General features: G+C 39.2%; 185 protein-coding genes and 1 CRISPR repeat array (2 of these 186 running past the window's edge). Of the genes, 67 read left to right on the top strand and 118 right to left on the bottom strand.

Annotated features, from left to right (window positions below; all coding sequences use genetic code 11):
• The 8 genes from GYM62_RS04815 to GYM62_RS04780 form a co-directional block, all read left to right on the top strand.
• On the top strand, positions 1 to 944 hold the 3' portion of the coding sequence (locus tag GYM62_RS04815) for an ROK family transcriptional regulator (protein ID WP_219958539.1). The gene continues 304 nt to the left of window position 1, outside the view; only the last 944 of its 1,248 coding nucleotides appear in the window; the start codon falls outside the window, past its left edge; the stop codon is at positions 942 to 944.
• 11 nt (positions 945 to 955) lie between these two features.
• A complete protein-coding gene (locus GYM62_RS04810; protein WP_219958538.1) occupies positions 956 to 4,258 on the top strand; it encodes a VCBS repeat-containing protein in 3,303 nt (1,100 codons plus the stop codon).
• Complete coding sequence (locus GYM62_RS04805; protein ID WP_219958537.1) at positions 4,248 to 5,585, top strand: vanadium-dependent haloperoxidase; 1,338 nt, start codon at positions 4,248 to 4,250, stop codon at positions 5,583 to 5,585. Before GYM62_RS04810 ends, GYM62_RS04805 begins: the two co-directional genes overlap by 11 nt.
• A gap of 5 nt (positions 5,586 to 5,590) precedes the next feature.
• Complete coding sequence (locus GYM62_RS04800; protein WP_255590559.1) at positions 5,591 to 7,018, top strand: sulfatase; 1,428 nt, start codon at positions 5,591 to 5,593, stop codon at positions 7,016 to 7,018.
• A gap of 100 nt (positions 7,019 to 7,118) precedes the next feature.
• On the top strand, positions 7,119 to 7,277 hold the full coding sequence (locus tag GYM62_RS04795) for a hypothetical protein (protein ID WP_219958536.1): 159 nt from the start codon (positions 7,119 to 7,121) through the stop codon (positions 7,275 to 7,277).
• A gap of 144 nt (positions 7,278 to 7,421) precedes the next feature.
• Positions 7,422 to 7,751: a transposase gene (locus GYM62_RS04790; protein WP_219956957.1), complete on the top strand. Its 330-nt coding sequence runs from the start codon at positions 7,422 to 7,424 to the stop codon at positions 7,749 to 7,751.
• Positions 7,727 to 8,095 (top strand): IS3 family transposase, encoded by a 369-nt coding sequence (locus GYM62_RS04785; protein WP_219958535.1) that lies wholly within the window; start codon positions 7,727 to 7,729, stop codon positions 8,093 to 8,095. The genes GYM62_RS04790 and GYM62_RS04785 overlap by 25 nt, the downstream gene beginning before the upstream one ends.
• A 38-nt stretch (positions 8,096 to 8,133) precedes the next feature.
• Complete coding sequence (locus GYM62_RS04780) at positions 8,134 to 8,793, top strand: DDE-type integrase/transposase/recombinase (protein ID WP_219959409.1); 660 nt, start codon at positions 8,134 to 8,136, stop codon at positions 8,791 to 8,793.
• 109 nt (positions 8,794 to 8,902) lie between these two features.
• On the opposite strand, the gene GYM62_RS04775 is transcribed toward GYM62_RS04780, so the two are convergent.
• Positions 8,903 to 9,736, bottom strand: coding sequence for a 1,4-dihydroxy-2-naphthoyl-CoA synthase (locus GYM62_RS04775; RefSeq protein WP_091655297.1), 834 nt, complete (start codon positions 9,734 to 9,736; stop codon positions 8,903 to 8,905).
• 105 nt (positions 9,737 to 9,841) lie between these two features.
• On the opposite strand from GYM62_RS04775, the gene GYM62_RS04770 reads away from it, so the two are divergent.
• Together GYM62_RS04770 and GYM62_RS04765 are read left to right on the top strand one after the other, a co-directional pair.
• Positions 9,842 to 10,912 (top strand): AMP-binding protein, encoded by a 1,071-nt coding sequence (locus tag GYM62_RS04770; protein ID WP_219958534.1) that lies wholly within the window; start codon positions 9,842 to 9,844, stop codon positions 10,910 to 10,912.
• Complete coding sequence (locus GYM62_RS04765) at positions 10,909 to 11,340, top strand: DUF2141 domain-containing protein (protein ID WP_255590558.1); 432 nt, start codon at positions 10,909 to 10,911, stop codon at positions 11,338 to 11,340. Before GYM62_RS04770 ends, GYM62_RS04765 begins: the two co-directional genes overlap by 4 nt.
• On the opposite strand, the gene GYM62_RS04760 is transcribed toward GYM62_RS04765, so the two are convergent.
• Complete coding sequence (locus tag GYM62_RS04760; protein ID WP_255590556.1) at positions 11,337 to 12,008, bottom strand: 2OG-Fe(II) oxygenase; 672 nt, start codon at positions 12,006 to 12,008, stop codon at positions 11,337 to 11,339. The two genes, GYM62_RS04765 and GYM62_RS04760, sit on opposite strands and share 4 nt — an antisense overlap.
• A gap of 12 nt (positions 12,009 to 12,020) precedes the next feature.
• Here GYM62_RS04760 and GYM62_RS04755 point away from each other — a divergent pair, with 12 nt between their 5' ends.
• Positions 12,021 to 12,782 carry a hypothetical protein gene (locus GYM62_RS04755; RefSeq protein WP_219958532.1) on the top strand — a complete coding sequence of 254 codons (762 nt, stop codon included), beginning with the start codon at positions 12,021 to 12,023 and terminating at the stop codon, positions 12,780 to 12,782.
• Here the strand turns inward: GYM62_RS04755 and GYM62_RS04750 are convergent, their stop codons facing one another.
• Positions 12,783 to 13,556, bottom strand: coding sequence for a LexA family transcriptional regulator (locus GYM62_RS04750; RefSeq protein WP_219958531.1), 774 nt, complete (start codon positions 13,554 to 13,556; stop codon positions 12,783 to 12,785).
• The gene (locus GYM62_RS04745) at positions 13,553 to 13,810 is read right to left on the bottom strand and encodes a hypothetical protein (RefSeq protein WP_091655302.1); all 258 of its coding nucleotides are present in this window, start codon (positions 13,808 to 13,810) and stop codon (positions 13,553 to 13,555) included. The genes GYM62_RS04750 and GYM62_RS04745 overlap by 4 nt, the downstream gene beginning before the upstream one ends.
• A 304-nt stretch (positions 13,811 to 14,114) precedes the next feature.
• Between GYM62_RS04745 and GYM62_RS04740 the strand changes: the two genes are divergently transcribed.
• Positions 14,115 to 16,889, top strand: coding sequence for an outer membrane beta-barrel protein (locus GYM62_RS04740; protein ID WP_219958530.1), 2,775 nt, complete (start codon positions 14,115 to 14,117; stop codon positions 16,887 to 16,889).
• Between the two features lie 199 nt (positions 16,890 to 17,088).
• Positions 17,089 to 17,803: direct repeats of the CRISPR family, unit length 35 nt; unit sequence CTTTCAAATTGGTACTTTCCTGTAGGAATCACAGC.
• 126 nt (positions 17,804 to 17,929) lie between these two features.
• Here GYM62_RS04740 and cas2 read toward each other — a convergent pair.
• The 8 genes from cas2 to GYM62_RS04700 form a co-directional block, all read right to left on the bottom strand.
• Positions 17,930 to 18,277 (bottom strand): CRISPR-associated endonuclease Cas2, encoded by a 348-nt coding sequence (gene cas2, locus GYM62_RS04735; RefSeq protein WP_219958529.1) that lies wholly within the window; start codon positions 18,275 to 18,277, stop codon positions 17,930 to 17,932.
• Positions 18,270 to 19,166, bottom strand: coding sequence for a type II CRISPR-associated endonuclease Cas1 (gene cas1, locus GYM62_RS04730; protein ID WP_219958528.1), 897 nt, complete (start codon positions 19,164 to 19,166; stop codon positions 18,270 to 18,272). The genes cas2 and cas1 overlap by 8 nt, the downstream gene beginning before the upstream one ends.
• 52 nt (positions 19,167 to 19,218) lie before the next feature.
• Positions 19,219 to 19,815: a transposase gene (locus GYM62_RS04725; protein ID WP_219958527.1), complete on the bottom strand. Its 597-nt coding sequence runs from the start codon at positions 19,813 to 19,815 to the stop codon at positions 19,219 to 19,221.
• Complete coding sequence (locus GYM62_RS04720; protein WP_219959407.1) at positions 19,816 to 21,222, bottom strand: hypothetical protein; 1,407 nt, start codon at positions 21,220 to 21,222, stop codon at positions 19,816 to 19,818.
• 12 nt (positions 21,223 to 21,234) lie between these two features.
• Positions 21,235 to 21,903, bottom strand: a complete 669-nt coding sequence (locus tag GYM62_RS04715; protein ID WP_219958526.1) for an IS30 family transposase — start codon at positions 21,901 to 21,903, stop codon at positions 21,235 to 21,237.
• Positions 21,860 to 22,246: a helix-turn-helix domain-containing protein gene (locus GYM62_RS04710; protein WP_219958525.1), complete on the bottom strand. Its 387-nt coding sequence runs from the start codon at positions 22,244 to 22,246 to the stop codon at positions 21,860 to 21,862. Before GYM62_RS04710 ends, GYM62_RS04715 begins: the two co-directional genes overlap by 44 nt.
• A gap of 53 nt (positions 22,247 to 22,299) precedes the next feature.
• Positions 22,300 to 25,056, bottom strand: a complete 2,757-nt coding sequence (gene cas9, locus GYM62_RS04705; protein WP_219958524.1) for a type II CRISPR RNA-guided endonuclease Cas9 — start codon at positions 25,054 to 25,056, stop codon at positions 22,300 to 22,302.
• A 497-nt stretch (positions 25,057 to 25,553) separates the two neighbouring features.
• Positions 25,554 to 27,797 (bottom strand): Tex family protein, encoded by a 2,244-nt coding sequence (locus tag GYM62_RS04700; RefSeq protein ID WP_219958523.1) that lies wholly within the window; start codon positions 27,795 to 27,797, stop codon positions 25,554 to 25,556.
• 849 nt (positions 27,798 to 28,646) lie between these two features.
• Between GYM62_RS04700 and GYM62_RS04695 the strand changes: the two genes are divergently transcribed.
• The 6 genes from GYM62_RS04695 to GYM62_RS04670 all read left to right on the top strand — a co-directional run bounded on the left by GYM62_RS04695 (position 28,647) and on the right by GYM62_RS04670 (position 35,762).
• A complete protein-coding gene (locus GYM62_RS04695) occupies positions 28,647 to 29,234 on the top strand; it encodes a TlpA disulfide reductase family protein (RefSeq protein WP_219958522.1) in 588 nt (195 codons plus the stop codon).
• Between the two features lie 40 nt (positions 29,235 to 29,274).
• On the top strand, positions 29,275 to 30,639 hold the full coding sequence (locus GYM62_RS04690) for a flavin monoamine oxidase family protein (protein WP_219958521.1): 1,365 nt from the start codon (positions 29,275 to 29,277) through the stop codon (positions 30,637 to 30,639).
• Positions 30,632 to 31,765 (top strand): nitrilase-related carbon-nitrogen hydrolase, encoded by a 1,134-nt coding sequence (locus GYM62_RS04685; protein WP_219958520.1) that lies wholly within the window; start codon positions 30,632 to 30,634, stop codon positions 31,763 to 31,765. Before GYM62_RS04690 ends, GYM62_RS04685 begins: the two co-directional genes overlap by 8 nt.
• Before the next feature lie 4 nt (positions 31,766 to 31,769).
• Complete coding sequence (locus GYM62_RS04680) at positions 31,770 to 33,011, top strand: peptidase U34 (RefSeq protein ID WP_219958519.1); 1,242 nt, start codon at positions 31,770 to 31,772, stop codon at positions 33,009 to 33,011.
• A 102-nt stretch (positions 33,012 to 33,113) separates the two neighbouring features.
• The gene (locus tag GYM62_RS04675; protein WP_219958518.1) at positions 33,114 to 34,676 is read left to right on the top strand and encodes a metallophosphoesterase family protein; all 1,563 of its coding nucleotides are present in this window, start codon (positions 33,114 to 33,116) and stop codon (positions 34,674 to 34,676) included.
• A 66-nt stretch (positions 34,677 to 34,742) separates the two neighbouring features.
• Entirely contained in the window at positions 34,743 to 35,762 is a 1,020-nt protein-coding gene (locus GYM62_RS04670; protein ID WP_219958517.1) for a LacI family DNA-binding transcriptional regulator, read from the top strand.
• 7 nt (positions 35,763 to 35,769) lie between these two features.
• On the opposite strand, the gene GYM62_RS04665 is transcribed toward GYM62_RS04670, so the two are convergent.
• The 12 genes from GYM62_RS04665 to GYM62_RS04610 form a co-directional block, all read right to left on the bottom strand.
• Positions 35,770 to 37,710, bottom strand: a complete 1,941-nt coding sequence (locus GYM62_RS04665; protein WP_219958516.1) for an alpha-amylase family glycosyl hydrolase — start codon at positions 37,708 to 37,710, stop codon at positions 35,770 to 35,772.
• A gap of 24 nt (positions 37,711 to 37,734) precedes the next feature.
• Complete coding sequence (locus tag GYM62_RS04660) at positions 37,735 to 39,216, bottom strand: MFS transporter (protein ID WP_219958515.1); 1,482 nt, start codon at positions 39,214 to 39,216, stop codon at positions 37,735 to 37,737.
• Between the two features lie 182 nt (positions 39,217 to 39,398).
• On the bottom strand, positions 39,399 to 40,307 hold the full coding sequence (gene moaCB / locus GYM62_RS04655; protein ID WP_219958514.1) for a bifunctional molybdenum cofactor biosynthesis protein MoaC/MoaB: 909 nt from the start codon (positions 40,305 to 40,307) through the stop codon (positions 39,399 to 39,401).
• Positions 40,300 to 41,568: a pyridoxal-dependent decarboxylase gene (locus GYM62_RS04650; RefSeq protein ID WP_255590553.1), complete on the bottom strand. Its 1,269-nt coding sequence runs from the start codon at positions 41,566 to 41,568 to the stop codon at positions 40,300 to 40,302. Before GYM62_RS04650 ends, moaCB begins: the two co-directional genes overlap by 8 nt.
• 19 nt (positions 41,569 to 41,587) lie before the next feature.
• Positions 41,588 to 42,034 (bottom strand): molybdenum cofactor biosynthesis protein MoaE, encoded by a 447-nt coding sequence (locus GYM62_RS04645; RefSeq protein WP_219958513.1) that lies wholly within the window; start codon positions 42,032 to 42,034, stop codon positions 41,588 to 41,590.
• Between the two features lie 4 nt (positions 42,035 to 42,038).
• A complete protein-coding gene (locus tag GYM62_RS04640) occupies positions 42,039 to 43,103 on the bottom strand; it encodes a HesA/MoeB/ThiF family protein (RefSeq protein WP_219958512.1) in 1,065 nt (354 codons plus the stop codon).
• A 2-nt stretch (positions 43,104 to 43,105) separates the two neighbouring features.
• On the bottom strand, positions 43,106 to 43,345 hold the full coding sequence (locus GYM62_RS04635) for a MoaD/ThiS family protein (protein WP_219958511.1): 240 nt from the start codon (positions 43,343 to 43,345) through the stop codon (positions 43,106 to 43,108).
• A gap of 20 nt (positions 43,346 to 43,365) precedes the next feature.
• Positions 43,366 to 44,103 (bottom strand): sulfite exporter TauE/SafE family protein, encoded by a 738-nt coding sequence (locus GYM62_RS04630; protein WP_255590552.1) that lies wholly within the window; start codon positions 44,101 to 44,103, stop codon positions 43,366 to 43,368.
• Positions 44,103 to 45,278, bottom strand: coding sequence for a molybdopterin molybdotransferase MoeA (locus GYM62_RS04625; protein WP_219958510.1), 1,176 nt, complete (start codon positions 45,276 to 45,278; stop codon positions 44,103 to 44,105). The genes GYM62_RS04630 and GYM62_RS04625 overlap by 1 nt, the downstream gene beginning before the upstream one ends.
• Before the next feature lies 1 nt (position 45,279).
• Entirely contained in the window at positions 45,280 to 46,260 is a 981-nt protein-coding gene (gene moaA / locus GYM62_RS04620) for a GTP 3',8-cyclase MoaA (RefSeq protein WP_219958509.1), read from the bottom strand.
• Positions 46,261 to 46,394: 134 nt separating this feature from the next.
• Positions 46,395 to 47,297 carry an AraC family transcriptional regulator gene (locus GYM62_RS04615; RefSeq protein ID WP_219958508.1) on the bottom strand — a complete coding sequence of 301 codons (903 nt, stop codon included), beginning with the start codon at positions 47,295 to 47,297 and terminating at the stop codon, positions 46,395 to 46,397.
• 4 nt (positions 47,298 to 47,301) lie between these two features.
• The gene (locus GYM62_RS04610; protein ID WP_219958507.1) at positions 47,302 to 48,078 is read right to left on the bottom strand and encodes a hypothetical protein; all 777 of its coding nucleotides are present in this window, start codon (positions 48,076 to 48,078) and stop codon (positions 47,302 to 47,304) included.
• 496 nt (positions 48,079 to 48,574) lie between these two features.
• Here GYM62_RS04610 and GYM62_RS04605 point away from each other — a divergent pair, with 496 nt between their 5' ends.
• From GYM62_RS04605 to GYM62_RS04565, 9 genes are all read left to right on the top strand, one after another.
• Positions 48,575 to 49,036, top strand: a complete 462-nt coding sequence (locus GYM62_RS04605; RefSeq protein ID WP_219958506.1) for a nuclear transport factor 2 family protein — start codon at positions 48,575 to 48,577, stop codon at positions 49,034 to 49,036.
• A gap of 286 nt (positions 49,037 to 49,322) precedes the next feature.
• Positions 49,323 to 50,210, top strand: coding sequence for a M23 family metallopeptidase (locus GYM62_RS04600; protein ID WP_219958505.1), 888 nt, complete (start codon positions 49,323 to 49,325; stop codon positions 50,208 to 50,210).
• A gap of 161 nt (positions 50,211 to 50,371) precedes the next feature.
• Positions 50,372 to 50,914, top strand: coding sequence for a fasciclin domain-containing protein (locus GYM62_RS04595; RefSeq protein ID WP_091655325.1), 543 nt, complete (start codon positions 50,372 to 50,374; stop codon positions 50,912 to 50,914).
• 260 nt (positions 50,915 to 51,174) lie between these two features.
• Positions 51,175 to 53,415: a xanthine dehydrogenase family protein molybdopterin-binding subunit gene (locus tag GYM62_RS04590; RefSeq protein WP_219958504.1), complete on the top strand. Its 2,241-nt coding sequence runs from the start codon at positions 51,175 to 51,177 to the stop codon at positions 53,413 to 53,415.
• 396 nt (positions 53,416 to 53,811) lie between these two features.
• Entirely contained in the window at positions 53,812 to 56,355 is a 2,544-nt protein-coding gene (locus tag GYM62_RS04585) for a two-component regulator propeller domain-containing protein (protein ID WP_219958503.1), read from the top strand.
• Positions 56,355 to 56,762 carry a response regulator gene (locus GYM62_RS04580; protein WP_144603524.1) on the top strand — a complete coding sequence of 136 codons (408 nt, stop codon included), beginning with the start codon at positions 56,355 to 56,357 and terminating at the stop codon, positions 56,760 to 56,762. The genes GYM62_RS04585 and GYM62_RS04580 overlap by 1 nt, the downstream gene beginning before the upstream one ends.
• Positions 56,763 to 56,974: 212 nt before the next feature.
• Positions 56,975 to 57,433: a (2Fe-2S)-binding protein gene (locus GYM62_RS04575; RefSeq protein WP_219958502.1), complete on the top strand. Its 459-nt coding sequence runs from the start codon at positions 56,975 to 56,977 to the stop codon at positions 57,431 to 57,433.
• A gap of 12 nt (positions 57,434 to 57,445) precedes the next feature.
• Positions 57,446 to 59,707, top strand: a complete 2,262-nt coding sequence (locus tag GYM62_RS04570) for a xanthine dehydrogenase family protein molybdopterin-binding subunit (RefSeq protein WP_219958501.1) — start codon at positions 57,446 to 57,448, stop codon at positions 59,705 to 59,707.
• Positions 59,708 to 59,828: 121 nt separating this feature from the next.
• A complete protein-coding gene (locus tag GYM62_RS04565; protein ID WP_219958500.1) occupies positions 59,829 to 60,557 on the top strand; it encodes a DUF4397 domain-containing protein in 729 nt (242 codons plus the stop codon).
• Positions 60,558 to 60,966: 409 nt separating this feature from the next.
• Here the strand turns inward: GYM62_RS04565 and GYM62_RS04560 are convergent, their stop codons facing one another.
• The 10 genes from GYM62_RS04560 to GYM62_RS04515 form a co-directional block, all read right to left on the bottom strand.
• Positions 60,967 to 62,322: a hypothetical protein gene (locus GYM62_RS04560; RefSeq protein WP_219958499.1), complete on the bottom strand. Its 1,356-nt coding sequence runs from the start codon at positions 62,320 to 62,322 to the stop codon at positions 60,967 to 60,969.
• Positions 62,309 to 62,857, bottom strand: coding sequence for an RNA polymerase sigma factor (locus GYM62_RS04555; protein WP_255590549.1), 549 nt, complete (start codon positions 62,855 to 62,857; stop codon positions 62,309 to 62,311). The genes GYM62_RS04560 and GYM62_RS04555 overlap by 14 nt, the downstream gene beginning before the upstream one ends.
• Before the next feature lie 29 nt (positions 62,858 to 62,886).
• Positions 62,887 to 63,078 (bottom strand): hypothetical protein, encoded by a 192-nt coding sequence (locus tag GYM62_RS04550; protein WP_219958498.1) that lies wholly within the window; start codon positions 63,076 to 63,078, stop codon positions 62,887 to 62,889.
• 24 nt (positions 63,079 to 63,102) lie between these two features.
• Positions 63,103 to 64,110 (bottom strand): hypothetical protein, encoded by a 1,008-nt coding sequence (locus tag GYM62_RS04545; protein WP_219958497.1) that lies wholly within the window; start codon positions 64,108 to 64,110, stop codon positions 63,103 to 63,105.
• A gap of 12 nt (positions 64,111 to 64,122) precedes the next feature.
• Positions 64,123 to 65,973: an FAD-dependent oxidoreductase gene (locus tag GYM62_RS04540; protein ID WP_219958496.1), complete on the bottom strand. Its 1,851-nt coding sequence runs from the start codon at positions 65,971 to 65,973 to the stop codon at positions 64,123 to 64,125.
• Positions 65,974 to 66,229: 256 nt separating this feature from the next.
• The gene (locus GYM62_RS04535) at positions 66,230 to 67,081 is read right to left on the bottom strand and encodes an ROK family protein (RefSeq protein WP_219958495.1); all 852 of its coding nucleotides are present in this window, start codon (positions 67,079 to 67,081) and stop codon (positions 66,230 to 66,232) included.
• A 10-nt stretch (positions 67,082 to 67,091) separates the two neighbouring features.
• The gene (locus GYM62_RS04530; RefSeq protein WP_219958494.1) at positions 67,092 to 68,222 is read right to left on the bottom strand and encodes a glycoside hydrolase family 18 protein; all 1,131 of its coding nucleotides are present in this window, start codon (positions 68,220 to 68,222) and stop codon (positions 67,092 to 67,094) included.
• 78 nt (positions 68,223 to 68,300) lie between these two features.
• On the bottom strand, positions 68,301 to 69,866 hold the full coding sequence (locus tag GYM62_RS04525) for a SusD/RagB family nutrient-binding outer membrane lipoprotein (protein WP_219958493.1): 1,566 nt from the start codon (positions 69,864 to 69,866) through the stop codon (positions 68,301 to 68,303).
• A 28-nt stretch (positions 69,867 to 69,894) separates the two neighbouring features.
• Positions 69,895 to 73,020, bottom strand: coding sequence for a SusC/RagA family TonB-linked outer membrane protein (locus tag GYM62_RS04520; protein ID WP_219958492.1), 3,126 nt, complete (start codon positions 73,018 to 73,020; stop codon positions 69,895 to 69,897).
• 549 nt (positions 73,021 to 73,569) lie between these two features.
• Positions 73,570 to 75,732, bottom strand: coding sequence for a glutamine synthetase III (locus GYM62_RS04515; protein WP_219958491.1), 2,163 nt, complete (start codon positions 75,730 to 75,732; stop codon positions 73,570 to 73,572).
• A 232-nt stretch (positions 75,733 to 75,964) separates the two neighbouring features.
• Here GYM62_RS04515 and mtaB point away from each other — a divergent pair, with 232 nt between their 5' ends.
• Entirely contained in the window at positions 75,965 to 77,284 is a 1,320-nt protein-coding gene (mtaB, locus tag GYM62_RS04510) for a tRNA (N(6)-L-threonylcarbamoyladenosine(37)-C(2))-methylthiotransferase MtaB (RefSeq protein ID WP_219958490.1), read from the top strand.
• Between the two features lie 93 nt (positions 77,285 to 77,377).
• Here mtaB and GYM62_RS04505 read toward each other — a convergent pair whose 3' ends face one another.
• Positions 77,378 to 78,373 (bottom strand): IS110 family transposase, encoded by a 996-nt coding sequence (locus GYM62_RS04505; RefSeq protein ID WP_219956467.1) that lies wholly within the window; start codon positions 78,371 to 78,373, stop codon positions 77,378 to 77,380.
• Positions 78,374 to 78,794: 421 nt separating this feature from the next.
• Here GYM62_RS04505 and GYM62_RS04500 point away from each other — a divergent pair, with 421 nt between their 5' ends.
• From GYM62_RS04500 to GYM62_RS04485, 4 genes are all read left to right on the top strand, one after another.
• Positions 78,795 to 80,807: an alpha amylase C-terminal domain-containing protein gene (locus GYM62_RS04500; protein WP_144603490.1), complete on the top strand. Its 2,013-nt coding sequence runs from the start codon at positions 78,795 to 78,797 to the stop codon at positions 80,805 to 80,807.
• Positions 80,808 to 80,896: 89 nt separating this feature from the next.
• Entirely contained in the window at positions 80,897 to 81,217 is a 321-nt protein-coding gene (locus GYM62_RS04495; protein ID WP_144603488.1) for a hypothetical protein, read from the top strand.
• A 28-nt stretch (positions 81,218 to 81,245) separates the two neighbouring features.
• The gene (locus GYM62_RS04490) at positions 81,246 to 81,683 is read left to right on the top strand and encodes an SRPBCC domain-containing protein (protein ID WP_144603486.1); all 438 of its coding nucleotides are present in this window, start codon (positions 81,246 to 81,248) and stop codon (positions 81,681 to 81,683) included.
• A gap of 86 nt (positions 81,684 to 81,769) precedes the next feature.
• Positions 81,770 to 82,645, top strand: coding sequence for a RimK family alpha-L-glutamate ligase (locus tag GYM62_RS04485; RefSeq protein WP_219958489.1), 876 nt, complete (start codon positions 81,770 to 81,772; stop codon positions 82,643 to 82,645).
• A 22-nt stretch (positions 82,646 to 82,667) separates the two neighbouring features.
• Here the strand turns inward: GYM62_RS04485 and GYM62_RS04480 are convergent, their stop codons facing one another.
• Positions 82,668 to 83,726 (bottom strand): PA0069 family radical SAM protein, encoded by a 1,059-nt coding sequence (locus tag GYM62_RS04480; protein WP_219958488.1) that lies wholly within the window; start codon positions 83,724 to 83,726, stop codon positions 82,668 to 82,670.
• 169 nt (positions 83,727 to 83,895) lie between these two features.
• On the opposite strand from GYM62_RS04480, the gene GYM62_RS04475 reads away from it, so the two are divergent.
• From GYM62_RS04475 to GYM62_RS04465, 3 genes are all read left to right on the top strand, one after another.
• Positions 83,896 to 84,429: a DUF2975 domain-containing protein gene (locus tag GYM62_RS04475; RefSeq protein ID WP_219958487.1), complete on the top strand. Its 534-nt coding sequence runs from the start codon at positions 83,896 to 83,898 to the stop codon at positions 84,427 to 84,429.
• 3 nt (positions 84,430 to 84,432) lie between these two features.
• The gene (locus GYM62_RS04470) at positions 84,433 to 84,636 is read left to right on the top strand and encodes a helix-turn-helix transcriptional regulator (RefSeq protein ID WP_091655348.1); all 204 of its coding nucleotides are present in this window, start codon (positions 84,433 to 84,435) and stop codon (positions 84,634 to 84,636) included.
• Positions 84,637 to 84,699: 63 nt separating this feature from the next.
• On the top strand, positions 84,700 to 85,053 hold the full coding sequence (locus tag GYM62_RS04465) for a DUF805 domain-containing protein (protein WP_091655349.1): 354 nt from the start codon (positions 84,700 to 84,702) through the stop codon (positions 85,051 to 85,053).
• A gap of 25 nt (positions 85,054 to 85,078) precedes the next feature.
• Here GYM62_RS04465 and GYM62_RS04460 read toward each other — a convergent pair whose 3' ends face one another.
• From GYM62_RS04460 to lpxK, 6 genes are all read right to left on the bottom strand, one after another.
• Positions 85,079 to 86,374, bottom strand: a complete 1,296-nt coding sequence (locus GYM62_RS04460; protein WP_144603476.1) for a prolyl oligopeptidase family serine peptidase — start codon at positions 86,372 to 86,374, stop codon at positions 85,079 to 85,081.
• A gap of 137 nt (positions 86,375 to 86,511) precedes the next feature.
• A complete protein-coding gene (locus GYM62_RS04455) occupies positions 86,512 to 88,203 on the bottom strand; it encodes a GMC oxidoreductase (RefSeq protein ID WP_144603474.1) in 1,692 nt (563 codons plus the stop codon).
• A gap of 134 nt (positions 88,204 to 88,337) precedes the next feature.
• Positions 88,338 to 89,582 carry an ABC transporter permease gene (locus tag GYM62_RS04450; RefSeq protein WP_144603471.1) on the bottom strand — a complete coding sequence of 415 codons (1,245 nt, stop codon included), beginning with the start codon at positions 89,580 to 89,582 and terminating at the stop codon, positions 88,338 to 88,340.
• A gap of 126 nt (positions 89,583 to 89,708) precedes the next feature.
• Positions 89,709 to 90,320 carry a tRNA-(ms[2]io[6]A)-hydroxylase gene (locus GYM62_RS04445; RefSeq protein WP_219958486.1) on the bottom strand — a complete coding sequence of 204 codons (612 nt, stop codon included), beginning with the start codon at positions 90,318 to 90,320 and terminating at the stop codon, positions 89,709 to 89,711.
• A 1-nt stretch (position 90,321) separates the two neighbouring features.
• On the bottom strand, positions 90,322 to 92,274 hold the full coding sequence (locus GYM62_RS04440; RefSeq protein ID WP_255590546.1) for a putative porin: 1,953 nt from the start codon (positions 92,272 to 92,274) through the stop codon (positions 90,322 to 90,324).
• A complete protein-coding gene (gene lpxK / locus GYM62_RS04435) occupies positions 92,271 to 93,326 on the bottom strand; it encodes a tetraacyldisaccharide 4'-kinase (protein ID WP_219958485.1) in 1,056 nt (351 codons plus the stop codon). The genes GYM62_RS04440 and lpxK overlap by 4 nt, the downstream gene beginning before the upstream one ends.
• 41 nt (positions 93,327 to 93,367) lie before the next feature.
• On the opposite strand from lpxK, the gene GYM62_RS04430 reads away from it, so the two are divergent.
• The 3 genes from GYM62_RS04430 (at position 93,368) to GYM62_RS04420 (ending at position 95,908) form a co-directional block, all read left to right on the top strand.
• On the top strand, positions 93,368 to 94,468 hold the full coding sequence (locus GYM62_RS04430; RefSeq protein WP_219958484.1) for a Nif3-like dinuclear metal center hexameric protein: 1,101 nt from the start codon (positions 93,368 to 93,370) through the stop codon (positions 94,466 to 94,468).
• A 3-nt stretch (positions 94,469 to 94,471) separates the two neighbouring features.
• A complete protein-coding gene (locus GYM62_RS04425) occupies positions 94,472 to 95,242 on the top strand; it encodes a zinc ribbon domain-containing protein (RefSeq protein ID WP_219958483.1) in 771 nt (256 codons plus the stop codon).
• A 285-nt stretch (positions 95,243 to 95,527) separates the two neighbouring features.
• Complete coding sequence (locus tag GYM62_RS04420) at positions 95,528 to 95,908, top strand: hypothetical protein (protein WP_219958482.1); 381 nt, start codon at positions 95,528 to 95,530, stop codon at positions 95,906 to 95,908.
• On the opposite strand, the gene GYM62_RS04415 is transcribed toward GYM62_RS04420, so the two are convergent.
• On the bottom strand, positions 95,889 to 96,515 hold the full coding sequence (locus GYM62_RS04415) for a histidine phosphatase family protein (protein ID WP_219958481.1): 627 nt from the start codon (positions 96,513 to 96,515) through the stop codon (positions 95,889 to 95,891). The genes GYM62_RS04420 and GYM62_RS04415 overlap by 20 nt on opposite strands.
• 52 nt (positions 96,516 to 96,567) lie before the next feature.
• On the opposite strand from GYM62_RS04415, the gene GYM62_RS04410 reads away from it, so the two are divergent.
• The 3 genes from GYM62_RS04410 to menD are packed head-to-tail and all read left to right on the top strand — an operon-like array spanning position 96,568 to position 99,883.
• Positions 96,568 to 96,990: a hotdog fold thioesterase gene (locus GYM62_RS04410; RefSeq protein ID WP_091655358.1), complete on the top strand. Its 423-nt coding sequence runs from the start codon at positions 96,568 to 96,570 to the stop codon at positions 96,988 to 96,990.
• Positions 96,987 to 98,198, top strand: coding sequence for a chorismate-binding protein (locus GYM62_RS04405; RefSeq protein WP_219958480.1), 1,212 nt, complete (start codon positions 96,987 to 96,989; stop codon positions 98,196 to 98,198). The genes GYM62_RS04410 and GYM62_RS04405 overlap by 4 nt, the downstream gene beginning before the upstream one ends.
• Positions 98,195 to 99,883 carry a 2-succinyl-5-enolpyruvyl-6-hydroxy-3-cyclohexene-1-carboxylic-acid synthase gene (menD, locus tag GYM62_RS04400; protein ID WP_219958479.1) on the top strand — a complete coding sequence of 563 codons (1,689 nt, stop codon included), beginning with the start codon at positions 98,195 to 98,197 and terminating at the stop codon, positions 99,881 to 99,883. Before GYM62_RS04405 ends, menD begins: the two co-directional genes overlap by 4 nt.
• On the opposite strand, the gene GYM62_RS04395 is transcribed toward menD, so the two are convergent.
• From GYM62_RS04395 to GYM62_RS04385, 3 genes are all read right to left on the bottom strand, one after another.
• Positions 99,864 to 101,165, bottom strand: a complete 1,302-nt coding sequence (locus tag GYM62_RS04395) for an MFS transporter (RefSeq protein WP_219958478.1) — start codon at positions 101,163 to 101,165, stop codon at positions 99,864 to 99,866. The genes menD and GYM62_RS04395 overlap by 20 nt on opposite strands.
• Before the next feature lie 38 nt (positions 101,166 to 101,203).
• The gene (locus tag GYM62_RS04390; protein ID WP_219958477.1) at positions 101,204 to 102,004 is read right to left on the bottom strand and encodes a helix-turn-helix domain-containing protein; all 801 of its coding nucleotides are present in this window, start codon (positions 102,002 to 102,004) and stop codon (positions 101,204 to 101,206) included.
• A gap of 142 nt (positions 102,005 to 102,146) precedes the next feature.
• A complete protein-coding gene (locus tag GYM62_RS04385; protein ID WP_219958476.1) occupies positions 102,147 to 103,013 on the bottom strand; it encodes a LysR family transcriptional regulator in 867 nt (288 codons plus the stop codon).
• Between the two features lie 92 nt (positions 103,014 to 103,105).
• Here GYM62_RS04385 and hutH point away from each other — a divergent pair, with 92 nt between their 5' ends.
• The 3 genes from hutH to GYM62_RS04370 all read left to right on the top strand — a co-directional run bounded on the left by hutH (position 103,106) and on the right by GYM62_RS04370 (position 108,057).
• Positions 103,106 to 104,671, top strand: a complete 1,566-nt coding sequence (gene hutH, locus GYM62_RS04380) for a histidine ammonia-lyase (protein ID WP_219958475.1) — start codon at positions 103,106 to 103,108, stop codon at positions 104,669 to 104,671.
• Positions 104,672 to 104,683: 12 nt separating this feature from the next.
• A complete protein-coding gene (hutI, locus tag GYM62_RS04375; RefSeq protein WP_219958474.1) occupies positions 104,684 to 105,949 on the top strand; it encodes an imidazolonepropionase in 1,266 nt (421 codons plus the stop codon).
• 107 nt (positions 105,950 to 106,056) lie between these two features.
• The gene (locus GYM62_RS04370) at positions 106,057 to 108,057 is read left to right on the top strand and encodes a urocanate hydratase (RefSeq protein WP_219958473.1); all 2,001 of its coding nucleotides are present in this window, start codon (positions 106,057 to 106,059) and stop codon (positions 108,055 to 108,057) included.
• A 33-nt stretch (positions 108,058 to 108,090) separates the two neighbouring features.
• Here the strand turns inward: GYM62_RS04370 and GYM62_RS04365 are convergent, their stop codons facing one another.
• On the bottom strand, positions 108,091 to 108,714 hold the full coding sequence (locus GYM62_RS04365) for a Uma2 family endonuclease (protein ID WP_219958472.1): 624 nt from the start codon (positions 108,712 to 108,714) through the stop codon (positions 108,091 to 108,093).
• Positions 108,715 to 108,776: 62 nt separating this feature from the next.
• Between GYM62_RS04365 and hutG the strand changes: the two genes are divergently transcribed.
• A complete protein-coding gene (gene hutG / locus GYM62_RS04360; protein ID WP_219958471.1) occupies positions 108,777 to 109,733 on the top strand; it encodes a formimidoylglutamase in 957 nt (318 codons plus the stop codon).
• 642 nt (positions 109,734 to 110,375) lie between these two features.
• On the opposite strand, the gene GYM62_RS04355 is transcribed toward hutG, so the two are convergent.
• A complete protein-coding gene (locus GYM62_RS04355; RefSeq protein WP_219958470.1) occupies positions 110,376 to 113,324 on the bottom strand; it encodes an FAD-binding and (Fe-S)-binding domain-containing protein in 2,949 nt (982 codons plus the stop codon).
• A gap of 327 nt (positions 113,325 to 113,651) precedes the next feature.
• Between GYM62_RS04355 and GYM62_RS04350 the strand changes: the two genes are divergently transcribed.
• Both GYM62_RS04350 and GYM62_RS04345 read left to right on the top strand, forming a co-directional pair.
• Positions 113,652 to 114,422, top strand: a complete 771-nt coding sequence (locus GYM62_RS04350; RefSeq protein WP_219958469.1) for a YdcF family protein — start codon at positions 113,652 to 113,654, stop codon at positions 114,420 to 114,422.
• A 91-nt stretch (positions 114,423 to 114,513) separates the two neighbouring features.
• Complete coding sequence (locus GYM62_RS04345; RefSeq protein ID WP_219958468.1) at positions 114,514 to 115,635, top strand: ATP-binding protein; 1,122 nt, start codon at positions 114,514 to 114,516, stop codon at positions 115,633 to 115,635.
• Between the two features lie 38 nt (positions 115,636 to 115,673).
• Here the strand turns inward: GYM62_RS04345 and GYM62_RS04340 are convergent, their stop codons facing one another.
• The 5 genes from GYM62_RS04340 to GYM62_RS04320 form a co-directional block, all read right to left on the bottom strand.
• Positions 115,674 to 116,975, bottom strand: a complete 1,302-nt coding sequence (locus GYM62_RS04340; protein WP_219958467.1) for a type II toxin-antitoxin system HipA family toxin — start codon at positions 116,973 to 116,975, stop codon at positions 115,674 to 115,676.
• The gene (locus GYM62_RS04335) at positions 116,969 to 117,304 is read right to left on the bottom strand and encodes a helix-turn-helix domain-containing protein (RefSeq protein WP_219958466.1); all 336 of its coding nucleotides are present in this window, start codon (positions 117,302 to 117,304) and stop codon (positions 116,969 to 116,971) included. The genes GYM62_RS04340 and GYM62_RS04335 overlap by 7 nt, the downstream gene beginning before the upstream one ends.
• 1,952 nt (positions 117,305 to 119,256) lie before the next feature.
• Positions 119,257 to 123,045 (bottom strand): AAA domain-containing protein, encoded by a 3,789-nt coding sequence (locus tag GYM62_RS04330; RefSeq protein ID WP_219958465.1) that lies wholly within the window; start codon positions 123,043 to 123,045, stop codon positions 119,257 to 119,259.
• A 72-nt stretch (positions 123,046 to 123,117) separates the two neighbouring features.
• Positions 123,118 to 123,930 carry an SDR family oxidoreductase gene (locus tag GYM62_RS04325; protein WP_219958464.1) on the bottom strand — a complete coding sequence of 271 codons (813 nt, stop codon included), beginning with the start codon at positions 123,928 to 123,930 and terminating at the stop codon, positions 123,118 to 123,120.
• 273 nt (positions 123,931 to 124,203) lie between these two features.
• Positions 124,204 to 125,364, bottom strand: coding sequence for a DUF4221 family protein (locus tag GYM62_RS04320; protein WP_219958463.1), 1,161 nt, complete (start codon positions 125,362 to 125,364; stop codon positions 124,204 to 124,206).
• Positions 125,365 to 125,456: 92 nt separating this feature from the next.
• On the opposite strand from GYM62_RS04320, the gene rlmD reads away from it, so the two are divergent.
• Positions 125,457 to 126,863: a 23S rRNA (uracil(1939)-C(5))-methyltransferase RlmD gene (gene rlmD, locus GYM62_RS04315; RefSeq protein WP_219958462.1), complete on the top strand. Its 1,407-nt coding sequence runs from the start codon at positions 125,457 to 125,459 to the stop codon at positions 126,861 to 126,863.
• Positions 126,860 to 127,237, top strand: coding sequence for a hypothetical protein (locus GYM62_RS04310; protein WP_219958461.1), 378 nt, complete (start codon positions 126,860 to 126,862; stop codon positions 127,235 to 127,237). Before rlmD ends, GYM62_RS04310 begins: the two co-directional genes overlap by 4 nt.
• A gap of 102 nt (positions 127,238 to 127,339) precedes the next feature.
• Here the strand turns inward: GYM62_RS04310 and thiL are convergent, their stop codons facing one another.
• The gene (thiL, locus tag GYM62_RS04305) at positions 127,340 to 128,368 is read right to left on the bottom strand and encodes a thiamine-phosphate kinase (RefSeq protein WP_219958460.1); all 1,029 of its coding nucleotides are present in this window, start codon (positions 128,366 to 128,368) and stop codon (positions 127,340 to 127,342) included.
• Between the two features lie 285 nt (positions 128,369 to 128,653).
• Entirely contained in the window at positions 128,654 to 129,055 is a 402-nt protein-coding gene (gene mce, locus GYM62_RS04300) for a methylmalonyl-CoA epimerase (protein ID WP_219958459.1), read from the bottom strand.
• A gap of 90 nt (positions 129,056 to 129,145) precedes the next feature.
• On the opposite strand from mce, the gene GYM62_RS04295 reads away from it, so the two are divergent.
• The 5 genes from GYM62_RS04295 (at position 129,146) to GYM62_RS04275 (ending at position 133,686) form a co-directional block, all read left to right on the top strand.
• Positions 129,146 to 129,472, top strand: a complete 327-nt coding sequence (locus tag GYM62_RS04295) for an iron-sulfur cluster assembly accessory protein (protein ID WP_091654361.1) — start codon at positions 129,146 to 129,148, stop codon at positions 129,470 to 129,472.
• Between the two features lie 137 nt (positions 129,473 to 129,609).
• Positions 129,610 to 130,704 carry a glycine cleavage system aminomethyltransferase GcvT gene (gene gcvT, locus GYM62_RS04290; protein ID WP_219958458.1) on the top strand — a complete coding sequence of 365 codons (1,095 nt, stop codon included), beginning with the start codon at positions 129,610 to 129,612 and terminating at the stop codon, positions 130,702 to 130,704.
• The gene (locus tag GYM62_RS04285) at positions 130,701 to 131,411 is read left to right on the top strand and encodes a 2-phosphosulfolactate phosphatase (protein ID WP_219958457.1); all 711 of its coding nucleotides are present in this window, start codon (positions 130,701 to 130,703) and stop codon (positions 131,409 to 131,411) included. The genes gcvT and GYM62_RS04285 overlap by 4 nt, the downstream gene beginning before the upstream one ends.
• A gap of 79 nt (positions 131,412 to 131,490) precedes the next feature.
• Positions 131,491 to 132,000, top strand: coding sequence for a hypothetical protein (locus GYM62_RS04280; protein WP_219958456.1), 510 nt, complete (start codon positions 131,491 to 131,493; stop codon positions 131,998 to 132,000).
• Between the two features lie 144 nt (positions 132,001 to 132,144).
• Positions 132,145 to 133,686, top strand: coding sequence for a M81 family metallopeptidase (locus GYM62_RS04275; protein ID WP_219959402.1), 1,542 nt, complete (start codon positions 132,145 to 132,147; stop codon positions 133,684 to 133,686).
• A gap of 233 nt (positions 133,687 to 133,919) precedes the next feature.
• Here GYM62_RS04275 and GYM62_RS04270 read toward each other — a convergent pair whose 3' ends face one another.
• Positions 133,920 to 135,014 (bottom strand): BamA/TamA family outer membrane protein, encoded by a 1,095-nt coding sequence (locus GYM62_RS04270; RefSeq protein WP_219958455.1) that lies wholly within the window; start codon positions 135,012 to 135,014, stop codon positions 133,920 to 133,922.
• A gap of 55 nt (positions 135,015 to 135,069) precedes the next feature.
• On the bottom strand, positions 135,070 to 135,417 hold the full coding sequence (locus GYM62_RS04265) for a nucleotide pyrophosphohydrolase (protein WP_219958454.1): 348 nt from the start codon (positions 135,415 to 135,417) through the stop codon (positions 135,070 to 135,072).
• Between the two features lie 81 nt (positions 135,418 to 135,498).
• Between GYM62_RS04265 and GYM62_RS04260 the strand changes: the two genes are divergently transcribed.
• A complete protein-coding gene (locus GYM62_RS04260; protein WP_219958453.1) occupies positions 135,499 to 136,539 on the top strand; it encodes a zinc-dependent alcohol dehydrogenase family protein in 1,041 nt (346 codons plus the stop codon).
• Between the two features lies 1 nt (position 136,540).
• Positions 136,541 to 136,933: an iron chaperone gene (locus GYM62_RS04255; RefSeq protein WP_219958452.1), complete on the top strand. Its 393-nt coding sequence runs from the start codon at positions 136,541 to 136,543 to the stop codon at positions 136,931 to 136,933.
• Here the strand turns inward: GYM62_RS04255 and GYM62_RS04250 are convergent.
• The 6 genes from GYM62_RS04250 to GYM62_RS04225 form a co-directional block, all read right to left on the bottom strand.
• The gene (locus GYM62_RS04250; RefSeq protein WP_219958451.1) at positions 136,905 to 138,377 is read right to left on the bottom strand and encodes an ATP-binding cassette domain-containing protein; all 1,473 of its coding nucleotides are present in this window, start codon (positions 138,375 to 138,377) and stop codon (positions 136,905 to 136,907) included. The genes GYM62_RS04255 and GYM62_RS04250 overlap by 29 nt on opposite strands.
• Before the next feature lie 105 nt (positions 138,378 to 138,482).
• Positions 138,483 to 138,935, bottom strand: a complete 453-nt coding sequence (gene dtd, locus GYM62_RS04245) for a D-aminoacyl-tRNA deacylase (RefSeq protein ID WP_219958450.1) — start codon at positions 138,933 to 138,935, stop codon at positions 138,483 to 138,485.
• Positions 138,932 to 139,651 carry an NAD-dependent epimerase/dehydratase family protein gene (locus tag GYM62_RS04240; protein WP_219958449.1) on the bottom strand — a complete coding sequence of 240 codons (720 nt, stop codon included), beginning with the start codon at positions 139,649 to 139,651 and terminating at the stop codon, positions 138,932 to 138,934. The genes dtd and GYM62_RS04240 overlap by 4 nt, the downstream gene beginning before the upstream one ends.
• A complete protein-coding gene (locus GYM62_RS04235; protein WP_219958448.1) occupies positions 139,648 to 140,271 on the bottom strand; it encodes a thioredoxin family protein in 624 nt (207 codons plus the stop codon). The genes GYM62_RS04240 and GYM62_RS04235 overlap by 4 nt, the downstream gene beginning before the upstream one ends.
• 31 nt (positions 140,272 to 140,302) lie before the next feature.
• Positions 140,303 to 140,716, bottom strand: a complete 414-nt coding sequence (locus GYM62_RS04230) for a YkvA family protein (protein WP_219958447.1) — start codon at positions 140,714 to 140,716, stop codon at positions 140,303 to 140,305.
• Positions 140,717 to 140,720: 4 nt separating this feature from the next.
• Complete coding sequence (locus tag GYM62_RS04225; protein ID WP_219958446.1) at positions 140,721 to 141,242, bottom strand: hypothetical protein; 522 nt, start codon at positions 141,240 to 141,242, stop codon at positions 140,721 to 140,723.
• Between the two features lie 112 nt (positions 141,243 to 141,354).
• On the opposite strand from GYM62_RS04225, the gene GYM62_RS04220 reads away from it, so the two are divergent.
• Together GYM62_RS04220 and GYM62_RS04215 are read left to right on the top strand one after the other, a co-directional pair.
• A complete protein-coding gene (locus GYM62_RS04220) occupies positions 141,355 to 141,681 on the top strand; it encodes an iron-sulfur cluster assembly accessory protein (protein WP_091654386.1) in 327 nt (108 codons plus the stop codon).
• A 145-nt stretch (positions 141,682 to 141,826) separates the two neighbouring features.
• A complete protein-coding gene (locus tag GYM62_RS04215; protein WP_219958445.1) occupies positions 141,827 to 142,324 on the top strand; it encodes a DUF6265 family protein in 498 nt (165 codons plus the stop codon).
• Between the two features lie 565 nt (positions 142,325 to 142,889).
• Here GYM62_RS04215 and GYM62_RS04210 read toward each other — a convergent pair.
• From GYM62_RS04210 to GYM62_RS04195, 4 genes are read right to left on the bottom strand one after another with little or no spacing between them, the layout of a single operon-like run.
• Complete coding sequence (locus GYM62_RS04210) at positions 142,890 to 143,348, bottom strand: DUF4268 domain-containing protein (RefSeq protein WP_219958444.1); 459 nt, start codon at positions 143,346 to 143,348, stop codon at positions 142,890 to 142,892.
• A 2-nt stretch (positions 143,349 to 143,350) separates the two neighbouring features.
• Entirely contained in the window at positions 143,351 to 143,719 is a 369-nt protein-coding gene (gene folB / locus GYM62_RS04205) for a dihydroneopterin aldolase (RefSeq protein ID WP_091654395.1), read from the bottom strand.
• Positions 143,719 to 144,684, bottom strand: a complete 966-nt coding sequence (locus GYM62_RS04200; protein ID WP_219958443.1) for a DivIVA domain-containing protein — start codon at positions 144,682 to 144,684, stop codon at positions 143,719 to 143,721. Before GYM62_RS04200 ends, folB begins: the two co-directional genes overlap by 1 nt.
• Positions 144,681 to 145,601, bottom strand: a complete 921-nt coding sequence (locus tag GYM62_RS04195; protein WP_219958442.1) for a WD40 repeat domain-containing protein — start codon at positions 145,599 to 145,601, stop codon at positions 144,681 to 144,683. The genes GYM62_RS04200 and GYM62_RS04195 overlap by 4 nt, the downstream gene beginning before the upstream one ends.
• Before the next feature lie 35 nt (positions 145,602 to 145,636).
• Here GYM62_RS04195 and GYM62_RS04190 point away from each other — a divergent pair, with 35 nt between their 5' ends.
• On the top strand, positions 145,637 to 146,266 hold the full coding sequence (locus tag GYM62_RS04190; protein WP_219958441.1) for a 4'-phosphopantetheinyl transferase superfamily protein: 630 nt from the start codon (positions 145,637 to 145,639) through the stop codon (positions 146,264 to 146,266).
• 102 nt (positions 146,267 to 146,368) lie between these two features.
• Positions 146,369 to 146,947, top strand: a complete 579-nt coding sequence (locus tag GYM62_RS04185) for a redoxin domain-containing protein (RefSeq protein ID WP_219958440.1) — start codon at positions 146,369 to 146,371, stop codon at positions 146,945 to 146,947.
• On the opposite strand, the gene GYM62_RS04180 is transcribed toward GYM62_RS04185, so the two are convergent.
• From GYM62_RS04180 to GYM62_RS04170, 3 genes are all read right to left on the bottom strand, one after another.
• Positions 146,944 to 147,786: a transglutaminase-like domain-containing protein gene (locus GYM62_RS04180; RefSeq protein WP_091654402.1), complete on the bottom strand. Its 843-nt coding sequence runs from the start codon at positions 147,784 to 147,786 to the stop codon at positions 146,944 to 146,946. The two genes, GYM62_RS04185 and GYM62_RS04180, sit on opposite strands and share 4 nt — an antisense overlap.
• A gap of 23 nt (positions 147,787 to 147,809) precedes the next feature.
• Positions 147,810 to 149,441, bottom strand: a complete 1,632-nt coding sequence (locus GYM62_RS04175; protein ID WP_219958439.1) for an acyl-CoA carboxylase subunit beta — start codon at positions 149,439 to 149,441, stop codon at positions 147,810 to 147,812.
• Between the two features lie 1,538 nt (positions 149,442 to 150,979).
• Positions 150,980 to 151,780, bottom strand: coding sequence for an N-acetylmuramoyl-L-alanine amidase (locus GYM62_RS04170; protein ID WP_219958438.1), 801 nt, complete (start codon positions 151,778 to 151,780; stop codon positions 150,980 to 150,982).
• Between GYM62_RS04170 and GYM62_RS04165 the strand changes: the two genes are divergently transcribed.
• Together GYM62_RS04165 and GYM62_RS04160 are read left to right on the top strand one after the other, a co-directional pair.
• Entirely contained in the window at positions 151,779 to 154,565 is a 2,787-nt protein-coding gene (locus GYM62_RS04165; RefSeq protein ID WP_219958437.1) for a putative LPS assembly protein LptD, read from the top strand. The genes GYM62_RS04170 and GYM62_RS04165 overlap by 2 nt on opposite strands.
• A gap of 160 nt (positions 154,566 to 154,725) precedes the next feature.
• Positions 154,726 to 155,007: a hypothetical protein gene (locus GYM62_RS04160; protein ID WP_219958436.1), complete on the top strand. Its 282-nt coding sequence runs from the start codon at positions 154,726 to 154,728 to the stop codon at positions 155,005 to 155,007.
• A gap of 29 nt (positions 155,008 to 155,036) precedes the next feature.
• On the opposite strand, the gene GYM62_RS04155 is transcribed toward GYM62_RS04160, so the two are convergent.
• The 4 genes from GYM62_RS04155 to GYM62_RS04140 form a co-directional block, all read right to left on the bottom strand.
• Positions 155,037 to 156,689 (bottom strand): T9SS type A sorting domain-containing protein, encoded by a 1,653-nt coding sequence (locus GYM62_RS04155; protein ID WP_219958435.1) that lies wholly within the window; start codon positions 156,687 to 156,689, stop codon positions 155,037 to 155,039.
• A gap of 1,310 nt (positions 156,690 to 157,999) precedes the next feature.
• Positions 158,000 to 158,731 (bottom strand): 3-deoxy-manno-octulosonate cytidylyltransferase, encoded by a 732-nt coding sequence (gene kdsB, locus GYM62_RS04150; protein WP_219958434.1) that lies wholly within the window; start codon positions 158,729 to 158,731, stop codon positions 158,000 to 158,002.
• Between the two features lie 13 nt (positions 158,732 to 158,744).
• A complete protein-coding gene (locus GYM62_RS04145) occupies positions 158,745 to 161,204 on the bottom strand; it encodes a polysaccharide biosynthesis tyrosine autokinase (protein WP_219958433.1) in 2,460 nt (819 codons plus the stop codon).
• Positions 161,205 to 161,209: 5 nt separating this feature from the next.
• On the bottom strand, positions 161,210 to 162,028 hold the full coding sequence (locus GYM62_RS04140) for a polysaccharide biosynthesis/export family protein (protein WP_219958432.1): 819 nt from the start codon (positions 162,026 to 162,028) through the stop codon (positions 161,210 to 161,212).
• A gap of 1,193 nt (positions 162,029 to 163,221) precedes the next feature.
• Between GYM62_RS04140 and GYM62_RS04135 the strand changes: the two genes are divergently transcribed.
• Together GYM62_RS04135 and GYM62_RS04130 are read left to right on the top strand one after the other, a co-directional pair.
• Entirely contained in the window at positions 163,222 to 164,178 is a 957-nt protein-coding gene (locus tag GYM62_RS04135) for a GNAT family N-acetyltransferase (RefSeq protein WP_219958431.1), read from the top strand.
• Between the two features lie 217 nt (positions 164,179 to 164,395).
• Positions 164,396 to 165,385 carry a polysaccharide deacetylase family protein gene (locus tag GYM62_RS04130; protein ID WP_219958430.1) on the top strand — a complete coding sequence of 330 codons (990 nt, stop codon included), beginning with the start codon at positions 164,396 to 164,398 and terminating at the stop codon, positions 165,383 to 165,385.
• Positions 165,386 to 165,403: 18 nt separating this feature from the next.
• Here the strand turns inward: GYM62_RS04130 and GYM62_RS20965 are convergent, their stop codons facing one another.
• The gene (locus GYM62_RS20965; RefSeq protein ID WP_255590545.1) at positions 165,404 to 166,687 is read right to left on the bottom strand and encodes a glycosyltransferase; all 1,284 of its coding nucleotides are present in this window, start codon (positions 166,685 to 166,687) and stop codon (positions 165,404 to 165,406) included.
• Between the two features lie 1,852 nt (positions 166,688 to 168,539).
• On the opposite strand from GYM62_RS20965, the gene GYM62_RS04120 reads away from it, so the two are divergent.
• Positions 168,540 to 168,782, top strand: a complete 243-nt coding sequence (locus tag GYM62_RS04120; protein ID WP_219958429.1) for a DUF6520 family protein — start codon at positions 168,540 to 168,542, stop codon at positions 168,780 to 168,782.
• A 40-nt stretch (positions 168,783 to 168,822) separates the two neighbouring features.
• Here the strand turns inward: GYM62_RS04120 and GYM62_RS04115 are convergent, their stop codons facing one another.
• From GYM62_RS04115 to GYM62_RS04105, 3 genes are all read right to left on the bottom strand, one after another.
• Entirely contained in the window at positions 168,823 to 170,196 is a 1,374-nt protein-coding gene (locus GYM62_RS04115) for a RagB/SusD family nutrient uptake outer membrane protein (RefSeq protein ID WP_219958428.1), read from the bottom strand.
• A 128-nt stretch (positions 170,197 to 170,324) separates the two neighbouring features.
• Positions 170,325 to 173,537, bottom strand: coding sequence for a SusC/RagA family TonB-linked outer membrane protein (locus GYM62_RS04110; RefSeq protein ID WP_219958427.1), 3,213 nt, complete (start codon positions 173,535 to 173,537; stop codon positions 170,325 to 170,327).
• A gap of 4 nt (positions 173,538 to 173,541) precedes the next feature.
• Entirely contained in the window at positions 173,542 to 175,212 is a 1,671-nt protein-coding gene (locus GYM62_RS04105; RefSeq protein WP_219958426.1) for an SCO family protein, read from the bottom strand.
• A 1,016-nt stretch (positions 175,213 to 176,228) separates the two neighbouring features.
• On the opposite strand from GYM62_RS04105, the gene GYM62_RS04100 reads away from it, so the two are divergent.
• On the top strand, positions 176,229 to 176,630 hold the full coding sequence (locus GYM62_RS04100) for a helix-turn-helix domain-containing protein (protein WP_219958425.1): 402 nt from the start codon (positions 176,229 to 176,231) through the stop codon (positions 176,628 to 176,630).
• Between the two features lie 1,856 nt (positions 176,631 to 178,486).
• Here GYM62_RS04100 and GYM62_RS04095 read toward each other — a convergent pair.
• The 28 genes from GYM62_RS04095 to GYM62_RS03960 all read right to left on the bottom strand — a co-directional run bounded on the left by GYM62_RS04095 (position 178,487) and on the right by GYM62_RS03960 (position 206,928).
• Complete coding sequence (locus tag GYM62_RS04095; protein ID WP_219958424.1) at positions 178,487 to 179,713, bottom strand: hypothetical protein; 1,227 nt, start codon at positions 179,711 to 179,713, stop codon at positions 178,487 to 178,489.
• A 188-nt stretch (positions 179,714 to 179,901) separates the two neighbouring features.
• Positions 179,902 to 180,996 carry a glycosyltransferase family 4 protein gene (locus tag GYM62_RS04090; RefSeq protein WP_219958423.1) on the bottom strand — a complete coding sequence of 365 codons (1,095 nt, stop codon included), beginning with the start codon at positions 180,994 to 180,996 and terminating at the stop codon, positions 179,902 to 179,904.
• On the bottom strand, positions 180,993 to 182,054 hold the full coding sequence (locus tag GYM62_RS04085; RefSeq protein WP_219958422.1) for a glycosyltransferase: 1,062 nt from the start codon (positions 182,052 to 182,054) through the stop codon (positions 180,993 to 180,995). The genes GYM62_RS04090 and GYM62_RS04085 overlap by 4 nt, the downstream gene beginning before the upstream one ends.
• Positions 182,051 to 183,664 carry a formyltransferase family protein gene (locus tag GYM62_RS04080; protein WP_219958421.1) on the bottom strand — a complete coding sequence of 538 codons (1,614 nt, stop codon included), beginning with the start codon at positions 183,662 to 183,664 and terminating at the stop codon, positions 182,051 to 182,053. Before GYM62_RS04080 ends, GYM62_RS04085 begins: the two co-directional genes overlap by 4 nt.
• A 53-nt stretch (positions 183,665 to 183,717) precedes the next feature.
• Complete coding sequence (locus GYM62_RS04075; protein ID WP_219958420.1) at positions 183,718 to 184,482, bottom strand: FkbM family methyltransferase; 765 nt, start codon at positions 184,480 to 184,482, stop codon at positions 183,718 to 183,720.
• Positions 184,483 to 184,487: 5 nt separating this feature from the next.
• The gene (locus tag GYM62_RS04070) at positions 184,488 to 185,729 is read right to left on the bottom strand and encodes a glycosyltransferase (protein ID WP_219958419.1); all 1,242 of its coding nucleotides are present in this window, start codon (positions 185,727 to 185,729) and stop codon (positions 184,488 to 184,490) included.
• A complete protein-coding gene (locus tag GYM62_RS04065; protein ID WP_219958418.1) occupies positions 185,726 to 186,595 on the bottom strand; it encodes a glycosyltransferase family 2 protein in 870 nt (289 codons plus the stop codon). The genes GYM62_RS04070 and GYM62_RS04065 overlap by 4 nt, the downstream gene beginning before the upstream one ends.
• 1 nt (position 186,596) lies before the next feature.
• Positions 186,597 to 187,481: a glycosyltransferase gene (locus GYM62_RS04060; RefSeq protein WP_219958417.1), complete on the bottom strand. Its 885-nt coding sequence runs from the start codon at positions 187,479 to 187,481 to the stop codon at positions 186,597 to 186,599.
• Positions 187,482 to 187,500: 19 nt separating this feature from the next.
• Complete coding sequence (locus tag GYM62_RS04055) at positions 187,501 to 188,415, bottom strand: glycosyltransferase (RefSeq protein WP_219958416.1); 915 nt, start codon at positions 188,413 to 188,415, stop codon at positions 187,501 to 187,503.
• The gene (locus GYM62_RS04050) at positions 188,408 to 189,382 is read right to left on the bottom strand and encodes a glycosyltransferase (RefSeq protein WP_219958415.1); all 975 of its coding nucleotides are present in this window, start codon (positions 189,380 to 189,382) and stop codon (positions 188,408 to 188,410) included. Before GYM62_RS04050 ends, GYM62_RS04055 begins: the two co-directional genes overlap by 8 nt.
• Positions 189,382 to 190,194 carry a glycosyltransferase family A protein gene (locus GYM62_RS04045; RefSeq protein WP_255590541.1) on the bottom strand — a complete coding sequence of 271 codons (813 nt, stop codon included), beginning with the start codon at positions 190,192 to 190,194 and terminating at the stop codon, positions 189,382 to 189,384. Before GYM62_RS04045 ends, GYM62_RS04050 begins: the two co-directional genes overlap by 1 nt.
• Positions 190,195 to 191,163: a glycosyl transferase gene (locus tag GYM62_RS04040; protein ID WP_219958413.1), complete on the bottom strand. Its 969-nt coding sequence runs from the start codon at positions 191,161 to 191,163 to the stop codon at positions 190,195 to 190,197.
• Positions 191,160 to 192,143, bottom strand: coding sequence for a glycosyltransferase family 10 domain-containing protein (locus tag GYM62_RS04035; RefSeq protein WP_219958412.1), 984 nt, complete (start codon positions 192,141 to 192,143; stop codon positions 191,160 to 191,162). The genes GYM62_RS04040 and GYM62_RS04035 overlap by 4 nt, the downstream gene beginning before the upstream one ends.
• Before the next feature lie 7 nt (positions 192,144 to 192,150).
• Positions 192,151 to 192,957, bottom strand: a complete 807-nt coding sequence (locus tag GYM62_RS04030; protein WP_219958411.1) for a glycosyltransferase family A protein — start codon at positions 192,955 to 192,957, stop codon at positions 192,151 to 192,153.
• Positions 192,951 to 194,081 carry a glycoside hydrolase family 99-like domain-containing protein gene (locus GYM62_RS04025; protein WP_219958410.1) on the bottom strand — a complete coding sequence of 377 codons (1,131 nt, stop codon included), beginning with the start codon at positions 194,079 to 194,081 and terminating at the stop codon, positions 192,951 to 192,953. Before GYM62_RS04025 ends, GYM62_RS04030 begins: the two co-directional genes overlap by 7 nt.
• Positions 194,074 to 194,886, bottom strand: a complete 813-nt coding sequence (locus GYM62_RS04020; RefSeq protein WP_219958409.1) for an FkbM family methyltransferase — start codon at positions 194,884 to 194,886, stop codon at positions 194,074 to 194,076. The genes GYM62_RS04025 and GYM62_RS04020 overlap by 8 nt, the downstream gene beginning before the upstream one ends.
• The gene (locus GYM62_RS04015) at positions 194,855 to 195,451 is read right to left on the bottom strand and encodes an acyltransferase (RefSeq protein ID WP_255590539.1); all 597 of its coding nucleotides are present in this window, start codon (positions 195,449 to 195,451) and stop codon (positions 194,855 to 194,857) included. The genes GYM62_RS04020 and GYM62_RS04015 overlap by 32 nt, the downstream gene beginning before the upstream one ends.
• An 11-nt stretch (positions 195,452 to 195,462) precedes the next feature.
• Positions 195,463 to 196,704 (bottom strand): ABC transporter ATP-binding protein, encoded by a 1,242-nt coding sequence (locus GYM62_RS04010; protein WP_219958407.1) that lies wholly within the window; start codon positions 196,702 to 196,704, stop codon positions 195,463 to 195,465.
• Positions 196,697 to 197,449 (bottom strand): FkbM family methyltransferase, encoded by a 753-nt coding sequence (locus GYM62_RS04005; protein ID WP_219958406.1) that lies wholly within the window; start codon positions 197,447 to 197,449, stop codon positions 196,697 to 196,699. The genes GYM62_RS04010 and GYM62_RS04005 overlap by 8 nt, the downstream gene beginning before the upstream one ends.
• Positions 197,450 to 197,507: 58 nt before the next feature.
• Positions 197,508 to 198,098, bottom strand: coding sequence for an FkbM family methyltransferase (locus GYM62_RS04000; RefSeq protein ID WP_219958405.1), 591 nt, complete (start codon positions 198,096 to 198,098; stop codon positions 197,508 to 197,510).
• A gap of 564 nt (positions 198,099 to 198,662) precedes the next feature.
• Positions 198,663 to 199,331: a class I SAM-dependent methyltransferase gene (locus tag GYM62_RS03995; protein WP_219958404.1), complete on the bottom strand. Its 669-nt coding sequence runs from the start codon at positions 199,329 to 199,331 to the stop codon at positions 198,663 to 198,665.
• A 295-nt stretch (positions 199,332 to 199,626) separates the two neighbouring features.
• Positions 199,627 to 200,850: a dTDP-4-amino-4,6-dideoxygalactose transaminase gene (rffA, locus tag GYM62_RS03990; RefSeq protein ID WP_219958403.1), complete on the bottom strand. Its 1,224-nt coding sequence runs from the start codon at positions 200,848 to 200,850 to the stop codon at positions 199,627 to 199,629.
• A 348-nt stretch (positions 200,851 to 201,198) separates the two neighbouring features.
• The gene (locus GYM62_RS03985; protein ID WP_219958402.1) at positions 201,199 to 201,810 is read right to left on the bottom strand and encodes a zeta toxin family protein; all 612 of its coding nucleotides are present in this window, start codon (positions 201,808 to 201,810) and stop codon (positions 201,199 to 201,201) included.
• Positions 201,803 to 201,964 (bottom strand): hypothetical protein, encoded by a 162-nt coding sequence (locus GYM62_RS03980; RefSeq protein WP_219958401.1) that lies wholly within the window; start codon positions 201,962 to 201,964, stop codon positions 201,803 to 201,805. The genes GYM62_RS03985 and GYM62_RS03980 overlap by 8 nt, the downstream gene beginning before the upstream one ends.
• A gap of 247 nt (positions 201,965 to 202,211) precedes the next feature.
• The gene (locus tag GYM62_RS03975; protein ID WP_219958400.1) at positions 202,212 to 202,883 is read right to left on the bottom strand and encodes a GNAT family N-acetyltransferase; all 672 of its coding nucleotides are present in this window, start codon (positions 202,881 to 202,883) and stop codon (positions 202,212 to 202,214) included.
• A 237-nt stretch (positions 202,884 to 203,120) separates the two neighbouring features.
• Complete coding sequence (locus tag GYM62_RS03970; RefSeq protein ID WP_219958399.1) at positions 203,121 to 204,038, bottom strand: glycosyltransferase family 2 protein; 918 nt, start codon at positions 204,036 to 204,038, stop codon at positions 203,121 to 203,123.
• A 1,501-nt stretch (positions 204,039 to 205,539) separates the two neighbouring features.
• Positions 205,540 to 206,316 carry an ABC transporter permease gene (locus tag GYM62_RS03965; RefSeq protein WP_219959400.1) on the bottom strand — a complete coding sequence of 259 codons (777 nt, stop codon included), beginning with the start codon at positions 206,314 to 206,316 and terminating at the stop codon, positions 205,540 to 205,542.
• Between the two features lie 105 nt (positions 206,317 to 206,421).
• Positions 206,422 to 206,928, bottom strand: a complete 507-nt coding sequence (locus tag GYM62_RS03960) for a winged helix-turn-helix domain-containing protein (RefSeq protein ID WP_219958398.1) — start codon at positions 206,926 to 206,928, stop codon at positions 206,422 to 206,424.
• Positions 206,929 to 207,199: 271 nt separating this feature from the next.
• Here GYM62_RS03960 and GYM62_RS03955 point away from each other — a divergent pair, with 271 nt between their 5' ends.
• Complete coding sequence (locus tag GYM62_RS03955) at positions 207,200 to 208,570, top strand: hypothetical protein (protein WP_219958397.1); 1,371 nt, start codon at positions 207,200 to 207,202, stop codon at positions 208,568 to 208,570.
• Here the strand turns inward: GYM62_RS03955 and GYM62_RS03950 are convergent.
• From GYM62_RS03950 to GYM62_RS03895, 12 genes are all read right to left on the bottom strand, one after another.
• A complete protein-coding gene (locus tag GYM62_RS03950) occupies positions 208,531 to 209,697 on the bottom strand; it encodes a hypothetical protein (protein WP_219958396.1) in 1,167 nt (388 codons plus the stop codon). The two genes, GYM62_RS03955 and GYM62_RS03950, sit on opposite strands and share 40 nt — an antisense overlap.
• The gene (locus tag GYM62_RS03945; RefSeq protein ID WP_219958395.1) at positions 209,694 to 211,178 is read right to left on the bottom strand and encodes a hypothetical protein; all 1,485 of its coding nucleotides are present in this window, start codon (positions 211,176 to 211,178) and stop codon (positions 209,694 to 209,696) included. Before GYM62_RS03945 ends, GYM62_RS03950 begins: the two co-directional genes overlap by 4 nt.
• A gap of 232 nt (positions 211,179 to 211,410) precedes the next feature.
• Positions 211,411 to 212,952 carry a hypothetical protein gene (locus GYM62_RS03940; RefSeq protein ID WP_219958394.1) on the bottom strand — a complete coding sequence of 514 codons (1,542 nt, stop codon included), beginning with the start codon at positions 212,950 to 212,952 and terminating at the stop codon, positions 211,411 to 211,413.
• Between the two features lie 1,886 nt (positions 212,953 to 214,838).
• The gene (gene ltrA / locus GYM62_RS03935; RefSeq protein WP_219958393.1) at positions 214,839 to 216,245 is read right to left on the bottom strand and encodes a group II intron reverse transcriptase/maturase; all 1,407 of its coding nucleotides are present in this window, start codon (positions 216,243 to 216,245) and stop codon (positions 214,839 to 214,841) included.
• Between the two features lie 2,729 nt (positions 216,246 to 218,974).
• Positions 218,975 to 221,425, bottom strand: a complete 2,451-nt coding sequence (locus tag GYM62_RS03930; RefSeq protein WP_219958392.1) for a leucine-rich repeat domain-containing protein — start codon at positions 221,423 to 221,425, stop codon at positions 218,975 to 218,977.
• Complete coding sequence (locus GYM62_RS03925) at positions 221,412 to 222,251, bottom strand: hypothetical protein (RefSeq protein WP_091654480.1); 840 nt, start codon at positions 222,249 to 222,251, stop codon at positions 221,412 to 221,414. Before GYM62_RS03925 ends, GYM62_RS03930 begins: the two co-directional genes overlap by 14 nt.
• Positions 222,248 to 222,826 carry a hypothetical protein gene (locus GYM62_RS03920; protein ID WP_091654750.1) on the bottom strand — a complete coding sequence of 193 codons (579 nt, stop codon included), beginning with the start codon at positions 222,824 to 222,826 and terminating at the stop codon, positions 222,248 to 222,250. The genes GYM62_RS03925 and GYM62_RS03920 overlap by 4 nt, the downstream gene beginning before the upstream one ends.
• A gap of 109 nt (positions 222,827 to 222,935) precedes the next feature.
• On the bottom strand, positions 222,936 to 223,406 hold the full coding sequence (locus tag GYM62_RS03915; protein WP_144604459.1) for a nucleoid-structuring protein H-NS: 471 nt from the start codon (positions 223,404 to 223,406) through the stop codon (positions 222,936 to 222,938).
• A 737-nt stretch (positions 223,407 to 224,143) separates the two neighbouring features.
• Positions 224,144 to 225,376, bottom strand: coding sequence for an IS110 family transposase (locus tag GYM62_RS03910; protein ID WP_219958391.1), 1,233 nt, complete (start codon positions 225,374 to 225,376; stop codon positions 224,144 to 224,146).
• A 94-nt stretch (positions 225,377 to 225,470) separates the two neighbouring features.
• Positions 225,471 to 226,304, bottom strand: a complete 834-nt coding sequence (locus GYM62_RS03905; protein ID WP_219958390.1) for a hypothetical protein — start codon at positions 226,302 to 226,304, stop codon at positions 225,471 to 225,473.
• 77 nt (positions 226,305 to 226,381) lie between these two features.
• Positions 226,382 to 227,821, bottom strand: coding sequence for an MBOAT family protein (locus GYM62_RS03900; protein WP_219958389.1), 1,440 nt, complete (start codon positions 227,819 to 227,821; stop codon positions 226,382 to 226,384).
• A gap of 60 nt (positions 227,822 to 227,881) precedes the next feature.
• Positions 227,882 to 230,686, bottom strand: the final stretch of a protein-coding gene (locus tag GYM62_RS03895; RefSeq protein WP_219958388.1) for a PKD domain-containing protein. Its footprint extends 6,237 nt past the window's final position; 2,805 of the gene's 9,042 nt are visible here — the last part of the coding sequence; its start codon lies beyond the right edge, outside the window; its stop codon occupies positions 227,882 to 227,884.

The following is a 230,686-nucleotide window of genomic DNA, read 5'->3' as shown; positions in this document are numbered from 1 at the left end:
ATATGAATCTTGGGCTATATTCCTGCAATCATACCTTAGCAGTAGCCAAAGAAAGCCACAAGATTGTTTTAGATAATGAAAAAGAAACTTTCGATAAAATCTGTGATATTATAGATCATTATTTAGCCAACACGGGAATAGAATCGGATAAAATCATTGCTATAGGTATTTCTATGCCAGGCCTTGTGGATTCTATGGGGGGTATCAATTATACTTATTTCCGCTTTGGCAAAAAGTCCTTATTGGAAAACTTTGAATCCAGATTCCAGAAAAAGATTTTTATGGAAAATGATGCAAGAGCCATGACTCTCGCTGAATTCAAGTTTGGATCCAATCATTCCTACAAAAATGTATTAGGCCTTTTCGTTGGTTGGGGAATTGGTTTGGGAATTATCATCGATGGTAAAATCTACAGAGGAGCATCTGGATTTGCTGGTGAATTTTCTCATTCACCGATTTTCGAATCAAGAGATGTAACCTGCATTTGCGGAAAGAAAGGTTGCCTGGAAGCAGTTGCTTCAGGAACAGCCATTGTGAAAATGGCTGAGGAGGCTATCAAGCTGGACAAAGACAGTATTCTGGCAAGAATGGTCAGAGACCATGAAGGAGAGTTGGAGCCTGGAATCGTGGTAGAAGCTGCATTAGCAGGAGATCAAAGAGCAATCACTATTCTTTCTGAGGCTGGCTTGGATTTAGGAAGAGGAATATCTATGCTGATCCAATTGCTCAATCCAGAATTGATCATTATAGGTGGATCTGTGGCTGAAGCCAACCAATATTTGATCACGCCAATTCAACAAGCATTAAATATCTACAGCATGGCCAAGTCCAGAGAAAAATCACAATTGGCTCTCTATCAACTGGGACAAGATGTGGGATTAATGGGAGGAGTAGCAGTGGTCAATGAACAGCTTTTTGAAGATGTAATCAGCAGATTAGGATAAGTATTATTCCCATGAGCACCAATAATTCAAAGATCTTTTCTAAGTCACTTTTTTGGATGCTCATGGGACTTTGCCTTTTATCCATTTCAGTGCATGCTCAAGAAAATTTCGAGGCAAAATATCAACAGCTTAAAGCCAGCAAATCCAAAGTCAATTTTAAAAACCAACTGACTGAAGATCAATACAACAACATCCTTCGTTATGAATATTTCTATAATGGTGGCGGAGTGGCTGTCGGTGACTTGGACAATGATGGACTGGATGATATTTTCTTTACTGGAAATATGGTTTCCAATAGGTTATATAAAAATCTAGGAGGTCTGAAATTTGAAGATTTAACCAAGTCAGCTGGAATTGGAGGAAAAAACTCTTGGGCAACGGGGGTAAGTATGGTAGATATCAATGCTGATGGTTTGCTGGATATTTACGTCTCCTACTCGGGAAAAGGTGATGAGCAAAGCCGAAAAAATGAACTTTGGATCAATCTAGGTGGCTTTAAATTCGAAGAAAAAGCAGAAGAATATGGTATAGCGGACCCTTCCAATTCTACTCAAGCCTTGTTCTTCGATTTTGATAGAGATGGTGATTTGGATCTATATCTACTTAATCACCATATCCAAGTCATTAATGAGTTAGAGTTTGATGAAGTCAAGTTGCTGCGACATCCAACCGCAGGCGACAAGCTGTATAGAAATGACAATGGAAAATTTACAGACATCAGTCAATCAGCAGGCATCAAAGGCTCTGCCTTGGGCTTTGGATTGGCAGTCATTGCCTCAGATATCAATGGAGATGGATGGACAGACCTTCTAGTCACTAATGATTACATAGAGCCAGACTACCTTTACATCAATCAAAAGGATGGCACCTTCAAGGACGAATTAACCACCTACTTTCAGCATATTTCCCACTTTTCCATGGGAGCTGATATAGCAGACATCAACAATGATGGGTTGAAAGATATCTACACTTTGGACATGCTACCGGAAGATAACCGAAGACAAAAGCTCCTCTATGGTCCGGAAAACTACGAGCAATATGCATTGATGATCAAAAAAGGCTTTTATCATCAAAACATGAGAAATATGCTCCAACTCAATTTGGGCAATGGAAATTTTTCAGAGGTAGGTCAATTGGCAGAAATATCAAATACCGACTGGTCTTGGTCAGCCTTGTTTTTTGATGCTACCAACAACGGCTTTAAGGACTTGATGGTCACCAATGGATATTTCAGAGACTACACCAATAGGGACTTTTTAAAGTATAAAGGGGACTATTATTTCAAACAGGCCGTAGCAAATCAAAAAGCCGACACTTTGCATTTGGTAACTTCCATGAGCTCCACCCCAATCTCTAATTACTTTTTCCAGAATTTAGGAGATTTGAATTTCAAAAACCGCTCAAATGATTGGGGATTTGAGGAAAAAGGATTTTCCAGTGGAGCTGCCTATTCGGATTTGGACAATGATGGAGATTTGGATTTGATTGTCAGTAATCTGAATGAAACAGCAGGAATATTTGAAAATACCGGGAAGAAAGGAAACTGGATTCAGTTCCAGCTTCAAGGACCGGAATTAAACCCTTTCGGGCTAGGCTCCGAAATCAAAGTATTTAGTAAAGGAAGCCAGCAAATTCAAGAACATCAGGTAGTCCGAGGCTTTCAGTCAAGCAGTACATATAGAGTTCATTTTGGATTGGGAGAAAACTCAATTGTTGATTCGGTATTGATCTCTTGGCCTGATGGTAAAGTTGAAACCATCCAAAATCCCAAAGTCAACAGCATAAATACCTTAAGCTACAGCAATGCTATTACTCCCCATCCGAAAGCTGCTATTTCAAAAACCTTCTTCAGCAAAGTAGAGAAGCTACCTGATTTCAAGCCAAAACCCACTGGATTCAATGATTTCAAAAGACAGCCCTTGATGACTGTCATGCCTGGGGCTATTAGTCCTGTTTTGGCAAAGGGAGATCTAAACCAAGATGGTATTCCTGAAATCTTTATCGGAGGCACCAAAGGTCAGTCTGGAATGATTTTTAGCTTTGACGGAAGTACTTGGTCCAATTATACAGGGTTTAGATCTTCTGATGAATACACCGATGCAGTTGCGATTTTTGAAGATTTCAATGCTGATGGTTGGCTGGATTTATTTATTGGAAGTGGTGGCTATCATGATTATCTAAGTAGTGATGAGGCACTTCAGGACAGACTTTATCTCAATGATGGAACAGGTAAATTAAGCCTTCAAAAAAATTTCCCAGCTTATACCCTATCAACTGGCACTGCCCAAGCATTGGATATCAACCAAGATGGATTTTTGGATTTGTTTGTCGGAGGAAAAGTAATTCCCGGTAGATACCCTGAAATACCTTTCAGTAAAGTCTTAATCAATAATGGTAGCGGAGGATTTTCAGATCAAACAGATCAATATCTCCCTCAAAACGGAAAATTAGGCTTAATTCAAACTAGTATTAATCTAGACCTGAATGAGGATGGATTTCCGGATTTAGTGATCGCAGGAGAATTTATGCCTATTACCGTTTTGATTAATCAGCAAGGAAAAATCTTTAGAAATCAAACAGATGAATACTTTGAGGATAATAGATCAGGATGGTGGACTGCACTTCATGCTACAGATCTAGATGATGATGGGGATCTGGATATCATCGCCGGAAATTTTGGCAACAACTCTCAGTTCAAGGTAAACGATGAAAAAAAGCTCAGGCTCTATGCTTCTGATTTTGATCAAAATGGCTCAATAGATCCGATTTTGGAATGCTACATAGGGGATGAGGCATATCCTTTTGCAAGCCGGGATGAATTACTGGATCAAATGGTCTCCATGAGGAGCAAATTCACTACTTATGAGAGTTATGCTGATGCTAAGTTGCAAGATTTATTTTCGCAGAAAGACTTGGAAGCTGCTCAAATTTTAGAAGCCAACAGTCTAAGCTCATATGTTTTTGAAAACACAGGAACCGGTTTCATTGCCAAGAAACTCCCAACTTTAGCTCAAGCCTTTCCCATTTTTCAAATTCAAACGGGGGATTTTGATCAGGATGGCTATACAGATTTGCTCTTGGGTGGCAATCAAAGGCAAACAAGGATTCGGATTGGCAATATAGATGCCGGGCTAGGATTAGTGCTAAAAGGCAATGGAAAAGGAGATTTCCAAACTACCTACCCAACTGAATCGGGTTTGGCAATTAAAGGAGATATTAAGTCGATTTTATCAATTGAAGTGGCAGGGAAAAAATTCTTACTATTTGGGATTCATGGACAAGCTTTAGAACTTTATCAATACCATGAGAAATAAAGCACGGCAACTGATTATCATTCTTCTATTGGCAGTTGGCCTAAATCAAGTAAATGCGCAATCCATAAATTGGCCAAAGACCTATAAAGAGAAGCTATTTCATCTAACTGAAGTAATGGTCACGGACGTGGCAAGTCCTCCGGTAGCTGCTAGAATCTATGCCTATTCCAACCTAGCCACCTATTTGGCTATTAGAGAGCAAGGAAAGGAATTCAAATACCCGGATTTGCTTGGACCATCTCGGCTAAATAGTCTCGAACTAAAAAGAGATCCAGTCAGTTCACCCGAGTTTTCAGCAATTTATGCCATGCTTTTGGTGGGAGAAGGTATTATGCCTTCAGGTTATCTTTTAAAAGAAAAGAAAGAGAAATGGGTGGATTTTGCTCTAAAAAACAAACTTTTCAAAAAGAAAGAACTGGAGGCGCACATCACCTTTGCTAAAACAGTGGCGAATTCGGTTCTGGCCCAGGCTAAAGCAGATGGGTACCTTGAACTTCCCTCACTAACTAGATATAGCCCCAAGGAAGGTGCTGGCAATTGGTACCCCACTCCTCCGGCTTATATGGGTGCTGTTGAACCTGAATGGAGAACTATTAAAACTTTTTACATTCAGGATTTGAATCAATTTTCTCCAAATCCTATGGCTACTTATGATTTGAAGGAAGGTAGTTCCTTTCGTACCCAATTGATAGAGGTTTATCAAACAGTTAAAAACCTGAATGAGGAACAAAAACTCATAGCCAATTTCTGGGACTGCAATCCTTTTATGGTAGAATTTTCCGGACACATGGCGATGGGTGTAAAAAAAATATCTCCAGGAGGACACTGGATCGGAATAACTGGAATTGCAGCAGAAAAACAGCAGTTAAGCTTTGCAGAAACTGCATACATTCATGCTTTAGTTGGAATGACTTTGCATGATGCCTTCATTTCCTGCTGGAAAGCCAAATATGAAACAGACAGAATACGTCCTGAAACAGTCATAAACAGAGAATTGGACCAAAGGTGGAAGCCATTGCTTCAAACTCCCCCTTTTCCGGAATACACCTCTGGTCACTCTGTGATCTCTCGAGCCTCTGCGGTAGTGTTAACGGGTTATTTTGGACATGATTTTGAGTTTCTGGATACCTCAGAAATTTACTTTGGCTTACCTGAAAGACAGTTTCAGTCCTTTTTACAAGCATCTGAAGAAGCTGCCATTTCTCGATTATATGGAGGTATTCATTTTAGAGATGCAATTGAGGAAGGAGTGGCTCAAGGAGAAAAAATCGGACAAAGCATCTGGAAAAAAATAAGTAACAATGAAGTTTTTATAAGTAAAAAATAACAGCCTTGAAATCGACCCTAGCACTTCTATTATTCTCTTGTTTATTCTGTTTTTCCTGCCAAAAAGAAGAAGCTAAAGAGCCTATTCAAAAGCCAAATATTGTCTTAATTTTCGCAGATGACCTAGGCTACGGTGATTTGGGAAGCTATGGGGCAAGTGAATGGCAAACTCCTAATCTGGATCAAATGGCTGAAGATGGGGCAAAATTCACGCAATTTTATGTTCCTCATGCAGTTTGTTCTGCCTCAAGAGCTGCTTTACTGACTGGAGCTTATGCCAATCGCTTGGAAATCTTTGGAGCCTTGGACCATACTGCCAAGCATGGATTGAACCCAGATGAAACTACGATCGCTGAATTACTCAAAGAACAAGGCTATGCCACAGGCATGGTGGGTAAATGGCATTTGGGTCATTTAGAACCTTTTTTACCGGGCGAACAAGGCTTTGACAGCTATTTTGGATTGCCTTATTCCAATGATATGTGGCCTCATCATCCTGAGGCTAAAGACTATTACCCTCCTCTGCCATTGGTTCAAGGTGATTCCACTCTTGAAATCATGGATGATCAAAGTTTGCTTACCAGTCGATACACGGAAAAGGCCCTAGAATTCATTGAGAAAAATCAAGATCAGCCATTCTTCCTTTATCTGGCCCATTCCATGCCGCATGTCCCTCTTTTCGTATCTGAAAAATTTCAAGGAAAGTCGCCTCAGGGGATGTATGGAGATGTAATTATGGAAATTGATTGGTCCGTAGGTGAGATCCGAAAAAAGTTGAAAGCATTGGGCATGGAGGAAAATACCCTGATAATTTTTACTTCAGACAATGGTCCTTGGCTTTCTTATGGAGGTCATGCAGGATTGACTGGAGGATTGAGAGAAGGCAAAGGCACTTCCTGGGAAGGAGGAATTCGAGTTCCTGCCATTTTCACCTGGCCTGGAAAAATTAAATCAGGGATTGTTCAAAATCAGGCAGCTATGACCGTGGATATTTTACCCACAATTGCTGCAATAACCGGTTCCAACATGCCTCAACTTCCTATTGACGGAAGAAATATATGGCCCATGATTCAAGGAGAGCAGCAGGAGGAAAAGCCTTATTTTGCCTACTATAACCGAAACGAATTACAAGCAGTGATTAATGGAAAATGGAAACTTGTTTTTCCCCACCGGTATAGAGCTCTGCCAGAAGGAACCGTCTTGAGAAATGATGGAATCCCTGTTCAATACACTCATGTAAATTTAGAAAAAGCAGAACTTTATAATTTGGAAATAGATCCTACTGAAAGTAAGGATGTCTCCGAAGCAAACCCGGAAATTCTGGCTAAGCTACAAGGCTATGCTGAAGAAGCTAGGAAAGACATGGGCGATGCACTTACCGGATCAGAAGGTAGCGGCATGAGAAAACATGGGAAGTACGAAAGCCCTGACTAGTTTTGAATTAAGAATTACACCCCAAAAGCGTTCGGGATACGAGGAACTCCCAACTTCTATTCTTCCCCCACGCCTTAAAAAAATGCATGAACGGTGAACGATGAACAAAAATTCCAAATTCTTCCATGCCTACAGCATGGTGAGGGTGTCTGCATATATCATTACTACCTATCTCAAATCCCTCTGGGATTTGCATGACTCTCGGATACATCTTGTCTACTTGGCGGAAGAATCAGTTGGATTTGAAGTAGAACAATGAACCCTGAACCCTGAGCAAGGCTCCTCTCAATAACCTCTCCCCTGACGCCTACTCAATTAATCAATTACTCAGTTACTCGATTACTCATCATGATTCACCCCCTTAAAGAGCTGGACTGAGATTAGTGAATTAAACACTAATTTTATGATTGTGAAAAAAGAACAAAGACGATGGAGTAAGGAAGAAAAAGAGCGGATGCTCTTGGATATCCAGCGATTGGGTGTCATAGCGGGCTGCCGTAAACATGGCATAGCCCCCTCTCAATATTATGACTGGTCCGAACGGTATAACGCCCAAGGGGTTGACGGATTAGAGAACAGACGGGGCAAATCTCAGGAACAGGAGCTGATTCGTCTCCGAAAGGAGTTGGCATTGGCCAAGGAAATTATTGCTGAGAAAGAACTGGAGAAGAAAATGCTGTCTGAGCTTTTAAAAAAAAAGATTGCAGAATGGAACAGAGGAGAGAAGTCGTAAACCGTTATTTGCAACAGGGTTTGAGGACTGCCGCTGCGCTACCTCTCGCCGAAATTCCGAGAAGCACTTACTACTATAAGCCCAAACAGGGAAAAGCAGGAAGAAAGCCTTCTACACATACATCCACGCAGTCTGGGGAATTAATGTCCAATGGTCAGGTAGTGGAGTTGATCAGATCCATCTGTTTAGAGCCTTTTCTGAATTATGGAGCAGACATGATGTGTCTGGAACTTAAAAACAGAGGATTGCTGATTAATAAGAAAAAGGTTTACAGACTGATGAAAGAACACAGACTCCTCTATCCAAAAGGGCCAGGAACGAAACCAAAAGCCGAAAGCGGGTAGTTTCAAACAGTCCCTGTGCGCAATTTCCTTTCCAGACCATTGAACTGGATATCAAGTACATTTATGTTTCGGGAGCAAACAGGACAGCTTATCTGCTTACTGCGCTGGATACATTTAGCCGTTTAGCGCTAGCTTGGACCTTGGATTACAGAATGAAGGCTGGCCAGGTGGTGGCCCTTATTAAGAGGATGTTTCAAGAGTATCCTGAGACTTCGGAGTCCCAACCTTTGCTGCGGATTAGAACCGATAACGGACCTCAATTTATATCTAAAGAACTTCGATCAGCTATTCAGCAGCTACCCTTCGAACATGAATTTATTCAGCCTGGAGTGCCGCAACAAAATGGGCATATCGAATCTTTTCATCACATCGTATCAAAGTCTGTTACCTCCGGTTACGAGTTTCAGGATTTGATTCATGCAAGGGCAGTTTTTTCAGAATTCTTCAGGGTATATAATCGAAAAAGAATCAAAAAGGAGCTTCTTGGAAAATCCCCTGAGCAGTTTTTGTCCCTGTGGAATCAAGAAAAAATAGGGCTAAGGACTAATGGAAAGAAAGTAAAATTTTTCTTCAAGGAGAAACCAAGCCTAGGCTCCGGTTCCCCCTGTGAAGATGTTCATTCTGCAATACGAACAAAATCAATAAATAATTTAAATTCAATACCTCTAACTAATTCTGTCCAGTTTATAGGGGGGTAGATCAATCAATTCCTCATTGGAATATCGAACATCGAATGATGAATGTCGAATAACTAAGTAACCTATAACTCAATAACCCAATCCCACAGCTACTCAACCTATCAACAGTCTACGGAATCCACTTAATATCCTTGAAATTCGGCTTTCTTTTCTCCAAAAAGGCATTTCTCCCTTCTTTAGCTTCTTCTGTCATGTAAGCCAAGCGTGTTGCCTCTCCTGCAAAAACCTGCTGCCCAACCATTCCATCATCGGTTAGATTCATGGCAAACTTGAGCATCTTGATGGAAGTTGGAGACTTTTCTAATATTTCCTGGGCCCATTGGTAAGCGGTTTCCTCCAATTCATCATGAGGAATAACTGCATTCACCATCCCCATTTCATAAGCTTCTTGGGCAGAATAGTTTCTTCCTAAGAAAAATATTTCTCTTGCCTTTTTTTGACCAACCATTTTGGCCAAATAAGCTGAACCATAGCCTCCGTCGAAGCTGGTTACATCAGCATCAGTTTGCTTAAAAATTGCATTTTCCTTACTAGCCAAAGTCAAATCACAAACCACATGCAAACTATGTCCACCTCCAACAGCCCAACCCGGCACTACTGCAATCACAACTTTTGGCATAAAGCGAATCAAACGCTGCACTTCCAAAATATTTAAGCGATGATATCCATCATCTCCTACATAGCCTTGATGTCCTCTGGCTTTTTGATCACCTCCTGAACAAAAGGCCCATTTTCCATCTTTGGAGGAAGGTCCTTCTCCGCTCAACAAAACCACTCCAATAGAGGTATCCTCCTGAGCATCATAAAAAGCATCATAAAGTTCGGCTGTCGTTTTGGGCCTGAAAGCATTTCTAACATCAGGTCTATTGAATGCTATTCTGGCAACCCCATTACACTTCTTGTAGGTGATATCTTCGTATTCTTTGGCAGTAATCCACTCCATGATTTTCGTTTTGGTTAAAAATCAGATTTTTTTGCAAGATAACAGGCTTCTACGGAATTTGTTGATCTTTCGAACCTGAAGTCTGCTTTCCTGAGTTAAAACCTTATGTTTCAATTAAAATATCGTCAACACACTTTTCAAAAGCCTGAAGATTTTATTCAGGTACAATCAGACAATCCTGATTTTTTAAAAGAGGCCTTGGCTTTTTGCCATGCTTGGAAAAATGGAGAAACCCAATTTCATCAACAAACCTCGGGATCAACAGGAGTACCTAAGAACGTTTTACTTGATAGATCCCAAATGGAAGCTAGTGCTAAAGCTACTCAGGGCTTTTTCAAAATAGGTAAAGACACCAAACTACTTTGCTGCCTAAATCCTGCCTACATCGCCGGAAAAATGATGTTAGTTCGGGCTATGGTTTGGGATGCTCCCATACAGATCGTAGCTGCAAGTTCAGACCCACTGAGTGAACTCAATTTGGATGAATTACCTGACTTTGTAGCAATGGTGCCACTACAGGTGAAAAATAGCTTAGAGAAGCCTGAGAGCCTAGAAAAATTGCAGAAAATCAAGCAAGTAATCATAGGTGGAGCTCCCCTTTCCCAAAAATTAAAATCTAAAATAGTCAAACATGGAATTGCTGCTTGGCAAACCTTCGGTATGACAGAAACTGTTTCACATGTTGCATTAGCTCGAATAACTACCGAGCCAGAATTACTTTACAGCACCTTGCCGGGTGTAGAAATCGGCACGGATTCAAATAATGCACTTTGGATAAAATCACCAATGAGTGGGCCTCAAAAGATCCAAACAAATGACCAAATCGAGTTGCTTCCTCCTAATCAATTTATTTGGAAAGGTAGATTGGACTTTGTGATCAATTCTGGAGGAGTAAAGATTCATCCGGAACAAGTTGAAAATAAAATCGAAGATTCAGTTCAAGCCATTTTCCCAGATACCCGATTTCTTGTTAGTTCAAAAAAGGATGAATCCTTAGGACAAAAAGTAGTTCTATTTTTAGAAAGGAATGGTATTGAAGCGGATCAGGTAGAAATTTTAAAAAAGCAACTTGAATTAGTTTTATCTCGTTTTGAAAGGCCAAAGGAGATTATTTGCCTGCCCAAATTTCCTGAGACTGCAAATGGCAAATTAGCCAGAAAAAGCCTGCTTGAATGATACAAATCCTATTGATAGTTTTTCACTTCTTATTTCAAGGACCGAGTTCAAACCAAGATTTAGCAAGTATCTCCTTGACGGTTTCGAATTGCAGATCAAACCAGGGTATGGTAAGAATATTGATTTTTGATCAGGAAAGCGGATTTCCTGACAATAGAAAAAAAGCGATTAAGTCCATCTCACTACCTATAAAAAATCAGGGATCAAAAATTGCCATTTTAGACCTAAAACCAGGGAAATACTCCATTTCAACTTTCCATGATGAGGATGAAAATGGGGAAATCAACAAAAATCCCTTTGGTTACCCAACAGAGAAATATGGATTTTCTAATAACCCGCGAGTAATTTTCTCTACACCTTCATTTGAAAAATGCAGTTTTGAATTGAAAGCCAATCAAGTCAAAGAGATTAATATTGATCTACGCTAAGAAATCATCTTCAGCCAGCCAGTGATGCTGTTTCTTTCCTTCTTTGTAGGGAGCACTTCATGAGGAATTTCAGCGCTTAAAAATACCACTAACCTTCCTGGCATAGGTAAATAGTCCTCAATTCTCTCCGTGCCATCGGGATTGGGGAGATACATGCGTAAAGCCCCTTCATCCGCCTCAGTCCATTGATCATTTACATAGAGGATCACGGTGACTTCCCGATAAGGTACTTGATGGAATTGATCCAAATGCCTCTTGTAGAATGAACCAATTGGATATCTGGCAAAATGCCCTTCAAACGACTTCAACCCCAGAAAACATCTCCTGTTCAAAATCATCTTGATTTCTTCTACACGGTTCCAATATTCCCGCTGTAGGAGGCTCAAGTTCTCTTCATCCATCCAAAGTACTTCGTCACTTCTGATTTCAGGTATTACCTGCTTTTTATCACCTGATCCCACTGCAGCTTTCCGAAACTTCCCTTTTTCGAGTAAATCAGTTTGTTCATCAAAAAGGGCTTTTCTAAAGATCTCATCAACGAAATTATCTATTACCACATAGGATTTGGTATAAATCTCCTCGGCTATCTTTTCCAATACATCTTCCATCAATCGGCTATTTGATTGCAAAATAACTGCTTTATCAGTGGAAAAAATATACTTTTGCACAAACTTCAAGCTATGAGTTCCCCAAAATCAAATGTTACAGGATTAGTTTTCGAATACGATTCAGGAATCACCCCACCTCCCTATGCCCATGTATTTCACATGACATTGGACTGGTCGGGCAAGGAACTTCAAGCTCAACTTCAATTGCACTACACTGATAGAGAGGAACTTTCGGAAGAAGAAATTTTAGATGAAGGCTTTACCCTCAACGATGATTATCAATATGATGGTCCACTTGATCAGGTTTGGGTCAAATCTCTTCAGGAACTGATCTCCACCTCTAGATGGACAGGCAAATCTTTGGACGAAGGAGGGATTAGAATTGGTCTAACCGAATCAGGTAAAGTAAAGGATTATAAAACTCCTGCCAATCAGGAAGAATGGCAATTAATGGCTCAAGATCTAATTCAAGCCATTTATGAAACCACCAAAAAAGAAGCACCTCTTCAGGTCAATTATAGAATAGTCAGTTCTGAAAGCACTATTGATTGCTCCGTAACGGTTCATTTTTCGAATAGAAAGGTGATTTTTGAGCAAAATGGTAAAAGCAGAACCATCAATTGGGAATACGCCATTCAATTGATGAAATTGGTTTTTACGCCGGATTATCATTACGAAATGGCCAAAGAATCACCGGGTACCAAGCGAGGTCATTACATTGACTGTGGTGATGGATATTGGCATGAATTGGGAAAAGGTGTGGTCAATATTGATCCAGCCTTTGATGCAGTTGGGAAAATCCAGGAAGGATTTGAAGGCTTGGTGGAAGAATAATTACCCTTTCAGTTTTTTCAAATCCAATTGAATATCCTTAATCATCTCGCCCAAATCATCCAAACTTAAAGGCTTTTTCTTATCTCCCGGATTTGGGAAATCAGTGCTGATAAAGGCTTTGGCTTCCCATGCCTCCAGTACATCTTCACCTTTTACCTCGAAGGGCTTATAATGTTCATTATCCGATACCAAAAAGAGCTTACCATTTTCGGATAAATAGTTAAAAACCCTCTTGTAAACTACCCCTTCTGTTTGAGTAACGAGCACATAAGTTCTGCCACTTTTGATAGAACTGAGATGATCCACATAGGCACCAATTACGATTGTGCCAGGTATCAGTGGAAGCATGGAATCTCCCGCCAACTCAAAGGCCCTGTAAGTTGCATTGCTTGCTAAATTAGGAAGACGGAATTGCGGTAACTTCTCCATGTATTCCTGATCTGCAAAACCATTCAGATATCCGGCAGAGGCCTTTTGACCCACTAACGTGATATTCTCTCTGTCTTGATCATTTACCGCAATAGTCAAAATGTTCAGATCTCGCTTTTGAATAGCTTTTCTTCCGAGCTTTTCAATATCATGATTGATCAACTCATCCATCCCAACTTCCAATAATTCACAGATCTTTTGCAGGGCCGCAAGCTTGGGTTCTGAACGCCCATCCTCATAGGCAGATATCATAGTTCGCTGCACGTCCAACTGATCAGCTAGATCACTTTGGGTAATGCCTTTTTGCTTTCGCAAAAACCGGAGATTGGAGGCTAGAAAACTCATGCTGAGAATAAATAAAAGTTAGGATCTTCCTGCGCTGGAGCAACCGGAAATAAGGGATTGATATTCCGCTCAGCCATTCTTCTGTTTTCCAGCTTTCGCTGAATTTCCAAAATGATCTCACCTACCGGCTTCGGCTCTGTCATCAAAAGATATCCGTACCTAGGATCCTGATCATCTTCGACAACAAACTTTACCTGACAATTCCCTGATGCCAAATTTTTAGTGGTGATGTTGATTTTTTCTAGCTTTTCCATGATTGACCTGTTTTACGAGTACTAATATAAAATGTTACTTTTATAAACATCAATAGGTTTATAAAATTTACATAAATTTCTGACAGGCATTGTCATTTTTTACTAAAAAGGAGTCTAAATCATAAAATTATCAGGCACTTAGTGCATAGGAAAGACTAAATTTTTACACGATCGGTAAGCTTTCATTTTCACATATGACCGCTCAGCGAAAAGTTCAAACAATTAGTTCTGACAGGACTTTCCTTTGTATCGAAAACTAAAACCAATCTTCGCTTCAAATCAGCGAATTACAGTAAACCTACCAATGAGAGTAAAATTTAGTATCCTGCTATTCTTTTTTGCAACTACCACATTAATAGCCCAAACCTACTCTATCAAAGGACGAGTTCAGGAATCAGGCTCCAAGGCAGCAATCCCTAATGCGACCATCTTACTTCTTCGTGTAAACGATTCCACCCAGGTGGATGGAATGATTTCAGATTTAGATGGAAATTTTGAAATCGAAGATGTACGCGAAGGGGAATATTTATTGAAAGTCCAGTATTTAGGCTATCAAAACCTGTTCAGAAGCCTCCAAGTTGCACGAAATATTGACCTAGGTGTCATATCAATCCAAGAAGAGGCAACTGCTTTAGAAGAAGTAACCATCTCTGCAAGAAGGTCTACCAGTCAGCAAAAGTCAGATACAACAATGTATAATGCTGATGCCTTCAAGACTATGCGGGATGCCAGCGCTCAGACACTGATTGAAAAATTACCGGGAGTAACTTCCGCTGACGGAGCTCTGCAAGCTCAAGGTGAAAATATTGGGCAGATATTGGTGGATGGAAAGCCATTTTTCGGAACTGATGTACGAACAGCCTTACAAAATTTGCCTGCAGAAGTAATTCAAAGCATTGAGATTTTTGATCAGCTAAGCGAAAAAGCCAGATTGAGTGGTTTCGATGATGGAGAAAGGCTTAAAACTATCAACATCATTACTAAGCCAAATAGAAGAAAAGGGCAATTTGGACGTACTTCAGCAGGCTATGGAAGCGATGATCGCTATGTGGTGGGAGCAAGTATCAATGCTTTCAACGAGGATCAGCGCATTACTTTTACCGGACTTTCCAATAATATTAACCTGACTGATTACTCCTCCGATCCCAATGCTCAGGACAATGCGAGGCCTCAAAATGGGATCATTAATACAAATTTGGCTGGCTTAAACTACTCAGATCTTTGGGGTAAAAAGATAAAGGTCTCGGGAAGCTATGTATTCAGTCGCAGAGAAAATATCGGGCAAGAAATACGCTTCCGTGAGTTTATCACAAATAATGAAACGGATCAATTTTATGATGAAGTAAGCAATGATACCAGATTGAACAACCAGCATCAATTTGATATGCGCTTCGAATATAATATTGATGAGAAAAACAGGATCTTATATATCCCTAGATTTTCGGCAAGGTTCGAAACAGAAAACTCAGATTTCTTTGGGGAAACGACCAATGGAGAAGATTTGATCAATTCAGTAGAGAATACTAGAACAGCAAAAAACAAGGATTACGATCTATTCAATCGCTTTTTCTACAGTCACAAATTTGATAAGTCCGGAAGAACCATGACTGTTAGAGCTAGATTGGGAAATAATGCCAATGAGGATAGGGCCAACCGACTGGCTGAAAACCAGTTTTTCTCCCCAACTTTCCGAACTGAAACTATCAATCAACAAATAAACAGAGATCGAACTGGGCTTTCTTGGGAAACAGGAATTTCCTTCACAGAGGCAGTGAGTGAAAGAAGCCAATTTGAATTGGAATATGAAATCGGAAACCGAATTAATGATTCAGACCAGTTGATTTTTGATGTAATCGATGAAACTCCAGGTGATCCTGAATTAAGATTGGATACTGCTTTAAGTAATACTTTTGAAAGCAAATTCTTAACTCAGGAAGTGGAGTTAGGGTATCAATATTCAAAAGATGGCTTGAAATTTCAGGTGGAAGGACAATATCAAAATGCCAAACTGGACAATAGTCAGGGCTTTCCTTTGACTTTTGAATTGCAGCGAACTTTCCAAAGTTTCCAGCCAACTGTCAGAATTGATTATAAATTTTCTGATAACACCAACATCCAATTCGATTACGATACCAGAACCAATGAGCCAAACTTAAGGCAATTGCAACCTGTAGTCGACAACTCCAACCCATTGCAATTGTATGTAGGAAACCCGGATTTGGATCAATCCTACAGTAACCGATTGAGAGTTAGATTCAGAAGCAACAATCCTGAAACAGATAGAAACTGGTTCCTTTTTGCTCAATCTTCTTTTGTGAAAAACACAATCAGTAACAGTTCTTTTATTGCTCAGGAAGCGACAGAAATTGAAAATGGAATCATCTTGGAACAGGGCAGTCAGTTGTTTAGACCGGTAAACTTAGACGGCTATTGGGATTTTAGATCTTGGTTGAGTTATGGTATTCCTGCAGGATTTATCAAGTCCAATTTCAATATGAATTTTGGAGCTGCTTACACCAAAAGACCCACATTAGTGAATTTCCAAAACGGTTTTAATAATTCCAGAAGACTCAGCACTGGATTTTCCATCAGCAGTAATATCAGTGATCAGATTGACTTTAACATCTGGACAAGATTTTCCTTCAATGATGTAGAAAACACGCTCAATCCGAATTTGAATAACAAGTTTTTCAATCAGAGAGGTAGAATCAATTTCAACTGGATCATTTGGGAAGGTTTTGTGTATAGACTGGATTTGACTCACCAAGTGAATTCTGGCCTTTCCGAAGGCTTCGATACTAATTTCACCTTGGTTAATATGAGTTTGGGCAAGAAGATCTTCAACAATCAGCGAGGAGAAATCAGCTTGAATGTCTATGACCTATTCCGACAGAACAACAACATTCGCAGAAATATCTCTGAGACTTTTATTGAGGATGTGCAAACCAACGTTTTGCAACGCTATGTAATGCTGACCTTCAGTTATAATATCCGAAGATTCAGTAAAGGAATGGACATGGATGATTACAATGAACTGATCAATACCGGAGATGACGGGAGAGTAAGGGGTGGTAGGTAGTAATGATGAAGGCTAAAATCAAAAATCTGAAAATTGTCAGAGACCTTGATTTAGATATCGGATTTAGGAATTACGGGCTGCATAGGGAAAATGATCTTTGTACTTTTAGCGTGTTTGAGATAGGTTTATGGAAGCAGCCCAATTCTATTGATCCGAACTAGAATTTTCGATTTAACAACAATCATATTGTGTGCATTACCTTTCAAATTGGTACTTTCCTGTAGGAATCACAGCCAGATCAAGCAGCTATCCAACAGCAATACCGTTGTGAATTGCTTTCAAATTGGTACTTTCCTGTAGGAATCACAGCACAGATTGTTTGTTGCGACCACGGATTAAGTTGTGAATTGCTTTCAAATTGGTACTTTCCTGTAGGAATCACAGCTAATCGGTGGCTTTACCAGAAATGGCAAAGTTGTGAATTGCTTTCAAATTGGTACTTTCCTGTAGGAATCACAGCGTCAGCCCCGATCGTGTTTTTTTCTATATGTTGTGAATTGCTTTCAAATTGGTACTTTCCTGTAGGAATCACAGCCTTGAGGCCTTTTTAAGCGAAGTGGAAGCGGTTGTGAATTGCTTTCAAATTGGTACTTTCCTGTAGGAATCACAGCCAACCAAGAGCTCGAAAATTACAAACCAGAGTTGTGAATTGCTTTCAAATTGGTACTTTCCTGTAGGAATCACAGCGGTGGAGCGGGACTATATCGATCTGCGACAGTTGTGAATTGCTTTCAAATTGGTACTTTCCTGTAGGAATCACAGCATAGTGGCTTCCGTCTGTTGGGGCATCCTGTTGTGAATTGCTTTCAAATTGGTACTTTCCTGTAGGAATCACAGCAAGGGATTGCTAAGCAGAATAGGCAGGGGAGTTGTGAATTGCTTTCAAATTGGTACTTTCCTGTAGGAATCACAGCATACCCCAAGCTAAGTGACTGGTATGCTGTGATTTATGATTGGAATTAGGATTAAAAAAATCGCATTAAAAATGCCCTTTGAAATCAGACCTACCAGGTTTAAAAAACCTGGTAGGTCTCTTTTTATTAAAATAACTCTAATTGCTGACTGGGTGCTTCCGTCTCTTGCTTATTTGTTCCAAAAAAAACCTCCATCATTCCAAATTGCTTATCTGTTATTGACATGATTCCTACCTTTCCCTTTGCAGGAAGGTTTTTCTTGGTTCTTTTGATATGCACATCTGCATTTTCTCTACTAGCACAAAAGCGCATATAAATAGAAAACTGAAACATCCCGAAACCATCATCCAATAGTTTCTTTCGGAAAGTAGTGGCTATTTTTCTATCCTTCCGAGTTTCAGTGGGCAAGTCAAAAAAAACTAAAACCCACAAACTTCTATATTGATTAAGTCTTGAATAATAACTTTCATCCATACTCCGGGTAAATGATTTTACGACTAATTCCAGCAAAGCATTCAAATAAGGAAGAGGTAGTTCGAGAAGCTGCTACCATCAAGGGACTTTTTTGTCCATCGATTCTCACGTCCAATGCGGGGATACTCAGCAATTCTTTTTTGAGTTCTGTTGTCAATTCAGAATAATCATCATGGGTGTCAACTATATATGTGACTACTAAATCCACGTAAGGTCGATAGGGCTCCATGATATCATCAGCTAAGCAATAAGCATTGTATTTATTTCGGTGCCAAATTCCTAAACCTGGAAACATCCCAGATGAAACTAAGGCTCTAGCAATAACGGCCCGTAAAATCGAATAACCATAATTGAGCAGGTTATTAGGAGGAATACCTGCTTGTTCCCGATTGAAATCTGGGATATCAAACAAGTTTTGCCAGTAAATAGCAGCCGCTTGTGCTTCGTGGTTGCCAGTGTCGCCTGAGCTGACATTTTTGGATAAATAATCAAGCCTTGGAGACTCTTTTCCCTTTTCTCTAAGATGTGCAGCTTGATTTTGGATTTTTGCTGTGACAGTCTGTTGCCAAAGATTCTTTTTAAGTGGCTGGGAGGCTTCTATTTGGTAGCGAATCCGTTCAGTCTGTTCAGAGTGGCCATGCATGGGAAGAAGTAAACCCTCGGGAAGATGCTGACTGTTGCAGGTAACGATTGCCACTTTCTTTTCAGTCAGCTTGGCAATCAGACCATTAGTGATTGTTACTTGCTGATTTTCTATAACAATCATCCCCAAATCCTCGATTGGAACGGTTCTGTCTGGTTTGTCCTCTTCTGGAAAAGATATATTTAGCTGTTCATTTCTAGTGCTGAGGTAGGCGGGATTCCCGAAAAATAATGTTCGTTTGATCATATCATAAGAGTTGCGGTTAAGTCAAAAAGACCTGCCAGGTTTATCCATTTATTTACTCCAAATTTTTATTGAACAACCATTCTTTTTTAGCTTTCATCAAATTTTTAACGTGATCCCACCCGTCAAAATAATTGGTGAAATAGTTCCTATCTAGATTTGAAGGTTTATTTGGGCTCTGATAAGTATGCCAGCTTGACCATTTCCAATCAGAATAATTTTTTACAAAACCATGCTTCACCGGATTGAGGTGGATATAAAGAAATGTTTCTTGCCATTGGCGTTCGTCTAGAATTAGGCCTCTTTTGAAGTGTTCGACAAAAAGGCTTCCTTTCCTTTCAAACCTCTTATTGAAGGCCTTAGCATATGAATTAAAGAAATTACTGAAAGCTTTTATGACTGGATTTTTGGATGCATGACCTAACTGGGTAGAAGAAAGACCTGGCAGGTTTTCAAAACCTGCCAGGTCTGACCTAACGCCAACCATTAAATGGAAATGATTTGGCATCAAGCAATAAGCATAAGTATCTACCACGCCACTCAAATACTTCGCATACTGCTGCAAAAAGAACCTGTAATTCTCTACATCCCGGAAAATATTCTCCATTCCGTTGGCGTGATTGTAGATATGGTAGGATTGGCCAGGTTCCATTTATAATTTAAATTGAATCTCACCGTCTAATCCAAAAATAAAATCCTTCCCTTCTATTGCGAAATTATAATTTGAAGGAGTTAATAGTAATCTTGGAGCAATAAAATCAGGACTTATAGATGAAAAACCGTCCTTACCCTTAGTTCCAAAAACATCTTTTGGAAAGTCAATGGAAAGCTTTTGATCATCTCTTCCTTCTAAGTGATGCTGTAACAAAATCCTTTGGGCATTCGCATCTGCAAGCTTTTTAACAAAATAAAGTCGAGAAGATAACATACTATTTTCTAGCCCTACTAGTTCTTTTATATCTGAATAAAAGATCAAAACTTTTTGTCCCACAAAAAAAACATGATATAGGTCAACCTCTTCTTGATTTTTTCCTGAACCAAGTTTTATTCTTTTTTCAAAAAGATCTTCAGGTTTAAAACTACCATTAAGCTTTCCAACTTTAGATGCTTCAAAAAGATTGATTGAAACTATCTTTCTTTGGTGGATTCCTTTATAATACCCAAAAGCATAATTATCTCCAGAATTGGTGTAATAGATATTCTTGTAATCATATTTAGACTTATAAGTCTGCTCCTTTAGCTCTGTTATATTATCCGCATCAAGAAATCCCCTACCTGCTTTAACCCTGACTCTAATTCTTCTAATAATTTTACCATTAAAATCTCTCAACTCTGAAAGTGAGATTCCAGAAGCAATTTGATTTTGAATGTGGGTTTTTATAAATGGGTCAACTATAACATCTTTATCTATTTTTAAATCTGTTATTGGTTTTCTTCCAACAACCCACATTTCATCCTTACCATTAACCTGGCTATATAGAAAACTCCCATCATCATCTCTTTTCGGCCCACCATTCTCACTTCTTTGAACAACTTTTATTTTCCCGTAAAATGTATCCAAATGAAGTTGTCCCCTTACAGAGTCGCCAGTGGCAACTTTTGGGACTTTTTTCCCTTCCACATCAAAAATCAAATTTCTATTTTTATCCCTTAGCCAAACAACTCTACCTCTTTTCCTGACTAATTTTCTACTATGAGAAAAAGCTTGATCTTTATTGGGTACATTATTGATAAGAATTTTTTGTTTTATATCATCAAACATATGATGACCAAATCCTTCAAATGGGGCAATTGGATAATCTTTAAATTGGCTGTTTTCAATATCTAAGAAGTACTTTTGTAAAATTGCTTCTCTCTCAGATGCTTTCGGTATCAAAGTCAATACGGCAGCATCAATTGCATGATGATAATGCTTACCTCTATCCTTTACTTCTTCTTTTGGTTGAACACCATAAATCTTTCTAAATAAAGAGGTTACGGTTCCTTTTTGAACATCAACCCTATTAAATACTGTTTTCAAATAATGAAAGGCATATTTAGCAATTAATTGACTATCTATTAATTGCCGTGTTCAATTCATAAATGCAACACCTAATTTTTGTTTGAGTTTTTGTAATGGACTAAGGTAATCAAACTTTCTAACGGGTCTGTTATTGATTTTTAATTCTATGGATTGAATTTGTTCCACCGAGTACTGATTCAGGTCTGTTCCTTTGGGTAAAAAAGCCCTGATCAATCCAATTCTGTTTTCCACCGTTCCTTTATCCTGAGACGTATAGGGCCTTGTAAAAAAGGTTGGCAGGTTGAATTTATCCCTGATTCGATGGTGGTTTGCGAAGGCTTTGTCATTATCGAACGTGATTGATTTAAAAAATGAGGCGCCAATCCGTTCGATTCTTCTGGTTATTTTCTGTTCAATGACATCGGCGTTCTTACCCTCTAACTTTTCCAACGTGGTGATTAAAGTAGCCCGGTCTACCAGTACCAGAAGTGCCGATTGATGGTTTTTACCCATCATCAGATCCACTTCAATATCACCGATCCGCTGCCTCTGCTCCACTACGGGAGGCCTTTTTTCAATGGAAACTCTTTCTTTGATCAGTCCTCTGGAATCCCTGTAATTACCTCTTTTACGTTTTCTTTTACCGTGTCTGAGATGTTTGTATAATCCTCTATCCTTCCTGAACTGCCAATGGTTACTTTTTTTTTGCCAGCCAGATCCATTGGTAGAGGGTCTCATGGGACACTCCCGGTTGGCCATTGACTCTCCACCTGGCGGCAATCAGTTCCGGACTCAGTTTTTCATCTTCCAGCCAGATTCTGCTCTGCTCCTTCATTACCTCGGTAAACCGTCTGTGTTTGGGTTTGTATTTATGGCGTTCTTGAGCCCGGTTCATTGCTATGCGTGCTGAGTAATTTCCTGCACTACGTCCCCGTTTCCCAGTGTTTCTTTTCAGTTCCCTACTGATGGTACTTTTGTGTACGCCGACCCGACAGGCTATTGCAGTTTGACTGAATCCCTCTTTGTTTAAAACCTCGATTTGATATCTTTGCTCTAGGCTGAGCTGATTGAATTTTTGCATGTCAACACTAATTTAATTATTCAGCCTAAGGAAGGAAGCCTAGGCTTCCTTCCTTAAACTATTAGTGTTGCAATTATTACTTGAATCTGGGATTGGCTATTTTTAAAACCAGTTGGCACATCTTTTCTTGTGAATCTATCAAGTTTGTTTTTCCAATAATCCAATTCCATTTGAAGCATGTGCTTTCTCCGAACAGCATCATCTTTTGTCGTCTTATCTATTGCTCCTCTTGACTTTGATTTCGCTACTTCAATTTGTTTATATAAAGAATCCACTCTTTTCTCCCAATCAACTAATTGCGGTTTTATTGCTTTACCCTCAGAGGTATCTTTATCATAATTTGGAAGCTCAACTGGTAGTTTATTCTTTTTTACATCCGTATTATACTTGGAGTAACATACTGTTAAATTTGCGAGAGAATTATCAAATGATTTACTCCGAGGAATTGTATGTTCGAAGTGAATAATATTTTTATCAAATAATTTTGTTAGAGGGATCAATTCTCCTGTATACATACATTTACAGCCTTGTTCTTTCCAAAGTCTAAATTTTTTAACATCATCTTTGGTAGCAAGAATTTCTTTCCAAAACTCATTAGGGTCTGGACTTTGTTCTGTCCAAAGCCTTAGTTTCTCTCTATCTGTTTGATTATCTGGGTCTGCATTACCCCTAAAGTCTGGATCTTTAATTAATTGAGAGATCGCAAAAGCAATTTCTCTATTTTCATTCTCCCTATTTCTTTGATAGGTTTCTATTGCCCATCTTTTGTTAGCATCATTTAAGTCACGTGCCACTTCAACCACTATCCTAGTATCTTCATTAATTTTGCCGTCTTTAATTAGATGGTTTATGACTTTCCTCAATTCAAATAGCGTTTTATATGCCATTGGATTTTTGAATGATCCAGTTTTTGGACTAGGAAGGTATAAGTTTCCATCATCAGCTCTTTTTGCTGGTGAGTAAATATCTATCTGAGATGGATGATAAAGTTTTTTTAGTTCATTAGGGTCAATATGAAATTCATCCTTTAGAATTTCTTTTATATAGTCAAGTAAATGCGGACTAGAAAAATGCTTTCTATCATGTGATTTAAAAAACTCTTGATATAAAGCTTTTATGTTATTTATGAAATACTCTTTTTCAGACTCTTTATTCCAAGATTCTTCACCAAAGTGCGCCAAAATTGATTTATGAACATCATTAAAATCATCTTGATCAAGGACATATTGAGGATTTCTATAACCTTGCTTATAATCAGATAAGTGGTAATCAGAAATTAACTTATTAACAATTGAAATAACATTTTTTTGTCTCCTATTTTCTTCAATTGCATCAGTAATTCTCTTTTTAATAAAATCCTCATTTTCTTTAAATAGATCTTTTCCAATCACCTCTGGAATTTTGGCAAGCAAAACTGCCTCAGTATAAATTAATCCTTCTCTTAAAAAAGGTAAAATACCATTAATTGCCTTAAGGCTTAAAGAAGCGTACCCCACTGGAAAAGAATTCCATAAGGATTTCAATTCTCTTAATTGGTCTTCATTGAAATCAAAATTACTTTTAAAAAAATCTTCAAGAATCTCTTCGTCTTCAAATGAGAATAATATATGCCAAATATCATCAATAGAATAGAACACTTCTTTCTGACTTCCATATTTAGTAATCATCTTTATGTGTTGGAAATTTTTCCAACCTACTCCAAACAAAGACCTAAGTCGAGCAGAAACAGGACAGGCAGGAACAGTGGTGTCATCTTTATAATTTAATCTCCATTTCTTGTTAGTGATTTTTTGTATATGCTTGTTAATTTGAAGAAACTTAAAATCATTTTTCCCTTTCAAGAAAAATTTCTCATTGTATAACTCCTCTTTCAGATTTAATGGTAGTGGTTCCAGTTTACCAGTTTCAGAATTATAGTACTTTATATTATTTAAAAAACTCCATGCCCTGTACTCCTCAAATAATGGGTGACTTATTGGACATCTTGGTTTTTGGGGCTCTAATGTACATTTACCAACCAAACCTTTTTGGGATCTTAAAGGCCTCTGAAAAAATATTGCCTTCTTTATTTCCGATTTAAATTGAGTTTCTTCCAGCCTCTGAACTTCCAAAATAACATCAACTTCTTTTTCATAGTCAGATCTAAGGGTGTATCTATTTCTAATTCTAATGCCTTTATCTTCTAGGTAAGCAAATGCCGCTCCTAATGTTTTATGATCATTTAGAAGTTGTTCATATTCATTTCTACCAATAGTACCCGTTTCTGAACTTCCCTTGAAAATAGCTACTTTTTCATTTGAACCATTCTTTCTACTACTTTTAAATCCTCTTCTTTGAGCTATATGAAAGAGTGCCCTACCAATTTTAAATCGATTATTCTCAATAGATAAATCAAGAGGAGAATTACCTAACTCTCTCCTTAATTGATATGGACTTGAGTAATCAGGTTTTCCATCCTGATCAAAATCTAATTTTATCCATTTTTGAAATGGATCATCTTCGACAGGAAAATTCCTTCCTTCACTTTTAGAATATTTCCTCCATTTATCAAGTTTTTCGATGTTCAGTGGGCAGTAACCATAATTGATCAAACATTCAAGAGTAGCCCAAATACGATACCTCCGTGCGTTATGTAGTCTTCTTGATGACCTATTAGTGGTTCTTTCAGCCGCAAATGAATATTCTCCTGCTTTCCCCTCACCAATGCCTTTTTTAAAGGTATATACTCCAAACCAAGGAAATTGCTTTCCTTCTCTAAGTGTCGCTCCAATAGAATTAGTTCCTAAATCAATCCCAAAAATTTGTTCCATTATTTTTTATGTTTACATTTGAAATGAAAGACAATTCACAACAAGGCTATAAGCCGAAGATTTCTTAGCCCTGCATACTTCTGTAGGGCTTTTATTTTTATTCTTTAGTTTTAAAAGCAAAGTAGAAACTTAATCCCAAAAAAAAATACCCTGTTCAGGGTATTTTTAAGTTTTATTATAGAATTTTTATTCTAACTAACATTATCATCCATTGGTTAATCTCAGCTTTTAAACTAATAACTCCTCCCCGCTCTTTAGTTCAGCCTCCCAATGAATTTCATGGGCGGGAGGGTCAGGTAGATAATTAATCAAACAACCCGAGTTTCACCCGTGGCTATTCAGAGTTTTACTGCACCGCGGTTTTGATTTCCATAAAAAAAATTCTTGGTGGCCCTCCGTGCTATCCTCCGTTAACTCTGTAGAAATATACCCGAATAAAAAAACGCGACCCCTTTCGGAATCGCGCTATTTCATATTTCAAACTTTATAATTCAGCCTTATCTAAACTTTCCTTTCAACATGGCCAACTTTTCTGCCATGCTACCTTGGGGTTCTTCTTTTTTGGCAGGCTTTGCACTTTTCTCCATTTTCTTTCCTCGCTCCGCGAAAGGATCGGATTTCATACTCAAGCCAATCCGCTTTCTAGGAATATCCACTTCTACCACAGTTACCTCCACCTTTTGATTAACATGTACAATCTCATTTGGATCCTTCACAAAGCGATCTGCCAAATGGCTTAAGTGAACGAGGCCATCTTGATGAACTCCTACATCTACAAAAGCTCCAAAGGCAGTTATATTCGTGACCACACCCGGTAATTTCATTCCTACCCGAAGATCTTCCATGCTATTTACTCCTTCCTCAAACTGAAAGACCTCAAAACTCTCTCGTGGATCTCTACCGGGCTTGGCTAATTCAGCTAAAATATCCTGCAAAGTCGGTAAACCAACTTGTTCAGAAACGTAATTCTTCAAATTGATCCGATTGCGCAAGTCCTCTGACTTTACCAGATCATCGATGGAAGCTCCCAGATCTTTCGCCATGCTTTCCACCAAAACATAGCGCTCAGGGTGCACTGCCGAAGCATCCAAAGGATTTTTTGCCTTTGAAATCCGTAAGAAACCAGCTGCCTGTTCGAAAGCCTTTTCACCCAGTCGGGGAACCTTTAGCAACTGACTTCTGGACTTGAATGGTCCATGTTGATTTCGGAATTCTACTATATTTTGAGCAAGTACAGGACCTAGACCAGAAACATAAGTCAGCAGTTGTTTGGATGCGGTATTCACCTCCACTCCCACTCCGTTTACTGCAGACATCACCGTATCATCCAGTGCATTTTTCAAAGCATTTTGATCCACATCGTGTTGGTACTGTCCCACTCCTATGGACTTTGGGTCGATTTTAACCAATTCAGCCAAAGGGTCCATCAATCTTCGGCCAATTGAAACTGCACCTCTAACAGTCAAATCTAAGTCCGGAAACTCCTCTCTTGCTACTTCTGATGCAGAATAGATGGATGCTCCTGCTTCATTGACCATTGTAACTATGACTGACTTGGGCAGTCCTAAAGATTTTACAAAGGCTTCTGTTTCCCTACCTGCCGTACCATTACCTATGGCAATTGCCTGAATAGAAAACTTATCCACTAAGCCCTTGACGGTCATACCCGCTTCCGATGTTCTCTTTTGAGGCTCATGAGGAAAAATACTTTCATAATGTAAAAATTGACCTTGTGGGCCCAAGCACACCAATTTACAACCAGTACGGAAACCAGGATCTATTGCCATCACAGATTTTTCACCCAAAGGAGCTCCCAAAAGCAACTGCTTTAAATTCTCCGCAAAAACCCGAATGGCTTCCTCATCTGCTTTCTTTTTGGTCAGAAGGCGAACTTCTGTTTCCATACTCGGCTTGAGCAAGCGCTTATAACAATCCTTGATCGCCAGTTTCACCTGTTCTACGGATTCATTACTTCTTTGGGAATCAATCACTACTCTTTCTATCAAGGCTAAGGCATCTGATTCTTCTGGACAGGAATCCAGCATTAGAAAAAGCTCTTTTTCCCCTCTGCGCATAGCCAAAACCCTATGAGATGGAGCCGTTTTAATAGGTTCTGTCCAGTCGAAATAATCTTTGTATTTAACCGCTTCGGCTTCTTTTCCAGGGATTACTTTGGAAGTGAAATTTCCTTCTTCCAAAAACAGCTTACGCATTTTCTCCCTGAGATCTGCTTTTTCGTTGATCCACTCGGCAATAATATCTCTTGCTCCCTGAAGGGCTTCTTCTACTGATTTGACTTCTTTTTCCTCATTAATATATTGAGAGGCTTCTTCTTCTAGGTCGATTGATTCTTGCTCGAAAATACGCTCTGCCAAAGGCTCCAGACCTTTTTCTCTGGCGATAGTAGCTTTGGTTCTTCTTTTGGGCTTATAAGGAAGATAGATATCCTCCAGTTTAGCCATAGTTTCTGCATTTTCTACAGCCTTTTTGAGTTCCGGGCTAAGCTTTCCTTGTTCCTCGATGGACTTCAGCACCGCCTCTCTACGCTTATCCAAATCCCGTAATTGCTGCAACCTGTCTCTTACCGCTGCTACCTGCACTTCATCCAGGCTTCCTGTTGCTTCTTTTCTATAGCGTGAAATAAAGGGAACTGTACCTCCCTCATCCAGCAAGTCCATGGTGGCTTTCACCTGATGGGATTTGATGTTGAGTTCGGAGGCAATTTTAATCTCGTAATTCATATTTTTGGCTAAGATCTTTCGATTGAACCTGCAAGATAAGGCTGCTTTTCTTTCAAAAAAGTAAAGTCCGTGAGACTTGTCACTAAGCGTCTGAAAGCGTGGGGGTAATTTTGGAAAGGCTGAAATGAGAAGTGTGTAAGCCGAAAGAAATCTGTGTTAATCTGTGGGATAGAAAAGTCAGAGGCAGTCAGCAGAAGTGTCTATTTTCTTTGATGGGGGTAGGTTATTAGTTATTGATTTATTAGTTATTGAGTTATTAGCGTCCCTCGTAATTCGTAAATCAAAAATATTGTCGTCACCGCGAGGAACGAAGCGGTCTTATCGAAGCTACAATCGTAAATGACTTATTTCCTCATTAAAGCAACTAGGCAGCTATCAGAAGAGGCATCTATCTTCTTTGATTGTAGTAGGTTATTAATTATTGAGTTATTGAGTTATTAGCGTCCCTCGTAAATCGTAATTCGTAAATCAGAAATATTGTCGTCACCGCGAGGAACGAAGCGGTCTCATCAAAGCTACAACCGTAAATGCCTTATTTCCTCATTAAAGCAACCAAGAAGCTATCAGAAGAGGCAACTATCTTATTTGATTGTAGTAGGTTATTAGTTATTGAGTTATTGAGTTATTAGAGTCCCTCGTAAATCGTAATTCGTAAATCAAAAATTCTTAAACATGATCAGAATCCCCTGGATAGATTTGGAAAAACAATTTGAAATAAATAATCCTCCTTACTCTCTGAAGTTAGTAAAATGCTCGCTGCGACGCCGCGCCGCCGCGAGATTTTTCCCAACAATAAACTAAGTGGTCATTCCGTAATTCGTAAATCAAAAATCTAAAATATTTTAAACCATGTCGAAATCAACCTTTCTCAAAGAACTTAAATCCTGGGGGCTGATTTTGTCCTTTTTTGCCTTTCTTTATTTCACGGGCTTACTGCCGGTGATTCAAGGTGGAATCCAATCCGCATTACTTTACACAGGCCTAATCACACCCAAAATTGAGCGGGTAGATTTAACAAATCAAAACTTTGATTATCAAGGTAAATTCCTGGATTTTGAAGGAAAGGAAATCAATTTAGCTAAGTACAAAGGCAAAACTCTTTTTATTAATCTTTGGGCCTCTTGGTGTGGCCCTTGCCGTGCTGAAATGCCGCATATCTCCGAACTCTACAAAAAGGTAAAGGATGAACCCAATCTGGAATTTCTTCTGATTGGTTTAGACAATGATTTTGAAAAAAGTAAAGCATTTATTCAAGGTAAAAGTTGGGTTTTCCCTACAGCTCATGCCAGCTATGGTCTCAATAGCAGCTTACAAAGTGAATCCATTCCTACAACCTTGGTAATAAATCCTCAAGGCAAAATCGTATTCTACCAAGAAGGGATGAGTAATTTTAATACCGAGGAATTTCGTGAATTCTTGATTTCCCAGAATAAATAATCAACTATCTGAGTTTCGGAAAATTTATCTATTTTCCGTTATGATTCACCCAACCAATCAGATTGCCATTATTGGCGCTGGTTTTTCAGGCCTAGCAGCCGCACGCATTTTGCATCAAAAGGGAATTTCTTTCCGGTTATTTGAGGCAAGAGAGCGACTGGGTGGAAGAGTTTATACCAAACAAATCCAAGAGGACCTTTACCTGGATTTAGGCGGACAGTGGATAGGCCCTTCCCAAACCCGGATGTACGAGCTCTGCAAGGAATACGGAGTTCCATATTTCGAAACCTACAACCAAGGGCAAAGTATTCTGGATCTTAATGGAAGAATCAAAAGTTACAAAGGAACTATCCCTAAGCTGGATATCATTTCACTTTTGAATCTGGATATGATCGTGCGAAAGCTAGAGCGCATGGCCTCCAAAATAGATTTGGAAAAACCCTGGACCCATCCTAAAGCTCAGGAATTTGACGGACAAACTCTGATGGATTTCTTGAAAAGAAACTCAAAAACTGAGGCTTGTTTGCAAGTGATGAAAGTTGGAATGCAGACCATATTCTCCTGCGAACCCGAGGAGCTTTCTCTGTTGCATGCGCTGTTTTATATCAAATCCGGCACCTCTCTCGATGTCCTGATTTCCATCAAAAACGGAGCTCAGCAGCATAGAATTCATGGAGGAATGCAAACACTTGCCGAAGCGATAGCCAAACCATTTTTTGATCGTATTCAATTTGACTCCCCTGTCCTATCAATCATTCAGGAAAAGGAAAAAATTACCCTAAGCACCTCCAAAGGAGCTCAAGTATTTAGCCATATCATCTTCGCCGTTCCTCCTCCTCTTTTGAAGAAAATTGGAATCAATCCTCCACTTTCTGATCAAAAGCAAAAACTCTTAGAAGGATATGAAATGGGATATATTGGGAAGTGCCAAATGGTATTTGCTAAGCCATTTTGGAGACATAAAAATCTATCCGGCCAAGCCGTTTCGGATTCTGAATTTTACCTACAAACAATATTTGACAGTTCCCCGGCAGATTCCAAATACGGCGTCTTAATGGGTTTTGTCATTGGAAATAAGGCTCGGAAATTCTTCCAAATGGACGAGGATTCGAGAAAACAAGCCGTGAAAAAACAGCTTATCCAATATTTTGGAGAGGAAGCTAATCAGGAAATCAACTATGTGGACCACACCATGAATCAGGAAACATGGTCTGAGGGCTGCTACGCCGGAATTAGAGGAGTCAATTCTTGGACTAAATATCAGAACAGTTATAGCCAAAGCGAGGGAAGATTGCATTTTGCAGGCACAGAAGCAGCTACTCGATGGCATGGATATATAGAAGGTGCCGTGAGAGCAGGAGAAACTGCGGCAGAGAAAATATTACAGGAATTAAACAATGATTAAAAGATTACTCATCAGTCTATTCTTATTGGTGATTTTCGTTTGGTTGATTTGGTCTTCTTCCGGACGTAAAATTCAAGCTCCAATGCCAAAGCCCTACCTGAGCATGGTTCAGGAAATCAATCCCAGCGATTCCTTAGAAAGGAATATCGTAGGAATTCAACCTTTCATGGATGAGCACGATTATTTGCAGCCGGATATTTTTAAAAGAAAAATAGAATTGTATCTACAAATCGCCCGCGATTCAGGTTTTTTAAAAAGTAACACTTTGGTTCTGTATCCTGAGTATATCGGCACTTGGCTGGTTTTGCAAGGAGAAAAGCATGTTTTAGCTGAAAAAAAGACCCTGAATGAGGCTATGAGCACCTTGGTCATGAGCAATATTTTTGATTTCTCTTTGGCTTTTTTCAAGACAAAAGAAAAGGACAAAGCAGCAGCTTCTATTTTCAGGATGAAAGCTAAGGAAATGGCAAAAACCTATTTCGAAACCTTTTCCAGTCTTGCTAAAGATTATCAGGTTTATATTACTGCAGGTTCAATTATTCTACCTCAGCCTGCTGTGATTTCCGGAAAACTCAGCGTGGACCCCAATGGTCCTTTGTATAATGTTTCTTTCCTTTTTGATCCGGAAGGCAATATCATGGGCTCCCCTATTTACAAGAACTTTCCCGTTGAATCCGAACTCCCTTTTTTAAGTTCTGGAGAAAGTAAAGATTTGCCTGTATTTGATCTTCCTATGGGAAAAACATCCGTACTCGTGTGTGCCGATAGTTGGTATGAAGATGCTTATTTAAATACTATTGAAAATAGAGCTGAAATAGTCTTGGTGCCATCCTTCTGTCCTGGAGATAGCACCATGAATAGCCCCTGGAAAGGCTATAGCGGGTCCATCACACCTACAAGCATCAATGAATCTGACATTAATCTTCTGACGGAAGGCGAAGCATGGAAAAAATATGCCTTACCTGGTAAAATCAGCCAGACTTCGGCGTTGGTTGGATTAAATATCTTCCTAAAAGGAGAGCTCTGGGACTTAGGTGCAGATGGGCAACCTCTTGCATATTTGAGAGGAGATACCTTGGAAATACAAGCGGCAGAACAAGCTGGGATCTGGTCCTTGAACTTTTGAGCTTATGTGTGATACACTGGTAGCCCTTGCAAAAGCAACCCAATCTGGAAATCTGATTTTTGGAAAAAACTCGGATAGGGAACCACAAGAGGCTCAGGAAATTCTCTGGGTTCCAGCCAAAAAGCCTACTTCTCAAATCCTTAAATGCACTTATTTAGAGATTCCTCAAGTAAGCGAAACTTATGAATGCATCTTTTCCAAACCCTTCCAAATGTGGGGTGCAGAGATGGGGGTAAATGAGTTCAATGTGTGCATTGGCAATGAAGCTGTATTTACCAATGTCAAATTCGATAAATCTAATCCGGGACTAACAGGGATGGATTTGTTGCGATTGGCATTAGAAAGAAGTAAAAGCGCAGAAGAAGCTAGGGAAATCATTATTTCCCTTCTGCAGCAGTTTGGCCAAAATGCCTGTGGAGGCTATCAAAATAAAGACTTTTACTATCACAACAGCTTCCTAATTGCTGATCTGGATCATGCATTTATAATGGAAACTTCGGGAAAATCCTGGGCATGGAAAAAAGTGGCGTTAACTGCCAGCATTTCCAATATATTGACCATCGAGGAGGATTATGATCAGATTTTCATAGCTGATGAAAGCCAAACCTTTTCCTCTTGGTTTGCTCAAAAATCGGGGTTTAAATCAAGATTTTCTGACATCCTATTTACCTATTTTGGAAAAGGTGATAAAAGAAAAGCTTGTACCGGTAATTTTCTACAAGAAAATCAGGGAGCTATCGATGTACATTCAGTCATTGAAATTTTAAGAACCCATAACTTACCTGATACCAAATTTCTCCCCAAGAAAGCCAATTCTGGGTCGATTTGTATGCACGCAACAGGCTTGACAAATCCGTCAGATACTACTGGAAGTATGGTTGCAGAGCTCAGAAAAGAAGGCTTTTCAAGCATTTGGCTTTCAGGCACACCACACCCCTGTTTAAGTATTTATGTGCCATTTTATCTGGGCACATCCAAAAGCTTTCTGGTAGCTCCAACCTCCAATCCAGACAAGTCCCTATGGTGGAAAGCAAAGGAGCTCCATTCTTTAATCGATCAGGATCGGCAAAGCCTATTTTTCCAAATTAGAGAGGAGTTGAATATTATTCAAAACAGGTGGATTCAACAGGATCAGGAGCTTTCGGCTGCTAAGTCTGATAAGTCAATTCTCAACTCCTTTTCAGAAGACTGCTATATGGAATATCAAGCATGGATAGCCGATAAACTATCCCAGCTTTCTACTTAAACAATAGCTCCTCTAGGATTAAAGAGATGTTTATTCCTTTTTTGATTTTTCTTCTGGGGATAATCCGGTATTTTTCAAGACCTTAACCAAACCCAAAATCCTATGCATATCAGGATCCTATTTCTATTTTTAGGCATTCTAATTTTTGAATCTTCTTGTAAAGCCCAGGAGATTAGGGTTTACAAAGAACCAATTTTTGCTAACGATTGGTCCAAACCCAGTATTCATCCGGACAGAATCATCTTAAATCCCGGTCAAAATCCCAGTTCAGAGATGAACGTAACTTGGAGAACGACTACAGAGATAGAGGTTGCCTACGCAGAAATTGCACCTGCTACGGCAGCTCCGAAGTTTTGGAGAAATGCCCAAACTTACACAGCCAAAACCGAAAACTTGAATGCCAAAGAAGTTCCCATGGCAGAAGTGGAGGCAAATTATCATTCTGTGGAATTTAAGAACCTTCAACCAGGACAACTTTATGGCTATAGAGTTGGAGATGGAGAACATTGGTCCGAATGGTTTCAATTTAAAACAGCCTCTGCTGATCCAAAGGAGCGCTTTTCTTTTTTGTATGTAGGAGATGCACAAAATTATATCCTGGAATTATGGGCTAGGTTGATTCGGGAAGGATATAGAAAGGCACCTGATGCAGATTTTATAATCCATGCAGGAGATCTGATCAATTATGCTCATAGAGAACAGGAATGGCATGAATGGTTTACTGCTGGAGGTTTTATCCATAGTATGCTCCCTTCCCTTTCTGTTCCTGGTAATCATGAATACAATTATCTCAATAACTCCAATCGGGAGGCCGGAAGAGCACTTTCCATTCAGTGGAAGCCTCAGTTTACTTTCCCTATAAACGGTCCTGAAGGTTTGGAGGAAACAGCCTATTTTATTGATTATCCTGATGTCAAATTTATCTTCTTGGACTCTAACAGAGATCATGAAAAGCAGGCTGCATGGCTTCGAAACATATTGAAAGAGAATAAAAAGAAATGGACCATTGTATCTTACCACCATCCACTTTTTTCGGCTTCGTCTGGAAGAGATAATGAGGCATTGAGAGCTATTTGGAAGCCTATTTTCGATGAATTTAAGGTAGACTTGGCATTGCAAGGACATGACCATAGCTATGCTCGAGGGAGAGTAAGTCTTGGTGAGAATGTACTGAATGGAACCAACCTGAGAGACCTAACTGGTACAGTTTACGTGGTGTCAGTCAGTGGAGGCAAAATGTATGGCCTTAACCCAAATGCATGGGAAGGAACTGAGGCAGTGAGAGACCGGGCTGCTGAAAACACCCAGTTGTTTCAGCTAATTAGCATTGAGAATAATAGCCTGAAATTTGAATCCTATACAGCTGTAGGAGAACTCTATGATGCTTTTGAATTGGCGAAAAATGAGGATGGAAGCAATACCTTTTTGGAATTGAAAACTGATTTGGGGCCTGAGTATAGATTTGAAAACACTATTCCCTATGAGGATCAGTTGCCTTCTGAAATTGAGTCTAAAATCTTGAAAAAATATTCTGGCTATGAAATTAGGAGGGTGATTTTCAAAGAAGTAGAAGGTCAAACAAGAATTGAACTTCGAATTCAAAAAGGGGAAATTCAGAAAATCCTATTGCTGGATAGCAAAGGAAAAGTCCTCAGCGAAAACTAATCAGAGGTTGGAACAGGACAAAAATCCATTTTTTCAGTTTATCTTGATGAATGATCCTTTAAAAGAATGGATAAGAGAAGAATTACCTTGAAAGATATTGCCCGTGAGTTGGGTATATCTGTTTCTACTGCCTCTAGAGCGCTAAACTCCTATTCTGGGATTTCTGAAGAGACGATTAAATTGGTAAAGGATTATGCTGAAAAGCATAATTATGTTCCAAATAGCATAGCAGTCAATTTCCGAAGAAATAGAACCATGACTTTGGGAATGATCGTACCGGAAGTCGTACACCCATTCTTTTCATCTATTATCAGCGGAGCAATTGCAGCTGCCAATCAACATGGGTACAGGATACTTTTAGGCCAAACCGACGAAAAACTACCGAACGAGAAATTAGCTTGTAGGAGTATGCTTTCAGGAAGTGTGGATGGTTTGTTAATTTCAGTTAGTAATGAAACCAAAGACTTTGAGCATTTGCAGGAATTCATAGATGAAGGTAAACCTGTCATCCAGTTTGATAAGTTTCTGGAAAACTTCCATACACCCAAGGTAATTACGGATGATTATGAAAGTGCCTATGAAGCCGTCAACCATCTCATCAAGAAAGGATATCGAAGAATTGCACACATCAATGGACTCCTTGAGGTAAAGAACTCGATGGATCGCTTAAAAGGATATAAAAAAGCCTTGGAAGATGCCGGTTTGGAATTTAGAGAAGAATGGGTTCCGCATTGCAAAAATATCAGCGAGGAAGAAGGCTACCAGTTTGCTCAAGAACTACTCAACTTACCTCAGCCACCGGATGCCTTTTTTTGTATCACCGACTTGGTGGCATTAGGCGTAATGAATTATCTCAAGTCCCAAGGAATTCAAGTGCCCAAACAAATTGGTGTGATGGGCTTTTCTAACTGGAAAATAGCAGAAGTAATGTCCCCAGGACTAAGTACAGTAGAACAGCATGGCCATCAAATGGGAATGAAAGCAGTGAATCTTTTGGTTCAGCTCCTGAAAGATCAAAGCCTCGGATCCAATGAGACTTACAAAATTGACTCAGATTTAATTATTCGAGAGTCAACTCTAATTTGAGGCTTTACTAGCTTTCAATTACTTCCAAAATCCGAAATCCGAATGGTTCCAGTATCAGGTATTCATCATCTCTCCCCACTTCCAATTCCTGACCTGTCCAATGATCTTTAAACTTCTTTGGGATTACTCCCTGCTCCTTAAAGGCATACCAAGTCAGATAAGCGGCCTCATTCTTAAAATTGAAAACACAGTAAACTTTTTGATCCTCCAAGCTTCTCAAATAAGCAGCAACATGAATATTATGCGGGTACAACCATGTGATATTCTTGTAGTCGCCTATGGCTGGAAGTGTTTTCCGGATTTGAAGTAATTTCTGAGTTCCTGTAAAAACCCTGTTTTCAATACTTCCCTCCTCATTTCTGTTTTCAGCTTTTACCCAATCAATAATTGGTCTATGCATCCAACGGTTGTCATAGCTTTTTGCAGGATCTTTTTCATAGCTATAATCATTAGTATAGCCCAATTCGTCTCCATAGTATAACATAGGTAATCCACCGAGGAAAACAGAATGAGCCTGCATCATCAGAATCTTTTGGATGGCAGAGGCAACTTGGGCATCATCTTTTTCCCAGATAGCCTTTTCCAATCCGCAAAGCGATGCAAGTGTACCTGAAATCCTGGCATCCCCTGTTTTTGGATTGGATGAAAATAAAGCTCCTCTCGCAGGACTATCTGGAAATTTCCCTGAGAAATAATCTTTCAGAAATGTTCTATGTTGGTAAGGATCTTTTCCAGCCTGGGCAATCATATAATCATCATAGCCCAAACCTATATCATCGTGACATCGAGTATAGCTTATCCAGCTTGTTCCGAAAGGCTTTTGCTGAATAATGGATTGAGCGTTCAACATCACCTGAGTTTCTCCTGTGGCCAGCATATCCCATTGCAAAGCCATTTGAGTAGCATTATATGCAAAATCACACTCCTTGCCGGCATTTTCACCTGTCCCAAAATATTCCATGATTTTAGCCGGAGCCACAATTGCTTCTCCAAGCAAGGCCATTCCGGGACTTGCTATCTGTACTGCTTGTTTGATCAATCTCAAAATAGCATGAGCTTGAGGCAAATTTTGACAAGTTGTACCAGTTTCTTTCCAGATAAAAGCAGGGGCATCTATCCTCAATAGATCTACACCAAGATTGGCATAAAAAAAGATCGTATCAAGCATTTCCCTTAATACATGTGGATTCCGATAATTTAAATCCCATTGGTAATTATGGAAAACGGTCATCACCCATTTTTGGCAGTCCTCGGACCAAGTGAAATTGCCTGGTGAGCTTTCCGGAAAAATCTCAGGCATGGCAAGCTCATACTCATTGGGAATCCATCGATTCTCGTACATATAAAAGTAATCCTGATAAAATTTATCCCCGGCTTTTGCCTTCTCTGCCCATTCATGCCTATGAGAAGTATGATTCAATACGATATCCAACATCAGATGCATACCGTTTTTATGCATTTTTTTTCGAAGTGAAAGAAGTTCTTCCAGGGTTCCAAATCGCTCATCCACCTTCCTGAAATCAGAAACTGCATAGCCCCCGTCGCTTTCTCCAGGAGGGCTTTGAAAAAGAGGCATGAGATGGAGGAAATTAACTCCCAGCTGATCGAAGTAGCTTAACTTTTTTTCCATTTTAGAAATGGAACCACAAAACCTATCCACGTACAAACTCATGGCCGCCAAGTCATTGCTCAAAAACCAATGACCTTGCTTCAATTTATCCAAATCCCTTTTTCTAAGATCTTGATCTCGATTTATATAAGCTGAGACCACAGTTTTTAAAAGATCTGAAAAGAAAGCCTGAATAGACTCATTTCTTCCATAAATCTCAAAAAACAGGCTTTTTAACGAGCCTACTCCTTCTTCAAAACGCCGAACAAAATCCTTGTCCTTTTTGACAGCATCTATAGAAAAGTCCTTCAAAATTGAAAGGTCATTACTGGAATTCATCTGTGACATATTAAGTCAAAATCATTAATGCCCTGCGGAGAAACCGCCGGAATTGGTTATTACTTTTTTATTTTCTTTGATATTTAAAGTGGCTAAAGCCGCAATCAGCAGCAAAGCCCCACCAAATACTATGGCCATTCCTGGATCATTTCCCAAGAAGGTTTTAGAGATAAAGCCGAAAGTCAGCGTCTGTAAAATCATAGGAATCACAATCATCATGTTGATTATCCCCATGTAAACCCCATATCGTTCTTTGGGAATTTCATTGACCACCAACAAATAGGGAACCCCCATCATACTAGCCCAGGCGATCCCAAAACCAGTCATTGGTATAAATAAGGCGTATTTATTATCCAGTTGGGGAAAAATCAAGAGCCCTATACCTGCCATGATTAAACAGATAAAATGCACCTTTTTTGGTCCATATTTTTGGGCCATACTTGCCAAAAAGAAGGCTGAAAGGAAGGTCACTATATTATACCATCCGTTCACCAAGCCTGTCCAACCCACAGCTTCCTCATACAGCAACTTATCCCCTGTCGGAGTTGTGTTCCAAACTGATTGAGCAATGCTTTTCGCGGCGTTTTGCCAATAGCAAAAAAGGGCATACCATTGGAAAAGGTAAATAAGTGCCAATTTCCACATCACAGAAGGCATGACCATGATTGATTCGATGATTTCAATGTTTTGGGCAAATAACACCCTTGTCGTCGAGTTTTCTTTTGTTTTTTCCAAGGTTCTTCGAATCAATCCTTTGGCAAAAATTGTAGGAATCAGCAATAGGAAAAAGACCAGATAAGCTACCAAAGTGGTTAGAATGGAAAGAAAAAACTGAATGGCCGGGTGAGGCATACCTTCCGTTCGCTTTTTCAGAGCTTTCAGTTCCTCTTCATCCGGCGGTATTTCTGGTGTTTTTGAAATACTCCACATGACGGTGGTGATAGAGCAAATGGTTCCTAAAAAGAAAGAAGCATATACCCAATAAGGAAGAGAACCTGCTGTTCCGGTGATATATTTTTGAAATACAAAAAGCGAAATATTGGCTAGCGTAATTCCCAGACCGGTAAAAAAGCTTTGGGTCAAGAATCCTGTAGAATACTGCTCATCTGGAAGTTTATCTGCAATCAAGGCCCGATAAGGTTCCATAGCAGTATTGTTTGCAGCATCCAAGACCCATAGCAATCCAGCAGCCATCCAAAGAGAACTACTGAATGGGTACAGGAATAAGGTAATACTACAGAAAAGGGCACCTATGAAAAAAAAGGGCTTTCTTCGACCAAATCTTGGACTCCAGGTATTATCACTCAGTGCACCAATGATCGGCTGGATCAATAAGCCCGTCATCGGCCCTGCAAGGTTCAATATGGGAATTTCATCTGGCGCTGCACCCAGCATATCGTAGATGGGATTGACAGCACTCTGTTGCAAACCAAAACTATATTGAATGCCGAAAAATCCGACATTCATATTAATGATCTGGGAAAAGGACAGGCGTGGTTTTGCCATGGATTATTTTGGGTATGTATTGCTAAAAACCATCTAAAATCCCGCAGGATTTTAAAATAGGTCATCTAACATACAAACTTTATCCTTCCGAAAATCAGCCTTTCAAAAGAAAATACAGGGAATATCTATGCAAACGGTTGATTATTTTGACAAGCCTAAAAATCTGATGATTTTCAGATTGCTTAATGTCTTTCCCCGGAAAGCACTTTAAAGACATGCAAAACTGCTGGAAAGACTGCATCCATAGATTCTCTGGCTCCAGCAGATGAACCCGGCAGTGCCAACACTAAACTTTGGTCTATCACTCCAGCTAAAGAGCGGGATAAAAAGGCTGTTGGAACTCGCTCCTGACCATAATTCCTTATGGTTTCTTCAATTCCCGGAATTTTTCTAGTCAATAAGGATTCCAAAGCGTCCGGAGTCACATCCCTTGGTGATAAGCCTGTTCCTCCCGAGAAAATGATTAAGTCTATTCCTTCGTCAGCGTATTTTTTTGCTAGACTTTGGATCTTTTCTTTTTCGTCAGGAATGATTTCATAGGCAGGTACTTGGACGCCAAAGCTGCTGAGTTTATCCTGAATAATCTTACCCGATTTATCCTCGCCTTTTCCTTGAGAGATGGTATCCGAACAAACAATCACAGCGCCTTTGAGATGAGAAAAGTCCTTAGAATTAAAGTCTGACTTACCTCCTTTCTTTTCAACCAATCGAATTTTTTCAATACTGATTCCTTTGTCCAATGGCTTAAGCATATCATACATGGTGAGCGCAACTACCGAGGCCGTGTGCATGGCCTCCACCTCCACACCTGTTTTGTAAATAGTATGAATCTCTACCAAAATCCGAATCTCCTCATCTCCTATTTCATAGGATACACCTGTAAACTCTATTGGCAAAGGGTGACAATCAGGGATCATATCCGCTGTTCTTTTTGCTGCAAAAAGCCCTGCGGTTTTAGCCATTTCAAGCACATCACCTTTAGGTACTTTTCTATCCTTTACAGCCTGAATTGTTTCAGGCTTGGACACTTTTACAGTGGCTTCTGCTATAGCTTTTCTCAGAGTAGAACTCTTGTGGGTAATATCAATCATGTTTGGTTTCCGGTAGTTTTTGAGAGGACTTCATATCCTGGATGAAATCTTTTAAGTGCTCGATTTCAACGTGGTCCATTAAGACAATTTTATACCACTCATTATCCTCAGAATGAGATTGAGGAACGAGGTTATATTTATGGGCAATTGAGTCTGGTACAGCCTCTGCCCTGAGTGTAACTATATTCATTTCAGGCTCTCTGAAAAAGGGAATCCCCAACTCATTCAGATGCCTGCATAGCCAGTTTGTTCTCATCTTTAAGACAGAGATTTTTTCAAACCATTTGTGTGGCCCATAGGTGGTTAGAATAGTCCAGACAGCCACCGCATTAGCCCCTGAACGGCTCCCGCAAAGCGTTAAGTCCATACCCTCAACATACTGAGCCTCTTTGGTTAATACATTTTCAATTAAACCTTTTCTACAAACAAAAATCCCCGTTCCATAGGGTGCTTGAAGCATCTTGTGGGCATCGATAGTTAGGGAAGAGATATCTGGATTTTGAAAAGTAATTTGGTTTTCACCTTCTGAGAAGGGATATACAAAGCCACCATAAGCACCGTCAATATGAAGTCTAAATGGCACTTGAAACTCCTTCAAAACATCCGCCATTGGTACTGGATCATCCACGGATCCAAACATGGTGGTCCCCATGTTTGCGATGGCAATAAAGTATTTTTTTCCTTTAGAAATCGCATCTCTTACTTCCCTTTCCAGATCTGCTTTCGACATGTCTCTTGTCTCTGCTTGCACAGGTACTTTAACCCAATCAAGCATTAATAAATTTCCAGCTTTTGGAATGGAATAGTGTGTATCTTCAGAAGCTAAAATAGCAATCTCATCGATCTTAGCTCCATACTTTTGAATGAATTCGTTTCTATAAATCCAAAGGGCCTGAATATTTGCCTCAGTACCTCCGGGAGAAATATATCCATCAAAGCTACCTTCTTCAATTTTGAACAAGTCCACCGCAATCATATTGAGGACTTCCCTCTCCAGTTCTTGAGTACCTTTGAAAGCAAACTCTGAAGTTCCAAAGGTGTGGCAGCCAATATGGTTTGGGTTGGCTATGTAGGTATTCAAAACAGGCATTTCTCTCAAAAAAAGAGATTCATTGGCAAATACCTTTTCATCCAATTTAGATGCAGGATATCCCAGGTTGGCATCCTTGGAGAAATCAACATTTTGTTTCAAAGCTCTCTGAACTCGTTCCAAGCGCTGTTCCGAGTTCAGCTTTTTCCAAAATTTCATGTCAATATGCATAGGGCTGATTTGGGTTTATTTAACTATTCTTTTTCCAAACATGCTCTTCAGAATCCAGAATTTCTTTTCCCCAAACTGGTAATTCGGCTTTGATGCGCTCAACCAACTCACTGCAGGCTTCGATAGCGGCTTTTCTGTGTTTGGAAGATGTAAATACAAACAGACATATCTCCCCTACTTTCACTTCGCCTAAACTATGGTAAATATGCATGCAGGTCAGTGGGTACTTAGCGAAAACTGCTTCTCTGATTTCAAAAGCTTTTTGAAGAGCCATTTCTTCATAGGCAGTGTATTCTATGGCAACCACTTCTCCTTTCTCTTTTTGATCCGCCCTTACTTGACCTAAAAAAATGGAGTGTCCACCTATTTCAGTTTTGGTACTATGATTCGCAATAGAATTGGCAATTTTTTCAGGAGAAATTGCTCCCTGTACAAATATATTTTTGGGGGTTCTTATCTTGTCCATAAGATTAATTTTTCGGATAGGCATTCACGCCTCCACGAATTGATATAAATTCTTTTTGAGGAAACTTCTCTTTCAGCTTTACAGCTGCTTTTTGGCTTCTGATTCCGCTTTGGCAATAAACAAAAACCTGATCAGAATTGAATTGAACCTGATTTAAATCATAAAATTCACTCATTGGGATTTCTATTAGGTTTTCCAAATTCAATTTAGGCATTTCATGACTTTCTCTGACATCCAGCCACTGGACTTTGGATGATTTAAGTCCTTCCTCCCAACTGATAATTGGAATCCCTGAGCATAAAAACTCATAATCCAATTGCTCCAATTCCTTTTTTGATTTTGGAATTAAGTTTCTGGCCACTGCATTTGGCTTTAAATCCAAAAAATATTGTTGGTAAGTTTTGCTGTCGAAAAATAAAACCCGATTCCTGAGAGCTTCCGCGTATCCTGTGATGACTTTGATGCTCTCCGTAGCCATTAAAGTTCCGATCAAACCCGGAAGAACCCCCAAAACACCAGTTTCTGAGCAATTGGGAACTTCCATTGAGGAAGGGGGATTGGGAAATAGATCCCGGTAGTTACAAGAATTTTCGCCAAGGTTGAATACAGAGACCTGACCTTCATGTCTAAAAATTGCTCCAAATACCAGAGGCTTATGGAGCTGGAAGCAAACATCATTGACTAGATATCGAGTAGGGAAATTATCTGTCCCGTCTATTACCAGATCGTATTGCGAGATAACTTCAAAGGCGTTTTTTGGGTTTAGAAAAAAGGGATAGACTTCAAGCTTTATATCTGAATACTTTTTATTAATAATTCTGCTAGCTACCTCAGTCTTCAATTCCCCTACATGATTTTCACCATAGAGGGTTTGCCGGTTTAAATTAGAAATCGATACCAAATCCCCGTCAACCAACCCGATTTTCCCAACTCCTGCAGCAGCCAAATAATTTAAGATTGGGCATCCAAGACCTCCAAGCCCTATTAATAGTACCGAGGCATTTTGGAGTTTGGTCTGACCTTCTGGACCAATTTCCTTAAGAATTACTTGGCGTTCGAAGCGATCCATAATCAACCTCCTGAGAATGGAGGTAAAAGGGCAACTTCCCTAGCTCCATCGATTTTTTGATTTTCAGATACCAACTCTTTGTCAACAGCCAAACTGAATTTCATCCCCTCCAATCCTGGGTATCTTTCTTTAAGAATAGCTAACAGCTCCTGGGTATTAGAGACAGAATCCATCCAAATTTCTGATTGGCCAATTTCTTCTGCCACCATCCCGAATGCTTTAATAATAAGTTTCTCAGCCATAATTCAATTTACGAAATGCATTAAGAAAGAATCAATTTCACAGAGGCAAATAATAATACCGCTGCCAACATATACTTCAACACCTTAACAGAGAACCGCTTGGCACCCAAATAAGCTCCAAGAGCACCTCCAAAAACTGTCAAAGGTATCAAAACCCAAAGTTCTTGGGAAACTGTAATCTCATAGGTAGCTGCTCCTACAAAACCTGCTACTGAGTTTAAAAAGATAAACAGAGCACTTAAAGCGGCAGTTTCCTTTACTCCAGCCCAACCCAACATCAAAATTATTGGAGTAAGAATTATTCCTCCTCCTATCCCTATCATTCCTGAAACAAAGCCTATCAAAATTCCCAAAACCGGAGCCATCCACCATTTTCTTTGTACCTGTTCATCCTTTGAAATTGGGAAAACACCCCCAAATTTTAATACAGGGAAAATCAACAAAAAGCCCAAGACTTTCTTATAAACCGTCGCATCTAATAATATTGTACCTCCCAAATAAGCTGCTGGAATAGAAAATAAAATCAGGGATAAAAACAGTTGCATAGGAAAAACACCTGCTTTCCTATAATTCAGGTAGGCAACCATGGAAACCATCATATTTAAAATCAATGCTGTTGGACGGATTTCCTCCGGAGCAAAACCTAGCAGTGCTAAAATCATCAAATAAGAACTAGCTCCACCATGGCCTACTGAAGCATATAGAAATGCAGCAAATGGCATAAGGAAAAACAGGGCATAGTACATCCAAGTTTCCATTACCAAAGATAAAATTTGATGGTTTGTCCAGCTTTGATAAAAGTGGTTTCCTCGGGGATTTCAGCAAATCCATCAGCAGTACCGAAGGATATCAGATTGAAAGACTCTTGCCCACTCAGAATATGAATTTTTCCATCTTCTACTTTGGCCTTAAGAAACTGAGTTAAAGGAATAGGCTTCTCAAAGTCATCCGAAACTGGTAACTCAACAAATGAATCCCAAGCCTCTGAATTCCCTTTCCAAGACTCAATTACCGGCTTGACATAGTTCAAAAAACAAGATAAAACAGACGCAGGATTACCCGGAAGTGCAAAAACCAATTTCTCCTTTTTCATTCCAGCGTAAAGGGGTTTTCCAGGCCTTTGCTTCACCTTGTAAAACAGTGGTTCAACTTGATGAAATTCCAAAGCCTCTTTTACAAAATCGTAGTCTCCTACAGAAATTCCCCCTGTAATTAAAACCAAATCAGACTGCGCTAAGGCCTTAGATATGATATCTTGAACAGCCTTTTTTTCATCGCGAACTTGCCAATGCTGAATATCTCTTATTCCTAGACCTTTTAACCAAACGTCCAATGCGGGGCCATTTGCATTATAAATTTGACCCTTATTCAAAATTTCTCCGAGGTTTTTTATTTCATTTCCGGTGATCAAAATACTTACTTTCGGAGGCTGAAAAACAGGAATTTCACCTACGCCAACAGAAGCCAACAAACTGATTAGACCTGGGGTTATTTTAGCTCCAGCCTCAGCAACCAAGTCTCCTTTTTTGCATTGACTTCCTTGGTATCGGACATGCTGTCCCTGAATCGCATCTTCTGGATTAAAATTAATTTTAGCGCCATTCTTTTCCACCTTTTCCTGCATAATCACAGAGTCCGCACCTTTTGGCAAAGGTGCACCGGTGAAGATCCGAATACATTGACCATATTTTAATTTTTGAGAATAATATCCACCAGCGGCTGATTCACCTACTATTTCCAATTCTTTGAGTCCCTCTTCCCATTTAAAGGCATATCCATCCATAGCGGAATTGTCAAATGAAGGAACGTCCATCAAGGATCTTACCTGATCTCCTAGGAATAAGCCTTCAGACTCAGAGAGAGGAATTAATTGAGACCTTTTATTCAAAGGGATATTTTGAAGAATTCTTTTTGCCTCAGAAACTGAAATCATCTCACCCTCCGATTTTGATCATACTTCTATTTTCGATTTTATCAGCTTGGGTAAGTTGATAATCCGCAGAAAACTGCCCTCCTAAAATTGCGTGTTTCTTTGCCAAAGACTCATGAATCAAAGATTTCACATCTTCCCCATTTCTTAATCTACCCAGCAAATCCAGCTCATCTTTTCCGAAAAGGCAATTCTTTATCTTCCCATCGGCAGTTAATCTTAACCTGTTGCAACTGCCACAAAAATGCTCACTCATGGTGGTAATAAAAGCGAAGGTTCCAGCATAACCCGACACTTTATATTTTTTGGCTGTGCTGTGTGGTTTATCGGTCAGTTTTTTGAAGTCCAACTTAGATCCTGCAATTTTCAACATCTCTCCGGCCGTCAGGACTTTTTTGCTGTCCCAGCTATTTCCCTGAAAAGGCATAAACTCGATGAATCGTATGTGAAGAGGATATTTTTTGGTCAATTGTATAAAATCTACCAACTCATCTTCAATCTGACCCAGCATGGCCACAGCATTGATTTTAACACGAAAGCCTTCCTCCAAGAGTAGCATAATACTATCCCAAACTTGCTGAAATTGATCTCTCCGCGTCAACCTTTTAAATTTCTCGGGGCTCAAGGTGTCCAAGCTCACATTGATCGACTTAACGCCGGATTCCTTCAAAAGGTCAATATATTTTGGAACCAGTATCCCATTCGTTGTCAAAGACAATTCTACCGGAAGCTTACTGAGCCTTTGAATAATATCACCAGCATCTTTTCTAACCAGGGGCTCTCCACCCGTCAATCGGATTTTGGTAACGCCAAGTTCTACAAAAACCTCAGCCAACTCTACAATTTCATCAGCACTCATCAATCTGGATTGTGGCATCCACTCCATTTCCTCCTGGGGCATACAATAGGTGCAACGGAAATTGCAATTGTCCGTCAGGGAAATTCTCAGGTAATTGTGAATACGTCCAAAATTGTCTTTGAGCATGCCGTGATTTTATTCTAATATTAGAAAGATTGAAATGCTTTCTCCACCCTCTTTCTACAAATGGAGACTTTATTTTTCTAACGTAATTTAATTCAATTAGCTCGGTAAAAGCTGATTTTCTCCAGATTCTTGACTCAGGCCCCTTTTCTGAATTGAGTTGGACTTGAATTGACCTGCTTTTTGAAGAAATTATTGAAGTGAGTTACTTCGTTGAATCCTAAAGCGAAGGCAATCTCAGACACGTTCCAATTACTTTGTTTCAAAAGGATTTTAGATTCCTGCACCAATCTATCGGCAATCAACTGAGAAGTAGTTTTTCCCGTCATCTCTTTCACAGCGCGATTGAGATGATTGACATGGATGTTGAGTTGATTGGCAAATTCTGAGGGAGTTCTCATTTGAATACTGGAGTGGCTTTCATCTACTGGGAACTGCCTTTCCAAAAGCTCCAGAAATATGGAAGCTATTCTCAAAGATGCGTTCCCGTGAAGAGTAGTTTGCAAGTCTGCTGGTTGCAGCTTCATCCCGAAATGAATCAGTTCGGACACCAAATTCCGAATACGGTCATACTTGTATTTGTACTCTGAATTAAACTCACCTTGCATCGTTTCAAAAATAGCCTCTACTTCTTGAGCCTCTTCATCACTTAACTCAAAAACATGAGTTCCATTTGGGTGGAAAACCTCATACTGCTGAATTTGGCCATAATTCATAAAGAAATGAGGATTGAAAATACAATATATCCCAGTAGTATGAGCTCCTATGTGATCCCATTTATAAGGAACCATGGGATTAGAAAAGGACAGTGCCTGTTTTTTGACCTCATACACTCTGTCAGCGTAATGAACTGTGCTAGCACCTTTGACAAGCATGACTTTGTAAAAATCCCTTCTCCTGTAGGGAACACTTTTTAGCTTTCCTTCTAAATAGGGTTCAAGTCTGAAAATATTAAAATGCCCGAAATCCTTTTTTAGGCTTTCCGGAATCCAATTGAATTTACGTTTATAAAATTCCTCTAAGGTCTCTGACTTTTCCATTTTGTTATTTTTTAGCGTAGGTATTTTTAAAAGTGTAAAGCAAGCTCATGTTCCAAACCAAATCATCTCCAGCTACCTGTGACTTAATTTTTTGATTAAAAAAGGTTTGAAATGAAATTGGAAACTCGTCTTTGCTGAATGTAAAACTTGAATTGATATAAGTTCCAGAATTTTCATCCACACTGAGAAAGAAGAGTTGCGGGTTAATTCGCAAGGAGAAGTCTCCTCCTAATCTGATATTGGAAATCACAGTATTCAAAGCTACAAAATCACTGTTTTTTGGTCCTGTTGGATTAAAGCCTGTTCCATGAAGATAATAAATACCCATGCTAAGTTTATTGCTGAATTTATAGCTTTGATTGATCTCCCCTGCAAGGAATCTATTGGCTACAAACATCCTTTGAACTTCTCCATCCACTACTACCTCCCTATCCTGAAAGAGAAATGCAGGATGCGCACCGGCAGTCAAGGAAAATTTCTTGTCTTTGATGATTTTATATCTCCACCAAAGAATAAATGACCAAGGCTTTTCATTCATTCCGAATCGAAACATAGGATCAAAAGAAAGTCTCTCTCCTCCTACACTGAGGTCGAAGAAGGCAGCAGGCTTTCCTAAGTTAAATGCAGGAATTATTGAGACGCCATTATTAGTCGCTGTGATAGTTCCACTGAAATGGCGAATCGGTGATTGAGATTCAACTGGATTTTCCTGAGAAAAGGAAGGACCTTGGAGTAAAACCAAACTCAGAATCAAAATCTGAATTTTCGTAATTGATTTCATTGAACTTTTCAAAGTGAGGGTAATTAGGCAATTGAGAAATTAGTCTTACAAATGTCTAAATTTTATCAATTAATTTATAATGAAAATCAAATAGATGATTACAAAATTCAAACATTGAATAGCTATAAGAGAAAAATAAATTTATTGAAAAAATCAATTTATCAATAAAATTACCGAGAAAAAACCCCTTGAAATATGTTTGAAAAGCGTAAGTATTTATTTGATAATGATTAATTATAACGCTAAAAATCAATTAATTTTGAATTAATTATTTCACTAATTGATATCCAATGATGGATTTGTATAAACTCAGGACACAAGGAAACAATCTTAACCCTTGCGACAAAAAGTTTTCAGTGAATTATAAAAATGAAACCTAATCTTGCATGAAATTAAAAGATTTGAAAAATCAAACCGATTCTTTTTAGGCTGAGTTCCTAATTGTACCTTACTAAGATTCTTACTTTAAAAAATACCTAACAAAAACACTATTAATATGAAAAACTATATCATTCCATTTGTCTTATTTATTGGCCTTCATTTTTCTGTTTTAGCTCAAAATCAGCCAGACCAAGCCTCTGAAAAGGAAGTTTATGAACTCTCCATGAACAAGTGGAAATGGATGGCAGAAAAGGACATTACTCAATTAAAGCCCCTTTTTCACCCTGAAGCCAAGTTTGTGCATATGAGCGGAACCTGGACTACGGAACGGGAATTGGAAATCATTGAATCAGGAAGTATCTGGTATAAAAATGCAAAAGTACATGATACTGCAGTGGAGCTGTTCGGAAATACAGCATTGGTCTGGAATAGAATCACTTTAACAGCCGAAGTTAGAGGGAATGATGTAGTAACAGAATTTACCGTGACTGAGGTATATCAAAAAGATAATTCAGGTTGGAAAATGCTTGCATTGACCTTTAGCAGTGTAAGAGACACCCATCAAATTGAGAAGTAAGGACTATTGTGACTTACAAAAATTAATAAATTAGAAGGCTTATCAAGTATTCTTTAGTTAATTTGCGGTAATTAGCAAATATGAATATCCGCTTTCTTACCAATATATAGAATAACATGGCTTAAAATTAGCCCAAAGGATCAGAATCCGGAAGATTCGCGGCAGCCATGGTTGGGTTATCGATCGCCTGTGCTGAGCGAAGTCGAAGTATCCAAGCGGTCAAGCAAAGAATATATGGTAAGTGGTAAGATTGCGGATAATCAGATTAGTAAAATCCCAATCACTGATGAAATACCTGATTACTTTATTGTTAGCCTTATGTTCCAATTTTGTTTTGGCCCAAGTTCAGATAGTGGCAGAACAAGACCAAAACCGTGACCTTACTTTACTGGGTTTAAACAGCGATAAAATCCCTTACACCATAAGAATAGAATTCATTCTTTTAGAAAATCTTGAATCTTTGGAGGGAGACATTCTTTTCAAAACTGCTAACCCCGGAAAAAGCACTTTAGTGAAGCTTCAATCCATTTATTCTAATGAAAAAACCGGTTTTCGGTATAATACCAAACTATTCAAAGGAGATATATTTCAGAGACCACTTTACAAAACGATATATCTTCCGCCGGTTGAAGAAGGAACAAAATTTAATATGAGACCACTGAGATTTGAGTCTCATCCTTCTCAGAATTCAGGTTTAAATACATATACAGGCTCATTATTTCTTTTTGAAAAAGCAGTAGCAATCTGTGCCCCACGGAAGGGAATAGTTTCAGAGATTAAAATGGACCGAGGGGCTTTGGCTTCCGGACCTTCAAATTTTGAATCAGAAAATTTCATAGAAATTTATCACGAGGATGGGAGTTTCAGCAGATTAAGTGGGCTTCAAAAAAATTCAGCCAAAGTTGAAATAGGTGACACAGTATTTCCAGGACAGGAAATAGCTGAATCAGCGATCGATCCGAATCAGAACTTGCATCATGTCAAAATGATTCAAAGTCATTGGGAGATGAGCGAAAGCGGAATGCTTTGGGTGAATTTTCCGGTTGTCATTTTTTCTGAACAAAAAAATATTTCAAGTGACCAAGATGCAGAGGATATTCTAGCTAAACATCCGGAAAACATTATTCAACTAGAAATGGATAAAAAAGAGCTTAAGAAATATTCAAAAAAATAAATCTGATCTCTTGAGTAAAAAATGATTATCCCTCTCAGAACGAAGGTTTTTTCCTTAGAAAAACATTTGAAATCAATCAATCTGTTTTGCTCATAAATTATTTTTAAACCTTACAGCCTGACAGTAGTTCTGTAGATATTAAATCAAAAAACCACTCAAAAATGAAAACCACAAAAATTTTAGCTCTAGCAGGAAGTTTTCTAGCAATGGGCTTATGGACTGCTTGCAGTGCACCAAAGGAAGAGTCTACAGAAGAAACAATGGAAGTAGTCGAAGAGGCTCCGGTAGAGGAATCCAATACGGTAGTTGATATAGCTATCGGTTCTCCTGACCACACTACCCTAGTAGCTGCAGTTCAAGCTGCAGGCTTGGTAGAAACACTAAGCGGAGATGGACCATTTACTGTGTTTGCTCCTACTAATGCGGCTTTTGAAGCACTTCCTGCAGGAACAGTTGAAGACTTATTAAAGCCTGAAAACAAAGAAAAGCTTACTGGCATTCTAACATTCCACGTAGTATCTGGAAACGTAATGTCAGGTGATTTAAGTGATGGACAAGTTGTTACGACTTTGAATGGTCAAACTGCAACTGTATCTATTAAGGATGGAAAAGTTATGATTGGCGATGCAACTGTAGTTGCTGCTGATTTAGCCGGAACAAACGGCGTAGTCCATGTAATTGATAAAGTATTATTACCGAAATAAGGTTGATGGTTATTAAACTTAAGGCTAGTTCTCGTGGAGCTAGCCTTTTTTTTGTTTTCTATTTTTAATAATCCTGTTTGAATTGCGTAAGTATTTTCCAGCCAAGTGTTTTATTTTCACATTGACGTAAATATGATTCCTTCAAAAGCGGGAAAACATTAACTTCTAGCTTATTAGCTGCAAATCCAATCCTTTGAGTATGCACTAGAAATGGTAAAACTTTGATTTGCGGTTTCACTTTCTTTAGCCCAAAATTTCCAATGAATTATCCAGACAATAAATTGAATAGAAGATCATTTCTGAAAGTTTCCGCCCTTGCTGGAGGAGGTATGATTCTTAGCTTTAATTGGCTGGCAGGCTGCAAACCTAATTCTTCCGAAATTTTGGATATGCCTAAAGAATGGTTCAGGCTTAACGGCTATATCAAAATCGGTGAAAATGGGCTGATCACCATCATGTCACCCAATCCAGAAGGTGGTCAGAATGTGAAAACTTCCATGCCCATGATAGTTGCTGAGGAATTGGACGCAGTCTGGAAAAATGTAAGAGTAGAGCAAGCGCCCCTGGACACTGAGAATTTCACCCGGCAATTTATTGGAGGAAGTCAGGCGATCAGAATTGGCTGGAATGCCTTAAGAACAGCAGGCGCGACAGCCAGACAACTTTTAATCAATGCAGCAGCCGATGAGTGGAAAGTTCCTGCTTCGGAAATCAGCACTGACTCAGGATTTCTGATTCATATTCAATCCGGAAAACGAGCTCACTTTGGAGAGATGGCTTCATTAGCAACTACTCTTCCGATTCCGGGAAATGTAGAATTGAAAAAAGTAGATCAGTTCAAAATTATTGGCTCATCTCAAAAAAATGTAGATATCCAAAAAATCATTACTGGGAAACCACTTTTTGGGATTGATTATAACAAGGAAGGCTCTTTAATAGCGATGATTATTCATCCACCTTCATTTGGAATGAAGCTAAAATCATTTGATGCTACAGAAGCAAGCAAAATGCCCGGTATCAGAGGGGTTTTCGAAATCAAATCCTTGAGAGATGACTATGTTAGAACATTCTTCGACACAGTTACCTTTACTGATTTAATTGCAGTTGTGGGAACTAGCACTTGGGAGGTCTTAAATGCAAAAAAAGCCATCCAGGCTGAGTATGAACCTATCTCCGCTTATGTAGAAAAAAGAGATCGATTTGGTTCCGAAGAAAACAGGATAGTTCCGGCTGGTCAGGAGAACACAGAATCTCAGGCAGAAAAAATGCGAGTTGCTTCACTTAAACCACAAGAATTAAGAAGAGATGGAAACCCTGAAGAGGCTTTCAAAAAAGCCTCTAAAGTCATCGAGAAAACCTACACTGGACCTTTTCTGGCCCATAATTGTATGGAACCAATGAACTTTTTTGCCCATGTACAAGGAGATAAAGTAGAATGTGCAGGTCCTCTCCAAAAACCTGAGTTAACAGAACAGGCTCTTTCGGTAAGATTAGGCATCCCTGTTGAAAACATCCATATAGAAATGACCAGGTTGGGAGGAGGATATGGAAGGAGGTCCTATGCTCATTGGTTGATTGAAGCAGCTGTTATTTCTCAAAAACTCAATACTCCTATCAAATTGATTTATACGAGAGAGGATGATATGACTTCGGGAATATATAGGTCCCGATACCAGGCAACTTATCGGGCTGCCTTGGACGAAAACAATCAGTTGATAGGCTTTCATATCAATGCAGGAGGATTACCCGAAAATCCCATTTACCCAGATAGGTTTCCAGCTGGTGCGGTTGAAAATTATCTTGCCGAGGGTTGGGAAGTTCCTTCCAATATCACCACGGGATCTTTCCGTGCTCCAAGATCAAATTTCATGGCAGCTGTAGAACAATCCTTTTTGGATGAAGTAGCAGAAGTTGCTGGAAAAGACCCTATTGATTTCAGATTAGAGCTATTGGAAAAGGCCAAACAAAATCCAGTGGGAAAAAACAATGATTATGATCCAGCACGATATGCAGAAGTCATCAAACTGGCACGTGAAAAATCAGACTGGGCAACAAATAAAGAAGGTATAGCTAAAGGATTTTCAGCCTATTTCTGCCATAATTCTTATGCTGCTCAAGTGATGGAGTTAAAAATGGAAAATGGACAGGCTCTTATAGAAAAGGTAGTCTCTGCAGTGGACTGCGGAATCGTGGTCAATCCGGACGCTGCCAAAAATCTTTGTGAAGGTGCAGTTGTGGATGGAATAGGCACTGCACTTTTTGGTGAGTTAACTTTTGAAGATGGCAAACCAAGCAAAAGTAATTTTGATCAATATAGGATGATCCGAATGAGAGAAGCTCCTAAAGTCATCGAAACGTATTTTGTTGAAAACCAAATTGATCCAACAGGCTTAGGTGAGCCTGCATATCCTCCGATATTTGGAGCTTTAGCAAACTCCCTTTATCGAGGTACAGGCCATAGATTTTACGATCAACCCTTTATCAAACACATTCAAACCTGATAATCAAAATATTATAATTCAATTTCGAATTGAACTCAGGCGTTTTTAGTATTAATAATATCCAGCAATGATGGATAGTTTAAAATTAAGAAGCCTAAGTCCTCTAAAAAATTCTATCTCATTTTGAGGCCCATCATTTTTTATACTAAAAAAGTATTGATTTGGCCATTTTTTACCTTAAAAACCTTTATTTTTCCAATGGAAATAAGTTCTTTCCTACTTATTCCAAAATACTATAAAGGTATTTATTGAGCCTACCCAATTAATCCAGCTATTTAATTGATAAATACTTTGTTATCTAGATTGCCTATTTACATATTTATTTTAACCAGCTTATTGGTTGGGTCTGAAAAGCTTTTTGCACAAGCCCCTTTGTTTCCCAAAAATTCCAATTATATGGTAGAAAACTGGGATAACACCAATGGTCTTCCTCAGAATGCTGTTTTTGCCATGGAAAAAGATAACCATGGCTATTTTTGGGTAGCAACAGAAGAGGGACTCACAAGACTTGATGGATATTCTGCAAAAGTTTTTGACCAAGCAAACTATCCTCAAATGCAGGAGCAGACATATTTTACCTTTTATAAATCAAAGGCTGGAATTTGGGCCACAGCCGATAGAAGTATCGCACTGCTGGAAAAAAATATTAGAAAAATTATTGACTGTACTAGCATTACCAATGACACTTGGATAAGAGCTGTTACCGAAATTGAGGGTGATAAATTATTGATTGGAACCGATGCAGGTGAAATTCATCAATGGGATGACGGAACTTTTACTAAACTTGAAATTTGGAAACCTGAGATTCCATTGGAAATTTACAGTTTTTTTCAAATTGATTCCTACAAGCTTTTGGTTGGAACAACTAGAGGCCTATACGAGCTGAACTTGAAAGCAAATACCAAAAAATTGATTTCAGCAGACAGTCTTGGAGTTTATAAGATATTTGGGACTTCTAAAGATATCTATATTTTTTCGCCAGAAGAAGGCATTTTTATAATGAACAAAGGCTATGAGATGGAAAATATTATCCCATCTAGCCAAATCAAAGATATAAACCTCAGTAGCCTGATAGTTGATTCAGATAAAAGGATATGGGCAGGATCTCTAGAGCAAGGTTTGATGGTAATCAGTCAGGGTCAAGTCACAAGATTTTCTTACCCTGAATTGAAAAATTATACTGTAAGAAAAATTATTAAAGAAGATAACAACTTGTTTCTAGGAACTTTAGGAAAAGGGCTTCTTATCATTAAACCTGCAAGTGTAAATCAGCCAAATCACGAAGAACTGAGGAATAAGAATATCAAGGCCATCTACCAAAGTGAAGATGGAAGTATTTGGATAGGGACAAAAGCAAATGGACTCCATCAGATTGAAGGGGATAAAGTTAAAATTTGGACTCAAAAAGATGGATTGATTCAGGATGGCAATACCAGCCTTGCATCCAGAAATGGCAAACTTTATTACAGCTCTAACTCTGGTATCTCAATAATTGACATCCAAAGAGGTGAAATTATAGGCCAAATCACTGAAGAGAATGGGCTAAGCAGTAATTATGTTCATGCCCTATTCAATGACTCAAATAATCGCTTGTGGATTCTTACAAGAAAAGGAGGCATTCATTATTTGGATGAAAAAGAAAATATTAATAGAGTTAAACTTCCAAAGCAATTTGATGCAACAAAGTTCGTAAGCGCGTTAGAACTGAAAAATGGGCAATTGATAATTGGTTCCATGAACGAGGGTATTTTTCGATTAAAAGACAGCGTCTTTGTAGAAAATAAAAGACTTCCTTTAGCACCTGGAGAAGACGTGATTTACAGCATGTATGAGGATGCTGAAAATGACCTATGGTTTGGCACACACGGAGGACTTGTATTACTTAAAGGAGATCAAATCAAAATTCTAGGGAAAATCAATGGTCTAAAATCCAAAACAGTTTACAGCATAACGGACGATGGACAGCATGGAATTTGGATCAGCAACAATTTTGGCGTTCAATATTTTTCATACTCTGAAATAAAAAAATTCAAAGAAAGTGAGAATGATGATGTCTTGATCAGTTCAACTTTATTTGACGAAAGATTAGGCTTACCCAACTCTGAAACCAATGGTTTGATTTTCCCTTCTGCCATACAAGATAATACAGGAAAAATCTGGATCCCGACTGTCGAGGGAGTAGGAATAATAAATCCAGAAACAATTTCCGATAATCCTAAAAGTTCAATTAATTTTTATTGGGATGAGCTTAGGATAGGTGAACAAAAATCGGACATTCAGAAAGAAATTAAGATTCCAGAGGGAGTTAGAATGTTTCAAATTTCATTTAATCTCATTGATTTTGAGAATCCTTCACAATATTCCCTATTTTATAGAATAGATAATGAGAATGACAATTGGCTCCCTATTAAGAACCAAAGGCAATTGTTTTTCAATGGACTAAAACCTGGTGACTATACCTTAGAAATTAAAGTCCTAAGATATGGTGAAGAAGATCAAGTCTTTTCCCTTCCTATTAAGGTTTCGGCTTCATTTTTCGAAACTTTAACCTTTAAAATAATAATTGGGATTGTTGCCATTCTTCTGCTTTACTTTATACTTCAATCCTATTTCAATAAAAGATTGAAAAGAAATTTAGAGGAAAAAGTCACCCAAAGGACATTAGATCTCAGCCAAGCAAATGAAAAACTGAAAAATGCCTTAGAAGAAATCGAAAATCAAAACAGAATAATGAAACAGCTTACTTGGAATCATTCACATCTGCTAAGGGCTCCGCTGACTAGGGCGATGGGGATCAATCACCTATTGATCAATTATTCCAAGTATGAGGGGATAGAAAAAAGCAAAGAAGAATTAGAAAAAGAACTTCTGGAATCATTGAAACAAGTAGATGAGATTATTAAGGACACTCATACAAAATCTGAAAATCTCACAAAGTAATGAATACCTTTCTTCCAAATGTGTTGGTAATAGATGATGATCCGGGAATACTTTTCTTACATAAAATTATCATAAAGGGAGAGGGATTACATCCAAACCCAATTACTTTTTTTGATCCTGAAGAAGCATTAAATCACATTCTGGAAAATGACATACCTGATAAAGGCATTTTAATCTTTTTGGATATAAATATGCCTAGAATGAGCGGATGGGAATTACTCAATCATCTAGAAAAGAAACTTCGCCATGTGAAAGTCAAAGTGGTGATGGTCACCTCCTCTTTAGATCGATCCGATAAAGAAAAAGCCCAAAAAAGTCCTTTTGTTATGGATTTTTGGGAAAAACCACTCAATGAAAATCAAATTGCTTTTGTTGCCAAACAAATCCCTATCTGGTTCGAATTGTAAAATACTTTAATCTTACAATGCCTTTCTTGCATCCTAAATTGCATCAAAGACTTTCAATCTTTTAATTAATTATTTTTCAGGAATACACACTTTTTTTCAAGGAATAGACAGCCTCTTTCCAAACAATCACTTGATTACCATAAACTTCTATTTGATTTTTGTAAGGATACTTGAATTGAAAAAGCTAAATTGTATTTTAAAATTTAACAGATATGGCTCAATATAATCTCGATATCAACGGCAAAAGACTTCAGGTAGACGTAGACCCAAACACTCCAATGCTTTGGGTTTTAAGAGATCATCTGGATATGGTGGGTACTAAGTTCGGGTGTGGTATCGCTCAATGTGGAGCCTGCACTATTCATTTAGACGGAAATGCAGTAAGATCTTGTCAACTTCCTGTGTCAGCAGTGGAAGGCTCTAAAATTACGACTATCGAAGGACTTTCCGAAAACGGAGATCACCCGGTTCAGCAAGCCTGGATGGAACATGACGTACCTCAATGCGGCTATTGCCAAGCAGGTCAAATAATGACTGCTGCAGCTCTCTTACAGCAAAACCCTAGTCCGAGTGATGAGGAAATTGAAAATGCCATGAATGGGAATATTTGCCGTTGTGGAACTTACCTGCGAATCAAGGCAGCTGTAAAAACAGCTTCCCAAAAACTTTAAAATACTGAAATTATGACCATTGTAAATACAAAATTGAACAGAAGATCATTTTTGAAAGTATCCGCCCTTGCGGGAGGTGGCATGGTATTAAGTTTCAGTTGGCTAGCAGGCTGTAAGCCTACATCCAAAGAAATGCTGGAGATGCCCAAAGAGTGGTTTGAACTCAATAACTTCATCAAAATTGGTGAAAATGGAGCAGTCACTCTTTATTCTCCAAACCCAGAATTCGGTTCCAATGTAAAAACTTCCATGCCGATGATCTTGGCAGAGGAATTGGACACTGATTGGAAAAATGTTTTTGTAGAGCAGGCTGATTTTTATCCAGAGAGATTTGACAGACAATTCACAGGAGGAAGCCAGGGTATCAGGCAAGGTTGGACTCCATTAAGAACTGCCGGTGCCACAGCTAGAGCCATGCTTGTGGCAGCAGCAGCTCAAGGCTGGAATGTACCTGCTTCCGAAATCACTACAGCTGCAGGTCAAATAGAACACAAATCCAGTGGAAAAAAAGCACATTATGGAGAAATGGCTTCCTTGGCCGCTACAATGGAAGTGCCGGAAGAAGTACAGTTAAAAGAAATAAAGGATTTTAAGATCATAGGAAACTCGAAAAAGAACGTAGACGGGGTCAAAATCCTAACCGGTAAACCACTTTTTTCCTTAGATCATAAAGTGGAGGGAATGAAGTATGCGGCAATTGTCCACCCTCCTGCCTTTGGAATGAAATTGAAATCATTTGATAAAAATTCAGTTTCTGATATGCCCGGCATTCTGGACGTCTTTTCTATTTCTTTATTCAAAGATGACTACCAGAGAAATTTCTTTGATACCACGACTTTCCCTGAGATCATTGCAATTGTGGGTAATTCCACTTGGGAAGTCATGCAGGCGAAAAAGACTTTGAAGGTGGAATGGGAAAAAGCCCCTGAATCCACTTTCCCAATGGCCGGAAGAGGTGGTGTTACTGTGACTGCCACAGTTCCGGCAGGATTGGAGAATACCAGCAGTCATAAAGAAAGAATGGCTGAATTCACGGCAAAACAAGGAAACATCCTGAGAAAAGACGGGGATCCCGAAGGTGAGTTTAATAAAGCTGCTAAAATTATTGAAAGAACCTACACCGCTCCTTTTTTGGCTCATAATACCATGGAGCCGATGAATTGTTTTGCAGATGTCAAAGGGGACAAGGCTGTGATTTATGGACCTACTCAAGCTCCTGAATTTATCATGGGAACTTTGGCTCAAGCCTTAGAAATACCTAGAGAAAATATCCAAATCAATCTTTCAAGAATGGGAGGAGGATTTGGCAGGCGAGCTTACAGTCACCACATGGTAGAAGCTGCTCTCATTTCCCAGAAAGTTCAAGCCCCTGTAAAGATGGTCTATACCAGGGAAGATGATATGACTGCAGGTGTGTATAGACCCACTTATACAGCAACCTATAGAGCTGCGCTGGATGAAAACAACAATTTGACAGCCTTACATGTCAAAGCAGGAGGAATCCCGGAGACCCCTATTCATCCCAATAGATTCCCGGCTGGAGCCCTGGACAATTATCTGGCAGAAGGATGGGACATTCCTTCCAACATTACTATTGGCGCATTTCGCGCACCGAGATCCAACTTTATCGCCGGAGCAGAACAAAGCTTCCTAGATGAATTAGCTGAAGAGATGGGTAAAGACCCAATTGATTTCCGTTTGGAATTATTAAAAAGAGCGGAAACCAACCCTGTAGGAAGCAACAACGACTACGACCCTAAGCGCTATGCAGGTGTTTTGGAACTGGTCAAGGAAAAGTCAAATTGGAACAGCCCTAAAGACAATGTGCATCGTGGCGTATCTGCTTATTTCTGTCATAACTCTTATGTTGCAGAAGTAGTGGATACCGTCATCAAAGACAACAAACCGGTAGTAGAGAATGTCTATGCAGCCGTTGACTGCGGAGTAGTCGTCAATCCTGATGCCGCTGCCAATATGGGAGAAGGAGCAATTGTAGATGGAATAGGAAATGCCTTCTTTGGAGAATTAGCCTTTGAAAATGGAGTTCCCACCAAAAGCAATTTTGATAAGTACAGAATGATTAGGCAAAAAGAGTCTCCTAAAAAAATCGAGATTCATTTTGTTCAGAATAACGAAGACCCAACAGGCTTGGGAGAACCACTCTTCCCTCCTGTTTTTGCGGCCTTAGCTAATTCACTTTACAAGGCAACTGGAAAGCGTTATTACGAACAACCATTTGCACCACAGCTCGAAATGCAAAATTTGAAGATGTAAATAACTTTAAATCAAGATTATGGCCTGAATCAATTATTTTCAGGCCATTTTTTTTGTGCTAATTGAAGCGAATTGATAAATGGAATCGTCTAGAGAAGGAATTTAAAAACATTCAAACACTATGGTTAAAAATTTCATTTCTTCACCCAGATTCAAATCTAAATGGTCGTTGGTTGCCACTTTAATTGGTTTACCAATACTGGTCAGTGGGTGTCTTAATAATTTCGACACTCCACCAACACAGCCAGCCGCATACATTTCCATTTATCAGGGTTCTCCCGATGCACCTGCAATGGATATTTTTGCAAATCAAAATCGGGTGAATAACCAGCCCTTAAATTTCGCAGAGGTTCTTGCTTATAGTCCGTTTTATGTGGGAGAAAGATCCTTCCGATTTTCCTCTTTTAATTCCACTACTACTCTGCTTCAAAAAGATTTCACAATAGAACAAGATGCTATTTACTCCATGTTCGTTTTAGACAAAGTAGCTGATTTGGACGCTATCCTGATTGAAGACGAATGGACCTTGCCTTCAGCGGATTCTGCACAGGTAAGGATGGTGCATTTGTCACCAGATACCGGAGAGGTTTTTCTACAATTTTCTAATCTCAGCACTCCTGTGACCAATAATATGAATTTCGGAGATGACTCAAATTTCACCATGGTGAAGAAGAACACCTATAATGTCCAGGTAAAATCTGTAGCCACAGGAGATGTACTCCTTAGCGCAAATGATGTACAGATTAACGGGAATCGAGTCTACACTTTTGTGTTGAGAGGATTAGCTGAAACTACTAATCAAACCCAGAAAATGGATTTACAACTCATTACCAACTATGTAAATTTTTAAATGCCTCATAATGAAAAAATCCCGGGCCATTCGGTCCGGGATTTTTTTTACCTATTCTATTACTATTTAAAGAATATAAGCTTCAATTCTAAAGCTGATTTTCCATTGTTTGGTCCCATTAAACGTCCAATCTTATAGATGCTATTCACTACCTTTTAAGCCCAATGAAATTAAAAATATTCCTTTATACGATGTATCAAATCATTTCTAACCATGTTGAAATTTGAGACTCACCCTCATAGACCCCTCATTCAATCCTTATTGAAGAGAGATACATTCAAGTCTAAATCTTCAATTATAGCATCATAGCTTTCAAATTATCTTAACTAGATCTAGCCAAGTCTATGGGTCAAAAAAAAACCAACTCAAATAGAGTTGGCCTTTCTGAAGTAATCAAACCCCTAAATTATTATTCTTTTCCTCCTCCAAAATTCACTTTGAAAGAAGCTCCAAAAAAGCCTGGATTATCTCCAAACCCTGTAAACTGTCGCAATGGATAATTGTAAAATGGCATCAATACATAGCTGCTTTTTTCAGCCTGAAGCAGCCTGATATTCAATCCAAAATTCATGGTGGCTAAAGGGTAAAATCTACTATCTACCGATTCCAATGTTCTGGTCTGAACCACATCTTCATTCAAAGTGCGGAATGAATTTGCGGCTGAAGCATCTGCCACAGTTACTTGTCTGGTAAAGGAAGTCTCTAATTCTGCCTGCTGATTGAATGCGTAGAAATTGGAGAAACCTGCTTGAACGGACAGGGAGTTAGACCTAGTAATGGGGTACTTGAGGTAAATCGGAATTTCAACCTGAGTCTGTCTTACAATTATTGTTTCTGTAACTGGGGCTATACTCATGTTAAAGCCCACCATTGGCCTATTGGAAACATCACTTTGCTGATTCAGCAAGTTCAAGCCTAAGCCTGATCCCAAAGTCAATTTCCCTGGAAGATCCAAATTCACCATCACCCCCATAGCTAAGGTATTTCCTGAAATTGATTCTCCATTTTGCCTAGCAGAACCAAAACCTGGTGCTACCCCTAATCCATAGGATATTGAAGATTTTTCTTTAGGAATAGGATCGAATTCAGGCTCTTCTTTGACAGCTATTAGCGGCTTGCCTTGTTCAACTTTACTTTCAGACATCAAAGACTCTTTAGCATTCAAGCCACTTGTAGTAGAAATCTCTGATTTGCTCTCTGACTTTATTTCTTCAATATTTTCAGCCTGAGCTATGACTTTTTGAGTGAATGGAGATTCTTTTGATTTCAAATCACTGATTAGCTCCTTGGATTCTTCTTCCTCTTTAATTGGCTGTTTTGCAGGATCCTTGGATGCAATGAGAGATTGATTGCTTTGCTTTTCTTTTAGGCCATTTGACTGTTTGGTATTCTTAGATTTTCCTTGTGGGATAACTTCTTGAATACTCTCTGATTTTCTCTCCGTCTCCACTGAGGGAGAGGATTTAGAGCCTTCTTGACGAGCTTCTTCAATTCTATTTTCTTCTACGACTTTTTCCGTTCCATGGGAATCTTCTGCTAATAGAGGACTTTCCAATTCTGAGTTTGGAAGCAAGAAATAAAAAGTCCCTATCAATAGTAAGCTTGCTGCCACCCCTCCGATCCACCAGAAGAATGGTTTAATTTTAGAAGCTCCGCGCATTTTCTCAAAGCTCTCCCAGGCTCCTATTTCGTAGGGCTGATTGCCTTCTTCCTGATACTTTTTCAGGGAGTCCGCTATCTCTTTGCTCAGCTTATCTTCCTGCATATTCTTTTAAATGTGTGTGAACTAGCTCCCGCAGTTTGGCTTTGGCACGAGCTAGATAGACCCTGGAAGAACTTTCGGTGATTTTAAGTCTCCCAGCTATTTCTTTATGACTATATCCCTCCACTTCGTAAAGGTTGAATACCAACTTCTGATCATCCGGAAGTTGATTTAATAAGGCAATCAGGTCTTCATAGGCCAAATTACCAATGGCATTTACTTCGTGAAAAACCTCCGTCTGTTCATTGATTTCCAGTTGCTCTCGTATTTTTTTGTTTTTTCTATAGAAATCAATCGAGGTATTCACAGTGATTCGTCTCAGCCAGGATTTCACAGACTGGAACTCATCAAAATTTTTAATCGAACCGAAAAACTTCAGAAAAGAGTCATTGACTATCTCCTTAGCCAAATCCCGATCTTTGGCATAGGAAAGACTGATACCCATGACATAGCCATAGTATTTCTTAAAAAAAAATTCCTCATGTTTTGCTGAGCGCCGTTTGCAACCGGCAATCAACTCTTCGTCAGACCAATTCAATACAAAAGACTTAAAATCCGGGCTTGTCCTTATTCAAACGCTTCTTGTCCTGAAGCAGGTTTCGGTTTATTTTCCTTTTCTGTTATGAGATTGTTTCTAATAGCAGAAGTTTCAATTTCTGGCTCGATAGAAATTTGTTCAATTTCCAATTGATCCGAACCAACTGGAAAAGAAAAGCTACAAAAGAGTAGAAAGACCGCTACTTTCAAAAACAATTTCATATCCTTTTTTTTAGGATACGAATACTAATTATCCAACGCTACACTGATACCATCAAAATGATAAAAAAACTCATTCTCATCAAAAAATATCGCTAATTTCCTACCTGTTTCAGCGTCATAATAAACTGATTTAGAGGACTGAATACCATTTTTATTTTCCTTCATGATCTGAGTGAAAACCCAAACAAAAGAATTAGATCTAGCAAAGTATTGAAAATCTGAGTTTGATTTTTCAAGATCAATTTCTCCATCCAATTCGACTTTTTTCTTTAATTCTGAAAAATCAAGAAGATCTATACCTTTTGAAAAAGATGGCCGCAAGTTAATATTTGGAAAGTTGGGTAGCTTTGAAATATGCCCACTAGAGTTAACATAAAAATCAGAGGAGTATTGAGATATTCCTGCTTTTGGATTAGAGTAAGAAAGACAGATTCTATATCCTACTTCACCAGGCTGATAAACTATCCTTCCCTCGGCTTGATTCATTTCATCCGCAACAAATCTATAAATAGAAGAAAGGTACAGCTGCTTTAATAAACCCGGCCCAAATGCATCAAGTAGTTTTGTCTCTACTTTTTCAAGCAGTTCTTTTGGGAGATCCTCCCACTCGCGAAAGGGTCTTGGGTAATATTTTTTATAGATTGGTTCACCACAATTCTGGTATATGGCTTCTTTACCAAGTCCATTTTGTTTTGGATCAGGCCTGAGTAATACTGTCAGCGTGTCAGATTTCATTAAATCGACCTCTATCCATTCTGGAAGATATTTTGAATGATTGATGCTTAAGAAAAACTGATGATTGGACTTCTCTAAAGGTTGGTCAGACCAGGGTGTATAAGAAAACACCTCTTTTGAACTACGTAAAGAGATGCCAGCAAAGTTGATAAATCCATCTTGTACTAATTCTGCATTGGGATAATTGATGGTCGCACCACTTTCTTTATCCAATATTTTAAAAAATGATTGAGCCTCGACAGAGTTGGAAATTATCATTAGCCAAGCCAATGAAACGAAGATTCTAACATTTTGCATAAGGAAAATTAACTAATCATATTTTCCACTCCAACTAATAGGTTTTGAAAATGGGTCCAGAATTTCATCTAAAATAACTGAAACCTCTCTCCTATTGAGGATTTTATCTGTCCGAAAATCACTTTCCAAGCCCTTCCTTTTCCAAACCTGAGCGATCTCAAGAAAGGGAGTATTCTCTTTTATCATTTCCAAAAAGGCTTGAAACCTTTCTCCCGTCAAGTAATCCCCGGATGCTCCCCAATATTCATTCAAGTGTGGATATACCTCTTTTAATCCTGACATCAATTCGTATTCCGCAACAGGCCTTTCCGGATAAAACCAAGTTTGATTAGCCCATAAATATGGAACCCCTACTCCTTTAAAAATTCCTGTTGCACCTATTTTCTGCATCGCCCTAAAGTGTGGGTCTCTTGGATTCAAATCAATAAAAGGCATGATATAGGCACCTTGATTCAATAGCCCCCACTGTACTTGCCTAATAGATGTTTCGTCTAACTTTTTTGAGTTTTTAGAAGCAATACTTGCCAAGACTCCAGCCGCATGCCCTATCCCCAATACCACCGGCTGAAGCCTGGATGCGCCATTGACAATATTGGAAACAGAAATACTTTTTTCTGCTAAAATTAGAGCGGGATGATTTTTAGGAATCAGAGCGCCTAATGGTACATTATAGCTTGGAACTCTAATTTTGATAAAATCGATCTCTGGAGCATTCAAATTCTTTTTATGATGGTGATCTATCGTATAGTCTCCTACTGCCACGCCTGTTCTGTACAAGGCATTAGGAGCATCATAAGGACTTTTTACATAGGGCAGCGTAAAATCTACCAAGCCATAATATCTTCTAGACTCCCTGTGATAAGGAATCATTGGCAAGTTATCCTCTGTTGGATACTCATCCTCCACAATTCCCAAATGCTTATATCCGAGTTCATTTTGGATATAATAAACAAATCGTAAACTTGTCTGTTTGGCTTTTTCCAGTTCCATTTTTCGTTCCTCGTCACTCAACTCCACTAAATTCACATAGTGATCATTTCCGCAATTCGGCCAATTGATCATGTACTTTCCATTCGGAAGTTTTCCATAAGCCAGCATTTTATCACAGTCTAAAGTTGGGGCGTTATCTGTGATGGGATCAGCATGGGCACAGGCGCAGGCGAACTCATCCGGATCATAATTGTTTGGCTTAGGAATAGTTTGATCACTTCCTTTCCCATAGTCCTGAAGCGTCACTACATAGGTCAGGTCCTGAACAATATCATTCCCATTCTCGGGCGCAAACTCCTCTCCTATTTCAGCCCTGGAATCCATGCCCAATCGGTAAGGTAATCCTAAAGATGCTGCCACATCCCCCAGCTCCGTTGCATCTATCAAAATGGGAGCATTAGCCTTTCGAGTTTGACCATCCCTTTCGTAAACCAAAGTCCATCGATTGTCTTCATATTGGGCTGACTTCCATTCGCTTTGAAATGAAACTCTAAGATTTGGTTCCGAAGCTGCAATTCGTTGAAAAATCTCATTCCCCACTTTAGGCTCAAAAAGTGTATTGGAAACCCAGCCCGTGGAAAGGGCTTGTTGAGAACCATAATAAGCAATTAAACTATCTCTAAATTCACCCCAAATGCCTGAAGGCAGCCTGTGATTCCCGTCAATTGCTGAAACACCCGCAGATGTGAGCATTCCTCCTAACCAAGTGGTAGGCTCCACGATTAGAGTTTTACTTCCCATTCTTGCTGCAGCAATACCAGCAGCTGTCCCACTTGCTCCCCCTCCCACAATCAATACATCATATTTTTCCTGAGCAAAAAGAAGGTTTAAAAAGCCAAAAAACAGAAGGCTCAAACAAGTTATCTTTTTCATAATTCAGTTACTATTCATCTGTTTATATTTTGATTTTTAGAGGTCAGATGGAATCTTCGCATTGATTCCCCGATACATCGGGGCGTCTCTCTGTGTGTCGCTTACGTCGTGCTCGATTTCATCTGTTTATAAATTGTTTTTTAGATATCAGATAGCTTGTCCCGAACTTGATTCGGGAGAATCTCACTCATTTTCCCATATACATCGGGGCGTCTCTCTGTGTGTCGCTTGCGTCGTGCTCGATTTCATGTTAGATTTATAAAAATGGTTGAGCGGCACCAATCAGGGTCGCATTTTCGCCTAATTCCGATTTTTGACATGACACTTCCAACCCCATTCTTTGCAAATAGGATTGGGTAAAAGGCAGGAAAAATTTCGATGCATTGGATATTTTTCCTCCAACTATGACGGATTCAGTATGTAATCGAGAAACATAAGGGAATAAAAACTCTCCCAATGAATTCCCAAATTTTTGAAAAATAGATCGTGAAATTTCAGAATTCACCTCGGGCATCAACAAGTCCTTTACTCCTTCTATTTCCAATCCATATTGTTTTTTTACTTCTCCAATGAACCAAGCCGTTCCCAAATAGTCTTCTGCTATTCCATCCCTAAAAGGAGCTGTCCAAAGCTTTGCATCCTTTACTACCTCTTCCACTTGAATAGCTGAGCCTAGGCCGGTTCCTAATGTTAGCCCCATTAAATTATTATACTTTTTCCCAGCACCTACCATACTTTCCCCTCTCAGAAAAGCCTCTGCATCATTCATAAATAAGATGAATTCCGAGTCAATGGAAATGGATTGAGCCAATAAGTCTTTCACTGACAAGCCATACAGACTTTTTAACTTTCCTTGTTCTTGAATCAAAGAAATTCCTTGTTCATAATCAAAAGGCCCTGGCATGGCGATACCTAGTTGAATTGCCTGTTTGCCATTAGCTACTTTTTTAATTACTTCTGACCATGCGTCAATGATTTCATCAACTGAGCCAGAAGTATCTACATCTGCTTCATAAAAGTTGGAAAGTTGTATGCTTCCAGAATTCCAGTTTATCTGCGCTGCTGAAATATGACTGCCTCCAATATCCACTCCAATTATTGTCCTCATCTTAAATAGTTTATTTGGAGTCAGCAGGATTCAAAGAATTATAAAGTGTATTTAGTAAAGTACCTGTATTGTCCTCAGAAAGCTCCCAAAACATTGCCCCTCCTAATTGATTCTCTTTGACAAATTTCATTTTGGCTTTTAGGGATTCTTCATCTTCGAAAGTAATCCAGGTAGAATCCAATGGTGAAAACAGGTAGGGAGCAGAGGCTTTAGTATCCCAAAATCTACTGTAGGAGGAGTTTTTTGAAAGTGCATAGATTTGATGATAAGGAAGCCCCATTTCAAAATTTCCAGCTTGAAAAAGACCATTATCTTCAGAGTCTACCCCTTTCCACATTCTACCATAGAAAGGAACTCCCAAAACCAGTTTTTCAGCAGGTATTCCAAATTCTATGTGCTCCTTTACTGCAGTTTGAGCAGACATCCCTTTGCTTCCATTGGGATACAGGTTGGCATGATGCCCGGTAATTTCATCTCCTGCAGTATAAAAATCGTAAGCCATGATATTGATGAAATCCAAATACTTTTGAGCTTCGGCCATATTATTGACTTCCAAATATTTTCTAAATCCTCCCGAAGCAATAGTCATCAAATAATGTCTATTGTCCAATGCACCAAGAGAGTCCAATGCTGAACGAAAACTCTTGAGCATAGCTACAAAATTATCTCTATCTTCTGCTCGGTAAGGGTTATTATCCCCGGGTAAGGCAGGATATTCCCAATCAAAATCCAATCCATCCAATTGGTGTTTTTTCAAAAATTCAACTCCGGAAGCTGTCAGCTTTTTTATCCCCTCGACAGTTAAAACAGCATCAGAAAAACCTTTAGACCTGGTCCATCCACCAATTGAAATGAGGATTTTTAAATCAGGATTAATGAGTTTAAGGGATTGTAAAGCTGCTAAATTGGTGCTGTCTTTTGCCTTTCTGTCATCAATATGGGTGACTATCCCATCTTTCACATCAGCAAATGCATAGTTGATATGCGTTAACTTATCTGCAGGGATTTTTTTTGAATTGATATTTTTCCAACCTGCCACATAGCCAACGATGTGGTAATCTTTTTCCGGATAGTCTTGTGCTTCTTCTTTGGGAGCACAACTGAAAATCAAAATAGCTAGGAAGATGAAAGATAGTCTCATAGAGATTCAATTTAGAATTAAAAAAACAGAGGCTTTGAAATTCATCAAAACCTCTGTCAAAATTAAGAAAGATGAGGATTAATTTCCTCCGTCCCACCAAACTCTAGTAGCGAATAAATCACCACCCATTCTTGAAGTGGCCGCTTGATAGTTTTCAGGATTAGAACCGATCTCTGATTCCCAATATCTCAACCTTCTTGGAATAAAATTCCCTTCAAATGCATTAGGATCTTGTGTAGGAGTCAAAGCAGGATAGCCTGTTCTTCTCCAATTGGACCAAGATTCAATATCATTCAAATAAGTAGCTGCCCAATACTCTTCACCAATCAAGCGTAGTTTATCTTGATTTGATGCGGCTGCAAATCCTCTTCCTGCTATGTAAGCAGAAACTTCATTTGCAGGTACTGAAAAATCCGGATCAAAATACACCCATGAATTGATGGCTGCTCTCACTCCAGCTGTGAAATGAGACTCTGCGCTCGAGTTAATCCAGCCTTTCAACGCTGCTTCTGCTTTCATCAACTCAACCTCTGCATAAGAAATCAAGTAATAAGGGTCTTCCCAATCCAAATATTTCAAATTCAACATAGAGAAGTTTTGCTGAACAATCGTAAAACGATCCAAAGTTCCAGGAGCAACAACATCTCTAATATTAGTTGAATTGTAGCCATTTGGCATCCCTATCTGTTCTTCAGGAGCAGTTATCCAAGTGGATGCATTTTCTGGATTCCCTATTCCACCTGTAATGATCATTTTTCTTGGATCATTGTTAGCATTCATCCAGTCCATGAATGTTTTGGAAATCTTACAATCCCTAGAATACTTATAAGTGTTCCAATAACCATCATTTAAACCATTTCTATTTACCCCTTGAGGCCCTGGTGCATAATGGATAAAAGCAATATCATCATTACTGGTAAAGGCACCACTGCTATTTGCTTCTGTGAAAACTTCCTGAGCCTTTGCTGGATCAACATTGCTCATTCTCATTGCCATTCTCATCAATAGAGAATTAGCAAACTTTTTCCACTTTGAGATATCTCCTCCGTAAATAAAATCCTGAACTCCCAAAGGTCTTGCAGAAGAAGAAAATTTATCCCTTGCAGCCTTTAAGTCGTCTATCATTTTATAATAAACCTCTTTTTGCGGTTCATAAGCTGGAAACCAGTTTTGCTCACCTTCCAAACCATAACCTGCCTGCGTGTAAGGAATATCTCCATACATATCGGTCATTCTTAAAAGGTCAAAAGTTCGAAGTATAGTTGCCGCAGCATTTACATTTGCCTCATTTGGCTTATCCTTGGTTTTTCGGATTACTTCGGAAAAGAGACGGATCACATCGGTGAAATGTCTTTCCATATAAGCTCCAGAATACTGGGCTGAATAGAAATACTTATCTCCACTGAAGTAGCCTGCTGTAGAAGCTGTATGCTGTATCATTGTAGCTGCATACAACATATTGGCCCTAGTATTTTCATATTCCCCTCCGATTCGCAATGTCGCTAGGGAAAAGAGGTATTGCATGTCGATATCCTCGACTGCATTTTGATTCACGTTTAGGTCAAGTAAGTCCTGTTCGCTACAGGAAGTAGCAAAAAGCAAAGAAGCCAACACCAGACCGGTCATTTTATTTAAAATTCTCATTGTTTCAATAGTTTAGGGTTGAACCGACTTAGAAGTTAGCAGATAGATTAAATCCAAAGCTTCTGTTTGCTGGTACAGAGAAAAACTCCAAACCCTGGGCATTTCCAGAAGTAGTATAGGCTGCTTCAGGATCAATGTTAGGTGTGTTTTTCCAAAGAATAGCCAAGTTTCTACCTACCAAAGACAGGGACAATGACTGGAACGGAGTCCTTTCTATAAATGCTCTCGGGAAGGTATATCCAAAAGAGAATTCCCTCAGTTTGGCAAATGAAGCATCATAGACAATATTCTCTGTCACTTGCGCATATCGCTGCCAGTAATTGTCAATCAAATACTTGGTTGGATCGGAAGGATCTGCAGGAATTGTCCAGGTTTTGGGAGTACCCTCTGGAGTGACTCCACTTACAGTCAACGAACCATCACGCCCATTCAGAGTATTTTGATGTAGTCCATATTGGTATGCAAAATAATCAGTACCTGACATGATTGACCCACCTTGTCTAAAGTCGATCAAAGCCATCAATCGGAACCCTTTGTATGAGAAAGTATTGGTAATACCTCCGGAAATTGGATGACGACCCTCAGCAATAGTTTCATAGCCATTGGTTGTTACTGGGAATCCATTAGCATCGTAAACTTTTTGTCCATTGATTTCCAAATGCTTGAAACCTGAAATCATACCTAAAGGCTGACCAACAATGTGTCTGATTCTTTCTCTTCTGGTTCTAGCTTCATCTAAGTTGATAAACTCTATAGGATCACCAGCTGCGTTGGTTCCCAAGCTCAATACTTCAGATTGGTTATTGGCAAAGTTGAATGAGATATCCCATCTAAATTCACCCATGATAGGAGTAGCATTGATTAATAATTCAATACCTCTGTTCTCCAACTCACCAATATTTACCGTAGTAGATCCAAAACCGGAAGTTGCTGAGATTCCAGTAGCTAGAATATCGTCAGAGGTTCTTCTTTTATAATAAGCGACATCGATTCCCAATCGATTATCCATAAATCGGACATCAGCTCCAATTTCATATTCAGTAGACGTATAAGGCGCTAGATTTGCATTTGGTATAGAACCATTATTGATCTGCCCTAAATTGGCCCCCAAGTGTCCTGCTCCAACAAGTCCGTATGTCAAGTTTAAAGCATATGGATTCGGTGCTCCACCACCTACTTGTCCCCAGTTACCTCTCAATTTTGCAAATGTGACAAAGTTTGGCATTTCAAGCATGTCTGATATCACAGCCGAAAGACCTACAGAAGGATAAAATAACTTGCTATTCGCTGGAGAAAGAGTTGAAAACTGATCCTGACGTCCTGTCAAGTTCAAGAAAATCATATTCTTATAGCCCACGTTTGCAGCAGCGAAATAAGAATTGATTCCCAATTCAGAAAAACCGTACCCGAAAGTCGGAGCAGCTACGTTCGTCACAGAGTGGAAGAAAGGAACAACAAGATCATTCCCACCACCTCTTTGATTTTCTATGGTTCTTCTCATGATGTTAGAACCTACAAAACCATCTACATCAAAATCTCCAAAAGATTTATCGAAACCAATTAATAGGTCTGCATTATTTTCTCGAATAGTAGTCATGGTAGTGTTATAACTACCTCTTGGTTTAAATGCGGTCCCATATGCTTCAAAAGCATATTCATCTCTAACTTGGAAGTCCGTACCAAATCTACCCTGAGCATACAACCAATCCGTGAAATCATATTTCAAAGACATATTGCCCAATACTCGATCAGTTACGTCTTCTCTTCCCCATTGGTAAACAGCCCAATATGGGTTGGTTTGGAAAACATTGGACTGATATCTCAATTCAGTTCCGTCAGGCAAAGCTCCAGGCTTATTTGGATCCCCTTTGATCACGTCCAAAGGAATATTACCCGGCTTTACAACCATTGAGAAGTTGGCATTTCCTGGCGAATCAGAAAGTCTAGGTCTATTTTCAGCATTTTGCTTAGAGTATTGTCCAGTTACGGCCAATGTGAATTTTCCCTGCTTGCTATTCACATTGATATTGGCAACATTTCTGGTGAAGCCAGCATTTGGAACTACATCTCTGTTGTCCAAATTGGAAAATGAGAAACGATAAGTGGTATTTTCATTTCCACCAAAAAGAGCAATGGAGTTATTCCAAGTTTTACCCATGTTGTAGAAATCAGTAAAATCTTCACCTAAATAAGAATAAGGTCTTTGCTGTCCATCAAATTGAATTGTCTGGGAACCATCGTATCTGCTTCCCCAGCCATTATTTGCAGTATTGATTGCTTCATCCTGAGTCAATGGCTTTCTGCCATCCTGACCAGGGCCATAAATTCTCTGGAAATTGGTTTGGTCCACTACACTTTCTACAGTGAAATTGGAGTTGAAAGAGACCCCCACACCTTTTCTGGCGCGACCAGCCTTGGTTGTAATCAAGATTACACCATTAGCAGCTCTGGCACCATACAATGCAGCGGCTGTATTCCCTTTTAATACAGAAAGACTCTCAATATCATCTGGATTAATCGCTGCTAATCCATCACCTGCATCATTTCCACCCCAAAGGCCTGCTGAGCCTAAGTTGCCTGATTCAATAGGAACGCCATTCACTACATATAAAGGCTGATCATTTCCTGTTAGAGAAGATCCACCCCGAATTACAACACGAGTTGAACCTGCCGCTCCTGTTGCCGGAGGAGTAACATTTACCCCTGCTACTTTTCCTGTAAGAGCATTTCCTAAGTTGATAGCCCTAGATTCTGTGAACTTGTCTCCAGATAATTGAGTGACTGAGTATCCTAATGCTTTTTTGTCACGCTCCATACCAAATGAAGTCACAACAAATTCACTTAGGTCAGAAACGTCCTCAGAAAGTGTAACATTTAAAACAGACTGATTGCCAACAGTAAATTCCTTAGTCGCATAACCTATAAAAGAAAAGACTAAAACTGAATTCGAATTGACACTGATAGAGTACTTGCCGTCCACATCTGTGGTCGTCCCGGTCTGGTTAGTCTTATCTAAGACTGTCACCCCAGGGATGGGCAAACCATCCGTCTCACCCACGACAGTGCCTGTCAGGATGCGATTCTGGGCATATGCCTGCAAACTCAAAAAGAGCAAAAAGGCTAGCCCATACGAGATCGATAAAATTTTTCTCATAGCTGGTAATAAAGGGTTAGAAATAAATTGAATTGGAATTCCGGTTCCCCGGGTTTTTGTGAAATAAAATTGGCAGCCTACCGATTTTCATAAAATTTGGCTTTTATAAATTTTTACAATCAAAACATTTGATAAAAAACTGATACACCATGCCTTATCTTGTATATCAGACCTTAAACGCAACTCTATTGGGTAAAGCTAAAAATTAATAAAAATATTAAAAACAATTCTATGATTTTTTTTATCAAAATTGTATTTCTTCTTTAATTTTTTTTTAAAAGTGTCCGTTTTTGAAATTTTATTTTTCTTTAAGAGTAGATTCTTATTAAACAAATAAATCCCTAGTAGGGATCAGTATTAAAATTATCTGCTCAGTATTCAAACTTCATTAATTTAAATTTAAAAATTCAAAAAATAGTTTAATGAAAAATTAGAAAAGTGAAAATTATAACTAAGAATTTTTTTTAACGCCTTTCAGAATGGGATTTAAAAGTTCCATAAACAAAAAAAGCCACCCAGAAGGTGGCTTTCTTAAATTATATTTCTCTCTTATCTGATAAAGAGCATTTCTCTATACTTCACTAATGGCCAAGACTCATCGTCTACCAAAAGCTCCAGTTTATCGACAGCGTATCGGATTTTCTCGAAGTATGCTTCTTTTACGTCTGTTTGATATCCTTTGGCTCTCTTTACGATATCATCTTCCTTATTCAGCTGCTTTCTAGCCTCAGTCATTGCAGTCACATTAGACTTCAATGATTCGATGTGCTTGGAAACCTCTTTGATTGTTTCTACAGCTGCTGAATGATCTAAGCCTAGACCTTTCAAACCGTTTGCATTTTCTATCAATTTGTTTTGATAAAGAATAGCAGTTGGGATCACATGATTCAAAGCAAGATCACCCATTACACGGCTTTCAATTTGAACCTTCTTGATGAAGTTTTCCAACATGATTTCATGACGGGCATGAACTTCCAGGTCATTCATCACATTGTGTTTTGCAAATAGCTCCTTGGTGGATTTTTTGCTATAAACATCCAAAGCTTCAGGAGTAGACTTCAAGTTAGAAAGACCTCTCCTAGCAGCTTCTTTCTCCCATTCTTCAGAGTATCCATCTCCTTCAAATCTTACTTTCTTGGATTCCTTGATGTATTTTCTCAATACATTAACAATCGCCAATTTCTTCTCTTTGCCAGACTCGATTTCTTTTTCGATGTCCTTGGCCATTGTCTTCAATGCTTCAGCCACGATGACATTCAAAGTAGCCATTGGTCCTGCACAGTTTGCACTTGACCCTACAGCACGGAATTCAAATTTATTTCCGGTGAATGCAAATGGAGAAGTTCTGTTTCTATCAGTGTTATCCAAGATGATTTCAGGAATCTTAGAGATACCCAATTTCATATACATGTTATCACCTTTTTCAATCTTGATATTTCCGTTTTTCTCCAACTCATCCAAGATAGCTGTCAAGGTTTCCCCTAGGAATACAGAGATAATTGCCGGAGGAGCTTCGTTTGCACCCAATCGGAAATCATTTCCTGCAGAAGCAATACTAGCTCTCAAAAGATCTGAATTGTCATAAACAGCTTTCACTGTAGCTACCAAGAAAGTCAAGAACTGCAAATTTTCACGGGCAGAGTTGCTTGGCTGGAACAAGTTGATTCCAGTATCAGTGATTAAAGACCAGTTGTTATGCTTTCCGGATCCATTTACACCTGCAAATGGTTTTTCATGGAATAAAACTTTCAAACCGTGCTTCTCAGCCACTTTCTCCATCATATCCATCAATAATTGGTTGTGATCAACCGCCTTATTGATTTCTTCGAATACCGGAGCAACTTCAAATTGACCTGGAGCTACTTCATTGTGACGGGTAGAAACTGGAATACCCAACTTATGAGCTTCGATCTCAAAATCCATCATGAAATCCTTCACTCTGGTAGGGATAGAACCAAAGTAATGATCTTCTAATTGCTGACCTCTAGCAGGGTTGTGTCCAAATACAGAACGTCCAGCCATGACCAAGTCAGGTCTAGCAGAGTAAAGTGCTTTATCAATCACAAAATACTCCTGCTCTACACCTAGAGATGGAGACACTTTGCGAACATTTCTATCAAACAACTGACAAATCTGTACAGCTGCATCATTGATTGCTTCTAATGACTTCAACAAAGGTGTTTTGTAATCCAATGCCTCTCCTGTGTAAGAAACAAAAATAGTTGGAATACAAAGCGTCTTGTCGAAAATGAAAATTGGAGAAGAAGGATCCCAAGCGGTGTATCCTCTAGCCTCGAAAGTAGATCTAATACCTCCGTTTGGGAAAGAAGATGCATCCGGCTCTTGCTGAACTAGAGCAGAACCTTTGAACTTTTCCAAACCTGCATGCGCATCGAAAAATGAATCATGCTTTTCAGCAGTGGAGCCAGTTAATGGCTGAAACCAGTGTGTGTAGTGTGTAACACCCTTGGCCAAAGCCCAAGTTTTTACAGCAGATGCCACTTCTTCTGCGGTTGCTACATCAATTTTGCTTCCTTTATCTACAGCTTCCATTACTTTTTTGAAAACTGAAGGAGCTAAAGACTGCTTCATTTGGCTGATGCCAAAGACATTTGTGCCGAAGAAGTCTGAAATTTTTGGGGCCGGTGGGGTTACTTGTACCCGCGGTCTGCCTTGAACCATTGTCAAGGCCTGCTGTCTTAGTGTTGCCATATCTACATTTGTGGTTTAAAATTGTACCAGCAAAAATAGAAAAATATGTGTTCCAAAATGCTTTTGCCTCATTTTTGAATCATTTTTTTGAAAAATTTACACTTTTTTCAATAAAACACGGTGTTTTAGAAGGCATCTACCCGATTTCAACCACTTTTTAGTCCCATAATTGGAAAATTGAAAACAAGACAAGAATGTTTACCTTTGCAAACTCATAATCAGGAGGAAATTTGTGAAAAAGGTAGCCTTTTATACGTTGGGATGTAAACTGAATTTCTCAGAAACGTCCACCATCAGTAGACAATTCGAAGACAAGGGATTCAAAAAAGTGGAATTTCAGGATTCCCCTGATATTTTCATCATTAATACTTGTTCTGTTACAGAAAATGCTGACAAGAAGTGTAAAAAGATAGTAAAGGAGGCTAAAAAGATATCTCCTAATTCTTATGTAGCCATTATCGGTTGTTATGCCCAGCTAAAACCCAGAGAAATTTCCGAAATCAAGGGAGTGGATGCCGTATTGGGTGCCGCTGAAAAATTCCGATTAATCGAACTTTTGGGAGATTTCGCCAAAGAACAGGAAGCGAAAGTCCTAGCGAGTGAAATCACAGAGGCAAAGTCTTTCAATAATGCTTACTCTATCAATGACCGAACTAGAACCTTTTTGAAAGTTCAGGACGGATGTAATTATGGTTGTGCTTTTTGTACCATTCCTTTAGCAAGAGGAAAAAGCCGAAGTAATACCATCGCCTCAGTGTTAGAAGCAGCTGGAGAAATAGCAACAACTGATGTGAAAGAGGTGGTACTAACAGGTGTGAATATCGGCGATTTTGGAATCGTTGATGGTAAAAGAAACGAGCGTTTTGGCGACTTAGTAGAGGCTTTGGATGAAGTAGAAGGGATAGACAGATTTAGAATTTCATCCATTGAACCCAATTTGTTGACAAATGAGATCATTTCATTTGTCTCCAAGTCCAAACGCTTCGTTCCTCACTTTCATATTCCCCTTCAATCTGGTTCCAACACTATATTACGAAGTATGGGCAGGAGATATTTGAGGGAATTGTACGAAGACCGCGTTTCAAAAATCAAGAGCTTGATGCCTCAAGCCTGTATTGGGGTAGATGTAATTGTTGGTTTCCCTGGAGAAACAGATGAGCTATTTTTGGAAACTTACAATTTCCTAAACGAGCTAGATATTTCTTACCTGCATGTCTTCACTTATTCTGAAAGAGCCAATACCCGGGCAGCTGAAATGGATGGAGTGGTTCCTATGAAAAAGCGGAATGAGCGCTCTAAGATGCTGAGAATTTTATCTGAGAAAAAAAGAAGGAAATTTTACGAGGAGAATTTGGGGAAATCATATACCGTTCTGTTTGAAGAAGATATCGTAGACGGAAAAATGCATGGATTTACGGAGAACTATATCCGTATAGCAGCCAAATACGATCCTATGCTGATCAATGAAACCAAACTCGTGACTTTAGATCACATCAATGAATCAGGAAATGTGGAAGTGCTAGAACCTGAATTCGTTTACGAAAAGCATTAATTCTAATGAGGCTGCCTCATAAATCACTCTAATATAAGCCTGAGCGCCTGCCTGTATTCTAAGGTTTAAACAAGAAGATTTTCAGTTTTTTTTTCATGCGGCATATTTTAATATGTCTACATAGCTGGAATTTCGATTGACAACGGCAAAAGCCCTTGCGAGAAGTTTGTTTCGGATGATGTTAAGGGTGCTCATCTTGCTTTTACCTTCATCGATTCTTCTCTTGTAATAGGTCTTCATTTCAGTGCTGTATTGGATGGCAGTTCCTGCACATAAAGTCAACAGTGTTTTAATTCTCTTGTTCGCTAACTTGCTCGTTTTCGTCTTTCCTCTAAAAGTACCGGACTGGTTTGGGAACGGAGCTGTTCCTGCATAACTGGCAAACTTTCTCCAGCTATCGAATAGGGTAAACCCTTCTGTTAGGACGATAAGTGCAACAGCTGTCTGTGGGCCTATGCCCTTGATAGAGTTAATCAGCTTATATTGGTTCATTAACAGTTCATCTTTGCGTAAAAGTTTGTCTATTTCTTTCTCCACGGTTTGGATCTGTTTATCTAAACAAGCGATTACTTCGGTATTGGATTTTTGATAGACTTTTAATTTGTTTTCTGAAACTACAGCTTCATATTCTTTGATACGGGTGATGTAAGCTGCTCTGTCTTTTACAAGTCGCTCTCTGTAATTAAACAGCTTTTTGAGATCCTGGATGACCTTTTTGGGAAGAACAGTGGGGATAATCTTCTCCTGCTTTTCATAAAGATATTCAGCTATGTCTTTAGAGTCTGCCTTGTCTGACTTACCTCTTCTTATTCCCAAGGATCGCTTTAATTCAAGTCCTGAGATGATATAAAATGGTAGGGAGTGCTTTTCAAGAAACAAAGCAAGTTCTGAAGAATAAATCCCAGTGGATTCAAATCCGAAAAGCAGTTCTTCTGCGAGTATTAACCCAGAGTTTTCCATTACCCATTCCACCAGCTCCTGGTAACCTTTCTCATTATTTTCAAAGACTGCGTGGCATTGGTTGATCTTCAGATAGGCATCAAGTGTAGATTTACTTACATCGACTCCAATAATTGATTTGAATTTCATAATTTAGACATTGAAGTTTAACAAATGAGAGTTGCGGAAACTAAAACCTTTAACAGGCCTAAAGCCTAAAATTCTAACTGGTTACTGGCAACTCAATTAAGAATGGGGACTGATACAGGCACTAGGTCACTATCCTAGACGGCAAGAAAGTTCACCCCATTCTTTTTTAATTTATTCAATATTTGAGTCACTTAATAATCGGAAAGATATTAGCTCTTATTTTCCCAAATAATTCTCCTTTGCAAACCTAAAGGACGGTAGGCAGGGAGTGGAAGGCTTTTTCTATCATTAATGGCCACATTTCGACTCCGCTCAATGTGACAAAACCGCCTTTAACAGAGCCTCTTTTTTATTTGAGCTGTGGGAAAGTTTCATTCCTCCTATTTTTTCCTAAATTCAGCTCAGGTTAATCTAATTTTTCGTGAATTCAAACAATACACCACAGCTTATTCAGGATGAACCTTGGTTGGAAACTTTTGAAACGCAAGTTCAAAAGAGAATAGACCGGTTTAACAGTGCAAAATTCCATATTGAAAATGAGTTTGGAAGCATTTTGGAATTTGCCAATTTACATCAGTATTACGGAATACATTTTGAACCCATCCGAAAGGGATGGATTTACAGGGAATGGGCTCCTGCCGCCAAGCAACTTTTCTTAATGGGGGATTTTAACAACTGGGATAGGTATAATCATCCTATGCGTAGAAATCACAGAGGAGATTGGGAAATTTTCCTACCCTATCAAGAATATAAAGACAAATTTGTTCACGAGAGTAAAATCAAAACACATGTCATTGGAGCAAATGACGTGGCCCTAGATAGAATTCCTGCCTTTATAAGAAGAGTGGTGCAGGATGAAAGAAGCCATGACTTTGCCGGTCAATTATGGTTTCCTGAGAAATCCTTCGAATGGACTGATTCAGCATTTCAACTTCAAGCGATTCACCAGATGCCCCTCATCTATGAATGTCATGTGGGAATGGCCCAGGAAAAATTAGGAGTAGGCACTTACAAGGAATTTGAAGAAAATATTTTGCCCCGAATTAAAGCGGGTGGTTACAATGCCATTCAAATGATGGCTGTCATGGAACACCCCTACTACGGCTCTTTTGGTTATCATGTATCCAACTTTTTTGCGCCATCCTCCAGATTCGGCACACCTGAAGAATTAAAATCCCTGATCAATACAGCCCACAATATGGGTATAGCAGTGATTATGGATATTGTACATTCACATGCAGTTAAGAATGTGAATGAAGGATTAAATGAATTTGACGGCACGGATCATCAATACTTTCATCCCGGAATGAGAGGCTATCACGAAGGCTGGGATTCCAAGCTATTTGATTATGGAAAATGGGAGGTTCAGCAGTTTTTGCTTTCCAACATTCGATACTGGATGGAGGAATTTCACTTCGACGGTTTCCGATTCGACGGTGCTACATCCATGCTTTATCATCACCATGGTCATACCTCATTTGACTCTGCAGACAAATATTTTGACTTGGGGGTAGATGAGGATGCCTTGCTGTATTTCCAATTGGCAAATGAAGTAATCCATCAACTCAACCCTCATGCTATAGCGATTGCTGAGGAGGTTAGCGGAATGCCCGGATTATGCAGGCAGGTGGCAGATGGAGGAATAGGTTTTGACTTCAGGTTAGCGATGGGAATTCCTGATTTTTGGATCAAAACGCTGAAGCACAAGCAAGATGAGCAATGGGATATGTTTGAGCTTTGGCATGAACTAACTAACAGACCCAAGAAGGAAAAATCCATCGCTTATGCAGAAAGCCATGATCAGGCTCTGGTAGGTGATAAATCTATTGCCTTTTGGCTTATGGATAAGGAAATGTACTTTTCCATGTCGGTTTTAAATCAAAATCTGGTTATTGACCGAGGTATTGCTCTCCATAAAATGATCCGAATGATCACGCTTTCATTGGGAGGAGAAGGTTATCTCAACTTCATTGGTAATGAATTCGGGCATCCTGAATGGGTAGATTTTCCAAGAGAAGGCAATAATTGGAGCTATCAATATGCCCGAAGACAATGGTCATTAGTAGACACTGAGCATCTTCGATACTCTCAGTTGGATGCTTGGGATAAATCCATGATTCAATTGGCAAAAAACCATGACTTATTGTCCTCTGGCAGTGCAGAGCAACTCTATCTGGATCCTGACAAGAAAATCATTGCCTACCATAGAGGACAATTAATATTTGTTTTCTCTTTTCATCCTACAGAATCCTATTTTGGATACCCTGTCCCAATGCCCGAAAAAGGAAAATATCAAATAGCTCTCCATTCAGATGAAAAGAAATATGGAGGCTTCGAAAGAGTGGATAAGTCAGTGAAGTATGAGACAGACAAGGACCAAATGGTGCATTTATATGTTCCCAACAGGACTGTACTAATTATTAAAAAGCTCTAAACCGAAATTAAAACTGCTACACTACAATTTTTAATTCTCAGGTAATCTGTCTGGATTTTGGTAACTTATACTTGATCAACACTCAAGTTATGAAGGTTCCAAAAACGATTGACCTTAAATCATGGATCCGGTTTCATGCAAAAATTGGAGTAATACTCGGCTTCTTTTGTGGGATTATTTACTCCATTGGAGGGTTAGTGGTTGACTCTTTAGTTACCTTAGGGCTTGCATCAGGTGAGGTTTGGGAAACTCCTGGACTTTCTTTAGGAACATTACTTGCAATGGGAGCTTTGATTGGAATGCCTGTTATTTTCGGCTTCTTACTAATCTGTGCAGCATGCCTAGAAGCATTGATCTGTTATATTTTCCCGAATTGGTTTTCTGATTTCAATTTCAATAAAAATTCGTAAAACCTTATTTTTAAACTCCATTTACAATATGAAATCAAATCATTTTAAGCCAATTATTGTATCTGAAACTTTTCATCAGGACGTAAAGACCCTATGGAAATATTTGGTAGAAATCCAGCATATGCATCAATGGTATTTTGAAAATCTTCCAGATTTCAAAGCTGAAGAAGGGTTTGAAACCTCATTCTCCGTAAGTTCGGAGCAGAGGACTTTTACCCATATTTGGAAAGTTTTTGAGGTAATCCCTTTTGAAAAAATCAAATTGAGTTGGACTTATAAAGAATATTCAGGTGAGGGGTTTGTTACTTTTCAATTGGAGGAAAAAAACGGCGGAACAAAACTTACAGTCATTACAGAGGGCTTAGAAACCTTCCCTCAGAATATCCCTGAATTCCAAAGAGAAAGCTGCGAGGGAGGTTGGCATTATTTTATCAAAGACAGATTAAAAAGTTACGCCACCAAATAATGATTGGATCCAATCAAAGATTTTAAGGGTTTCAAAGGCATAATTTCCAATTCTTACTGATATTTGGATAGAATAAATTCAACAATATGCCCCGTTGCGCTTTTCTTTCCATTTCCAATACCGAAGGCTGGTTTATTGACGATGATTTGGTTCATCCGTTCCTGCATGAATTAGGCTGGGAAGTAAAAAATATTCCTTGGAATGAGAAAACCGATTGGAATAAATGGGATTTGGTCATCATCAGAAGCCCTTGGGATTATCAACAGCATTTGGAAGAGTTCATGGAAGTCCTTCAAAAAATAGAGGATTCCACGGCAATTCTTTTAAATCCTTTAGATATCGTAAAACAGAACATTCACAAAGGATACCTTTTTGAATTGGCAGAAAAAGGAGTTGAACTGGTTCCCACTCAGAAGTTTTCAAACTTGGATGAAAGCCTCATCACCGAATCTTTTGAAAAATTTAAAAGTAATCAGTTAGTAATCAAACCTCTTGTAGGTGCAAATGCAGACGATACTTTTTGGATCAATATTTCCCATCCGCTAGACTGGGAGAAGCCTCTGGAAGTCTTTCAGGAAAAAGAAGGTATGATACAGCCTTTCATGAGTGGCATTGTCAAAGAGGGTGAGTTCTCTTTGATTTACTTGAATGGGGAGCTTAGCCACACCATTCTAAAGACCGTAGGAATCGGAGACTTTAGAGTTCAGGAAGAACATGGAGGCGGGGTAATAGCTATTCCAAACCCAGAACCAGAACTTGTGAAAGCAGCAGGTAAAGCAATGAAGGCTTTATCATCAACTCCTTTCTATGCCAGAGTTGATCTGGTTCGAACCCGTCAGGGAAGCTTTGCCTTGATGGAATTGGAATTGATTGAGCCTTGCCTTTATTTCCGATTTGATCCGAATTCGCCAAAGAAATTTGCAGCCTTGATCCATGATTATTATTCAAATCTTTCCAACTAAGAAAAGGTAAGGCCATTAATAATTATCCAAAATTCAGCGAATAGTTCCCCCCTTTCCTGAAGGCCTGAAGATTGAATTTTGGCATGGTGCGATTGGAGAAATATTTCTTTTTAGAGGTGTAAAAAAGTTGGTGAATCATTTCAGCGAGTATTCCTTCTCCTTTCATTCTTCTTCCAAATTCTACATCTTTAACGGATCCCCCATGAAGCTCGGCGATTTGACCCATGACTTTTTGAAATCTATCCGGATAATTTCTCTTTAACCAATCACTAAAAATCTCCTCCAATTTTCCATTCAAACGAACCACGGTCATCCCTGCAGACCTAGCTCCTTTTTCAGCGCTTGCTTTCAAAATTTCTGGAATTTCTTGGTCATTCAATCCCGGAATAATGGGGGCATTCATTACTGCGACCGGAACACCAACATTGCTCAACTTTTCAATTATTTGAAGCCGCTTAGAAGCACTGGCAGTTCTGGGCTCCATTTTCCTCCTTAATTCTTCATTCAAAGAGGTAATCGATATATAGACTTGCACCAAATCCTCCTTCGCTAAGTCTTGCAAAATATCAATATCCCTTTCTATCAGTGAATTTTTGGTGATAATCCCTACCGGATGCCGATAGCGGGCAAATACTTCTAACAATTGCCTGGTAATTCCCATTTTCTTCTCAATAGGCTGATAACAATCCGTATTTCCTGAAAGTGAAATTGGAGCTACCTTCCAGTTTGAACTCAGGATCTGCTTTTCCAACAATCTTGGAGCATCTGGTTTTGCCATCAATTGGGTTTCAAAATCTAAACCTGCCGAAAAGCCATAATATTCATGGGAATTTCTTGCATAGCAATAGCTACATCCATGTTCACATCCTTGATAAGGATTCAATGAAAAGCTCAAACCTATATCTGGGCTTTTGACTGGATTGATGATAGTTTTTGGATGCTCTAATCGAATTTTGGTTTTTGGAGACAAAATCAACTCCTCATCCAAACCTTCCGAATGCTCAGTCACTAAATGCTGTGAGGAAAATCGGTTACCCGTTTGTAGCTGGGCTCCCCTACCTTTCCAATGATCTTTTTCCATGTCAATATTTTTGTCAAAGGCCTAGTTACAGTTTAAGCAAGCAAAAGGAGATTTAAAATTTATTGGCAATAATTGACAGAACTAGAATTGAATAAATTTTTTATCAATAATTATTTATTGTTTTTCAATAAATTTTTATTGTATATTTCGAAAAAATAAAAAACATACCATGAGGGCATCACAATCACTTTCCATCCTACAGGTGATCTTTTGGATCATCTTTATTGGCTTAGCAATAAAAACTGGAACCCTAATCATTTCTTATGGAGTAAGCATTTTTGTCAATCCAGAAGGAGCAAATGATCTTTATCTGGGATTATCACTTAAAAGTCTGATGGTTCAAAGTCCCATTTCCTATCATTTATTAGTGATCGGATTGATTACGATTTTCATTATCAAAACCAACCTTCTCTATCAGGTAGTTCAGCTATTTCAGAAGCTAAAACTCGTTGAGCCTTTTACAAATGAAGTTTATCATCACCTGACCAAAATGACAGGCATCACATTTCTAATAGGTATTTTAACTTATGTAGTTTTTGCCTATGCTAAATTTTTGAATGGCAAAAATTACGAGGTATCAGAAGCTTGGGAGCATTTGGAAGGAAGGCTGGAATTTATTTTCATGGGCATGTTACTCCTAGTGGTTTCTCAGATTTTTAAAAGAGGAATTGAAATTCAAGAAGACAACGAACTAACCATCTGAGCTATGCCTATACAAGTCAATTTGGATGTCATGATGGCTAAAAGAAAAATTTCTTTGAATGAGCTTTCAGAAAAAGTTGAATTAACCTTATCCAATCTTTCCATTCTTAAAACAGGGAAAGCAAAAGCAATCAGATTCAGTACCTTGGAAGCAATTTGTAAAGCCTTGGATTGTCAACCTGGCGATATACTAGAATACATTGAATAGGCTTCCTAGCGCGAAAGGATCTGTTGAAACAAAACAATTAGCTATTTAATGTGTTAATTAGGTATGAAATCTATTTTAAAACCTACTGGACGAATTACACGAAGAAAGTATTTAACACTCTTCATGTTTTTTTATTTCGTCAATATTTTATGCTTAATGAAAGCTTGGGAAGCCTACCAAATCGAAGCTTGGCCTGCCTTTTTCTCTTTCAGCATTATCTTGATTGCCTCGATAGTTTTATTGCTGATACAGGCGATAAGACGTTTACACGATATTGGGATGGATTGGAAATATGCCCTTTACCTATTAATTCCGCCACCCATTAATTTTATTGGATTTGTATGGCTAGCATATAAAGAAGGTCAAGATGGTCCAAACAAATATGGACCTGATCCCAGAAAAACAGATATTGTATAAAAAAAGGAGCTCGAGGCTCCTTTTCTTATTTTTTGGCCTGGGCAGCCATCCATTCCATGATGGTAACAGGCCTTCCTCCCACTAAAACAGGAGATCCATCCAAACCTGTCCTAGCTTGATTGGCATGAACATAAATCCAAGACCAATGTCCATTGTAATGATAATTATCTCCCCCATAGAATCCGGTAATATCAGTTACATGATCATAAAATGTAAAATGTACATTTTTAGCTCCAGCCTTCTTTAATCTATCATAAAGTGGAACCACGGTAGATTCTGGTTTGGTTACTCCATCATCTTTGGAATGAACAAACCACATGGGAACCTGCTTGATTTTTTGAATATCCTGTTCAGTCACGTACTGAGCGTCATAAGCAAGAGCGCTGATATAACCCGCAGCAAAATAGTCAGGGTGCTCAAGGATCAACTTTAGAGACATGTATCCTCCATTTGAGCAACCTCCAACGTAAATCCTTTTGGGGTCAATTCCAGGATTGGACTTTACGTAATCTTGAATTAAGGCAAACAATGCCTCATTATAAATATCATTCGTTTGACCACGGGTCATACCCTCGGCAGCCTGCATCCAGAATGTTGGACTTTGAGGCACCAAAACATAAGCACCGGCATCACCAAACAAAGTTTGAATTTCAGGGGAGGCATAATTGGCCGCTCGGTTTCCCAAAAGAGCTATGGTAGGATCCATCCCTCCTTCACCTCCGCCATGCAGCCAAATTATCAAAGGAGCTTTTTTCCCTTTTGTTTCAGGGCTAAATGAGGCATAGGACATGGTCAAATTACCGTACTGAAATTTCCCCTTCAAATCGTATTCATCTACTAAAGGCATGATTTTTCCAGCTGCCTGATTCCAAACTTGATTGGTCTTCGAATTAATAATTGTCAGTGAATAATCAATCCAAAAGTTACCACCTCGGTTTCCAACTCTCATATATTGGATTGGAGAGCCTATAGGTTGAGTTGGGCTCACCTCCAATACCAAAGTGATATGTTTCCCAGATGCTACCCGATTCCCATTTTCATCGGAAACAAAGGCAAAAACCACATCTCTTTCTCCTGATTTTTGGGATTCCGGAATATCACCCTGAGAGCTTTCTCTTTTTGCAAAAACTTTAAATTCTGCAGGATTTGCATCAGACACTTCATTCTCTAAAGTGATAATCACCTGATTGACGGCAGGTCCCCAATCGAACCCTTCAACTACTAGCTTGTAGCTGCCCTCAGAGGACTTTATTTCAGAATTAGGATTGCCATAAATCCAATTGCTGAAAAGTAAACAAATAATTAAAAGGCTATTTTTCATGGTTTATATAGGTTTTGGGTGTAATACTCCCAACTATTTAACCAATTCCTGAAAAACTTCCCTTTAAAATTATATCAGTGGAAAATTTGAATGCAATATCAATTCTTGGCTGATAGCTTACAGATAAGGAAAAGGAATTAAGATAAATTTCCTTTCTTCAGTTCTTTTACAGCATAATCTACTGCTCGGGCTGTGAGTGCCATATAGGTTATGGAAGGATTTTGAGTGCCTGTGGAGGTCATACAGGCTCCATCAGTTACGAAGACGTTAGGCGCATGGTGCATTTGATTAAATCCATTGAGCAAAGAAGTTTGGGGGTCTCGTCCCATTCGCACTCCTCCCATCTCATGTATATCCAAACCAGGAGCTTGCTTGCTATCAGATTTTCTAATATTCACACAGCCTGCCTTTTCCAGCATTTCCTCTCCCTGCTGATGAAAATCCTGTAGAATTTTCTCATCATTTTCATCATAATCCACACTAACCTGTAGCAATGGTATACCCCATTCGTCTTTTTGATCCTTACTCAAGCTCACTTGATTACTTTCCTTTGGAATAGTTTCTCCCTGCATCATCATAAAAACATTCCAAGGACCAGGTTGAGTATTGGCTTTTTTAAATTCGGTGCCAAATCCTCCCACATCTGCATGACCAAAACCAGAACGGCCGGCAGAGTAAAAAGTCATATATCCTCTAAGGAAATCCATTTCCTGCTTTTTCACATTTCTAAAATTAGGCATCATGACCGCGGTTGGTCTTCTACCAAAATAGTATTGATCTTCAAAGCCTTCATACTTAGCTGAGATGGTTCCTCTATAGTTATGAAACGCAATGTATTTCCCCAAAACCCCATTTTCATTGCCCAATCCTTCTGGAAACCTTCTGGAAGTGCTATTCAATAAAATCAAATTGGTATTCAAAGCCGATGCATTCAAAAAAATGATTTTGGCAAAATAATCTTTCTCCTCCTTTGTTATCCTGTCAATCACTTTGACTCCAACCGCTTTTCCTTTTTCCTCATCCCAAATCACAGAATGAACCACTGAGTCAGGTCTTAAAGTCAAATTACCGGTTTTTGCTGCCCAAGGTAAAGTAGAAGAATTACTGCTAAAATATCCTCCAAAAGGACAGCCTCTGTAGCACTGATTTCTTGCCATACATTGCCCCCTCCCTTGAGCTAGGTGTTGGTCTTTGGGTTGTGTCAGATGCGCGCACCTACCTTTGATGAATTTTCTATCTTGATAGGATTGATTAACCCGCTGTTGAATCTCTTTTTCCACACAATTCATCTCCCAAGCTGGCAAAAACTCTCCATCCGGTAAGGTATCTAATCCTTCATAACTTCCGGAAATACCGACAAATCGCTCCACATAGCTGTACCAAGGTGCCACATCTTCGTAACGAATGGGCCAATCAACTGCAAAACCATCCCTGCCTGGCCCTTCAAAGTCATATGCACTCCAACGTTGAGTCTGTCTAGCCCAAATCAAAGATTTACCACCCACTTGATAGCCTCGAATCCAATCGAAGGGCTTTTCCTGGACATAAGGATGATCTGAATCTTTGACAAAAAAGTGCTCCGTATCCTCTTTGTAAGCATAGCAACGGTTCACCACAGGATTTTTCATCTTATCCTCCCTGGGAATCTGATTTCTGTGAGGCATGTCCCACACTGATGCTGTCATGGTCGGATAGTCCTTTAGGTGCTGAACATCCCTTCCTCTTTCCAAGACCAAGGTTTTCAATCCCTTTTCGCAAAGTTCTTTAGCTGCCCATCCTCCGGATATCCCAGAACCAACTACTATAGCATCAAATTCATTACTTTTCATAATCGAAAAATAATGATTTCTATTTCATCTTTTATAAATTTTTTAAAAAACTATACTTATGATTGGAGATTCAAAAAATAAAAAAGTCCCATCTCCTAAGGCTTAGGAAATGGGACTTGAAAGAACAAATTCGACTATTCGTATCTCAAGGATTCGATAGGGTCAAGTTTACTTGCTTTGAAAGCTGGGAAGTAACCAGACAATAAGCCAACGATGATACAAATAATAAAAGCGATAAACATCCACAGCCAAGGAACCAAGAAACCTCCAGGTCCAATCGCATTAGCAATGACATTTCCGATTGCTATTCCGAGAATTACCCCGAAAATTCCACCTAGCACGCAAATCATAATTGCTTCTATCAAAAATTGCTGACGGATCCTCAGTGGAGTAGCTCCTAAAGCTTTTCTAATACCTATCTCACGGGTCCTCTCTGTAACAGAAACCAGCATGATATTCATCAGTCCGATGGAGGCTCCCAAAAGAGTAATGAACCCAATACCAAAACCTCCTATTCTCAGATACCCGGCAACTTCCTCCAAACTTTCCGCTACCGATTGACTTTTTGTAAGATCAAAGGAGTTCTCAGCAGTTACTCTATCCTGACGGATTTTTCTCATCATCCCAATTGCCTGACCCATTTCGTAATCGATACGCTCAGGGCCGGAAGCAACAGCTGTAACATTGTAATTGAAAACACCTCTTTGGTCAAGTCTTGCAGCATTCTCTATAGGAATTAAAACCTGTCTGTCTGCTCCTTGATCCTGCCCTACTCCACCTTGCTTTTCCAATACTCCTACAATGGTGTAAGGCTTTCCGAAAAAGCTGATTTTTTGATTGATAGGATCTTCATTGGATTCAAAAAGAGTTTCCTGAATTTCTTTTCCTATGATGCATACGTTATTTCCGTATCGTATTTCAAGATTGGAAAAATTTCTACCTTCTTCGAGTTTGATTGCTTTTATGCTCAGGTAATTTTCATCCACGCCTCTAATTCTCGAATTTGGATTGGTGGTTTCGGAACCTCTTTTTATCTCAGCGGCTCGACTGACTGTAGTTTCCACCGTAGATATTCCGATAGAACTATATTCCTGCTTGAAATCCTGCACTTCTCGGAAAGACAATTTAGGATAGGTCTTCTCCTCTTTTCCATCTTGAATAGCTCGTCCCCCACTGAAACCTTTGTTTCTTACATCAAAAGTATTAGCTCCCAAACCAGAAAAGCTTTCTGCAATTTGAGACTTTATTCCATCGATGGCAGTCAACATCCCTACAAGAGAGGAAATACCAATTGCTATAATTGCACCGGTCAGGATAGTCCTTAGAATATTAACTTGAACAGACTTTAGGGCTTCCCTTATATTTTCGATCAAATTCATGTATTGTTCGAATTAGAACAGATTTTTAGAAAAAACTCATTTATGATTCTTAATAATAAGCAATTCGCTTTTAAAAAAAATTTGAGACTCAAATTATTGAATTTCAACTTTCAGTTACACTTTAATTCAATGCATCCTATCCCCTCTCAACTCCATTTCTTTTAGGATACTTGCTTCATAATCCAGCCATTCTTGCCATCGTTGATTGACATATTCAGGATCATGAAATTTTCTGGCCATTTCTATGAAAGTAACGTAATGCCCAGCCTCAGAAATCATCAACTCGTAATAAAACTTTTTCAGCTCCTCATCCTGAATATGTTTGGATAAAAGTTTAAAACGCTCACAACTCCTTGCCTCGATCAAAGCATTCAATAATAAATGCTCCGTCAACTGTTGTTTCCTACTTCCACCTTTTTTGACAAAACCATTGAGTTTGATGACATATTCATCCTTTCTAGGAAAACCAAACTTCATATTTCTCTTTCGTAGCTGCTCCATCACCCGCTCAAAATGCCCCCATTCTTCTGCAACTATGGGAGTCAGAGTTTCCACCAACTCGTCCAAGTCAGGATATCTCAAAATCAAACTGATACAGGAAGATGCCGCCTTTTGTTCACAATAAGCATGATCCACCAAAATATCCTCGATCTGCATTTCTGCAATCCCAACCCACCTTGGATCAGTGGGTAGTTTGAGATGTAACATTTTCTGTCTTGTACTTTCTTCCCAGCTCATATCAGTCAAATAAATACCAGGTAATTCCCAGGTCAATAAATGATTTGTAGCCGGTGTAGTCAGGTGTGACAAAATATCCTTCCCGATTCATCAAACCGGCATTCAAATGATTGTATTTTAATAGAACTCTTGTCCTGTTGATTCTGAAATTCAGGAAAACATCTGCCACTGGGTATGCAAATACCTCGAAGCTATTTTGAAGGTGAAATTGCTGATGAGCAGTAAAATAAGCATTTGCAAAGTAGCTGGACTTGTATCTCACATCCACACCAAATTGGATGAAAATATTTTCATCAAATGCAGGACTGTCAAAATAAAAACGAGTATTTCCGAATACTTCAGGGATTCTAAAAGCATCAGATGCCTCTCCAGTTACAGACGTAATAATAACCTCTGTATCCCATTTAAATTTCTTCCCTATTTGTATGGAGGATTGAATACCGGGCATCAAAATAAAAGCTTCACCTCCTGCCTGCTCGGGCACTCTTTGCTCGTTGAAAAAGACGTAATTATTGACCCTACTAATGGTTAATGATGGCCTGATTTTGACTTTTTCTAAATCAACTTTCAAGGTTCCCTTCACTTGATCTACACCAGTGTTGGAAAAATCATTATTCCAGGCATAGTGATTCCCCGCATAAACCTGCTGCAGCGAGGTGGGCTTATAGAGTGCTTTGGTATATTCCAAATCCAAGTAGGGGGATTTAAATACCCCATGCAGCCTGAATGCTCCCGGGATAAGGTATTCACCATCAGCACTCACACTCCATTTCTCAGAAATTTTCCCAATCAATTCCCCTCCTATGTATAATTCATTAAAGGTGTTAGGAGAATTAAAAAATGGACTTCTCATCCTACCATTCCTCAATCGGGTAAATGCATTGTAATAAAAGCCTCCAAAGGTCCCTTTGAAGCCGAACTCATTTCTCCACTCGGCAAAATCATTGAAATTTCTTGTGGTATCCTGCCGGTTCAGTCTGGTACTGGGATAATACAGGGAATCACTGTTAGTCAAAGGAGCATCAAAAACCAAATCTTGCTTCCTTCTGTCGAAAATATGATAGATCTGTAGCCCGTCTTTCACCTTATATTCATGATAGAAGTGATAGTCCTGCCTCAAATCTCTGGCTTGGGAGGTTCTTAGCCAAACTTTCGCATCCTCATAGGTGAAATAAACTGATGTAGAATCCACTTCAGGAGGTATAATCCCTCCGATCTCATTGACCACATGACGCATCCTCGAGAAATTCCCCAAGAACCAATATTTCCCGTCTTCAGATCTATAATTCGTATGGATAGAATAAGTGGTTTGATCCACCATGTTATCATCTCTAGCTGTAGGATTGAGGGTTTTTCTTACCCGCATGGTGTGAAAATCAAAACCTATATTCCACCTTGGATTGACATTTCTGGCAAATTTGATATCCAACATATTTCGGTTTCCACCCCCGAAAAAAGCTGACATCTCAGTAAATGGAGATTTGGTATCAAAATAGCGATTGTTGGAAGGATCGGTGTAATAGATGTCATAGGCATGAAAACCCGAAGTAGTACCGATTAACTCTGGAATCTGATAAAAAACCGGGGTAGCCGCACTACCAATATTACCCAAATCCTGATACTTCCAGCCACTTTTAGCCACCGGATCATAATTGTGAAAATTGGTCAAGGAAGTATCCTGAGGGTATAAAGTCAGACTATTTCGCTTAATATCTTTTTCGAAATAAAATAAGGCTGTGGTGGGACCAAAAACCATCTTGGTACTATCATCCAACAAGGTTCTTCGGCCATTTTCTTCATCTTGATTTTCTCCCTCTTGCACAGTTCTCTGGTTGACCCGCTGATTGGGATTTTGAACCTGCCTCCCATTGGTTGGAATAGGACGCTGTGCCTGAGCAGAGCCAGCCACGAGAAGCACCCAAAAAAAGCATATTCCTAATAGAATTTTATTCACCGAGCTTTGTCCGTTCCAAAGACTTTTTGTTGTACCATTTTAATCAATTTTTGCTCATCCTCTTCTTCCAAAAGTACCTGAATGGGCAGCACAAAAATCGGAATTTCTCTTAGAAATCCTTTGGGAAGCAAAGATTTTACTTTTACCCCATCTTTTTCTGTTGTGAGAATAACGGGATTTTCATTTGCATGTTTGGCGACAAGCAAGCCTATCTTTTCTAAATCAGCCTGATCATAATGATGATGATCCGAAAACTTTACAGCCTCCAACACTTCATATTGACTTTTGCAATAATCTATAAACTGCTGATTGTTAGCTATTCCACTAAATAAAATTACTCGTTTTCTGAACTGAGAATTTTCTGCAAGTGCTTGTGGTTCCCCATAGCCTACTTTTGTGAACAAGACAGGCTTTGAGCCAGCATATTGCCTAATATTTTCCTGAAATTCTGAGGCTTCCTTATTGGACTTAGACAAAGGGCTTTTGGTAACAATAATCAAATCGGCCCTTTTTGCTCCATTTCTACTTTCTCTAAGCCTTCCCATTGGAAGTAAAAAGTCCTGAAAAAAAGGCTCTTCCCAAGTAGTCAATAAAATCGAAAAATCTGCTTGAAATGATCGATGCTGAAAGGCATCGTCCAGGATAAGCAGGTCCAACCCTTCTTCTTCCTCTGCTATTCTTGCAGCTGCATTCACCCGATCTTCTCCTACAAAAACACGGATTTCGTCTCCAAATTTTTGATAAATCTGATAGGGCTCATCCCCGATTCCCTCAGGGCTACTGACGGAAGTAGCTTTAATAAAACCCTCAGTTTTTCTTCCATACCCTCTGGACAGGGTAGCTAAGCGGTAATCTTTTTTAAACGTTCTTATAAGGTATTCCACCATGGGGGTTTTCCCTGTTCCGCCAACCCTTAAATTGCCCACCAGAATTGCGGGAATTGGAGATGGTGTGGTTTTGAATACTCCAGTATTATAGAGCCAGTTTCTGACTCGAGTGATCAAATCAAATAGGACTGAAAAAGGATAAAGAAGAAAAGCAAGGCGCCTCATTCCTAAGAATTCGTATTTTTGATCAAATAAACCAAAAATTTATGGGATACAAGATTGGGGAAGTAATTTCATTTTTAGAAAAGCTGGCTCCCCCAGCCTATCAGGAGTCATATGATAATGCTACACTGATAACAGGAAACAGAAACTGGGACTTGACCGGAATCATCTGTTCTTTGGACTGCGCTGAGGAAGTCATTCAAGAAGCCATATCAGCAGGAGCCAATATGGTGGTGGCACATCACCCCATAGTTTTTAAGGGATTGAAAAGCCTGACCGGCAAAAATTATGTCGAAAGAACTATCATCAAAGCTATCAAACATGATATTGCCATTTATGCTATCCACACTAACCTAGACCATGTCGCTCACGGTGTTAATAAAAGAATCAGCGACAAACTTGGCCTTTTGAACACAAAGATCTTACAGCCTAAAAAACAGTTGCTCAACAAGTTGGTATTTTTTGTACCGGAGGAACATAAAAACAAGGTTTTGGATGCTGTCTATGAAGCCGGAGCAGGGCAAATTGGAGAGTATAAAGATTGTTCATTTCAAGTTAAGGGCATGGGCACCTTTACTCCATCGGAAGATGCAAATCCTTTTTTAGGCCAAAGAGGAGCTCCACAATACGAGGCCGAAATCCGTGCTGAGGTCATTCTTCCAGCTTTTTTAAGCAATAAGATAATTTCTGCCATGAAAAAAGCCCATCCCTACGAGGAGGTGGCTTATTACCTGAGTGCCTTGGAAAATGAGAATCAGGAAGTCGGCGCAGGAATGTTTGGAGAGTTGGAAAATCCAATGACTGCGGAAGAATTTTTAGATTATCTCAAAGAGAAAATGAAACTGAAAATAGTAAAGCATACCGCATTAGTTAAGGAAAAAATTAAGAAAGTAGCTGTTTGTGGTGGTGCTGGAATATTTTTATTGGGAGATGCCAAAAGAAAGGGTGCGGACGTTTTTATCACCGCTGACGTCAAGTATCATGAGTTTTTTGATGCTGATGGATCCTTAATTCTTTGTGATATCGGCCATTATGAAAGTGAAATTTTCACAAAAGAATTATTGGGAGAACTATTGTCACAAAATTTTCCTAATATTGCACTCTATTTGACAAAAGTAGTTACCAATCCCACATCCTACCGATAGTACATGGAAAGTACAGTAGCACAAAAACTCGAGGCAATTCACAACCTTCAATTAATAGATTCTAAACTAGACGCAATCATCAAAGTTCGCGGTGCACTTCCAGAAGAGGTGCAAGATTTGGAAGATGAAATCGCCGGCTACGAAACTAGACTTGACAAATTCAATAACGAGATCCAATCTTACGAAGATGAGATCAAGTCTTTGAAAGAAAGCATCAAGGAATCTGAAAAACTGATCAAAAAGTATCAGGAGCAGCAGATGAACGTACGAAACAACCGTGAGTACGATGCCATCACCAAAGAATTAGAACTTCAGGATCTTGAAATCCAAGTTGCTAAGAAAAAAATTGCTGAAGCTGGCGCTAAAATCGATCAGAAAAAGCACGATTTAGATGAGTTGACTGCTGTTATGAAAGACAGACAGAAAGACTTGGATCTAAAGAAAGACGAGCTTTCTACGATTGTTGCTGAAAGTGAAAACGAAGAAGCAAAATTGAAAGCTGACAGAGACAAGGCAGTTAAGAAAATCGAAGACAGACTTCTAAAATCTTACGAGAAGATCAGAACAAATGCCAAGAATGGATTGGCTGTAGTGATGGTTAAAAGAGGAGCTTGCGGCGGTTGCTTTAACACCGTACCACCTCAAAGACAGGCTGATATTCGTGAAAAGAAAAAACTAATAGTCTGCGAACACTGCGGAAGAATTTTAGCAGGTGTAGAAGATGAAGTTGTAGAAGAAACTCCAACCAAGAAAAAGAGAACTTCTAGATCTTAAGAAGTTTTGAAATAAACCAACGGAAAGCCCTGATATTCTTCGGGGCTTTTTTTGTGATTATCCGTATATTTTTTTTACAGTGAGAGTCAATTCAATCTGATTTCCCATTTATCCCGTACCTACTTGAAAGCCTAATCAAAAACTGAATCTTGGAAAGGCTTGAAAAATGAACCAAATCATGGATCGAGAAAATCGACGATTTTGAAACATTCTTGCTCTCAAGTCGATTAAATCCGTATATTAGAAGCTATGCGAAAGTTAGTACCACTCATTTTAATCTTGTTTATGTCTCTTTCAGCTCTTGCCAAAGACGCTGAGACCAAAACATTTTTGGTACTATTCAAATCCAAAGAATTAAAAGCTCATCAAACCTCTTTAAAGGCCATTGAATCACAATTTTCTTCTTTCAACACTAAAACCTATTCTGGAAATTCAGAACTGGCTTTGCTGATAGAAATCCCATCCTGTGATTTTGACGAATGCTTTCTTGGAGACTTTTTGGTAACAACAGGCGATCAAGATATTAAACTTCAAGAAATCGCCTTTAGACTCTTTGATATGACCGAGAGTAAAAGAAATCTTCAGCTTTTACTCAGTGCTTATCAGAATAATCCGGACAAGAAGAAAATAGCCAAAGCAGACAAGCCTAGTAACCCGCGGCCTTAAGATGCTCTCTGTCATTCCCTTTCCTTAATACAAAAGTTCCATCACTCAATTGCTCTAAAAGGTATAGGCATAAATTGCTATGTTCGAACTGATCCATATAGCGGAGATCGTAATTAAAAATCAGGCTTAGAAAAATCCTCATTGCTCTGCCATGCATGCAGACTAGAATAGTTTCTCCGGGGCCTTCCAATATTTTCTGAATTCCTTTTCGCATTCTTTCAGCCACCACGTTTGGGCTTTCCCCTCCGGCTATCGCATAGTCTAAGTTACCCATTTGCCACTGATGGAGCATATGCTTGTAGTATTCCCCTTCTTCCGGCGTCATAGGTGTGCCTTCATAATCTCCCCAAGAAATCTCATTTAGTTCGGGAAGAGCGGTAGTCGGAATCCCCTTCGAGATAAATGACTCAATAGACTGTCTGGTTCGAATGAGGGCAGTATGGTAAACCTGATCAAAGGCTATATTTTGATAGGCCTCAAAAAATGCCTTTGCCTGAGCTCTTCCAGTGTCATTAATGGGAGCGTCAATCCCACTTCCCTGCACTACTCCCCTAAGGTTAAAATCAGTCTGACCGTGGCGAACTAAGTAAATTTTTTTTCGATTCAAGATTCTCTATTTTTGTCCCAAGCCCAAAGAAAAACAAATCCCTTCAAAATACATGGTGTTTATTTCAAAGCCTAGTCTGGACCAACTCAATAACCCGAGAATTCACACGATGGTTGATCACATTGGTATTGAATTTACCGCGATTGGGGATGATTTTTTGGAAGCTTCTATGCCTGTAGATCATCGAACCAAACAACCTATGGGCTTGTTACATGGAGGAGCAAATGTAGTCCTCGCTGAAACGCTGGGTTCTGTAGCTGCTTCCTTGACAATTGATTTGAAAAAACAAAGTTGTGTTGGCTTAGAAATAAATGCTAACCACCTTAAATCGGTCAAAGAAGGAAAAGTAATCGGTAGAGCGACCCCGATTCATCTTGGCAGAACAACCCAGGTTTGGGAGATAAAAATCCATAATGAAGCGGGAGCACTTTGCTGCATAAGCCGCATTACCATGGCTATTTTGGATAAGAAATGATCGAAACTGTTACCGCTACTTCACTTTCTGTTGCCGAAGCTTTGGCAGCCTTCCTTCATACAGGTTTTCAATCTGGAGGATCATTTGCCTTATGGAGAAAACCTAAATCATCAAAACTTGAATTCGTCTTGGATGAGTTGGACGGAGTAAGAAAAGTAGGAATGAACCTGGAAGAATTACCAGCAGGATTTATCATTCACCCTTTTGAAGATCAGGAAAATAAGCAAGCCTATTTTATCAATGCCTCCAATTACTTGAGCATTGACTTAGCCAGTGATCTTAAGGAGGCAGATTTACCTCAGTGGATTCAAGCTCCGAAAAACATTGAGTATAAAAGTTTGCTAAAAACGGTAGGTCCTGAGCAAAACTCTGAGGACCTCTCTCAAAAAATTCATGATGGAGACTCCAAGGAGCATTTCCTAGCCTTAGTAGAACAAAGTATTTCTGAAATCGAGAAAGGCAATTTGGAGAAAGTAGTTCCTGCACGAACCAAGCACTTAGACCTTCCCGAAGAATTTGACCTGGCAAAAGCGATCAAAAGTATGCTGGACTCCTACCCCAATTCCTTCGTCAACTTTTTCCATATTCCACAAGTGGGCACTTGGATGGGAGCTAGTCCTGAAGTATTGATAGAAACTCAGGGAGATCATTTTCATACCATGTCGCTTGCAGGAACCCAGGCAGCCAAAGGAGATAATCCTTTGAAATCTGTAGCATGGACTCAAAAGGAAATCGAAGAGCAAGCATTGGTCAGTAGATATATTGTGGATTGCTTTAAAAAAATCCGTCTGAGAGAATATGAGGAGCATGGACCCAAAACTGTCATGGCTGGCAATCTATTGCATTTACGCTCAGATTTTAAGGTTAATATGAAGGCAACAAACTTCCCTCAGTTAGGGTCTGTGATGCTGGATTTATTACACCCTACCTCAGCAGTTTGTGGAATGCCAAGAAAGGAAGCACATGAATTTCTAAAAGCCAATGAAGGCTTTGACAGATCTTTTTTTGCAGGCTTTTTGGGACCAGTCAATATAGATAATACTACCTCGGTTTATGTCAATTTGCGTACGGCTTCTTTTCAAGATGGCAAAGTGACCCTTTATGCAGGGGCAGGAGTAACGGAAGACTCCGACCCGGAAAAAGAGTGGGAAGAAACAGAGATGAAGTGCGAGATCATAGGTAAGTTCATTCAAAAATCAATCGCTTGATTATTCAGTCAATTTTAGAATTGGTGGCCATTTGTGCCAAAAAAGGAGTTAAAAACGTCATTTTATCTCCGGGCTCGCGATGCGCTCCGCTTACACTGGCTTTTGCAAGACATCCTGAGATTCATACAAGAACAATCTCTGATGAAAGATCTGCAGCTTTTATAGCACTAGGAATGGCCCAACAGCTGAATCAACCTGTGGCTTTGGTATGCACCTCTGGCTCTGCCGCCCTAAATTATTACCCAGCAATTGCTGAGGCTTTTTTTCAACAAATCCCTCTCCTCGTATTAACAGCTGATCGCCCACCTGAATGGATAGACCAGTGGGACGGACAGACCATTTTTCAGCAGGAAGTCTATGGGAAACATATTAAAAAGAGCTTCCAATTTCCTGACACATTCGGGGATAAAGAACAATCCTGGTATGCAGCAAGGATGGTGAATGAGGCAATTAATACTGCCAATCATTTCCCAAAAGGCCCTGTTCATATCAACATCCCCCTTAGAGAGCCTTTCTACCCTTCAGAAAATGAATCCTTTGATTTTCCGGAGCATCCTTATCAAACAGAGATTAGTAAAGGCACTTTGCATTTGGGAGAAGAGAGCCTTAAAAAGATAAACTCCAAGCTCCAGTCCATACGAAAAATTTTGATTGTTCCCGGCCAACAAAAACCGGATGAAAAAATAGTGGAGCTATTGAAATCACTTTCTAAAAATAAGAGGGTGGTTGTTATCACAGACACTATTTCCAACCTACAGTCTGAGGAAAGCATCAATTTTCATGACCACTGGATGGGAAATCAGGAAGTGACTAAAGGTTTGGAACCTGACTTGATTTTAAGCTTTGGAAAATCAATCATTTCTAAATCTTTGAAACTATTCCTGAGAAATTCAAAGGCCGAGCACTGGCATATTCAGGAAAATGCGGAAGCAAAAGACACCTATCAAAGTCTAAGTAAAATATTGGCCTGTTCTCCTATGTTCTTTTTGAATTGGCTCAATTCAAACCTCCCTATTCAAGATGAAACTTATTACAATAGCTGGTGGGAACTGGAAAAAAGCATACTGAATAACCTGAACGATATTTTGGAACAAAGTCAGTTTGGAGAGTACAAAGCCCTACATCAGGTATTAAAGAACATTCCTGACCTATCCAAAATCCATGTAGCTAATTCTATGGCTGTTAGATATTTGAATTTTCTAGGAAGAAGAAAACAGGAAATTATTTGTAACCGGGGCACAAGTGGCATAGATGGATCTTCCAGTACGGCTGTTGGATGCACTTTTACCACCAAGCTTCCTGTCACTTTGATTACAGGAGACTTGGCATTTTTCTATGATAGAAATGCTTTTTGGCATAATTACTCCATGGCTAATTTGAGAATTATCCTGCTTAATAATCATGCGGGGGGAATTTTCAGATTAATTGAGGGCCCCGCCAAACAGCCAGAATTACAGGAGTACTTTGAAACCAAGCAAAAGTTGAATGCAAAATGCCTTGCCAATGAGTTTGGTTTCACTTATTTCTCAGCCAAAAATGAAGTAGAGCTGGATTCTGCTCTCAAAGACTTTTATGATTCTGGGGTCCATCCAAAAATCTTGGAAATTGAAAGTCAAAGTCCTCTAAATGCCGAAATCCTAAAAAGTATCAAAGAGAAAGTGAAGACTATACTTCCTTCAGCTTAAAAGCCATCATTATTGCAAGAAGCAATAAACCTGCAAAAACCAACAACATCCCGTCAGGGCCTAGAAAAGCCGATAATGAGCCCAATCCTGCTGCGATTAAAGTGGCAATTCCAATCAAGGTATTAGACAAAGAAACGTAAAGAGGGCGCTCATCTTTAGGTGCAAAATCAACCAAATAGGTTTTTCGACTAAGTCTAGCTCCACCGTAAATCATCACATGTAGCAAAAACAGAACGGCAAAGGTATAAATTGATTGATATTCATCCGGCCAATATTGGAAACTCACCATTGCCAAAATATTCAGAATAGCCAAAAATGCTACCAGCATCATCATTTTTCTGCTTGATTTGTCTGCAAACCTTCCCCAAAATGGAGAAGAAATAATTGCCCCAATTCCAGCAGCTAATACCATGAACCCTAAGTTTTTTACTTCAGGTCCCAATTCTTTCTGGGCAATGACTACAAAAAATGGCTGAGCTAAAGGCACCGCCATTAATAAGCCGCGTGCAATGATAAAATTCAGTAAGTTTTTATCCTTAGATAAGATGCTCCAGCCTTTTTTCAATTCTTTGATAGGAGTTCTACCTCCTTCAGTGGCACCTTTTTCTTCATAAATCCCGGCAAAGAATCCAGCTGAAATAAACCAGCAACAGGCCCCCGCCAATACCAGCCAAAAAAGATAATCGATAGACTGATTTTCTCCGTTTTGGAAATAAAGAAACAAACCGCATGCTGCTGTAAAAATACCGCCCATACTGGCTCTGTAAGCCAATAATTGTCCTCGTTTTCCTTTATCAATGGTTTTCGCTAGGACATCTTTGAAACTGATACTGGCGATTCCACTGGCGAAACTGAAAAGGGTCAATAAGGATAAAATCCACACTCCCGCTGCTAATCCTTCAGTCGATTGGACTACCCAAGCCATCGCCAAAAGACAGAGTCCTTGACAAAAAGCAGGTATAGCCCAAAACCATTTTCTCCTGGAAAAAGCTCGGATTTTGGCAGAAACAAAAAGTTGGGGCAAAAGAGAACCTGCATCTTTGATGGGAACCAATGCACCTACCAAAGCAGGCGGAACAGATAAGGAGGAAAATATCCAAGGAAGTGTAGTTCCAGGAGAAACCAATTGGTTGGCTAATTTGGAAAAGCCGCCACTCGCAACATTCTTTAAAAAATTTCCAGGAACCTCCTTACAGGCTTTTTCAGAGATCGTTTCGCAGGCCCTTTCTTCTCCTTCATCTGTAATGAAACTATATACCTTTTCTGAGATTTCCTGAGCCATAAAAATTAAGTTACTATTAAATAAAGGAAAAAACTCGGCTATTGTTTGCTCTCAGCAAAGGAAATTGGATCGGGAGACTTGCTTCCCCCGATCTTTTGAATCCAATAAATCATTAATCCTAATTGCCCTATTTCAGCTAAGGTCAAAGGAATCAGCCCTAAGAATGCGCCTATGCCTGAGAAAATCAGGATACCTGCCACCAAAGTCAGTGCTCCTATTACGACAGGAATGTTTGAATATTGGTTTTTATAAGCCAAATAGCCAATTCCCATAAAAGCGTAGCAAAAACCAAAGGAACTTACTTTCACGATATAGTAATCAGCAATTTCAAAAAGTGATGTAAATAGAGCCAGTAAATCCGCAATAAACCAAAGTCCTGAAACAGCCAACATGGTCCATAAAGCAAAATTCAGGAAATCATTTTTATAGAAATTGAGGAGCCTAATCCAGCCATAAATAAATAGTGCATAGCCTATAAAACTGATGGATTTTGCGAGGACAAAGCCAATCATTTTGAAGGAATAATTACCCGTGACATATTCTCCTTCCATGCTTATTTCAAAAATAGATGCGAAGAAGTATAAAATTCCAGCCGCAAAACCTGCGTAAAGAATCCATGGAGTTTTGCTCTCATTAAAGGACTCCGAATCAGCACTTATTTCGAAATCAAGTGCTTCAAATAAAGCTTTGATCGTGTAAGATCTTGGAGTGACTTCACCCGCTTCTATTCTCTGGATGGTTCGCACATTCAGATTACATTTTTCGACCAACTCTTCCTGAGTTAATCCTTTTGCTTTTCTCAACTCGGAGATTTTTTTGCCTAATTCTGGTTGTTTCATTGTGAATTGTGTTTTTGATTGAACCATGGCAATTTCTACAGTTGAGTGTTAATACAGGACGAAATAAACTCGGATTTCAGCCGACATTTACCCGACATTTATTATTTCTGGTCTAAAATAGCTGATTTGGGAATTTTTCAACTCAAAGCAAAGGCAAAATTCTACCCAAAGCAGGATTTCGATTTTTTGGCTTCCAAATCACTGATAGCTCCGTGAATTGTGGAATATTCGGAATTTCCATAAATCTAACTTTCAACTCATACCCTGCTTTCAGGGAAGTGGGAACAATCGCAATCCCTAGTCCATTTTCAACCAGTTTAAATATGGTCAAAGCATGGACGGACTTATGTTTGATTTTGGGGAAAAAGCCAGCATCTCTACAGATCCCCATAATTTGATCATAGTAATAACGACTATAATCGCTTGAAAAAAGGATAAAAGGCTCATCAGAAAACTGAGCTAATGTGGAAAAATCAGAATCATGAACAGTGTGATTCTCAGGCACCACAAGTGAAAAAGAATCCCTGAGAATAACTTTTTTTTCTAGGCCATCAGGCACAGATTCAATTCTGACAAAACCCAGATCCAATCGATCACGCTCTATCATTTCCACTTGAACCCAATTGCTCAACTCTTCCAAACTCGTGGTGATTCCAGGCTCTTTGTTATTTAGCTTTTGCAATAATTCCGGTAAAACCTGATTGGATGCAGAACCTAAGAAACCGATCCTCAACTCCCCTATTTTCCCAGATGAAATAGCTTTCATTTGAGTCTGGGTGGTTTGTAAATGGTTGAGAATAAAATCCACTTCACTTTTAAAATATTCACCGGCGGCTGTCAAAGCCACATGCTGCTGATCTCGCTCAAATAATTGAACTTCCAATAACTCTTCTAATTGCTTGATCTGTCTACTCAAGCCAGGTTGAGATATAAATAGTCTGGAAGCTGCTTTTCTATAATTCAGCTCCTCCGCAACTGCCTGAAAATAGTGCAAATGTCTTAATTCCATTGATGCCTCTAGGTTATCGTTTGTTGATAATAATAGTATCAAAAAGCATCAATAAAACCAAGTACCTTTGGTAAAGAATTAAACCCAGCACTATGAGAAGCTTCAATTACGGAAAAGATCATTTAACAGCCTCCATAGCATTAGGACTTGCTAGGAAAGAGATCAAAGGTCAATTTTTGCCTGAGGTTAAGCATAAAATAGAAGAATCAGCTTCAGCAGTATCAAAAATCGCTCAAGGTGAAAAAGTTGTTTATGGAATCAACACAGGATTCGGCCCACTATGCACCAGTAAAATTTCTGCTCAAGACACCACAACCCTACAGGAAAATCTATTGAAAAGCCATGCTGTTGGTCTTGGAAAGCCTGTAGATTTAGAAATTTCCAAGCTTATGATGGTGTTGAAAATTCATGCATTGGCGCAGGGATTCTCAGGAATTAGATGGGAAACCATTGAAAGGATTCACTGGATGCTCGAACAGGAAATCATCCCTTTGGTTCCTATTCAGGGTTCAGTAGGAGCTTCAGGAGATTTAGCACCACTGTCACATTTATTCCTTCCACTTTTAGGATTAGGAAAAGTATCATATAGAGGAGAAATAATTACTTCAGAGGAGGCACTCAAGCTATTTGGAAAAAGCTCTTTAACACTAGGACCCAAAGAAGGTCTGGCTTTAATTAATGGAACACAGTTTATGGCTGCCCATGGAGTAAAAATTATTGAAAGGCTCCATAATTTATTGACTCATGCTAGCATCACAGGTGCAATGATGGTAGAAGGACTGATGGGGTCAATCAAACCTTTTTCACCAGAACTCCACAGTTTAAGACCTTTTGCAGGAAATCAACATGTGGCAGCCACCATTTTAAACCTGCTTCGAGACTCTGAAATCGTCAGTTCACATAAAGATTGTGCGAGAGTACAAGACCCCTATTCCTTGAGATGCATGCCCCAAGTGCATGGAGCGAGTTGGAATGCATGGCTTCATGTCAAAGAAACTTTGGAAATAGAAATTAATTCAGTTACAGACAATCCCATTGTTTTTGATGAGAACCATACGATTTCAGGCGGAAATTTTCATGGCCAACCCATAGCATTGGCCTTGGATTATGCCTGTTTAGCAGCTTCTGAACTAGGAAACATAGCTGACAGAAGAATTTATCTATCCATTGAAGGAGATACCCCGGGGGTACCTAAGCTATTGTTGAAAGAAACAGGTCTAAATTCCGGATTGATGATACCTCAATACACCACAGCAGCTTTGGCCTCCGAAAATAAGGGCTTGTGTTTTCCTGCATCAGCAGATTCTATTCCCACTTCTTTGGGACAGGAAGACCATGTAAGCATGGGAAGTATAGGAGGAAGAAAAGCCCTTAGAGTCATTGATAACGTTGAAAAAATTATCGGAATTGAGCTTCTTTATGCTGCTCAGGCGATGGATTATCATGCGCCCCTTCAATCTGGCAAAATAATGACTGCCATTTACAATCATGTCAGAAGCAAAATTGAACCAGTTGTACAAGACCGAATTCTTTACGAAGATATGGAAGAGGCAATTCAACTGATTCAAAGCGGGGAATTGCTTAAATTGGCTTATTCGACCGCAAGCCAGGAAGGCTTGGAGTTCGACACCCAATGGAGTTATCTATTCACTTTCTAGAAACCCAGCACTATGAAAGACAAGAAATTAATAGGCCCTATTACCCAGCTCCTGAGTATGGATCAACTCCCAATGAAAGGAGCTCTAAAAGATTCCCAATTACCCATACATAAGCATGCCGGTATTTTATTAGACGGAGATAAAATCGTGGAAATTGGTGATTTTGAGATTCTTCGAAAAAAAATTGACCTCCAGGAGGTTCGAAGAATTGACCTGTCAGAAAATTATGTAGCTCTTCCCGGAATGATAGATTGTCATACTCACATTTGCTTTGCAGGGTCAAGAGCTAAGGATTTTGCTTTGAGAAATTCTGGTAAAAGTTATCTGGAAATAGCAGAATCTGGTGGGGGTATTTGGGACACAGTTACCCAAACTAGAAAAATGACTGGTAGTGAACTTGCAAAAATTACTGCCTCAAGAGCTGATCAATTACTAGAAAATGGAATCACTACGATTGAGGTAAAAAGTGGCTATGGTCTTTCGGTTTTGGAAGAAATCAAAATGCTGACTTCCATACATCAAGCAAACAGAAAAACCAAAGCCGACTTGATTTCCACATGTCTTGCTGCTCATCTTCTACCAAAGGATTTTGAAGGAGATGAAACTGCTTATCTGGATTGGATGGTTCAAAAATTACTACCTATCATTTACAAGGAAGGCTTAAGTAAGCGAGTGGATATTTTTATCGAAAAGTCTGCTTTTTCAAAGGAACAAGCCCTTGTTTATTTAAAAAAGGCCAAGGAAATAGGATTTCAAATTACAGTTCATGCCGATCAATTTACTTCCGGAGGCTCAGAAGTAGCGGTAAAAATGCAAGCTCTTTCGGCTGATCATCTAGAAGCCTCCTCGGAAGAGGATTTGAAAAGACTGGCCAATTCGGATACGATTGGGGTAGCACTTCCGGGAGCATCTATTGGACTGGGCTGTCCTTTCACACCTGCTAGAAAATTACTAGACATGGGAGGTTCATTAGCAATTGCCTCTGATTGGAATCCAGGTTCAGCACCTATGGGTGATTTGCTCACTCAAGCCTCGATTTTAGCCACTTTTGAAAAGTTAAGCACAGCCGAAGTATTCGCTGGAATCACTTTCAGAGCTGCCGCAGCCCTAGGATTGACTAATAAAGGAACCATAGCGGCTGGTCAGTTTGCAGACTTCATTCTTTTCCCGACCTCTGACTACCAAGAAATTCTATATCATCAAGGAAATATAAAACCAGCACAAGTATGGAAATCTGGTTTAAAAGTGTTTGATAGGAAGAAGAAGATGAAAAGCTAGTGGTTATTAGTTAATAGTTATTAGGCAGCGTCCATTGAGGATTGAAAATTAGTAATTGTACCTCCTCTGCCCTTCGTAATTCGTATTTCCAAAATCGTAAATCGAACATGTCTTTCAAAGATCAAATCATACAAGGAATACCAGCATCTCTTCCCCCAAAAAAACTAAGGAGCCCGGAAATTTCGCATGCTCCCAAACGGAAAGAAATTCTTTCTCCTGAAGAAAAGAAACTGGCCCTCATCAATGCGCTACGCTACTTTCCAAAGGCTTGGCACCGAGACTTGGTTGGTGAATTTACTGAGGAATTAACAAAGTATGGTCGGATTTACATGTATCGCTTTATGCCGGATTATAGGATGTATGCTAGGGCTATTTCTGAATACCCGGGCAATTCCGAAAAGGCCAAAGCAATCATGCTGATGATTCAAAACAATTTGGACCCTGCTGTTGCACAGCACCCTGAAGAATTGATTACATACGGAGGAAATGGTGCGGTTTTCCAAAACTGGGCACAGTACCTATTGACCATGAAATACTTGGCTGAAATGACTGAGGAACAGACACTCCATATGTATTCCGGTCACCCTATGGGACTTTTTCCATCCTCACCCCTATCACCAAGAGTAATTGTCACTAATGGTATGATGATACCCAATTATTCTAAACCGGACGATTGGGAAAAATACAATGCCCTGGGTGTCACTCAATATGGACAGATGACAGCAGGATCTTACATGTATATCGGGCCACAGGGCATTGTTCATGGTACCACCATCACGGTCATGAATGCATTTCGGAAGAAACTGGGTAGTGGTATCAGCCCCAAAGGAAAAATATTTTTGACTGCTGGTTTGGGAGGAATGAGTGGAGCACAACCTAAAGCAGGAAATATTGCCGGCTGTATCACTATTTGCGCTGAAGTAAACCCTTCTGCTGCCAAAAAAAGGCATGAACAAGGCTGGGTGGACGAGTTAATAACTGACATGGATCAATTGATCCAACGGGTGCATAAGGCCAAAAATCAGGAAGAGGTGGTTTCTATTGCCTTTTTGGGAAATATCGTGGATGTATGGGAACGGTTTGATGAAGAAAACATTTTTGTGGAATTGGGTTCTGATCAGACTTCCTTACATAACCCTTGGGCAGGAGGCTATTACCCAGTTGGGCTCAGTTTCGAGGAGTCCAACCTACTGATGGCTGAAAACCCTGAAGCATTTAAAGAAAAAGTTCAAGAGTCACTGCGCAGACAGGCCTCGGCGATCAACCGGCATACTGCGAAAGGGACTTACTTTTTTGATTATGGGAATGCTTTTTTATTGGAAGCCTCTAGAGCTGGAGCAGCTGTCATGGCAGAAAATGAAATTGACTTTCGCTACCCAAGTTATGTTCAGGATATTTTAGGCCCTATGTGTTTTGATTATGGGTTTGGACCTTTTCGCTGGGTTTGCACCTCTGGCAAATCGGAGGATTTGAGAAAAACAGATCAAATCGCTGCTCAAGTTCTGAAAGAAATTATGAAAGAGTCTCCTGCTTCTATTCAACAACAAATGCAGGATAACATCACCTGGATTGAAGAGGCTGAAAAGAACAGGCTTGTAGTGGGATCTCAGGCTAGAATTTTATATGCCGATGCGGAAGGAAGAGCCAAAATTGCAGCCGCATTCAATGATGCAATTGCAAATGGTGAAATTTCTGCTCCCATTGTGCTGGGAAGAGACCATCATGATGTGAGCGGTACAGATTCTCCTTACAGGGAAACAAGCAATATCTACGATGGAAGCAAGTTCACTGCAGATATGGCGATTCATAATGTGATAGGAGACAGTTTTAGAGGTGCTACCTGGGTGTCTATCCATAATGGTGGTGGTGTGGGCTGGGGAGAAGTGATGAATGGAGGTTTTGGGATGGTTTTGGACGGAAGCAAGCAGGCTGAAATCAATTTGAAATCCATGCTATTCTACGATGTCAACAATGGAATTGCAAGAAGAGCCTGGGCTAGGAATAGTGGTTCTTTAGAAGCTATCCAACGAGAAATGGATAGAACCCCGGAATTAAAAGTGACTTTACCAAATTTGGTAGATGAGGATATACTGAAAGGCTTGGGCTAAATAGGCATAAGTTATCTTGAGAGCTGATACCAATCAGTCTTCTTCAAATACCTCTTCTAATTCCAATTCGAATCCTGGTAAAACAGTAGAAGTAACCTTCTGTCCTGAGGTATAAAGTCGGGAGGGTTGATAGCTTCCATTGACCAATACATTGATTTGGAGGGTATTTTCCGAAGGATGAATGATCCAATATTCTCTGACCCCAAACTCCTCATAAAGCTCGTACTTATTTTGGAGTTCTACCTTGCTATTGCTTGGAGAAAGAATCTCCACAATTAAGTCAGGAGCTCCAAAACAACCCTTGTCATCCAACTTGGAATGATCACAAATCACAGAGATATCAGGTTGGATTACCGAGTCAATTTTACTGTAATCGGGATCTTTTGACAATCTGACATCGAAAGGTGCCGCGTAAACTTTGCACTGATGTCCTTTTAAAAATTCGTGCAATGCAACCGAAACCTTCATCGAAACAGCTTGATGCCTTCTGTTTGGAGCTGCGGCTTTGGCAAAGATTTTACCCTTGATCAACTCCACTATTTCCTCAAAATCCCATTTAAGATAATCAGCATAGGTATAGCCTGAAAAAGAGGCATCCGGCTCTTTGAATGAAGCCAAGTCAATGTTTTCTTTTTGAGGAATTCTATATTCTTTCATCTTTCAGGACTCGCTTTAGCTTAAAAATTATACCTAATTTAGTAAAAACCTGCTAAAACTCTATGAGCCTACACTTAAACCCAAACCCAGAAAATTGGACTGGAAGAAAATCTGAATTGCCTGAATATTGGCATCAAATTGTCCAATGCATTCCAAACCTTCACTATTCTGAGGAGGATGGAAGAAAAGTTGGAATTCTCGGTTATCCCGGAGAGGAAGGAGTCAAAAGAAACCAGGGCCGACCAGGTACGAAAGAGGCCCCGGATCATATAAGGAAATACTTGGGAGGGATTGCCTATCACTTACCTGATTCATGTAAAATTTATGATTATGGTGATATCCAAACTCAAGGTACTGATTTGGAGAGCACTCAAACCAAAATCTCAGAAACCGTTCAGGCATTATTAAGAAATAAACATCTTCCCGTCCTTTTGGGAGGAGGTCATGATTTAGCATTTGCCCATGGAATGGGTATATTAAATCATTTACATCTCAAAGGAGAAAAATTGGGAATAATCAACTTGGACGCCCATTTTGACCTTAGACCGTTGGCTAACGGAAAAGGCCATTCAGGTTCTCCATTTTATCAATTGGCTCAGGAGTTCCCCATGAACTTCAACTATTTAGCTATAGGTATTCAACGCGCCTCTAACCCTAATTCTTTGTTTGAAAATGCTAAAAAACTAAATGCGAAATACCTGTTGATGGAGCAGTTTAGACTTCGCAACTGGGAATATATCCAAGAGCAGATTTTATGGTTTTTGGACTCAGTCAACAAGGTTTATTTGAGCGTGGATATGGACGGCTTCTCCTCCGCATTTGCACCTGGTGTTTCTGCTCCTTCACCCATGGGTTTTAGTCCCCAGATAGCATTCCGGGTATTCGAATTAATCGCAAAAAGCAAGAAATTAATTGCTATGGATGTGGTTGAACTCAACCCCAGATTTGATCAGGACCAAGCCACTGCGAGATTAGCAGCTCGATGTGTAGAATACGTTTTGAGGAAGAATTTTGAATAAGGTGATTGAAAGATCTTGTTATAAATGAAACGGGCTCAAATATTTAAAGGGGCCCTTTTCAGCTTTCTCACTTAAGGCTTCTTACTTTCTTTTTTTCCCACAGATCCACACAGAAAAATCCACAGAATAGCACAGATTTTTTCAGACTTCAGACTTCCAAAAACTGCCTACTGCTTCTGCAAACTGCCTACTTTTTAGCTTTCTCACTTAAGCCTTCAAACTTTTTAGATTTCTTACTTCAGATTTCAGACTTTCTTTTTTCCCACAGATTAACACAGATCAATGCGCAGATTTACGCGGATTTTTTCAGACTTCAGATTTCATATTTCAGACTTTTCATCTTTCTCACTTCAGACTTTATACTTTATGAGACTGCTTCGTTCCTGGCAGTGACGACACCATTAATAGCCCACGAACATCCCAAACAACAAACTGCCAACTTTACCCTTTCAGCTTTCTCACTTAAGCCTTCAAACTTTTTAGATTTCTTACTTCAGATTTCAGACTTTCTTTTTTCCCGCAGATTAACACAGATCAATGCGCAGATTTACGCGGATTTTTTCAGACTTCAGATTTCATATTTCAGACTTTTTAGCTTTCTCACTTCAGACTCTAGACTTTTTAGATTTCTTACTTCAGCCTTCAACCTTCCCTCAGACTTTCCCAAAGTATCTCCACCGGATGCTTTGCCTTTCGGCCAGTTCCATCTGCAATCTGATGTCGGCAGGAAGTTCCTGGAGCCGCGATCAAGGTATCTGCTTCGGCTTTTCTCACTGCAGGAAACAGCACCAACTCTCCAACCTGCTGAGAAACCTCAAAGTGTTCCGCTTCATAACCAAAAGAACCAGCCATACCACAGCAGCCGCTTGGGATGGTTTCCACAGAATAGTTTGCAGGAAGAGAAAGAATTTTCTGTGTCCAAGTCAGAGAAGAAAGAGCCTTTTGATGACAATGGCCATGCAACTTGATTTTTTGAGGCTTGTCTGTGAATTGTTCGGATCTGATATTTCCGGCTGCTACTTCCTGACCTAAAAACTCATCAATCAACTTGACATGAAACTTGAGTTTCTTCGCCCCTTCTAGCAGCTCTTTTCCTACAATTCGAGGATATTCATCCCTAAAACTCAAAATTGCCGAAGGCTCCAAACCAATCAATGGAGTATTCCCGTCAATCAGTTTTTCAAAAATCCGCACATTGGCCTCGGCATGTTTCTTTGCTTTTTCCAAAAGACCTTTGGATAGCGCCGAACGACCACTCTCCTCATGATCTACGATCTTGACCTCATAGCCCAATTTCTTTAACAATGAAATTGCTTGGATGCCTATCTGCGTATCGTTGTGATTGGTAAACTCATCCAAAAAGAAAAACACCGACTTAATGGGTTTAGCTGGTCCGTCCAGAGTGGGATAATTCTTTTTGTACCACTTCCTCAAACTAATCGGACTGATTTCTGGAAGATGACGGTTTGGAGCCACTCCCAAAATAGACTTCATTAGACCTCCAGTCAGGGAATTGCTCAGAAAGAAATTAGCGATTCCAGGAACTTTGGAACCTAACTCATTCAATTCATTGATATAGGCAAAAGCCTTGGATCGAAGGGGAACGCCATGCGTTTTTTGATACTGATAGAGGAATTCAGCTTTCATACTGGCCATATCCACATTGGAAGGACACTCAGCGGTACAACCTTTACAGCTTAGACAAAGGTCCAAAGCTTCTTTGATCTCAGGATGGTCAAAGGCATTTTCCTTTTTATCCAAAGTCAAAAACTCCCGAAGCGTATTAGCACGGCCTCTGACTGTATCTTTCTCATTTCGGGTTGCCATATAGCTTGGACACATGGTTCCGCCGGAACCTGGAAGTTTACGGCAATCTCCCGAACCGTTGCATTTTTCTGCCAAACGCAAAATCCCCCCCACATTGGAAAAATCGATAATTGTCTTGTGCTCTGGAGTTTCCATCCCTGGCTCGTAGCGCAGGAATTTATTCATCGGCGCGGCATCTACGATTTTTCCGGGGTTGAAGATATTTTTGGGGTCCCATGTATATTTAATCCTTCGGAAAAGCTCATAATTCTTTTCTCCAACCATCAGCGGGATAAAAGCAGCGCGTACTCTACCGTCTCCATGTTCCCCAGAAAGCGAACCCTGATATTTCTTCACCAATTGGGCAGAAGCCAAGGAAATCTTGTAAAACTCCGCTACATCCTCCGCTTTTTTCAAATCCAAAATAGGACGCAGGTGAATTTCCCCTGCTCCGGCATGGGCATAGTGCACAGGCTTTTGGTTGAAACCTTCCATCATGGCATCGACTTCATCGATGTAATCGGCTAAGTCTTCGATATCCACCGCAGTGTCTTCGATGCAGGCTACCGCTTTAGGATCCCCAGGAATATTTCCCAAGAGACCCAAACCAGCTGCACGAAGAGCCCAAGCTGAAGCTACTTTCTCTGGTTCGATAATAGGATAGGCATACCCATAGCCGCCAGCTTTCAGGTCCGCCACAAGCGCCTCTCCTTTTGCCATGGCTTCTTCCAAGGTTTTTCCCCGGAACTCAATCATCAAAATCGCTTCAGGATCTTCCTCTACAAAATAGCGGTTTTTGGAATATTCTATGCTCTCCTTAGTACAGTCCAAGATGATTTTATCCATCAGTTCCACCGCAGTTGCAGGATGCTTCATGGCAACTTGAGCAGACTTCATGCTTTCGTGTATGGTCGCGAAGTGAGCAGCCACCACGATTTCCACCGGATCGGGCAAGGGATCCAAGCTTATTTTGATTTCAGTGGTGAAAGCCAGAGTGCCCTCCGAACCCGCCAATAGCTTACAGAAGTTAAATTTTTCCTTTCCTTCGAATAGCTCTGCTTTCAACAATTCATCCACTGCATAGCCGGTATTTCGGCGGTGAATGGATTTTTTGGGAAATTGAGCGTGGATTTCTTCGCGGACTTCAGGATTGTTGAGTTCGTCGAAGATTTGACGGTAGATTGTTCCTTCCAGATCTTTTTGCCCGCATTTCCGATCGAACTCATCCTGAGAGATCTCCCCGAAAACAACCTTAATCCCATCGCTTAGAACGGTATTCAGAGAAATAACCTTGTCCCGAGTTACCCCATAGACAATGGAAGTCGTTCCAGAGGAATTATTCCCAACCATGCCTCCAATCATCGCTCGGTTAGCAGTGGAAGTGATTGGGCTGAAAAACAAGCCATGTGGCTTCAAAAATCGATTAAGTTCATCTCGAACTACGCCGGGCTGTACCCGAACCCAACGTTCTTCTTTGTTGAATTCCAGTATTTGTGTGAAATACTTGGAAACATCTACAACAATCCCATTCCCCACACATTGCCCTGCCAAAGAGGTGCCTGCTGTTCGGGGAATCAGGGAAGTTCCGTTTTCATTGGCAAACTGAATCAGTTTCTGAATATCCGATTCAGACTTAGGAAAAGCTACCGCTAAAGGTACCTCCCGATAGACAGAGGCATCCGTGGCATAAAGCGCTCGGCTAAGTTTGTCAAACTGCAAATTGCCCTCGAGTTGGGCTGCAAGTTTTTCTAAATGAGATACTAGATTAGGTTGGTCTGAAAGCATGATCAAAAATAGCTTTCTGGCTAGAATAAAGAAATAAAAATATCAAAGTTCAATATTACAGGACCAAAATGATCCTAAAATGAGGTAAAAACAAAATACCCTCCTCCTAAGACTCCCCACACTCCAGCAAAAAACAATCGAATATCACCAGAATTAACTTTTGCTTTCCTGGAATAAACTCCTTCTCGATATTGAATAACGAAAAGTATTAATCCAAATAGAAAAAAAAGCACTCCAATACTGAAACGAAAAACATCCATTTATTTTTGCCAGCAATTTCACCGATTATTGTTAAAACTAATTACTAAGCAGTAAAATTCAAACACTATGTTCTTCTACCTCTCCCAATTTTTGAGTTTTTTGGCCATGCCACTGACCATTATCCTGATTTTTCTTTTGGCTGGAATCATTTTCCTCCGCCAGAAATGGGGCAAAAAATTACTTTGCATAGGAATAGGTCTTTTGCTCTTTTTCACCAATCCTTTTCTTTCCAATCTGGCCTTATTGGCTTGGGAACCTGAATTCAAATCTTTTGAAGAAATAGAAAGTCATGAAATCGGCATTGTCCTCACTGGAGTAACCAATTTGAGCAAAACCGCCTATGACCGAACCTTTTTTAACAAAGGTGCCGACCGGATCACCCATGCCCTTCAACTCTATCGTATGGGAAAGATCAAAAAAATTCTGATCACCGGTGGGCAAGGTCTTAATCCTTCCAATCCGCAGACTGAGGCTGAGTTACTAAAACGATTTCTTATCATGACCGGAATGTCTGAGCATGACATTTTGATCGAAGATCAAGCAAAAAATACAGCTCAGAATGCGCAGTTCACCAAAGACTTTTTAGAGAAAAATCAAATCCCCGCCAATCAGGAGTTTATCCTCATCACTTCCGCTTTTCACATGAAGCGAGCTAAAGGATGCTTTGACAAGGTTGGATTGAAAACAGTGACTTTTCCCGTGGATTACTATTCCCATGATATCAAATACGATATACCATCCCTATTTTTTCCTGATCCTTCCTCATTGGAGTATTGGACCAAACTATTTAAAGAATGGATTGGGATTTTGGTATACAAAATCGTGGGGTATATCTAAATTAAGAGATTGCATTTCTTTGATTTTATTACGTACTTTACGTAACGCGATTTACGTAACGATTTTCATGTAATCCAAAAAGTGAGAAGTCATGAAAGAACCCTTCAATCCATTTATAATCAATACTTACCAAGGAAAGGAATACTTTTGTAATAGAGAGTTTGAGCTAAAAACACTCATTTCTCACATAGAAAATGACAGAAACGTAGTAATTTATGCCTGGAGAAGACTTGGAAAATCAGCCCTTATTCATCGACTTTTTGATGAATTAGAGTCATCAAAAAATTATGAAACTCTCTATATTGATTTACTCGCAACCCAAAATATAGGCGAATCCATTCAAAGCATATCGGCTGCCATATACGATAAGTATGGAAAAACTAGCAATGGGATAAGTGCCAGCATTCAAAAATTAATGGCTTCAATTGGGGCGACTATCAGTTTTAATTCTTTGTCAGGAGCTCCTGAGCTTACACTTGGTGTAAACAATACTAAACAACCTAATCAATCATTGGCTGCTTTGGGGGAATTTCTTGCTACCAGAAAGAAGCGAGTTGTCATCGCAATCGATGAATTTCAGCAAATCAACGACTATCAAGGGGAAAAAGCTGAAGCAGTATTCCGATCCTGGGTACAGCAGATTCCTGAAGTCCGTTTTATTTTTAGCGGAAGCCATCGCACATTAATGGAAGCGATGTTTACAGAAAAGAAAAGGCCTTTTTATCAGAGCTCTATGCTAGAGTCTCTTCAACCTATTTCCCTCGAAGCTTATTCTGAATTCATTACCCAACATTTTCAAGTTGCCAAGAAGAAAATCGAGCTGGATTCCATTGCGAAAATATATCACTGGAGTCGAGGTCAAACTTATACCGTTCAGTTGGTATGCAACCACCTTTATGCTAAGCACAATAAAGTAACCAATGCAGATGTGGATGTTGTATTCGATCAAATTCTTGTGCAGCAACAGGCGATTTATGCTAATTTTCAAAAAATGCTGACTCGGACACAGTGGAATGTATTTAGAGCTATTGCCAAAGAGGAACCCCTTCAAAACCCATTGAGCAAAGGTTTTATTCAAAAGTATAATCTTGGCGCAGCAAGTACGGTAAGCACGGCTTTAAAGGCCTTGGAAAGACTGGAACTTGTCATCAAGGACGAAGAAAATTACCTGGTACATGAAGTGCAGCTGGCCAGATGGATGGCGCGAATTTAATTCCCTTTCACGCTAACTCTCTTTTGGCAGCTCAGCCATCAAACCAACAAAGTCCCCTGAATCGAATCCCTTAATATTGGTTCTACTTTCGCCTCCTCAGCGAATTCCCCCCAGCGCTTGACAGCTTGCTTCACTCGCTCGATTTTCTCTTGCGGTCTTTTGATATTCATCTTTTTGGCTACTTCCAAAAAATCCGAGTCAGTAATTCCTTCCCTTTTTCCATTGACCTGAAGAGATTGCCTGCTCACCCAAATGCTACCAGGCCTGTAGGCATGGCATATATCGTATGCAGGAGACAAGGCCCACTTTCCACTTTGATCCATCAAAAACGCAAAGTTTTTGGTATGATCATCACAGTTTCGGGCCAATACATTGAATACCATTCGGACAAATTGCTGCTCTGCTTCTGGATAAGTTAGCCTTAGCATACGCATGGTTTCAAAAACTTGTTCGTAACTGTAAACACCCACCTGATTGAAATCAAAATGGCGGATACCACAGAGACTCTGCATATGGATTTTCTCTCCGGAATCCGTCCGATCAAATCGTTTGGTCATAAAATGAGCCCGACCGTTTTCCTCCAAAAGTCGGCATTCATTCATTTCGATTCCAGCCTCTTTAGCCATCAGATAATAGGCCATTTCCACTCTGCCGTAACCTACCGTAGCTCCAAACTGTGAGTCATGTACTCCGTCAAATTTGATGATCCAATGAGAAAATCCTTTTGGTGCCTTTACCTGACCACTTTTCACTTCTCCTGTCTTCGGATTAAAAGCAATTACTGCCTTGGCCCTGGCTCCGCCTGCAGAGGTACCAATCTTCAAAATATCCGCTAAAGCTTCCTCTTCCTCAAGGGAAAGATCAGTTTGAAAGTTTTCCTTGCTGTTCAGTACTTTTTGGGCAATTCCTACCAAACTTTCAAGCTCCAAAGAACTTGCCCGACCCGTTTCCGTACGCAGTGCAGGTTTGATTTCCAATGCCCCAACCCCTCTCTTGCCGATAAAACAAAGCAGTTCTACCGGATTTAAACTATCGGAAGGTCGTCCATTTTGAACTAACCAAGCGTTGATTAACTGGTTTCCGTACTTATCTGGGAGCATGTCAGCAAGCAGTCCCGGTAAACCTTTAAAAGTATCAAACGCATCATCCCGGGATCTGCGGGTTTCAGGAAAAGAATAGAGTCTTTTCCCTTGGGATAAAGGCATCAAAATAGGTGAAATATCCCATCCGGAGCGAAGAAAATTTCGATCAAATTCAAAATTGGCGAGTTGCCTGGACTCATCCCAAAGCACTGCTCCTACCAATTTATTCCAAAGCCAAATCTCAGCTGCATTTACCATTCTGAAGGAGGATTTTCAGCTGCCTGATCAGTATTACGGACTCGCTGCCGCTCTTGCTTCTTTTGAAGCTTGATGTATTCGAGCGGGCTGATCTGGGTCTGAGTCTCAAAAACCTCCAGAATCTGCAACTCATCCAAAACACGTAAGACTTGAATAAGGGTGATTAAATTAACCTTTTCGCCACGCTCCAGCAAACTCAAAGTAGAGCGACTGATCCCCGCCTCATAGGATAAAGTATCCTGAGTCTTATTGAGATCCATCCGCTTCTTTTTGATAAATTCTCCTATCATCTGAAGAATTGCTGCATCTGATAATTGTGAGATATTCATGACTTATTAATCATTCATTATAATCAAAAATACTATTTTATGAATGAAATATCAAACATTATAATATTTATTTTTGAATGATTATTCATACGTATTTAGATGTAAATAAGTTTAATGAATGATTTATCACTCATTTAATAACTTTATACTTCTATTTTTTGATTTCATATTTTTTATTTAGCCACAGATTAACACGGATTTTATCAGAATTCTGACTTTTCAGCTTTCTCACTTAAGCCTTTATACTTTATGAGACTGCTTCGTTCCTCGCAGTGACGACACTATTGAACCCACAAGCATCCCAAACTGCAAACTGCCTACTGCCTACTGCCTACTTTCAGCCTTTCTAGCTTTCTCACTTTAGCTTTCAGACTTCGGAGACTGCTTCGTTCCTCGCAGGGACGAGATTATTAATAACTCACAGGCATCCCGAACTGCATACTGCATACTGCATACTGCCTACTGCCTACTTTCAGCCTTTCCAGCTATCTCACTTCAGATTTCAGACTTCCGACAATATCTTCCAGACTTTCTTTGAAAAAGATTAATGAAAACCAAATCGCTTCTCCGAAGCTCTTGTTTACTCCCTATTTCAATCTATTCTACAACCAAAACGCCTCTCTGAGGCTGTTTGCAACCCATCCTGTAAATAGCTCCAGAGATGTGATTTGGTAAATGCTTTAAAAATTCTTTACTTCTTTTCTTCTTTGCGGGAGATAATCTGCAACGCCACTTTTCAGCTTTCTCACTTCAGATTTCAGCCTTTCCAGCTATCTCACTTCAGATTTCAGACTTCCGACGATATCTTCCAGACTTTCTTTGAAAAAGATTAATGAAAACCAAATCGCTTCTCCGAAGCTCTTGTTTACTCCCTATTTCAATCTATTCTACAACCAAAACGCCTCTCTGAGGCTGTTTGCAACCCATCCAGTAAAGAGCACCAGCGGTGTGATTTGGTAAATGCTTTAAAAAATTCTTTGCTTCTTTTCTTCTTTGCGGGAGAATATATCGCTGCGACACTGCGAGCTTTTTTTTTTACAAAACCTGCTAAAAGACATTGAGATTGCTTCGTCGTCGTACCTCCTCCTCGCAAAGACGGCACGATTTCAGCTTTCTCAATTATGCTTTCATACCTTATGAGACTGCTTCGTTCCTCGCAGTGACGACACTATTGAACCCACAAGCATCCCAAACTGCAAACTGACTACTGACTACTGCCTACTTTCAGCCTTTCCAGCTTTCTCACTTTAGCTTTCAGACTTCGGAGACTGCTTCGTTCCTCGCAGGGACGAGATTATTAATAACTCACAGGCATCCCGAACTGCATACTGCATACTGCATACTGCCTACTGCCTACTTTCAGCCTTTCCAGCTATCTCACTTCAGATTTCAGACTTCCGACAATATCTTCCAGACTTTCTTTGAAAAAGATTAATGAAAACCAAATCGCTTCTCCGAAGCTCTTGTTTACTCCCTATTTCAATCTATTCTACAACCAAAACGCCTCTCTGAGGCTGTTTGCAACCCATCCTGTAAATAGCTCCAGAGATGTGATTTGGTAAATGCTTTAAAAATTCTTTACTTCTTTTCTTCTTTGCGGGAGATAATCTGCAACGCCACTTTTCAGCTTTCTCACTTCAGATTTCAGCCTTTCCAGCTATCTCACTTCAGATTTCAGACTTCCGACGATATCTTCCAGACTTTCTTTGAAAAAGATTAATGAAAACCAAATCGCTTCTCCGAAGCTCTTGTTTACTCCCTATTTCAATCTATTCTACAACCAAAACGCCTCTCTGAGGCTGTTTGCAACCCATCCAGTAAAGAGCACCAGCGGTGTGATTTGGTAAATGCTTTAAAAAATTCTTTGCTTCTTTTCTTCTTTGCGGGAGATAATCTGCAACGCCACTTTTCAGCTTTCACACTTCAGATTTCAGCCTTTCCAGCTTTCTAACTTAAGCTTTCATACTTCCTTCCCTGCTCCAAACCATCTTCCATTTCCAGCCTTTTTCTTCCAATAAAATAGGATGATAAGCTAAAGCGGCTTTGGCCGTGGGTGAATTAAAAAAACGTTGATCATCAGTTAAAATGGCTACCTGATCACCAGAAGAGTCAACTCGAAGCAAATCCATAACTGCCGAAGGTATATGACTGGAATAAGTTGGATCGCTTTCCATCAACTTCTTTTTCAAACTCCAATCAATTTCAAATTTCTCAGTTTCAACTTCCGGAGCAGGAACGGCTCTCTGCTTGCTTTGCTTCTGAACCCAAATTAAATAGGATCTTAAAAGAGATAGACCAGGATTTTGCAATTGACCGGGACGAAAGTCTTCTGGATTTATGGAAGATATCAGGTGCAATTGCTTTCTGGCTCTACTGATAGCCACATTGAGACGGTTTTCCGCTCCTGATTTACTCAATAAGCCAAAATTGGTCACTAATTTCCCTTCCCGATTGGGAGCATAACCCAAAGATAAGATCACCTGATCAAACTCATCCCCCTGTACATTTTCTATGTTACGAACTTTAATTCCTGCCTGCCTAAGCCCTTCTTTCCAAAGCTTTTCCCGAATCAAATCCATTTGAAAATAGTTGCCTGTCACTATCCCAATACTATCGCCTAAAGAATCTTTTTGAATTTGCCTAACTCTAGTCAAAACTGCATCAGCCTCCACTTGATTGACCTGATTTTCCCAAATCCCCTCTACCTTTTCCCAGAAAAAAGGAGTTTTACCGGATTGAATGGTTGCATAATCCGGAAGGGTTTCCAATTGACCCTCATAAAAATGGGTATTGGAAAAATGAATCAAGGCAGGATCAGCAGATCGATAGTGTCCCTTTAGCCTAGCACTTTCGAAGAAATTCCCGGCCAACTCCAACAATGACTCTGCCTCAAACTCTAAACCCTCCTCCTCACTTTCCCATTTGACCTGGTAGAAATCTGAAGGCCGCAACTGCTTACCATCACCTGCAATAACCACCTGCTTTCCGCGAAGCATGGCCGGTAAGCCCAATTCAACAGGACACTGGGAAGCTTCATCAAAGATCACCAAATCAAATTGATTCTTTAGAGGAAAAAGAGCAGATACAGTCTCCGGACTGGCCAACCAGCAGGGCAAAAGTTTAAAGACCTCCTCACCCAATTCCTGAACCAATTTTCGAATAGCCCAACGCTGCCTTTTTTTACTAATCTGATGCAAAAGCTCTCTATAAGTCACCCTGTTTCCAAGTCGGTTGTATTCCAAGTGCTGACTCATTTGCTCCCGTAACCTCAAAAGAGCCATATGTTGAGACAAGCTTCTTTTTTCCAAAATAGACTTTCGAAGCTCTTCCAGCTCTGACTCCATTTTCAGGGAACCTGCCTCTGCCAATACTGGAAATCTCCGTTCCAACTCTGCAATCCATGCTAAATACCAGCCATTCCAAAAAATATGAACTTGATCAGCAGTACTTTCTTCGGGAAACTCTTGCCAAAGTTCTAATCCTAAACTTTGATTATCCCAGCCTATCAAAAAGCGATCAAAAGCCACTAATTCGGTATAAACCGCATTCCAGTTCAATTCATTTTCCGGTATACAAGAAGAAAGTCCTTGCTCTAAAAGTGATTGAATCTGCGATTCACTTAGCCAGGTTTTCCAAAAAGTCCAAGAAGCACTTCCCTTCTCTAATACCTCTCTCCAAATTTTCAATTGCCCGAAAAGATCATTCGTTGGGTTCAAAAGAGAATGCCAATCACCCAATTCCTGCCAAGCGTTTATCCAATCCAAGGCAAGATTTAAGCAATGAATATCGAGTTCAGCATCTTCCGAAAAAGGAATAGCCAAGCTTTGAGGTATGGTTTGTTTTTCTTCATGAAGTTGGATTCTAATTTGAAGTTCCTCTTGAATATCCCGAAGAATGCCAGAACCTAATTTCAGCTCATTGCCCTTCAAGAGTTCAAATACCAAAGGGTACTTTGATTGGTTCAAATTGGCCCAAAGCTTTCCGAAAAATGATTGGGATTTAGAAAGCAAAACTTCTAATTCTACTTGATATTCCTGGGGATCAGCTTTCAATTCAAATTTCAATTGAGCCAATTGTTTTTTCTCTTCAATCAAGAAAAGTTGTTGTTTTCCAAGCTTTTTAACTTGCTCTTTCTCTAAAATCAGATGAGAATTCAATTTAATAGAACTCAACTGTTGCAAGGAATTATAGGCTCTGTGAAACTTCTGAAGCTGATTTTGAATTTGAGGCTCGGTGCTCACTTCTTTTTTTGCTAAACCAGAAGAATCCAACTCCAAAAGCTGTTTTCTAAAGCCCTCCACTTCCCAAATCGCCTGAGAAATACGAGGAAAATCAGCAGCTTGAACTTGGGCAAATGACTTTCTATCATTCCAAAAACTAGGCTCAAACCTTTCCTGGTAGCGTGCATAGATTTTAAAATCTTGTTCAAAAGTCTTTGCCTGTTCCTGATTGAGTTTTAAAAGGCTGTTAGATTTTAAGGCAGGTTTACCCAAATCTGCATTTAGATACATCGCCTTAATTGGCATACCTGCAACACTATTATCAAAAAGAGCCTGACGAAAATCCTCCAATTTATCAGAAAGTCTGGCTATGCTTCTGGAGTTTCTAGAGATTTCTCGTTCCAGATGAATGGCATCTATTCCTCTATTCTGCTCTTGATAGGATTCGATGGATTCGATCTGCTTTTTAATTTTTTCAAAAAGTAGATTTCGATCCCTCTGAAAATCATGCACCAAAGCCAAAAATTGGCCAAACCCAACTTTTGCCATACGCTCAAAAACCACATCCAGAGCAGCTCTCTTTTGAGACACTACCAAAACCTTCTTTCCCCGAGCAATAAAATCTGATACCAGATTGGAAATTAACTGGGATTTGCCAGTTCCAGGAGGCCCCTCTACTACCATACTCTTACCCTGCCGAACCTTCAGGAACACATTTTCCTGTGATGCATCCAAGGGAAAGATGGGAAACATCGCATCTTCTCTGGGAAAGGGACGATTTTCTGGTGCTTCAAAATGGGCTGAGAATAACTCTTCAAGATTCACATCCTGGCCTTCAGCATTCAGCTCCTCATAATCAGAAAAAAGGAAACTCCCTTTTTGGGCAAAAGGACCCAACACAGCATAGGGTTTTAAAGTAAGCTTTCCTTCCTGATACTGATTCTGATCCACTTGAATCTGAGAATTAGGAAAATTCTGAATCCGGTCTTCAAACAAATTGGATTGAACTTGAATAGAGAAATTACTTTGTACTATCTGATTGAGAGTAATTCTAAATTCAGTGGGATCAGCAGGTAAATTTTCCAATTGCTCATCAGAAAAATCATCCGGTAATCGCTGTTTGGTGGCATGCCTCCAAGCCAACAAAAAGGCCGGATTCCATCTCCAAGATTCCGAGGAATTCAATTTCCATTGAGAATCAATCCGCTCTAACCCAACTGGCTTGAGTATCAATGGAGCTCTCATTAATTGTCCATTGATCAACTTCCCCTCCACAAATAGCCATGCCAGATAAAGACTTTGCTCTCCGGTTTCTTCCTGTATTAATTGATCTCTAAAGGCCAAGCGGGAAAGACTTTTTGAAAGCCGATTGGAGCTGGCGGATCTCGGATCCAATTCTGGAATTAAAGAAACCTGCCTTTTGCCTTGTAGTAGCTTTCGAATCAATTCAAATGCTGGCGCTCCTGTTAAAAAATCAAAATCCTGCAAATCAATCATCCCAAATCCACTCAATCTTGGCATATACAGGGATCTGTTTTTAGTCGACAAATCCGTGAGCCGATTGAGATAAGTTTGAAAGATGGATTCGGGCATTTATTTAAAAGGCGAGTCTTTTTCTTTGGCCATTTGATTATACACAATTCCGTCCAGAATTCCCGGCATCCATTTATTCAGAAACACGGCCAATTTTCCCTGAAAAGTCAAAACCATATCCCTTTTTCTTTTCAATGTTGCCTTCAAAATATGTTGTGCTACCTCTTCCGAGGTCATCATTTTAGCTTCGTCACGGGGAGATTCTCCTTGAGAGGAACCATCAGCGGTCAAGGCAGTATTTCGGATATTGGAGGCTGTAAAACCTGGTGCGACGACGAGAACATGTACTCCTTTTTTCATCACCTCCGTACGAAGCGATTCAAAAAACCCATTCATCGCATATTTACTGGCAGTATAGGCTGTTCGGGCGGGAGTGCCTCGGTAACCATTGATGGAAGAAATCCCGATGATCGAGCCTTTGGATTTTAATATTGAAGGAAGGCAATATTTGGTAGCATAGACAGTCCCATAAAAGTTAGTGTCCATTACTTTTCTAAAAACCTCCATATCCAAGTCTTCAAACAAAGCTCTCATGGAAATCCCCGCATTATTGATCAAGATATCTATCCGTCCAAAGTGTTTGATTGTTTGTTCGGCCATGTGACGGTTATCCTCCTCCTTAGCAGCATCTGCCAAAATCGAATAAACCTGAATACCAGATTCCTTTAATTTTTGCTCAGTATTTTTCAGTTTCTCAGGATTGCGGCCAGTGATAGCAATTTTCGCCCCTTCCTTTCCAAAAATTTCGGCACATGCTTCACCGATTCCCGAGGTAGCTCCAGTAATGAGAACGACTTGATCTTTGAATTTCATGAATACGGTTTAATGGGATAAAGATAGGGAATGAGAAGCCTTTTGAAAATCAGAATATAAAATCATTCAATCTGATTACCTCAATCTTGCCACTTACCATAGTTTCTTAGCTTGAGCTACTGGAAGACCGATGACCGAAGACCGAAGCTTCCGTGACCTTGCCTGATTTTGGTTGTCACAATTCCGTCTACTTACTGGTAAGAAAGCGGAAATTCATATCATTCAATAATCAAAAGCAGGTGTCTTTGATCTGTCATTAAACAAATCAATCTTTTATTCTATAATTATTCTCTGAAAAACCTTCTCATCTTCAACATCCTCTGGTGTAACAGAAATATATGGACCATCTTTTAAAATAATGAAATCATAGCCTCCAAATTTGGGAATTGAATCCAAACCAAACTCACCTATTCGGTTTAAATTTTTATCATAAACAATCATGTATTTTTTATTGGTTTTTCCAGCTCCTTTACGATTGACTATTCTATTTAGCGACTCATCGTCATATTTTTTATAAACAACCCTCCAATAAAGCATTCGAAAAGGGTCATAATTAAAAGAAAAATAATAATCAGTACCATATTGATACTGAATCATCCTATCTGACTGAATATCCTTGAAGTCTATGAAAACCGGTGGATCAAGCTGATCACTCCTCATCAGAAAATATGGCTCCATTTCCTCAGTCTTCAGGTTTAACTTGTAGATAGAATCTGCCAAAGGAAAGCTGACAAGCATGAAATCGGGGTCTTCTGAGGGGGATATACTAGGAAGTATATGATCGGGATTACCCCAAAAATCACCGGTTTGATATAATTCAGGATACCCTAGCAAAGTCGTGTAATCACCCGATTTCAAATCCAATTTGATTAAAAGGTTATTTCTTTTGTATTGGCTTTTAAATGGATCTTGATCAGGAATGCACGGGATGTATAAATACCTCCCACGTTTAAAAATCCTCGATTTAGATGTTACCCAGGGAAGAACTGAATCTTCCCCTGGCATATTACTATCATTTTCTTTTAGTCTATATCTTTTTAAAACTTCACCTGAAGAGTCAGCCAAGCTTACCTGATAGCGATACCTATCAATCAAAAATATAGAATCGTAATCATGAAAATAAAAGTCAGTCACTCCACCAACTTCATTGGGCCCTCTTCCATCAAATTTTAATACTAAATCCACCTCAGGGTCATCCAATGAATTGACAAATAAGTAATTGGGGTCAGAATCAAAGTAATTCAAATGAATAAACAGAACCTCTCCATCCTCCCGAAAACTTAGCTGAGAGAGAATCGAAAATTCAGTGGATAAATTATTGATCGGAATTACCTTCTGACTATTAGAGTCAAGCTTAATGAGATTTACTTTTTTATATTTTTCGGAACAAGAAAAAATCAAAAGTGAGATGCAAAAAACAAACAATGACTTCATTCTACTATTTTTTAATAATAGGCCTAAATATATAATATTTTCGTTTACAGTTCCGTTTCTCACAGCCATCTTTTTTCCCTAATTTTGCGGCCATGTCGAGAAAAATGAAAAATAAGGTCATCACCAACCTATTGATCGAGCGGATTGCTTCCGAAGGGAAGTGCGTAGGGCATCATGAAGGAAAAGTGGTTTTTGTCAATCAGGTTGCTCCCGGAGATGTAGTGGATGTTCGAATTACCAGAGGAAAAAGCTCCTTCATGGAGGGTGAAGCAATTCATTTTCACGAGTATTCCAAGGACCGAATCGAGCCATTTTGCTCGCACTTTGGCACCTGCGGAGGTTGCAAATGGCAACATATCAATTACGATCTTCAGAAAAACTATAAAAGACAGCAGGTAGTTGACCAATTTCAACGCATCGCCAAAGTCCCTATTCCTGAAGTGCTTCCGATCTTAGGATCAGAAAAAACCAGGTACTATAGAAATAAGTTGGACTTTACTTTTTCCAACAAAAAATGGCTAACCCTAGAGCAGATCAGATCGGGAGAGGATTTTGACCGAAATGCCTTGGGCTTTCATATCCCAAAAATGTTTGATAAAATCATCGATATCGAACATTGCTACCTTCAGGGAAATATTTCCAATGATGTCAGAAATGAGTTAAGAGCTTTTGCTTTGGCCAACAAACTCAGCTTCTATGATATTCGTGAGCAAGTGGGCTTATTGAGAAATCTCATCATCCGTACCACCTCTACTAATCAATCCATGGTCATTGTGCAGTTTGGTGAAAATGATCCTGCCGGCATCGAGTTGGTGATGGAGTTTTTGAAGAATAAATTCCCGGAAATCACGTCTTTGCTTTATGTGATTAACACCAAAGGCAATGAAACCTTTCATGACCTGGATCTGGTTACCTATGCCGGTTTGCCGTATATCGAAGAGGAAATGGAAGGCTTAAAATTCCGAATCGGGCCTAAATCTTTTTATCAAACCAACTCAGAACAAGCTTACGAATTGTATAAAGTCGCACGGGATTTCGCCCAATTGAAAGGTGATGAAGTGGTGTTTGATCTTTATACGGGTACAGGCACTATCGCCAATTTTGTTGCTAAGCAAGCCAAGCAGGTAATCGGCGTTGAGTATGTAGCCGCGGCAATTGAAGATGCCAAGTTGAACTCAAAGATTAATGAAATAGAAAATACGCTTTTCTATGCCGGTGATATGAAGGATGTATTAAACGAAGAGTTTATCCAAAACCACGCTGCACCGGATGTCATTATTACTGATCCACCTAGGGCAGGCATGCATGAAGATGTAGTGAATATGCTTTTGAGATTAGAAGCTCCAAAAGTTGTCTATGTATCCTGCAATCCTGCTACTCAAGCCAGGGATATTGCTATGATGGGAGAAAAATACCAAGTGGAACGAATTCAACCTGTTGATATGTTCCCTCAAACCTATCACGTAGAAAATGTCGTACTCTTAACGCTCAAATCATGATATCTGATTTCAACGATCCAGAATTAAGCGGGAAATATCTAGGAACAATTACCTCAGATTTTGTAAAAATCTCTGATGTACTTAAAGAAGCCTCCTACCAAGTAAGGTCTAGAGGCTTTTCGGATTTCCCGATTTTTCCAATCTCCAAAGAGATGCAACCCATCGGTAAAATATTCTTGGGGAAAGTGGAGAAAAATCTAGACTGGAATTACTTCATCACCTATGTAGATGAATTTGTCCAACGAAAATTGATCGCTGAGGATGCGCTGGAAGAATTTAAAAAGGCCTACAAAGATCCAGATGAGTTTTGTTGCCTTTTTGTCATTGACGGAGCCTTTACCAGCTTCGTTTATGTACCTTATCCGGAAGAGTAGGTAGACAATTCAATCAAACCCTCCAAGCCCATCAAAATGCTTGGAGGGTTTATTTTTTTATAAAATTTCCCGCAGATTATCGCAGATTAAATTTTCCTAATTCTAAAAGTGCTTCCAGCCCTGAGCCTTTAACTGAACTGCAGTTCCACTTTTGGTAACCAAGAACTTCCCTTCTTCAGGCTTGGAAATATGTCCGATGAAATGGATATCCGGATGCTTTTCCAACTTTTTGAAATCCTTCTGATCTATTGTGAAAAGCAACTCATAATCCTCTCCCCCATTTAGTACGCAAGTAATTGGATCCAGATTTAGTTCAACAGCTGTATCGAAGGTTTGCTTATCGATCGGCAGTTTATCCTCATAGATAGTGGCTCCCACATTCGAAGCTTTGCAAATATGAAATATCTCTGAGGCCAAACCATCAGAAATATCCATCATAGATGTAGGTACCACATCCAATTCCCTCAACTCATGAATAATATCCATTCGTGCATCAGGCTTCAACTGTCGGCCTGTTACAATCGTATATTTTTCCAAATCCGGTTTCATATCTGGGTTGGCCAAGTAAACTTGTTTTTCCCTCTCCAGAATCTGAAGCCCAACCAGTGCTGCACCCAGATCTCCAGTTGCGCAAAGGATATCATTTACCTTCGCACCGTTTCTATAGCTAATTTGCTCCTTTTTAGCCTCTCCTATAGCTGTCACAGATATAACCAAGCCACTTCTTGAAGCAGTAGTATCTCCACCTATCAAATCTACCCCATAATGCTCACATGCTGCATGTATTCCGGAATATAGTGCATCTACAGCCTCAACAGAGAATCGATTGGAAAGAGCGATGGACACTGTGACTTGCTTTGGGATTGCATTCATCGCCGCAACATCAGAAATATTCACTGCTATAGCTTTGAACCCTACATGAGGCAGTGGAGCATAAGCTAGGTCAAAGTGAACACCCTCTAAAAGCAAATCAGTAGTGATTACTTTGACATGATCTCCAGCTTCAATTACTGCAGCATCATCTCCGATTCCTTTGAGTGAAGATGAGTTTTTGATGGCTACTTTTTCATTCAAATGATCAATGAGTCCAAACTCACCAATTTCGCTTATTTCTGTTCTCTTTTCTGACATTTCTTGGTATGTGATTCGTTGTTGAGTTATTAGTTATTGGTTATTAGAATTTTATGCCATGTTTAAAGCTCCAGATTGATACAAGAGTCAGGAAAACCTCGGGCTGGCAATACTACCTACTGCTTCTGCCTACTGCCTACTTTTCAGCTTTCTCACTTTAAACTTCAGCCTTTTTTCAGCTTTCTCAATTCAGATTTCTGACTTTCTTTTTCAGCTTTATGACTTCTGACTTCTGACTTTCTTTTTCAGCTTTCTCACTTCAGCTTTCAGACTTCCCACTACTGCCTACTTTCTTTCTTGGCACAATTCCACCAACACCCCATTCGTACTTCTGGGATGCAAAAATACAACTAATTTATTGTCGGCTCCCTCTTTGGGCGTTTCATTCAATATTTCGAACCCCTCTCCTTTTAATCTAGCCACTTCTTCATGGATATCTTCTACATCGAAAGCAATATGATGGACTCCAGGAGATTTTTTTTCCAAATATTTGGCGATGGCACTTTCTGGCCGGGTTGCCTGAAGCAACTCCACTTTGGTCTCTCCCACTTGGAAAAAGGAAGTTTCTACGGCCTCTCCCTCCACTACTTCTGTTTTAAAATGCTTTTTACCCAAGAGTTTTTCAAAAAGTAAATTGGATTCCTGAAGATCTGCCACAGCAATTCCTATATGTTCGATTTTCCTCATTTTTATTATTCGTATATTTGTATTTGAATCTTTTCAGCATGCAGCATGTTCTGCATCTGAGTTAATTTGAAGACGTAAAGTTATAAATATATGATCATCGTTTCTGACAAGGCCAAAGAGCGTATTTTGGAGTTGAAAAAAGAAGAAGGCCGAACTGAAAATGAAAACATCCGAGTTTCCGTCAAAGGCGGAGGCTGTTCAGGCCTTATGTATGATTTAGGCTTTGATGCAAAAACCGTGGATACAGACCATGTATTCGAGGATAAAGGCATCAAAATAATCGTAGATCGCAAAAGTTTATTGTACCTAGCTGGTACTACATTGGAATTTACAGATGGACTGAATGGAAAAGGATTTCAATTCATCAATCCCAATGCAAGCAGAACTTGTGGCTGCGGAGAGAGTTTCTCTGTCTGATTCTACAATTCTAGAATTTATCGACAAAAAAACATGCTAGGCAACCTCATCAGGTTGCCTTTCTTTTTGGGCTTAAACCTAGCCCATTTTAGACTTCATTCCTTACCTTTGCCCTCGTTAAAAAAAGAACCCAAATAATGGAAGATCAAATCAAAAAAATCCAACTGAATGACTTGCACATTGCCTTAGGAGGCAAAATGGTGCCTTTTGCTGGTTACAATATGCCTGTAAGATACAGTTCTGATAACGAAGAACACCTTTGTGTGAGAAATGGAGTTGGGGTATTTGATGTTTCCCATATGGGTGAATTTATGGTCGAAGGACCAGAGGCTTTGAATTTGATTCAAAAGGTCACTTCAAACGATGCTTCAAAATTAGTGGATGGGCAGGCTCAATATTCTTGCTTCCCGAACGAAAACGGAGGAATTGTAGATGATTTGATCGTCTACAAGTTTGCTGAAGAAAAATATATGCTTGTAGTCAATGCATCCAATATTGATAAAGATTGGGCTTGGGTAAATAAGCATAATACCATGGGAGCTCGATTGACTAATATTTCTGATCAAATCTCACTTTTTGCTGTTCAAGGTCCTAAAGCAATCGAGGCAGTTCAGTCTTTAACCCCAGTGAATCTTTCAGAGGTGAAATTTTACCATTTTACAGTTGGTGAATTTGCAGGAGTTCAAGATGTGATTATCTCCGGCACAGGATACACTGGAGCTGGTGGATTTGAAATTTATGTGAAAAACGAAGATGCTGAAAAAGTCTGGAATGCCATTTTTGAGGCGGGAAAAGACTTTGACATCAAACCCATAGGATTGGGAGCAAGGGATACTCTGAGAATGGAAATGGGTTATTGCCTGTATGGAAACGACATCAATGATGATACTTCCCCTCTCGAAGCGGGATTGGGTTGGATCACCAAGTTCACCAAGGATTTCATCAACTCAGAAGCGCTAAAAGCCCAGAAAGAAGCTGGTGTAGACAAAAAACTAGTAGGATTTGTCATGCAGGAAAGAGGAATTCCAAGAGGACATTATCCTATTGTAGATGAAGCCGGAAACACTATCGGTGAAGTAACCTCCGGAACTCAATCTCCATCTATGGGTGTGGGAATTGGTTTAGGCTATGTGAAAACAGAATTCAGCAAACCTGGAACAGAAATCTTCATACAGGTTAGAAATAAAAATCTGAAAGCTCAGGTTGAAAAACTACCCTTGTTGAAAGGATGAGAAACATTGAAGTCTGCTTCAGCCCAGAATTAATTCATTTGCATGATTTGCAGGGGAAAATCGTGGTGGTAGTCGATATTTTTCGGGCTACCTCCACGATGATTGCTGCTTTGGCAAATGGGATTGATGAAATCATGACTTTCGCTGACTTAGAAGCCTGCCGAGAAATGAGAGGCAAAGGTTATTTGATCGCAGCTGAAAGAAATGGGTTGAAAGTGGATGGCTTTGATTTAGGGAACTCCCCGGTAGCATTTTTGAAGGATGATTATTCCGGGCAAAAGTTGGCAATGACTACCACCAACGGTACTTTGGCAATATCGAAATCCAATCAGGCTGATGAGATATTGATTGGAGCTTTTCCGAACCTATATGCTACAGTAGCCTATATCCAGCAGCAGAAAAAGGATGTTTTGGTCCATTGTGCGGGCTGGAAAGGCCGATTTAATCTGGAAGATTCTTTATATGCGGGAGCATTAGTCAAATCCTTGGAAAGCACTCATGCTGCTGAAGAAGATGGTGCATTAGCGATGAAATCACTTTTTGAAAAGGAAGGACATCAACTTTCAGCTTATTTAAGCAAGGCATCTCATGCCAAAAGACTTCAAAATCACGGAATAGAAGCAGATATTGATTTTTGTCTAACCTTGGATCTATATGATTTGGTGGCGAAGGTAGAGAATGAGAAGGTGAAACCAATTTCCTTTTAAAACTTCAAGTTCTTTTATTTCAGATAAGTAAAGGCTATTTTCAAAAATTGACGTAGCATCCTCTTTACAATTCTAGAAAATGAAAACCTTCAACTACAAAAAGAGAAATTTTTTTTCAGGCCCTCACCTATTGGGATTGATTTTGCTATTGGTGGGAATTTTTGTTTTGGTCAGCCCGACTTTTTTAGAAAGTGGAAGTTCCTTGGAAAAAGTCATCACAGTGGGACTAGTAACTCTTACCATTGGACTCATCATTTTTTCATCCTACAGTGGGGTCTTGCTTGATTTTTCAAAAAACAGGTATAAAAACTACTTTTCCATTGTGGGCTTTCGATTTGGAGAATGGAGCCTATTGCCTCAAATATCCAAGATTGAAGTACTTCCCTACAGCTTTAAAAGTCAAAATGTGCCCAATGGAATTAGCCCTACACTTTCAGGAACAGTAAATTCTTTTAAGGTAATTTTATATTCCAAATCCTCTCAGCATGTTTTTTCTTTTGATTATTCCAACTTGAATAAGGCGGTCAAAAAAGCGAATCAAATTGCCAGTGATTCTAACTCTGACTTAATTATTCCGTCAATTCAATGAATTGGTTTTTTTGAGGAATAATGGAGACTATATCTTTGGAATAAGTGTCTTTTCCCCAAACAAAGATTTCCCCAATCATCCCCTTTCCTTCAGAACTTTTCAAAATTGCTGGTATTTTCAGGATTCCATTTAAACCGGCAAATGATGAAGAACCTATTGGCCTTTGCACTGATCATTCTACTTTTTTCCTGTCAGCAAGAGAAAAAACTTCCAAGGATTGCTATAGCAGGTTTAGCTATTGAATCCAGCACCTTTTCACCAGCCAGATCCACCGCAGAATCATTCAAAGCACGAATCGGAGATGATATTTTCAATTACTACCCTTTCTTAGCAGATAGCAGCACCAATCGCAGCCGAGCCGAATGGTTTCCAACATTAAGAGGACATGCAATTCCAGGAGGTATGGTCACCCGGGAAGCTTATGATTCTTTGGTGAATTTAACATTGGACATGCTAAGAGAAAATCTACCCTACGACGGATTGTTTTTTGATATTCATGGCGCCATGAGTGTAGAAGGGATAGATGATCCGGAAGGGGATTTTATTCTGAAAGTTAGAGAGGTAGTTGGGTACGAGACGCTCATCTCCACCTCCATGGACTTGCATGGCAATGTGTCAATGCGATTGGCAGAAAACTCAGATTTGATTACCTGCTATAGAATGGCTCCACATGAGGATGCTTTGGAATCAAAGCAACGTGCTGTAGAAAATTTGCTAGAACGGTTAGAGTCAGGGAAAGGCAAACCAGCATACAAAGCTTGGATTCCTGTTCCGATTTTATTGCCCGGAGAAAAAACCAGCACTCGCATAGACCCCGGCAAATCTTTATACGCGAAGGTGGACCCGATCACACAAGAAAAAGGGGTCATTGACGCAGCCATTTGGATAGGTTATGCTTGGGCAGACGAACCCAGAAATCATGCTGTGGTGATGGTGACAGGAGATGATAAAAACCAAGTGAAAGAAAGTGCCGAATTCCTCGCCAACAGTTTTTGGGCAGTAAGAAATGAATTTGAGTTTGTCGCTCCAGTTGCTTATTTGGATGAGAGCTTGGAAATGGCACTAAAAAGCGAAAAGAAGCCATTTGTCATTTCGGACATGGGAGATAATCCTACAGCTGGAGGAGCCGGAGATGTAACTTGGACCTTGAATGAGTTACTGAAAAGACCTGAGTTCAAAAGTGAATCCGGACCCGAACTTATCTATGCTTCTATTCCAGGACCTGATTTGGTTGCTAAAGCCAAAGAAGTTGGAATTGGAAATCAAGTGGAAGGTTATGCCGGTGCGATGGTTGATGACAGATTTGCTCCACCACTATTATTGAAAGGTAAAGTTTTAGCCATCAAGGAGGGAGACTCTGATGCCAAGACAGAAGTGGTGGTTCAGATAGGGTCAATCAAAGTGATTGTCACTGAAAAACGGAAACCCTATCACCATGTCAAAGACTTTACTGATTTGAATCTGGATCCGGAAAACACGGATATTTTGGTAGTGAAAATTGGGTATTTGGTACCGGAACTCTATGACTTAAGAGGAGACTGGATTATGGCTTTGACTCCGGGAGGGGTAGATCAAGATCTGGGAAGATTAGGCTATCAGCGAATCAATCGACCGATGTTCCCCTTAGACAAGGATATGGCTGATCCGGATTTATCTGTGAGATGGGTAAAGGAATCTGGGAAGTAAAACTGAAATATTTAGGATTAAAAATACTTGGGGCTTAGATCTACCTTGTTCTTTTGTACAGGGTTCAGAGTTCATTTTCCCGCCTCTATGCTCTTTCAAAAGGAAAGAAATTTCTTTTCCCTCTTTAAAAAGGGCTTTGTAATTCATTTCAGACTTCTGATTTTAGCCTTTCATACTTCTATTTTCAGATTTCTGATTTTAGCTTTCAGATTTATAACTTTAGATTTTAGCCTTCAAAAAGCTTCTCCGAAAGTGAAATAAAACTGAAAAGGTTCTCCCGGGGAATGAGCCAAATCAAGCCGGAGGTTTAGTCTTTTTCGTTTGTTAAGCTGAAACCTCCCCCCTGCTCCATAGGTGAATTTACTCTGATTTAGCACAAAGGGATTTTCTTGTGAAAATGCATTTCCCAGACCACTGAAGGCCGTTATCCCCCATCTAGGGGCGAATTTATATCGATACTCAGCCTGCAAAACCACAACTTGTTTTTCTCTGTACTTCCCTTCAAAAAGACCTCGCATCAATCTGTTTCCTCCAAGCATTGGCAAGGCAAAGAATGGGACATCTCCAAAAGTCATTTCTGTGAGGCCTTGGGTGGCAATGATTTGATTCTTTCCTATGGGTATTATTTTTCGATAATCTGCAAAGATTCTCGCATAGGGGAATTCCCCTCCCAAAGCTTTTCCATATCCTTGGATGCTTGCTTCAAAATAAGCTCCATTTACAGGATAGAGTTGATTATCCCGAGAGTCAAAAAGCACCACAGGGCCCAAACCTGAATTTCTTCCTCCCTCGTTACCCAATATCCCATTATCTTCCAATTGGCCTGACTCTTCTTTTTGATAAATATCCATTGCATCAAATCGCAATCCTCCACCTAAATACCAATTGGAGCCCAAGGCCCAAGCATAATTTATTCTTACCCGAGGAAACTTTGCCGAATATACCTCCTCGTTTTCCTGGCTGACATTCATCCCCTGACCAAAGTAGAAATACACATAATCGTACCAGCCTATTTCTCCGTAGATCAAGTTCTTATTTCCTGGAGTGAAGATTCTTCCGCTTAGATAGCTTAAAAATTGTTTCCTCAAAGAATAAGCAATTCCGGCAGCTAATTGACTTTCGTAGGTACTTATTGAGTCTCCCAAATTGAAATTACTCACGGCTCCGACACCAAAAACCCATCGAGTCTCAGGGGTGTAATAGACCAATGGCAAAACAGACAAGGTCCAATCTTTTGACTTCTCCTGAACTAAGGTTTGAGAAAATGCTTTCTGGGTGAAAACAAAAAATATAAGAAATAGGAGAAAGGTCTTTTGAGAACTATTCATAATTGAATCTACGAGGATATTTACACCTTCCGATGAAACAGTTTAGGAAAAGCTATTATTGAAGCTTTTTATTGTCTTTGTGCCTCGTATTATCTCTGATATTTTTCTTTTCAAAATTTCTTTTTAATGCTTTTGTCAAATCTACCCCTGTCTGATTTGCTAGGCAGATCAAAACCCAAAGCACATCCGCCATTTCATCTCCCAAGTCCTTTCCTTTATCAGATTCTTTGAAAGACTGTTCCCCATAAGTTCGTGACATTATCCTAGCCAGCTCGCCAACTTCTTCCATGAGGATAGTCATATTGGTCAACTCGTTGAAGTAACGAACTCCCACCGTTTTTATCCAATGATCGACCAGTTCTTGAGCTTCTGCTATAGTTATTTCTTTTTTATCTGAGTCCATTATTGTTCTTTCATTTTATTCTCATCTAAGTAACTAAGAAAAAACGGAAGGGATTGGCTACTTTTCAGAAAAAATCATCGAATGAAAGCATTGGTCTACGAGCAGTTTCAAAGCTTACCCAAAATCCAAAAAGTATCCGATCCATCACCTGAGCTCAATGGTGTAGTTATCAAGGTCAAAGCTACAGGACTATGCAGATCGGATTGGCATGGCTGGATGGGTCATGATTCAGATATTGTTTTGCCACATGTTCCCGGACATGAATTTGCTGGAGAAATAGTAGGAATAGGAAAAGATGTCAGAAAATGGAAAACCGGTGATCGCGTGACAGTTCCTTTTGTTTGTGCTTGTGGCATATGCCCAACCTGCGCCTCCGGAAATCAACAAATCTGCAATGAGCAATTTCAGCCCGGATTTACTCATTGGGGATCTTTTGCTGAGTATGTGAGAATTGACCGAGCAGAAACCAATTTGATCAGCTTGCCTGAATCCATGAGTTATGAAACTGCTGCAAGTCTAGGCTGTAGATTTGCAACCTCTTTTCGCGCAGTAGTAGATCAGGGAAAAGTCGCAGGAGGACAATGGGTAGCTGTATTTGGATGTGGAGGGGTAGGATTATCTGCTATTATGATCGCCAAAGCATTGGGAGCTCAGGTAATTGCTATCGATATTTCTGAAAAGCAACTAGATCTCGCAAAAACAGTAGGAGCTGATGCTATTTTAAATCCCAAATCCATTAGCTCAACTCCAGAGGCTATTCATGAAATATCAAAAGGTGGTGTACATGTATCATTGGATGCCTTGGGAAATAGCAAAACAGCCTATGATTCAGTAGCCAGTTTGAGGAAAAGAGGCAAACATATTCAGGTAGGACTTTTGTTGGATCAGGAAAAAGACACTGCTTTGCCCATGAACCTGGTGATTTCCAAAGAGCTGGAAATTCTAGGGAGCCATGGAATGCAGGCATGGAGATATACAGAGATGATGGATATGATAGAAAATGGAAAACTGAATCCGCAAGCACTCATAGGGAAAACCATTAGCTTGGAAGATGCTGTAACTGTTTTGCCGGAAATGAATAAATTTGAAAATCAGGGTATTACCATCATTAATCAATTCTAAAATGGGACCGAAAGCGGAAAATATTGAAGAGTATTTCAGCTGGTTTCCTCCTGAAATCCAGAACCAATTAGGCCAGATAAGAAAGGCAATAAAAGAGGTGCTCCCTGAAGCTACTGAAGTTATAAGCTATCATATGCCGGCTTTCAAAACCACCGAAGTGCTGGTTTATTATGCAGCCATGAAAAACCATATTGGTTTCTATCCAACCAACTCTGCAGTATCTGAATTTAAGGAAGCTTTAAAGCCCTTCAAAACCAGCAAGGGAGCCATTCAAATACCTTATAATGAAAAGTTGCCATTAAAATTGATTCAGGACATTGCGATTTTTAGAAAGGAAGAAGCAAAAGCCAGGGCAGAGCAAAAGCTTAAGATAAAGCAAAAACGCGGTCAATGATTTCTGGAACATCTTCATCGTAATGGCTCACGTAGATTAAGGACAAAGAAGAAATTTCACAGACTTTTTGAATTGTGTTTTTAAATAATTCCCGCTGAAGCTTATCCATTCCCTGAGATGCTTCATCTAGGATTAATAGCTTTGGCTTTTTGATCAATGCCCTAGCTAACAAAGTCCAGCGTTGATGTTCTAGGGAAAGTCTTTGAATGGGAATTTGCTGAACTTTCTCCAGTTCAAATAATTTAAGCCAGCTATCTGCCAGACTTTCTTGCTCGGCTGTAGTTTTTTTGAATAAACCCATCGTATCATAAAGTCCCGAAAGAATAACTTTTCTACAAGTTTGATTTGCAGGAAAAAATCTTGATAATTCAGGAGCTACAAAGCCAGTTGGTTTTTTTACATCCCAAATACTCTCTCCTGTTCCTCTTTTTCTTCCAAAAAGATAAATATTTTGAGAATAAGCCTGAGGATTCTCACCAATCAACAATGAGATCAAAGTTGATTTCCCTGATCCATTTGGCCCCTTAAGTTGCCAGTATTCACCAGAGTTTACTTCCCATGAAACTGAATCCAAAATCAAATTTCCCTGATAGGAAATATTCACAGCATCCAATTTGATCAGAGTTTCTGAAGGCATTGATTCGTTAGAAAGAAGTTTTCCCAACAAAGCCCAATCCCATGATTTAGCCTGACTAGCATGACTAGTAAGATGGAAATCGCGGCTACTCCAGCGCTGAATAATGCCTTCATCTGTCAATTTTGCCACGTTGGTAATTCCATCAGGTATATCTTCAGCATTAGCAGTAAGCAATACATGTGTCCCAGCTTGAATAATTTCTTTCAGAATTTCTCCAAAAGAACTCCTTGTTTTCACATCAAGTCCTGTCAAGGGATGATCCATCAAAAATATCTTCGGCTGTCTCATCAAGCCAGCAGCGATGGCTAATCGACGGGTTTCTCCATTCGAAAGCTTCAATAAAGACTCATCCTTGAGGCTTTCCAAATTCAATAATTTCATCACATTTTCCAAAGTCCAAGAACCTGGGATTTTGGATTCTATTTCGTTGAGGAACTGAAATACAGTAGCTGTTTCCTCTGATTCATTAGAGTTGAATCGCTGTTGGAAATAGAAGTTTTGCTGATTGAACTTATTTCTAAATTCATATTTCTGAGAAACGTAAGCCATCAAATCCCTGAAGCTGTGGACTTCCTTTTTTGTTGATTTTTCTTCAGAATACACTTTAGCAAAATCTCTAATGACCAGCCCTTGGGATAAAATAGTGTTTCCTCGGATGGTTTCTAAAAAGGCTGTTTGGAGCCAGCCAGAATCACTGACAATTGCCCATTGCTCTCCTTTTCTCCATTCAAAATTCAAATCATGGAAGGCATGATTCCCTTTAAAAAGCACCTTAGCATTTTGGATTTCCAATAGGTTTTGAGGCATTTTGAAAGATAAAAAAAATGTCGGGAATCCTCATCTAGCTTCCTTCTTTCAATAACCTCTATTCAGTAAGTCAGGCAATAATGGATGGCGCAAAAAAATTAAGCGCTAAACCCGATTTTTCGAGTCAATAACAATTGTAACAGGGCCATCATTAATCAGGGAAACCTTCATATCTGCACCAAACTCTCCTGTTCCAATCTCTTTCCCTAATTCTTGTTCCAAAGCACCTATCATTTGCTCATAAAGAGGTATGGCCACATCAGGTTTGGCAGCCTTGATATAGGAAGGCCTATTTCCTTTTTTAGTACTGGCATGCAAGGTGAATTGTGAAATCAACAAAATCTCACCATTGACGTCATGCAGGCTTTTGTTCATTACCTCGTTCTCATCTGGAAAAATGCGAAGGTTGACTATTTTCTTACTTAGCCACTCGATATCATCCTTTTGGTCTGCATCTTCTATTCCAAGTAATACCATCAGACCCAACCCAATTTGAGATTTGACTTTTCCTTCGATTTTCACAGAGGACTCGGAAACTCTTTGAATTACTGCTATCATTTACTTAAATCCTGCATTTCTCCTGAAGGAATGATTTCCACTCCTTTTCTGGAATTATCTAAAGCTACTTTGACCATACTTTTTGCCACCTGATAGTCATAAATAGGCCTCATATTTTTGAAGAGCCTTAACCAAACCAAGGGTTTCATTAAAATAGTCGCAACTTTTTCCCCAAACCTAAATTCATTTCTGTTCCCCAAAAGCAAGGATGGCCTAAATATCCCTAAATGTTCAAAATCAAGTGCTTTCAAATCTTCCTCAGTTTTCCCTTTGACCTCATTGTAAAAGACTGAAGATTGTGGATCGGCACCCAAGGCGGAAACATAATAAAAACCATTTGCTCCCAAGCTTTTAGCCCACTTTGCAAAAGCCAATACCAAATCATGATCTATCTCAAAAAATTTCTCCTTGGAACCTGCCTGCTTGATGGTTGTGCCTAAGCTTGAGAAGGCTTGAATCGTACATTTCTTTTCTTGAATAGCTTGAGTAAGGGACACATATTCACCCCCCAGCGATTGAGAATTAATTTGATCTTCCCAGTTCCAATTTTGGATTTGGGACATATTTCCAGCCAATTGCACAAGGTTGGCATGTTTAAGCGCCAATTTCCTCCTACCTACGCTGATAATATAATCGTATGAATTTTGTTTTAGAAGTTGGTGCAGTAACTGCATGCCAACCAAACCGGATGTACCGGAAATTAGGGCTATGTTCATAGGATAAATGCTTCTTTGATGCGGTCCATCAATTCTTTTTCTAAAGATTGATTTTTATCCCGAGCATACCAAAGATGAGTTCCTTCTGTAAATTCTTTTGAGCTTAGCCCTTGAGGATCCAACTTATAGGCCCTTTGCCTGTCGAGTAAAAATTGAGGTTTTGGTCCCCAAGTAAAATATTCCTTTTTCAAGCCAGGACTTAAGGCGATCAGCTTAGGAATTGATCTTGCTCCATTAGTTAGGTATTGGTCCATGATCTCAAGATTTTCATCTCTTAATATCATCCGCAATTGTATACCAGGATTAATTTCCGAAAGCTTATTCATGTACGGAATTGTCTGAGCAGCATCTCCGCACCATGCCTCTGTAATTACCAGCCAAATTTGAGGGGGAAGATCTCTGATCAGGTCCTCCATTTCTGAAGATACTTTTGCCGTTTTATCCCATCGATGCATGCGTTGAGCAGCCATTCGAGTATATTCCAAATAAGCCTCTGATTGGTTTGGACCTGTAGTTTTGTTTTCTAAAACTAACTGTTTCACCAACTCCCGATATTCGAAATATGTTTGGGCTTGGGTAATAAGCTCAGGGGTAATAGTTTGTTTCAGTTGGTCTAGCATCTTTTAAATATTTGAGAGAAAACAGCTTTGCCTATATCTGAGTTCGCTCCCAATCCAAAAATTGCTCGATTTCATCTTTTACTTTGGTATAAACAGCTAAAATCACTGAAAGGTCATCTGCAAAACCAAAAATGCCTAAAAAGTCAGGAATAAGATCAAAAGGAGATAAGAAATAAACCAATGCCAAAAGCAAAAGACCCAAAGTTGTTCCTGAAAGCTTATGAGTCCCTGCAAAATGAGCTTTAATCATTCTAATAAATACAGAAACAGGTTCGATTAGCTTCTGAATTCGTGTATTGTTTTTCAGATTCGCAAGTTTATTGCCTACACCGCTGATTAGTTCTCTGATTTTGCTCTCCTGACCTGATAGAGCTTCTACCTTTTCCCCAAAAAGAGCTTTGGCTTTATTCAGAATTTTCCCTGCTTTTGATTTATTTTTTGCCATGGTTCTAGAAGTAAAGTTGAATTTCAGCCTTTACCTTTTTTAAAGCATAAGCGATGGCATCGTTTTTTCGTTCCAGAGATTGGGCAAAGATAGCCTTAGCTAAGTCCATTCCCGAAGCTTCTTGATCCACCGTTTGACGAGCCAAATTAATGATCGTGGTCACTTCCTCCACAGCGCGTTTAACTGCTTCCCATGTCTCTTCGGAAAAATATACTTGCTGAGAAAAATTATGATTGAACTCTTCTCTTACTTCATGTAGCAATTGCCCCTGTAACTCCGCCACTGTCATCCCCCCGGGACTGGACCTTCTCACCAAATTATTGGGAGTGATCCTTTCCAGAAGAAGACAAAGTCTTTCTGCAGCCTGAAGACGAACAGGAATAATGGTTTGGGTATTTTTGGTCTTAAGCTCCACCAGCATCTTTTCACGCTCTTTCGAAATAAAAGAAACGACTACTAAATACATGCCATACAGCACCGCAGCAGCTGGCAACAAAATCTTCAATAAATCAAATAGGTATTCCATAGTGGGATTAAATAAAGTCGAATATCTACAATTTATTCCGGCCTAGAAACGGAAGTCTGTGTAAATTTGGTTTCAAATCGAACCAATTTCCTGCCAAAATCATTCGAATTGCATGCTAGTTCCAATTTCTATCACAGAAAAAGCTGAAGCTGAGATCAAAAACATCATGGCTCACAAAAATATACCTGAAGAATATCACTTACGGGTTGGTGTCAGAGGTGGTGGTTGTGGGGGTATGTCCTATGCTTTGGGTTTTGACAAGGCTAAACCTGAGGATCAAAAATTTGAAATTGCAGGAATCCCGGTTCTAATAGAGAAAAGGCACTACATGTTTTTGATGGGGATGCAGATTGATTTTTTTGAAGGAGATGAGGCAAGAGGCTTTACTTTCATCAATCCAGATATCCCTAAAAGGCATGATGTTGAGGACAATTCTTAAGGATAAAGGCTGAAAGCTTAAAATTGGAGAACATCGGGTTTATAACTTGCTTCAGTGTTCATCATTCAGTTTCTGACACAGGTGAATTTTTAGGGATTAATTACTATTGCAATAATTTCCTATTTTGAATCAAATTCTATTCAAAATGAAGTCAATCATTCTATCTCTCGCCTTATTTCTCCTTTCTACTCAGTCATTTTCCCAAGAAGTAAAAACCCTTGGCCCCGATGAAAATCCGGGAAAAGGAAAAGTATCCGAACTGGATTGGCTGTCTGGTTATTGGTTGGGTACAGGTTTGGGAGGAGAATGTGAGGAAGTTTGGCTTCCCCAAAAAGATGGGCAGATGATGGGGACTTTTAGATTTTGGAATGATGGAAAATTACAGTTTACTGAGTTTTTCCAGTTAGTAGATATTGGTGATTCCTTTACCTTAAAGCTAAAGCATTATGGAGCTGACCTGGGTCCTTGGGAAGAAAATGAAGAATGGACAGAGTTTAGGCTTATAGAAGTAGGAGAAAACAAAGTCTGGTTGGATGGACTCACCATGGAGCGAGTTGGAGATCAAATGAGCGTCTGGGTTTTGATGAGATCTAAAAATGGGGATCATGTTGAGAAGTTTGAGTATCAAAAAGGCGATTTTTGAAGTTAGAAATTTGAAATTTGAAAGCTGAAAACCTGAGGATTCAAGGGAATCGGCAAGTTATCTCGCTCCTTTGGAGCTGTCCCATCTATTTACTTCCATCCTCATTCACTAAAAAATCACGCTCCTTCGGAGCTGTTTTATTTTGATTAATCCAATCGATTTAAGAACAAAACCAGGTCCGAAGGACCGAGATTCCTTAGGAGAAAAATCATCATTTCAAACCTTACGAAATAGCCCTGAAGGGGCGGGATAATGAAAAAAATGAGCGTTTATATTAAATATTAAGCAGAAGCCAAGAAAACCAATATTTCAAAGCCCTACTTTAAAACGACAATATTTATTAATTCTAAATTGGCCTAGCCAGAAAATCTCGCTCCTTTGGAGCTTTCACAAAGAGACTTCAACTTTGAGAATTACTAAGAAATCACGCTCCTTCGGAGCTATTTAATTTATAGCCATTCTATAGGCATAGAAAAATAATTGAGGTCCGAAGGACCGAGATTCTTTAGGTAAAACATAATTTCCCAAACCTCACGAAATAGCCCTGAAGGGGCGGAAAATAAAATCACAAATCCTCAAAACCGGGCTTGACCAAATCCCAAAACTCATCTAAGGCGATAATTCTGGGTTTGAGAAAAGAAATGATAGCTGGCCAATCCTTCTCCTCCATCACATTCACTCCTTTTTTTACCATCTCAATTTTTGATATGACTTGACCCACTTCATTTTCAACATGGAGCTTCCAATCCCACTTTTCTTGGGTACAGGATTCTAGAATTTTCCGGAGTTGGGTAAACTGCTCAAATATTAACTCTTGAAACTCCTCGTCAGCATGGGTTATTTCTATTCCCACAGAGGCAAATCCCCTTTCGGCCTTCATCCGAAAATAAATATCCTTAATCCCCGTCTTATAATTTGGCCAATTGACCCTCCTTCCCTGTGCATTGGGAACAGGCTTCATATATTGCCCAAAGGCTATCCAAAAATCCTTACGGATTCGGGAAGTCTCGGCTTTGGAATACATAGTTAATCTTGGTAATCTTCAGGATATTGAATTTGTACGGCAGAATATTTTACCAATCCGCCTAATGCAGGACCATGTTTTTTAAGAGTTAGTCGAATTTGTGTTGTACTGGGATAAGCTCGCAATATATCTGTCACAATCATATGCCCCAGATGCTCCAAAAGCTTCACTTTCACATCCATTCTAGCCTTAATGATCTGATACAATTTTGAATAATCTACCGTAGCATTCAAATCATCTTCCAACATTGCTTTTTTGAAATTAGTCTCTAATTCCAAATCCAAGGTAAAGCGGTTTCCTAAAATAGATTCTTCAGGATAGGCTCCGTGATAGGCATGAAACTCAATTCCTTCGAGTGCAACTTTTCCCATTAGTCAAATTGATCAAAAAATGAACCCGATTGTTTTTTTGGATCTTCCGGCTCATTTTCTTCCCTTACTTCTTGAGCCTTGATTTCTTCTTTGACAGGTTCTTCTTCTTGAATTTCTTCCTCCTGATCTACCACTTCTTCTACTTCCTCTTCCCTCTCTTCATTTTCTACTTCAACTTCCTCATCAGCCTCCACTACATCCGGAGCACTATCATGCATTTCCAAATCGATAGCTTCCTCTACAGTTTCCATTTCTTCCAATGGATCTTCTTCTACAGATTCAGGCACATATTCATCCTGTGGCTGTTGTGGCTCAGGAGCTTGCGCGGCAAGATTGGCTAAATTTCCAAAAGTAAATGTATGTGACCTGCTGAGTTCATCAATGGCACGTTGGTGTGCTTTTGCATCGATTCTAGAATAATGAGCTTCTGCCAAATCCAATTGATTCAGGGTGTCTTGCGAAATTCGCTTTAAGCTTTTTACCAAAGCCTCCCTTTGCTCTGCCAAGCCTTCGTAGGACCTTACTAATCCCTGCATGCTTTCACGAAGCTCAATGATTGTTTCTTTTGCTTTTGCTTCTGCAGCTCCAATAATGGTAGCAGCATTTTCCTCTGCCTTTTTCTTTGCCTCCTCCATCATTTGATTGACATGGGCTGTGGCGTTTTTCGCAGTATGATTTGCTTCGGCAATAATCTGATCGGCAGCTTCATTGGCCTCTTCAATGATACTTGCCCCGGTATCCTCCGCAGTTTTCAATGTTCTAAAAAGTGAATCCTCCACATCCTTCAGTCTTTTGGCCTCTGCCTCCACCTGTTGCAGTTTAGATTTCAATTCCAGGTTTTCCTGATTGAGCTGTTCTACGACTTGACTGACCTCATCCAAAAACGCGGTAACTTCTTTTTTTTCAAAACCCCTGAAGGAAGTTTCAAATGATTGCGAACGAATAGCTGCGGGAGTGATTTTCATGTATGTTGTGGTTCTATATTCCAAATTGAAATGCTTCTGTCATCAGAAACGGAAATGACTTCTTGAGTATAACTACTCCAAACTACCTTATTGATACTGGTGCCATGACCTGCGTTTCGAGCCTTATCTATGACTTTGAGCAGTTTTCTTTCTTCAGTATCCCAAACTTTGATGGACTTGTCCATGGAGCAGGTAACCAGCATGGATCCATCTTCTTTAAATGAAAGATAATTGATTGCATACATATGCGCTACAATATCTTCAGATAATGCATAAGGATCTACACTCCAAAATTTCAAATGTGCATCCCTTGCACCACTTACCAGAATTTTTTCATCAGGAGAGTATCGCAAAGCAAACACCGAGTTGGCATGCCCTGTTAAATTACCAATTGGTTGATATTCATTAGCCAAATCCAAAATCTTAATACTATGGTCAGACAATCCAATCGCCAAATGTCTTTTTCCTAGGGCAATATCCATTACCCGAATACTTTTCGAGGATAGCTTAATATGCTTTTTAATGCTTTTTGAAGGGATATCAACAACGATTAAGACTCCATCTCCTGTTCCTACAAAAACCTCATCTCCTAAAACCTGAATATCAAAGATTGCTTGATCTGTCAATCGGATCGACCAAAGCTCTTTATTCTCTTGGAGATCAATCAAATGAATTCCTTCAAAATTATGCCCAATTACCAAATAGTTTCGCTGCTTGTCTACTGCCAAAGAATAGACAGAGTTGGGGAGCTTAGCAATTAATTTTCCGTCCTTTGGATTATCTAAATCCCACTCCACTACCATTCCATCTCCGGCACCTGTATAAAAAAAGCGAGGATCCGAGCCTTCAGCCAATGCGTATATACAATCATTATGGCCAGTTAGCGTGTGCGATTTAATTACTTGAATTTTTGACATATATTGCCTTATGCTTAGATTAGCCCTACAGGCCTATGCAAACAAAAATAGAAAAAATTGATAGTTCCTCTGCCTTAGCCATCAAGATAATTGATGACTACTCTGAGGAAGAACTGCACTTTCTCAGTTTTAGAGAGAAACTTGCCCTAGCAAATATCTCACATCCAGAGAAAAAAAGGGAGTGGTCTACAGCGAGAGTAGCGATCAAAGATGCTTTGGATTCCCTTTCTGTCCCCTATCCCGGATTTTTTAAAGACGAGCACGGAAAATCCCAATCTATGAATGGCACCGGATATGTTTCTCTTAGTCATACTCAAGGCTATGCCGGGGCTATTTTCCATAGAGAATACCCCGTGGGAATGGATATGGATTTTGTGAGAGAGAAAATCTTACGAATCGGAAAAAGATTTTTAGATCCAGATGAACTGGATTTTCTGGAGAATGATCCGGTTCATTTCACGCTTGCTTGGTCTGCTAAAGAATCAATCTTCAAGTGCCAAGGGAAAAAGGGAGTTTCTTTCAGAGACAATATTTTACTTGAGCCTTTTGAAAAAGGAAGTACTGTGATTAAAGGAAAAATAAGAGGAACAGATTACGCGGATCATCATTATCAGGTTCAAGCACAGGTACTTGGAGACGTGATTCTCACCTACACCATTTGGTAATATGAAATGCCCATGAGGAAAAATCTCACACAGTGGGATAATTCTTTTGGGCATTCCTCCCGATAGTTATCAGGATGACCTCTAAAAACAAATTATAAACAGATGAAAAAAATAATAGCTGTATCTATTCTTTGCTGCTTATTCCATTTCAATAGCTTTTCCCAAACTTTTCAATCCATAGAAAGGATAGATGCAGTAACCGGAAAAAGTACAGATTTAAAAAGCTTGATCAGTGGCAAAGCGATGGTGTTAATTTTTCACAGCCTGGGATGCCCTTATTCTAAAATGTATGAAAAACGATTGATTGCATTGAGGAATAGCTACTCTAATAAAGGGATTCGATTTGTACTGATCAATCCTGAATCAGAAGTGGATCCTGAAAGTCAAAAAGTTTTGAAATCATATATTGATGACTCCGGGCTCAATATGAACTATCTGATTGATGAGGAACAGGTTTTGGTTAAACAATTGAATATTACTAAAATTCCTGAAGCATTAATAATTCTGAATACTGAGTCAGGGTTAAACGTGGTTTACAGAGGAGCTATCGACAACAATCCCCAAGCTGAATCAGCCGTTTCGGAAAGGGTTTTGGAAAGAGCAATCAATCAAGTGCTGAGAAATGAAGAACCAAGTCCTGCTACTGTAAGGGCAACTGGCTGTAATATGAAGAGCTTCTAGGGTTCTAGAATTGCCAACATTTCCTTGATTTCATCCACTTTTTCAGCTTCCCCAAGTTTATCGAAAGAATTTCCCAAATTCCTCAAGCTTCTCATAATGATCTGAAGATTATCGGTGGGCTCAAAGTATTCTTCTTTAGGCTCAATTTTCAGATGATTTAGGTAATTGTGGATGTCTTTCCTGCTAAAGACCAAGCCTTTATTAAAGGCATTGACATAAAAAGTCAACTCATCTGTTTTGTAAGTCAGTACAAATAAATTTGGCAGATTGACTCCATAGATCGGGAGTCCCAGTTTTTTAGCCACCAACATGTAAATAGCACATAAGGAAATCGGATTTCCCTTTTTGGTGTCCAAAACAGTGGATAGCATACTATTACCGGGAGAGTGGAAATTTTTTGTATTTGCCCCGAATCTCAGAGTATTGAAAAGCACATTATTGATGATCCGGATTTGATCATAGGGTTCCAAATCATTTCTAAAGGCAGTCCATACATCAAAATAGATCTGATGCATTTCTGCATTTAGCTTTTCAAATTCCAGGTCGGGATATTGGTAGGTATTAATAATCCAAAGCCCTGTTAACAAGTCCTGATCCTCGGAATTTTTCCATTCCTCCAGTCTTCTTTTCACCAAAGAAAACTGGAGGTCATGGACTAGAATTTCAATCTCTTTTTGGATCTCCGGATTAAAACTGTTTTCCCACTTTTTTTCCAGGTAGGGAATGATTTCCGTTCCCAAGGATATAATACGTTCCCTTACATGATTTTTGACTTCAAGGTCTGTGTCGTCAAGCAAGGAAACTAAGGCGTTTAATTCAGAGTCTGACAATTCACTCATAAATGAAAATAATCAATTAATCTTTAGGTTTGAATAACACCCACATTAAATCTTTCCGAAATAGGATTGTGATTAGCTGCCTTAATTCCCATGGATATCACCTTTCTGGTTTCTCGGGGATCTATCACCCCATCAACCCACAATCGGGCGGCAGCATAATACGGACTCAACTCCTCATTATACTTATTGGTGATTTCGTCCAGTAGTTCCTTCTCCTCTTCAGGAGTGATCTCTTCTTTACCTGCTTTTTTCAAAGATGAAACTTTAATCTGAAGCAAGGTTTTGGCTGCAGAAGCACCTGACATTACAGCCATTTGCGCTGTTGGCCAAGAATATATCAATCTAGGATCGTAGGCTTTTCCACACATGGCATAATTGCCCGCTCCGTAAGAATTCCCAAGAACAATGGTGAATTTTGGAACAACCGAATTAGCCATTGCATTCACCATTTTTGCGCCGTCTTTAATGATTCCTCCATGCTCAGCTTTACTACCCACCATAAAGCCGCTGACATCCTGCAGAAAGACCAAAGGAATTTTGCGTTGGTTGCAGTTCATGATGAAGCGGGCAGCTTTATCTGCAGAATCTGAATAGATCACGCCACCCATCTGCATTTCACCTTTTGCAGTTTTTACAATCTTTCTTTGATTGGCTACTATTCCAACAGCCCAGCCATCGATTCGTGCTGTTCCACAAATCAGTGTTTTCCCAAAATCTTTTTTGTACTCGTCAAACTCCCCGCCATCAACAAGGCCTGAAATCACTTCAAGCATATCGTAGGGCTTTACCCTGTCTAATGGAAATTTCTTCAACAGCTCTTCTCCTGAAAAACCGGGGTCTTTGGGTTCTGATCTATCAAAACCTGCATTTTCAGATGCCCCAAGCTTGTCAAAAATATTCTTGATAGCATCCAGACAATCCTGGTCAGAGTCATATTTGTTATCAGTCACCCCTGAAATTTCACAATGGGTGGTCGCTCCTCCAAGAGTCTCATTGTCCACAGACTCACCGATTGCTGCTTTCACCAAGTAAGAGCCGGCCAAGAATATGGAACCTGTCTTATCTACAATCATAGCTTCATCGGACATGATAGGTAAATATGCTCCGCCTGCTACGCAACTACCCATGATAGCTGCCACTTGAACGATACCTAGTGAAGACATTTTTGCATTGTTCCTAAACTGCCGACCAAAGTGCTCTTTATCTGGAAAAATTTCATTTTGCATAGGCAAAAACACACCTGCACTGTCTACCAGATATATGATAGGTAGGCGATTTTCCATGGCAACTTCCTGAGCTCTCAAATTTTTCTTCGCAGTCATAGGAAACCAGGCTCCGGCTTTAACTGTGGCATCATTTGCAACGATCACGCACATTCTACCACGGACATATCCGATTCCTGTGACAACACCTGCCGAGGGACAGCCACCTTCTTCCTCATACATCCCATCAGCTGCAAAAGCCCCTATTTCTAAAAAATCCGATTGCTCATCGATCAGGTAATCGATTCTTTCTCTTGCGGTTAATTTACCTTTTTCATGCTCTTTGGCAATTCTTTTGGGTCCTCCACCCTGTTTTACAAGTTTGTATTTTTCCTGCAATTCAGTGAGGAGTTGGCCGAAATCTTTTGGTTCAGTTTTACTTGGGGAATTCATTCGTTATTTGGGTTTACTAAATTCAAACTCCAATCTACAAAAGGAAGTTTGGAAAAATCAGAATTCCGGAGGGAGAAATCCAAAAAGATAGTTTCTTTTTACTCTAGTCCGCGATATTATTGGGAGCAATCTCGAGCTCTTTTCGTAGGATTTGCAATCCGATTAAATCAAATGTTTTCAAAAGCTAGAAATGGTCTAGCGATTATTGAACTTTTGGACACCTTGTTCCATACCTACGGCATGGAAAGGAGTCTCAGAGCTGTTATTCTACCTAGCTAAAATCCCTACGGGATTGAATATTTCCACAATGTTTCTCGGATATCTTGCTGGCAAGTTAGTTTCGTTTCTTGTTGGAAATAGTGCGCCAGCGCTGGGTTGATTATAGTTCGCATTTATACCCCAGGTTTCACCTGGGCCCGTGCGCCTCAGGCGTGGCTACTGAAAAGTTAAAGCCTTTCAGGCTTTGAAGAGGTTAATTTTTTGATCTTAAAGCCTTAAATCTGAGAAGGATCAATTCCCCCTTTTTTAAAGGGGGTAAGGTGGATTTCTCGGCTTTGATCACCTATTGTAGGATTTTTAATCCAGTTAAAAAAGACTGTCTTCGTCTTGCTGGCATTGAGCTATTGTTTCCAAACGAAAATCGCGGGCCAGCGCTGGGGTGAGATCGGTGAATCTTGATCCGTGGGTTAAAACCCCTGCCTGTCCGCCTCAGGCGGGGCTATTTATTTGTCCGCTCCTACGGAGCTTTTGCTGCGGATATGAATGAAGGTATATCTGCCTAAGGCATATTTTGATGATATCTTTTTATCTATTTCACCGCAGGCGTATTTCTGAGCTCCTCGAATCCACGACAGGAGTCGGGAGTAATTCCGAGGTCTTATCGTAGGATTTGTAATCCGAAAAAACCTTTAGGAGTTTGCCATAAAATAGGACATAAACATAATTTATGTCGACTTGCGAACTCAAAAAACCCCTTGGAGGGTTGATAAAGGGTTTTGGTTCCATCTTGCTGGCATTGAGCTATTGTTTCCAAACTAAAATCTCGGGCCAGCGCTGGGGTCAGATCGGTGAATCGTGATCCGTGGGTTAAAACCCACGGCTATTTAATTGTCCGCTCCTTTGGAGCTTTTGCTCCGGATATGAATGAAGGTATATCTGCCTAAGGCATGTCTTGATAATATCTTGAAAAATATCTTATCGATAACCTAAGGTTTAAGAATATTTCGCCGCAGGCGTATTTCAATGTATTTCATTCAAAATACCCTAGCCCCCTTTCCAAAAGCTCTGGTCCTAAATTGAATTTACATTTCCAAAGGGGGAATTGACCCGTATCTCACCGAAGGCGTATTTCTTTATATTTCTATCGTATTTCTACTTTCTTCCATACCTGCGGCATGGAGAGGAGTCCTTATATCCTTTTTTTACCAAGCTTAAATCCCTACGGGATAATTATTTCGCCGGAGGCGTATTTCAATTTATTTCCACCGTATTTCCAAATCTATCTTGCCAAAGTCGTATTTCTACCATTTTTCAATTATTCAATTCCCTTCTATCTGGGTCTTATAATCTCTGATAGACCTGAAAATAGCTGAAGCCATATATTCCTGACCTTCTTTACTCATTAAAAAAGCCTCTTCTGCAGAGTTGGACAAAAAACCTAATTCAACCAACACAGAAGGCATGGAGGGTGTCCAAAGCACATAGAATGGGCCTTGCTTTACTCCTCGGCTTTTTCTTCCTACACGGTCTTTAAATTGTGTCTCAATTTGATCTGCCAAAGACACAGAGTTTTCAAAAAATGCGCGAGACATCAGGTTAAACATAATGTATGATTCAGGAGAAGAAGGATCGAATCCCTCGTATCTTTCCTTATAATCTTCCTCCAATAACATCACAGAGTTTTCCCGCTTAACAATGTCAAAGTTATTATCAAAGTGCTTCATTCCCATTATCCATGTCTCTGTTCCAAATGCCGACTTATTTGCGGCGGAATTGGAATGGATGGAAACAAAAAGATCAGCCTTATTAATATTAGCGATTTGAGGACGCTTTTCTAAAGTTGGGAAACTATCATCATCCCGAGTGTAAATAACTTCTACATCAGGTAGGTTTTCCTTGATATATTTTCCAACTAATAAAGTAACTGCAAGATTAATATCCTTTTCTCTGGCTCTAGAACCTATATTTCCTGGATCTTTTCCGCCATGACCTGCATCTAATACGATTTTTTTCATCCTAAATGCCGGCATCATCGTTTCATTGGGAATAAACCCGCCAAACACAAAAGGAATCAATAAAATAAGACTTAGAATAATTTTTTTGTTTTTGGACCGTACCATGAGGGCAATAAAATTAACTTTACGCGAAATTTCACTTAAATTCATCAAAGCGCAAGCAGCAGTGCAGGGAAACAGACTCCTTTTTTTCAGTATTCTTCTTTTTATCCTTCTACCCCAACTGGCCGAAGCTCAGAGATCTGGCCGTGCCCAGGAGAGAAAGCTGACCGCACCTGATACTTTGCAGGTTCCTCCGGTCATCCAAAATGATACTCTCGCTATTCCCAGCGATACACTTGCACTTCAAGATTCGGCAAAAATTGTGCCTTCTAGCCCAATACTTTCAGAAATTACCTATTTCGCTGAAGACAGTATCGTTACTGACTTTGAAACAAACAAGGTATACCTCTATAATAAGGCCTGGTTTGAATATGGAAAGATGAGGTTGGATGCGGATCGCATCGTGATCGATTGGAAAAATTCAGAACTCTATGCCACTGGTGTTACAGACAGCACTGGAGCAATCTTAGGAAACCCTTTCTTTAAGGATGGAGATGCAGTCTATGAAATCCGGAAGGAAATGCGGTACAACTTCAAAACTCAAAAAGCCATCATCAAAGATGTGGTCACGGAGCAACAGGATGGGATTTTACGGGGAGAAACCATTAAAAAGACCGCAGACGGGAGTATTTATCTAGACCACGGGTATTATACCACCTGTAAATTAACAGAGCCGCATTGGCACATATCTTCCAATAAACTGAAGTCCATAGAAGGAAAGCAGGTTGTATCAGGACCTTTCAATTTATACTTCAATGGAATTCCAACTCCATTAGGCCTTCCTTTCGGACTTATCCCTAATACTCCAGAAGAAAAAGCTTCGGGTATCATCTTCCCTAGTTATGGACGCGAGCAGGTTCGAGGTCTTTTCTTAAGAGATTTTGGCTACTATTTCGCGATTAACGATTACATCCACGCACGCCTGACAGGAGACATCTATTCCAAGGGGGGCTGGGGAGCAAAAGCACAGTCTGTATATAAAAAGCGATATAGATATAGCGGGGGGTTCAATGTGGATTTTCAAAAATTCACATCACCTGAGACAGAATTGAATCCAGTTGACTATAATACCTTCCGGGTAACCTGGAACCACACCCCAGAATCAAGAGGAACGGGAAGATTTTCAGCATCTGTCAATGCAGGAAGTACCAGCTATTTTAATACAGTGGTCAACCCTAATAATTTCCAGAATAACATTACTTCTGACCTTCAATCCAGCGTCACTTATACTAAGCAATTTTCAGGAACGCCTTTTTCTATGTCGGCCTCAGCTCAGCATTCTCAGTCGGTTTCCACAGGAGAGGTGAGATTGAGGCTTCCGAATTTCAATGTGAGTATGAATAGACAAAGTCCGTTCAAAAACGTCAATTTTGAACCTCTCAAAACATTGAATATTGCCTGGAATTTTGATTTCCAAAATTCCATTACCAACAGAATTCAGTCCCCTACGCCTATTGATCCAGAATTAGGAGGAACTACTGCTCCATCCCTGATTAATTTTACTCCCGCTAATTTCGCCCTATTGCTAAAAAATGCCAATAATGGAGCTCAGCATAGAATTCCGATCAGTAGTAACTTTACACTTTTCAAGTATTTTACAGGAACCGGCTCAGTGAATATCAATGAAGTCTGGTACTTTCAAAAATTGAAATTTTTCTACAATCCTGTTTCAGAACGTGTAGATCAAGTGGTAGAAAATGGATTCAATCGAATCACCACGTATACCAGTTCATTTTCCATGACCACCAACGTATACGGATTTTTCAACTTTAAAAAGGGGAAAATTCAGACGATCCGTCAGCATATTCAGCCTTCTTTTGGCTTTAGCTACACTCCTGATTTCACCAATGAGTCTTTTGGTTATTTTCAGAATGTTCAAACCAATGCCGAAGGAGCCACAAGATTATATAACAGGCATCAGGGTTTTATTTATGGAGGAGCACCTCAAGGTGAATCAAGGTCCCTGACCATGAGTTTAAGGTCAGTGATCGAAGCAAAAATCAAAAACAATCAGGATAGCACCAGTGAAGAAAGTACCAAGAAGATACCGCTGATAGAGAATTTGGATTTGAACACCTCCTATAATTTTGCTGCGGACTCTTTTCAACTTCAACCCGTAAGGATCTCTGCTAGAACCAGCTTTTTTGACAGGAAACTCTCTGTCAATGTCAGCACTACTTTGGACCCTTATGCAACTACGACTATTACCAATAATAGTGGAGCTACCCTAGAAAGAAGAATAAATTCTTTTGCCTGGAATAATGGACAAGGGCTTGGAACACTCCGAAATGCCTCTTTAAACCTGAATGCATCAATTAATCCCAGCAATGCTCAAAACCCGGGAGAACTCAGAGATGAATTGACCAACCAGTTTATGCAGCAAGGAGGAGTAATGAATGAATTTGTAGAAAGCCAAATCAATCAAATTGTAACCGACCCGAGTCAATATATTGACTGGAATATTCCTTGGAATCTGACTTTTGGATACAATTTAAATTACAATAAACAGTCGACAGGGACGACTAATATTACTCAGGCATTACAGTTATCAGGGGATGTTTCTCTTTCTGAAAAGTGGAAAATCAACTTCAATACCGGTATTGACCTTCAGACTCAGGCAATCACCCAATCCATGATTGGAATAGCCCGTGATCTTCATTGCTGGCAGATGAATGTCAACTGGGTTCCATTTGGGAGATTTACCTCCTACAATATTGATATCCGCGTAAAATCAAGCATTCTGCAGGACTTAAAGGTTTCCCGAAGAAGATCCTTCTTTGATCGGTAATTCCTGGCCCATCATTCCCTTACTTTCTTTCAACAGCTAATAAAATGAACCGGGCATCATTGCCTTCACTTTAAAGGCAAAAGATGTACGAATAAAGAGTGCCCTGATTTGTACTTTTACAAATTTTTGTTAGATTGAACTAAATCAATCTTTTTATTACATGTTCAATTTCAAAAAGTCTTTACCCTTAATATCTATTTTTTCGATTTTAATGAGTGTGATCCCGTCGGTAGCCAAAGCTCAAAAATCACCCGGTATTCCCATGCCGAGTGGACCGGTCGATCTATCTGAAACCTCCAATGTGGTTATTTTCATCATCATTCCAGCCATCATTTTAATTACTTTTTTGATCTTTAGAAAAAGGATCAAGAAAATAAAAGAAGAAAAGAGAGAGAAATTAAAGGATGAAAATGAGAAGAATAATAGTTCTAAAAAGGAATGAATTAAGGCCCTTCAAAGAAGCTCAACCATTTATTGCTTTACCAATTTAATTACTTGTGTTTGGTTTCCTTTTGTCAATTTCAGAAAATATGCGCCATCCTTTAAATTTGAGGAAAAGGCCTCCAATCGCTTATTCAATTCAGAAAGATTGGAAGACTCCCAATTTCCTAAAAGATCAGATCCATTGTAAAGGCTAATTTGAGTTTTTTCATAATCCATTGGTTTCAAATTTTTATTCCCAAGCCGAAATGTTTTTGAAAACGGATTAGGGTATGCCAGCCAGACTTCTCCTATTTCCAGATCAGCTGGTTTTAAAACAGAAATTACCTTACTGCTTTCAGATTCTTCAGCCTTTCTGTGAATTCTATAATAAATCAATGGGGACAGCATGGTGGCGCCTAAATCCTCATAAGAGTACCATTTAGAAATTTGAGATGGACCTTTGGAGGGAATAGTTGCAATTACCTCCCATTCCAAATTACTATTTAATGAACGTTCCAATTCATATTGTTCCTCTCCTGTTTCTGATAAGGTTTCCCATTTCACCTCAACGGATTCCTTTTTAGCAGTTGCGGTAATCTCGCCAATATAAATCGGAAGAAGTCTGAAGCAAAAATCACCTGTCAAACTTTCCCAATGTGCAGGATCTGTATTCCTACTCATCGTAGCAGTACAAGATCCCACGGGAGTAGTTATGGATGCGACAGTTGTACCACATTTACTAAGGACCGTACTTCCTGACTTTGTGAAATTATTATACTCAAAATTAGACCCGGGGAAAAACCTAAATAGACTTGAACCGCTGAAGTTCACGTTCTCAATAGATGTATTCCCGTAATTATCAAACAATCCGGTGCCTGCCAGATTTAGTTCTGGCAGATTGAGGGTGGCTCCGGCCTCCACTATAACATAGGCATCACCTTCAACGGTGATCCCAGTACAAATATTAGCTGTAGCAGCAGAACTCCCCTTTACAATCAATTGATTTTTGGCTGGCAATCTATTATCCTGAAAACCCGGGTTACCCGCAGACAAATAGATTTGATTGGCCTCAAATAAACCTTCAATCAGAAAGTAATTTGTATTTGAGTTTGGAAAGGCAGCGTAACCACTAACTCTTAAACTTGCATTGGGATGTACATGAAATAAAACACCGTCATAAGTATTGGTAGCAGGATTGATAATACTTGCCGTTTCTGATGATACATATGGAGTCAAAATGAAGGAAGATTGCTTTCGATAATAAATAGCCCCTGAGACTGTAAAAAGAGCATCGCCCGTACCATTGCTGTTATTGATTGTGACACTACTTTGTTCCATCAAGTGAAGATCCCTATCTATGGTCAAAAAAGCGCCATTAGAAATATTGAATTCATAGACAGGAGAATAAAATCCAAAATCAAACCCTGGGTTTAATACCAAAGATTGAGAAATATTGACTGTTACTTTACAGTTATTTCTATAAGAATTAAAGTTTGGAAAAGAAGCTGAAGGCATCAAAGGAGGATACAAGCTTGGGGAGTTCAGACTACATCCAGCTACATTGACCTTATCCCAGCAAAGGCCATTAGTCCAGGTACCATCACAACCCGGTTTACTTGGGTTATAGGTATAAGTTTGTCCACTCCCCTCTATCCCAAGAAGCATAAATATGATAAAAATACTAAAGCATAAGTACCGCATTTTATCAATAGTTTATAAAAAACATACAACTAAAAAACAGGCTTCAAAGGCAAATTCCTGTATATCAAAATTACACTTAACCTTCTGTTTTTCAGTTATTTATGATTCAATTTAAAAATATATTTTTTAAAACAAGAGTTATAGGAAAAATTATATTAAACAGCTTATAATTCAATTTATGATGCGAAAAATTGTATTTGAATCACTGTATAAAATTCTACTTGCTATGTATTTTAAAATTTACGTAGAAAAATGAGTGTTGAGAGACATCAATTTTGAGAAATACAGTAGAAATAAATGGATATATGCCTGTGGTGAAATATTTATTCATAGAAATACAGTTAAAAAAAATAGAAATACGCCTGTGGCGAAATATTTATCCCGTAGGGATTTAAGCTTGGTAGAAAAAGGATATAAGGACTCCTATCCATGCTGTAGGTATGGAAGATAGTAGAAATACGATAGAAATATATTGAAATACGCCTTCGGCGAAATATTTATCCTGTAGGGATTTAAGCTCGGTAGAAAAAGGTTTTAAGGTATCCTCTCCATGCCGGAGGTATGGAAGAAAGTAGAAATACGATAGAAATATTGAAATACGCCTTCGGCGAAATAATTGGAAGGCGCCGAATAGATCTAAAGATATTTCAAAGATAATGGAAGATATGCCTTCGGCAATATAGGCCTCTGATCGTATTCGTATCAAAAGCTCCAAAGGAGCGTAATTTATTAGCCACGCCAGAGGCGCGCAGGCCCGAGTGCAACTCGGGGTATAAATAGGAACGGTAACCAACCCAGCGCTGGCCCAAGATCTCCATTTGGAAACGATAACTCAATGCCAGCAAGACGATACGGAAACCATATAATAACCCTCCAAGGGTTTTCTTAATTTAATGAATCAATCAAAAAAAATCTTAACCATTCTTTGTACTAACCCTTGGAGGGTTTCAACCTCTTAATTTTGGATTGAAAATCCTACGATATGGTCAAAGCAGAGAAATCCCCCTTGCCCCCTTTACCAAAAGAAATTATACTAAACTGAATTTACACTTCCAAAGGGGGAATTGATCCTTCTCAGATTTAAGGCATCAAGATCAAAAATTTAATCTCTTCAAAGCCTGAAAGGGCTGAACCCTTTAAAAGCCACGCCAGAGGCGCGCAGGCTCGGGTGCAACCCGAGGTAAGGAAGATAAATTTCCCCAAAGCTGGCGCAATCGCTTCGTTTAGAAAAGATAACTCAATGCCAGCAAGACGATACGGAAACCATATAATAACCCTCCAAGGATTTTATTGATTTAAAACTTCCAACTTCAATCCTTCCCTAACCTTTTTTGAAACTCCCTGGCTTTTTCCAGGTCTTCGGCTGTGTCAATCGCTATAGCCTGATGGTTAGTTTCAACCATTCGAATCTTGATTCCTCTTTCCAACAATCTCAATTGCTCCAGCATCTCCAGCTCTTCCAATTTCCCTTTGGGCCAAGTGGGAAAACTCTCCAAAACCTCTCTTCTGTACCCGTAAATTCCTACATGCTTCAAATAAGAAATACCCTCTTTTTTATCCCTATTAAAAGGAATTGGGGATCTGGAAAAATATAAAGCATCCGACTGCCCATTCAGAACTACCTTAACAAAATTGGGATTGACTGCATCTTCCTCGGAAATTTTAAAATATAATGAGGCAACCTTTACCGAGGAATCCTCAAAGGCTTTTTTAAGCTCCTCTAGGGACTCTTTGTCTTGAAAGGGCTCATCACCCTGTACATTGATTATAATCTCAGCATCCACTTGTGATAGGGCCTCCGCTATTCTATCCGAACCGCTTTCATGTACTTTTCGACTGAAAAACACCTTTCCACCCAATTCCTCAATCTGTTTTTGGATCAACTCATGGTCTGTCACTACCCAAACTTCATCAAACACACCTGTCTCCAAAGTGGAAAGGTAAGTTCTCTGAATCACTGTTTTACCTCCCAAATCCTGAATCAATTTTTCAGGCAAACGGGTTGAAGCAAAACGGGCAGGAATTAAGGCTGCGGTTTTCAAGGAATTGATCTACTTATCTGGTTTTAAAAAGCTTTTTAACCTTATTAAACCAAGGTTTTTTACTCAGTTTAATCTTCTTTTTCTTAGCCTCTAGATCGTCCCCGTAGTAATTGTACATGTACTTATTGTTTTGGGAATAGAGATAGGTGTTACCATACCCATAATTGTATCCCTCATAATGGTATCCAGAATTGATAATGCCATTAAACACCCCATATACATTTTTCACCTGCTTGTTATTGAATAGGTCATTGATCATTACCAAGTGATCCTTATTGGTATAATTCTGTCTTACCACGTACAAGTTGATATCAAATAATCGCATCAGATCTATGGTTTCTGACACCAAGCCCATTGGCGGTGTATCAAAGATGATTACATCAAAATTTTGATCCAGATAATCCAAAAAGTCTTTCAATCTCTGAGTTTGAAGCAATTCTGCCGGATTAGGAGGAATCACACCTGATGGTACGAAATACAGGTTTTCATTGTCTGATTTCATCACAATTTCAGGAGCCTCCACCTTACCGATTAGATAGGTAGAGAGTCCAACTTTGTCCGACTGATTAAAGTATTGCGCAAGTTTAGGTCTTCTCAAGTCACCTCCTACAACCACGGTCCTTTTGGAACCCAAAGCCATGGCTGAAGCTAAATTGAGAGAAGTAAATGTTTTTCCTTCACCCGATACGGAAGATGTTACCAAAATCCGCTTTGTATTTTTTCCGCTTGCCAAATAAGTGATAGCAGACCTCAAGGACCTGAATGACTCTGCCACTGCTGATTTTGGATGCTCCAAAACGACCTTATTGGTCTCTTTTTGTGAATAACCAATGACACCCAACTGAGGAATCATAAAGTGCTTTTTCAAGTCTCTTTGATCCTTGATCGTATCATCAAACATATCTCTGACTACGATAAACCCAAATGGAAGTAAGAGTCCCAATGCAATGGCAAGTGCATAGTTTTGTTGCTTTTTTGGGAATACCAATGTACCCCTTTTCGCAGCATCCAAAATTGCATTATCGGATACGTTGGATGCACGGGCAATCCCAGCCTCAGCTCTTTTTTCTAGAAGGTATGTGTAGAGAGACTCTCTTAATTTAAATTCCCTGAAAATACCGGTGTACTTCGATTCTGATTCAGGAAGGGTAGCAAATTGAGCATCATAGCTTCGGATCTCACGGGTAATACTTTGCTTTTGCTTTTGGGTGTTTTCAATTAGGTTTACTACATTTTCAAACAATGCATCCTGAACTTTCTCCATCTGCACATCGATCTTAACTACCTCCGGGTGATTCTCATTCACTGTAGCCAGGAGTTTTCTCCTATCCTGAGAAAGGGTTACCAAAGTTTGAATCAAGCCATTAAGAAGAGGATCCGGAACTCCAATTACAGAAGGGGCAATGACATCTGAAAAGTCTTTGCTTTTCATCTCCATGTAGCGCCGAATCTGTTCAAAATAATTAAGCTGATAGTCCAACTCTGCACTCTTTTCATCCAGAGTATTCATTTTGGTCAGGATGTTGGAAAATTCAGCTGATACGTCCAATAACTTATTCTCAACTTTAAACTCCTGCAGTTCTCGCTCTTTTTGCTTGAGTGAATCCTCCAAGAAACCTAATTGCTCCTCTATAAAGGCAATGGTGTTTTCTTGGATTTTATTTTTTTCATTTAAGTCATAATTAATATATGACTCCATCAAAGAGTTGATGTAATCTCTTCCTTTTTCAACCACCTTGGTAGTCGTAGTAATTCTAAGCACGGAGCTGAAGTCATTTTCCAGATTCACCCGAATAGCCCTCGCCCAATATTCTTCTAAATATGATGGATTCTTTAATTGAAAAATAACGATATCCCCAACTCTTCCAGGATTGACCAAGTGCACTGTGAACTTGGAGCGACCGGTTTCTATTTCCTGACCAAAAGTGTAAGTCTTGTTGTATATAGATTCATCTCCGGAAGCCTGTGCTGCATTGATTTCCAAAATACTTTCTGTGTAAGGAAGTAATTTGAAATTTTCATCCGACAGGATCTGAAGCTCCACTTGCGTATCAGTGACCTGCAAATGCCCCCAATCTACATCTATCCGAATTGGAGATCTGTCATATAGCTCAATATCCTTGATGTTTGTTTTAGCAAAATACTCTACATCGAAATGCAATTTCTTCAAGGCTTCCCGGGCCAGGTTCTTGGATCTTAGCCTCAAGATGTCATTTTCCAAGTTTACCCCAGAATTAAAAATATTGGACCTATCCATGATCCGGGCCTCTGGAGAGGTATTGGTTTTGATCACCATGGAACCCGTTACTTCATATTCATCCACTGTATAGCGGTGAAACAAAAAAGTAGCAATTAAGAAAATCATGGTAAATAATACATACCATGGCCAGTAGCGAATATACTTGGCTACGACGTAGCGTATCTCTAATGCTTTCTCCTCATTATCTAACTGACTGAGATCTAACTTCTCCATAAAAATTAATTCCCTCCTATAAACAAGTTAAGCAGTAACAAAGTAGATGCCAATAAGCCGCCAAACAGCGCCAGCCCTCCAGCTAAGTTATCTGCCGAACCAATTTGCCTGATCTTCATCGGTTCCATATACAAGATATCATTTGGCTGAATGAAATAAAAGGGGCTGGCCAGTAATGCCCTGTCATTCAGGTTAATTTGATGGATTTTCGAGCCCCCATCGTATTGTCGGATAATAAATAATTTATTCTTTTTCCCAAGTAAGGTAGTTTCCCCGGAGTTGGCCAAAGCATCGAAAATAGTAGCTCTGTTCTTATAAATGATCTGCACCCCCACACTATTAAACTCACCCAAGGTAGTATATCTAATGCCGGCAATTCTCAGTCTTACAAATACTTCTTCTTTGAAAAATTCATTAATCCCAGACTGTATTTTTTCTTTGGCTTCTTCTTCCGTCAAACCAGCAATTTTAATTTTTCCCAATTTGGGAACCTCCACATAGCCCGCCTGATCTATAGAAAAACCCCTGAAATACAAAGGATCAGAACCTTGGCCACCACCACCTCCCATCATTCCAACACCTCCGACTCTAGAGTTTTGAAATGTAAAAGCTGCAGTTAACTCTTCATCTGAACTTGCAAAATCAATTTCTACAATATCAAATGGTTGAAGCACATATTTATAATCTACCTCTGCGAAGGGAATAAACTCATCCAGAGCATAGGAGGTACTGTCAGAAAGATTTTGAAGGTAGGTGATACGTTTATTACTGATACAGCCAGTGGCCATCAAAAGCATTAAAAAGAAGATAGAGAGTAATCTCATTTTTGGAATGGAATTAAATCAAGTCAAATATATAGAAAATGTTGTGTTGACCGAATGGCTAGAAATGACTCGACGGAATTTACGTGAATATTGATAAAGATAGATTGAGCTATTTTTTATGAAAATCCGGAATCTTAGCAGGAATCCAATTTTATTTCCAGACAAAGAAAGAAAGCTAATGCTACATAAAGAAGGACGACCTGATTTAAGGTGAATATTAATAAAGGAAGGATGGCAATTAAGAATCCCGCTCCTTTGGAGCTGGAGAAGATTTAAGCCTTACCATAGTTTTTTCTAAAAAATTACGCTCCTTCGGAGCTGATGTTGACAGAGTGCAAAAGGTCTTTAAATTATCTGTTATTTACTACATAGCCACGCGACTTACTATTTTGGATCGAGTATTTCGGCTTTCTGCATTTCTGTCCGGACAGGTTATCGGCAATGATATCTCAAAGCAAGCATATACAGAGATAACTTAGTTACTTTTATTGAAAATGGCCCTTCTTCTTAGGTCAAGTTTCATGTTTACAGGATTCGATACGGTATCAAAAAGTATAGATTGGGCAAATTTGAAACAGGCCTGAAAGACTAAAATTAGAAAGAGATTTAAGCCTTTTACTAAAATCTCAATTTGCACAAAATGAGCACGATTAAGAGTAGTTCACAAAGATAAACTCGGCTAAAGCAAAATCTTAAAAATCTGCTCCTTTAGAGTTAATAATGACTAAATCTTTATCATAAATTTTTTCTAAAAAAATACAATATTTCGTAGCTAGTACTGAATTAATCTAAAAGCAATATGGATATCTGCTTTATTACCAGTACTGACAAAAATAGGGCTTATTGTCTGCTAAAAGGATCAAAATCTGGAAGCTTCGGTCTTCGGTCATCGGTCGCCTGTGCTGAGCGAAGTCGAAGCATCCAACCAGCCAAGTAAAGAAATAAGGAAACTGGAATAATTGCGGATAATCAGAAAAATATTAATTTGATTTTTTTAAGTGTAATTCAGGTTTTTATACTAAAATTAAATTTTTCACGTATTGAGCGACAGGAAACCAGTTCAATATCAACAGCTTGACTTTAACTTATTTCCAAAAAGCCCAAGAATTACCATTGAAATTTGTGTTTGATTATCGTAAGTCACATAAAAAAGAGTAGTCGGAATCAAGGAATTCTAAAATCTAGTATTTACTTTGAGTGAAAGTAAGAATATGATTATCCGGAAGGCGGAAGAAAAAGACGTTGGCTCAATTATTCAGCTACTCAGATCATCACTGGGTGAAAGCTTACTTCCGAAATCCATTGAATTTTGGCGATGGAAACACTTAGATAATCCTTTCGGACCCTCCCCAGTCTTGCTGGCAGAGGAAAATGGAGAGCTAGCAGGTGTCCGCGCTTTTTTGAAATGGGAGTTTTCTCAAGGTTCTGAAATTTATAAATGTGGACGTGCCGTAGACACTGCAGTACATCCCAATCATCAGAAAAAAGGAATTTTCACCCAATTAACTCAATCTTTGTTAGATCAGGTTAAGCAGGAGAATTACGATCTCATTTTTAACACACCAAATACCAAAAGTCTTCCCGGTTACTTAAAAATGGGCTGGAAAAAATGGGGACGTCTTCCCCTCAAAATCCAGTTCTATATAAGTTTCCGCCCCAGTGACATTCCAAGAAACAATTTTGAATGGGATGCTGCAGCACCACTAATTCAAGAATTTGAAGCAATACCAAATCCTAAAATAGATCTGATTCAATCAAGACTAAAGCCAGGCTATATACAATGGAGGTATCAAAATTGCCCTGTAGCGGATTATTCCTATATCAGTGATTTCAAAAGTTATCTTTTGGTTTATAGAATCAAAGAAGTAAAATGGGGCAAGGAACTGAGGGTTTGTGACTTGTTTTGCGGAGAAAATTTCGAAGAAATTGAAAAAAAGGAATTGAACGAGCAGTTTAGGAACCTAATTAAACAGGAGGAAATCCGGTTTAGTACCTTCTCAGGCCTAAGTTACAATGCAGATAAATTGGACTTGGGGATATCTCCGGTTCTACAACGAGGCCCCCTGGTTACCATCAAACCTCTGAAAGAAATTCTTCATGATCAACAGTTGATGTGGAATTGGAGCTTGGGAGATCTGGAATTATTTTAGGCCTAAATACCCTGATTAATAAGTTTTTTAAAATTCCCTATCCATAATTAATTTTGATCATAATTTTTAGATCCACTAATCACATCAATTATCTATCAATTTCTTTCTCAATACTTATAGAAAAGTAGAATCTTACTTAAATTGAATTTGAAAGTTTCGTTGAAGCTCTTCGATTTTCAAACGGAGTTAAGTATTCATTTTCAATTAGCTGTTTAGTATGCCTGGAACTCTTATTATTTCACTTGATTTTGAGCTTCTTTGGGGGATTTTTGACAAAGTAGGGAATAAATACAAACCCGAATATTTTGAAAATACCCGAAGAATCATTCCCCAAATGCTGGATCTCTTTGCCAAAAATCAAATTGGAGTGACTTGGGCTACCGTGGGAATGCTTTTCGCAGAAAATGAAGAGGAATGGAAGAAATATTCTCCTGAGTTTCTTCCCTCTTATAGAGAAAAAAAATACTCCGCTTATGATTGGAGTAAGGTACACGGAATTAAACCCGAGGTTCATTTTGCTCCTGATTTGATTCATCTGATTTTAGACACTCCCTTGCAGGATTTAGGCTCTCATACCTACGCGCATTATTATACGTTGATGAGAGGTCAAAGCCCGGATCAATTCAGGCAAGACTTGCAGGCAAGTCAGAAGATAGCCAAGGACAAATTTGGCATCAAATTAAAATCATTGGTTTTTCCAAGAAACCACATCAATGAACTCTACTTGGGGATTTGTCTGGAAGAAGGATTTGAATGCGTGAGAGGGAATCCAAAAAATTGGTTTTGGCAAGAAACTCAGCATGAGGATTTGAGCAAAAAAATATTCAGATCCGCAGATTGCTTTTTTCCATTAGGAAGTAGTACTTCGTTTTCATCTGAGAGTATCTCTAATTTCCCAAACGAACCATTGATCATTCCGGCTTCCAGAATTTTAAGGCCTTATAGTCCTGACAATGCTATTTTTAACAAAGTTCGTCTTAATCGGATCAAACAGGAAATGTCAGAGGCCGCAAAAAAAGGAGAGCATTATCATCTTTGGTGGCATCCCCATAATTTTGGAAATAATCCAAAAGAAAGTATGGAAGAGCTTGAATCCTTGATCCTTCATTTCGATCAATTACGAAGCCAATATGGGATGGATTCTCATTCTATGGAATCACTAAGTCAAAAAATAAAAGGTATTCATGCATTTGCCGATAAAGCTTAGACTGGCACTGTTTGAAAACTAGCTCAATACCTCTTCATATATTTTTTCTAATTGCTCTACCATACTTTGCATGCTGAATTTTTCCTCTACCTGCTTTCTTGCCTCAATTCCCATTTTTGCTAGTAATTCTTCATCTTCCAGGAGTTGTATGGAGTAATCCTCCAAATGTTCCCATTCATCCACATGACATAAAAATCCTTGTTTCCCATGCTGAATGACTTCTCCAATTCCTCCCGCCCGGGTAGAGACAACTGGAATCTCACAAGCCATGGCTTCCAGCATTGCTATTGGCAGACCTTCAAATTCAGATGAACTGAGATAAATATCCATGAGATTCAAGTATGGGATTACCTCCTTTTGCACCCCCACCAAGTGAAAGTTCTTTTCAAAACCTGAATCCTTGATTTGTTTTTCTATTCGTTCTCTCCAGTCTCCATCGCCTACCAAAAGAAAATGAGTTGTTGGATGTTTTTTTAAAATCCGGATGGCTACTTCTACCCAAAGCCAAAGTCTCTTTTGAGATCTAAAAACTGCCACCTTTCCGATTATTTTGGAAGAAGAAGGAATTCCCATTCGTTCTTTAATTAACAAAGAGTCTACCTCAACTACCTTCTCTCGTTTCTCCTCTCTAGAATCTCGTATCTCAACTCTCGATTCACTTCTCACATCTTCATTCTCGCTTCTCGCTTCTCGCCTCTCACTTCTAATCTCTCCCTTCTCGCTTCTCGCTTCTAGCCTCTCGCTTCTCGTCTCTCGCTTCTTAAAAACCTCCGTATTAACTCCATTCTGAACGACTCTGATTTTCAGTCTTCCGCCACGCTTATAAGGATCCCAAATGGAGTTGAGTTGCATAGATAGCGCCACTTCATTGGAAACAGCAATTGCCAAGTCCTGTTTCTTAAAAGTCAGTCTATTTCCCCAATATGACACTTTATTATATCTATCCCAAGTATTGTGTTCTGTATATACAATAGGGATAGGAAGGTTCAGCCCCACGAATCGAGCGAGAATTCCAGCCCAAGGCAAATGCGCATGGATCAGGTCAAAGTTATTTTCCTTTATAAAAGAGCTAACTTTTTTAACCTGAAAAAAAAGCCCCAAGTTTCCAGAAGGAATTAAGTGTACTTGAATTCCCGCTCTTTCTAATTCATCGACGATATTTTCTTGCTGATGATAAAAATACAGACAGTGGAATTCAAATCTGTTCTGATCATGCACAGAAGCTGTTTCGGGAATCAATTTTTCGGCCCCTCCCCTTCCCAGGGATTTGATCAGGTGGAGTACTTTAATTTTTTTGGACACGGGGTAATAATCAGGCTAGAATACAAACCTAATTAAAGATATTTAAAGAAATACTTTAGATATAATTGGAAATACAGTAGAAATAAAAGAAATACGCCTTCGACGAAATATTCCTTAATCCGAAGTTATCGATAAGGTATTTTTTAAGATAAGAGAAGATATGCCTGCGGCAAGATATTTATCCCGTAGGGATTTCAGCTTGGTAGATAAATGGCTCTGAGCCTACTTTCCATGCCGTAGGTATGGAACTATTGAGAAATACTGTGGAAATAAATAGAAATACGCCTTCGGCGAAATATTCCTTAACCCGAAGTTATCGATAAGATATTTTTTAAGATAAGAGAAGATATGCCTTCGGCAAGATACGGGTCAATTCCCCCTTTGGAAGTGTAAATTCAATTTAGGATGATTTCTTTTGGTAAAGGGGGCAAGGGGGATTTTTGAGAAATACTATAGAAAAAAAAGAAATACGCCTTCGGCGAAATAACCTTTCAAGCTAAACTCCATAGGAGCGATGGATATTTTAGCCCCGCCACGGCGGACAGGCAGGGGTTTTAACCCCTGGATCCAAAATGAACCGCTGTCCCCCAGCGCTGGCACAATCGCTACATTTGAAAAAGATGAGTCAATGCCAGCAAGACGGAGAGGGAAATACATTAGAAATAAAAGAAATACGCCTGCGGCGAAATAATTAAAAGATACCTAAAAGATAATTTTTAAGATATGCCTTCGGCGAGATATTTATCCCGTAGGGATTTAAGCTTGGTAGAAAAAGGATTTAAAATATCCTCTCCATGCCGTAGGTATGGAAGAAGATAGAAATACGTCTTCGGCGAAATAAACCTTGAAGACAGCTTTGATCAAAAGCTCTGAAAGAGCGTAATTTATTAGCCACGCCTGAGGCGCGCAGGCCCGAGTGCAACTCGGGGTAAAAGATTCACCACCACCCTCCCCCAGCGCTGGCCCTTTTACCTTATTTGGAAGCGAAATCACCGTGCCAGCAAGATGAAATCAAAACCTTATATCAACCATCCAGAGGATTTATTGAATTGGCGGGTCAGTATAAATTACGTTCATACCCCAAATTATGGCAAACTCCTAAAGATTTCTTCGGATTACAAATCCTACAATAAGACCTCGGAATTGCTCCCGACTCCTGTCGTGGAGCCGAGGAGCTTAGAAATACGCCTGCGGTGAAATAGATAAAAAAATATCATCAACATATGCCTTCGGCAGATTTACCTTCATTCGGAATCGCGGTAAAACCTCCAAAGGAGCGGACGATTAAATAGCCGTGGGTTTTAACCCACGGATCACGGTTCACCGATCTCACCCCAGCGCTGGCCCTCGATCTCCGTTTGGAAACAGTGACTCAATGCCAGCAAGATGAAACCAAAACTCTTTATCAACCCTTCAAGAGATTTTTTGAGTTCGCGAGTCGATATAAATTATGTTCATCAATTTTTTCGTTAAAAACCCGCCAAATGGCTCAATTTGAATAACTTATTTTTCCCATCAGGCCAAATGGCTACCCTGATTTTCATCATTCATTTTTAAGTTTCTTTTCCAATTACCAAAACCTTCGAGGTTTGGAAAACCTCAAAGGTTAAAGGAAAAAGAGGGCCAGCTGTGGAGGCTGGCCCGGCAGCCTGAAAACCTGCAAGTAAGGCTGCAAAAAAATGAGGTAATGAATTGATAAGAAGGAGGCTCATTTCTCTTGACAGTCAGGGCTAAGAGACTGATTGGTGTCCGATGAACCTCCCCTAGGGAGATGCCGAAAACCCTTGTTAGAGTAGGCAAACAACCAAAACGGTTTGTCCCTTTTTGATGCGTTAAAAAAGGGTCCACAACAATGAATAAACTAGCAAAACTGCTTCCCGCACTGGCTTTGGTGCTGGGGGCAACCTTGGCCTTTGCTTTTTCCAGTCCTCCTCAGGGAACACTGAAAGCATTGGTCAATAATCAATGGGTAGAAATTTCTGAATCTGAACCTTACCTCTGTGATGAAGCCCAAACTTCCTGTACAGCCAGGTTTGACGAACAGGATCAGATGATCCCAGGTACTGAAGAAGTGGGAGAATTTATCCCGCTTTAATCAGGTATTGCGGGCAGGAATATCCCTGCCCGCTTTTGTTTTATCTTGGGTTTTGCCTGATACCACTTCGATCAATCTCTTCCTGTGGAATGGATAATGCAAAACGCGGATCATTCGCGGGAAGCCTTATTTCCGTCCCATTAATTGTTCGGGTAAGTGAAATATTCCCTCCCAGAACATTCAACCGCTTGATGTCGCCCCATCTCATCCCTCTCAATACCAACTCCTTTCTTCTTTCTTCCAAGACTTTTTCCACTAATTCCTCACCGCTGAGCTCAGCTATAGGAATAAACTTGTCGGTTTTAAATCGCTTGACCAATAAGGTATTTAATGAGTTGATCGCATTTTGAGACTGTCCAAGCCGGGCTTCACATTCAGCCTTATTCAACCAAAGTTCATCCACTGCCAAGCCACCAAATGCATTGGCGAGATAGGAATATTGGCCCCGGAATGCCATGAATCCAGACCTGGCAAAGAAGAATAAACTTCTTCTCAGATCATCCTGCTCGTACTTGGCATAAAGCTCAGGAGATACAGCAGAGCCTGCCGAAAAAAAATAATAGGTCCGAAGCAATAACTCGCTGTAAAAAATCACTTCATCCAAATTCCCCACAAAAGGCCTAGCCGGACTTGGATTGATTTGATTATAATCCAATAAGGCGTCATACAAACTCAATGCTCTATCTGCTGCTTCCAAACTTTTCTCAAAATCTCCCATATACAGATACACTCTTGAGAGCATGGCCCACACTGCTGCCTTGGACGGTCTGGTGTTGACTGAAATGGTACTCTGCACCAGAGGTTCGGCCATCTCTAAGTCCAGGATAATCTGCTCAAAAGTCTCCTTCAAAGTAGACCTTGGTAAAGCAACTGCAATATCTGAATCCAACCTTAATACGATACCCAATTCATTGCCTGCAGTCGCAGGATCATATCCCACGCAAAAAGACCTTGCCAGCGAGAAAAAGGCATAGGCCCTGTAAAAGTGAGCGGCTCCTTTGAGATTTCTCCATTCCTGACTCGACTTTTCCGAATTGTCGAATTGATCCAATTCCCCCAATACCACATTGGAATAAAAAACCTGATCATAGGGCCTTGACCAATCTGTGTTCAAGGCATTGTTGATTGGCTCATTGGACCAGGTATAAATTCTTCGCGAATCCTCATCCAAGACTGCAAGCCTGGAATCCAGGATCAGGACGTCATCCGAGGAGGCATCCAACTGGGATGGCTCTGAATTCATCACCTGTAGATTGTTGTCCAGCAATGCCCACAACTCGGAAATGGTGGTGGGTACAATCAAGGCCTTGTCGGGTTTTTCATCTAAAATCCCCGAGCAGGAAGCTCCCAAAAAGAGTATCACTGCCAATAAAAGGGCTTGGTTTAAGTGTTGATATTTTTTCATCTTTTTCATGTGTCAATAATTTGTTTTTCAATGGTCAGAACTTGTCCCGGGTATCGGGATGGAATCTCTGCAGGTCGCATAGGTATCATCCCACTGCGTGTCGGCTCTGACCTACTCGATTGCATCTTTTTGAATTCTTAATACTGTAGCCTAAGGCCCAAAGTCAAGGAACGCAGGGGTTTCATGGTTCTGAAATCAGGATCCAATGGATCATCGGATGCTTTCCAGAGCATGGCCAGATTATTGGCATAGCTGAACAGCTCAATTTTATAAGGTTTGGTTTTGGGACTCCATTCATATCCCAATCTGATATCCTGAAGACGAACATGGTCTCCGCGTTCTACCAACTCGGAGGAAAAGGCATAAAAGTTATCCCTGAAGCTGTCCCTATTAGAAGGAAGGGACGGTACATTGGTGATCAGCTCATCTCCCGGGCTCTGCCATCTCTGGGAGAAATCCCCATGCCCCTGCTCCCCATTGAGTATGGGAAGATATCGGACTGAATTTCTTCGGTAAAAATACCCCAGCCTATAGGTGATATTCGCAGAAAGGTTCCAAGCCCCCCAAGACCAGGTATTCCTAAAGGAACCAAAATGGGTAGGTCTTGCAGACCCATGGAAAGTTAAATCCGAAGGACTGGCAGAGTTGATGATCCCTGCATAATCTTTGGAGGGTTCCCCATCCAATAAACCCAGAGGATCGCCTGTATCTGGATCCAGACCAACAAAAGGCAGGGAATAAATGGCAAATATTGGCCTTCCTGTCAGAGGAAATACCGGAGAAGAAGGGTTTGCCCCGGAGGCCTGCCCCAGGTAATTCAATACCGTGGTTTCTACTTCATAATCCACTACCTTCTCCACGACATGAGAATGGAAAAAATCCAATCTCCATGCTAATGGCCCTTTCACTAAATTTCCACTCAACTGCAAATCAAATCCCCTACCCATACTGGAAGCAAAATTTCCACGGAACAAATCCACCCCAGTATTGAGAGCCAATGGGATATCCCCTATCAAATCGTTCCCTTCTTTTCTGAATGCCTCCAGAGAACCTGTCATTCTGCCCTTCCAGAGATCGAAGTCCAAGCCTATATTCCAAATCCTGATTTGTTCCCATCTCAGATTGGGATTCGGTGGATTGATAATATTTGCAATGGGCAGCGCAGTATATCTGCTGTTTCCAATCAATCTTGCCGTGGTCAAAGCAGCTACTGATTTGTTCACATTTCCATTAACCCCATAGGTAGTTCTGATTCTCAGAAAATCTATCCAGGAAGGTAAAGTCCAGCCTTCTTCTGAAAGTGTCCAGGCAAGACCGGATGACCAGAGTGGAACAGCACGCTGATTAGTTTCTACCCCAAACAGATTGGATGCATCCCTGCGGGCACTGAAGCTCCAGGCATATTTCCCTGCATGGGTATAGGATCCATTTAAAAAGTAGGAGATAAAATTATCTGCCGTGCCTGTATTCCTTTCGTTAAAAGGAATCACAGCGCGGGTGGAAGGGGTAGGATATTGGGTAAATAAACTCACATAATCCACCGGAATTCCGATTCCTGTTTCCGGATTAAACCCGTATAATCTGCTGGCTATTCCCTCCGTTCTCAAAGTTTTGAATTCATATCCCGCCAGCATATTCAATCGCCCGCTTTCACCCAAAGACCTGTCTGCTCTTAGGATAGCTCTCAGATTGTGACTCTCACCCCTTTGGTTATTCCAGTCCTGAATTGCACCTCTGGGGATGGGAAAGCTCAATTGTCCAGAGGTATTTTGCTGGGTAAACCGATTGATCAAATCCCTCGCGGCAAAGCTATTTTCCCTTTTCAGTTCATCGCTGTTTCTGTTAGCTGACCAATATTGATAGTAAACTTCCGCACTGATTCCTTCCAGGAGTTTGACCCTTGCAGATAGATTGAGCCTGAGATCCTCAATTTGACTGGATCTTTCCACCAGGTTTAACTCTTCCAGTGGATTCAGCATCCAGGGCAAGAGGCCTTTTTCTTCAGCCTCTCTGGCAAAACTTTCCCGGATTCCGGGATAATATCCAATGGGGTTTCCCAGCTTATCTGTGAGTTGCGCATAGGCATACAAGGGCTGTGCACCTGTAAACCGCAGAGATGAAGGTCCTCTGTTCGAACCTGCTGTTCTATTTTGGATGTAATTGATTCCCAGCCCCAAATTCATGCGGTCTTTCCATAAACTCAGATTCTGATTGGTCAAAAGGGTATATCGGTCCAGACTGTTACCCACCAGTTCTTCTCGGTTGGAGTCCCAACCGGCAGACACAAAGTATCGGTAATTTCCGGCCCCTCCCCTGACATTCAGATTGTATTGCTGATTCAGGGAGGATTGATAGAGGTATCGCCCATAGTCATTTCTCACATCCCGACCTGCAAAGGCTGAAAGCCTTGCTTCCAGTTCCTGATCAGAAAGCTTTCCCTCCCTGTTTTGAATCAGACTTTCCACTACCGGGGTAAGGGGAGTTCGGAAAGGGGAATTTTCCTGGTTGAGGTAAAAGCCCTGCTCAAAAAGAGACCTCTCCATTCCGATCACTTCGGCACTGCTCATCAGAGGCTGATAAAAAGGATCAGGTTGTTCTACCCATGTGGTATTGAGCATCAGGTTGACCTGAGGTGCCTGCCCTTTTTTTCCGGATTTGGTGGTGATGACGATCACGCCATTTCCGGCTCGGGCTCCCCAGATGGAGGCGGCTGCCGCGTCTCTTAGTACTGAAATACTGGCTACATCGTTTGGATTGATATTTTCAATCGGCCCATCATAGGGAAAGTTGTCTATGATAATCAGGGGTGAAGCATTGGAAAAAATGGTGGAACGGCCTCGGATACTGATCCTGTCCGTTCCTGAACCCGCCCGGTTGAATACTAGTCCGGGAGTCACATCTTCCAGCCTATCCAATATGGAGGTACTGATTCTTCGATTGATCAATTCTTCATTCAGCCCCACAAAAGACCCCGTTTGCCTTTCTTTGGGGATTTCCTGGTAACCGGTAGCGAATACCTCCACCTCCTGCAAACCAAAGGAATCGGGCGAAAGATAAACCTCCAACAGTTCTTCCCTGGGTAGCTGAATGCTCAGGGTTTGGGTTTGAAACCCGATAAAACTTACCGTGATGTCAACTTCTTGCAATTGAGTTTCCAGCTCAAACAAACCGTCATAATCGGTTATTTGCACCTGATTGGTGGAAGCCAACCGGATGGTGGCTCCAGGTAAAGCACCTTGATCTTCGGAGGATAAAACCTTTCCTTTCAAAGTAAAAGATTGGGCAGAGAGTTCTCCCGACAGGAAAACATAGGCCAGTAGCAGGATTATTATTTTTAGTTTCTTTTCCATGATGTCAGAGTTTGATGGATGTATGATTTGCGAGTAGCTGTTGCAGTCTTTCAGGATTTTGATAGAGCTCCTGAATGGCGATCAAGTTTCCTTCGGGATCAACCAGTAATGGTCTTGGGGCAGAGGAAATCAGGTATTTTCTGAAAAAGGGATGGGAGTAGCCTTGCTCCCCTGAAAAAAGCCGTATCCAGGATTCGGAATTATAGCGGCCGCTGGCGATTCCTGTCTCCCATTTTTCCCTAGACCGATCGGCAGATATGGAAATCAAGACCAGCTCATCCTGATCTTCCAAGGCCGATTCTAGCTTGGATAATACTCTATGATAATAGGAAGAAGAGGCACTGCAACCGGTAAAATAGGTATTGATCAACAGGGTTTTCCCCCTGAACTGATCCAAACTTATCTTTTCTCCCTGTTCATTAATAAATTCAAAGCTCCCAACAGGCTGCCCGGGTTGTATATGGGTGATAAATTTTTGGAGCTTATCGCTTAAGATGGGATGGGCGATCAATTTCTGAAGGCTATCCAATTGACCATACCTGCCTTTCCCCAACTTAATTCGCTGGAAAACCAGTTTAGAAATCATCAGGTCCCTTTCAAGGCCGGGCTTTATATCGACCAGATAGTTTTCCAGGCTTTCCCCCATCAGGTTGGATTCCAGTGCAGCCAGTTTGAGCTTTAGCTCCAATACCTTTTCTGCGAAAGGAAGGTCAGAACCAAATTCCAAGGGCATGGATTTACCCAATTCCATTTGTCGGATAAACTCCTCTATCATTGCCTTTTCTCTCAATGAATCTCCCGCATAATTCACCAGCGTTTGCAGTCGGCCTACTTTGGAGAGAAAATAGTCTGCAAGCGTTTGGGCTTGCAGAAAATCCAGCACAGCATCCGGCATCTTTTTGTGATAGAAAAGGATTAAGCGCTCCAGTTCTCTGGTAAAACTCTCCTCTTCCATTTCCAGAGCCAGTGCATGAAGCATCTCCGCTACATCGATCTTTGTCAATTGGAGTTTGGGTCCGAATAGCTGCTGGTTTTTGATAAATGCTTCCTGAATATCGGGATGCGCGAAGACCTCCTCCCCTTCCCGGTGATGGATACTGATTCCCGCTCTTTTCATGGACTGTTCCAGCAGTGTATGAAGCCTGTCCTGCAGTTCATAAAGTGCATAAGATGGTCCCGTGAAAATTTTTTGGCCGGCGTTTTTATCAATCACCAGATGAATACTGTCTGTGGGAAAGGCCAGGAAATTTTGGATAACAGGGTAATCATCCAGATAAAGAGATAGGTAACCCGGTCTTTTGGAGGGGATGGAAATTCTGGACCAGACTGTTCCGTAGGCACCGTCATAAAGAGTTCCCGCCTGAAACGAGTCAGAATATTCCTGAAAATCCGGAGCTCCGGAGAATGCATCCATGGGATCTGGCAAAAAGGTTACTCTAACCTTTGAATCTGAGGCTCTCTGCATGAGTTGCGTGTAGAAAAGTAAGTTGGAATTGGGTTTGGGATCTGGGGAATCAGAGGCAGAAGGAATGATTTCCTCCCGCCCTGATTGGAGGGAACTGGCATCAACAAGACCATTTCCCGGGGGTGAATCGGCAACTTTATCCGATGCCACCAAGTACCTCCCGACAAGGCATAGCAATGCCAGGAAGCATGTGAGTAGTAATTTTTTCATGCTCAAAAGAGTTGGAAGACCGGAGACAGAAGACAGAAGCCTGGAGAAGGAAGGGGAAAATCAGAAATTAGAATTCTGAAAGCTGAAATGCCTAAACAGCAAGTTGATGGTAACCAACAAACACTTTATAGGATATAGCTCTCCCATTCCAACTCCCAAATGTCTTTAGGACTGGTCGGTCTTGATTAGAAATTGATTAAATGTAATAAGCGAAAATCCTCTGCAGCGGAAGGCTTATCTAACAGTCGACAGTCAAAAGTCGACAGTCAACAGTGACGTCACTCCCTGATCATCGGTGGTAGTCCCCTTGGGTAATACAAGCCCCTTGGGAAGCAATCAGGGAGAAAAAATAGGTTCAGGTAGGGTTTTTAATCAGGTTTTTAAAGAGTTGCTTTGGATTGGACCAAGGCCACCATTCCAATTCAGGTAAGACTTGAGTTTTCATAGATTTAAGCTTGAGGACGGGAGCACGAAGGCGGAAGAATTTTCCAAATAAGGCTCAATAATCCACTTAATACTTATTCCCTACTCAAAGATGGTAGGATAGCTACTTGATACAAAAAAGAAATCAACGATTTCCACCATGCCAGGTAAATGGCTGCAAATAATAGGTTTAAGAGAAAAATTTCCTCGGATTAGTATTTGACCCTACTTCTTAATAAAAGAGCAACCCGAGTAGAAAAGTGTTAAGTTTTAATCAGATTGGATTTTTTGGCTTCCTGGGAAAGAGCCATTTGTAGGTATTAAATCCTACATCTGCTCCCTTCGTAATTGATTGAAGACAGACTAATCCTGCACACTCTCCCTGATTGAGAGAAGCAAATGGAAAAATGGCAGTTATTGTCTCAAAAATCCTCATCTAAAAACGATTCTCAGACAATTTTAAATGGATATTTTAAGAAAAAAGAATAATTTCGGTAGTATAAACTATACTCAAAGTAGTATTACACTACTATTTGAAAAAATTCAAGCCATTTAAAAGATAAAGTCCTATTTTTGAATACTAAAGTACAACTATGAGAGAAGCAGATCATTCAGAATTCACGGTTTTGGAGAACAAAACCATAGGGAGAAACCTATCTACTTTCAGAAAATTAAGAGATAAAAAAGCATTGGAAGTTGCTGATTTTCTTGGAATCAAGGAAGCTACTTATACCAAATATGAGCGGGGTGAAAGTAAGATCACTATAGAGCTAATCCAAAAAGTAGCTGAGTTTTTAAAAGTTGATCCTATTCAGATTTTAACTGCTCAGCCTGGCCATTATGTTGAATCAATAACTGGTTCAAACAATATTGCAATTCAGACTAATAGTATTTATAAAGCAACTGATGCAAAACAAACTGAGGTCATGATGAAAATGATGGAAACGATGATGCAGATGAATGAGGCGATCAGGAAGATTTTGGAGGGGAAGTAAAAATTGAATTCTTATGGAGAATCATTTAATCAGTCTTTTAATCGGAGTCACTTCAGGAGTTATGGCTTCATATTTATTTTTAGTTTTTTAAGCCGTAAAAAGCCAAAAATTGAAATTGCTTAGCACATCAGTAAAGTCAATTTTAAAGGTGAGGACAATTATTTCTTTAAACTCGTAAACAAGACTGACTCCGAGCTATTTGATGTAAGAGTCGAGGCCACATTTTTCAAACCAATCGGTGATTTGAACGGAACAAATTTACACGGAACAGATATTCCATTAAAGGATTCATTTTTATGTACATTCCTAAGTCAAATTCTGCAGACCAACACAATTTACATTGTATAAGGCTCAGAACCACCGAAGACTTGGAAGAAAAATGGACTGACGATTCGTCAAAAATTCGCTTAACCATCATTGGAAGGCATGCCTTATCTGGGTTTAATCAAGTCTTTTTTAAGGAATTCAACTCAAAAAGATGTATTACATCTAAACAGTTTATCTCAGGGGATAGTCTTGAGGTCAAGTAAAACTTACTTTGAAATAAAACATATAAATCCAAACTAGCGTTATAATATTGATTTAAAACTTTTGAAATCATGAAAAACGATCACATTGCTGGCTAAGCTTCAGCGCCAAGAAAAATTACTTAGAACTAAAATTTGATCCTTATAGTAAAGAGCCTCATTGGGCTCTTTTTTTTGAATTAAGTAAACTAGGTACCTTGATACAATCGATTACCCTTTAAAAATTCCTTTCCTCCCAAAGATCAAAAGCCTCTCGCTCGAAATTACTCCCGATGATCTCAAACAGCCCTGTATTCTATCAAAAGTTATTATCATTTTTAACCTTGGCCTAAAGGCAGGATAATCCATAGGTGCTTCCAATTTGACTTGTATCAACTACCACTCAAACTCGGCTTGAAATCATAGGTAAGTCGAAGAAGAGCCGAAGATGAGTCGAGGAAGAGTCGAAGTTGGTATTAAGTATCTACCCTTTAAGGTTGAAAAATATGTGATTAAATTAAAATGTGAGGTCGGTAGTTTCCCTTTATTTTAAGGTTGAAATCTAAAACAATCCTTCACCAACCTATTCAATCCCATAGGGATTTCAGCTCGGTAGCAAAAAAATAACCACAAACTCTTCTCCATGCCGTAGGTATGGAAGAAGGTAGAAATACAATAGAAATATATAGAAATACGCCTGCAGCAAAATACGGGTCAATCCCCCCTTTGGAAGTGTAAATTTAGTTTAGGATGATTTCCTTTGGTAAAGGGGGCAAGGGGGATTTTTGAGAAATACTGTGGAAATAAATAGAAATACGCCTTCGGCGAAATATCTTGGAGAAGCCGAATAGATCGAAAGATATTTTTTAAGATAAGAGAAGATATGCCTTCGGCAAGATATTTATTGAAAGAAATACAGTAGAAATATATTGAAATAGGCCTTCGGCGAAATAAACCTTGAAGACAGCTTTGATCAAAAGCTCTGAAAGAGCGTAATTTATTAGCCCCGAGTGCAACTCGGGGTAAAAGATTCACCACCACCCTCCCCCAGCGCTGGCCCTTGATCTCCATTTGGAAACGATGACTCAATGCCAGCAAGACGAAACGAAAACCATAAAAAAACCCTCCAAGGGATTTCTTGAGTTGCCGGATGGATGTAAAAAATGTTCATGTCCCATCTTATGGCAAACCCTTGGAGGGTTTTTTCGGATTACAAATCCTACGATAAGACCTCGGAATTGCAAATTCCGAGGAGCCAAATCGCTATCGCAGATCTCGAGCAGCTAAAACAGCCAAAAAAAAATCCTGCTCTGAGGCAGGATTTCAGTTATAGGTATTTGTAGATCAGGGCTAAGTAGACTCCAAAAAGGCAGCTTCCTCTCTTTTTCTTCTTTCTTCCTCCACGATTCGGTTATAGATTTCTGCCCGTTTCTTGATTCGATTGGTTTTTTCCCAATCCATGAAGGCCACAATCACAAAAAGCATATAATACATAATCTGGGATTTTTGACGGATGATGATACCCAGATTCGACATCACAAAGGTCATGGAGATAGAAATAGAAATAAACACCACCGCCGACATCTTTACCATGGCCGGAGCAATCCGCATATAATCAATAAAGCTCTTCTTAAAAACCTTGGAAAACATATAAATATACAAGGCATTTTCAATTGATACGATTATACCCAAAGCATTAGGAGAATCAATAAATAATGGTCTGAACCAAAAGGTAAAGAGTTTCATCGGTAAGCTGTATGAAGTCATATCAACTCCCGACCCTGCAGATTGTAGTCTTTGTGCGTTTAGGGTAGATTCTTCTTCAAAGCTCTCCACAAGATTATTCGGGTCATAACCCAGATATGTAATTAAATCCTCATAGACAAAAATAGAAACACCAATTCCAGCCAAAGCAACTAGATATTTTTGATAGGTAGGAACTTTTTCTCTACCAAAAACAAAACTTAAACCCATCCCAATCATTACTGCAAATAAAATATGCGGCCTTACCATGTAACATAAAAAGCCTCCAAAAATTAAGTGAGGAATTCTTTTACCCGGCCAAGATAATCCATAAGTTAAAAATCCAATTCCTGCAAAAATAACAGCTCCCTTCCCCAAGGAGGCAGTCCAAAAATGCATATTAGGTAAAAACATAAAAATGGTAATTGCATCCCATCCTTCAAACTTGGGGTTAAACCGAAGGTTTTCCTTCATAAAACAATAAAAATAGACGAAGCCCCAATAACCTAACCATGTAAATAGGAACATGGTCATATCATAATTGAAACCTAAAAATCTAACCCAGGGAAAAGACAACCATTCGATGAAATCAGTTCCTGCAGAAAAAGCATCAAACCAATTTTTCCATAAAAATTGAGTTTTATAATAATAATACTGAGAATCTGATCGATTGAACTGTGCATATGTCCAATAGACCAATCCAAAAAACATATGATACCAATACATCTGGTTCAATAGTCCAGCTTTCAACCATTTATGCTCCTTTTGAAGATTATTCAAAAATGGCTGAGAAACAAAAAAAAGGAAAAGGACTAAGAGAACTGCGCTAAGCACTTTTTAGAGTTTAAAGTTATTTGAGACTAAAGTTAAAAGAAGAATCGAAAAGGGGAAATATTAGGATTAATTGGGTTATTGGTTATTTGTTATTTGTTTAGGATTAAAGGAAGGTCAAAGAATTGATTATTTATTCTATTTGTCAAATTGAGAAACTGGAAATTAATAAGTCGAATTGAAGAGTAGTTTTAGTTTTGTTTTAGAAGGTATTTGTAAAACTCTTCAAATTGGAGGGAGACTTGGGGAAGGGAAAAGTGAGTGCAAACGAACAGATAAGCTTGGTCCAAGATTTTTTGTTTAGTACCTTTTTTCATTGAGATTACTTCCAGAATAGCTTCAATAAAGGCTTGGGAATCTTTTGGCGGAATGCACCAGCCAGTTTCTTCGGTTTTGAGTACTTCTGGGATACCCCCTACTCCAAAGGCTATGACGGGAACTTTGTGAATCATAGCCTCCAAAATAACTGCAGGCAGGCCTTCGATTTTTGATGTTAACACTAATGCCTTGGCCCGTTTTAATATTGGAAAAGGATTGGTTTGGCTGGGAAGGATGTGAACTCGATCTTCTAAACCATACTTCATGATTTTTGATTTCAACCTGTTTTCCAAACTCCCTTTGCCCATATAGACCAAGTTTAGATGAGACCAAACTCTCTGATATTCAAAAAAAGTAGTTAAAAGCCACTCTGGATTTTTTTCGGGAACTAAACCGCCCATAAAAAGTAAAAAGTTTTGAGGCAGATCAAAGTCTAATTTTTGACTACTTAATCGTTCAATTTCTAAAGTGTCGATCCCAATTGGGACTGTCTTAGTTACCTTTTTAAACCCATAAAAATTAATTAAATCTATTCGTGTTGCCTGTGATACTGAAATCACGGCATCGGTTTGATTTACTAAAAAATGATAATACATTTTCTTCCATCTACTCTTAATAAAAGGACTCATCATATTGGCATTGCGATAGATGAGTTGAAATCGATTGGTGGCCAATTTCTTGGCAAAAACACCGTATCGTAGCGTATCAGAAGCATTTGCCTGGACAATATTCGGCTGAAATGAATCAATTATCTTTTTGAGTTGCCAAAAACCAACCCAATCCAAATGCGTCCTATTCTGTCTGCCCAATTGAATAAATTCCCCAGAAAAAGCCAAGTCCCCTGTTCCGGATAAAATACTGATGACCAAGACCTCATGCCCCCTTTCTTTCAATTGCTCCGAAAGCTGAAGCGCAAATATCTCAGCTCCTCTTAGCTGCGGCCGGGTGAGCAATTGAATGATTTTCATACTTGAGAGTAAAAGTTCAAAAAGTCCCTGCTTGCCCTTTTGAGACTAAAAAAAGACTTTGCTTTTTCGATATCCTCAAGGCTCTTAGCTAAGTAACGCTCATAATTTTCCTGAACCGAAACCATAGCTTGAATAAAACCGCTTTGATCCTTTTCCGGAACCAAAAAAAGGGAAGGAAATTCAGATTTCAGTTCGGTAATTCCGCCTACAGCGTAAGCAATGATTGGTATTCCCATGAATAGAGCTTCCGCAATTACCGCAGGCATACCTTCAATTTTGCTAGGCAAAAGCAAAACACTAGGCATTGGAGCATCATACCAAGGTTTTTCTAAAGCACCTTGAAACCATATTCTGGATTTCATATTTTGATCTTGAACCCAATTTTCAATCTCTCGCTTTAATGGCCCCTCACCTATTAAGTGGAGATTTCCTTTTATCCCTTTATCAATACCTTGCTGAAATAGTTCAATCAAGCCTTGATGGTTTTTCTCTACGGTAAAGCCTCCTATATGTAGCCAAGTAAAATCTTCCTGCTCTTGCGCATAATTTCCCGAAATACAAATACCAATTGGAATTACCTGATGATGAAGTCTTGGATTAAAGGTTCTATCCAAATCAGCTTTGCTAAACTCAGAAACAGAAACCAAACCATTCATTCTACGGAGGAAAAAAGCATTCATTCTTTTTTGAAGTCCATTTCTAAGATAGTAGCTCATTACTCCACCATTGTTAAAAATCAATTTGGGCTTTTTGGATATGAATAAAGAAGCCAAAGCCAAAAACTTCAAGGTGTCTCCCCCATTCGCTTGAATGATTTGGGGTCGAAAATCAGCCACCAAATCGACAAATTCTTTCCAGAGGTGAGGCTTCCAAAAATCCTTGGACGAATTAAGCCCCAAACAAAGAATTTTTTCTTTAAAGGGTAAAGCAAAAGAACCAAAATACAAGCTTACCACCTTTACTTCCAAACCCTGCAGTTCAAACTCCTGGGCTAGCTGAGCCGCAAATACCTCCTGCCCTCGTGCTTGCTGTCTATGGATCAAAAACAGAATTTTCATTTTCTGGAGTAAAAATCAAATATCCTGCGATCCCCAATTCTATTCATGGTGTGAATTCCCAAAGTTCCCTCTTTTTCATTAGGTTCAATACGATAGGCCTCTTCCTCTCGGTAAGAATCCAGACTGAGTGATTTCACCTCCATCACTCGTATTCGATGACCGTATCTTTTTTCCGAATCTTGTGCTGGTCTGTAAAACTTCCCATTCTCTTCAAATAAGCTGCCTGCGGGTCTGGAAGATCGCACATCCGACACAATGGGGTTTCGGGAATGTGATTGCCAGCTAGGTTGGGAAAGAGACTTTGAGAAGTACAGGCTAAGCTCGTCAAAGGGAGAACAGGCTGGATGGGATTTTTGGTTGACAAAAAGCCAATACCCTTGTTCGGTTTTCCAAAGCGTAGGATCATAAGCTTCTTCGGAAAAAAGCTCTTGCTTTCTTTCCCACTTGAAAGGAAAAGAAATAGCTTGATAAAGCCATAATTTTCCAGCTTCAGCGGATTCCGGAAGCATCCAAAAGGCGCCATTTTCCTCCCAAACAAAAGGATAAGAAAGATGCCACTCCTCTTCAATTACAGGGGCACAATTTCCTTCCTCATCCATTATTGCGATGATTCCCTTTTTTCTTTTCTTGTCAAATTGCTCTACAAAAACCCATAGTCTGCCTTGATAAAAAATAGGAAAAGGATCAGCCAAATAATACTTATTGCCATCCTCCCTTTTAATCAATTGAGCTCCCCGAGTAGAAATCAGCCGCCTATTAATTGACAAATCACTTATCCACCCAATATCCCAATGAGGAGCTTTGAATTGCTCTCGAGTCTTTCTTTTCAGATTTCTTAAAAAAAGATTAGTCCCCATTCGAAGCATTGAACGAGTTTGGGGTGGCTTGAGTAATGGAGCGGAAAAATCGATAGCTTTGGAAGCAACATTCAGACACCAGCCTGCCATACCCAATCGGTCTATTTCCCTAACCACCCTAGCAGGAAAAGCAGCAGAAGCCCAGAAGATACGATTGGCATTCCGCTGCACAGAGAGCGGGTCCGTTTGGGTGTGCGACTCATAAAGGATCTCCCCTTTGTCCAGCTTTTCATTGAGTCGCATCAAAACGCATCCTGTGGCAGGAATTTGCTTCATTACTTCCCAAAAGGCAGGAGGGCCACCCCGATAAACTTTAGGATCACCATGATGGTAGGACCATACACCTAATTTGGGCACCTTGAGTATTTCCCCTGAAAGAATCCTAAAACCAAATCGAATCACAATGTCTAAATCGTAGCTGGCAATCTTTTCTATATCCTTATCAGAAAAGCTATCCCGATACTTTGTTTGGATAGGTTTGGTTGAAAGAACAGGAACCTTAGAAGAAATCACTTTTGATAGCGGTACCGATTCAAAAGCATCCAAATCGTCCTTGAAAAAGATACGGTCTAACTTTCTATAGACCCGATATAAAAAGGGAGATGGCCTACCCGAAGGCTTAGGAGATTGATTGACCACTAAAACAGAAAACTCAACCAATCCAGTAGAAAGGAGCTTTCTAATCGCCTCAACCTGCCAGGCTTGGATAGTCAAAGAGTCTAAAAGAATCCCTATTCTATACAAAATAAACACATATAAAGCCTCATTTTTTCAAAACTCAAATTACGATCTTTGATGAGTAATAATTATTCATATTCAAATGACTTTACAAATTTCGGTCTAAGGGTCTTTGACCACTCAGAATTTATAAATAAAACATCACAGTGCATAAGAAACCTTCCTTTTGTGTAAAGGCTTTGACTCTGTTTATAAAACCCAACGACATCATATCCAAGTCGTGATAAATACTCTTGAATAGAATTGTAGAATGTTGTTCTTGGATGATATTTAATTCCCAATTCAAGCAGAATAAACCCCACTTTTTTACTTTTTAGATAATTAGATGCTCCTTTTAGCACCTCCATTTCAAATCCTTCTGTATCAATTTTTAAAAAATCGATATAATCTATATCTATTTTTTGAACAATATTATCTAAAGTATCAACTTGAATTTCTTCTAAATTATAAATAGGGTTGCTATTTTCATTTCGTTTTTTAGATAATGAGTTTTGAGTTGATTTTTCCTGAAGAGGAATTTTAATTTTTTCAGTGGTTTCTCCTAAGGCAAGATTATAACAAAAAGATTTATTCGTATTTGGATTGGTTTCCTCTAAAATTTTAAAAGTAGATATCACAGGTTCAAAAGAAAAAATTTTTGAAGAGGAAAATTTCTTTAAATAAAGATTCCTTGATTGACCCACATTTGCTCCTACATCAAACACAACTTTTATGTCATTTAAACTTGTTAATCTTGAGACATCATTAAACAAATCTATTCCCCATGGTTCCTTTTTAATCCGGGAAACTTTTAAACCTAAGTTTGAAAGTCCCTCTCTTATTAATTCCTTCATAAATCTCATTTTTTTCGAATTAATTGAAAATGAATATTTAAGAGCCTTTCCTCGTATTCTTTAGCTACATTTTCGATATCAAACCGATCTTCTGCTACTTCTTTAGCGTTCCTTCCCAAGGCCTTCATCGCATCATGGTTTTCAATGGCCCAAAGCATTTGTTTGGCCAAATCATTAATATCCTGAACCGGAAAGACTAAGGCGGTTTTTTGATCTGTAACCGCCTCCAAATTCATAGGGATGTCCGAGGCAATTATGGGAATTCCTACCATCATTGCTTCGACTAAGGCGCCGGAAAAGCCTTCGTACCAGGAAGGGAATAGAAAGTAGTCAGTAGTGAGCAGTGAGCAGTGGACAGTAGGCATTGGGGAATAGCCATTGAGTAGAACCTCCATAGGGTTGGGTAATTTACCTGGGAGGAATACGGAGTCTTGAAGGCCTAAATCTTGAACCAGTAATTCCAGCTCTTTTCTGAAGGGACCTTCCCCAAATATGATTAGGGTGCAATCCGGATAGGTTTGGAGGACTTTGTCAAAGGCCCGAATGGCATCTTGGAAGCCTTTTCTTTCCAAAAGTCTACCATAGGAGATGAAGTTTCTAATTGGGTCCGTCACTGCGATCCCAACAGTGGCGGGAGAATCTGTCTTAACCGAAGAAGATTGCTTCGCATCGCTCCCGCCACCGCGGGCAGGCGCAATGACGTTACGCGCAATGATGGGAACGGGACGACCTCGGTATACCACCGAAATCTTATCTCGATCAATCCCCAAGGTCTTCACGTGAGAATCAGCTAAAGTTTGGGCATTGGCAATCCAATGAACAGGTATGCCTGCGGTAAGCCGGTCCAACCAATAGACAATTTTGTATTTGATCCCCTTTTTATCTGTCCAGGCAATAGGAGCATAACTATCATTTACTAGAGTACCTATGAGTGGAACTCCCGTAATCCAAGAAGCGATCCGGGTTATGATATCTGCCCTCCAAAGAGAGGAAACCAGCAAATTGGGCTTTTCCTGTCGTATCAATTTGACCAATTTTCTTACGGCAAGAATAAAATGATAGGACTCCGGGATATCCAAAAAAAAGAGCCGGATTCCGGCTCGATCGTAAGCTTTTCTTAGGTCATGCTTAGGATAGAAATAAACAAATCCTACATCCACCTCCTCGGAAAATCGTGAAAGAATCTCTAGGTGACTTCGTTCAGCACCTGCATTGAATAAGGCGTCTTGGGTGAAGAGAATTTTCAAGTTTCTTTCAACGTCATTAAATCTAAAGATTTACCTTTTTTCCCCAAAAGTCCAGCACGGACCCCCTTTAATCTCATTTTAGTAGTTATCCATCCATTTTTAGCTAAAAGACCACCTATCAGTCTTTTGCTTTGGAGAATTATGCAATCAATTAAATTAAATGCTGTAAAGTGAATCCTTACAAAGTGAATGAAATTTCTTGACTGATAGTACGATCTCCAAAGATGTGAATAAGAAGTTCCTCCTCCCCAACCATCATGTAAAATTTCAACATAAGGATTGTTTACTACACCTATTTTATATCCTGCATTTCGAATTCGATAGCAATATTCAAAATCATCAAACATCATGAACCAATCTTGAATAGGAAAACCAACTCTCAATAAATCTTGAAATCTGGCAATAGCTCCATCAAACAATGCGAAATCGGCATCTTCAATATCCTTATGATTTGATTGTATTTTTATTCTTTTTCCTAGTTTGATGATTGACCCAGCCGAAGAAATCATTGAAAAATCCGTTGCCTTAATTTTTGAAATAAGAAAATTTAGGTATTTACTTTTTGGTATACTATCATCTTCTAAAAATACAACATAATCAAGATTAGGCCTATTCTCTTTCAGATATTTCATACCCTTTGCCAATCCAGCTCCATGACCTATATTTTCTTTTAAACAGAGTATTGTTGGTTTCAATCTCTCCTTGTGGTATTCCAAAATCTCCTTTGTACTTGTTTCACTACCATTATCAATGATAACAAAATCCAAATAACTCCAATTAAAATTCCCGATTTCAAAAAGTAGGGAATCTAGTAATTTTGGTCTATTGTAAGTAACTAATAATAATGCAACAGAAAAATCTACCATCCTAGCTTAATGGGATTGTATTTCCTTTTACTCCACTGTGAAAATGTTTAAGTGCCAAAAAAATATATTTCATATTCTCAAATCCATATCTAAGACCAAATCTATATCCATAAAACATTTTCCCAATTCCTTTTTTTATTAATCTTTTTTTCATGGTATCCAGAGTAAGTAGGTGTGCGATGTAAAGAAGATTCCTGAGGCTGTAATATTCACGAACTAGATTTTCCTTTTTCTGGTAAACAGGTCTTTCGAAATCTAATCTCTGATGCTTTTTTCTAGACTCCAGAAATAGCCCACAGTGTACATTAAGTGAAAACCCTTGCCTTTTTACTTTTAAACAAAAATCAAGTTCCTCAAACCCAAAAAACAATTCTGGATCTGGAAATATTCTGGCTTTTACTACATCACGATGGACAAGCATACTCATGTTTCCAGCAATAGACTCAACACCAAGAACCTTCTTTTTTTCAAGTAGTCTACTTTGAACTCGCTTGATTTCTCCTTTTTTATGATCAAAAAAATGGCCCACTGCTCCCAAAACTCCACAATAGGGATCAGCATCTCGAATAGATAGGAGCCTTTCAAATGTGTCAATAAACTCCGGCGGATCATTATCATCCCCCCAATATATCCAATCAGCACCATCATTAGCACAAAGTTCCAAACCTTTGGCTGCTCCACCTGCAGGGCCTGAATTAAAGCCCATACGATAATATTTGATTCGAGAATCCAACAATGAGGCAATAGCATGATCAGTATCAAGACTCTCAGAATTGTCTATGATCCAAAGAAAATCCGGTGGACTTGTCTGTGACATTACGGACTTTATGGTTTCACAAAGAATTGCAGGGCGATTGTAGGTAATTATGAAGCCTCCAAGTTTCATACTAATTATATTCTTTTTTCTACTTCCTAAATCCATGTGAAAGTAATCGCATCCTATTAAATGGGAGAAAAAAGAATAATAAAGTAAACTTAAGCCCATCCCCCACCGAATAAGAATAAAGCTCTTTAAGCTTTAAAATGTATATTTTCCAATTCCAACAAACAGTAGCACTTACCAATTGCCTTCTAATAATTGCACGCAAAAAACTGGTGTTCTCCAGCAAAACTTGCTTGTGCTTTTGCTGAAAATAGGCCAAATCTTTAAGCAATAAAGCTCTTCCGTATTTTTGGTTTCTCTTTTTTGGCTCTATGGTATTGCCAAAAAACACCATAACTTCTTCCAAATAGAATCTTTTTGAAGGTGGAACCAATCTCATTATTCTGATAGCCAAGTCCATATTTTCAGAATACCTTAAGTTGGGATCAAAGGCTCGGGCATTTTCAAAAATTGATGACCTTACTAAAAAAGTACCAACAAGATTATTGAATTTCGCTTCCTCCCCATGGATTTTCAACTTTACAAATTTTGTCCAATCCTCTCTTTCTCCTGTTTCTTCGTCAATCAATGCTCCATAGCAAAAGGCGATATCAAATCCGTTTTCTTGATGTTTCTTCTTAAAGTTTTCAAGCCAATCAGGACTAAGCCAATCATCACTATCCAAAAATGCTAAAAACTTTCCAGTAGCTAGTTTTGCTCCCCTATTTCTGGAATCACTTGGCCCCGAATTTGGCTTTTTGATGAGTGTGATTTTTTCTGGTTCAAAGCTCTTTATTATTGTTTCAAGTTCATCGTTGCTTCCATCATCCACCACGATCAACTCCCAACTTTTTTCAGTTTGATCAATAACTGATTGTACAGCCCTTGAAATGGTACCGATATTTTTATAGTAAGGAATTATTATTGATACAAAAGGAGACTCCAAAACCTTAATCAAATCTGGAATTAAGCCATTCGAAGTGGCTTAAAGTTTTCTTATAGTTCTTAAAAAAGGACTTCAGCTTTTGACTATTTTCAATAAGCTGTACTTCATTTCGTTTTGTAGGACTGGCGAAATTTCGATATTGACAAAGCAAATAACCTTTGAACGAATACCATAATTTTAGAATTATTTCAGCTCTCAACTGCATTTTTGATGTTCCCATGAAAACAACTTTATAAGAGAACAAGAGAGGAAATGAAGAAGCTATTCCTTTTTTCAATTTCAAGTAGTATTGCCAATCAAGTCTACCCAAAGGAATGAAGTGTTGAAACTTTAATTTACTTTCAAACCAAAGGTCATATCCAAGCAATTGAACTAAATAGCATAACTCTACATCGCCTCCACTTACCAGTTCATTTCCCTTTCTATCTGTTAGAATCAATCTGGTTTTCAGCTGATCCAATTGAAGCAATGCCTTTCTCAAAAAAAAGCAACCGGCACCATAGTGTGCCGCACCTTTTTCTAATTTACCGCTTGTTTTACCATTATTCCCTACTGCATAGCTATGAGAAAACTCAGCAAACCAGTCTGGAAACTGTACCTCACTGACAGGCTCACCACAGCCTCCCAATATTCCTACCTTTGAATGGGACTTAAAAATAGAATAGCCTACTGTTAAGTAATCCGAACAAAGCCAATTATCATCATCACAAAAAAGGACAATATCGTAGTTGGCAGTTCTCCAGCCTTTTTGTCTTGCATGGGTTAAGCCAGCATTTGGCTCAAACACTACCTTTCCCTGGATAATCGGATTTCCTTTGAAAAATTCCTGAGCGATGAAATTAGAATTATCCTTACTTGCATTGTCAACTATCAACAGCTCCCAAGGGCCTTCAAATCTTAATTTGGAAATATACTCTAAGGTTATTGGGAGTCGAAGCTCTCCATTGTAGGTGCAAATGATTATGCTTATCCCTGTCACTAGAATCTAGATTTTACCATATCAAGAATAAGTCCTGTTTGATATTTGGTGAAATAGGGTATGAATTCAAAAAATTCAAAAATAGATAAGTGTCTAAATGCGATCTCAAAGGCTAGGTTCCTCGACCTAAACCTACTCCATTTATATTCCATGGTATCTCCTGCGGAGATTTTAACATTCTTTGGTTCACCATCTAAGTGGTAGTTTACCGAAAGTGCTTTATTGGTAAAAACAATTTTGGGTTTGTTCGATATTATCGAAAGAAAAAAACAGTAGTCTTGGCCATTCAATAGATTCGGACGAAACTTAATATGGTTTGAAATCAAAAAATCTTTTCGAATTAATGCCGAATTCAAAGGCCAAGTAATCTTTTTTATTAAAAAGTCCAGTAAGAGATTTTCAGATCTCACCAGGTCCGACACCATGCTCAATGAGCCATTTTTGAAAATGTTGGTATAAGAAATCGCTAAATCAGCTTGCCTCGTTTTTTCAATTATATCAAGACTTTCTTCAATCATTCTAGGCTCTAATGCATCATCCGAATCTAAGAATACCACATAATTTCCTTTCGATTTTTTTAGGCCTAGGTTACGGGCTGGATTTGATCCCTTTTCAATGTTTTCAAAATATTGTATGCGAGACTCTTTATCGGCAATCGAAAACACTAACTCTTTTGTACTATCCTGACTAAAATCATCTACAACTAGGCATTCCCAATATCTATAGGTTTGATCTATGAGACTTTGAATAGCCCGTTCCAAAGTATGGGCCCTATTAAAAGTAGGAATAATAATGGAAACTATGGGATCCAATTAGAATAGCGATAATAAGGATTTTATCTTCCTTTTAAGTTTTGTTTTAAACCCCTCCTTGGCTACAAAAAAATTAAGCTTAGGCTTAATGCCAGAATAGAATTCAAAATTATTTTCAATAAGTGTCTTTTCGTATTCTTTTCCCAAACGCTTCAATTCAGGCCGGTTTTTATAAGCAAATTGGGATTCGCCGGATCTTCCCGTGATATATTCACTTCCGGGCTTGAAGCCGCTAAAATGAAAGAAATATAAGTGCTGATCAGCCTGATTGACCGCAAAATCGCTTCCTGAGTCAATGAGTATCCGTTCAGAAAAATTCCACCAAGCCATATTGTAACCTCGGTGCTTTAGGATAAACACCTCATCAAACAGCAAAGGAGCTAAGTCCATCCATTTTTGGTCTACAAAGATTCCTCTGGGTTTATCAATCAGGCAGTGGGTGCGCAATCGGGTTTTCCACCATAGGATCAGTCGATTACTTTCATCGGAATATCTCAATGCGATAAAACCCAAATTAAACATCCCATGCCGTAGGGCAACCAATTCATCCAATGAAGTCTCAACAGGAGCCTCACAGAACATGGGAGTTAAAACTGTATTATGGGATTCTAAAGCTTCTGTCACATGGTCTAAGGTACGGTAAAGTACAATATCCGGGTCCAAGTAGATAATACGATGACCTGTTCCATAAGTACTCCATAAGTAGTCTATATAAAAAGGCTTAACAGCCGTATTAAACTCGATCACATTGTATCGAGACAGCATATCCTCAAACTCCGGAAAACCTAACTGATCAAAAGGAAGGATTTCCATCCCTTGAAAAGATGAAAAATCGATCTGATCATCCAAATAATCAACCAAACCAATAACAAACTTGGAATTTGGATAAAATTTCAACACCGAATCTCCAAGGGTTTTGGCTTGGGCAAGGTAGTTATTGGAGCAGAGAGTGAAGAAAATGGGATTCAAAACTTGATTCGCTTTTTAAAATAGTTTAGGAAGCTTTTTAAAATGCTAGACCGGGCAATATTTCTGTTTTCTACCCGCAGCCTTACCTGACCAAAACCTCTTCGATAAGCAGCTTCTGTATCCTGATCAAAAATTGAAAACAAGAAATCCTTAAGGCTATTTTCAAAAAACGGAACATGGTCATGATCAATAAAAAGTGGCTTTTTTAGCATCTCCAGATATAATCCCGGGTTAGAATCCAATTCCTTTATCCGGTCTAATGCTATTTCGGGATTAACGGGATCTACCCAAATAACAGCCTCAGGATTAATTCCTCCCTTACCTTCATATAACGATCCAAATGAATCAGGATCTCCCCAATAAATTGGAATTGTATTTGAAGAATAAGCCTGAATAAGCTTTTCGGTCAAGTATCCTGAGGTAGATGAATTTTCAAAGCAAAGAGAAAATTTGTATTCCTTTTGCCATGCTGATTTATCTTTAACCGGTTCGCCAATAGAATTTAAATAGTTTCCGCCACTGTCTACTCCCCGATATTGACATAGCATCAAGTAAAATTGGGTACGAAAATCAGATGCAGTCCCATTACTGACCAGAAAGTTGCAAAACTTCCGATTGATTAAGCTTTGCAAATCGAGGGCTAAAATAGATTCAGGCCTTAATTCCGCTGCCTTTACTGAACCCGAATAAAAAAGATATAATGGAAAGCGGATGTACCTATCCTGAAACTTAATATGGTCAAATCCAATTCCGTAATCAGAAATATTAAAATCAGGTCTTACATTCTCAGAAGAAAATGCAATTCTGACACCTGAGTATGGAATTATATCAATGAGATGAGCTTCATGAAAAACAAAATCGGGTTTAACTTCATCGATGATAACATTATACCTACTACTAAGAATCCCAAAAAAAAACTCAGAATACCACTCTTTTAGCGCCTTTCTTCTGAAAAGAAACTTAATTCTTATTGCTCTCAATTAAAATTCAATTGATAAGTGGCTTTCTAAGAATATACTTATAGATCAAAATCCTTAAAAAATAGCTGAATGGATTTCTTTGAATATTTTCTACCACACGAAAATATTGCCTGTATTTTTGGTGAAATATAAAGCCATGTTTTGAACCTAAGTATCGAAGCATTTTTTCTTTTTTTAGTTCTACACCCTGACCCATCAATGAATCCTTCCTTACTCTATAATCAAATAATTCTTCATCTAAATAATGAAACAACCATTGTGTTTGAGCAACTCTAATCCACAGATCCCAATCCTCCCAGCCAATCAAATCTGAATGTTCATCAAAACCACCTATCTCGTCAAAAACTGCACGCCTAACAAGGGTACACATATCTATGTAATTCCCTGCCAAAATTGAATTCAATGAAAATTGGTGAGGTTTAAAGCGCAATAGAGAGGAATCGGTTTCTCCAAAAAAAACCGGTAAACTATAAACTACCCCAGCAGAAGGGTTAGATTCAAGTACTTTTATTGCTTTAATCAAATAGTCGGGTCGAATCTTATTATCACTATCTAGAAAAAAAATGAAATCACCACAACATTTCTTTATTCCCAAATTTCGGGCAGAAGCGGGACCTCCATTAGATTTATTAAATATTTTAAATTTTGAATTACTGTTTAGGTTATCTAGAATTTTAAGGGTAATATCATCAGTTGAACCATCATTAATTATAACCAATTCATAATCTTTAAAACTTGATTTAAAACAACTGTCTATAGCTTCCAAAAGGAATAAACCAGAATTAAAACAAGGAATAATTATTGAAATTAGCATTTTGTAAAAATCTGCAATTCTTCCTTTATAACTTTTAAATATTCATGGCCCCATTTTTTATCAGGCTCTAAAGCATTACCTTCACCCCATTCATTCCAAGACTTCAAAAAGACAAATTGTTCTGACGTTGGTAAATGTTCAATTTTTTCAAGACCTTTTCTAATATGGCCACGAAATAATTCAGGAGTTGAATTATGAAAAATCAAACTTTTAGAAGTTGATCTAGGTGAATTATCCCAATCATGGATACATACAGGGAAATAAGAATAGTTGTATATTTCTTTAGAAATCAAATAGTCAATAGCCTTCTCATATTCGATAATTACGGGCTTTTTTCGTTTATTGAAATCTACTTCTTCTGGAAAGAATTTTTGTTTTAATCGATTAAAAAATTTCAATACTAGATTAGAGTCATTTTTAATTAAATTATTTTTCCAATATCTAAGTGCTGAAAACTCTGATCCAACCACAGCATCAAACCCATTTTTTTTAGGATTCCATAAGGGGTCAGTTGCTGAAATACCAGCCACTAAATAGATTCCAGGAAACCCTTCTTTTCTTGCTAATGACCTAAATGTATCGACAAACACTTTCAAATCAGGGATATCAAATACTTTATAAATCTGAAAAAATGGTTTACCATCTACTTTAACATATCTCTCATCTTTAAAATAGTCTAACAAATAGTAAAAATATTTTTCATAATCAGTTTTTCCCAAATACTGTTGTTCAATTAAGATTTTTTGAGATTCAACGCCAAACCAAACACCTTTCCATGATTCATTTGCCCAACAAAAACAAAAAGGGAAATCAGGTTTCCCAGAAAGCAAAACTTCTTTTGCAACTCTATCCAAGATTTTTTTTCCATCCCCAAACCAATAATTGTAATAACAAAAGCCATAGATTCCATATTGGTTTGCCAAAAGGGCTTGATGTTCGCGAGTTTCATCAACCCTAAGATCATAGTACCCCAGATCGAGGGGATATCTGGGTTGATTGTGACCTTTAAATAAAGACCTTGCTTTAGTAACATTTGTCCACTCCGTAAATCCTGGCTCCCACCACAAATTGTTTTCTTTAATTGGATAATATTGTGGAAGGTAATATGCTAATAGTTTAGCCATGGGTACTTTTTCTACAGAAAATATTCAATTGAAGATCAAACTCCCAGTTTTGTGGAAAATCAACAAATGGAAATTTTTGAATAGGGTATGCTTCTTTAATATAATACCTAAATCCAGCACGAGAAATAATTTCAAGAATTGAATTAAGACACTGATTTCTATCACGAAAAGAATGATATTCAATAAAAAGATTTTGAACAAGATTTAGATGATCCTCAATTGAATATAAAACATCCAGCTCTGCTCCCTCGATGTCTATTTTCAAAAAGTCGACTCTCTTATTAATAAAACCAGAAAGCTCTAAGCAACTAATTTGAATAATTTCAGATCGATTTATAGGATTATTATCTATTCGACCACCCAAGGAACCGTTTGGAAAAAAATCAATAAATCCAGCTGAAGACCAAACTGCTGAATTAAAAAGTTGAACATTCTTTAGATTATAGACTTCTAAATTCTTGCAAAGAATTTTAAAAATAGAAGGATCGGGTTCAAATCCAACTAATTTACATTTTGGAAAAATACTTCTAAAATAAATTATACTAAAGCCAAAATTAGAACCACAATCTATTATATATGGATCTTCAATTTCAGACTTAAAAAAATAAACATTATCAACAAAAATTTCTTTTATTGAAAAAAAAAACCAAAATGGATTAATTGCCGATATTTCACGACCAAGAAACTTTGTCTTAAAACAAATATTTTTGTCTGCTCTCCTATATTTCTTCCAAAAGAAAAAAGAGATTCCTAAAGATCTAAATATTTTATATTCACGGTAAAGGCTTATAATCAATCCAATCATTAGTTTCAAAAGAAAATATTTTAATAATTTTAGCAGGAACTCCCGCAATCATTGTATAGGAAGGAAAACTCTTCAGTACAACTGAATTTGCCCCTACTACACAGTATTCTCCGATAGTAACTCCCGATAATATCGAGACTCGATATCCAATAAAAGTATTTTTTCCAATTTTTACTTTCCCTTTTGAACTCAGAGGCATTTCAATAGGAGATACATTCAAATTAGGTTTGATATCATGAAAATGATCTGAAACATAAAAATATTCACTTATCAATACATTATCACATATCTCGATCGTATTTATAGCTGTAATACAACTATATCTTCCTATATTAACAAAATCTCCAAAAACTATTTTAGGAATAAAAGATTTTGATCGATAGTTTTCAAGAGCCTCAATCCATGAAAATTCACCGATATACGTTTTCCTTCCGATATATATATTGGATCCTCCACCAATTTTTATTGGTTTGAGAATAACAGAATCTGAGTCTAAAAAATTTATTCCAAATCGGTTGTTAAATTTGCAGATTCGACTTTCAACGATTGCCTTTATATACTTCAAAAAATACATGGCTATTCTATACTAAAACTTGAATGCATACTACAAACCCCTTTCCATGCAGTATTTAAAACAGAATATTTGTCATCCAAAACTTCAAATGAATTTTTTACCACCCAATGGTCCTTCAAAACTCCATCACTATTAATAGCAAATTCCAAATCATAGACCTGAGGTTTAAAACATAAGAAGAAATTTATCTTAAAAACATATTGCCCTTTATCCAATGAAAAAAGATATTTACCTCCATCCTGGCTATTTGCAGAATAAATAATGCTTCCAAAAACGTCTTTAATAATAAGTCCAAATTCCAAATTCGTCATTTTACTTAAACACAAAAATGTTACACAAATCTCACAATGAGAATTTGTAACTATTTGCTCAAATTTGTTTGAGTTAAAAGTCCAGCTTAAAAAAACACCACTTTTATTGGCTTTTTCAAAATTCTGTCTTTTAAATTGCTTTCCTTCAAAATTACTTGAGAAATAAATTGAAACCGCTTCATTAGCATCTTTTCTTTCAAGACACTTTCCTTTTTCCAATATCAATGCACAATCACAGAGCTTAGCTATAGCATCCATTTGATGAGATACAAACAATACCGTCCTCCCATGGTTTTTGCTTACATCCTCCATCTTCCCCAAGCACTTCTTTTGAAATTCATAATCTCCTACAGCCAAAACTTCGTCAATTATCAAAATTTCCGGGTCCAAATGCGCAGCTACAGAAAACCCCAAGCGTACTTTCATCCCAGAAGAATAAAACTTTACCGGAGTATCGATAAACTTCTCTACTCCTGAAAAGTCAATAATCTCATCCAGCTTAGAATCAATCTCCCGACGGGTCATTCCTAGGATGGTTCCGTTCATATAGATATTCTCCCGCCCTGAAAGCTCTGGGTGAAAACCTGTTCCGACTTCAAGTAAAGAAGCCACTCGTCCATGAATCTCAATATTACCTGATGTAGGTTCGGTTATTTGAGAAAGAATTTTTAGTAAGGTGGATTTTCCTGCACCATTCTTTCCAATGATTCCTAAGACCTCTCCTTCTTTTACTTCAAAAGAAACATCTTTAAGCGCCCAAAAAACTGAATCGTCTTCCAAACCAAATCGATTTAAATCTCGAAGTCGCTTCAAGTTATCATAAGGAGAACGGATTATCTGAGAAATCTTACCAACCAAAGTATCGGCATACTTTTCTTTTAAACCGAGGCGGTAGCGTTTGGAGAGATTCGAAACCTTGATGACTTTATTCATGGATTTTAATCCCGTTAATTTTGTCAAGAAAAAAAAAGTTGCAGGAATTTTTATATACCAACTCGTAATTATGACTTTTTAAAAAACTTACAATTTCATTCCCATCTTTTCCAACTTCAATGAGCACTATTTTGGGCCTGTAAAGATCCCAATCATTGCTTTTTAAAACCTTCAAATCAAACCCCTCTGTGTCTATACTTAAAAAATCTATCGGTTGATTATTTGTCAAATATTTCTTCAATACTTCTTTTAAAGGCCAAACTTCTACATTGATAACTTCCTTTATTTGAGTTTTAAACCTACGACAGTGATTAATAGCAGTGTTTTTATCGAACGTTGATAGAGTATCAATTTCAAGTTTATAAAAATCCAATTGACCAAAATCAGTCCCTATCCCTATATTTAAGTTGATATCCCTATTTCGCTTTTTTTCAAAAAGCTTAATTTTCTCAGGTTGTGGTTCAATATTAATTCCAGTCCATCCTCGACGATAAAACCGATTTGTATTACTGAATTTTTTGGGGTCATTTGCCCCTACGTCTACATAAAATCCTTTTTCTTTTCGAAATATTGCATCAATAATTAAGTCTTCTTGATATTGAGAAAAAGATTCAATTAGTGAATTATTTGGTTTAAATAATCCCTTTTTTTTATTATGTTGAGTTCTCCTATATTTTTGAATTTGAAAGGTTATGATAGGAGGAATCAGTAATTTTATAAATCTATAAACATTAGTTATATTCATTAATTAGACTATTAATCTTAGAGTTTCGATTTAAATAGAAATACCTAAACTATCTTTATTATTTGAAATAAAACACTGTATTCAGTGTTTTAGCTATTGGTCTGTAACCTTTTTGCTTCAGCAAGGAATCTACTTTTCCATTAGATTGGCTTTCCATTGAGTAATTCCAGATTTCAGTCAAAATCAAGTTTGGTTTGTATTTCTCAAAATCAAAAGATTCCAAAATTCGAAACTCTTGGCCCTCTACATCAATAGACAAAAAGTCAATTTTTTGATTTTCGGGAAGGTACTGTTCCAAAATGGAATTTAGAGAATCTGACTGCAATTGATGGATTTTACTAAGTCTATTTTGTGACTTAGATGAATTCTTTTCCTGTAGTTTAGATGACTCAAATCCATTCAAGGCCTTATCAGCAAATTCATAGTATTTGACTGTTTCTCCCTTTGTTCCTAGCGGTATCTCCAGATTAATATCTTTTTTGCGCAGCCGATTGAAGAGCTTCATGCTTCCTGGCATAGCGTCGATATTAATTCCACGCCAGCCTTTTTTATAAAAAAAATAAGTGTTGGAAGATTTTTTTGGATGATATGCCCCGATATCAATGTAAAACCCTTTCTTCTTTTTATAGAAAATTCTTCGAAGAATCATGTCCTCCCCTTCCCCTGAAAAAGACTGAAAGGAAACATAATTAGTATAGGACCAAACAAATAACCTTAGTCTCTTCCAAACTTCACTAGGAAAAATTTTTCTGAGACTATTTTTTATCAAAAGAATAATTATCAAATATCAAATAGAATAATAAGAGTGGACTGGAAGCTATAAGGAATTAAAAGCAAGGAAGAGTAATTGATTAAAGAGTAACTGAGTAATCGTAGAATTAAGATTCTTAATTTTTTTACAGCTTCGCCCTTTCAATCCCATTTAGGATCTAAGAATGACTGAGTAATAAATTTACTCAGTGCTTTGGGAATTGCAAATCTTATATTCATCATTTTGGATAATTCTGGATTTTCTATCTAAAATCTGATAAAATCTCAAAACGAATCTGCAGTCTATAAAACTGGTGGAGTGCAATCCCCAGTAAAAAAAATAAAAGGAAAAAGAGCCAGTTTCTTTTTAGGGTTTTGACTATAAAGAAGAAGTTATCTCTCAAATTGATGTGTAATCACCCTTAAGGAAGAATCCTAACAAAGCCTAAGCACGGATGGAGACTTAATTTCGGCGTCGAATTGCAAAACTCGGAGCTGTATCTAATTCCATGCTTAGATAAAGAATCTCCCAATTGTAATTCAAACAAAATTCATGAACCGCCTCGATGACTCCATATCGAACCATCCCATTCCAGTTCCCAATGATATAATCATGCCCTGCAATAATCCCATCGGGTTTAACCTTACTTGACCATAACTCCAATTCTTGTTTGGTAGTAGCGTAGCTATGGTTGGTATCTATATAAATCCAATCGAAGGTATCCTTCTCAAATTTTTGAACAACCTCTGTAGAATATCCAATATGAATACAAACTTCCCCTTTGCTAATTTCTTTGGAGAACTTCTCTTCTACTTCTTTTCTTTTTCCTAAATGATATCTTTCAGTACCCCAAAGGTCCACTAAGTGCAATGTTTTGGGCTGATTGATTTTTAAGATTTTTTCAGAAAAGCCTCCCTGATCCACTCCAAGTTCCGCGACCACCCCTCCTTTAGGAAGAAGCTCCAACAAGGCCTCTCTATTTGGTAATAATCTGGCAGAATTTAGCGACTTTTCGTCAATTTGAACTTTGGGTAATTTTGAAGATTCCTGGACTTGAGATGCCAGAATGGATTTTTTCACTTGGGTAAAAAGTTTTTTCTTTAAAAATCCGGGAATCAGTTTAGTAAGCATTAGAAAGAATTATTTTTTTGATTGTGTGCAATAAAATCACCTTTAATTTCTAGGTTGAAAACTTCGAATTCGACCAATACAGGCTAGCAATAATCGAAGTTTCAATATTTTTTCAGAAAGGTGGAAATGATAAAATTATTTAAGATTATCCGCAATTATACCAGTGATTGTATTTTCTTCTTACTAGTGAGAAAGCGGGTAAACATATAGTTTTTTAGTCCTTTTGGAAGCATGATTTTCAACTTAAGATTTATTTTAGACAAAAAACATTACAGCTTAAGCTGAAAAGAATCAATCAAGCTAGATTATTTTCACTTAACTCCGGGAGTTCATAAAACAAGGGCAAGCGAAGCAAACAATCCGTATAGCGATCTGCTTGAGGCAATTCCCTTTGAAATTGAGCTGGGTAATTATCCCTGACAAAATCAGATTTATGCAAAGATTGGTAGTGAAATACCGCTAATATTCCTTTTTCCTTAAGTGCTTGGGCATAGGAAGTTCTGCTTTCTAGGTCAGGGAAAACCAAGTAGAACATATGGGCATTGGCCTGAAAGCTGAAGGATGGAAGTCTGAAGTCTGAAAATCCTAATACTCCAAGCCTATCTTCCATATTTTGATCTGCGACATCACTTTCCACTTTAAACTTTAAACTCTTCACTATCTCAAGGTATTTTGGACTTAAGGTTTTGGATCCAAACCTATCCTCAGAGAAAGTCCTATAGTAGTCTTCCCAAATGGCTTTACGTCTGTTTTGGATATCATCTAGATTTTCGAGTTGGGCCCAGAGAAATGCCGCTGTCACTTCGGATGGAAGGAATGAACTCCCCATATCTACCCATCCGTATTTATTGACTTCACCTCTAAAAAACGCTGCTCTATCAGTTCCTTTTTCCCAAATAATCTCAGCCCTTTTAACTAATTCTGGATCATTAATGACAAGCATTCCACCTTCTCCGCATTGGATATTCTTGGTTTCATGGAAACTAAAAGTGGCTAAATGGCCCCATGCTCCCAGGTATTTCCCCTGATACTCCTGATCTATGGCTTGAGCGGCATCTTCCACCACTTTGAGCTGATGCTTTTGAGCAATTGCCATGATTTGATCCATTTCTACTGGGAAACCCGCATAGTGCACGACCACAATCGCTTTGGTTTTGGGGGTGATCAGTTCCTCCACAAGTTTTTCATCCATTCCGGGATGATCTTCCCTGCTATCTACAAAAACAATGAATGCTCCTCTTAATACAAAAGCATTGGCTGTGGAAACAAACGTGTAGCTGGGAAGAATTACTTCATCACCCGGCTGTATATCCAAAAGAATTGCTGCCATTTCCAGCGCATCGGTACAGGATGAAGTCAAGAGACATTTTCCAAAATTATATTTAGACTCAAAGAATTGCTGACATTTTTGAGTGTAGTACCCATTTCCCGAAATCTTCCCCCTTTGGATAGCATCCTGAATGTATTCCAGTTCTTTGCCGCTTTGGTAGGGTTTGTTGAAGGGGATTTTATAGTTCACAGGTGACAGGTTGATAAGTCTGAAATTTGATTGTGAAGTCTGAAAAGGGAGTTTCTTATTGAGTAATTGTGTAATTGAGTAAGTGGTTAACTGAGTCTCGTCTCTCGCTTCTCGTTTCTAATCTCTCGCTTCTCGCTTCTAGTTTCTCGCATCTAGCTTCTCGTCTCTCGCTTCTCGTTACTTAGTTCAAAGTTCAGAGTTCATTGTTCAAGCCCGCTTTTATTTGTGTTGTGTAATTGAGTAAAGATTAACCGAGTAATTAGGCTGTCTCGTCTCTCGCTTCTCGTTTCTCGCTTCTAATCTATAGTCTCTAGTTCCAAATTCTGTATGAAATTGAACTTGGAGTATTCATTGAAAACCCTCAATTTTAGAAGCTATTTTGGGAATTAAGGATTTTAGAAACTCAGGAAATTCTTCGCACATGATTGCTTCTCCTTTTTCCAATGAAAAGCAATATTTTGGTTCTTGCTTGTAATAAGAGCAATTGTAAACATCAAGTGAGTTGAAAAACTCAAAATGATTGTCTAGGTTTTGAAATCCAGCAAAATATCTTTTTTGAATTTCCCTATCAGGAACAAAATGCCCTCCATTCTCAACTCGGATAGCCACTCGTCTTTTAGCCTCTTGGATTGAATTTAATACAAAATAAATAAGATGAAGTTCGTATCCATTTGTTTTGAATATTTGAGGCCAATGAAGAGGCGTTGAGTTAAAATTTGTCTCGTAACAAAAGTCCCTCTTTTCTAAAATGGCCTGATCAATTTGTCTCTGTAACTCCTTAAAAGCCAAATTATGTGCCATTTTATCTTGAATATCTGAAGGCTGGAGCTTTTTATAAATCTTCAAAAAGTGTTGATCATAATCGAAAGGAATGAGATTTCCTTTAAAAAAAGCTTTTGAGAAGGATGATTTTCCAGCTCCGTTACATCCTGCTATTATCCAAAGTTTTGGCTTACTCAAATTTAAGTTGTGGAGCTGAAATTGGATTTTTTTTGATCAAGCCCTCTTTCATAGCTTTTTCATAAACCTTTATTTCCTGAAGAATTCTAGGCATTTCAGCTTTCAAGAATTTCTGAAATTTTTGAATTTCAAGTATTTTGGCTTCTCGATTCATTCTGTAAAGATAAATTTTCTATTTGACATTATTAAGGATTTCCTCCTCAGATGTCTCCGTAATCAATTTGAGTTTCATCTTTCGGCTCTCATCTCTGAGTTGTTCTACGTTCAATGTTCATCGTTCAGGCACGCTTCGATTTGTGTTGTGTAATTGAGTAAAGATTAACCGAGTAATTAGGCTGTCTCGTTTCTAGTTTCTCGCATCTAGCTTCTCGCTTCTAATTTCTAGTCTCTCGCTTCTTGTCTCACACTTTAAACTTAGGATTCCAATAATGATAGATATTGGTTTGCGAAGCGATTTTATAGCCCATTTTTTTATATAGGTTTAAAGCGGGTGTATTAGCTTTTTGGGTTGGGATTTTCATTTTTCTAGCTCCTTTTTCAAAAGCCCAGGATTCCGCTTTTTTTAGCAGCTTCTCTCCTATTCCTTTGCCCCTTGAAGACGCTTTGACAGCTATCAAACCAATTTGGCCCAGTTCTCCCTCCACACTGCAGGTGACCATTCCTTCCAATGCCCCATAAACTAATACTTCTCTTTTTTGCAGAGCTTTGGTAATCCAGATTTGGTATAGCTTTTCAAACTCACCTTGATCTAATCTAGGATCTACTTTAAACCGTGAATATTCTCCACTAGCCAAAGCCAATGAAATCAAATCTTCTGTTAGTTGACCTTGATATAGTTCAATATTATCTGTAAAGGTAGATTCGGATTTCAATGCTTTCTCAAAAACCAACTTCACATCCATCAGTTGAATATATTTTGATTTGATATCCAGTTCATGCTCACTGATCAAGTATACCAACTGAAAGCTAGGGGTCTGCTTCAAAAATTCATCCTGATCCCAATTTTTCGTCACTTCATACTTTCCAACCGGATAACCAAAGAGTTCTGAATCAAAAGGGAGATGAGTTAGCAAGTCGAGAGTTTAAAGTTGGAGGGAGATATTGGTTATTGAGTTATTTGTTATTGGATGAGTAATTGTGTAATCGAGTAAGAGTTTAACTGAGTCTCGTCTCTAATCTCTCGCATCTCGCATCTCGTTTCTCGCATCTATTCTCTCGCCTCTCATCTCTCGCTTCTTAACGTCTTCTTCGGTCTTCGGTCTCCCGTCTTCCAGCTTTTGGCTTTTAGCACAAGGCAGAATTCTACTAAATCAATATGTTTTTTTCTCCACAATGTAAATCGGGCGGTTTTTGACTCCTTCAAAAATCTTCCCGACGTACAATCCCACCATTCCCAAAGTGATTAGAAGAAAGCCTGTTAGGAGCCAAATGGAAATGATTAAACTGGCATAACCCGCTACTATGATATCTCCCATCCAATAACGAATCAGAGTAAATATGGCGAATAAAAAGCCTGTGAAGGCTACTCCCACTCCCAGCTTGACGGTCATGCGAATGGGCTTATCACTATAAGCCAGCATAATGTCCAATGCTAAATTGAAAAGCTTTTTAAAGGAATAGGTGGTTTCCCGTTCACCGTTTTCCTTATGAATAACTGGAATTGCCGTCTGTCGAAAACCAACCCATTTTACCATTGCTGGAAAGAATCTGATTTTTTCTCTCATTTGGACAATTTCATCGATCAGCTTTCGGTGGTATATTCCAAAATTAGCTACGGTTTCATCTTGAGCCACCCCAGTCAGGTATCCCAGAGTTTTGTAAAAGACTTTGGAACCCAATTTTTTAAAAAAAGTATCTTTTCGATTTATCCGCTGTGCGAAAACTGCTTCGAAGCCTTCTTGGGCTTTTTCATACAAGGCAGGGATTTCCTCCGGTCTATCCTGCAAATCACAATCCATCACTACTACCCATTCTCCTTTTGCCTGATCCAGCCCTGCTGTAATGGCATAATGCTGCCCGAAGTTTCTGGAGAGTTTAATCCCTTTTACTTGCGGATGCTTAGTAGACAGTTCCTCTATTTTACTCCAAGAATTATCCGGACTATAATCATCCACCAAAATAACCTCAAAATCCGAGCTGATGGCTCCTACCGATTCTATGACTCTTTCCACGAGTTGGTCGAGCAATTGCTCAGCGCAGTAGACTGGTGAGATGATGGATAGATGCACGATTAAATTATGAAGTTTGAATTATGAAGTCTGAAAAACTCATAAATGCTACTTGAGGGGGACTTTAAGGTCGTTTTCAAGAAATTAATGTCAGGGTCATTGGAGATGTAAAATTCAAGAGGAAACGTAAAACTCTATCACATTAAAATTCTTACTATCTCGCTCTTTCAGAGCTGTATTACAGTTTGTTTTTCGTTTATTTTTCTAAATAATCCCGCTCCTTCGGACCTAAAGAATCAAACTGAAAGTCAGGGCCAAACATTTATCGTCCCTCTTTGCTTCTTCATTCCTTTGCGGGAGAAAAAAAAATCAAAATCAAATCGCTTCTCTGAAGCTCTTTTCGGCTCTTACTTCACGATTCTACAACCAAAACGCCTCGCTGAGGCTTTACACTACATCAGTTTGGAGCTATAAAATCAAATTTAAAGGGAGGGCCAAACTGTAAACTCCCTCTTTGCTTCTTCATTCCTTTGCGGGAGAAAATACCGCCGCGCCGTTGAGTCGCCGCGAGAAATTATGAGACTTTTCTAAATAATCCCGCTCCTTCGGAGCTATAAAATCAAATTTAAAGGGAGGACCAAACTTTTCACTTTTAACTCCCCTCTTTGCTTCTTCATCTCTTTGCGGGAGATTAAATCCGCTGTGTCGCTGTGTCGCCGCGAGAAATCATAAGACTTTTCTAAGAAATCCCGCTCCTTTGGAGCTATAAAATTAAATTTAAAGGGAAGACCTAACTTTTACGTCCCTCTTTGCTTCTTCATTCCTTTGCGGGAGAAAATACCGCTGTGTCGCTGCGAGAGATTATGAGACTTTACGCGAAATCAGTAATTTGAAGATGATCGGGGTCTAAATATCAAGGAAAAACATAAAATTCTACCACTTTAAAACTTTTCTTATCCCGCTCTTTCAGAGCTGTATTACTGTTTGTTCTTTATTTATTTGGCTAAATAATCCCGCTCCTTCGGAGCTATAAAATCAAACTGAAAGTCAGGACCAAACTTTAAACTTTTCACTTAAACACTCCTCTTTGCTTCTTCATTCCTTTGCGGGAGATTAAATCCGCCGCGCCGCTGTGTCGCTGCGAGAAATCATGAGACTTTTCTAAGTAATCTCGCTCCTTTGGAGCTATAAAATCAATCTGAAAGCCAGGACCAAACATTTATCGTCCCTTTTTGCTTCTTCATTCCTTTGCGGGAGAAAAAAAATCAAAATCAAATCGCTTCTCTGAAGCTCTTTTATACTCATACTTCACGATTCTCCAACCAAAACGCCTCTCTGAGGCTTTACACTACATCAGTTTGGAGCTACAAAATCAAATTGAAAGTCAGGACCAAACTTTTCACTTTTAAAGTCCCTCTTTGCTTCTTCATTTCTTTGCGGGAGAAAAAACCGCCGCGCCGCTGTGTCGCCGCGAGAAATCATAAGACTGCTTCGCTTCGCTCGCAGTGATGCAACTGCCTACTGCCAACCGCTCACTGCAAACTGTTTACTGCCAACTGAATCAAGCCACATCCGCAAAAATCCTCTCCATCCTTCTAAAATAAAACATCCCAAAGACGAAGAATACGACTGCTACAATACTACCCGGCCAAATCCATTCCCAAGGCATAGGTCGATTCAGAAAAGAAGCCCGAAAGCCTTCGATCACACCCACCATGGGGTTGAGTATATAAAATGGTCTGTAAATTTCAGGAACGGCCGTAGTACTATAGACTACCGGGGCAGCGTAAAGCAGCAACTGAACTACAAAGGTCAACGCATGCTTGACATCCCTGTATTTAACTGCTAAGGCTGAAAGAAACATGCCGATTCCCAGACTGCACATCAACAACTGTATGATCAATAATGGAAGAAAAAGCACTCCTATTCCTGGCATTTGCTTGAAATATATCAGCATAAAGATGACTACAACAAACGCAATGGTAAAATCCAGAAGTTTGGATAGAATGGCAGAAAGTGGAAGCACCATTCTAGGGAAGTAAACCTTGGTGATCATATTCGCATTTTGGATCAGGGAATTGGCTGATTCGGTCAGGGTTCCACTGAAATAATTCCAAGGCCAGAGTGCCAAATAGGAAAATAACACATAAGGCATTCCGTCTGAGTCAACCTTTGCTAAGCCTCCAAAAACCAATGTAAATACCAAGGTGGTAAATAGGGGCTGTATAATGGCCCAAGAAACTCCCAAGATGGACTGAGCATAGCGCGCTTTGATCCCTCTTAAAGTCAGGAAATATAAAAGATCCTTGTACTTCCAAATTTCTTTGAAATCTACCATCTTCCAGCCGGAGGAGGGTTCGATTACTTTGTAATGGGGATTGGTTGAGGACAAGGTTTGAAATTTAAAGTTTAAAGTGAAGAGTTTAAAGTTGGAAGTTGTGTTTTAAGCTCCGTACACTAGTATTCCGGCAATATTGCCTGGGTCTTCGTCGAGAATAGATACTTCTACTTTTCTTTGAACTTTCTCGTAGGTTTTGTTTTTAATGAAATTCAGATAATTCTGGTCCAGATTCTTTCCTATCAGGATCATATTGACAGTTCCTGAGTCTATGCCATGTGCATAATCTCCAATGATATAGGCTTTTTCCACCTCACCCATTCTTTTGACTATTCTCTCCATGAGGTCATCCAGGCCCAAGAATTTGGAAACCATATTTTTGATCTCCGCAAAAAATGGATGCTGATTATTCGCCTTGTACACTTTGGTCTTTCCTTCCTCTTCTGAAACTAAGAGCCCTGCTTCTGTCAGGCGGTTGAGCTCTACTCTAACTGAATTGGTAGATTCGTCAAAATCTTTAGCCAAAGAGCGTAAGTATCCTGAATTTTGATGAGAAAAGAATTTGAGCAGGAGCTTAATTCTTGTTTTGGAAGTAACTAAAGACTCTAACAAAAGCTAAATTCAGAAATCTGAAAAACTAAAAACTATTAACTCTCAATTTGAAACTTCAGAAAGCTTCGCCCTTTCGGTCCCATTTTCAGGATTTCCTAAAACAAAGGCAAATAGAAAATCATCTACCCAAGAAGACATTGAGGTAATACCGAGTAAAAAAATTACTCATAGCAAATTTATAGGAATGCCTTAATTTTCCAAGATATTTTAAAAACAGGAAATAAAATCATTGAAAAATCGCTTTTTTGAGGAAGACCTTTAGTTTCGAACTATGCTCCAACCGGAAAGGAATTACATGAGGCGGTATTATGTAGTCATTGGACTCCTGCTTTTAAGCTATGTGTATTTCTTTTCTCTGATGGGTTTGGAAAAGAAACCCTATTATGGAGATGAATTTTTTTATGTGAAAAATGCTGAGGCTTTTGAAGCAAGCGGGAGTTTGAAAGCTTCTTTTACCTACAGTGGAAGTGGTTCAAAGATTGGGGAGTTTGATGCGCATGGACCTGTATATCCCCTACTTTATGGTGGTATTGGAAAGCTTTTCGGATATGATTACCAACTTATTTCAAAAGTAAATCTGGCTATACTTTTACTGAGTTTATTTCTTTTCATTCTATCTAAGCAAAAGCTATCAACTAGGCTTATTCAGATAATACTTATTTTATGTTCTCCCTTTACTTTATTTTACGCGTTCAGCCTTTTACCGGAATTGATTCATTTAGGCGGAGCAATCATTCTTTATTATCTCTTTGAAAGCTATCATCGATCCAATAGAGAAAGGGATTTATGGATTTTAGTGAGTTTTATCCTATTGCTGGGGCTATTTAGAAGTACCTGGCTTTTTGCCCTTATAGGGTTAGTTCCTTTTCTCTGGAATGGCAGGAGGCTTTTGGTATTCCTGCTAATTTTCAGTATTCCTATTTTGACTTGGCTTTTACAAACCAATTTTCATGAAGGAGTGGTCAATGTTTTTTCAGAGATGCAATATTGGTCTGGGGAAGGAAATTGGAACGTTTTATTTGAAACCTTACTCTTCAATACCAAACGGAATATTTATTTCCTTTTTACTTATTCAGAAGGCGCATTTTATACTATTTGGAAAATTTGGCTTTTCGTCTCTCTCATACTAGGTTTCTTATTATTTACTAAAGATAAATTGGTTCTTTCGGGGATATTGATGCTTGCAGTTACATTCCTATTCACCTTGGTTTTTTATAAATTTTACAAATGGACAGAATGGAGAATGATGCTCCCTCTAACTGTTTTTTTGAATCTGAGAATTATCGCAGCATTTCCTTCCCAGTACTATTATAAAGCATTGCTTATAATCAATGGTTTAGCTTTCCTTTTGCTAATTCCTTTTCAATACGAGCTTATTCAACTCAGAAAAAATCATCAAACTAAGGCTATATCCAAGGATCTAGTAAGCCATATTAAAACGCTCGAACAGCCGCTCGTTCAAATTGACACATTGGCTCTTACAGGGTTTGCTTTGGAGCAATTACCGGTGGCCAACCAAAAAGGTGAGGTGATCCGTTACATTCTCCCTTATTATGAAATGGAGCTAAAGGAAGCTAGTCATTTCCTGGAAATCCAAGAAGGTCAGCTGATGATGCGTTCAAAAAATATCCGCAGCCAATAAGCGAAACCAAATACAACTTGGATACTGAAAATCGAAGCAAATATTTTGATACGGAAAGGGGATTTTTCATTCTTTTCCTGATGCTCTTTCAGCACTATGAGCAACATACTTAAATTATGGAGGTAAAGCGCAACCGGTATTTGCCAATAAAAATTTCCATGATACTCTCTATAGCCAGTTTCGGAAAAGAGGAAATAAATCAAAATTGCGAGGAGTAATGTCCAAAGTGAAAAACTGAAAAACCTATTTTCAAAAGCTTTATTCCTCCAAAAAATCAAAAAGCATAAAGTAAGAGGGATACTACTCAAAAGATCCAAAAAGGGTTCATTGCTGTAATGAAACCAAATTTTAAAGGGTTCCAATACCACCCTGGGTATATCCTCCTGGGAATAGTAATTGACCACCATAGGATCCCACTGAAAGATCAATATTTTTTCTATCCAGATAAGAAGCAATGAAAAAGCACTTAAGCAGGCGGCTAAGATAAATGGCTGCGAAGGACGCCGAAGCAAGTAAAACGTGTAGCAAAGGAAGACAGGTAAATAACAAAATAGAAAACTGGGCTTGACCAATAATACAGCTACTACTAGGAAGCAGATTTTAAGGAAAACCTGATTGCTGTAATTTTCCCACCAAGTTAGAGTTTGCTTGACTAATAATAGACAAAAAGGAATAGCTGCTATGATGGTGGAATTATGCCAGATCATCTGGCTTAATTTCCCAAAATACCAATATTCCCTATCGACAGAAGGGATCACGATAGGGCCTAAAAAGAAAAACAAAAATGCCAAAAGATAGGATTTGGATATTCCTAAGGATGAAGATTCAAAAATCCATTTTACTGTTATTCTAAATTTCCACCATAAAAATCCCGTCATCAATAGGATGGAACTAATCAAAAACTGGAATTTATAACTGATCAAAAGATCTAAGAGGTAGAGTAGAAAATAGTATCCTGGAGGGACTGGGAAATAGCCATTTTCCAGGTACTCGATTAGAAAGAAATTATGAATCTTAATATCAACCCCATAAGGCACAAATTTGATCATATAAGTCAAAGTGGCCATGATTAAAGCCATCATTAGGACATCGAATACCCAAAGATTTTTTTCAAACCAAAGTCTCATTTTGGGCATTTAATAATGATGAAATTATTGAATTTCTCCTCCTGATAGTTGCAAATCCTGAAATAGCCAAGATTACTTTCGTAGATTTCTGAGTCAACTATATAAACTCTTTTTAAATTTTCCCTTCCAATGAAATAATATTCAAATAAACTTGACCAACCCATGATCTTAAAGGGTAGAGAAGATTCAAACACCAATTCCAAATAATACCTGTTCCCTCCAGAAAAAAATATTTCATCGTACCCCTCATTTTTTAATTCCCTTAATTTTTCTTCGAGCACCCTCCCTGAGGAAATATTCTTATGACTTTGGCTGAAGGAATAACAATGAATAATAATAAGTAAAGCCAGGGTAGATTGAAAAATCAGAAAAGGCCATTTATGAAATTCACCCTCCTGCCTATCGAGTATCATTAGGATGAAGAATAAAAGAAACAGAAGAATATAAATCTGAATTTTTATCAGATAGAAGGGAGCCAGAACTACCAATCCCAAAATCATCACTAAAAGGAGTTTTAGCCCCTTTTTCAAATTTGTGTAAAGCGTGAAAAGCAGGAAGAGCCCCATCAAGGTTAAGACAAATCGTTCGTTTTGGATAAAAGTCCCAAATGATTTTTTATAGAAAGAAAAAGAAACAGCTTCCCATCTTAAATCATCCAACATATGCTTCCATTCCAATAGCTGATCCCGAGTCAGCTGATTTTCTGAAAAATCAATCAGACCATTAGAGAAGTAATAGAGTTCCGGTTCCGAATTGATGAACCTATCCTTTTCCAATTGTAAAAATGGATGGTCAAAAACCTGAGAACGAAGCTGATTGTGTTCAATAAATTTTTGGAGTGGTTCAGACTTTGGCCAAAGAAAAGTTATGCCCTGAAAAAACATAACAAAAAGCAAAGGGTAAAGTGTAGCCAACATCAATGTTTTTTGATGTGATAGAATCAAGAAATAAAGAAAAGAGGCTGCCAAAAGTAAAATTGCAACTTCAGGTCTTATTAGAAATCCTGAAATAATTAATATATCAGAGAGCATCCAAAATTTACCAGAATGCTCATGAAGCTTGCTCTTTGAAATCCTATTAGCCAACCCAGCACAAACGCAAAGGGATGAAATTATAGAGAACTGAAGAAAAAAGCTGAAATGAATTAGAATAGCGAATGCAAAAAGGAAGAAAATTATTCTAATTCTCTTAGAAACAAACTCACGCTTAATCACCTGCAGTAAGGTATAATAGGCAAAATATCCTAATACAAACCATAAGAAAGGATACCAAGGAATCTGAGGGAAGAAAGAATAGAGTTTGGCTAAAGAAAAGCTTAGAATGGGATGGATAAAGACCGCATAAGTTTCGGGTATGCCTGTATAGGCTCCTGAAACAAGCCACATCATCAGTTCATCGTCATTCACCTGAAATCGCCAAGGCAAAAAAGCTATTATGATTAAGGCAAGGGCGCCCAGAATACTCCAATAGCTTTTATTCATGGTTTCGGTTATTATTAAATCTGGTTATCTGCAATCATGCCAGTTGCCTTATTTCTTTGCTTGACCGGTTGGAAGACCGAAGACCGAAGACCGAAGCTTCCGGATTCTGATCCTTTTAGCAGATAATAAGCAGTATTTCTGATGATACTGATAAAAAGAATATGGCTTAGTATTAGTAATAATCTCCTAATAATGGCAAGATGGTCGAAATTTATTAATGCAAGTTAAGAAATCAGTTTTGGGATTGCTTTTGAAATATGTAAATAGGTCTTGATTTGTAGGAATCTATGTAGGTTTTTTCCATGCTTTGTAATTCTAAAATTGGGTCAGAGAATTCAGAAGGACAAAAAATTACAGGATATCCCTTTTCAAAATTAATTAGCGTATTCAATTGACTAGGATCCCACACCATAGCCTGACCTGAGATATTTTTACCCAATAGGTAAGCTAATCCAGGATTTCGGAAGAAAGCCAGTACATTATCTTCTCCATCCAACTCAACCTGCAATTTCTCTAAAATTTCAACTAATGAGCTATCCAAAAACAATCCGGAGTTGTCGGGGATTTTCCAATAGCTTTTGGATTCAAAGAGAGGCGATTGTTCAAATGGTTGGAAAACCAGACCATTAATTATCCAAATGAAGGAGAAGATACTTAAGCCAATTAGCATTTGATTTCTTCTCTTAGATAATATTGCCACCAAAAGCATCCAAAACACTGCATAGTGGATGCCTATTCTCAACCAGTATACATTGCTTCCGAGATGAAGTATAAAAGGGAGAAAGGTTAAAATCAGAACCCAAGGTAACTGAGCAGAAGAAATTTCGCCAAAACTATTATATAGCCTATGAATGACAAACAAGAAAAGGGTCAACAAAAATAGATGATTCCATTCTTGTGTGATGTGAGTTAGGTAAACCACTGATATGAAAATCAAGCAAGATAGAATCACTAGAAATGGCTTAAGCTTGGATTTATTATCTAGGAGTTTCAGAAGGAAAAAACCAATGGAGCTGATACAGAGCCAAAAGATTCCTACAAGTGGGGACTTCATTAAATCAAGCAAATTATACTGAGGTCTTTCTAATTGATTTCCAAGTGTTTCAGACAGTCTTAACACAGCATTTTCTTGAAAAAGGGTCCAGAAAAGAAGTTCAAATAAGAGAAGGGGCAATAGGATCAGCATCCATTTCCAAGACAGCGATTCAAGGTAAAATAATGTGATGTAGGTGATCCCACATAAAAGGATGGCCGTGGGAAATTTGACATAGAAAATCAATGCTATAGAAACACCTATCAAAAGGTATTGAAATGATTTTTTAATGGGTATGGATAAAATTGCCAGCCAAACACAAGTAAGTGTAACATTCAATGAATTATAAGATAGTGTCTGTGGCAGAAAGGCATATCCAAGACAAATTCCAATAAAGGTGAAGGAGAAAATTTGCCAACTGGCTTTTTTATGGGCAATGTAATTTTTTAAAAAAACAGCCAAACTCCAAGCTGCGATCAGGTAGCCAAGCAAACGGAGAAGTCTTAGCTGAATAAGTGAAAACTTCAATTCAGTTAAGCTGAATATCAGTTTGAAAAATAAATCATAATTAAATACTGCCTGAGGGTTTGGCTGCAAAGGATCAGCTAGGAAGGCATACAATCCTTCATCAGAAATATCAAATCCAATGAAAGCAGCTCCGATCAGGGTCAATGAAAGAAGAGTAGCCTCTACAAAGAGAAAGGTATTTATATTTCTGAATCTGAAGGATTGAGTGAGCATTTAAAGCAAAATGGAATATTGAAACGGAAAATCAAATCTGGAAAGAAAGATTTTGAAATTTGAATGCTATCATATGAACTTAGGTTCTCCAAAAGAATGACAGCTAGGCTTAATGATAAGAAAATTTACATCTGGCGTTTTAATTGAAGTTCAGCCTCAGAGATAGCAGGAGCTTTTGGGGCTTTAAAGACTATGTTTCGCCACCTAGTTTTTTCAAGATTTGACACCGGACAACCAAAAATACAAACGACCTAAAAACATGTATGAATGAGTCTATTGTTTCAAAATGAATAAATTTGACAATTGATATATTTATACAAATTATTTGAAATATATAAAAATGTGGAAAACTTTTGGCTATAAAGCATAAAAAATACCCTGTACAGGGTATTTATTTTTGAAAGACAAACTCTACCTTTGGAATAGGGTGATTAAGCAGCTTTTCTCCTAGTTTTTTCTAGAAAATTATTAAGGGACTTTTTTTCAAACTTTTTATTCCCTTAATCCCTTTCGAAAGAGAGGAAAATAATCGAAAATCCTTCCCAAAAAATGGGTGGGATTTTCTTTTTTGAGTTGTTCCTATCATAGGATTTGTAATTCGGATAAACCGTTCGAGGTTTAATTAAGATTTCCTTGCCGTCTTGCTGGCACGGTGATTTCGATTCTTATTGAAGATTTTGGGCCAGCGCTGGGGAACAGCGGTTCATTTTGGATCCAGGGGTTGAAACCCCTGCCTGTCCGCCTCAGGCGGGGCTAAGAAATCATCGCTCCTTCGGAGCTTTTGCCATGGGTACGACTGGAGGTCTTTCTCCTAAGCTGCTCGAGATTTGTAATCTCGAGCTCTTATCGTAGGGTTTTCAATCCGGACAAAGCCTCTGAGGGTTTGCCAGAAAGTGGGTATGGATATTTATATCAATGCCTCAACTCAAGAAATCTCATGGAGGGTTGATTTAATGTTTCCTCTCCGTCTTGCTGGCATTGAATTACCGTTTCCAATTTTAGATTATGGGCCAGCGCTGGGTAAATAATTGATTGCATCTATACCCCGAGTTTCACTCGGGCCTGCCCGACAATGGCGGGGCTAATAAATTACGCACCTTTGGTGCTTTTGCCATGGGTACGACTAGAGGTCTATCTCCTAAGCTGCTCGAGATTTGTAATCTCGAGCTCTTATCGTAGGATTTGTAATCCGGACAAAGCCTTCAATGGTTTGCCAGAAAGTGGGTATGGATATTATTTATATATATACTCCTCAACTCAAGAAATCGATTGGTGGGTTGATTTAATGTTTCCTGGCCGTCTTGCTGGCATTAACTCATCGTTTCCAAATGGAGATATTGGGCCAGCGCTGGGGGATAATTTATCTTTCTTACCTCGGGTTGCACCCGAGGCTATTGAGGAGTTTAAGCCCTTCAGGCTTTTGATTTCTAAATCGCACTTATTTGAGTTTCTAATTCCAAAAAGGAAGTTGATCTGTATCTCGCCGAAGGCATATCTTGATGATATCTTGAAAAATATCTTTTCGTTATTTTCGGATATTTCGCCGAAGGCGTATTTCTAAATATTTCTATCGTATTTCTACTTTCTTCCACACCTACGGCATGGACAGGACACCTTAAATCCTTTATCTACCCAGCTTAAATCCCTACGGGATTGAGTATTCCCACAATGTTTCTGGGATATCTTGCTGGCATTAAGTCATCGTTTCAGAATGGAGATTAAGTGCCAGCGCTGGGATGGGTGGTTGTCAACCTTTTACCCCGAGTTGCGCTCGGGCCAGCGCGCCACAGGCGTGGCTAATCGGGATGGGTAGGCGGTCGAGCCGCCGTCCCCCCCACACCACCTGGCATACGCTTTAACGTACCGCGGCGGTTTCTTCTAAAGTTTCAACCTTTCTGTACAACGACCAGTGATCTTAAGCCCAATCCTGCAAACCAAGCAAGGCCCATTCCATTGCGGACATAGTTAAGATTTGCCATAGACCACCAACCGTGGAATTTCACTGCATTCCATGACCGTTTCGTCTCCACTCCCAAAGACCTCAGAAAACAGTATGTCGGATATCTGCGCCCGTGGGATTTCAGGGCATAGCACCTGATTCGGTTGCGTATCCACCCATCCATCTCCTTAAGTCCGCTCAGCCATGTGTTGCATTTGCGAAAATAGGTTGCCCAGCCCTGAATGATCAGATTGGTTTCCGATATCAGCCTTCCCAATGGAATGGCCCGATTTCGTTTGGTCACCTCTCTGATCTTTTTCTTGAATCTCTCGATGCTTTTGTCGGCTATACGGATTTTGCCATCACCCATAACCGTATGGCCTAGGAACTTGACCTCATCGCATCGCCTGACACCACTCTTTTCAAGATTTACCTTCAGTTTGAGCTTACCCTCGATAAATGCAACCATCGATTCGAAAACCCGGTGAGCCGATCGCTCGCTGCTGACCAAGATATTGCAGTCGTCTGCATATCGGACAAAGCTCAGACCTCTTGCTTCAAGCTCTTTATCCAGTTCATCTAATACTATGTTTGACAAAAGGGGTGATAAGGGGCCTCCCTGTGGAGTACCCGACATTCGTTGGGTTTCCAAGCCGCCCTTCATCAGGCCGGCCCGCAGGAACTTGTGTATCAGCTTCAGCAGTCTCTTGTCAGATATACTGTTCCTAAGCCTATTCATGAGCCTGTCATGGTTGATCTGGTCAAAGAAACTTTTTAGATCAATGTCCACCACCCATATCTTACCCTCTTTAACATAGTCACTGGCCCGCTCTATCGCCTGATGTGCTGAACGGCCCGGACGGAATCCAAAGCTGTTTTCGCTGAAGTAGGGATCGAATATTCGCTGTAGCTCATTCTGAATGCTCTGCTGCACTATTCTGTCCTCTACCGTGGGGATTCCCAACAGCCGTGTTCCCCCCGTTGGCTTCTCAATCTCAACTCCCCTGACCGCACTCGGTTCATAGGTACCTGAGTCTAGCCGCTGCTGGAGGGAATTGATCCTCAATGCAAGGTTCTGCGCATAATCGTTCGGCGTAACTCCGTCGATACCCGCTGAGCCTCCATTCTCCCTGACTCTTTTGAAAGCATGAAGTAGATGGAGGGTGTCGCTCACGCTGTCCATTGTACTCTTGGTCAAGGTACGCTGCTCTTCCAGTCGAGAAAATAACTCCATCCTCTGATCCCTTCGGGAAGTTCCGCCTCCCTTTGGAAGACCAGAGTCAAGCCTGCCGGTGAACAGTTCGGTCTGTACGGCATTTGCGCTTGTTTTCGATGGTTCGTTCTTTTTACTCACTTTAAGTTCGCTTCCTTGTTTAGAAAATTCGGGCCTTCCTGTTTATATCAGTACTACGCCTTCTGCTGACTTCTGTCGGCTTGGATTCCTTCAGCACTCGCTCGTACCTCCGGCAATTGCCCCTGCCACAGATCTCCCGGGGTAAGACACTATACTTTCTTCCGATGCAGCCCGATTTACTCACAGACCTTCCGTCTGACTGTTGGGATTAGATGCTTCAAAGCGCACTTCCCCAAGTCTGCAAGCCTACTATCCGGTTTCTGTTCGTCCACATCTGGATTTTGCCGCTGCCTTCCTTCAGATTTCCGGTCGCCCGGAACACCCTTGGCTTTGGCTATGGGGTTCCCGTCAGATGGCCCCCTCGGGACTTGCTCTCTCCGTTGAGATAGCGCACCCTATAGTATAGTGCCATGCCCGGCACACTTGAAAGGTTCAATCCTTTCAGGCTTTTGATTTCTAAATCGCACTTATTTGAGTTTATAATTCCAAAGGGGGAGTTGATCTGTATCTCGCCGAAGACATATCTTGATGATATCTTGAAAAATATCTTTTCGTTATTTTCGTATATTTCGCCGTAGGCGTATTTCTACTTTCTACCATACCTACGGCATGGATAGGAGTCCTTGAATCCTTTTACTACCGAGCTTAAATCCCTACGGGATAAATATTTCGCCGAAGGCGTATTTCCTTTATTTCTAATATAATTCCCTCTCCGTCTTGCTGGCGTTCAGTTACCGTTTCCAATTTGAGATTATGGGCCAGCGCTGGGGAAGGGGTCGGTGTACAAAGATCCGTGGGTTAAAACCCACGGCTATTTAATCGTCCGCTCCTTTGGAGCTTTTGCTATGAGTACGATTCAATATCTATCTCGCCGAAGACATATCTTGATGATATCTTGAAAAATATCTTTTCGTTATTTTCGTATATTTCGCCGAAGCCGTATTTCTACTTTCTACCATACCTACGGCATGGATAGGAGTCCTTGAATCCTTTTACTACCGAGCTTAAATCCCTACGGGATAAATATTTCGCCGAAGGCGTATTTCCTTTATTTCTAATATAATTCCCTCTCCGTCTTGCTGGCGTTCAGTTACCGTTTCCAATTTGAGATTATGGGCCAGCGCTGGGGAAGGGGTCGATGTACCAAGATCCGTGGGTTAAAACCCACGGCTATTTAATCGTCCGCTCCTTTGGAGCTTTTGATTCTCGTTACATCAAAGGTTTATCTCGCCGAAGGCATATCTTGTTTCTATCTTGAAAAATATCTTTTGAATATTTCGCCGAAGGCGTATTTCTATCATTTTTCTACTTTCTACCATACCTACGGCCTGGATAGGAGTCCTTGAATCCTTTTACTACCGAGCTTAAATCCCTACGGGATAAATATTTCGCCGAAGGCGTATTTCCTTTATTTCTAATATAATTCCCTCTCCGTCTTGCTGGCGTTCAGTTACCGTTTCCAATTTGAGATTATGGGCCAGCGCTGGGGAAGGGGTCGGTGTACAAAGATCCGTGGGTTAAAACCCACGGCTATTTAATCGTCCGCTCCTTTGGAGCTTTTGCTATGAGTACGATTCAATATCTATCTCGCCGAAGACATATCTTGATGATATCTTGAAAAATATCTTTTCGTTATTTTCGTATATTTCGCCGAAGCCGTATTTCTACTTTCTACCATACCTACGGCATGGATAGGAGTCCTTGAATCCTTTTACTACCGAGCTTAAATCCCTACGGGATAAATATTTCGCCGAAGGCGTATTTCCTTTATTTCTAATATAATTCCCTCTCCGTCTTGCTGGCGTTCAGTTACCGTTTCCAATTTGAGATTATGGGCCAGCGCTGGGGAAGGGGTCGATGTACCAAGATCCGTGGGTTAAAACCCACGGCTATTTAATCGTCCGCTCCTTTGGAGCTTTTGATTCTCGTTACATCAAAGGTTTATCTCGCCGAAGGCATATCTTGTTTCTATCTTGAAAAATATCTTTTGAATATTTCGCCGAAGGCGTATTTCTATCATTTTTCTACTTTCTACCATACCTACGGCCTGGATAGGAGTCCTTAAATCCTTTTTCTACCGAACTTAAATCCCTACGGGATAAATATTTCGCCAAAGGCGTATTTCCTTTATTTCTAATGTAATTCCCTCTCCGTCTTGCTGGCATCAAGTCATCGTTTCCAATTGGAGATATTGGGCCAGCGCTGGGGAAGGGGTCGGTGTACCAAGATCCGTGGGTTAAAACCCACGGCTATTTAATCGTCCACTCCTTTGGATCTTTTGATACGAATACGATCTAAGGACTATCTTGCCGAAGGCATATCTTGTTTTTATCTTAAAAATATCTTTTAATCTAATCGGGTTCTTCCATTTATTTTTAAGGTATTTCATCTAAAATCCCCCTTGCCCCCTTTCCAAAAGCTCTGGTCCTAAACCGAATCTACATTTCCAAAGGGGGATTTGACCCGTATTTCGCCACAGGCGTATTTCTATATATTTCTATCGTATTTCCACTTTCTACCATACCTAAGGCATGGACAGGAGTCCTTGAATCCTTTTACTACCGAGCTTAAATCCCTACGGGATAAATATCTTTCCGAAGGCATATCTTGTTTTTATCTTAAAAATTATCTTTCCAATGTCACAACCTAGGAACCTAATATCCTTCTTTTAGAGTGACTGGGGTATAAAAAAAATGCCCAGATTATCTTCTGGGCATTTGAAAATATTTTTAATAAAATCTGACTTCACAGTCAGGGACTTTTTCTTTGAAGCGATCCACTGCCCTACTGTTCAGTCTGGTATTGAAGCAACTTAATTTCTTCAAATTGGTCAATCCTTCTATCGGCCTTAATGAACGCAAATTGGTACTTGCCACATCTAATTCCTGCAAATTGATCAAAGGTTCAAGTCCTCTTAATACTTTCAAATTTGTGCCAGAAAGATTTAACTTTTTCAAATTGCTCAAAGCTCCTAAAGGCTCTAAATCCTCAATTCCTGTATTGGAAATATCCAAGCTCTCCAATTCAAACAAGCTGGAAATAGGAAGAAAATCTACAACCGGTGCTTGGGAAATTTTCAAGTTTGTCAAAAGGGTCATCTCAGAAATAGGAGCAATGGTTGACAAAGGCGCATCGAAAATACTGAGCGATCTAAGGTTTACAAATGCTGTCAAAGGCCTGATATCCTCTATCCCCGTTCTGTCTAATTGCAAATAAGATTTAGCTGTCAAATTATGTAATTGCTCTACACTTGGATTTTCAGGCATTCCGAATTCTCTCCTAAAGATATCTTTCCAAAGTTGCGGTAATTCTGTCCACCAATTTTCCAGAAACTGCACCCTATAAATCAGCGTCAAATCCGGTTTTTTCAATAATACCTCAGGAACTTCCTCAGTAAATATGGCTGACCTATTCACATTCAAATAAGAGATATCAGGAAGACCTACAATCGGTAAAATGCTTTCTATAGGACTTTCGCTGAAATCCAGTCTTTTGATCTTTGAATTGTTTCTAATTGGACTCAAATCTTTTACCAAGGTATTTTGACCCTTAATCTCCTCCAATGTATTTACTTCACTTAAAGGAAGCAGGTCAGAAATAGGATTATCAGAAAAATCAATTTTTCTCAATTTGACAAAGCGAGTCACAGGCAACAAGCTTTCAATACCTGCACTAGACAAATCCAACTCTTCCAATCCAATGGTGGCAGTTAAAATCTCCACATTTGGCTGGTCTGATTGAATTCTTGGATTTGCCTGTTTTAGCCTTGCTTTCCATGCATCTGATAAACCAGCCCACCAAGACTCTAAATCCTTCACATGGTGGATTAACAATACATTAGGGTTGTTTCTGATAAAATTATCAGCAGAAATTACAGATAGTCTGGTTTCGTCTGCTAAAACTTTTTCCAAATTAGACTTGCCATTCAGCACAGAGATGTCTGCTATTTCAGTTCCGGTCAGGTCCACCAATTCTAGTTGATCCAAATTGATCAAAGGTGTCAAATCCTGAATATTGGTTCCAGCAAGATTCAGCGTTTTGAGAGATTTCAATTCAGCCAATTGAGCAAAATTCACCAAATAATTTTTACTGAGATTCAAATGCTCCAATTTATTGAGCGCCTTGATGTTTTCAGTGTTGTTGAAGCCACTTTCAGTCAAATCTAGGGATCGGAGGCTGTCAAACTCATTGAGTACCGCAAAGCTCAGGATTGGAGTCTTTTCCAGCTTCAAACTCTTGAGTGATTTCAAATTTTTCAGATCACTGATATTTTGAATTCTAGTATTAGAAATATCCAGATGCTTGAGCCTGTCCGAATATTTGATAAACTGAATATCTGAGGTTGGAGTATTGGATACATTGAGGTATTCCAAAAATGTCACATTGGAAATAGGACCTAAAGCTCTGATTTTGGTATTACTCAGATCAACATATTTCAAGTCTCTCAAAGCTTCCAAAGGTCTCAAGTTAAGCAATGAGTCTGTCCCGGAAATATCCAGGGAATCGATTGAAACGAATTTATACAGATGATCCAAGCCTATAGAGTCAAAAGCTCCGATTTTGAATCTTCCTCTGAAATATGATTTCCAGGCTGGGTTTAAGCTTTGCCACCATTCATTCAGCTCTTGATCTCTGCTGAGTTTGGTGGTATACATACTGACGATTTTAAGCTCTTGGCTTTTGTTGTCTAGATTGACCTCTACAAAGCGGGGCTTGGTATTGGCAATCTTCTTTCCATCCTTGGAAGTCGCCGTGATAGTTCTATCCAGAGAAACCACAAAAAACACCTGACCATTCTCTTTCTGGGATGGTTTAACCTCACGGATTTTAAATTTGAAATTCACATCCTTGAAAAAGAACTCAATATCTTTCATATAGGCAGTGACATCTTTATTGGTCACCACCATTCGGTCTTGAAGCAAGTCGTCTTCTACTTGTACAATCCCATCTCTAAAGATCTTTAAAAAACTCTCTCGGATAATTACATCTTTGTCCCGTGCCGAAGTTTCGGATGAGCCAATAGTATTCAGAAGATATTCCAAGAAGCGAACCTGATCTTCCACTTTAGAAGAAAAATCGTCCAATTCCTGCTTAGAATAGCCTTTTACTGTCTGGGAAAAGCTTTGCTGAGCTCCAAACAAAAAAATAAAAAGAAAGATGACACTACTACTTCTGATCATAGATATACTGTTGAATCGTCTCTTTATCTCCAGGATTTAATTTGACGAGATTGGAGATCAACCAACCGGTGTTGAAGCCTGGTCGGTTAAATTGAGATACTTCGAAATACCAACCTTCAATTTGAAAGAAGTGAAACTTCACCTCATTAACGGTTGAGAAACGAAGATTATTTTGCTTCATTTCATACAGGAAAAGGGTTAAATAATCCGGATGAAATGCATTCCCTGTAAAGGCTTCAGGCATTTTGGAATCCTGAAAGGCTCTTCTGAGATTCATAAAGCCCAATTCATGAGAAAGAGGATGAAGAAAATCCTTTTCATCTCCTACAGGCTTATTAAATAGGTTTTTGAAAGGAGGGAAACTTACGGCATCAATGACCCATTCGTAGCCCAATCCTTCCGGCTGTAATTTTAAAATCAAGGTTACTTTTTCGCGCTTTCCTTTGAAGATAAATTCAGCCTGTACTTCTGAAAACCATCCTGTTCTGTGAAAATTCAAATACTGGGGATATCCATCAGAGAGAACGGTATTGATAAATTGTGTTTTCAGGTCTTTGGACACAGAGCTGGTCTGGTTGTCAAACAAGATCTGAATAAAGCCTTGTCTTAGGGGTCTATTATGATAAAGAGAATCTCCGGGATAAAATCGGGTGTTTCCATCCGGTGATTCTTCAGCATTGAATCTTCTGAAAAATTGATTGAGTTGTTTGGTAGAAGCGGCAAATCGGCCGTCATCTTTGATTGTTCCGCCAGAGCCAATGCCCTGGGCGGAAACAATCGAAATGTTTGCGAGGAGAATCGCAAGGGTAATTAAGGTAAATCTCATGCGGAGGTTTCTGTCACTCTCACATCACCAAGCATTACGTCCCAGAACTCGATGGTTCTACCAGCGATTTGAGTCTGTTTTTTCTCTACGTAAATAGTGATGTCTTTCTTTGTGGTGTCTTTGTAATTCATTCCTGTTTCGATAGAAGTACCTTCGAATCTTTGGAAGATGGTAATCACACCTACATAACGGCCGTCAGGCTGTCTTTCCAAGTCGGAGATGTACTGAATATCGTACCAAGTGATATTTACTCGGTCATAGTTCAAAGCCATCAAACGCTCGAAGTATCTTCTTACTTTGTAGTAAGCGATTTCGTTGGAGTTGATGCTAGAAACACCCATTTCAGCTCCTGGAGCGAATAATTCTTCAGCTCTGTCCATTACACGGTTTGCTTCAGAAAACTGAGTTTCTTTGCTTCCGATGATGGCGATGTATTTACTAAGGTCTTTTACTTTCTCCAAAGCCAAAGAATCAATAGCCTGCTTTCTAGAAGGGCTAATATCTTCTGACTGAGCTAGAGCTACTACAGAGCTCGCAAGGAAAAGGCCAAGAAAGAGTATTAATTTATTTTTCATTGGTATATCATTTTTTCTAAATGGCCACAAGAAACCATACAAGCTCTGTTCTTATAGATAAGAGACAAATTCATGCTTGATTTCATGCGGATTGATTTTCTTAGGATGGTTATTTTCTTCTCAGTTCAAGTTCTGAAACTTTACCATTGGCATCCAAACGGATATCAGAGATGTAGTTCAGATTCTTTTTAGTATCCTTTAAGTACTCAAGATACTTACGGATAGTAGTAGGTTCATCATAATCTTTGATTCCGTTTTCTTCGTGAATTACGATCAAAACCGGTGTTTGCTGATTAGAGAACATCGCCAAGGTCTGTTCGATGGACTGGTTAGCCATAGATGCGTTAGATGCTCCTGCTACAGAGTTGAAAGCACTTTCCAGTTTTTGTGCAGCAACTTCTTCGGCAGAAGGCTGAGCTGGTGCAGGAGGAGGGGTTTCTTGTACGCGCTCTACAGGAGCTGGAGTCGGTTCTGGCTGTACTGCTTTCTTTTTGGACTTACAAGCACCCACAGCAAGCAACGCAACCAATGCGAACATTAAGGAGCGATTGAGCGAAAATGAGATAAACTTTTCTTTCATTTTAGGGATTGGATTAAGATTTATTTGGTTTTGGATAATTCTTTGGGTTTCGTCCTTTCGATTCGAATTACAGGACAAAGTAAATAAAAACAGATGATTAACTTGCAATGCTTATTCCAAAAGGAAGAATGCTTTTGTCAAATTTTATTAAATCTCTGTTAGCGGTAAAATGCCGCAAATTCAAGTGGGATTAGTAACTTTTAACTTCCATAGGCTTCTATACTTATAAGGTGAACCCAAGCTACTTTTTTTAAGCAGTGATCTTGATTGAAGGCTATTACGCTAAGTCTGAAAATAGGTTGAAAAAAGAGGAATTATTTTCCATGTTTTTATTCAAAAACTTTCAATAACTATATTTCTTCGAACCTAAAGATTTTTTATACCCTAAAAATACCCTGTAGAGGGTATTTTTTTTGGTCCTAAAAGTGGGGAAATTTACATCAGTGTTAAGTTTTAATCAGGCTATGCCTTCAAAAGAGCTCGTAGATTCTACGGGCTTTTTTTTTCTGAAAGAGAAAAACCAGAAAGTGGCCTATTTAGCTATTTTCAGAACTGGGAGGGCATACTTTTTCTACCCTCATAGAGGTGGTAAAATGGTTTAAATAAGTTAGGCCAAGTAAGAGAGTAAAATTTTTTCTACATGCTCGAAGCAATAACCGTTTGTTCTTGGCCTTTCAGTTCAGTTTTTATTCCGGGACTTGTAGATCACCAATAAAAGCTCGAACTTTTACTTAAATTTAATTGGGACGGATGTCCACTTGGACCCCGAGCCCGCGCAGGCGCTCTAAAGATTTCTTGATCTGCGCCTGCTTTCTTTTTTGCTGATAAACCGTATCGTCAGGCTCAAGGTAGGGCTCTTTATTTTTGAGGATATAATATAGCGCAATCACTATTTTGTGGGCCACTGCAATCAGTGCCTTTTTGGATCCTCTTCGCGCAGCTATTGCTCTGTATTTACGGCTCAAATAGGTATCCTTGGTATGTGATGCGGCCCAAGCAGCTTCAACCAATGCAGTTTTCAGGTATTTGTTCCCATGTGTGATTCGGGTTGACTTTTTCTTGCCTGCACTTTCGTTGTTGCCCGGGGAAACTCCTGCCCAGGATGCCAGGTGTTTGTGATCAGGAAAAACCTCCATGTCAATGCCTGACTTGGCCAGCATATTTATGGCGGTTTCTTTTCCCACTCCGGGAATGGTCTGGAGTAACTCGACTTCCTGTTGAACCTCGACTGCATAAGTCTCAATTCTAGCCTCGATGTCCCCGATCTGTGAGTTGATCGAATCCATGGAATCACGCAGCGTAGATAGCATGAATCGGTGGTGCTCGGTGAGTCTTCCCTGAAGAGAAAGTTTGAGGTCTGCCATTTTTTTGCGCAACGAGCCTTTGGCAAGGTTGGCCAGGTATTCAGCATCCTCCTGTTTCTGGATCAAGGCATCGATGATCAGTGTACCCGTGACTCCAAAGATGTCTGAAGCCACCGAGGCCAGTTTGATATTGGCGTCTTCCAGAATTTTATGCACCCTGTTGCGTTGGGCGACACGCTGTGCAATCAGTTTACGTTTATACCTGCATAGATCCCGCAGCTCCCGTATCCACTCGGCAGGAACAAAACTCCCTTTTAACAGACCGCTCAGCAGCAACTTGGCAATCCATTCACTGTCTTTTTTATCTGTCTTATGACCGGGAACATGCTTGATATGCCTGGCATTTACCAGAATAATCTTAAAATCCTCTTCCAGTATGTTATAGACAGGTTTCCAATAAACTCCGGTACTTTCCATGGCAATATGAGTAATGGAAAGAGAGTTTAGCCATACTTTAAGCTCCTCAATTTGGGAGGTAAAAGTCCCGAAAGTTCGGGTCTCAGTCGCAACGTCAATACCACTGACAGTAGATACGATCGTCTTTTGGTGTACATCTAGGCCGCAGCCACGGTGAATCACCTGCTCGAATTCAATTTGTGTCGACATAACTGATAAGTAAATCTCAATATTCTACTTATACGAAAAGTCAACTCTTTCATTCCCGTTTGTGAAGCTCTAATTCATGAATGTTTTTATGGGACTACATTTTTTGATAAGACTTGAGAAAATCAATTATTTCCTGAGTGAAAATTTCTGCGCCTCTATCAATTAAATGATTTGAATCGTGGAAATATTCCCCTTTCTGGTAAATGGGATTTTGAGATTGATAAAGATAAATGCTTCCATATGAAGTTACATTTTTAACTCTTTCGACAAATCCTGGATTGAGGTTTTTAAAATTTGGAGGGAAAATCACCACTAAATCGATGGCATTCTCTGCGCACATGGATTGAATTTTCTGAAAGGATGAAATTCTACTTTCCAATTCATCCTCAGTAGAATAATCAATGTTGTTATCAAAATAGATCTGATTAAACCTCTCATCCTGAAAAGATACAGGCATAGAGCCATTAGAGGAAAGACTATCATATTTCGTAAAGGTCTGTTGACCAAAATCAAAGGTAGACTTGCTTACTCTGCCCAATGCAAAAAATTTGGAAAGAAAGGTACGCTCTCCTCTTGCGATAAACTCATTATTTATGGTTGAATAAATAGAAAGCGGATAGAGTTGATCTAATCTAAATTCCAAGGAAATATCTTCTTTAAAAGAAGAATTATCGTCCATGGTAAGTAAAATCAGATCAGGTGGATTTTGATTTTCAAGGTAGATTCTAAGTAAGAATTCATGAAATTCAATATTGGATCCTGGATATGAAAAATTTAGAGTTCTTCTATTCAAACCTTCTTCGATTTTTCCTGCGAGTAAATTCCTGGCACCTCTAGAAGAACCTAAAATAAGAATCTCTTCATCAAACTTTCCTTCTAGTGCATGCCTAATCCTTTGATCAATTATTTGATGAGGATTCACTAACATGGGAATGAAAAAAAGTTTGTCCACTAAAAAAAAGATAAGTCCAAACAGAAATATATTTTTCAGAAACCTTTTCATCATCAAAACTGGAAATAAATGAATTCTTGTTCGGCTGTGTTAGATAGGAATAAACTAGTTATTAAAATCATATAAATAGCCCATCTAACTGGTTTGGGCGAATAATATGCTATCCTCTCCAAACCAAAATCCCCGGTTCTTCCAGTCCATTCAATTATTAAAAAAACGGCAATTAAACAAAACGTAAATATTGGGAATAACTCAGGAAATTGAAATAAGGAGGTCGAACCAATTTCTGAAAGAATAGCAAATGCCTGGCTTACGTTATCAGCCCTAAAGAAAATCCAGGCAAGAGTAGTCAATAAGAAGGTGATTAAAATAGAAATTACATCCTTTACAGAAGGGAGAAAACTATTAAGAGCGACCACATCCAAATTTCTTCGATTATTATTAGTCAAAAGAAGTGGAAGAAAAAAGATCGCGTGTAAGAATCCCCATACAATAAAGGTCCAATTAGCTCCATGCCAGAATCCACTTACTAAGAATATGATAAATGTATTTCTTATCACCATCCATTTGCCCCCCCTACTACCTCCGAGAGGTATATACAAATAATCTCTAAACCAGGTGGATAGAGATATGTGCCATCTTCTCCAGAATTCAGCTATATCTCTAGAGAAATATGGAAAAGCAAAATTTTTCATCAGGGAAAACCCAAACAGCCTTGAGGTACCTATTGCTATGTCTGAATAACCTGAAAAGTCACCATATATCTGAAAACTGAATAGAATGGCTCCAATTAATAATGTACTTCCTGAATAATCCTGATGATTGGAAAAAATAAGGTTTACATATTCTCCGCATTTATCAGCGATAATAATTTTTTTAATAAGTCCCCATAAGATTTGCCTTAAACCATTTACCGCATCTGCGTAATCAAATTTTCTTTGATCATAGAATTGAGGCAAAAGATTAGATGCCCTTTCAATAGGCCCTGCAACCAACTGAGGAAAAAAACTGATGAATGCCAGAAAAGCAATTATATCGGAAGTTGGTTCAAACTTATTCCTATAGATATCAATGGTGTAACTTAAAGTCTGAAAAGTATAGAAACTTATTCCTACAGGAAGCACAATTTCGAGAAGGCCCTGATTAATTGGCATTCCGAACCATTTGAAAGCAGTAAGAAAATTATCCAAGAAAAAATTAAAGTACTTGAAGAATCCTAGTAATCCCAAATTGACTACAATACTGATAAAGAGCAGAAAATCACGTTTTTTGGATGATTTTTTTTCTCTACCTAATTGCAAGCCGACGAAATAATCTACGAGAGAACTAAATACAATTAAAAATAAAAACCTCCAATCCCACCAGCCATAGAAAACATAGCTAGAAGCTAATAGGAGCAAGTTTTGCATCTTCACTTTTTCCTTACCTATCCACCAATAAAGGCAAAATACGATCGGAAGAAAGATTGCGAAATCTAGAGAATTAAAAAGCATTTCAGGGAATAAAGGCTAAGCTTTTTATGGGTAATTGTTTGAGGCTGCTAAGAAAATAATTTACCTGATCAAAACAAAGACTCCCGATCGATCAACCTCTGTACCTGTCCTGGTAACAAATTTTGCTCTATAGACATAATTTCCATTAAGAGCAGGCTTGCCTTTAAATGTGCCATCCCAACCTTTGGATTCCAAACTATTAGTCTCAAAAATGAGCTCACCCCAAGTAGTAAAGATGTAGAATTCCATGGAAGCAATTCCTCTATGTTTAGGGATAAAATACTGGTTTTTGGCCCCATCAGGAGTGAAAGCATTAGGAATAATGATAATATAATCGTCGAATACTTCAATTATTCTTTGAACTTCTGAAATACATCCGAAACTATCTACTGTAGTCAGTTTAACAAGGAATTGACCGGCTTCCTGGTATTGGTGAGTAGGATTTCTCTGGGTACTTGTGGTACCGTCCCCAAAGTCCCAATTCCAGATAATTGCATCACCTTGGGAATTATCCATAAATTTCACTTCCTCCAATGCTTGAACATCGCTATTGACAATAGGAGGATTTCCAGGTAATTCAATTTGGTAATCAAAATCTGCAACGAGTTCGGTAGTAGCAATAACTACAGCAATTTTTTCTATTGGGGTAAAACAGTTAGCGCCTTTGAAGCCAGCCTGAACCGTATAAGACCCGTTTGTTTTAACAGATGAAATTTGATCCAAGCGAAGAGGTGCACCCGTTGGAGAAACTATGACGTAGTCAAAAACATTAGGATTATAACCCTCAATAAACTTTGTCAAATCCACTGATTGATTAGGGTCACACACAATACTTGGATTTGAAACTTTCAGTGTAGGTAGTGGCCTCACTGATACTTTGACTTCTTTTGGTTGAGGTGGACAAACTCCCGGTCCTGTAACCATGACAAAATATGAATATGGATTTGACCTTGCCGGTAAAGAAGATATACTTAAGGAGTTCGGGTTAGAAGAAGAATAGGTTGCTCCATACTCATCAGGTGCAGCATTCAGATTTACCCTTCTCGTCAGGTCTTTATCATAATACCACTCATAAGAAATAGGAGAGACTGACTGAGAGAAAGTAGCCGATAGAACTGCAACTTCCCCTTGACAGATAGTCACATCCTGAATAGTGATAGAGGTAGGTTCATCAGCCAGATTAATGGCATCACTTCTCAAAATACATTGATTTGCATCAATCACTTCAACTTGGTAATCACCAGCTGCCAACCCAGAAATTGTAAAGTTTCCAGGATTGTTCAAATTCTGACTTGACAATAATATACCTGAGCCATTTAGCAGCCTAATTGTATATGGTGCAGTACCACCTCTCAATTCTGAAGTAATTTGGCCATCTTGAGAATTACAACTTGAAGGGCTAATAGTGAAATCTACAAATTCCAATTTACCAGATGGACCTAAAACCTCAATTGGATTGGTAATTTCAGTTAGACAACCAGAGGAATTTCTTACAGAAATCAAGTACGAACCCGGGGCGAGTCCTGATATCAATCCATTTGGATATTTGGTAAATGCGCCACCATTAAGACTAAACTCTAATTGGCTAATGTCTGCTGCAGTAAACTGTATTTCCCCTCCTTCTCCAAAGCATTGTTCATCTTTCTTGGTGAAGGTAACTTCTGGTGCCCTATCAACTTTAATTTCTACTCTTTTTTGATCTCCTTCACAAATGCCCTCTCCTGCCACAGTAACAAACAAAACTTGGGTAGATCCACCTGCTAATCCATCTAGTTGGATAGAACCATTTGCATCAATTGAGATAGTAACACCCCCTCTTGTAGAACCATCACTCAATAGATTGGAAGGAGAAATTGAGTTCCAATACCATGAGAAGATTGCATTCGAGTTAGAAGGATTCACCTCAGGGTCAATGACCGCTATTTCTCCTTCACAAATTACAAGATCGTCTGCAAGGATTTCGGATGGACCATCAGTAATAGAAAGCACGCCGGTTGAAGAAACTTGGCAATTGGAAGCATCTGTAATTACGATATCATAATCTCCAGGGTTTAAATTATCAAAACGGATATCATTATCACTGGTGTTTGAAGTAGATAAGACAGAACCGTTTTCCAATAAACTAACAACAAAGGCAGCAGTTCCGCCAGTCCATGCAATATCGATATATCCATCTCCACTGCCACAAGCACTGTTTTTGGTTTGAACATCTACAATTATTAACTCCTCGGGCTCTTGAATCTGGAAATTGTAAGTTTGAGAATTACAACCGATAGAATTAGTAACTACAATATTATAATCTCCAGGCCCAAAATTCAATGCATTCAAAGCCGTTTGAGTTATTGGTGCAGCTCCATTAATACTATACTCAAAATCTGTTTCCCCACCGGATACAACCTGAATTTTTCCATCAGCTGCTCCAAAACAAGAAATATTATTTTGCTGGAAGGTAGGCGATGGAGAAGCTTTTACTTCAAACTCAAACTCTATTTCCTGACTCGTACATTCAATAAAAAGATAATAAGTATAAGATCCAGCCGGAAGTCCGCTAATATCAAGCCCAAGAGTAGTATTTACCTCAGTAAACTGATAAGTAACACCGGAAATTGCAGGGTCATTTCCTTCTGAAATAGGATTTGTTTTGTTTGGCCCTTTGGACCAAATAAAAGAGGAACTGGCAGCATCAGATACTGTATTAATAGCTTCCAAGCTAATATTCTCTCCTTCACAAATATCAGTTATTGCAACTGGGCTGTATAGAGGGTCATTTTGCTCCGTGATTTCAAAATCAAAAACCTCTGAACAATTTCCAGAATCGGTTACAATAAGAAAATATTTACCAGGTGACAAGTTTGAAATTCCCTG

Source organism: Algoriphagus sp. NBT04N3 (genome assembly GCF_019443765.1).
Classification (GTDB): domain Bacteria; phylum Bacteroidota; class Bacteroidia; order Cytophagales; family Cyclobacteriaceae; genus Algoriphagus; species Algoriphagus ornithinivorans.
This window is presented reverse-complemented; position numbering and strand designations above follow the sequence as displayed.

Coding starts and splice junctions, on each gene's coding strand:
- GYM62_RS04670 (WP_219958517.1), top strand. CDS start 34,743: ATGGATAAGAGAAGAATTACCTTGAAAGATATTGCCCGTGAGTTGGGT.
- GYM62_RS04395 (WP_219958478.1), bottom strand. CDS start 101,165: ATGGCTCAGGAAATCTCAGAAAAGGTATATAGTTTCATTACAGATGAA.
- GYM62_RS04635 (WP_219958511.1), bottom strand. CDS start 43,345: ATGGCTGAGAAACTTATTATTAAAGCATTCGGGATGGTGGCAGAAGAA.
- hutH (WP_219958475.1), top strand. CDS start 103,106: ATGAGAAGCTTCAATTACGGAAAAGATCATTTAACAGCCTCCATAGCA.
- GYM62_RS04490 (WP_144603486.1), top strand. CDS start 81,246: ATGAAATCAAATCATTTTAAGCCAATTATTGTATCTGAAACTTTTCAT.
- GYM62_RS03965 (WP_219959400.1), bottom strand. CDS start 206,316: ATGGTAGATTTCAAAGAAATTTGGAAGTACAAGGATCTTTTATATTTC.
- GYM62_RS04130 (WP_219958430.1), top strand. CDS start 164,396: ATGCCTGGAACTCTTATTATTTCACTTGATTTTGAGCTTCTTTGGGGG.
- GYM62_RS04785 (WP_219958535.1), top strand. CDS start 7,727: ATGGAACAGAGGAGAGAAGTCGTAAACCGTTATTTGCAACAGGGTTTG.
- GYM62_RS04590 (WP_219958504.1), top strand. CDS start 51,175: ATGAATTATCCAGACAATAAATTGAATAGAAGATCATTTCTGAAAGTT.
- GYM62_RS04495 (WP_144603488.1), top strand. CDS start 80,897: ATGAAGGTTCCAAAAACGATTGACCTTAAATCATGGATCCGGTTTCAT.
- GYM62_RS04700 (WP_219958523.1), bottom strand. CDS start 27,797: ATGAATTACGAGATTAAAATTGCCTCCGAACTCAACATCAAATCCCAT.
- GYM62_RS04295 (WP_091654361.1), top strand. CDS start 129,146: ATGATCATCGTTTCTGACAAGGCCAAAGAGCGTATTTTGGAGTTGAAA.
- GYM62_RS04665 (WP_219958516.1), bottom strand. CDS start 37,710: ATGAATTCCAGTAATGACCTTTCAATTTTGAAGGACTTTTCTATAGAT.
- GYM62_RS04100 (WP_219958425.1), top strand. CDS start 176,229: ATGAGAGAAGCAGATCATTCAGAATTCACGGTTTTGGAGAACAAAACC.
- GYM62_RS04110 (WP_219958427.1), bottom strand. CDS start 173,537: ATGGAAAAGAAACTAAAAATAATAATCCTGCTACTGGCCTATGTTTTC.
- GYM62_RS03940 (WP_219958394.1), bottom strand. CDS start 212,952: ATGCTCACTCAATCCTTCAGATTCAGAAATATAAATACCTTTCTCTTT.
- folB (WP_091654395.1), bottom strand. CDS start 143,719: ATGGGAAAAGTTGCACTCGAAGGAATTGAGTTTCATGCCTATCACGGA.
- GYM62_RS04230 (WP_219958447.1), bottom strand. CDS start 140,716: ATGGCAAAAAATAAATCAAAAGCAGGGAAAATTCTGAATAAAGCCAAA.
- GYM62_RS04550 (WP_219958498.1), bottom strand. CDS start 63,078: ATGAAATTGTTTTTGAAAGTAGCGGTCTTTCTACTCTTTTGTAGCTTT.
- GYM62_RS04750 (WP_219958531.1), bottom strand. CDS start 13,556: ATGAGTTTTCTAGCCTCCAATCTCCGGTTTTTGCGAAAGCAAAAAGGC.
- GYM62_RS03955 (WP_219958397.1), top strand. CDS start 207,200: ATGCTCCAACCGGAAAGGAATTACATGAGGCGGTATTATGTAGTCATT.
- GYM62_RS04195 (WP_219958442.1), bottom strand. CDS start 145,601: ATGTCAAAAATTCAAGTAATTAAATCGCACACGCTAACTGGCCATAAT.
- GYM62_RS04060 (WP_219958417.1), bottom strand. CDS start 187,481: ATGAAACTTGGAGGCTTCATAATTACCTACAATCGCCCTGCAATTCTT.
- GYM62_RS04030 (WP_219958411.1), bottom strand. CDS start 192,957: ATGCTAATTTCAATAATTATTCCTTGTTTTAATTCTGGTTTATTCCTT.
- cas2 (WP_219958529.1), bottom strand. CDS start 18,277: ATGGATGAAAGTTATTATTCAAGACTTAATCAATATAGAAGTTTGTGG.
- GYM62_RS04725 (WP_219958527.1), bottom strand. CDS start 19,815: ATGGAACCTGGCCAATCCTACCATATCTACAATCACGCCAACGGAATG.
- GYM62_RS04345 (WP_219958468.1), top strand. CDS start 114,514: ATGAAAGAACCCTTCAATCCATTTATAATCAATACTTACCAAGGAAAG.
- GYM62_RS04540 (WP_219958496.1), bottom strand. CDS start 65,973: ATGAAAAAGATAACTTGTTTGAGCCTTCTGTTTTTTGGCTTTTTAAAC.
- GYM62_RS04210 (WP_219958444.1), bottom strand. CDS start 143,348: ATGTATTCCAAAGCCGAGACTTCCCGAATCCGTAAGGATTTTTGGATA.
- gcvT (WP_219958458.1), top strand. CDS start 129,610: ATGGAAGATCAAATCAAAAAAATCCAACTGAATGACTTGCACATTGCC.
- GYM62_RS04455 (WP_144603474.1), bottom strand. CDS start 88,203: ATGAAAAGTAATGAATTTGATGCTATAGTAGTTGGTTCTGGGATATCC.
- GYM62_RS04810 (WP_219958538.1), top strand. CDS start 956: ATGAGCACCAATAATTCAAAGATCTTTTCTAAGTCACTTTTTTGGATG.
- GYM62_RS04630 (WP_255590552.1), bottom strand. CDS start 44,103: ATGGAAACTTGGATGTACTATGCCCTGTTTTTCCTTATGCCATTTGCT.
- GYM62_RS04170 (WP_219958438.1), bottom strand. CDS start 151,780: ATGGTACGGTCCAAAAACAAAAAAATTATTCTAAGTCTTATTTTATTG.
- GYM62_RS04235 (WP_219958448.1), bottom strand. CDS start 140,271: ATGCTAGACCAACTGAAACAAACTATTACCCCTGAGCTTATTACCCAA.
- GYM62_RS04340 (WP_219958467.1), bottom strand. CDS start 116,975: ATGGTAAATGCAGCTGAGATTTGGCTTTGGAATAAATTGGTAGGAGCA.
- GYM62_RS04025 (WP_219958410.1), bottom strand. CDS start 194,081: ATGGCTAAACTATTAGCATATTACCTTCCACAATATTATCCAATTAAA.
- GYM62_RS04270 (WP_219958455.1), bottom strand. CDS start 135,014: ATGAATAGTTCTCAAAAGACCTTTCTCCTATTTCTTATATTTTTTGTT.
- GYM62_RS04160 (WP_219958436.1), top strand. CDS start 154,726: ATGTTCAATTTCAAAAAGTCTTTACCCTTAATATCTATTTTTTCGATT.
- GYM62_RS03980 (WP_219958401.1), bottom strand. CDS start 201,964: ATGAATCGAGAAGCCAAAATACTTGAAATTCAAAAATTTCAGAAATTC.
- GYM62_RS04065 (WP_219958418.1), bottom strand. CDS start 186,595: ATGGTAGATTTTTCTGTTGCATTATTATTAGTTACTTACAATAGACCA.
- GYM62_RS04480 (WP_219958488.1), bottom strand. CDS start 83,726: ATGGAAAAAGATCATTGGAAAGGTAGGGGAGCCCAGCTACAAACGGGT.
- GYM62_RS04405 (WP_219958480.1), top strand. CDS start 96,987: ATGATCGAAACTGTTACCGCTACTTCACTTTCTGTTGCCGAAGCTTTG.
- GYM62_RS04755 (WP_219958532.1), top strand. CDS start 12,021: ATGAGTTCCCCAAAATCAAATGTTACAGGATTAGTTTTCGAATACGAT.
- GYM62_RS04660 (WP_219958515.1), bottom strand. CDS start 39,216: ATGGCAAAACCACGCCTGTCCTTTTCCCAGATCATTAATATGAATGTC.
- GYM62_RS04385 (WP_219958476.1), bottom strand. CDS start 103,013: ATGGAATTAAGACATTTGCACTATTTTCAGGCAGTTGCGGAGGAGCTG.
- GYM62_RS04005 (WP_219958406.1), bottom strand. CDS start 197,449: ATGAATATAACTAATGTTTATAGATTTATAAAATTACTGATTCCTCCT.
- GYM62_RS04010 (WP_219958407.1), bottom strand. CDS start 196,704: ATGAATAAAGTCATCAAGGTTTCGAATCTCTCCAAACGCTACCGCCTC.
- GYM62_RS04695 (WP_219958522.1), top strand. CDS start 28,647: ATGTCGAAATCAACCTTTCTCAAAGAACTTAAATCCTGGGGGCTGATT.
- moaA (WP_219958509.1), bottom strand. CDS start 46,260: ATGCTCAAAGACAATTTTGGACGTATTCACAATTACCTGAGAATTTCC.
- GYM62_RS04090 (WP_219958423.1), bottom strand. CDS start 180,996: ATGAAAATCATTCAATTGCTCACCCGGCCGCAGCTAAGAGGAGCTGAG.
- GYM62_RS03915 (WP_144604459.1), bottom strand. CDS start 223,406: ATGAAAGAAAAGTTTATCTCATTTTCGCTCAATCGCTCCTTAATGTTC.
- GYM62_RS04650 (WP_255590553.1), bottom strand. CDS start 41,568: ATGCATATTGACATGAAATTTTGGAAAAAGCTGAACTCGGAACAGCGC.
- GYM62_RS04560 (WP_219958499.1), bottom strand. CDS start 62,322: ATGCAGGAAGATAAGCTGAGCAAAGAGATAGCGGACTCCCTGAAAAAG.
- hutG (WP_219958471.1), top strand. CDS start 108,777: ATGAGCCTACACTTAAACCCAAACCCAGAAAATTGGACTGGAAGAAAA.
- GYM62_RS04200 (WP_219958443.1), bottom strand. CDS start 144,684: ATGAAAATCACTCCCGCAGCTATTCGTTCGCAATCATTTGAAACTTCC.
- GYM62_RS04260 (WP_219958453.1), top strand. CDS start 135,499: ATGAAAGCATTGGTCTACGAGCAGTTTCAAAGCTTACCCAAAATCCAA.
- GYM62_RS04570 (WP_219958501.1), top strand. CDS start 57,446: ATGACCATTGTAAATACAAAATTGAACAGAAGATCATTTTTGAAAGTA.
- GYM62_RS04020 (WP_219958409.1), bottom strand. CDS start 194,886: ATGATTGGATTGATTATAAGCCTTTACCGTGAATATAAAATATTTAGA.
- mce (WP_219958459.1), bottom strand. CDS start 129,055: ATGAGGAAAATCGAACATATAGGAATTGCTGTGGCAGATCTTCAGGAA.
- GYM62_RS04145 (WP_219958433.1), bottom strand. CDS start 161,204: ATGGAGAAGTTAGATCTCAGTCAGTTAGATAATGAGGAGAAAGCATTA.
- GYM62_RS04765 (WP_255590558.1), top strand. CDS start 10,909: ATGATACAAATCCTATTGATAGTTTTTCACTTCTTATTTCAAGGACCG.
- GYM62_RS04515 (WP_219958491.1), bottom strand. CDS start 75,732: ATGGCAACACTAAGACAGCAGGCCTTGACAATGGTTCAAGGCAGACCG.
- GYM62_RS04320 (WP_219958463.1), bottom strand. CDS start 125,364: ATGAAGTCATTGTTTGTTTTTTGCATCTCACTTTTGATTTTTTCTTGT.
- GYM62_RS04445 (WP_219958486.1), bottom strand. CDS start 90,320: ATGAGCTGGGAAGAAAGTACAAGACAGAAAATGTTACATCTCAAACTA.
- GYM62_RS04740 (WP_219958530.1), top strand. CDS start 14,115: ATGAGAGTAAAATTTAGTATCCTGCTATTCTTTTTTGCAACTACCACA.
- GYM62_RS04530 (WP_219958494.1), bottom strand. CDS start 68,222: ATGAGACTATCTTTCATCTTCCTAGCTATTTTGATTTTCAGTTGTGCT.
- GYM62_RS04120 (WP_219958429.1), top strand. CDS start 168,540: ATGAATAAACTAGCAAAACTGCTTCCCGCACTGGCTTTGGTGCTGGGG.
- GYM62_RS04330 (WP_219958465.1), bottom strand. CDS start 123,045: ATGCCAAGATTGAGTGGATTTGGGATGATTGATTTGCAGGATTTTGAT.
- GYM62_RS04645 (WP_219958513.1), bottom strand. CDS start 42,034: ATGGACAAGATAAGAACCCCCAAAAATATATTTGTACAGGGAGCAATT.
- GYM62_RS04310 (WP_219958461.1), top strand. CDS start 126,860: ATGATATCTGATTTCAACGATCCAGAATTAAGCGGGAAATATCTAGGA.
- GYM62_RS04680 (WP_219958519.1), top strand. CDS start 31,770: ATGTGTGATACACTGGTAGCCCTTGCAAAAGCAACCCAATCTGGAAAT.
- GYM62_RS04370 (WP_219958473.1), top strand. CDS start 106,057: ATGTCTTTCAAAGATCAAATCATACAAGGAATACCAGCATCTCTTCCC.
- GYM62_RS03905 (WP_219958390.1), bottom strand. CDS start 226,304: ATGTTAGTGAATCCTCATCAAATAATTGATCAAAGGATTAGGCATGCA.
- GYM62_RS04580 (WP_144603524.1), top strand. CDS start 56,355: ATGAATACCTTTCTTCCAAATGTGTTGGTAATAGATGATGATCCGGGA.
- GYM62_RS04545 (WP_219958497.1), bottom strand. CDS start 64,110: ATGCAAAATGTTAGAATCTTCGTTTCATTGGCTTGGCTAATGATAATT.
- GYM62_RS04745 (WP_091655302.1), bottom strand. CDS start 13,810: ATGGAAAAGCTAGAAAAAATCAACATCACCACTAAAAATTTGGCATCA.
- GYM62_RS04685 (WP_219958520.1), top strand. CDS start 30,632: ATGATTAAAAGATTACTCATCAGTCTATTCTTATTGGTGATTTTCGTT.
- GYM62_RS04255 (WP_219958452.1), top strand. CDS start 136,541: ATGGGACCGAAAGCGGAAAATATTGAAGAGTATTTCAGCTGGTTTCCT.
- GYM62_RS04520 (WP_219958492.1), bottom strand. CDS start 73,020: ATGAGAAAAATTTTATCGATCTCGTATGGGCTAGCCTTTTTGCTCTTT.
- GYM62_RS04180 (WP_091654402.1), bottom strand. CDS start 147,786: ATGAGTGAATTGTCAGACTCTGAATTAAACGCCTTAGTTTCCTTGCTT.
- GYM62_RS04460 (WP_144603476.1), bottom strand. CDS start 86,374: ATGAAAAATAGCCTTTTAATTATTTGTTTACTTTTCAGCAATTGGATT.
- GYM62_RS04605 (WP_219958506.1), top strand. CDS start 48,575: ATGAAAAACTATATCATTCCATTTGTCTTATTTATTGGCCTTCATTTT.
- GYM62_RS04430 (WP_219958484.1), top strand. CDS start 93,368: ATGGGATACAAGATTGGGGAAGTAATTTCATTTTTAGAAAAGCTGGCT.
- GYM62_RS04175 (WP_219958439.1), bottom strand. CDS start 149,441: ATGAATTCCCCAAGTAAAACTGAACCAAAAGATTTCGGCCAACTCCTC.
- GYM62_RS04675 (WP_219958518.1), top strand. CDS start 33,114: ATGCATATCAGGATCCTATTTCTATTTTTAGGCATTCTAATTTTTGAA.
- GYM62_RS04140 (WP_219958432.1), bottom strand. CDS start 162,028: ATGAGATTACTCTCTATCTTCTTTTTAATGCTTTTGATGGCCACTGGC.
- GYM62_RS04505 (WP_219956467.1), bottom strand. CDS start 78,373: ATGAAATTCAAATCAATTATTGGAGTCGATGTAAGTAAATCTACACTT.
- GYM62_RS04470 (WP_091655348.1), top strand. CDS start 84,433: ATGCCTATACAAGTCAATTTGGATGTCATGATGGCTAAAAGAAAAATT.
- GYM62_RS04085 (WP_219958422.1), bottom strand. CDS start 182,054: ATGAAAATTCTGTTTTTGATCCATAGACAGCAAGCACGAGGGCAGGAG.
- GYM62_RS04420 (WP_219958482.1), top strand. CDS start 95,528: ATGTCTCTTTCAGCTCTTGCCAAAGACGCTGAGACCAAAACATTTTTG.
- GYM62_RS04715 (WP_219958526.1), bottom strand. CDS start 21,903: ATGAGACCCTCTACCAATGGATCTGGCTGGCAAAAAAAAAGTAACCAT.
- thiL (WP_219958460.1), bottom strand. CDS start 128,368: ATGTCAGAAAAGAGAACAGAAATAAGCGAAATTGGTGAGTTTGGACTC.
- GYM62_RS04710 (WP_219958525.1), bottom strand. CDS start 22,246: ATGCAAAAATTCAATCAGCTCAGCCTAGAGCAAAGATATCAAATCGAG.
- GYM62_RS04240 (WP_219958449.1), bottom strand. CDS start 139,651: ATGAACATAGCCCTAATTTCCGGTACATCCGGTTTGGTTGGCATGCAG.
- GYM62_RS04285 (WP_219958457.1), top strand. CDS start 130,701: ATGAGAAACATTGAAGTCTGCTTCAGCCCAGAATTAATTCATTTGCAT.
- GYM62_RS04190 (WP_219958441.1), top strand. CDS start 145,637: ATGCAAACAAAAATAGAAAAAATTGATAGTTCCTCTGCCTTAGCCATC.
- GYM62_RS04115 (WP_219958428.1), bottom strand. CDS start 170,196: ATGAAAAAGATGAAAAAATATCAACACTTAAACCAAGCCCTTTTATTG.
- GYM62_RS04485 (WP_219958489.1), top strand. CDS start 81,770: ATGCCCCGTTGCGCTTTTCTTTCCATTTCCAATACCGAAGGCTGGTTT.
- GYM62_RS04000 (WP_219958405.1), bottom strand. CDS start 198,098: ATGATTCTTCGAAGAATTTTCTATAAAAAGAAGAAAGGGTTTTACATT.
- GYM62_RS04250 (WP_219958451.1), bottom strand. CDS start 138,377: ATGCCTCAAAACCTATTGGAAATCCAAAATGCTAAGGTGCTTTTTAAA.
- moaCB (WP_219958514.1), bottom strand. CDS start 40,307: ATGATTGATATTACCCACAAGAGTTCTACTCTGAGAAAAGCTATAGCA.
- GYM62_RS04280 (WP_219958456.1), top strand. CDS start 131,491: ATGAAAACCTTCAACTACAAAAAGAGAAATTTTTTTTCAGGCCCTCAC.
- GYM62_RS04535 (WP_219958495.1), bottom strand. CDS start 67,081: ATGAGGACAATAATTGGAGTGGATATTGGAGGCAGTCATATTTCAGCA.
- GYM62_RS04155 (WP_219958435.1), bottom strand. CDS start 156,689: ATGCGGTACTTATGCTTTAGTATTTTTATCATATTTATGCTTCTTGGG.
- GYM62_RS04465 (WP_091655349.1), top strand. CDS start 84,700: ATGAAATCTATTTTAAAACCTACTGGACGAATTACACGAAGAAAGTAT.
- GYM62_RS04565 (WP_219958500.1), top strand. CDS start 59,829: ATGGTTAAAAATTTCATTTCTTCACCCAGATTCAAATCTAAATGGTCG.
- GYM62_RS04350 (WP_219958469.1), top strand. CDS start 113,652: ATGTTCTTCTACCTCTCCCAATTTTTGAGTTTTTTGGCCATGCCACTG.
- GYM62_RS03930 (WP_219958392.1), bottom strand. CDS start 221,425: ATGATCAGAAGTAGTAGTGTCATCTTTCTTTTTATTTTTTTGTTTGGA.
- GYM62_RS04215 (WP_219958445.1), top strand. CDS start 141,827: ATGAAGTCAATCATTCTATCTCTCGCCTTATTTCTCCTTTCTACTCAG.
- GYM62_RS04610 (WP_219958507.1), bottom strand. CDS start 48,078: ATGAAATCAATTACGAAAATTCAGATTTTGATTCTGAGTTTGGTTTTA.
- GYM62_RS04365 (WP_219958472.1), bottom strand. CDS start 108,714: ATGAAAGAATATAGAATTCCTCAAAAAGAAAACATTGACTTGGCTTCA.
- GYM62_RS04275 (WP_219959402.1), top strand. CDS start 132,145: ATGAAGAACCTATTGGCCTTTGCACTGATCATTCTACTTTTTTCCTGT.
- GYM62_RS04075 (WP_219958420.1), bottom strand. CDS start 184,482: ATGAAGGAATTAATAAGAGAGGGACTTTCAAACTTAGGTTTAAAAGTT.
- GYM62_RS04105 (WP_219958426.1), bottom strand. CDS start 175,212: ATGAAAAAATTACTACTCACATGCTTCCTGGCATTGCTATGCCTTGTC.
- GYM62_RS04625 (WP_219958510.1), bottom strand. CDS start 45,278: ATGATTTCAGTTTCTGAGGCAAAAAGAATTCTTCAAAATATCCCTTTG.
- GYM62_RS04475 (WP_219958487.1), top strand. CDS start 83,896: ATGAGGGCATCACAATCACTTTCCATCCTACAGGTGATCTTTTGGATC.
- GYM62_RS04805 (WP_219958537.1), top strand. CDS start 4,248: ATGAGAAATAAAGCACGGCAACTGATTATCATTCTTCTATTGGCAGTT.
- GYM62_RS04600 (WP_219958505.1), top strand. CDS start 49,323: ATGAAATACCTGATTACTTTATTGTTAGCCTTATGTTCCAATTTTGTT.
- GYM62_RS04450 (WP_144603471.1), bottom strand. CDS start 89,582: ATGAATTTGATCGAAAATATAAGGGAAGCCCTAAAGTCTGTTCAAGTT.
- GYM62_RS04220 (WP_091654386.1), top strand. CDS start 141,355: ATGCTAGTTCCAATTTCTATCACAGAAAAAGCTGAAGCTGAGATCAAA.
- GYM62_RS03995 (WP_219958404.1), bottom strand. CDS start 199,331: ATGCTTACTAAACTGATTCCCGGATTTTTAAAGAAAAAACTTTTTACC.
- cas9 (WP_219958524.1), bottom strand. CDS start 25,056: ATGGAACAAATTTTTGGGATTGATTTAGGAACTAATTCTATTGGAGCG.
- GYM62_RS04410 (WP_091655358.1), top strand. CDS start 96,568: ATGGTGTTTATTTCAAAGCCTAGTCTGGACCAACTCAATAACCCGAGA.
- lpxK (WP_219958485.1), bottom strand. CDS start 93,326: ATGAGGCGCCTTGCTTTTCTTCTTTATCCTTTTTCAGTCCTATTTGAT.
- GYM62_RS04795 (WP_219958536.1), top strand. CDS start 7,119: ATGAACAAAAATTCCAAATTCTTCCATGCCTACAGCATGGTGAGGGTG.
- GYM62_RS04525 (WP_219958493.1), bottom strand. CDS start 69,866: ATGAGAATTTTAAATAAAATGACCGGTCTGGTGTTGGCTTCTTTGCTT.
- GYM62_RS04790 (WP_219956957.1), top strand. CDS start 7,422: ATGATTGTGAAAAAAGAACAAAGACGATGGAGTAAGGAAGAAAAAGAG.
- GYM62_RS04355 (WP_219958470.1), bottom strand. CDS start 113,324: ATGCTTTCAGACCAACCTAATCTAGTATCTCATTTAGAAAAACTTGCA.
- GYM62_RS04425 (WP_219958483.1), top strand. CDS start 94,472: ATGGAAAGTACAGTAGCACAAAAACTCGAGGCAATTCACAACCTTCAA.
- GYM62_RS04775 (WP_091655297.1), bottom strand. CDS start 9,736: ATGGAGTGGATTACTGCCAAAGAATACGAAGATATCACCTACAAGAAG.
- GYM62_RS04325 (WP_219958464.1), bottom strand. CDS start 123,930: ATGAAATTCAAAGATCAAGTCGTTCTCATTACTGGAGCTACCTCGGGA.
- GYM62_RS04225 (WP_219958446.1), bottom strand. CDS start 141,242: ATGGAATACCTATTTGATTTATTGAAGATTTTGTTGCCAGCTGCTGCG.
- GYM62_RS03950 (WP_219958396.1), bottom strand. CDS start 209,697: ATGAGACTTTGGTTTGAAAAAAATCTTTGGGTATTCGATGTCCTAATG.
- GYM62_RS04265 (WP_219958454.1), bottom strand. CDS start 135,417: ATGGACTCAGATAAAAAAGAAATAACTATAGCAGAAGCTCAAGAACTG.
- GYM62_RS04390 (WP_219958477.1), bottom strand. CDS start 102,004: ATGAAACAACCAGAATTAGGCAAAAAAATCTCCGAGTTGAGAAAAGCA.
- rlmD (WP_219958462.1), top strand. CDS start 125,457: ATGTCGAGAAAAATGAAAAATAAGGTCATCACCAACCTATTGATCGAG.
- GYM62_RS04615 (WP_219958508.1), bottom strand. CDS start 47,297: ATGGAAAAGTCAGAGACCTTAGAGGAATTTTATAAACGTAAATTCAAT.
- hutI (WP_219958474.1), top strand. CDS start 104,684: ATGAAAGACAAGAAATTAATAGGCCCTATTACCCAGCTCCTGAGTATG.
- GYM62_RS04575 (WP_219958502.1), top strand. CDS start 56,975: ATGGCTCAATATAATCTCGATATCAACGGCAAAAGACTTCAGGTAGAC.
- dtd (WP_219958450.1), bottom strand. CDS start 138,935: ATGATAGCAGTAATTCAAAGAGTTTCCGAGTCCTCTGTGAAAATCGAA.
- GYM62_RS04640 (WP_219958512.1), bottom strand. CDS start 43,103: ATGGATCGCTTCGAACGCCAAGTAATTCTTAAGGAAATTGGTCCAGAA.
- GYM62_RS04585 (WP_219958503.1), top strand. CDS start 53,812: ATGGTAGAAAACTGGGATAACACCAATGGTCTTCCTCAGAATGCTGTT.
- GYM62_RS04690 (WP_219958521.1), top strand. CDS start 29,275: ATGATTCACCCAACCAATCAGATTGCCATTATTGGCGCTGGTTTTTCA.
- GYM62_RS04595 (WP_091655325.1), top strand. CDS start 50,372: ATGAAAACCACAAAAATTTTAGCTCTAGCAGGAAGTTTTCTAGCAATG.
- cas1 (WP_219958528.1), bottom strand. CDS start 19,166: ATGATCAAACGAACATTATTTTTCGGGAATCCCGCCTACCTCAGCACT.
- GYM62_RS03925 (WP_091654480.1), bottom strand. CDS start 222,251: ATGAGATTTACCTTAATTACCCTTGCGATTCTCCTCGCAAACATTTCG.
- GYM62_RS03945 (WP_219958395.1), bottom strand. CDS start 211,178: ATGAATAAAAGCTATTGGAGTATTCTGGGCGCCCTTGCCTTAATCATA.
- GYM62_RS04165 (WP_219958437.1), top strand. CDS start 151,779: ATGAGGGCAATAAAATTAACTTTACGCGAAATTTCACTTAAATTCATC.
- GYM62_RS03900 (WP_219958389.1), bottom strand. CDS start 227,821: ATGCTTTTTAATTCTCTAGATTTCGCAATCTTTCTTCCGATCGTATTT.
- GYM62_RS04335 (WP_219958466.1), bottom strand. CDS start 117,304: ATGAATATCTCACAATTATCAGATGCAGCAATTCTTCAGATGATAGGA.
- GYM62_RS04185 (WP_219958440.1), top strand. CDS start 146,369: ATGAAAAAAATAATAGCTGTATCTATTCTTTGCTGCTTATTCCATTTC.
- GYM62_RS04770 (WP_219958534.1), top strand. CDS start 9,842: ATGTTTCAATTAAAATATCGTCAACACACTTTTCAAAAGCCTGAAGAT.
- GYM62_RS03910 (WP_219958391.1), bottom strand. CDS start 225,376: ATGTCGACACAAATTGAATTCGAGCAGGTGATTCACCGTGGCTGCGGC.
- GYM62_RS03920 (WP_091654750.1), bottom strand. CDS start 222,826: ATGAAAAATAAATTAATACTCTTTCTTGGCCTTTTCCTTGCGAGCTCT.